General features: G+C 62.8%; 199 protein-coding genes, 4 tRNA genes, 1 other RNA gene and 1 pseudogene (2 of these 205 cut by a window edge). 121 read left to right on the forward strand and 84 right to left on the reverse strand.

Annotated features, from left to right (window positions below):
• From J2D77_RS05435 to J2D77_RS05445, 3 genes are all read right to left on the reverse strand, one after another.
• Positions 1 to 567, reverse strand: the 5' end (the start) of a protein-coding gene (locus J2D77_RS05435) for a dihydroorotase (RefSeq protein WP_207845655.1). 795 nt of this gene lie to the left of the window's left edge; the window shows 567 of its 1,362 coding nt (coding positions 1-567); it begins with the start codon at positions 565 to 567; its stop codon lies off the left edge, out of view.
• Between the two features lie 70 nt (positions 568 to 637).
• On the reverse strand, positions 638 to 2,035 hold the full coding sequence (gene gorA, locus J2D77_RS05440) for a glutathione-disulfide reductase (RefSeq protein ID WP_207845284.1): 1,398 nt from the start codon (positions 2,033 to 2,035) through the stop codon (positions 638 to 640).
• A gap of 233 nt (positions 2,036 to 2,268) precedes the next feature.
• Positions 2,269 to 3,165: a ferredoxin--NADP reductase gene (locus J2D77_RS05445; RefSeq protein ID WP_207845285.1), complete on the reverse strand. Its 897-nt coding sequence runs from the start codon at positions 3,163 to 3,165 to the stop codon at positions 2,269 to 2,271.
• Between the two features lie 405 nt (positions 3,166 to 3,570).
• Here J2D77_RS05445 and J2D77_RS05450 point away from each other — a divergent pair, with 405 nt between their 5' ends.
• Complete coding sequence (locus tag J2D77_RS05450; protein ID WP_207845286.1) at positions 3,571 to 5,970, forward strand: helicase-related protein; 2,400 nt, start codon at positions 3,571 to 3,573, stop codon at positions 5,968 to 5,970.
• Positions 5,971 to 6,154: 184 nt separating this feature from the next.
• Here J2D77_RS05450 and J2D77_RS05455 read toward each other — a convergent pair whose 3' ends face one another.
• Together J2D77_RS05455 and J2D77_RS05460 are read right to left on the reverse strand one after the other, a co-directional pair.
• Positions 6,155 to 7,102, reverse strand: a complete 948-nt coding sequence (locus J2D77_RS05455; RefSeq protein WP_407927090.1) for an SDR family oxidoreductase — start codon at positions 7,100 to 7,102, stop codon at positions 6,155 to 6,157.
• Positions 7,102 to 7,764, reverse strand: coding sequence for a DedA family protein (locus J2D77_RS05460; protein WP_207845656.1), 663 nt, complete (start codon positions 7,762 to 7,764; stop codon positions 7,102 to 7,104). The genes J2D77_RS05455 and J2D77_RS05460 overlap by 1 nt, the downstream gene beginning before the upstream one ends.
• 227 nt (positions 7,765 to 7,991) lie before the next feature.
• Here J2D77_RS05460 and J2D77_RS17205 point away from each other — a divergent pair, with 227 nt between their 5' ends.
• Positions 7,992 to 10,253, forward strand: a complete 2,262-nt coding sequence (locus J2D77_RS17205) for a prolyl oligopeptidase family serine peptidase (RefSeq protein ID WP_230975533.1) — start codon at positions 7,992 to 7,994, stop codon at positions 10,251 to 10,253.
• Positions 10,254 to 10,448: 195 nt separating this feature from the next.
• Here the strand turns inward: J2D77_RS17205 and J2D77_RS05470 are convergent, their stop codons facing one another.
• The 4 genes from J2D77_RS05470 to J2D77_RS05485 all read right to left on the reverse strand — a co-directional run bounded on the left by J2D77_RS05470 (position 10,449) and on the right by J2D77_RS05485 (position 13,169).
• Positions 10,449 to 12,077, reverse strand: a complete 1,629-nt coding sequence (locus J2D77_RS05470; RefSeq protein ID WP_207845288.1) for an NAD-dependent malic enzyme — start codon at positions 12,075 to 12,077, stop codon at positions 10,449 to 10,451.
• 149 nt (positions 12,078 to 12,226) lie between these two features.
• The gene (gene nusG, locus J2D77_RS05475; RefSeq protein ID WP_207845289.1) at positions 12,227 to 12,757 is read right to left on the reverse strand and encodes a transcription termination/antitermination protein NusG; all 531 of its coding nucleotides are present in this window, start codon (positions 12,755 to 12,757) and stop codon (positions 12,227 to 12,229) included.
• A 9-nt stretch (positions 12,758 to 12,766) separates the two neighbouring features.
• Positions 12,767 to 12,961: a preprotein translocase subunit SecE gene (gene secE / locus J2D77_RS05480; protein ID WP_207845290.1), complete on the reverse strand. Its 195-nt coding sequence runs from the start codon at positions 12,959 to 12,961 to the stop codon at positions 12,767 to 12,769.
• Between the two features lie 131 nt (positions 12,962 to 13,092).
• A tRNA-Trp gene (locus tag J2D77_RS05485) sits at positions 13,093 to 13,169 on the reverse strand.
• A 199-nt stretch (positions 13,170 to 13,368) separates the two neighbouring features.
• Between J2D77_RS05485 and J2D77_RS05490 the strand changes: the two genes are divergently transcribed.
• From J2D77_RS05490 to atpC, 6 genes are all read left to right on the forward strand, one after another.
• Positions 13,369 to 13,442 (forward strand) — tRNA-Gly (locus J2D77_RS05490).
• A 306-nt stretch (positions 13,443 to 13,748) separates the two neighbouring features.
• A complete protein-coding gene (gene atpH, locus J2D77_RS05495) occupies positions 13,749 to 14,366 on the forward strand; it encodes an ATP synthase F1 subunit delta (protein ID WP_207845291.1) in 618 nt (205 codons plus the stop codon).
• Positions 14,366 to 15,901, forward strand: coding sequence for a F0F1 ATP synthase subunit alpha (atpA, locus tag J2D77_RS05500; RefSeq protein ID WP_207845292.1), 1,536 nt, complete (start codon positions 14,366 to 14,368; stop codon positions 15,899 to 15,901). The genes atpH and atpA overlap by 1 nt, the downstream gene beginning before the upstream one ends.
• 16 nt (positions 15,902 to 15,917) lie before the next feature.
• Entirely contained in the window at positions 15,918 to 16,820 is a 903-nt protein-coding gene (locus J2D77_RS05505; RefSeq protein ID WP_207845293.1) for a F0F1 ATP synthase subunit gamma, read from the forward strand.
• A 31-nt stretch (positions 16,821 to 16,851) separates the two neighbouring features.
• On the forward strand, positions 16,852 to 18,324 hold the full coding sequence (atpD, locus tag J2D77_RS05510; RefSeq protein ID WP_207845294.1) for a F0F1 ATP synthase subunit beta: 1,473 nt from the start codon (positions 16,852 to 16,854) through the stop codon (positions 18,322 to 18,324).
• 28 nt (positions 18,325 to 18,352) lie between these two features.
• Positions 18,353 to 18,763, forward strand: coding sequence for an ATP synthase F1 subunit epsilon (atpC, locus tag J2D77_RS05515; RefSeq protein ID WP_207845295.1), 411 nt, complete (start codon positions 18,353 to 18,355; stop codon positions 18,761 to 18,763).
• A 225-nt stretch (positions 18,764 to 18,988) separates the two neighbouring features.
• On the opposite strand, the gene queF is transcribed toward atpC, so the two are convergent.
• Entirely contained in the window at positions 18,989 to 19,459 is a 471-nt protein-coding gene (queF, locus tag J2D77_RS05520; protein WP_207845296.1) for a preQ(1) synthase, read from the reverse strand.
• Between the two features lie 125 nt (positions 19,460 to 19,584).
• Between queF and rnd the strand changes: the two genes are divergently transcribed.
• Complete coding sequence (rnd, locus tag J2D77_RS05525) at positions 19,585 to 20,793, forward strand: ribonuclease D (RefSeq protein WP_207845297.1); 1,209 nt, start codon at positions 19,585 to 19,587, stop codon at positions 20,791 to 20,793.
• Between the two features lie 271 nt (positions 20,794 to 21,064).
• Here rnd and J2D77_RS05530 read toward each other — a convergent pair whose 3' ends face one another.
• Entirely contained in the window at positions 21,065 to 22,063 is a 999-nt protein-coding gene (locus J2D77_RS05530) for an adenosine kinase (RefSeq protein ID WP_207845298.1), read from the reverse strand.
• 221 nt (positions 22,064 to 22,284) lie between these two features.
• Between J2D77_RS05530 and J2D77_RS05535 the strand changes: the two genes are divergently transcribed.
• Positions 22,285 to 22,980, forward strand: a complete 696-nt coding sequence (locus J2D77_RS05535) for a bactofilin family protein (protein ID WP_207845299.1) — start codon at positions 22,285 to 22,287, stop codon at positions 22,978 to 22,980.
• A gap of 141 nt (positions 22,981 to 23,121) precedes the next feature.
• Here J2D77_RS05535 and J2D77_RS05540 read toward each other — a convergent pair whose 3' ends face one another.
• From J2D77_RS05540 to J2D77_RS05550, 3 genes are all read right to left on the reverse strand, one after another.
• Positions 23,122 to 23,724: a GcrA family cell cycle regulator gene (locus J2D77_RS05540; RefSeq protein ID WP_207845300.1), complete on the reverse strand. Its 603-nt coding sequence runs from the start codon at positions 23,722 to 23,724 to the stop codon at positions 23,122 to 23,124.
• 204 nt (positions 23,725 to 23,928) lie between these two features.
• Positions 23,929 to 26,004 carry a putative bifunctional diguanylate cyclase/phosphodiesterase gene (locus tag J2D77_RS05545; RefSeq protein ID WP_207845301.1) on the reverse strand — a complete coding sequence of 692 codons (2,076 nt, stop codon included), beginning with the start codon at positions 26,002 to 26,004 and terminating at the stop codon, positions 23,929 to 23,931.
• 155 nt (positions 26,005 to 26,159) lie between these two features.
• Positions 26,160 to 26,870 carry a hypothetical protein gene (locus J2D77_RS05550; RefSeq protein ID WP_207845302.1) on the reverse strand — a complete coding sequence of 237 codons (711 nt, stop codon included), beginning with the start codon at positions 26,868 to 26,870 and terminating at the stop codon, positions 26,160 to 26,162.
• A gap of 739 nt (positions 26,871 to 27,609) precedes the next feature.
• On the opposite strand from J2D77_RS05550, the gene J2D77_RS05555 reads away from it, so the two are divergent.
• Positions 27,610 to 28,815, forward strand: a complete 1,206-nt coding sequence (locus J2D77_RS05555; protein WP_207845303.1) for a GGDEF domain-containing protein — start codon at positions 27,610 to 27,612, stop codon at positions 28,813 to 28,815.
• A 142-nt stretch (positions 28,816 to 28,957) separates the two neighbouring features.
• On the opposite strand, the gene J2D77_RS05560 is transcribed toward J2D77_RS05555, so the two are convergent.
• The 3 genes from J2D77_RS05560 to J2D77_RS05570 all read right to left on the reverse strand — a co-directional run bounded on the left by J2D77_RS05560 (position 28,958) and on the right by J2D77_RS05570 (position 33,259).
• A complete protein-coding gene (locus J2D77_RS05560) occupies positions 28,958 to 29,587 on the reverse strand; it encodes an HD-GYP domain-containing protein (protein WP_207845304.1) in 630 nt (209 codons plus the stop codon).
• Between the two features lie 713 nt (positions 29,588 to 30,300).
• Entirely contained in the window at positions 30,301 to 32,124 is a 1,824-nt protein-coding gene (locus J2D77_RS05565; RefSeq protein ID WP_207845305.1) for a DUF4422 domain-containing protein, read from the reverse strand.
• A gap of 166 nt (positions 32,125 to 32,290) precedes the next feature.
• Positions 32,291 to 33,259, reverse strand: a complete 969-nt coding sequence (locus J2D77_RS05570; protein ID WP_207845306.1) for a LysR family transcriptional regulator — start codon at positions 33,257 to 33,259, stop codon at positions 32,291 to 32,293.
• An 82-nt stretch (positions 33,260 to 33,341) separates the two neighbouring features.
• Here J2D77_RS05570 and J2D77_RS05575 point away from each other — a divergent pair, with 82 nt between their 5' ends.
• From J2D77_RS05575 to J2D77_RS05605, 7 genes are all read left to right on the forward strand, one after another.
• Positions 33,342 to 34,601, forward strand: coding sequence for a sarcosine oxidase subunit beta family protein (locus J2D77_RS05575; protein ID WP_207845307.1), 1,260 nt, complete (start codon positions 33,342 to 33,344; stop codon positions 34,599 to 34,601).
• A 7-nt stretch (positions 34,602 to 34,608) separates the two neighbouring features.
• Complete coding sequence (locus J2D77_RS05580; protein WP_207845308.1) at positions 34,609 to 34,902, forward strand: sarcosine oxidase subunit delta; 294 nt, start codon at positions 34,609 to 34,611, stop codon at positions 34,900 to 34,902.
• Positions 34,899 to 37,922 carry a sarcosine oxidase subunit alpha family protein gene (locus J2D77_RS05585; protein ID WP_207845309.1) on the forward strand — a complete coding sequence of 1,008 codons (3,024 nt, stop codon included), beginning with the start codon at positions 34,899 to 34,901 and terminating at the stop codon, positions 37,920 to 37,922. Before J2D77_RS05580 ends, J2D77_RS05585 begins: the two co-directional genes overlap by 4 nt.
• Positions 37,915 to 38,523: a sarcosine oxidase subunit gamma gene (locus J2D77_RS05590; RefSeq protein ID WP_207845310.1), complete on the forward strand. Its 609-nt coding sequence runs from the start codon at positions 37,915 to 37,917 to the stop codon at positions 38,521 to 38,523. The genes J2D77_RS05585 and J2D77_RS05590 overlap by 8 nt, the downstream gene beginning before the upstream one ends.
• Positions 38,524 to 38,540: 17 nt before the next feature.
• Positions 38,541 to 39,419 (forward strand): formyltetrahydrofolate deformylase, encoded by an 879-nt coding sequence (gene purU, locus J2D77_RS05595; protein ID WP_207845311.1) that lies wholly within the window; start codon positions 38,541 to 38,543, stop codon positions 39,417 to 39,419.
• A gap of 19 nt (positions 39,420 to 39,438) precedes the next feature.
• The gene (locus J2D77_RS05600) at positions 39,439 to 40,347 is read left to right on the forward strand and encodes a bifunctional 5,10-methylenetetrahydrofolate dehydrogenase/5,10-methenyltetrahydrofolate cyclohydrolase (RefSeq protein WP_207845312.1); all 909 of its coding nucleotides are present in this window, start codon (positions 39,439 to 39,441) and stop codon (positions 40,345 to 40,347) included.
• Between the two features lie 202 nt (positions 40,348 to 40,549).
• Positions 40,550 to 41,905, forward strand: a complete 1,356-nt coding sequence (locus J2D77_RS05605; RefSeq protein WP_207845313.1) for an ammonium transporter — start codon at positions 40,550 to 40,552, stop codon at positions 41,903 to 41,905.
• Positions 41,906 to 41,977: 72 nt separating this feature from the next.
• Here J2D77_RS05605 and flhA read toward each other — a convergent pair whose 3' ends face one another.
• Positions 41,978 to 44,107 carry a flagellar biosynthesis protein FlhA gene (flhA, locus tag J2D77_RS05610; RefSeq protein WP_207845657.1) on the reverse strand — a complete coding sequence of 710 codons (2,130 nt, stop codon included), beginning with the start codon at positions 44,105 to 44,107 and terminating at the stop codon, positions 41,978 to 41,980.
• A 338-nt stretch (positions 44,108 to 44,445) separates the two neighbouring features.
• Here flhA and J2D77_RS05615 point away from each other — a divergent pair, with 338 nt between their 5' ends.
• On the forward strand, positions 44,446 to 46,020 hold the full coding sequence (locus J2D77_RS05615) for a tetratricopeptide repeat protein (RefSeq protein ID WP_230975535.1): 1,575 nt from the start codon (positions 44,446 to 44,448) through the stop codon (positions 46,018 to 46,020).
• A gap of 154 nt (positions 46,021 to 46,174) precedes the next feature.
• On the opposite strand, the gene J2D77_RS05620 is transcribed toward J2D77_RS05615, so the two are convergent.
• On the reverse strand, positions 46,175 to 47,122 hold the full coding sequence (locus J2D77_RS05620) for a transglycosylase SLT domain-containing protein (RefSeq protein ID WP_207845314.1): 948 nt from the start codon (positions 47,120 to 47,122) through the stop codon (positions 46,175 to 46,177).
• 7 nt (positions 47,123 to 47,129) lie between these two features.
• The gene (locus J2D77_RS05625) at positions 47,130 to 47,372 is read right to left on the reverse strand and encodes a hypothetical protein (protein WP_207845315.1); all 243 of its coding nucleotides are present in this window, start codon (positions 47,370 to 47,372) and stop codon (positions 47,130 to 47,132) included.
• A 187-nt stretch (positions 47,373 to 47,559) separates the two neighbouring features.
• Between J2D77_RS05625 and J2D77_RS05630 the strand changes: the two genes are divergently transcribed.
• The 4 genes from J2D77_RS05630 to J2D77_RS05645 all read left to right on the forward strand — a co-directional run bounded on the left by J2D77_RS05630 (position 47,560) and on the right by J2D77_RS05645 (position 50,500).
• A complete protein-coding gene (locus tag J2D77_RS05630; RefSeq protein WP_230975536.1) occupies positions 47,560 to 48,789 on the forward strand; it encodes a flagellar basal body P-ring protein FlgI in 1,230 nt (409 codons plus the stop codon).
• A gap of 8 nt (positions 48,790 to 48,797) precedes the next feature.
• Positions 48,798 to 49,361, forward strand: a complete 564-nt coding sequence (locus tag J2D77_RS05635) for a rod-binding protein (RefSeq protein WP_207845316.1) — start codon at positions 48,798 to 48,800, stop codon at positions 49,359 to 49,361.
• Positions 49,358 to 49,858, forward strand: coding sequence for a flagellar export chaperone FlgN (gene flgN / locus J2D77_RS05640; protein ID WP_207845317.1), 501 nt, complete (start codon positions 49,358 to 49,360; stop codon positions 49,856 to 49,858). Before J2D77_RS05635 ends, flgN begins: the two co-directional genes overlap by 4 nt.
• 147 nt (positions 49,859 to 50,005) lie before the next feature.
• Positions 50,006 to 50,500, forward strand: a complete 495-nt coding sequence (locus tag J2D77_RS05645; protein ID WP_230975537.1) for a hypothetical protein — start codon at positions 50,006 to 50,008, stop codon at positions 50,498 to 50,500.
• A 217-nt stretch (positions 50,501 to 50,717) separates the two neighbouring features.
• On the opposite strand, the gene J2D77_RS05650 is transcribed toward J2D77_RS05645, so the two are convergent.
• The 8 genes from J2D77_RS05650 to J2D77_RS05685 all read right to left on the reverse strand — a co-directional run bounded on the left by J2D77_RS05650 (position 50,718) and on the right by J2D77_RS05685 (position 57,998).
• The gene (locus J2D77_RS05650; RefSeq protein WP_207845318.1) at positions 50,718 to 51,443 is read right to left on the reverse strand and encodes a DUF6468 domain-containing protein; all 726 of its coding nucleotides are present in this window, start codon (positions 51,441 to 51,443) and stop codon (positions 50,718 to 50,720) included.
• 69 nt (positions 51,444 to 51,512) lie between these two features.
• The gene (gene fliM, locus J2D77_RS05655) at positions 51,513 to 52,682 is read right to left on the reverse strand and encodes a flagellar motor switch protein FliM (RefSeq protein WP_207845319.1); all 1,170 of its coding nucleotides are present in this window, start codon (positions 52,680 to 52,682) and stop codon (positions 51,513 to 51,515) included.
• 60 nt (positions 52,683 to 52,742) lie between these two features.
• On the reverse strand, positions 52,743 to 53,279 hold the full coding sequence (locus J2D77_RS05660; RefSeq protein ID WP_207845320.1) for a flagellar basal body-associated FliL family protein: 537 nt from the start codon (positions 53,277 to 53,279) through the stop codon (positions 52,743 to 52,745).
• A gap of 370 nt (positions 53,280 to 53,649) precedes the next feature.
• Complete coding sequence (locus J2D77_RS05665) at positions 53,650 to 54,993, reverse strand: flagellar hook-basal body complex protein (RefSeq protein WP_207845321.1); 1,344 nt, start codon at positions 54,991 to 54,993, stop codon at positions 53,650 to 53,652.
• Positions 54,994 to 55,250: 257 nt separating this feature from the next.
• On the reverse strand, positions 55,251 to 56,339 hold the full coding sequence (locus J2D77_RS05670; protein WP_207845322.1) for an EscU/YscU/HrcU family type III secretion system export apparatus switch protein: 1,089 nt from the start codon (positions 56,337 to 56,339) through the stop codon (positions 55,251 to 55,253).
• Between the two features lie 12 nt (positions 56,340 to 56,351).
• Positions 56,352 to 57,164: a flagellar biosynthetic protein FliR gene (locus J2D77_RS05675; protein ID WP_207845323.1), complete on the reverse strand. Its 813-nt coding sequence runs from the start codon at positions 57,162 to 57,164 to the stop codon at positions 56,352 to 56,354.
• Between the two features lie 106 nt (positions 57,165 to 57,270).
• On the reverse strand, positions 57,271 to 57,546 hold the full coding sequence (locus J2D77_RS05680) for a flagellar biosynthetic protein FliQ (RefSeq protein WP_207845324.1): 276 nt from the start codon (positions 57,544 to 57,546) through the stop codon (positions 57,271 to 57,273).
• 14 nt (positions 57,547 to 57,560) lie between these two features.
• Positions 57,561 to 57,998, reverse strand: coding sequence for a flagellar hook-basal body complex protein FliE (locus J2D77_RS05685; RefSeq protein WP_230975538.1), 438 nt, complete (start codon positions 57,996 to 57,998; stop codon positions 57,561 to 57,563).
• Between the two features lie 289 nt (positions 57,999 to 58,287).
• Between J2D77_RS05685 and J2D77_RS05690 the strand changes: the two genes are divergently transcribed.
• Both J2D77_RS05690 and J2D77_RS17500 read left to right on the forward strand, forming a co-directional pair.
• Positions 58,288 to 58,986, forward strand: coding sequence for a hypothetical protein (locus J2D77_RS05690; protein WP_207845325.1), 699 nt, complete (start codon positions 58,288 to 58,290; stop codon positions 58,984 to 58,986).
• 289 nt (positions 58,987 to 59,275) lie between these two features.
• Positions 59,276 to 60,199, forward strand: coding sequence for a flagellin (locus tag J2D77_RS17500; protein WP_207845326.1), 924 nt, complete (start codon positions 59,276 to 59,278; stop codon positions 60,197 to 60,199).
• A 350-nt stretch (positions 60,200 to 60,549) separates the two neighbouring features.
• Here J2D77_RS17500 and flgH read toward each other — a convergent pair whose 3' ends face one another.
• The 3 genes from flgH to flgG are packed head-to-tail and all read right to left on the reverse strand — an operon-like array spanning position 60,550 to position 63,119.
• Entirely contained in the window at positions 60,550 to 61,284 is a 735-nt protein-coding gene (gene flgH, locus J2D77_RS05700) for a flagellar basal body L-ring protein FlgH (RefSeq protein ID WP_207845327.1), read from the reverse strand.
• Positions 61,285 to 61,309: 25 nt separating this feature from the next.
• Positions 61,310 to 62,332, reverse strand: a complete 1,023-nt coding sequence (gene flgA / locus J2D77_RS05705) for a flagellar basal body P-ring formation chaperone FlgA (protein WP_230975539.1) — start codon at positions 62,330 to 62,332, stop codon at positions 61,310 to 61,312.
• Between the two features lies 1 nt (position 62,333).
• Positions 62,334 to 63,119 carry a flagellar basal-body rod protein FlgG gene (gene flgG / locus J2D77_RS05710; protein WP_207845663.1) on the reverse strand — a complete coding sequence of 262 codons (786 nt, stop codon included), beginning with the start codon at positions 63,117 to 63,119 and terminating at the stop codon, positions 62,334 to 62,336.
• A 313-nt stretch (positions 63,120 to 63,432) separates the two neighbouring features.
• Here flgG and flgF point away from each other — a divergent pair, with 313 nt between their 5' ends.
• The 8 genes from flgF to J2D77_RS05750 all read left to right on the forward strand — a co-directional run bounded on the left by flgF (position 63,433) and on the right by J2D77_RS05750 (position 74,254).
• Positions 63,433 to 64,176 carry a flagellar basal-body rod protein FlgF gene (gene flgF, locus J2D77_RS05715; protein WP_207845328.1) on the forward strand — a complete coding sequence of 248 codons (744 nt, stop codon included), beginning with the start codon at positions 63,433 to 63,435 and terminating at the stop codon, positions 64,174 to 64,176.
• Positions 64,177 to 64,382: 206 nt separating this feature from the next.
• The gene (flgK, locus tag J2D77_RS05720) at positions 64,383 to 65,954 is read left to right on the forward strand and encodes a flagellar hook-associated protein FlgK (RefSeq protein WP_207845329.1); all 1,572 of its coding nucleotides are present in this window, start codon (positions 64,383 to 64,385) and stop codon (positions 65,952 to 65,954) included.
• A gap of 21 nt (positions 65,955 to 65,975) precedes the next feature.
• Positions 65,976 to 67,064, forward strand: coding sequence for a flagellin (locus J2D77_RS05725; protein WP_207845330.1), 1,089 nt, complete (start codon positions 65,976 to 65,978; stop codon positions 67,062 to 67,064).
• Between the two features lie 346 nt (positions 67,065 to 67,410).
• Positions 67,411 to 67,785 carry a hypothetical protein gene (locus J2D77_RS05730; RefSeq protein ID WP_230975540.1) on the forward strand — a complete coding sequence of 125 codons (375 nt, stop codon included), beginning with the start codon at positions 67,411 to 67,413 and terminating at the stop codon, positions 67,783 to 67,785.
• Between the two features lie 167 nt (positions 67,786 to 67,952).
• Entirely contained in the window at positions 67,953 to 68,639 is a 687-nt protein-coding gene (locus tag J2D77_RS05735; protein WP_207845331.1) for a TetR/AcrR family transcriptional regulator, read from the forward strand.
• On the forward strand, positions 68,636 to 69,730 hold the full coding sequence (locus J2D77_RS05740) for an efflux RND transporter periplasmic adaptor subunit (RefSeq protein WP_230975541.1): 1,095 nt from the start codon (positions 68,636 to 68,638) through the stop codon (positions 69,728 to 69,730). Before J2D77_RS05735 ends, J2D77_RS05740 begins: the two co-directional genes overlap by 4 nt.
• On the forward strand, positions 69,708 to 72,830 hold the full coding sequence (locus J2D77_RS05745; protein WP_207845332.1) for an efflux RND transporter permease subunit: 3,123 nt from the start codon (positions 69,708 to 69,710) through the stop codon (positions 72,828 to 72,830). Before J2D77_RS05740 ends, J2D77_RS05745 begins: the two co-directional genes overlap by 23 nt.
• Positions 72,827 to 74,254, forward strand: a complete 1,428-nt coding sequence (locus J2D77_RS05750) for an efflux transporter outer membrane subunit (protein WP_207845333.1) — start codon at positions 72,827 to 72,829, stop codon at positions 74,252 to 74,254. The genes J2D77_RS05745 and J2D77_RS05750 overlap by 4 nt, the downstream gene beginning before the upstream one ends.
• 128 nt (positions 74,255 to 74,382) lie before the next feature.
• Here J2D77_RS05750 and J2D77_RS05755 read toward each other — a convergent pair whose 3' ends face one another.
• The 6 genes from J2D77_RS05755 to exbB form a co-directional block, all read right to left on the reverse strand.
• On the reverse strand, positions 74,383 to 75,015 hold the full coding sequence (locus tag J2D77_RS05755) for an O-methyltransferase (RefSeq protein WP_207845666.1): 633 nt from the start codon (positions 75,013 to 75,015) through the stop codon (positions 74,383 to 74,385).
• Between the two features lie 41 nt (positions 75,016 to 75,056).
• Positions 75,057 to 75,644 carry a PadR family transcriptional regulator gene (locus J2D77_RS05760; protein WP_207845334.1) on the reverse strand — a complete coding sequence of 196 codons (588 nt, stop codon included), beginning with the start codon at positions 75,642 to 75,644 and terminating at the stop codon, positions 75,057 to 75,059.
• 115 nt (positions 75,645 to 75,759) lie between these two features.
• Complete coding sequence (locus J2D77_RS05765; protein WP_207845335.1) at positions 75,760 to 76,269, reverse strand: Fur family transcriptional regulator; 510 nt, start codon at positions 76,267 to 76,269, stop codon at positions 75,760 to 75,762.
• Positions 76,270 to 76,299: 30 nt separating this feature from the next.
• On the reverse strand, positions 76,300 to 77,130 hold the full coding sequence (locus J2D77_RS05770; RefSeq protein ID WP_207845667.1) for an energy transducer TonB family protein: 831 nt from the start codon (positions 77,128 to 77,130) through the stop codon (positions 76,300 to 76,302).
• 17 nt (positions 77,131 to 77,147) lie between these two features.
• Complete coding sequence (gene exbD / locus J2D77_RS05775; protein WP_207845159.1) at positions 77,148 to 77,636, reverse strand: TonB system transport protein ExbD; 489 nt, start codon at positions 77,634 to 77,636, stop codon at positions 77,148 to 77,150.
• Between the two features lie 5 nt (positions 77,637 to 77,641).
• Complete coding sequence (gene exbB / locus J2D77_RS05780; RefSeq protein WP_207845336.1) at positions 77,642 to 78,394, reverse strand: tonB-system energizer ExbB; 753 nt, start codon at positions 78,392 to 78,394, stop codon at positions 77,642 to 77,644.
• Positions 78,395 to 79,240: 846 nt separating this feature from the next.
• On the opposite strand from exbB, the gene J2D77_RS05785 reads away from it, so the two are divergent.
• Positions 79,241 to 81,481, forward strand: a complete 2,241-nt coding sequence (locus J2D77_RS05785; RefSeq protein WP_230975542.1) for a TonB-dependent receptor — start codon at positions 79,241 to 79,243, stop codon at positions 81,479 to 81,481.
• An 11-nt stretch (positions 81,482 to 81,492) separates the two neighbouring features.
• The gene (locus J2D77_RS05790) at positions 81,493 to 82,266 is read left to right on the forward strand and encodes a tetratricopeptide repeat protein (RefSeq protein WP_230975543.1); all 774 of its coding nucleotides are present in this window, start codon (positions 81,493 to 81,495) and stop codon (positions 82,264 to 82,266) included.
• Positions 82,267 to 82,436: 170 nt separating this feature from the next.
• Here J2D77_RS05790 and J2D77_RS17610 read toward each other — a convergent pair whose 3' ends face one another.
• The 9 genes and pseudogenes from J2D77_RS17610 to gatC form a co-directional block, all read right to left on the reverse strand.
• Entirely contained in the window at positions 82,437 to 82,751 is a 315-nt protein-coding gene (locus J2D77_RS17610) for a DUF1176 domain-containing protein (RefSeq protein WP_407927091.1), read from the reverse strand.
• Positions 82,752 to 82,758: 7 nt separating this feature from the next.
• Positions 82,759 to 83,553: pseudogene (locus J2D77_RS05795) on the reverse strand (DUF1176 domain-containing protein); the annotation flags it as partial.
• A 168-nt stretch (positions 83,554 to 83,721) separates the two neighbouring features.
• Positions 83,722 to 84,315 carry a hypothetical protein gene (locus J2D77_RS05800; RefSeq protein WP_207845340.1) on the reverse strand — a complete coding sequence of 198 codons (594 nt, stop codon included), beginning with the start codon at positions 84,313 to 84,315 and terminating at the stop codon, positions 83,722 to 83,724.
• Positions 84,316 to 84,327: 12 nt separating this feature from the next.
• Positions 84,328 to 85,056, reverse strand: coding sequence for a PDDEXK-like family protein (locus tag J2D77_RS05805; protein WP_207845341.1), 729 nt, complete (start codon positions 85,054 to 85,056; stop codon positions 84,328 to 84,330).
• 449 nt (positions 85,057 to 85,505) lie between these two features.
• A complete protein-coding gene (locus J2D77_RS05810; RefSeq protein WP_207845342.1) occupies positions 85,506 to 86,498 on the reverse strand; it encodes a helix-turn-helix transcriptional regulator in 993 nt (330 codons plus the stop codon).
• A gap of 619 nt (positions 86,499 to 87,117) precedes the next feature.
• Positions 87,118 to 87,210, reverse strand: a tRNA-Ser gene (locus J2D77_RS05815).
• Between the two features lie 126 nt (positions 87,211 to 87,336).
• Positions 87,337 to 88,791 (reverse strand): Asp-tRNA(Asn)/Glu-tRNA(Gln) amidotransferase subunit GatB, encoded by a 1,455-nt coding sequence (gene gatB / locus J2D77_RS05820; protein ID WP_207845343.1) that lies wholly within the window; start codon positions 88,789 to 88,791, stop codon positions 87,337 to 87,339.
• Complete coding sequence (gene gatA / locus J2D77_RS05825; RefSeq protein WP_207845344.1) at positions 88,788 to 90,275, reverse strand: Asp-tRNA(Asn)/Glu-tRNA(Gln) amidotransferase subunit GatA; 1,488 nt, start codon at positions 90,273 to 90,275, stop codon at positions 88,788 to 88,790. Before gatA ends, gatB begins: the two co-directional genes overlap by 4 nt.
• Positions 90,275 to 90,562 carry an Asp-tRNA(Asn)/Glu-tRNA(Gln) amidotransferase subunit GatC gene (gene gatC, locus J2D77_RS05830; protein ID WP_207845345.1) on the reverse strand — a complete coding sequence of 96 codons (288 nt, stop codon included), beginning with the start codon at positions 90,560 to 90,562 and terminating at the stop codon, positions 90,275 to 90,277. Before gatC ends, gatA begins: the two co-directional genes overlap by 1 nt.
• Before the next feature lie 81 nt (positions 90,563 to 90,643).
• On the opposite strand from gatC, the gene ruvX reads away from it, so the two are divergent.
• Together ruvX and J2D77_RS05840 are read left to right on the forward strand one after the other, a co-directional pair.
• Positions 90,644 to 91,111 (forward strand): Holliday junction resolvase RuvX, encoded by a 468-nt coding sequence (gene ruvX, locus J2D77_RS05835; protein WP_207845346.1) that lies wholly within the window; start codon positions 90,644 to 90,646, stop codon positions 91,109 to 91,111.
• Positions 91,112 to 91,212: 101 nt separating this feature from the next.
• The gene (locus J2D77_RS05840) at positions 91,213 to 91,824 is read left to right on the forward strand and encodes an endoglucanase (protein WP_207845347.1); all 612 of its coding nucleotides are present in this window, start codon (positions 91,213 to 91,215) and stop codon (positions 91,822 to 91,824) included.
• A gap of 152 nt (positions 91,825 to 91,976) precedes the next feature.
• Here J2D77_RS05840 and J2D77_RS05845 read toward each other — a convergent pair whose 3' ends face one another.
• Positions 91,977 to 93,533 (reverse strand): efflux transporter outer membrane subunit, encoded by a 1,557-nt coding sequence (locus J2D77_RS05845; RefSeq protein WP_207845348.1) that lies wholly within the window; start codon positions 93,531 to 93,533, stop codon positions 91,977 to 91,979.
• 491 nt (positions 93,534 to 94,024) lie between these two features.
• The gene (gene thiC / locus J2D77_RS05850) at positions 94,025 to 95,893 is read right to left on the reverse strand and encodes a phosphomethylpyrimidine synthase ThiC (protein WP_207845349.1); all 1,869 of its coding nucleotides are present in this window, start codon (positions 95,891 to 95,893) and stop codon (positions 94,025 to 94,027) included.
• A gap of 463 nt (positions 95,894 to 96,356) precedes the next feature.
• Here thiC and J2D77_RS05855 point away from each other — a divergent pair, with 463 nt between their 5' ends.
• Positions 96,357 to 97,859 (forward strand): sugar porter family MFS transporter, encoded by a 1,503-nt coding sequence (locus tag J2D77_RS05855; RefSeq protein WP_207845350.1) that lies wholly within the window; start codon positions 96,357 to 96,359, stop codon positions 97,857 to 97,859.
• 114 nt (positions 97,860 to 97,973) lie between these two features.
• On the opposite strand, the gene J2D77_RS05860 is transcribed toward J2D77_RS05855, so the two are convergent.
• The 5 genes from J2D77_RS05860 to aroQ all read right to left on the reverse strand — a co-directional run bounded on the left by J2D77_RS05860 (position 97,974) and on the right by aroQ (position 102,595).
• On the reverse strand, positions 97,974 to 99,209 hold the full coding sequence (locus J2D77_RS05860; RefSeq protein WP_207845351.1) for an MFS transporter: 1,236 nt from the start codon (positions 99,207 to 99,209) through the stop codon (positions 97,974 to 97,976).
• Between the two features lie 39 nt (positions 99,210 to 99,248).
• Positions 99,249 to 99,647 (reverse strand): GlcG/HbpS family heme-binding protein, encoded by a 399-nt coding sequence (locus tag J2D77_RS05865; protein ID WP_207845352.1) that lies wholly within the window; start codon positions 99,645 to 99,647, stop codon positions 99,249 to 99,251.
• Between the two features lie 691 nt (positions 99,648 to 100,338).
• Entirely contained in the window at positions 100,339 to 101,685 is a 1,347-nt protein-coding gene (accC, locus tag J2D77_RS05870) for an acetyl-CoA carboxylase biotin carboxylase subunit (RefSeq protein WP_207845353.1), read from the reverse strand.
• The gene (locus tag J2D77_RS05875) at positions 101,685 to 102,143 is read right to left on the reverse strand and encodes an acetyl-CoA carboxylase biotin carboxyl carrier protein (RefSeq protein WP_207845354.1); all 459 of its coding nucleotides are present in this window, start codon (positions 102,141 to 102,143) and stop codon (positions 101,685 to 101,687) included. Before J2D77_RS05875 ends, accC begins: the two co-directional genes overlap by 1 nt.
• Positions 102,140 to 102,595 carry a type II 3-dehydroquinate dehydratase gene (aroQ, locus tag J2D77_RS05880; RefSeq protein ID WP_207845355.1) on the reverse strand — a complete coding sequence of 152 codons (456 nt, stop codon included), beginning with the start codon at positions 102,593 to 102,595 and terminating at the stop codon, positions 102,140 to 102,142. The genes J2D77_RS05875 and aroQ overlap by 4 nt, the downstream gene beginning before the upstream one ends.
• A 467-nt stretch (positions 102,596 to 103,062) precedes the next feature.
• On the opposite strand from aroQ, the gene J2D77_RS05885 reads away from it, so the two are divergent.
• Positions 103,063 to 103,746 carry a septal ring lytic transglycosylase RlpA family protein gene (locus tag J2D77_RS05885; protein ID WP_207845356.1) on the forward strand — a complete coding sequence of 228 codons (684 nt, stop codon included), beginning with the start codon at positions 103,063 to 103,065 and terminating at the stop codon, positions 103,744 to 103,746.
• A gap of 204 nt (positions 103,747 to 103,950) precedes the next feature.
• Here J2D77_RS05885 and J2D77_RS05890 read toward each other — a convergent pair whose 3' ends face one another.
• Positions 103,951 to 105,018, reverse strand: a complete 1,068-nt coding sequence (locus tag J2D77_RS05890; protein ID WP_207845357.1) for a YihY/virulence factor BrkB family protein — start codon at positions 105,016 to 105,018, stop codon at positions 103,951 to 103,953.
• Between the two features lie 548 nt (positions 105,019 to 105,566).
• On the opposite strand from J2D77_RS05890, the gene J2D77_RS05895 reads away from it, so the two are divergent.
• Both J2D77_RS05895 and J2D77_RS05900 read left to right on the forward strand, forming a co-directional pair.
• Complete coding sequence (locus J2D77_RS05895) at positions 105,567 to 106,697, forward strand: type III PLP-dependent enzyme (protein WP_207845358.1); 1,131 nt, start codon at positions 105,567 to 105,569, stop codon at positions 106,695 to 106,697.
• A 145-nt stretch (positions 106,698 to 106,842) separates the two neighbouring features.
• Positions 106,843 to 107,610, forward strand: coding sequence for a YfdX family protein (locus J2D77_RS05900; RefSeq protein ID WP_230975544.1), 768 nt, complete (start codon positions 106,843 to 106,845; stop codon positions 107,608 to 107,610).
• Between the two features lie 98 nt (positions 107,611 to 107,708).
• Here the strand turns inward: J2D77_RS05900 and ccmB are convergent, their stop codons facing one another.
• Together ccmB and ccmA are read right to left on the reverse strand one after the other, a co-directional pair.
• Positions 107,709 to 108,377 (reverse strand): heme exporter protein CcmB, encoded by a 669-nt coding sequence (gene ccmB / locus J2D77_RS05905; RefSeq protein WP_207845359.1) that lies wholly within the window; start codon positions 108,375 to 108,377, stop codon positions 107,709 to 107,711.
• Positions 108,374 to 109,189, reverse strand: a complete 816-nt coding sequence (gene ccmA / locus J2D77_RS05910) for a heme ABC exporter ATP-binding protein CcmA (RefSeq protein WP_207845360.1) — start codon at positions 109,187 to 109,189, stop codon at positions 108,374 to 108,376. The genes ccmB and ccmA overlap by 4 nt, the downstream gene beginning before the upstream one ends.
• Positions 109,190 to 109,492: 303 nt before the next feature.
• Here ccmA and acnA point away from each other — a divergent pair, with 303 nt between their 5' ends.
• The 4 genes from acnA to J2D77_RS05930 all read left to right on the forward strand — a co-directional run bounded on the left by acnA (position 109,493) and on the right by J2D77_RS05930 (position 115,900).
• Positions 109,493 to 112,186: an aconitate hydratase AcnA gene (gene acnA, locus J2D77_RS05915; protein ID WP_207845361.1), complete on the forward strand. Its 2,694-nt coding sequence runs from the start codon at positions 109,493 to 109,495 to the stop codon at positions 112,184 to 112,186.
• Positions 112,187 to 112,268: 82 nt separating this feature from the next.
• Complete coding sequence (locus tag J2D77_RS05920; protein ID WP_207845669.1) at positions 112,269 to 113,012, forward strand: amino acid ABC transporter ATP-binding protein; 744 nt, start codon at positions 112,269 to 112,271, stop codon at positions 113,010 to 113,012.
• Positions 113,013 to 113,113: 101 nt separating this feature from the next.
• A complete protein-coding gene (locus J2D77_RS05925; RefSeq protein ID WP_230975608.1) occupies positions 113,114 to 114,625 on the forward strand; it encodes an ABC transporter substrate-binding protein/permease in 1,512 nt (503 codons plus the stop codon).
• A gap of 363 nt (positions 114,626 to 114,988) precedes the next feature.
• Positions 114,989 to 115,900, forward strand: a complete 912-nt coding sequence (locus J2D77_RS05930; protein ID WP_207845362.1) for a LysR family transcriptional regulator — start codon at positions 114,989 to 114,991, stop codon at positions 115,898 to 115,900.
• A 209-nt stretch (positions 115,901 to 116,109) separates the two neighbouring features.
• Here J2D77_RS05930 and J2D77_RS05935 read toward each other — a convergent pair whose 3' ends face one another.
• From J2D77_RS05935 to J2D77_RS05945, 3 genes are all read right to left on the reverse strand, one after another.
• A complete protein-coding gene (locus J2D77_RS05935) occupies positions 116,110 to 117,114 on the reverse strand; it encodes a hypothetical protein (RefSeq protein WP_207845363.1) in 1,005 nt (334 codons plus the stop codon).
• Positions 117,115 to 117,295: 181 nt separating this feature from the next.
• On the reverse strand, positions 117,296 to 118,579 hold the full coding sequence (locus J2D77_RS05940; protein ID WP_207845364.1) for an AAA family ATPase: 1,284 nt from the start codon (positions 118,577 to 118,579) through the stop codon (positions 117,296 to 117,298).
• Positions 118,576 to 119,160, reverse strand: a complete 585-nt coding sequence (locus J2D77_RS05945) for a hypothetical protein (protein ID WP_207845365.1) — start codon at positions 119,158 to 119,160, stop codon at positions 118,576 to 118,578. Before J2D77_RS05945 ends, J2D77_RS05940 begins: the two co-directional genes overlap by 4 nt.
• Before the next feature lie 301 nt (positions 119,161 to 119,461).
• On the opposite strand from J2D77_RS05945, the gene rimP reads away from it, so the two are divergent.
• The 5 genes from rimP (at position 119,462) to rbfA (ending at position 125,520) form a co-directional block, all read left to right on the forward strand.
• A complete protein-coding gene (gene rimP, locus J2D77_RS05950; RefSeq protein ID WP_207845366.1) occupies positions 119,462 to 120,082 on the forward strand; it encodes a ribosome maturation factor RimP in 621 nt (206 codons plus the stop codon).
• A gap of 30 nt (positions 120,083 to 120,112) precedes the next feature.
• Positions 120,113 to 121,660 (forward strand): transcription termination factor NusA, encoded by a 1,548-nt coding sequence (nusA, locus tag J2D77_RS05955; protein WP_207845367.1) that lies wholly within the window; start codon positions 120,113 to 120,115, stop codon positions 121,658 to 121,660.
• Positions 121,661 to 121,730: 70 nt separating this feature from the next.
• Positions 121,731 to 122,393, forward strand: coding sequence for an RNA-binding protein (locus J2D77_RS05960; protein WP_230975609.1), 663 nt, complete (start codon positions 121,731 to 121,733; stop codon positions 122,391 to 122,393).
• Positions 122,390 to 125,065: a translation initiation factor IF-2 gene (gene infB, locus J2D77_RS05965; RefSeq protein ID WP_207845369.1), complete on the forward strand. Its 2,676-nt coding sequence runs from the start codon at positions 122,390 to 122,392 to the stop codon at positions 125,063 to 125,065. Before J2D77_RS05960 ends, infB begins: the two co-directional genes overlap by 4 nt.
• Positions 125,062 to 125,520 carry a 30S ribosome-binding factor RbfA gene (rbfA, locus tag J2D77_RS05970; protein WP_207845370.1) on the forward strand — a complete coding sequence of 153 codons (459 nt, stop codon included), beginning with the start codon at positions 125,062 to 125,064 and terminating at the stop codon, positions 125,518 to 125,520. The genes infB and rbfA overlap by 4 nt, the downstream gene beginning before the upstream one ends.
• A gap of 149 nt (positions 125,521 to 125,669) precedes the next feature.
• Here the strand turns inward: rbfA and J2D77_RS05975 are convergent, their stop codons facing one another.
• A complete protein-coding gene (locus tag J2D77_RS05975) occupies positions 125,670 to 127,526 on the reverse strand; it encodes a HAMP domain-containing methyl-accepting chemotaxis protein (protein ID WP_207845371.1) in 1,857 nt (618 codons plus the stop codon).
• Between the two features lie 373 nt (positions 127,527 to 127,899).
• On the reverse strand, positions 127,900 to 128,352 hold the full coding sequence (locus J2D77_RS05980; RefSeq protein WP_207845372.1) for an Lrp/AsnC family transcriptional regulator: 453 nt from the start codon (positions 128,350 to 128,352) through the stop codon (positions 127,900 to 127,902).
• A 142-nt stretch (positions 128,353 to 128,494) separates the two neighbouring features.
• Here J2D77_RS05980 and alr point away from each other — a divergent pair, with 142 nt between their 5' ends.
• From alr to J2D77_RS05995, 3 genes are all read left to right on the forward strand, one after another.
• The gene (alr, locus tag J2D77_RS05985) at positions 128,495 to 129,685 is read left to right on the forward strand and encodes an alanine racemase (RefSeq protein ID WP_207845671.1); all 1,191 of its coding nucleotides are present in this window, start codon (positions 128,495 to 128,497) and stop codon (positions 129,683 to 129,685) included.
• A 22-nt stretch (positions 129,686 to 129,707) separates the two neighbouring features.
• Positions 129,708 to 130,964 (forward strand): D-amino acid dehydrogenase, encoded by a 1,257-nt coding sequence (locus J2D77_RS05990; protein WP_207845373.1) that lies wholly within the window; start codon positions 129,708 to 129,710, stop codon positions 130,962 to 130,964.
• A 423-nt stretch (positions 130,965 to 131,387) separates the two neighbouring features.
• Complete coding sequence (locus J2D77_RS05995) at positions 131,388 to 132,854, forward strand: glucoamylase family protein (protein ID WP_230975610.1); 1,467 nt, start codon at positions 131,388 to 131,390, stop codon at positions 132,852 to 132,854.
• A 324-nt stretch (positions 132,855 to 133,178) separates the two neighbouring features.
• On the opposite strand, the gene J2D77_RS06000 is transcribed toward J2D77_RS05995, so the two are convergent.
• From J2D77_RS06000 to ssrA, 4 genes are all read right to left on the reverse strand, one after another.
• Positions 133,179 to 133,571 (reverse strand): VOC family protein, encoded by a 393-nt coding sequence (locus tag J2D77_RS06000; RefSeq protein WP_207845374.1) that lies wholly within the window; start codon positions 133,569 to 133,571, stop codon positions 133,179 to 133,181.
• 89 nt (positions 133,572 to 133,660) lie between these two features.
• Positions 133,661 to 135,313, reverse strand: coding sequence for a fumarate hydratase (locus J2D77_RS06005; RefSeq protein ID WP_207845375.1), 1,653 nt, complete (start codon positions 135,311 to 135,313; stop codon positions 133,661 to 133,663).
• A 44-nt stretch (positions 135,314 to 135,357) separates the two neighbouring features.
• Complete coding sequence (locus J2D77_RS06010; RefSeq protein ID WP_207845376.1) at positions 135,358 to 135,834, reverse strand: SspB family protein; 477 nt, start codon at positions 135,832 to 135,834, stop codon at positions 135,358 to 135,360.
• Between the two features lie 340 nt (positions 135,835 to 136,174).
• Positions 136,175 to 136,500: a transfer-messenger RNA gene (gene ssrA, locus J2D77_RS06015) on the reverse strand.
• Between the two features lie 119 nt (positions 136,501 to 136,619).
• Between ssrA and thyX the strand changes: the two genes are divergently transcribed.
• The gene (gene thyX, locus J2D77_RS06020; RefSeq protein ID WP_207845377.1) at positions 136,620 to 137,528 is read left to right on the forward strand and encodes an FAD-dependent thymidylate synthase; all 909 of its coding nucleotides are present in this window, start codon (positions 136,620 to 136,622) and stop codon (positions 137,526 to 137,528) included.
• A gap of 440 nt (positions 137,529 to 137,968) precedes the next feature.
• Positions 137,969 to 138,292, forward strand: coding sequence for a hypothetical protein (locus J2D77_RS06025; RefSeq protein WP_230975611.1), 324 nt, complete (start codon positions 137,969 to 137,971; stop codon positions 138,290 to 138,292).
• A gap of 63 nt (positions 138,293 to 138,355) precedes the next feature.
• Here the strand turns inward: J2D77_RS06025 and J2D77_RS06030 are convergent, their stop codons facing one another.
• On the reverse strand, positions 138,356 to 139,516 hold the full coding sequence (locus tag J2D77_RS06030) for an Mrp/NBP35 family ATP-binding protein (protein WP_207845378.1): 1,161 nt from the start codon (positions 139,514 to 139,516) through the stop codon (positions 138,356 to 138,358).
• Positions 139,517 to 140,268: 752 nt separating this feature from the next.
• On the opposite strand from J2D77_RS06030, the gene J2D77_RS06035 reads away from it, so the two are divergent.
• From J2D77_RS06035 to J2D77_RS06070, 8 genes are all read left to right on the forward strand, one after another.
• Positions 140,269 to 141,483, forward strand: a complete 1,215-nt coding sequence (locus J2D77_RS06035) for an OpgC family protein (protein WP_207845379.1) — start codon at positions 140,269 to 140,271, stop codon at positions 141,481 to 141,483.
• Positions 141,484 to 141,644: 161 nt separating this feature from the next.
• On the forward strand, positions 141,645 to 143,204 hold the full coding sequence (locus J2D77_RS06040) for a DegQ family serine endoprotease (protein WP_207845380.1): 1,560 nt from the start codon (positions 141,645 to 141,647) through the stop codon (positions 143,202 to 143,204).
• Between the two features lie 117 nt (positions 143,205 to 143,321).
• A complete protein-coding gene (locus tag J2D77_RS06045; RefSeq protein WP_207845381.1) occupies positions 143,322 to 144,359 on the forward strand; it encodes an FUSC family protein in 1,038 nt (345 codons plus the stop codon).
• A 145-nt stretch (positions 144,360 to 144,504) separates the two neighbouring features.
• A complete protein-coding gene (locus J2D77_RS06050; protein ID WP_207845382.1) occupies positions 144,505 to 145,488 on the forward strand; it encodes a quinone oxidoreductase family protein in 984 nt (327 codons plus the stop codon).
• A gap of 714 nt (positions 145,489 to 146,202) precedes the next feature.
• Entirely contained in the window at positions 146,203 to 146,889 is a 687-nt protein-coding gene (locus J2D77_RS06055; RefSeq protein WP_230975545.1) for a hypothetical protein, read from the forward strand.
• A 65-nt stretch (positions 146,890 to 146,954) separates the two neighbouring features.
• Complete coding sequence (locus J2D77_RS06060; protein ID WP_207845383.1) at positions 146,955 to 147,770, forward strand: helix-turn-helix transcriptional regulator; 816 nt, start codon at positions 146,955 to 146,957, stop codon at positions 147,768 to 147,770.
• Between the two features lie 9 nt (positions 147,771 to 147,779).
• Positions 147,780 to 148,760, forward strand: a complete 981-nt coding sequence (locus tag J2D77_RS06065; RefSeq protein WP_207845384.1) for a DMT family transporter — start codon at positions 147,780 to 147,782, stop codon at positions 148,758 to 148,760.
• 30 nt (positions 148,761 to 148,790) lie between these two features.
• A complete protein-coding gene (locus J2D77_RS06070) occupies positions 148,791 to 149,132 on the forward strand; it encodes a tRNA-binding protein (protein WP_207845385.1) in 342 nt (113 codons plus the stop codon).
• 251 nt (positions 149,133 to 149,383) lie between these two features.
• Here J2D77_RS06070 and ilvD read toward each other — a convergent pair whose 3' ends face one another.
• On the reverse strand, positions 149,384 to 151,252 hold the full coding sequence (gene ilvD, locus J2D77_RS06075) for a dihydroxy-acid dehydratase (RefSeq protein ID WP_207845386.1): 1,869 nt from the start codon (positions 151,250 to 151,252) through the stop codon (positions 149,384 to 149,386).
• Between the two features lie 375 nt (positions 151,253 to 151,627).
• Here ilvD and pstC point away from each other — a divergent pair, with 375 nt between their 5' ends.
• The 4 genes from pstC to phoU all read left to right on the forward strand — a co-directional run bounded on the left by pstC (position 151,628) and on the right by phoU (position 155,145).
• Positions 151,628 to 152,614, forward strand: coding sequence for a phosphate ABC transporter permease subunit PstC (gene pstC, locus J2D77_RS06080; RefSeq protein WP_207845387.1), 987 nt, complete (start codon positions 151,628 to 151,630; stop codon positions 152,612 to 152,614).
• Entirely contained in the window at positions 152,611 to 153,492 is an 882-nt protein-coding gene (gene pstA, locus J2D77_RS06085) for a phosphate ABC transporter permease PstA (protein ID WP_207845388.1), read from the forward strand. Before pstC ends, pstA begins: the two co-directional genes overlap by 4 nt.
• Positions 153,493 to 153,608: 116 nt before the next feature.
• Complete coding sequence (gene pstB, locus J2D77_RS06090) at positions 153,609 to 154,385, forward strand: phosphate ABC transporter ATP-binding protein PstB (protein ID WP_207845673.1); 777 nt, start codon at positions 153,609 to 153,611, stop codon at positions 154,383 to 154,385.
• Between the two features lie 40 nt (positions 154,386 to 154,425).
• Complete coding sequence (gene phoU, locus J2D77_RS06095; protein WP_207845389.1) at positions 154,426 to 155,145, forward strand: phosphate signaling complex protein PhoU; 720 nt, start codon at positions 154,426 to 154,428, stop codon at positions 155,143 to 155,145.
• Positions 155,146 to 155,296: 151 nt separating this feature from the next.
• Here the strand turns inward: phoU and J2D77_RS06100 are convergent, their stop codons facing one another.
• Positions 155,297 to 156,217, reverse strand: coding sequence for an SDR family oxidoreductase (locus J2D77_RS06100; protein WP_207845390.1), 921 nt, complete (start codon positions 156,215 to 156,217; stop codon positions 155,297 to 155,299).
• Complete coding sequence (locus tag J2D77_RS06105; protein ID WP_207845391.1) at positions 156,207 to 157,688, reverse strand: hypothetical protein; 1,482 nt, start codon at positions 157,686 to 157,688, stop codon at positions 156,207 to 156,209. Before J2D77_RS06105 ends, J2D77_RS06100 begins: the two co-directional genes overlap by 11 nt.
• Before the next feature lie 201 nt (positions 157,689 to 157,889).
• On the opposite strand from J2D77_RS06105, the gene rplM reads away from it, so the two are divergent.
• Together rplM and rpsI are read left to right on the forward strand one after the other, a co-directional pair.
• Positions 157,890 to 158,366: a 50S ribosomal protein L13 gene (gene rplM, locus J2D77_RS06110; protein WP_207845392.1), complete on the forward strand. Its 477-nt coding sequence runs from the start codon at positions 157,890 to 157,892 to the stop codon at positions 158,364 to 158,366.
• 5 nt (positions 158,367 to 158,371) lie between these two features.
• Entirely contained in the window at positions 158,372 to 158,860 is a 489-nt protein-coding gene (gene rpsI / locus J2D77_RS06115; protein ID WP_207845393.1) for a 30S ribosomal protein S9, read from the forward strand.
• A 280-nt stretch (positions 158,861 to 159,140) separates the two neighbouring features.
• Here the strand turns inward: rpsI and J2D77_RS06120 are convergent, their stop codons facing one another.
• The gene (locus J2D77_RS06120) at positions 159,141 to 160,706 is read right to left on the reverse strand and encodes a S10 family peptidase (RefSeq protein ID WP_407927092.1); all 1,566 of its coding nucleotides are present in this window, start codon (positions 160,704 to 160,706) and stop codon (positions 159,141 to 159,143) included.
• 342 nt (positions 160,707 to 161,048) lie between these two features.
• Between J2D77_RS06120 and J2D77_RS06125 the strand changes: the two genes are divergently transcribed.
• On the forward strand, positions 161,049 to 161,441 hold the full coding sequence (locus J2D77_RS06125; protein ID WP_207845394.1) for a hypothetical protein: 393 nt from the start codon (positions 161,049 to 161,051) through the stop codon (positions 161,439 to 161,441).
• 155 nt (positions 161,442 to 161,596) lie between these two features.
• On the opposite strand, the gene J2D77_RS06130 is transcribed toward J2D77_RS06125, so the two are convergent.
• Positions 161,597 to 163,516: a DEAD/DEAH box helicase gene (locus J2D77_RS06130; protein WP_207845395.1), complete on the reverse strand. Its 1,920-nt coding sequence runs from the start codon at positions 163,514 to 163,516 to the stop codon at positions 161,597 to 161,599.
• A 219-nt stretch (positions 163,517 to 163,735) separates the two neighbouring features.
• Positions 163,736 to 165,586 carry a hypothetical protein gene (locus J2D77_RS06135; protein ID WP_331000083.1) on the reverse strand — a complete coding sequence of 617 codons (1,851 nt, stop codon included), beginning with the start codon at positions 165,584 to 165,586 and terminating at the stop codon, positions 163,736 to 163,738.
• Between the two features lie 430 nt (positions 165,587 to 166,016).
• On the opposite strand from J2D77_RS06135, the gene dapF reads away from it, so the two are divergent.
• From dapF to J2D77_RS06185, 10 genes are all read left to right on the forward strand, one after another.
• Complete coding sequence (gene dapF, locus J2D77_RS06140; RefSeq protein WP_207845397.1) at positions 166,017 to 166,829, forward strand: diaminopimelate epimerase; 813 nt, start codon at positions 166,017 to 166,019, stop codon at positions 166,827 to 166,829.
• A complete protein-coding gene (mtaB, locus tag J2D77_RS06145; protein ID WP_269142519.1) occupies positions 166,826 to 168,259 on the forward strand; it encodes a tRNA (N(6)-L-threonylcarbamoyladenosine(37)-C(2))-methylthiotransferase MtaB in 1,434 nt (477 codons plus the stop codon). Before dapF ends, mtaB begins: the two co-directional genes overlap by 4 nt.
• Before the next feature lies 1 nt (position 168,260).
• Positions 168,261 to 169,199, forward strand: a complete 939-nt coding sequence (gene ftsY, locus J2D77_RS06150) for a signal recognition particle-docking protein FtsY (protein ID WP_207845398.1) — start codon at positions 168,261 to 168,263, stop codon at positions 169,197 to 169,199.
• Positions 169,200 to 169,357: 158 nt separating this feature from the next.
• Complete coding sequence (locus J2D77_RS06155; protein ID WP_207845399.1) at positions 169,358 to 169,660, forward strand: AtpZ/AtpI family protein; 303 nt, start codon at positions 169,358 to 169,360, stop codon at positions 169,658 to 169,660.
• 51 nt (positions 169,661 to 169,711) lie between these two features.
• Positions 169,712 to 170,461, forward strand: a complete 750-nt coding sequence (locus tag J2D77_RS06160) for a F0F1 ATP synthase subunit A (protein ID WP_207845400.1) — start codon at positions 169,712 to 169,714, stop codon at positions 170,459 to 170,461.
• A 55-nt stretch (positions 170,462 to 170,516) separates the two neighbouring features.
• Positions 170,517 to 170,741, forward strand: coding sequence for an ATP synthase subunit C family protein (locus tag J2D77_RS06165; protein ID WP_003624142.1), 225 nt, complete (start codon positions 170,517 to 170,519; stop codon positions 170,739 to 170,741).
• Between the two features lie 40 nt (positions 170,742 to 170,781).
• Positions 170,782 to 171,372, forward strand: a complete 591-nt coding sequence (locus J2D77_RS06170) for a F0F1 ATP synthase subunit B family protein (RefSeq protein WP_207845676.1) — start codon at positions 170,782 to 170,784, stop codon at positions 171,370 to 171,372.
• Positions 171,373 to 171,432: 60 nt separating this feature from the next.
• Positions 171,433 to 171,927 (forward strand): F0F1 ATP synthase subunit B family protein, encoded by a 495-nt coding sequence (locus J2D77_RS06175; protein ID WP_207845677.1) that lies wholly within the window; start codon positions 171,433 to 171,435, stop codon positions 171,925 to 171,927.
• 93 nt (positions 171,928 to 172,020) lie between these two features.
• Positions 172,021 to 172,770, forward strand: a complete 750-nt coding sequence (locus tag J2D77_RS06180; RefSeq protein WP_207845678.1) for a glycosyltransferase family 2 protein — start codon at positions 172,021 to 172,023, stop codon at positions 172,768 to 172,770.
• Positions 172,764 to 174,458, forward strand: a complete 1,695-nt coding sequence (locus tag J2D77_RS06185) for an ArnT family glycosyltransferase (protein WP_207845401.1) — start codon at positions 172,764 to 172,766, stop codon at positions 174,456 to 174,458. Before J2D77_RS06180 ends, J2D77_RS06185 begins: the two co-directional genes overlap by 7 nt.
• A 126-nt stretch (positions 174,459 to 174,584) precedes the next feature.
• On the opposite strand, the gene J2D77_RS17210 is transcribed toward J2D77_RS06185, so the two are convergent.
• Entirely contained in the window at positions 174,585 to 175,457 is an 873-nt protein-coding gene (locus tag J2D77_RS17210; protein WP_331000070.1) for an ectoine synthase, read from the reverse strand.
• Between the two features lie 146 nt (positions 175,458 to 175,603).
• A tRNA-Thr gene (locus J2D77_RS06200) sits at positions 175,604 to 175,679 on the reverse strand.
• A 172-nt stretch (positions 175,680 to 175,851) separates the two neighbouring features.
• Between J2D77_RS06200 and J2D77_RS06205 the strand changes: the two genes are divergently transcribed.
• The 13 genes from J2D77_RS06205 (at position 175,852) to J2D77_RS06265 (ending at position 193,415) form a co-directional block, all read left to right on the forward strand.
• A complete protein-coding gene (locus J2D77_RS06205; RefSeq protein WP_331000071.1) occupies positions 175,852 to 177,363 on the forward strand; it encodes a paraquat-inducible protein A in 1,512 nt (503 codons plus the stop codon).
• Entirely contained in the window at positions 177,360 to 179,078 is a 1,719-nt protein-coding gene (locus J2D77_RS06210) for a PqiB family protein (RefSeq protein WP_207845403.1), read from the forward strand. Before J2D77_RS06205 ends, J2D77_RS06210 begins: the two co-directional genes overlap by 4 nt.
• Positions 179,079 to 179,082: 4 nt before the next feature.
• Positions 179,083 to 179,850, forward strand: a complete 768-nt coding sequence (locus tag J2D77_RS06215; RefSeq protein ID WP_230975549.1) for a PqiC family protein — start codon at positions 179,083 to 179,085, stop codon at positions 179,848 to 179,850.
• A 761-nt stretch (positions 179,851 to 180,611) separates the two neighbouring features.
• Positions 180,612 to 183,044, forward strand: a complete 2,433-nt coding sequence (locus tag J2D77_RS06220; RefSeq protein ID WP_230975550.1) for a TonB-dependent receptor — start codon at positions 180,612 to 180,614, stop codon at positions 183,042 to 183,044.
• 206 nt (positions 183,045 to 183,250) lie between these two features.
• Positions 183,251 to 184,429, forward strand: a complete 1,179-nt coding sequence (locus J2D77_RS06225; protein WP_207845404.1) for a low temperature requirement protein A — start codon at positions 183,251 to 183,253, stop codon at positions 184,427 to 184,429.
• Between the two features lie 149 nt (positions 184,430 to 184,578).
• Entirely contained in the window at positions 184,579 to 185,415 is an 837-nt protein-coding gene (locus J2D77_RS06230) for a DUF1217 domain-containing protein (RefSeq protein ID WP_207845405.1), read from the forward strand.
• Between the two features lie 138 nt (positions 185,416 to 185,553).
• Complete coding sequence (gene fliI, locus J2D77_RS06235; protein WP_207845682.1) at positions 185,554 to 186,921, forward strand: flagellar protein export ATPase FliI; 1,368 nt, start codon at positions 185,554 to 185,556, stop codon at positions 186,919 to 186,921.
• A complete protein-coding gene (locus J2D77_RS06240) occupies positions 186,921 to 187,346 on the forward strand; it encodes a flagellar FliJ family protein (protein WP_230975551.1) in 426 nt (141 codons plus the stop codon). Before fliI ends, J2D77_RS06240 begins: the two co-directional genes overlap by 1 nt.
• A gap of 190 nt (positions 187,347 to 187,536) precedes the next feature.
• Positions 187,537 to 188,301 carry a hypothetical protein gene (locus tag J2D77_RS06245; RefSeq protein WP_207845406.1) on the forward strand — a complete coding sequence of 255 codons (765 nt, stop codon included), beginning with the start codon at positions 187,537 to 187,539 and terminating at the stop codon, positions 188,299 to 188,301.
• Between the two features lie 17 nt (positions 188,302 to 188,318).
• A complete protein-coding gene (locus J2D77_RS06250) occupies positions 188,319 to 189,596 on the forward strand; it encodes a flagellar motor protein MotB (protein WP_207845407.1) in 1,278 nt (425 codons plus the stop codon).
• Positions 189,597 to 189,730: 134 nt separating this feature from the next.
• Positions 189,731 to 190,612 (forward strand): flagellar motor stator protein MotA, encoded by an 882-nt coding sequence (motA, locus tag J2D77_RS06255; protein ID WP_207845408.1) that lies wholly within the window; start codon positions 189,731 to 189,733, stop codon positions 190,610 to 190,612.
• A gap of 51 nt (positions 190,613 to 190,663) precedes the next feature.
• Positions 190,664 to 192,589 carry a hypothetical protein gene (locus tag J2D77_RS06260; protein ID WP_207845409.1) on the forward strand — a complete coding sequence of 642 codons (1,926 nt, stop codon included), beginning with the start codon at positions 190,664 to 190,666 and terminating at the stop codon, positions 192,587 to 192,589.
• A 28-nt stretch (positions 192,590 to 192,617) separates the two neighbouring features.
• Positions 192,618 to 193,415: a flagellar hook assembly protein FlgD gene (locus tag J2D77_RS06265; RefSeq protein ID WP_207845410.1), complete on the forward strand. Its 798-nt coding sequence runs from the start codon at positions 192,618 to 192,620 to the stop codon at positions 193,413 to 193,415.
• 110 nt (positions 193,416 to 193,525) lie between these two features.
• Here the strand turns inward: J2D77_RS06265 and J2D77_RS06270 are convergent, their stop codons facing one another.
• A complete protein-coding gene (locus J2D77_RS06270; protein WP_230975552.1) occupies positions 193,526 to 194,395 on the reverse strand; it encodes a response regulator transcription factor in 870 nt (289 codons plus the stop codon).
• A gap of 518 nt (positions 194,396 to 194,913) precedes the next feature.
• Here J2D77_RS06270 and J2D77_RS06275 point away from each other — a divergent pair.
• Entirely contained in the window at positions 194,914 to 195,162 is a 249-nt protein-coding gene (locus J2D77_RS06275; protein ID WP_207845411.1) for a hypothetical protein, read from the forward strand.
• A 106-nt stretch (positions 195,163 to 195,268) separates the two neighbouring features.
• Positions 195,269 to 197,887: a hypothetical protein gene (locus J2D77_RS17215; protein ID WP_331000072.1), complete on the forward strand. Its 2,619-nt coding sequence runs from the start codon at positions 195,269 to 195,271 to the stop codon at positions 197,885 to 197,887.
• 90 nt (positions 197,888 to 197,977) lie between these two features.
• Here J2D77_RS17215 and J2D77_RS06285 read toward each other — a convergent pair whose 3' ends face one another.
• Complete coding sequence (locus J2D77_RS06285) at positions 197,978 to 198,766, reverse strand: prepilin peptidase (RefSeq protein ID WP_207845412.1); 789 nt, start codon at positions 198,764 to 198,766, stop codon at positions 197,978 to 197,980.
• A gap of 229 nt (positions 198,767 to 198,995) precedes the next feature.
• Between J2D77_RS06285 and J2D77_RS06290 the strand changes: the two genes are divergently transcribed.
• The 21 genes from J2D77_RS06290 (at position 198,996) to J2D77_RS06390 (ending at position 216,414) form a co-directional block, all read left to right on the forward strand.
• Positions 198,996 to 199,412, forward strand: coding sequence for a flagellar basal body rod protein FlgB (locus J2D77_RS06290; RefSeq protein ID WP_207845413.1), 417 nt, complete (start codon positions 198,996 to 198,998; stop codon positions 199,410 to 199,412).
• Positions 199,413 to 199,424: 12 nt separating this feature from the next.
• Positions 199,425 to 199,832: a flagellar basal body rod protein FlgC gene (gene flgC, locus J2D77_RS06295; RefSeq protein WP_207845414.1), complete on the forward strand. Its 408-nt coding sequence runs from the start codon at positions 199,425 to 199,427 to the stop codon at positions 199,830 to 199,832.
• A gap of 616 nt (positions 199,833 to 200,448) precedes the next feature.
• Positions 200,449 to 201,387: a MotE family protein gene (locus J2D77_RS06300; protein WP_331000167.1), complete on the forward strand. Its 939-nt coding sequence runs from the start codon at positions 200,449 to 200,451 to the stop codon at positions 201,385 to 201,387.
• A 207-nt stretch (positions 201,388 to 201,594) separates the two neighbouring features.
• Positions 201,595 to 201,930, forward strand: coding sequence for a hypothetical protein (locus J2D77_RS06305; protein ID WP_207845416.1), 336 nt, complete (start codon positions 201,595 to 201,597; stop codon positions 201,928 to 201,930).
• A 250-nt stretch (positions 201,931 to 202,180) separates the two neighbouring features.
• Positions 202,181 to 203,845, forward strand: coding sequence for a flagellar basal-body MS-ring/collar protein FliF (gene fliF, locus J2D77_RS06310; protein ID WP_207845686.1), 1,665 nt, complete (start codon positions 202,181 to 202,183; stop codon positions 203,843 to 203,845).
• Between the two features lie 20 nt (positions 203,846 to 203,865).
• Positions 203,866 to 204,894, forward strand: coding sequence for a flagellar motor switch protein FliG (fliG, locus tag J2D77_RS06315; protein WP_207845687.1), 1,029 nt, complete (start codon positions 203,866 to 203,868; stop codon positions 204,892 to 204,894).
• Positions 204,891 to 205,655: a hypothetical protein gene (locus tag J2D77_RS06320; RefSeq protein WP_331000073.1), complete on the forward strand. Its 765-nt coding sequence runs from the start codon at positions 204,891 to 204,893 to the stop codon at positions 205,653 to 205,655. Before fliG ends, J2D77_RS06320 begins: the two co-directional genes overlap by 4 nt.
• A 17-nt stretch (positions 205,656 to 205,672) precedes the next feature.
• Positions 205,673 to 206,065, forward strand: coding sequence for a flagellar motor switch protein FliN (gene fliN, locus J2D77_RS06325; protein WP_207845417.1), 393 nt, complete (start codon positions 205,673 to 205,675; stop codon positions 206,063 to 206,065).
• Positions 206,066 to 206,145: 80 nt separating this feature from the next.
• A complete protein-coding gene (locus J2D77_RS06330; RefSeq protein WP_207845418.1) occupies positions 206,146 to 206,445 on the forward strand; it encodes a flagellar biosynthetic protein FliO in 300 nt (99 codons plus the stop codon).
• 61 nt (positions 206,446 to 206,506) lie between these two features.
• On the forward strand, positions 206,507 to 207,274 hold the full coding sequence (gene fliP / locus J2D77_RS06335) for a flagellar type III secretion system pore protein FliP (protein ID WP_207845689.1): 768 nt from the start codon (positions 206,507 to 206,509) through the stop codon (positions 207,272 to 207,274).
• A gap of 21 nt (positions 207,275 to 207,295) precedes the next feature.
• Entirely contained in the window at positions 207,296 to 207,754 is a 459-nt protein-coding gene (locus tag J2D77_RS06340) for a hypothetical protein (RefSeq protein ID WP_207845419.1), read from the forward strand.
• Positions 207,755 to 207,917: 163 nt separating this feature from the next.
• The gene (locus J2D77_RS06345) at positions 207,918 to 209,477 is read left to right on the forward strand and encodes a methyl-accepting chemotaxis protein (RefSeq protein ID WP_207845420.1); all 1,560 of its coding nucleotides are present in this window, start codon (positions 207,918 to 207,920) and stop codon (positions 209,475 to 209,477) included.
• Entirely contained in the window at positions 209,477 to 209,809 is a 333-nt protein-coding gene (locus J2D77_RS06350; protein ID WP_207845421.1) for an STAS domain-containing protein, read from the forward strand. Before J2D77_RS06345 ends, J2D77_RS06350 begins: the two co-directional genes overlap by 1 nt.
• 2 nt (positions 209,810 to 209,811) lie before the next feature.
• The gene (locus tag J2D77_RS06355) at positions 209,812 to 210,195 is read left to right on the forward strand and encodes a response regulator (protein WP_207845422.1); all 384 of its coding nucleotides are present in this window, start codon (positions 209,812 to 209,814) and stop codon (positions 210,193 to 210,195) included.
• Positions 210,196 to 210,210: 15 nt separating this feature from the next.
• Positions 210,211 to 212,556 carry a chemotaxis protein CheA gene (locus J2D77_RS06360; protein ID WP_207845423.1) on the forward strand — a complete coding sequence of 782 codons (2,346 nt, stop codon included), beginning with the start codon at positions 210,211 to 210,213 and terminating at the stop codon, positions 212,554 to 212,556.
• Between the two features lie 43 nt (positions 212,557 to 212,599).
• Entirely contained in the window at positions 212,600 to 213,061 is a 462-nt protein-coding gene (locus J2D77_RS06365; RefSeq protein WP_207845424.1) for a chemotaxis protein CheW, read from the forward strand.
• A gap of 8 nt (positions 213,062 to 213,069) precedes the next feature.
• A complete protein-coding gene (locus J2D77_RS06370; protein ID WP_230975553.1) occupies positions 213,070 to 213,900 on the forward strand; it encodes a CheR family methyltransferase in 831 nt (276 codons plus the stop codon).
• A gap of 3 nt (positions 213,901 to 213,903) precedes the next feature.
• Positions 213,904 to 214,938 (forward strand): protein-glutamate methylesterase/protein-glutamine glutaminase, encoded by a 1,035-nt coding sequence (locus J2D77_RS06375; protein ID WP_207845426.1) that lies wholly within the window; start codon positions 213,904 to 213,906, stop codon positions 214,936 to 214,938.
• A gap of 114 nt (positions 214,939 to 215,052) precedes the next feature.
• Positions 215,053 to 215,442 (forward strand): response regulator, encoded by a 390-nt coding sequence (locus J2D77_RS06380; protein WP_207845427.1) that lies wholly within the window; start codon positions 215,053 to 215,055, stop codon positions 215,440 to 215,442.
• The gene (locus J2D77_RS06385) at positions 215,439 to 215,999 is read left to right on the forward strand and encodes a chemotaxis protein CheD (RefSeq protein ID WP_331000074.1); all 561 of its coding nucleotides are present in this window, start codon (positions 215,439 to 215,441) and stop codon (positions 215,997 to 215,999) included. The genes J2D77_RS06380 and J2D77_RS06385 overlap by 4 nt, the downstream gene beginning before the upstream one ends.
• A 28-nt stretch (positions 216,000 to 216,027) precedes the next feature.
• Complete coding sequence (locus J2D77_RS06390; RefSeq protein WP_207845428.1) at positions 216,028 to 216,414, forward strand: hypothetical protein; 387 nt, start codon at positions 216,028 to 216,030, stop codon at positions 216,412 to 216,414.
• Positions 216,415 to 216,469: 55 nt separating this feature from the next.
• On the opposite strand, the gene J2D77_RS06395 is transcribed toward J2D77_RS06390, so the two are convergent.
• The 3 genes from J2D77_RS06395 to J2D77_RS06405 form a co-directional block, all read right to left on the reverse strand.
• A complete protein-coding gene (locus J2D77_RS06395; protein WP_207845429.1) occupies positions 216,470 to 217,957 on the reverse strand; it encodes a protoglobin domain-containing protein in 1,488 nt (495 codons plus the stop codon).
• A gap of 82 nt (positions 217,958 to 218,039) precedes the next feature.
• The gene (locus J2D77_RS06400; protein ID WP_207845430.1) at positions 218,040 to 218,447 is read right to left on the reverse strand and encodes a flagellar biosynthesis regulator FlaF; all 408 of its coding nucleotides are present in this window, start codon (positions 218,445 to 218,447) and stop codon (positions 218,040 to 218,042) included.
• 194 nt (positions 218,448 to 218,641) lie between these two features.
• Entirely contained in the window at positions 218,642 to 219,502 is an 861-nt protein-coding gene (locus J2D77_RS06405) for an aminotransferase class IV (RefSeq protein WP_207845431.1), read from the reverse strand.
• A 188-nt stretch (positions 219,503 to 219,690) separates the two neighbouring features.
• Between J2D77_RS06405 and J2D77_RS06410 the strand changes: the two genes are divergently transcribed.
• The 3 genes from J2D77_RS06410 (at position 219,691) to ggt (ending at position 224,193) form a co-directional block, all read left to right on the forward strand.
• On the forward strand, positions 219,691 to 220,275 hold the full coding sequence (locus tag J2D77_RS06410) for a dimethylamine monooxygenase subunit DmmA family protein (protein ID WP_207845432.1): 585 nt from the start codon (positions 219,691 to 219,693) through the stop codon (positions 220,273 to 220,275).
• On the forward strand, positions 220,272 to 222,338 hold the full coding sequence (locus J2D77_RS06415; RefSeq protein WP_207845433.1) for a heme-dependent oxidative N-demethylase subunit alpha family protein: 2,067 nt from the start codon (positions 220,272 to 220,274) through the stop codon (positions 222,336 to 222,338). Before J2D77_RS06410 ends, J2D77_RS06415 begins: the two co-directional genes overlap by 4 nt.
• A gap of 154 nt (positions 222,339 to 222,492) precedes the next feature.
• Complete coding sequence (ggt, locus tag J2D77_RS06420; RefSeq protein ID WP_207845434.1) at positions 222,493 to 224,193, forward strand: gamma-glutamyltransferase; 1,701 nt, start codon at positions 222,493 to 222,495, stop codon at positions 224,191 to 224,193.
• A 160-nt stretch (positions 224,194 to 224,353) separates the two neighbouring features.
• Here the strand turns inward: ggt and J2D77_RS06425 are convergent, their stop codons facing one another.
• The 5 genes from J2D77_RS06425 to J2D77_RS06445 all read right to left on the reverse strand — a co-directional run bounded on the left by J2D77_RS06425 (position 224,354) and on the right by J2D77_RS06445 (position 230,104).
• Positions 224,354 to 225,286, reverse strand: a complete 933-nt coding sequence (locus J2D77_RS06425) for a LysR substrate-binding domain-containing protein (protein WP_207845691.1) — start codon at positions 225,284 to 225,286, stop codon at positions 224,354 to 224,356.
• 256 nt (positions 225,287 to 225,542) lie between these two features.
• Positions 225,543 to 226,826, reverse strand: a complete 1,284-nt coding sequence (locus J2D77_RS06430; RefSeq protein ID WP_207845435.1) for a flavin-containing monooxygenase — start codon at positions 226,824 to 226,826, stop codon at positions 225,543 to 225,545.
• Between the two features lie 160 nt (positions 226,827 to 226,986).
• The gene (locus tag J2D77_RS06435) at positions 226,987 to 228,447 is read right to left on the reverse strand and encodes an LTA synthase family protein (RefSeq protein ID WP_207845436.1); all 1,461 of its coding nucleotides are present in this window, start codon (positions 228,445 to 228,447) and stop codon (positions 226,987 to 226,989) included.
• 87 nt (positions 228,448 to 228,534) lie between these two features.
• The gene (locus J2D77_RS06440; protein ID WP_230975554.1) at positions 228,535 to 229,320 is read right to left on the reverse strand and encodes a class I SAM-dependent methyltransferase; all 786 of its coding nucleotides are present in this window, start codon (positions 229,318 to 229,320) and stop codon (positions 228,535 to 228,537) included.
• 136 nt (positions 229,321 to 229,456) lie between these two features.
• Complete coding sequence (locus J2D77_RS06445; protein WP_207845437.1) at positions 229,457 to 230,104, reverse strand: COG4648 family protein; 648 nt, start codon at positions 230,102 to 230,104, stop codon at positions 229,457 to 229,459.
• A gap of 78 nt (positions 230,105 to 230,182) precedes the next feature.
• Here J2D77_RS06445 and J2D77_RS06450 point away from each other — a divergent pair, with 78 nt between their 5' ends.
• Both J2D77_RS06450 and J2D77_RS06455 read left to right on the forward strand, forming a co-directional pair.
• Positions 230,183 to 230,470 carry a phosphopantetheine-binding protein gene (locus J2D77_RS06450; protein WP_207845438.1) on the forward strand — a complete coding sequence of 96 codons (288 nt, stop codon included), beginning with the start codon at positions 230,183 to 230,185 and terminating at the stop codon, positions 230,468 to 230,470.
• A 16-nt stretch (positions 230,471 to 230,486) separates the two neighbouring features.
• On the forward strand, positions 230,487 to 230,686 hold the 5' end (the start) of the coding sequence (locus J2D77_RS06455; RefSeq protein ID WP_207845439.1) for an AMP-binding protein. The gene runs 1,420 nt beyond the window's last position; only the first 200 of its 1,620 coding nucleotides appear in the window; the start codon lies at positions 230,487 to 230,489; its stop codon lies off the right edge, out of view.

The raw sequence follows: 230,686 nt of genomic DNA on the forward strand, positions 1-230,686 counted from the left end.
GTGGATGGCAACGCGGCGCTGGCCGGATTGCAGCACACGTTCGAGCATGGCGTCTTCGGATACCAGCAGGTTGCCGGTGGACGAACCCATGAACACCTTGATACCCGCAGTACCCGGCAGTTTTTCAAGCATGCCGCAGTCATCGGCATTGTCCACCGTGGCACCCACGTAAAAGGCGTGTTCGCACCACATGCGGCCTTTGGCGCGGGCCAGCTTGTCGGCCACGGCCGCGGGGGTGGAGGTCGGGGGTTTGGTGTTGGGCATTTCGAACACACCCGTCACCCCGCCCAGAACCGCCGCGCGGCTGCCGGATTCGAGGTTTTCGTTCTCCTCCGCCCCGGGTTCGCGAAAATGCACCTGCGTGTCGATCACGCCGGGCAGGATGGTCAGCCCCGTGCAGTCGATCACGCGCGCGGCCGGGGCTTCGCCCCCCAGCGCGCTGATCAGCCCGTCGCGCACATAAACGGTGGTCTGCACCGTGCCGTCGGGCAGGACGACCGTGCCGTTTTTAAGGGCCAGGTCATGGCCCCTGCCGGTCTTGCCAGGGGGGTTCGGATCGGTGGGCAGGTCGGGGGTGCTGGAAGCCACGGTCTTTGTCCTTGCGTCTGTGCGGCCGGTGGGGGCGGTATCCTGCCGGTCAGCCGGTTTTAAGGGTTTCGCGCGTGCGGGTGCGCATGGTCACCAGTTCCTCGGCCGAGGTGGGGTGAATGCCGATGGTGCGGTCGAAATCCGCCTTGGTCAGCCCCGCAGTGACAGCCACCGCCACGGCCTGGAGCATTTCTGGTGCGTCATCGCCAAGAATATGCACGCCCACCACCTTCTGGCTGGCCTGGTCCACCACCAGTTTCATGACCGTCTTGCGGTCGCGCCGCCCGCCCAGCGTATGCCGCATGGGGGTAAAGCGCGCGATATAGATATCCACCGTGCCATTCTGGGCGGCTTCCGTTTCGGTCAGCCCCACGCTTGCCACGGGGGGGGAGAAGAACACCGCCTTGGGCGTTGTGGCGTAGCACCATTGCCGGGGTGGGGCGGTGCCGAACAGCCGGTCCGCCAGGGTATGGCCTTCGGCAATGGCCACGGGGGTCAGGTTGATGCGGTCGGTCACATCGCCAATGGCGTAAATGCCCGCATGCGCGGTCTCGCTGCCTTCGTCCACCTGGATGCGGCCGTTCTCGACAGTGACGACCTGGGTGTTCTCCAGCCCCAGATTGTCGATCTTGGGCCGTCGCCCGGTGGCCAGAAAAACGCAGTCGGCCCGCAGGCTCTTGCCGTCATCCAGGGCCAGGACAAGATCCGCCCCGTCGCGTTCAAGCTTGACCGGGTTGGTATGGCGGTGCTGGGTAATGCCGCGCACGGCAATGGCTTCGGACAGGGCGGTGCGCATGTCCTCGTCAAAGCCGCGCAGGGGCAGGTCGCGCCGATAGACCAGATCCACGCGTGAACCCAGCCCCGCGAAAATTCCCGCGAATTCGACCCCGATATAGCCGCTGCCCATCAGCACCACGCGCTGGGGCCGCTGGGGCAGGTGAAAGGCCTCATCAGATGTAATGGCCAGCTCGACCCCCGTGAAATCCGGCTTGAACGGGGTGGAGCCGGTCGCGATCACGATCCGCTCGGCCGTGACGGTGTGCGGCGTGGCCGACGGGGCCAGTTCGGAAGGTTCGATCCTGAGCGTATGGCCATCCACGAAGCGGGCATGGCCGGTCAGCAGCGTGACCCCCGCCTTTTCCAGCATGGACACATAAATGCCGTTCAGCCGCGTAATTTCACGGTCCTTCGCGGCGATCAGCGTGGGCCAGTCATGTGTGCCCGGTGTGGTGTTCCAGCCAAAGCCGTGGCTGTCGGTCACCATGTCGCCAAATTCGCTGGCCTGGACCATCAGCTTCTTGGGCACGCAGCCCAGGTTGACGCAGGTGCCGCCCCAGTGGCGGCTTTCCACCACTGCCACGCGCGCGCCATAGCCTGCGGCCACGCGTGCGCAGCGCACGCCGCCAGACCCCGCCCCGATGACAAGAAGATCGAAATCATAGGCCAAGCTGGGGCCCTCCTGCTGTTGCGGTGACGAAGGGACTGTATTCAGACATCAGTCGTCGGTCTGGCAGGCCCGCCACGAAAAAGGGGCCTGCGGGAATGGGGTCGTCGGGCCTGGAACAACACGGCGGCAACAACCGGGCTTTGAACCGGCTTTTGAGCCGCCTTCGGGCGCGCGGGCTGGGCTCCCGGCCGCCGGTGCTGGCTGGCCGGGCTGCTTGCCGCGCGCCGCTTTTTTCAGCGTTCGGCGAAGGCCTTTTCCACCACGTAGGAACCGGGGGTGGACATGTTGCCTTCATCGAACCCGCGGGCCTGGAGCAGGGCTTCCGTATCGGCCAGCATCTCGGGCGATCCGCAGATCATGACGCGGTCATGCTCGGGGTCCAGTGCGGGGATCTTCAGGTCGGTGAAGATCTTGCCGCTTTCGATCAGCTTGGTGATCCGATCGGTCACGGCAAAGGCTTCACGCGTGACGGCGGGGTAGTAGAGCAGCTTGCCCGTAATATCCTCGCCCAGGAATTCATGCTTGGGCAGTTCGTGGCGGATATGGTTGGCATAGGCCAGCTCGCCCGAAATACGCACCGTATGGCTGAGAATCACATGCTCATACCGTTCGTAGCATTCGGGGTCCTTGATCAGGCTCATGAACGGGGCCAGCCCCGTGCCCGTGGACAGGAAATACAGGTTGCGGCCGGGGCGCAGGTTGTCCAGCAGCAGCGTGCCGGTGGGCTTGCGGCCGATCAGCACCGTATCGCCCACCTTGACATGGCGCAGGCGCGAGGTCAGCGGCCCGTCGGGCACGGCGATGGAAAGAAACTCCATCTCGTCCGCATAGTTGGGCGAGGCAATGGAATAGGCGCGCAGCAGGGGCTTGCTGTCCACCTCGATCCCGATCATGGCGAACTGCCCGTTCTCGAACCGCAGCCCGGGGTCGCGCGTGGTGGTGAAGGTGAACAGCCGGTCGGTCCAGTGGTGCACGCTCAGCACCTTGGCGGGATACAGGTTGCCGTATTCCTTGGTCGGCGGGGCAAGATGCCACACGCCGTCCTGGCCTTCCACCGGCAGCAGGCTGCTGGGCACTTCGGAGGCGGACATCCGGGGGAGAACGTCGTGTGCGAAAATGGTTTCAGACATGGACCGCTTTGTACTCCGCTTGTAGCAGATCAGAAAGGAATGGTCCGGCTGGCATGGCGCGGGCCGTCATGACACCGGAGAGTCTTGAACGTTGGCGGCGTTTTTAAGGGGCGGGGCCCCGGAATGCCAGTGCAAATTCATCACGGGACCTGTTCGCGCGCGTCAAATGTCCTACGGTGCGGGGTATAAAACCCGCAAAGTACGTGGTTTTCTGGTGGAATAGGCAGGCGGAACCGGCTTGGTGCGGAGCGGGATACGGCCGGATTCCAGCGTTTTTCGACAAGGCGGTGCAGGCCGTGCAAGGCAGGGGGCAGCCCGTCTGCCCGGCCCCGGTTTTTCTTAAATTTTCGGGACCAGCCCGGCTTGGCATTGTTCCCGCGCGTGGGATGACGCAAGAGTAGGCGCATGACCTCAGACGATCCCATTTCCGGCCGCCCGATCTCTCCCGCCCGGCAGGCCCTGGCCCATGTCATGGCCCGCACCGGCCTTGTGCCCGAAAGCAAGGAAGAGCCCGAAGTCCTGCGCAGGCTGGCCCGCGCGCTCGAACCGGGCATGCAGGACGTGGCGGACGAGAAATACCGCCATATCCTGTGCGTGGTGCGCCAGAAGAAATGGATTTCCCGCCTGCTGGACCGCACCCGCCGCAGCGGGCGTGTGTGGATCATGCGGGCCGAAATCGAACAGGCCGTGGCCGGAATTACCGACCCCACGGCCGATGACGCAGCCCTTGAACGCGCACTGGCCCCGGTGGCCGAAGCCCGGCTGCGCGAATACGGCACTTCCCCCCGCGCGGCGTTCGAGGCCGTGCAGGCCGATCTGGTCGATACGGGGCGTGTGCTGTCCCCCGTCCAGACCGACCTGCTGCTGATGGCCATTGCCGTGGCGTTCGGCCTGGGCGCGGACGACCCGTTCCTTGAAACGGCAAGGCGTGAGGAAAGCCGGCGGCAGAGCACCACCTCCCGCATCGAGAAAGTGGCGCGCGAGCGGCGTGAGCAGGAAGAACAGCACCTGCGCACATGGGAGGAAAGCCTTGTCCCGTTCAGCGAGGTGCCGCGCCTTTTGCATTGTTCATCGCGTGAAGCCCTGCGCTGGATCGCTGAAAACCGCCTGCCCGTGGCCCGCAAGGTGCTCGAATCCGGCGGCCGGGAACGGTGGGAATTCGACCCCACGGCCCTGGTGGCCCTGCGCACCCAGCTACCCGAATGGCGGCGCGGTTCGGGCCGTGACGGGGCGGGTCATGCCGGTGGGCCCGGCGGTTCTGGCGGCCCCGGTGGCGCGGCCCCCCACGCCCCGGATATGGGCCGCAAGGTGGCCAATGCCGTCATCGCCCGGGTGGCGGCACTGGACCGCTATGCCGCGCATTTTCGCACGGCCCGCGCGCTCAATCGCCGGATCACGCTGGTAACGGGGCCTACCAACAGCGGCAAGTCCTACACGGCGCTGAACGCGCTGGCCCAGGCCGAAAGCGGGCTTGCCCTGGCCCCCCTGCGCCTGCTGGCCCACGAATTCCGCGAAGCGCTGGCCGCGCGCGGGGTGGAGGCATCCCTGTCCACGGGGGAGGAGCGGATTCTCGTCCCCGGCAGCCGCCATCTGGCCGCCACCGTGGAAATGTGCCCCTTCTACAGCCCGGTTGACGTGGCCATTATCGACGAAGCGCAGATGCTGTTCGACACCGACCGGGGTGCCGCCTGGACGGCGGCCATCATGGGCGCACCGGCCCGCCACCTGTACGTTCTGGGTGCGGCGGACTGTATTCCCATGGTGCGGCGCATTGCCGAACTGTGTGGCGACCCGCTGGACGAAATCTCGCTCGAACGCAAAAGCCCCCTGCGCGCGGCATCGCAGCCGGTAAGGCTGGCCGACCTGGGCTCGGGCGATGCGCTGATCGCGTTCTCCCGGCGCGAGGTGCTGGACCTGCGCGCCTCCCTCATGCAGCACGGCAAGCGGGTGGCGGTGGTGTATGGCGCGCTCAGCCCTGAGGTCCGCCGGGCGGAAGCCCAGCGCTTCAACAACGGGCAGGCCGACATTCTGGTCGCGACCGATGCCATCGGCATGGGGCTGAACCTGTCCATCAAGCGGGTGGTGTTCGCATCGCTGAAAAAATACGACGGCCGGCAGACACGGGATCTGAGCGTGCAGGAAGTCAAGCAGATCGGCGGTCGCGCGGGGCGTTTCGGCAAGCACGAAACCGGCGTGGTGGCCGTGCTGGCCGGGGCGGGCAGCCCGTCCTTCGTGCGCCGCCAGTTGGAGGCCGATCCCGAACTGCCAGCCGACCTGCGCCCCTTCGTGCAGCCGGATGTGGATATCGTCAAAGCCGTGGCGTCCGAAATCGGGTCTCAGAGCCTGTATGGCGTGCTGGCGCGTATCCATCGCGCCGTTCTGCGCAAGGACGATCCCAATTACCGCCTGTCGGACATGGAGCAGGCCTTCGCCATCGCCTCCGCCCTGGAAGGGGTGGAAGGGCTGGACCTGTCCACGCGCTGGGCCTACGCCATGTGCCCGGTCGATGACCGCGACAACGGCATTCGCCGTCTGGTGGGGTGGGCTGCGGACCATGCGGCGGGGCGCAAGGTGCTGCCCCCGGGCAGCGGGCACCTGCCGTCGGCCGAGCGCGCGGGGCGCGAGGAACTGGAACGGGCGGAAAAGCGCCACAAGCGGCTGGTGGCCTGGCGCTGGCTGGCCCTGCGCTTTCCCGATTTCTACCCCGACCGGGAAGAGGCCGAAGATACGACCCGCCGCCTGAACGACTGGATCGAAAGTGTTCTGCGCCAGCAGAGCAGGGCCCGGCGCACGCAGAAATTTTAGTACTCGCAAACGCTCCCAGGGGGCCAGCAACAGGCGTGTTGATAAAAGTTTTTGGTGAAGCTTTTTTCAAAAGCTTCAGGGAACGTCACCTTTTTGAAAAAAGGCGACACCCAAAAACTTTTGTTTTTTATCAACATGTTATTTTGAAAGCGGGTCCTTGGCACATGCCGTGGTGGACCAACAGCTACAGCACCCCGGTCAGCCGTTCGGAAATATCCCATAGTCTTGCTGCCGTGCTGGCCTTGCGGGCGGCGGCCGGCATATGGGCGGGTCCGGGTGGGCCGCGCCGTTCGCCAACACCTTGGGGGCCGTAGTAATCCCCGTCCCGCGCGGTGGGGGCAAGGGCTGCGTACAGCAACGGTTCGGCCCCCCGCGCGGCCGACTGGCCCAGCACGCGCAGGATGACATCGCCCAGCACCTGTTCGATCCTGCCCAGGGGTGCGGGCAGGCTTGCGGCCTGTCCGTTGCGGATGATGGAGGTCGCGGCCCAGCCGGGATGGGCCGCGCGCGCATGGATGTTCCAGCCGTTTTCACCCGCGCGGCGGGCCAGTTCCAGGGCGAACAGCAGGTTGGCCAGCTTGCTCTGCTGATAGGCCCCGAAGGGGCTGTAGCGGTGGCGGCTTTGCAGGTCATCGAAATGGATGGTGTTGCGCCCCGCCGCCAGGCTTGCCACGGCCACCACCACCCCACCCTGGGGGGCAGCTTCAAGCAGGGGTCGCAGGTGGCCGGTCAGGGCGAAATGGCCCAGATGGTTCACACCGAACTGCAATTCGAACCCGTCCGCCGTCTCGCGCCTGCGGGCGGGGGCCATGACGCCGGCATTGTTGATGAGAATATCCAGCCTGTCGGTCTCGTTCCCCACCAGGGCCGCGCAGTCGGCTACCGAACGCAGGCTTGCCAGGTCGAGCGGGAGCAAGGTCGCCACCACCTGCGGGCATGCGGCGCGGATCTGGTCCAGTGCGGCATTGCCCCGGCGCATGTCACGCACGGGCAGCAAAAGCCTGGCCCCCCTGTGCGCAAGCCCCAGCGCCACCTGCAGGCCCAGCCCGCTATTGGCCCCGGTGACCAGGGCCACCTGCCCGTGCAGGTCCGGCTTGGCGGCGTCTACCCGCCACGGATGCCTTGCCCCGATCATGGGTGCAGGACTTTCAGGCGTTCGTCATGCTCGGCTGCCTTCATGGCTTCCTCCGTCAGGCGTTTCTCGTTGCGTTTGAAGAAGACGAGTGCCGTGAGAATAAGGACCACGGCGATCGCGCCGAATGCCAGGGCGAACCAGCCCGAAAGCCGTATGATCTGGCTGCCCAGCATATAGGCGCAGAACGCGTAGCCGCCAGCCCAGAACAACCCGCCCAGCGCATTATAGAACAGGAACGAATGCCACGGCATCCGGTTCGCCCCGGCCAGCAACGCCACGAACATGCGCAGCACCGCGATAAACCGGCCCAAAAAGACCACCGGCCCCCCGTGCTTGAGAAAGACATACCGCCCCAGCAGCAGTCTTTGCGGGGTCAGCCCGAATTTGGGGCCGTATTTGCCCAGAAGCTTCAGGCCCAGCGCATGGCCGATCAGGTAGCCCAGGTTGTCGCCCATGACCGCACCCGTGACCCCCGCAATGATCACCCCTTCGATCTGGAGCTGGTGGGTGGTCGCACAGAACAGGGCGCCCGTAATCAGCAGGCTTTCGGCAGGCAAGGGAAGCCCCATGCTTTCCAGCATGACCACCACGCCGATCACGCCGTAGCCGTACCGGGCGAACAGGCTGATCAGGTAATCAAGCGAAAAGAAGGTTTCCAGAGCGTGTACCAGGATGAACGATCCAGTTCAGGGAATGAGAACGCATAACGCAGAGACGGAGGAACCGTGTAGTCCCCCCGCTGTCAACCCCGAAAGCGGTTGGGCGCTGTCCCGGCCGGGCCGGACCTTATGCGTACGGGCCGGGTGCCGGGCTTGCGGGCGTGCCCGTTCGGGCTGATGGGTTGGGCCGATGGGTTTGCATGCGCGGGCATGCTAGAGTGTAACGCATGATACAGCACCGCGATGCCTCGGGCCATGTCCGCCTTCCCTTCGGCAGTTGGCCTTCCCCCGTTACCGCAGCCCTGGTGGCGGGCAAGACCCTGACCTTTTCCGAAGTCAACGCCGTGGGGCGGGCCGTCTACTGGCTGGAACGCCGCCCGGCGGAAGGGGGGCGCACCGTGCTCATGCGCTGGACAGAGCGCGAGGGCGTGCGCGATGTCATGCCGCCGGAATTCGATGTCGGCACACGGGTGCATGAATATGGCGGCGGCCCCTATGCCGTGGGCCCGCACGGCATTGCCTGTTCCGACCGCAAGACCGGGCGCGTGTGGTTCATGGCCTGCGGGCCGGAACGCAACGCGGCAACGGATGGCGATGGCGCCTTTCCAACCCTGCTGGCCGGGGCTGACGGCCTGCGCTTTGCCGACCTGCGGTTCGATCGGCAGACCCCCATGGTCCTGGCAGTCAGGGAAGACCACCGTGCGGAGGGTGAGCCCAGGGCTGCCCTTGTGGTGCTGGGGCAAGCTGCGGAGAGTACCGGCCGGGTGCTGGTGCAGGGGGCCGATTTCTACGCAGCCCCCGCCCTTTCGCCCGATGGCGCCACCCTGGCCTGGATCGAATGGAACCACCCCGCCATGCCGTGGGATGCAACCCGCCTGTGCGTGGGCCATGTCGCACGCGGGGCGGATGGCGCAATCATGGCGGTGGAGCAGCCACGCGTGCTGGCCGGGGCCGACGGTGCCGAATCCCTGGGCGAACCGCGCTGGACACATGATGGCCGCCTGCTTGTCATTTCCGATCGCTCAGGTGCGTGGCGTGTGTGGGAAGCCCCATTGGCGGATTCTTCCGCCCGGCAGAAGGGGCAGGGGGCAGATACCACGGACGGCTTGCGGCCTTATCCGGCCCCGGCGGGTGAAATCGGCCAGCCTGCCTGGGTGTTTGGCCAGCGCAGCTACGTGCCCCTGCCCGATGGGGGCTGCCTGTTCCTGAGCGTGCGGGAGGGGACAGGCGAGTGCCTTCTGCGCAATGCCCACGGGCAGGTCACCCTTTTTGCGGGGCATCCCGAACAATGCCCTGTGCCGCTGGAAGGGGGAGGTTTCGCCTGGCTCGATGCTCCACCGGACGCACTGCCCGCCATCATGGTGGGGCCGGGCATGGTCGAGGAGAGGCCCGGTGAGGGGACCGGCAAAGGAGCCATCAGCGGGCCCGGCAACGGGCCCAGTAACGGGGCCGGTCATGCAGCCAGTCACGCGCCCACTCATCAGGCCCCCCACAAAGCCGGCAACAGGGCCGGGCAGGGTGCTGGCGGTTCTGGCTCCATCGCGGGCGGGATCGGTAGCGCGACGGAAGCAGCCCTTTGCGTGCGGCGTTCCGCCCCGCCCGTGCTGGCGCGGCAGGATATTTCCTGTGCGGTCTCGCTCAATTTTCCCGTGCCCGATCTTGCCTCTGCCGCACCACCTGTTCCCGCGTCCTCCGGGGCTGGGGTGCAAGGCCATGCGTTTTTTTATCCGCCCACCAATGCCCGGTTCTGCGGGCCGGAAGGGCAGCGCCCGCCGCTGATCGTGCAGGTGCATGGCGGCCCGACAGCCCGGGCGCAGGACAGTTTTTCCTTCAAGGTGCAGTGGTGGACATCGCGCGGTTTCGCCGTGCTGGATGTCAATTACGGCGGGTCTACCGGTTTTGGCCGGGCATGGCGCAACCGGCTTCTGGGCCAGTGGGGCGTGGTGGACGTGGCGGACTGCATTGCCGCAGCGCGCGAGGTCATCAAGGCCGGGCTTGTGGATGCGAATCGCATCGCCATTCGGGGGTCCAGTGCCGGGGGCATGACCGTGCTGGTGGCACTGGCCGAATCCGACCTGTTCGCCGCAGGGGTGAGCCTGTACGGCGTGACCGACCTGCGCGCCCTGGCGCAGGAGACGCACAAGTTCGAATCGCGCTATCTCGACGGGTTGATAGGCCCGTGGCCCCAGGCCGAATCGCTGTATCTTGCGCGCTCGCCCTTAAGTGTCGCGGCCCGCATTTCAGCCCCCGTCCTGTTGCTGCAGGGGATGGAGGACAAGGTCGTGCCGCCATCGCAGGCCCATGCCATGGCCCGGGCCCTGCACGCCGTGGGCACGCCCTGCCACCTGCGCGAATTCCCCGGTGAAGGGCATGGCTTTCGCAAGGAGGCCACCATCCGCACGGCGCTGGAGGAAGAACTGGCCTTCTACGGCCGGGTTTTCGGCTTTACCCCGTATCAGCCCGACGGCATTGACCCTTCTGAAGCCTGACCTGCCCGCTGGCCGGCTTGGCGGGGCGGCCGGCCAACCCGCTTTGGAAACCATCGTCCCGCGCACCCCAGCGCCCGATTGACTGTCCGGTTCGCCGTCTGACGGGCCGTCTGATTGGCCGTCCGGGCAGGTGTTGTCTGGGCGGCCCGTCGGGGTGGTCCTTCTTCGGGTGCCTTGTCCGGGCTCGGCTTGCGTTCAGCCCTCGTAATGCGGGACGTAGGTCAGGCTTTCGATCCAGGCCCGGATATCGGCGGGCCGTTCCACCGTGGCCATGCCGTGGTCGAAAATATATTCCGCGATTCGGGCGGCAGAGGTTACGGACACCTCGAGAATATCGTCCTGCGGGGGGTAAAGCTTGCCGCGTTCGCGCGCCGTCAGGCCAACCTGCCCCGCCAGTGCGCGGGCCGATTCGATCACCACGTCATCAGTCATCAGCCGGGGGCGGGTGGCATAAACGGCCAGGCCAAGGGAGGGGAAGATATAGAAATTATTGGCCTGTCCCGGATAGAAAACATGCCCGTGCAGCGTGACCTCGGGAAATTGCAGGCCGGCTGCGAACAGCGCCTTGCCTTTGGACCATTCGTAAGCCTGTTCGGCCGTGCACTCGGCATTGCTCTGCGGCAGCGAAAGCGGGAACAGAATCGGGCGTTCATTGATATGGGCCATGGCCTCCACCACCGCGCGGGTGAACGCCCCGCCCGCGGTGGATACGCCGATCAGCACCGAAGGGCGCACGGCCTTCACCACCTCCAGAAGATTGTCGGTCGTTGGCATATCGCGGGCATAGCGCGCCTGCTGGGGCGACAGGTCCTTGCGCGATGTCTCAAGCAGGCCGTTCACATCCATCAGGGTTATGCGCTCGACGGCTGCGGGTTCCGACAGGCCTTCCTGCATCAGGGCGGAAACCAGCATGTCCGCCGTGCCCAGCCCCGAAGACCCCGCCCCCAGGAACAGGAATCGCTGCCGCGACAGGGGTTCGTTCTTGATTTTAAGGGCGGAGATCAGCCCCGCCAGCGTGACCGCGGCAGTGCCCTGTATGTCGTCATTGTAGCACAGCACCTGCGTGCGGTATTTTTCCAGATAGCGGATGGCGTCCGTGCCTTTCCAGTCCTCGAAATGCAGGCAGGCTGCGGGAAAGACGTCCTGCACGGCCTGGACGAATTCATCGACGAATTCGTCCAGTTCGGCGGTGGGGGGCGGTTCGCGGCGCAGGCCCAGATAGAGTGGGTCGGCCCGCAGGGCCGTGTTCGTGGTGCCGATATCGAGCTGCACGGGCAGCAGGGTGGCAGGCGGCACGGCGCCGCAGGCGGTATAAAGGTCGAGCTTGCCGATGGGTATGCCCATGCCGTTCACCCCGATATCGCCCAGGCCGAGGATTCGCCCACCCGTTGTCACGCACAGGAACCGTACGTCGCGCACCGGCCAGTTGCCCAGCACGTCGCGTATGCGCCCGCGCATGTCCAGGCTGATATACATGCCCCTGGGCCTGCGATAGATGTGGCTGAACTGCTGGCATACCGCCGCAAGGGTCGGTGCGTAGACAATGGGCACGAACCGGGCGGGGTTGGACATCAGCACGCGGTAGAACAGGGTTTCGTTCTGGTCGCGCAGGCCCGAAAGATAGATATAGCGCTCCAGGTTGCTGCCCTTGGCGTCCAGGTGCCGGTGGATTCGCTCCACCTGGCGTTCCAGGCTTTCCACCTGTGTGGGCAGCAGCCCTTCCAGCCCGTAAAGACGGCGTTCTTCCTGGGTAAAGGCGGTGCCCTTGTTAAGCTGCGCGTTATTGAGAAGGGCCAGACCTCTGGGATGGGTCGCGGATGACATGACAGCTCCTTGAACGGCGAACCCGCAAAAGCTCACCACAGTGCAAACACGAGCCGTGCGGCGAGGGTTTCAGGACCGGAAGAAGCATGGGCATAAAAAAAGGCGGCACGAGGCCGCCTTGGAAAAACGTGTGAAAACGTGAAAAGCGCTTACAGCTTTTCCACCTGGTTGAATTCCAGGTCGACCGGGGTGGAACGGCCGAAAATGGAAACGCTGACCTTCAGGCGGCCCTTTTCCTCGTCCACTTCCTCGATAATGCCGTTGAAGGACGTGAACGGCCCATCGGCCACGCGAATCTGCTCGCCCACCTCGAAGGTGACAGCCGAACGCGGATGCTGAACACCCTCTTCGGTCTGCTGGATGATGCGTTCCGCTTCCGCCGCCGAAATGGGGGTGGGGCGGTTGCGCGTGCCCAGAAAGCCGGTGACCTTGGGCGAATCCTTGACCAGATGCCAGGTTTCGTCGGTCATTTCCATCTTGATGAGAACATAGCCCGGAAAGAACTTGCGCTCGGTGCTGACCTTCTGGCCGCGGCGCATTTCAATCACTTCCTCGGAAGGAACCATGATCTCGTCAATATGATCGCTCAGCCCTTTCTGTTCCGCTTCTTCGCGGATGAACTGTGCGATCTTCTTTTCAAAGCCCGAATAGACGTGAACCACATACCAGCGCTTGGCCATGTCGCTTTCTCAGCCTCCCAGCCCGAAAAGTTGACGCAGACCCAGGCCGATCAGCTGGTCAACGACAAAGAAGAAGATGGATGCCATGCCCGCCATGGCCAGAACGGCGCCGGTGGTTACAAGTGTTGCCCGGCGGGAGGGCCAGGTGACCCGTTCCGCCTCGGCGCGCACGTCATGCAGGAACTTACCGGGACTGAGCGACACGAACCAACCTCTCTTCTCTGCCTGACTCCGCTGAAACTGGAGGCGGCCCTGAACTTCGCACGGCCACCGCAAGAAAAACCGCACTATCAGGGACGGGAGCGGGATTTTACTCGTACGGCGCCAGAAAAAAATGGCAGGGGTGGAGGGTCTCGAACCCACAACCTCCGGTTTTGGAGACCGGCACTCTAGCCAATTGAGCTACACCCCTGCAGCGTGTCCGCCACGGCTGGGAAGACCTATAACGGAAAGCCGTCGGTCTGACCAGCCACTTAAGCGACCATCGCAGGAGGCGGAACAAAATATGTTGCGCGCCCAAAGTCAAGAGGCCGCGATGGATTTTGCCCGCCTTCGTGCGGATGGGCTTGCGCGCTTTCGGCGTTTGAGGCTATGGGAAAACCACAGGGCGCGCGGGCATAGCATAGTGGTAATGCAGTAGCCTTCCAAGCTACCGAGGAGGGTTCGATTCCCTCTGTCCGCTCCAGTTTCTCCTCCATCGGTGGCATGTTTTCACTCTACTGCGTCCCGGTGGGGTTTCGTTATCGCCCGGCCTGCATTTTCTGCCCCGGAATCGTCGGGGCCCTGATTTTATGACCCCTGTTCCGGCCTGATTCGGGCCGTTTTTTTTTGCCTCGGCCCAGCGGCCACAACGCGCGTGTTCGACCCGACAATGAAAATTGGGTCTCGTGCCGGTTGCGTGCCTGTTGCGGGCATGCTAGAGGCCGCGCCGATAGATGCCTCGAACCGGTTTCGTCCGCGGATGGTCGGCGGGGTGTCGTTTCAGTGTGGAATGCCGGCGCGCACAGAAGGAAAGAACCAAAAAGTGGTGGCCTCGGGCGTAACGACAGCACAACCGGTTGCTTTTGCTGCCAACGGTCTGGAAGGCCGCTATGCGACGGCGCTCTATGATCTGGCGGCCGAGCAGCGGCAGTTGGATGCAGTCCTGGATGAAGGCGCGGCCCTGGCCCGCCTGATCGATGAAAGTGCGCCGCTGCGCACCGTTCTTGAAGACAGGCGGCTTGATATCTTGGTGTCTCGCAAGGCCCTTCAGGCCGTGCTGGAAGCCCAGGGTTTCGGCAAGCTCTTGCAAAATTTCGTGGGTGTGGTGGCCGATAACCGCCGCCTGCCCGTGCTGCGCCGTATTCTGGCCGCACTCGACGCCTTGGCCATTGCCCGCAGGGGTGAGGTCGTGGCCGAGGTGACCAGCGCCATACCCCTGACCCCCGAGCAGCGCGCCCAGCTTCAGGCGCGCCTGGCCGAGGTCAGGTATTCGCGCATTACTGTTCGTGAGCGTGTCGATTCTTCCCTGCTCGGCGGTCTTGTCGTGCGTGTAGGGGCGAAGCTGTATGACGCAAGCCTCAAGACCCGCCTGTTTCGTTTGCATTACGCCATGAAGGGAGCCGCGTGATGGAAATCCGTCCCGCAGAGATTTCGGATATCCTCAAGCAGCAGATTGCCTCTTTCGACAAGGAATCTGATGTTGTCGAGACCGGCACTGTTCTGTCCGTCGGCGATGGCATCGCCCGTGTTTTCGGCCTGCAGAACGTCATGTCGGGCGAGCTGGTGGAGTTCCCCTCCGTCGGCCAGCGGGGCATGGCCCTGAACCTCGAAAGCGACAATGTCGGTATCGTCATTTTCGGTGACGACACCAACATCCGCGAAGGCGACACCGTCACCCGTTCGGGCATGGTCGTCAGCGTTCCCGTCGGCAAGGGCCTGCTGGGCCGCGTGGTCGACGGGCTGGGCAACCCCATTGACGACAAGGGGCCGCTGGTCGACGTCGAACTGCGCCGGGCCGAAGTCAAGGCGCCAGGCATCATGCCGCGCCAGTCCGTGCATGAACCCATGCAGACCGGGATCAAGGCGATCGACGCCCTGGTGCCGATCGGCCGTGGCCAGCGCGAACTCGTGATCGGTGACCGCCAGACCGGCAAGACCACCATCCTGACCGATACCATTCTGGCACAGAAAGCCGTGAACGATGCGGGGGACGACAAGAAGTCGCTCTACTGCATCTATGTCGCCATCGGCCAGAAGCGCTCTACCGTTGCCCAGCTCGTGCGTCTGCTCGAAGCCAAGGGTGCGATGAAATACTCCATCGTGGTCGCCGCAACCGCGTCCGACCCGGCCCCCCTGCAGTACCTGGCACCCTACGCCGCCTGCGCCATGGGCGAGTATTTCCGCGACAACGGCATGCATGCCCTGATCTGCTACGACGACCTGTCCAAGCAGGCCGTGGCTTACCGCCAGATGTCCCTGCTGCTGCGCCGTCCGCCGGGCCGTGAAGCCTATCCGGGCGACGTGTTCTTCCTGCATTCGCGCCTGCTCGAACGTGCGGCGAAAATGTCCGATGCGCATGGTGCCGGTTCGCTGACCGCCCTGCCGGTGATCGAAACCCAGGCAGGTGACGTGGCGGCCTATATCCCCACCAACGTCATCTCCATCACCGATGGCCAGATCTTCCTTGAAACCGACCTGTTCTACAAGGGCATCCGCCCTGCCGTGAACGTTGGCGGTTCGGTCTCGCGCGTTGGCTCCGCCGCCCAGATCAAGGCGATGAAGCAGGTCGCGGGCAAGATCAAGCTGGAACTGGCCCAGTACCGTGAAATGGCGGCGTTCTCGCAGTTCGCTTCCGACCTGGACCCGGCAACGCAGAAAATGCTGGCCCGTGGCGCGCGGCTGGTGGAACTGCTCAAGCAGCCGCAGTCTTCTCCGCTTTCGGCGGCCGAACAGGTTGTCCTGCTGTTTGCCGGCACGCGCGGCTTCATTGACGATATCGCCGTCAACAAGGTCGTGGCCTGGGAACGCGCGGTGCTGGACGACGTGCGCAGCGCTGGCAAGGACATCCTGGACACGCTGGGCAAGGAACAGGCTCTTTCCAAGGAGCTGGAAGCCCGGCTGACGGAATACCTGACCACCTTCAACCGTAACTTCGCGGGCTGAGGGAGCAACAGCGTCCATGGCCTCCCTCAAGGAACTTCGCGCCCGTATCGGCAGTATCAAGTCGACACGCAAGATCACGAGCGCCATGAAAATGGTGGCGGCCGCAAAGTTGCGGCGCGCGCAGGCCAGTGCCGAAGCGGCTCGCCCCTATGCTGCGGCCATGCGCCGCATGCTGGGTGAACTGGCTGCCGCGACCCGGGGCGAAGACGGGGCCCCCCGTCTTCTGGCCGGTACCGGGCAGGACAAGGTGCACCTGCTGGTGCCCCTGACCAGCGATCGCGGGCTGTGCGGGGGGTTCAACTCCAACGTGCATCGCCTGACGGTGCAGACCATCCGCCGCCTCCAGGCCGAAGGCAAGACCGTCAGGCTGCTGCCGGTCGGCCGCCGGGCGCTCAACTTCTTCATGCGTGAGCATGCCGACCTGATCGTCGATCACGTGACCGGCGTCAGCGGCAAGGAAGTCCCGTTCTCGGTCGCCAGCGGCCTGGGTGACAAGATCAACACCCTGCTCGAAGCAGGCGAGATCGATGTCTGCACGCTTGTGTTCAACAAGTTCAGCAACGCCATGCTGCAGGTGCCGGTGTGCCAGCAACTGGTGCCCATGGTGGTTGACGACGCGGCCAAGGACGCAGAGCCAGCCAATGACGTGGCCCAGGGCGACGTGGCCCAGTACGAGTTCGAGCCGGATGAGGCCACGCTTCTGGCCATGCTGCTGCCCCGTAACCTCCAGGTTCAGATTTACGCTTCCCTGCTCGAGACGGCAGCGGGCGAAAACGGAGCCCGGATGACGGCCATGGACAACGCCACGCGTAACGCGGGCCGCTCTATCGACAGTCTGACGCAGGTCTATAACCGGACCCGCCAGACCAATATCACCAACGAACTGATCGAAATCATTTCGGGCGCCCAGGCTGTCTGAGCCCGCCCGCATGCCCGCAGGAGCTGACCCCATGTCGGATACCACAACCCAGACCCAGGCCCCTGCGGCCACGAAGACCAATGCAGTTGGCCGCATTACCGAGATCAGAGGTCCGGTCGTTGACGTGCAGTTCCAAGGCGAACTGCCCAAGATTCTCAACGCGCTGCACGTGACGCTGGACGGCCAGACCCTGGTTCTGGAAGTCGCGCAGGAAATTGGCGAACACGAAGTGCGCTGCATTGCCATGGACTCGACCGACGGTCTGGTGCGTGGCGCCGAGGTGGTTGACACCGGCGCGCAGATTTCCGTGCCCGTCGGCCCCGAAACGCTTGGCCGCATCCTGAACGTGATCGGTGAGCCGATCGACGAGAAAGGCCCCGTGCGCACGACCCGTCGCGCCAGCATCCACCGCGATGCCCCCGCTTTCGACGAACAGGCCGCCGCGTCCGAAATCCTCATGACCGGTATCAAGGTTGTCGATCTGCTCTGCCCCTATCTGAAAGGCGGGAAGATCGGCCTGTTCGGTGGTGCGGGCGTGGGCAAGACCGTCATCATCCAGGAACTGATCAACAACATCGCCAAGGCGCATGGCGGCGTGTCCGTGTTCGCGGGTGTTGGCGAACGTACCCGTGAAGGGAACGACCTGTATTACGAAATGCAGGATGCGGGCGTCATCAAGCTCAAGGAAGACGGTTCGACCGACGGTTCCAAGGTGGCACTGGTGTTCGGCCAGATGAACGAGCCGCCGGGTGCGCGTGCCCGCGTGGCGCTGACCGGGCTGACCATGGCGGAATATTTCCGCGATGAAGAAAACCAGGACGTTCTGTTCTTCGTGGACAACATCTTCCGATTCACGCAGGCGGGTTCGGAAGTGTCCGCCCTGCTGGGCCGTATTCCCTCCGCCGTGGGCTACCAGCCCACGCTGGCGACCGAAATGGGTGCCCTGCAGGAACGTATTACCTCCACCAAGAAGGGGTCCATCACCTCGGTCCAGGCCGTTTACGTGCCTGCGGACGATCTGACCGACCCGGCCCCGGCTGCCACCTTCGCGCATCTGGATGCCACGACCGTGCTCAACCGCTCCATCGCGGAAATGGGGATCTACCCAGCGGTCGACCCGCTGGATTCCACATCCCGCGCGCTGGACCCGCAGATCGTGGGTGAAGAGCATTACCAGGTCGCCCTGGAAGTGCAGCGCATCCTGCAGACCTACAAGTCCCTGCAGGACATCATCGCCATCCTCGGCATGGACGAACTGTCCGAAGACGACAAGCTGATCGTCGCCCGCGCACGTCGTATCCAGCGCTTCCTGTCCCAGCCGTTCCACGTGGCCGAAGTGTTCACGGGTGCGCCGGGCAAGCTGGTGTCGGTGGCGGATACGGTTCGTTCCTTCAAGGCCATCTGTGCCGGCGAATATGACGACCTGCCCGAAGCCGCCTTCTACATGGTTGGCTCCATCGAGGAAGCAGTCGCCAAAGCGGAAAAAATGAGGGAGTCGGCCTGACCGCCGGTTTCGGGAAGGAGCGTCGTTGATGCCGATCCAGATTGAGATCATCAGTCCCGAGAAGGTTCTGGTGTCGCGCGAGATTGACATGGCCGTCCTGCCCGGCATGGAAGGCGATATCGCCGCCATGCCGGAGCATTCGCCCATGATGCTTCTGCTGCGCGGTGGCGTCGTCGCTCTGTACGAAGGCGACACCGTAACCGACCGCTATTTCGTGGGCGGTGGCTTTGCCGATATCACGCCCACGCGCTGCACCATCCTTGCGGACAAGGCGGTGCCGGTCAGCGAGATCTCCATCGACACTGCGACAGCCCAACTGGAAGCCTTGTCTGAAGCGTGGGACAAGGCCGACAAGACGGACATGACCCGTCTGAGCGTGTTGCAGGACCAGATTCTGGCCGTACGGGCGGAGATCGAGGCCGGTTCGGGCGCTGCCTGATTGGCGACCGTGCCGGGCTTTCGGGCCTGGACATGACGCCTGACACGAAAAAGCCACCCAAGCGGGTGGTTTTTTTTATGCCGAATATTTAAGGGCCGCTTCAAAACAGTCCATTGAGAGAAAAATGATAAAAGTTTTCGGGTGCCGCCTTTTTTCAAAAAGGTGGCATTCGCAGAAGCTTTTTGAAAAAACTTCACCAAAAACTTTTATTGAATTTATGGTCTCTCAGCCCCGGCCACGATAGGCGGGTACGTCCTGTGCCGGAATCCAGACGCCCTTGGGTGGCTCGCCCGTCTGCCAGAACACATCGATGGGCATGCCGCCACGCGGGTACCAATATGCGCCGATCCGCAGCCAGACCGGGTCAAGCAGGTCGACCAGGGTCGTTGCGATCTGGAGGGAGCAGGCCTCGTGAAAGGCACCGTGGTTGCGAAAGCTGGTCAGGAACAGCTTGAGCGACTTGCTTTCCACAATCCATTGCCCGGGCACGTAGTCGATGACGATATGCGCGAAATCCGGCTGGCTGGTAATGGGGCACAGCGAGGTGAATTCGGGTGCCGTAAAGCGCACCATATACTGCCTGCCCTCATGCGGGGCGGGCACGCGTTCCAGAATGGCCTCTTCCGGGCTGGCCGGGGCGGCGACAGAGCGGCCGAGCTGTGTCAGGGCCTGGCTGCCGTCATCGGGTCTGCTCATTTTCGTGTCTCCCATCGACTATCAAGGGCTCATGTCCCGATGGCGGGCGCGCAAGTCAAGTCTTGTGTGGAACATTTGGCGGGGCGTGGCTGTCGTTTTCGGGGCGGCTGGTGTATGGGAAGACCATGGCCAGATCACCTTCCCCCGTTTTTCCCACGCCGCGCCTTGTCACCACCACGCAGGAGCTTGAAACGCTTCTTGCCCCGCTGCACGGCGAATCGTTTGTCACGGTCGATACCGAATTCATGCGCGAGCGCACGTACTGGCCCGAATTGTGCCTGGTGCAGATCGGTGGCGCGCAGGATGTTATCCTGATCGACGCCCTTGCGGAAGGGCTGGACCTGGCCCCCCTGGCCGCGTTGATGGCCAATGCGGCGGTGCTGAAGGTCTTTCACGCAGCCCGCCAGGACCTGGAAATTTTCCTGCATATATTCGGCGCCCTGCCCACCCCGGTGTTCGATACACAGGTTGCGGCCATGGTGGCGGGCTTTGGCGATCAGGTCGGTTATGACAGCCTGGTCGGTTCCCTGGCGGGCTATGTCATCGATAAAAGCCATCGTTTTACGGACTGGTCGGCCCGGCCCCTGTCCGAGGCCCAGCTTGCCTACGCGGCGGGCGATGTCACATGGCTGCGCGTGGTTTACGAACGCCTGATCGCCAAGCTGGAGCAGGAAAAGCGGCTGAGCTGGGTCGCGGCCGAAATGGCCGAGCTGGAAGCGCCCGAGACATTCCTGCCCGATCCCGAACGGCAGTGGGAACGCCTGCGGGCCCGCACGGGCAACAGGCGCATGCTTGCGGTCCTGCGGGCCGTGGCGGCCCTGCGTGAGCGCGAGGCGCAGCGGATCAACGTGCCGCGCCAGCGCCTGATCAAGGATGAAAGCCTGCTTGAAATCGCTGCCACCACGCCTGCCAACCTTGGCGCCTTGGGCCGCGTGCGTGGCGTGTCGCGCGGTTTGGCGGAAGGGGCCGTGGGTCAGGCGTTGCTTGATGCCGTAAAGCAGGCTCAGGCCCTGCCCGAAAGCGAACTGCCCAAGCTGCCCAAGGGCCGCAACAAGGACGCGCCGCGTCCTCCCGCATCGCTGGTGGCCCTGCTGAAGGTGCTGCTGGCCGCCTGCTGCGAAGAGCATGACGTGGCCCCCAAGCTGGTGGCATCGCAGGACGACCTGGAGGCATTCGCCCTTGATCCCGACCAGCCCGGCCCGCTGACGGGCGGCTGGCGCGGCCGTGTGTTCGGACAAACCGCGCGCGCCCTGTGCGTGGGTGAGGTTGCCCTGTGCATTCGCGATGGCAAGGTCGGGACCGTTCCCTGTCAGGGAACAGCCGAGGCGGGTTGATCGCATCTGCTCAGAGACTGAATCGAAAAGCCAGTCGTCGTAAGAGTCTGCAAATTTGCTGAAAGTTTTTGGTGAAGCTTTTTTCAAAAAGCTTCGGGGAACGCCGCCTTTTTGAAAAAAGCGGCACCCAACGGGTTTGAATCGGCCTCGTGGCGACCACGCGCTGCTTTGCGGATTGGCAGCCAAGCGACAGCCTTCGTGACGGCCCGGGCTGCACGATCCGGCGCAAGGCAAGCCTGCGGGGCCGGGGTTCCGGCCCCGTGACTGGCTGTCAGAAGCCCATTTCTTCCCATAGGTTGGACAGCGGGCGCGCGCCGTAATGGGAAATGATTTCCGACGCCGCGACCGAGGCCAGCCGTCCGCATTCGGGCAGGCTGCGGCCCGATGTCAGCCCGGCCATGAACCCGGCCGCATAGGCATCGCCCGCGCCGGTCGTATCCACCACCTGCGTGGGCACGGGTGCGACCTGGGTGAACGTGCCGTCATGGATGACCACGCTGCCCAGGGCGGAGCGCGTCAGGGCTGCAAAGGTCGTGTCCTGTGCGGTGTGGCGGGCGGCCTCGTCAAAGCTTTCGGTCTCGTACAGGGCGCAGATTTCGTCTTCATTGGCGAACAGGATATCCACATGCCCCTTCACCAGATCCAGGAACGCATCGCGGTGGCGGCCCACGCAGAACGGGTCGGACAGGGACAGAGCCACCTGCCGGCCATTCGCATGGGCAATAGCCGCGGCGTGGCGGAAGGCTTCCTGCGCATGGGGCGGGTCGAACAGATAGCCTTCAAGATAGACGATCCGTGACGCGGTAATAATGTCGGGCAGCACGTCTTCGGGCGTGAAGCACGAACACGCACCCAGATAGGTGGCCATCGTGCGCTGGCCGTCGGGCGTTATCATGACAATGCAGCGCGCGGTCGGCAGATTTTCGAAGGTTTGCGTGTTCAGCGGCTGGGATGGAAATTCCACACCGTTATCGCGCAGGTCCTGGACGAATTTCTGCCCGGCATTATCGCGCGCGACCTTGCCCAGATAGGCCACGCGCGCGCCGAACTGGGCGGCCACCACGCAGCTATTGGCGACAGAGCCGCCACCCATCACCTGTTCGGGTGTCAGGGCTGCTTCAAGGGCGTGGGCGCGGTCCGCATCCACCAGCGTCATGCTGCCCGGTGTCAGGTTCTGTTTTTCCAGAAAGGCTGGCTCGACCTTGGCCAGAATATCGGTAATGGCATTCCCGATCCCCAGAATATCGTATTTCGTCTCTATGGCTGTCATGGTCGCGAAAACTTCTCTTAAAAAATGAAACTCTGTGGCTGTTTGGCTAGCGCGCTGCCACAAAAAGGGCAACACTGGCGTGTAGGCAAGCTTTGCCCGAAGGTGCGACGCCTGTATAGAATCGGAACGGTCTTGAGCAGGCGGCTTGGGGCGCGGGCAGCGCCTGCACGGGTGGGGTTGCTGTCCGAAAACCAGATAGTTTGAATGGCGGGGGGAATTTCTTGTTCAGAAGACGAAAGCCTGAAGACAAACGACCATCGGAACAGACCTCCGCTGCCAGCCAGTCGGCGCCTGCGCGCCCGGCCGGGGTATCGGATTCCAGTTTTTCATCCACGACAGGGCGGCCAGGAGCATCCGCAGCGGGCCCGGCTACGTCTCGTCCTGACACACTCAAGGAGACCTCGCTCATGGGCCGTGCGCCACTTCCTTCTGGTTCCCCCCTTCCCTCAGGCGCTGGTATTCCGCCTATTCCGGGTGCTGCCGCACGCGGGCTGCCCCCGCAGGCACCCGGTCGCAAGGACGTTCCCGATCAGCGCACGCTGGTTGTCGGGCGCGGGATCAGCGTCCAGGGTTCGGTCCAGGATGCCGAACGGCTTGTCGTGGAAGGCACGGTGGAATCCAGCCTGATCAACGCCAAGGAACTGGTTGTGATGCCCGGCGGCCTGTTCCGCGGCGGGGTCGAGGTCGAGAATGCCGAAATTGCCGGCACGGTCGACGGTTCGCTGATCGTGCGTGGCAGCCTGACCGTGCGTGGCACGGGCCGCCTGCTGGGCAAGGCGTCCTGCCATCGCCTGAAGGTGGATGACGGCGGCCAGATTACCGGCCAGTTGGAAATGCTGCCCGAAAGCGGGGCTGCCCCGGCTATCGCATCCGATAAGCCCGCGGAAGCCGCGCCGGATGCAGAACCCGCGGCCTGAGACCGATAGAGGCCAGGGGCCGTAAAAAGCCTTTGGACAAGGCAGCAAAAAAAGGGCCGCACCATCACAGGTGCGGCCCCTTTTTATTCTACCCGGTAACCGGCGACAGCGTTGCCGGCGCGTGTGTGGCCAGCCGTGGTTTCAGGCCATGGTGTCGCGGCGGTCACGCAGCCTGACATAGGCGATCTGGGCGTGTTCGTCGCAATAAGGTTTGCCGGGCAAGGGCGTTGCGCCGCAAAAGTGAAAGCCCGGCGTGCCGGGGTCACCAATCGGCCAGCAGCAGGACGGGCCGCGCCGCTTTTGTGGCTCGGCATCCGAAATGGTGCGAAAGACCGGCTTGGACTTGGGGGCGGCCTTGGGGCTTGCAGCCGCTTTTTCCTTCGGCGCCACTTTCTCCTGAACCGGAGTGTCCGTAGCCTGGGGGGATGATGGGGCGGGGGCGGGCTGTTCGCTGACACTGGGTGCAAGAGGGGCGCGGGGTGCTGCGGGCGCGGGTTCGCTGCGCTGGGCGTCGGCCGTCACTTCCGCCACTGGCTGCGCGGTTTTTTCGGGCTTTTCCGCGCCGGTCGGCTTGGCCTTGCCTTCACGCCGGATGGGGGAGGGACGGGGCGGCAGCCCCAGCCGGTGTGCCTTGCCAACGACAGCGTTTTTGGTGATGGAGAGACGGCGGCCGATTTCCGCGGTTGACAGACCTTCCGCCCACAGGTCCTTCAACTGGGCGATTATTTCTTCGGTCCACTCCATCCACAGGCACCTTTTTCACTATTGCGCGGCCGGCAAGCGGGGTGCCAGCCTTTCAGAGGGTCGCATACTAAGAGGATGTGCGGCGCTTCTCAAGCGTAAAGCCAGAAAAGACGGGTGCGTGCCCGTTTGGTAGCCAGTTCGGGCCGCCCGGTTGAACTGCCGGGTTCGCGCCGCCGGTTCGGCCGCCCGGCACGGGCACGGTCTTCAGGCGTCGCCGAACGCCAGCGGGCAGGGGCCGGGCCGGCCGAGGAAATAGCCCTGGGCCTCGGTGCATTTCATGGCGCGCACGGCATCAAGCTGGATCTGGGATTCAACGCCTTCGACAATGACGGTCTTGGCGCGAATACTTGCAATACCTACAATGGACTGGATAATTTCTTTTGCGGTCGGGTCGGGCAGGGCCTGGACGAAACTGCGGTCGATCTTGATCTTATCGAAAGGCAGTTTCCACAAATAACTCAGGGATGAATAGCCGGTTCCGAAATCATCTATACTGATATTGCAGCCGATTTCGCGAATATCGTTCAGGATGGAATTTTTATATTCATATTCATCCATCAAAACGCTTTCTGTAATCTCCAGATCCAGCCTGGAAGGTTCCAGTCCCGTTTCCTCCAGGATTGTCCGGATAACGTCGGGGAACTGGCGGCGCTTGAGTTGCAGGGGGGACACATTGACCGATACGGTCACGGTCTTGGGCCATGTCCGGGCTTCGTAACAGGCCATGCGGAGCACGCGTTCGCCAAACTGGTGGATCAGGCCCGTATCTTCGACCAGGCGGATAAAGATATCGGGCGGGATCGTGCCGCGTTCGGCATGGTGCCAGCGCGCCAGGGCTTCGAAAGAGCGGATCTTGTTGGTGGTAAGGCAATAGATGGGCTGGTAATGCAGGCTCAGCCCTTCGCCATCGACCATCTTGTGCAGCGCGGCGACAAGTTCGGCCCGTTCGCTCATCTCGCGGCTCAGGGCGTTGTCGAACAGCTTGTACTGGCAGCGGCCAAGGGCCTTGGCCTTGTAGAGCGCCATATCCGCATAGCGCAGCAAGGTCGCACTGTCATTGGCCTGGTCGGGGAAATGGGCCGCACCTATACTGGCCCCCACAACGACTTCATTATCCTGAACCGTGTAAGGCGCACTCAGCAGCTTGATCAGTTCCCCCAGGCGGGGTTCGATCGGGGCGGTGGCGGAGCAGTAAGGCCAGATCATCGCGAATTCGTCGCCGCCCAGGCGCGCGACAAAATCGTCCTGGCGGCAGCAGGCCTGAAGCCTCGACGCAGCCTTTCGCAGCAATTCGTCCCCGCCGCTGTGGCCATGCACGTCATTGATGGATTTGAAGTGGTCCAGATCGATATAGAGCAGGAAAAATTCGAATTCCTGCTGGTCGGCCATGGCATTCAGCTTGGAACTGAAGTAATTTCTGTTGGGCAGGCCGGTCAGGTTATCGTAATGGGCGAGTTGTTCTATGCTGCGCTGGGCTTCGCGATATTCCGTGATGTCATCCGCAACACAGAGTTCCCACCGCCTGTTGCCATCGTCATCGTCGATCAGCAGGTTTCTTTTTGAAAGAATACGCTCGATTCCCTGGCGGTCTGTCAGCGTCTGTTCCGATTTGCCGATGCGGGCATGCCACGTGGTGTCGTCCGCCTGGCTGACCGACACATCGGGCAGCGTGTCGTCCAGCGCATTCAGGATGAAGGATTGGGAGGACAGTCCCACTTCCTCCGCCGCCCGGTTATGGATGATCGTATCCCCGGTATTGACGTCGCGCACCTGGATGGCGGTGGGAATATTATCGATGATGGTGGAAATGAATAACTTGTCGCGCAGGATGATCTTGTTGGCCTGCCGTAATTCACCCGCGGTCTGGCGCAGTTCCTTGATCGTGTCGACTGCCTGCGCATGCAGCGCCTTGGTGAGGTTGAAGGTTGAGCCAACCCCGTAATATTCCTGGTTTTTTGTAATAATGAACCCGGTCAACTGGTTCAGCAGATGGGTGTTGAGAATGGTATCCACAAAGTCGGACACGAATTCATCCGCATCGACCAGAATGGGGTTGCGGTCCATCAGCAGCGAAATGGAGCGGTTGGCGAATATTTCATAACCAAACCGGTGCCCCACCCGTAACAGAAAGGTCCAGCGGCCGATAATGCCGACAGGGCGGTTATGCGCATCGACAACAGGAATTTCGGAAAGCTCCGTGTTTTCCTGGAACAGGGCAAAAATATTCGCACCCGTTTCATTGGATGAAACGGACGGCACGTTAACGGCAATATCTCTCATCCGTCGTTGTGCTATATGGTCGCGCATGGCTGCCTCAGACGAAAACAAGATGGCATGTATAAAGCCGCATGATGAAATTCCGCCTTGATTCGGTGGAGGTTTGGATTTTTAAAGGCCAGTCATAAAACGAAAAGCGTCATAATTGTCGTATGAATTTATTGTTGCGCCGCCCGGCAGATCATTCCCGCGCGTGGGATATGCGGTGGCGTCGCGTGGGGGTTTCCTTTCCTGACAATGGCGATTCCCCGCTCGCCATGGCGCGGGGTGTTGCCGCCTTGAAAAATTCCTGCGGTATTTGGATGGAAAAAATCACACTTGGCAATACCAACATTGCGATTGGCTTGCAGATACGGCTGCCGACAAACTGTTTTTAGAACAGGTGATCGTCCGGCATGGTTCGCCCGTTGGCGGGGCTGTACGGATCGTGTTTCACGCTTGTCGGGGGTGTCGTCCGCGCTGGGGCCGGGTGGCGGTCGGGGGTTCTCCGGGCCGCCCGTGAAGGGCGCGGCCATCACAGGGCAGGCGGCATCCCGCGTGGCGGTGGTCTGCCCGGAAGCCCGTAAAAAGAGTGTTCCTGTCATGGAAAGGAGTACTCCCAAGCATTGGAATGCGCTCTTGAAGAGCCGTAAAAGCCCGGAGGCAAAGACGCCCATGAAATTGAAACCGGCCGGATCGATATTCCGTCGGCGCCAAGATAATAAAAAATATTCCTTATGAAAGCAAACAGGAATTTGCCTAAATATCGCCTGCTTCAATATACGGATTGTAAAATTCATCTCCTGCGGATTATTCCCCTCCGAAAGGGTTTTACGGTTTGGTGAATACCTTAATCGGATCTTATCCATCTGGGCGGCATGACTGTTCATGGGAATTGCGTTGACCACTCGGTAACGAATATTTCCGCACCCATCATGCCAATGCCTCCCGCCTTCCTGTGGCGGAGTCCTGACTGTCCGTCAGCCGGGTCAGGCATCGGGCCGGACACGTGCTGGGCGATCCGGACCGCAGTTTTCTGCCCCGGCGTTTGTGGCGCATAACGCCGCTTTGACAGGGTGAGGGGCTGTTTTAAAAGTCAGCAGCACAGGGCGGATGTTGCCCGGAATGGGCCCCATGCGTGCGCCATGTTTGTGGTTCCAGCCCGACCGCAAACCCCGTGCCTTGTTGCCTTGAATCGGGTCGGTTCGGGGAAATTTTGCGTGCCATCCCGGGCGCATAGAGTAAAAAGGAGGCGTTTCGTCCGTCTTCTTTACAGAGGAACAGCAATCATATAATTATAAAGACTGTTAAATGTGTTTAACGGTAGCTGAAAAAGGTTGATACGGGAGCGTACGCTGCGCATTGAGATGTATCAATAGTGATATGAACCATAAAGTTTTTGGCTCCTGAGTTTCTAGGGACATACAGGGAATGGATAAAAAGTTTATTTATTTAAGCCCGAAGGAGCAATGGAAAGATATTATCACGCAGGCTCCCGCACGGCAGAGAGCGTATGTCAGGGGGGTGATCCAGGACAACGCTGTCGGGTGCATAGATCTTTTTGTTAAAGCGATTTTTCAATATGAAAGTGCGACGGAGTTTCTCAGGAAAGAAAATCTACTGAGAAAAATGCGGAAAAACCTGTATTTTTATATCAAGGCAGTCTTTTCCGCCTCCCCCGAAGATATCGAACATCTGTGCCTGCTGCAAAAACGCATGGGTAGCGCTTATGCGCGGCTGGAAATACCGGCCCATCTCATTGCCTACGGCTTTTTTATTATCAAACGGCAAATTACATCCCTGTTCCTGGCGGACAAGTCCGATCAGTTCGATACGTCATCCGTGATCATTTACATTGGTTCGATGATGGATTTCTCGTTCAAATTCGTCATGCGCGCCTATGATTCCCGGTTTCGCAAGGCGGTGGAAAGCAAGGAAGTCCTGCGCATGGTGTCGTTGGGACAGGATCTGGCCTTCGAGCGGGAAACACAGGTCCGGACGTTCTTTGCATGGAGCACGCAAACCCTGACCTTGCTGTGCGAAAACAGGGCACAGGAAATTCAACTGGTCGAGGATTCCGATTTCGGCTTGTGGTTCACCCATAAAGGGCGAAACATGTTCAAGGGAACGCGGGAATTCGATACGATCCAGAAGGAAATAGAAAAAATCGACAGCGATATCGCCCTGGTCCAGAACACGGGCGAAGTTCCGAAGAAGTTTTCGGAAAAAGTCTATCGCTCGATAAGGAAAATCAATTTCCTGGCCGAAAACAGCTTTCACCAGATAGAAAAAGTCGAGAGCGGGAAAGACCCGCTGACAAAAGTCCTGAACAGGAGATTTCTCGACGCTGTCATGCAGAATGAAATTTCATACTCCATGACAAAGGAGAAGAAATTCTGCATCATCCTGTTCGACATCGATCATTTCAAGAGCATCAACGACAAATATGGCCATCTGGTCGGGGATGACGTGCTTTGCTTTGTCGCCAATACGCTTGTCGCGCTGTTGCGGGTCAATGACTATATTTTCCGTTACGGGGGCGAGGAGTTCCTGATTATTCTTACGGAAATGACACCGCAGGAGGCCCAGAAATGTGCCGAGCGTCTTCGCGCCAGCATGGAGAAAAAGCCCTTGCTGTTGTCTTCGGGCGAGACGATTTCCGTAACCCTGTCGGGTGGACTCACGTTTTTCGACGGGAAAACGAACGCAAAAGTGCTCATAAACCAGGCCGATCAGGCCTTGTACAAGGCCAAGCGCCAGGGCCGGAACCGTATTATAACGTCCGTCCCGTCAGACGGGACAACCGTCGTGATCGGTGAACCCGACTTGCCCTGATACGGTGCTGCGCGATACGCCCATGCCCGCCTGGCAGGACGGGGCCGGTTATCCGCCCCATCGTTCTATAGTTATGGATACTGTATTTGTGGATACAGTGCGATCCGGGCGCGCAGCGGTATGGCGGCCCCGATAGGGCCGCCTAATGCGCGAATTTGCAGTTTTTGACCGGTTCGAGAACTTTGTCGAGATGGTCGATGCAGACTTTCGCCAGGTCGGGGTCGTAGATCTTGCCGGTTTCATGCTTTAGAAACGTCTGGACAAAGTCAGGCTTCCACGGCGCCTTGTAGTCCCGGCGGGATGCAATGGCGTCAATCGTATCGGCCAATGTGACGATCCGAACCAGAAGCGGGATATTTTCCCCCTTCAGGCCGAACGGGTAGCCCGTGCCGTCCCACCGTTCGTGGTGCATCAGCATCGCATCCCGAATTTCCTCGCAGAATTCGTGATTATACCATTGCGTTATGGCAAGCCCCAGCAACGGGTGTTTCTGGACGGTTTTTCTTTCCTCCGCGGTCAGGCTTCGCGGGGCTTGCAGGATTTCGTTCGGGATCAGGATTTTCCCCGCATCATGCATTTTACCGGCCATTTTCAGCTTATCCCGGTCGATGGACGTAATGCCCGCCAGATCGGCAATAATGCCCACAATCTCGCCGACCCGGAAACCATGGCCCCGATCTACACTGGCGACACCATGAATGAAGGTATCGAGCGGTAAATCCTTGGGAGGGAGTGTTTTTTCATTCCATTCCGGGTTTTCGTTGTCTGGCATAATCAAATCCTCCAAACACCCTTTTTAGAGATAAAATTTATGCCCGTAACGTATATTTCGCACGATTTTATACACGGATAACAAAAATTTTTACCCACACCCGTCTTGTCGAGAGCGCTCATTTCTGCGGCCCTCCTGCAGTCTCATTTACTGAGTCGGAAACTAAGGGAGTGTCCGGACGCCGGTAAATGATCTTGGTCAACTGGTTGGGCAGAAATGACCTGTCATACCATCATGGGAGATATAAGAGATCTGCACGCTCCCAGAGATGGACAAACCCGTTGCATTGGCAATGCATAACAGGCCCATCTGGCCGAAAAATCGTTCGGATGCACGGAATTGTCTTGGCAGGAAAGGCCACGGTAACGCCAGCGGGCCAAGGGGAAATGGCCAGTCACGATCGAGCATGGCTTGCGGCAAGTCTGGGGGGAGCGCTGTCGCCCCAGCACTGGGCCGGGGTGATGGGTACCGGGTGGAGGTCCGGACGATCTGTTTTTGTAGTAACTCATTGATAAATAATAAAATTTTATGGGGTGGTGCCTTTTTTGCAAAAGTGACGTTTTCTGACGCTTTTTAAAAAAGTTTCACCCAAAACTTTCCAATATTTCGTGGCCGGGCTTTTGAAACAGTCTGATCCTCCCTGGTGATGCAGGGCAGGATCAGTAGCGTTTCAGATGGAAAAGGTCTGCTCAGGGGCAGATATCGGTCCTGGTTTACCTCTTGATGAGTTTCAACAGTTGAACCGCCATCTTCTTGGGAATTTTCACGTTGATCCGATCGGAGTTGATATAAAGCATCTTCTCGTCAGTGCGGAGTTTGATTGTCGTGTTGCTTTTCGAGATTTTTTCGTAAAACGAGATCGGTCCCGTATCCGCCTTTTCCCTATAAAACCAGTACAGTAGTTTCAGGGGGTGGGTGCAGGAAAATTTCCAGGGTTTTCTGCTATCCGTAAAATGCACGATCTGCGGGTTTTCACGGGCATCCTGTTCCGCCTGCGGGGAATAGGCGTGATCCAGATCGTTCGCCGTGTAAATGCGGGAGTTCGTGTTCCAGTTCAAGGGCAGGATATGAAGGTCGTCCTTGTAGGCGATATTGATGATATCCTGATCCTGCAAGGTGATGAGCGGTTGGTTCTTGTAAAAAACCTCAGAGTAATAAAAAGAGAGGTTTGAATATTTCTCAACGGCTTTCTGGATATCAAAGAGCAATATGCCGGCATTGACGTAGGTATTATTGGCCTTGTTGCCAAAAAGACGACGCGATTGCAGCACACCCCCTTCATCCAGGCAGCCGCCGACTATTTTTCCGCCAAGATCGATATTCCACAATTTTGTTATATCGTCACAGATGATGATATCGGAATCAAGGTAGATCACACGGCTGACGGATGCGGGAAAAAGATCCTGCATGACCAGTCTGTAATAGGTGTTGATACTGATATAGCCCCTGTTCAGAGGGAATTTTTCTATAAAAGTATTTTCCGCAAGATAGAACGAGAAATTTGTTCTTCCTTGATAGGTGTTTTTGAACTGATGGATCTTGTCCTGGGAAAGACGCGCGTCATGAATAATATGGAAATATATGCTGTTGCCATTGCGCGTATGGGCCAAAAGAGATTCTATCGTGGCCTGCGCATGATTGGCATAGCGGTCATCGAAGGACATGACGATATTGATGGCACCCCCAAAGGAAATAGCATTTTCCTGTGGCGTCTTTTTGATAATACGGCTTGAAAGGGAGGCATAATCAAAAACCGGGTCTTTTTCGCCGACATAGACCATCGGGGCGTGATGAATTTTGAGCGTCTTGTCCCTGGATTTCAGATGTTCAAAAAAAACATTCGTGAGCCGCTCCGCCAGGAAGCCGAAAATTCTTTTTTGATATGGATCGTAGGGAGAAATATCAATGCGTCTTTCAACCTCTTCCAGAACGGAGAAAAGGAAAGAGCAATAGTCCTCAAAAATATCGCGGCGCATAATGGCAATATTGCCAAAAAAGCATTGATGCGCATAAATCGAATGGAGGGAATCAATATAATAGTCTGGAAATTGCTCTTCGATAATAGACATCATCGTGTCTATATCTTTTTTGTAGTGTTCATTGCAGTAATGGTCATACGATGACTGAATTCTGTGCGGCAGCCCAGGCGGATGAATGTTGTAAAGGGGAGAGGTGACGACGGAATAGGTCTGGAACAATGCGGCCAGCCCGTCATGGGTCCACCTGTTCCGTTTTGTGTCTTGCGGATCGATGCCGTGAATGACCTCATCGCGATGAATGTCCGGATTGAAGGACACGTACCGCCTGTAATGCATCAGCCCGACATAGTCATGGGACGTGTTCTTCCAGATCCAGTAAAGGGCTGTCAGTTCACACCATTCTTTGTTCTTGTCAGAAATATTGTCTTCGGTATCGTCCCCGATCATTCCCGGCAGATAGGTCTTGGCAAGACTGCGTCCGACCTGAATAGGCTCGAACACCTCGTTTTTGAGTGTTGACCATGGTTTGTGGTGGCAGACATAAACTTTAATATCCATGGGAGACGTCCTGAGCCGATTTATTTTCTAAGTTGTTGTCTTCTCTAGCGTTGCTTTGAAATTTCTCCAAGCCATGAATGGCCTTTCTGCATAGGGGGAAGGCAATTTCCCCCTGCGCGCTTGTTCCGCGTCGGGGTGGTGTCGCGGCGGTGCAAACGCCCGCTCATCAGGACAGGACCCGCATCTGCTGCACAAAGGCAGGGAAAAGCTCTTCCAGGGTCTTCAGCACGGTCTGTGTCAGGCATTCGCGCAGGAAAAGCGTGAAGTCGAGCGGAAAGCGCCCGAATTCGCGGCGGCGTACCACCAGGGTCAGGCGGCGCACAAAGTGCCCTGTGGGCAAGGGGTGGCATGTCAGGCCGCAGCCTTCGGCAAAGCCGGCTTCGTACAGGCAGAGCGGGGTGGTAATGGCAATGCCACCGGCCTGGCAGGCCGCGAACACGTCATAGGGCAGATCGAATTCCTGCTGGAACGGCACGTCTATTTTCAGGCGGCGCAGGAAGCGTTCGATATCCGCCCCCGTGCGCGAGCGCTGCGAAAAACGGACAAAGGGCCGGCTGCCCAGGCAGGCGCCAAGCTCCTGCGCTGTTCGGGGTGGGGGCATGTCGGGCGGGCAGAGCAGCAGATAGGGTTCCTCGAACAGGGGCCAGCGCTCAAGCCCTGCCACGTCCTCCATGTCGTCCACCCCGATCACGAAGTCGATCTGGCGTGTCAGCAGGGCGGTGGCGTGTGTTTCCGTCAGCCCCGCATGCATGATCAGCCGGCCCACGCGCCCGTACATATAGCGTGAAATATGCGCGGACATGGCGCGGGAGAGCGAATCGACAACCCCCATGCGCAGTTGCGGCACATGGCCCAGCCGTATTTCCTGGATGTTGGTGGCGATATGCCGCACTTCCGCCAGCAGGGTGGTGGCGTACTGGCGCAGGACCGTGCCTGCCGCCGTCAGGGCCAGGGGGCGCACGTTGCGGTCGAACAGGGTTGCCCCCAGGCGGCTTTCCAGCTCGGCGATGCTCTGCGATATGGCGGGTTGCGTCACCTTGAGCACGCGTGCCGCCGCTGCCATGCTGCCATTGTCGCATACGGCCAGGAAAACGCTGAGCGATGAAAGCTCGAAGGGTAGGTCCACGATTGCCATGGGCCTATTATAAGAAAAATTTATTGTGTCTCAAGCCGGATCGGTCCCTAGATGGGGATCAGGATTACAGAGCGGATTAACCATGCCAACCGATCGTTACTCCCTTTTCTCGCTTCTGCGCGAAGGCCTGCGTGGCAATACGGGCTGGAAGGCTGCGTGGCGCAAGGCCGCCCCGGCCCCCGCCTATGATTACGTGATTGTCGGTGGGGGTGGCCACGGGCTGGCGACTGCCTATTACCTGGCACGGCGTTATGGCGGGCTGCGGATCGCCGTGGTGGAAAAGGGCTGGATCGGCGGGGGCAATGTCGGGCGCAACACCACCATTGTCCGCTCCAACTACCTGCTGCCCGGGAACGAGCCGTTTTACGAATGTTCCATGAAACTGTGGGAAGGGCTGGAACAGGATATCAACTACAACGCCATGGTCAGCCAGCGTGGCGTGCTGAACCTGTTTCATAACGATGCCCAGCGCAACGCCTATATCCGGCGCGGCAATGGCATGCGCCTGCACGGTGTGGATGCCGAACTGCTGGACGCCACGGCAGTGCGTGAAAAACTGCCGTTCCTGAACTTCGATGACGCACGCTTTCCCATTCGCGGCGGGTTGCTGCAACCGCGTGGCGGCACGGTCCGGCATGATGCCGTGGCCTGGGGCTATGCCCGCGCCGCCGACCGGCTGGGGGTGGATATTATCGAGAATTGCGAGGTCACGGGGATCCGTATCGAGCGTGGCCGGGCCGTGGGGGTTGAAACGTCGCGCGGGTTTGTGGGCGCGGGCAAGGTCGGCCTGGCCTGTGCCGGCAATTCCTCACGCGTGGCGGCCATGGCCGGGCTGCGCCTGCCCATTGAAAGCCACGTGTTGCAGGCTTTCGTCAGCGAAGGGCTCAAGCCGTTCATCGACTGTGTCGTCACCTTTGGCGCGGGGCATTTCTATATCAGCCAGTCCGACAAGGGCGGGCTTGTGTTCGGCGGCGATATCGACGGCTACAATTCCTACGCGCAGCGCGGCAATCTGCCCGTGATCGAGGATGTGTGCGAAGGCGGCATGGCGCTGATGCCGCGTATCGGCCGTGTGCGCCTGCTGCGCCACTGGGGCGGGCTGATGGACATGTCCATGGATGGCAGCCCCATTATCGACCGTACCCCGGTGGACGGGCTGTACCTGAACGCGGGCTGGTGTTACGGCGGGTTCAAGGCCACACCGGCTTCGGGCCTGTGTTTCGCGCATCTTCTCGCCCGGGACGAACCCCACCCCGTGGCCACCGCCTACCGGCTGGACCGCTTTGCCCGCGGTGCGGTGATTGATGAAAAAGGCATGGGCGCACAGCCCAACCTGCATTGAGGTTTCCATGCGTCTGACCTGTCCCTTCTGCGGTTCCCGCGGGCTTGAGGAATTCACATACCGGGGCGATGCTCTGGTGCGCCGCCCGGCTGCCGATACCTCTCTCCAGACCGATGCCCAGGCCTGGACCGACTATGTCTACCTGCGCGACAATCCGGCGGGTTTGCACAGCGAACTCTGGTACCACGGGGTGGGCTGCCGGTCCTGGCTGGTGGTCACGCGCGATACGCGCACCCACCGGGTGGATGACGTGCGTGCGGCAAGTGCTGTCGCGGCCGAGCGTTCGGGTGGCGCGGCATGAGCGGCGCAGCCTCACATCCCAAGGCGGGCGCCCAGCCCATGCGCGTGGCCAATGGTAACGCGGTGGATACCAGCCGCACGCTGCACTTTACCTTCGATGGCCGCAGGCTGAGCGGGCATCCGGGCGATACATTGGCTTCGGCCCTGCTGGCGCATGGTATTCACCTGGCCGGACGGTCGTTCAAATACCATCGCCCGCGCGGTATTCTCTCGGCCGGGCCGGAGGAACCAAACGCCCTGGTGGAACTGCGCGATGGGGCCCGGCGCGAACCCAATACACGCGCCACGGTGGCCGAACTGTTCGACGGGCTGGTGGCGCGTAGCCAGAACCGCTGGCCCAGCCTGGCGTTCGACGCGCTTGGCATGAACGGCCTGCTGTCTTCCGTGCTGGGGGCGGGGTTCTACTACAAGACCTTCATGTGGCCTGCCTCCTTCTGGGAAAAAGTGTACGAACCCGCCATTCGCCGCGCGGCAGGGCTGGGCCGTGCGGCGGATGAGGCCGATCCAGACCATTACGAAAAAGCCACGACATTTTGCGATGTGCTGGTAGTGGGCAGCGGCCCGGCCGGGCTGGCGGCAGCGCTGGCGGCGGGGCGTGCGGGGGCACGGGTCATCCTGTGCGAGGAAGACAGCCTGCCGGGCGGTCGCCTGCGTGCCGAACACATGACGCTGGACGGTGCCCCGGCGGCCGACTGGGTGGCCAAGGCCTGTCAGGCGCTGGCTGCCATGCCCGAGGTCACGGTGATGACGCGGGCCTGCGTATTCGGCACCTATGACGGCGGCACCTATGGCGTGCTCGAACGTGTGGCCGACCACAAGCCCGTTCCCGCCGAAGGCGAGGCGCGTCAACGGCTGTGGCGCATTGTGGCGCGCCGCTGCGTGGTGGCCACGGGGGCCATCGAACGGCCTGTGGTGTTCCCCAATAATGACCGGCCGGGCGTGATGCTGGCCGGGGCGGTACGTACTTATGTGAACCGTTTTGGCGTGGCACCGGGTCGTCGGGCCGTGGTCTATACCTGCAATGATGACGGGCTGCGCACGGCACGGGACCTGGCCCGCGTGGGGGTGAAGGTCGCAGCCATCGTCGACTCCCGGCCCGAAGGCACGGGGGCCGGGGCCCAGGTTGCGCGCGATTGTGGCGCGCCGTTCTTTGCCGGGGCATCCCTTGCCGATGTGTATGGCAGCAAGGGTGTGAAATCGGTGCTGGTGCGCGATCATGCGGGGCAGGCGCATAATATTGCATGCGATCTGGTGGCCATGTCGGGCGGCTGGTCGCCCAATATCGCGCTTACCACGCATCAGGGCGCGCGGCCCGACTACCGGGAGGACATATGCGCCTTCGTGCCCAGCGCGCTGCCGCCGGGCATGGTCGTGGTCGGCGCGGCGGCCGGCGTGTTCGACACGGCCGAGGCGTTGGGCCAGGGTGCGCAGGCCGGGCAGGCGGCTGCAGCCCTATGCGGGTTCGAGACCGCGTTGCCCGACCTGCCCCGGGCCGAACCCGCCTCTTACGGGATTCAGGCCCTGTTCCATGCGCTCAAGGGTGTGGCCGCGGCCAAGAAGGGCAAGGCGTTCGTCGATTTCCAGAACGATGTGACCGCCAGGGATATCGGCCTTGCCGCGCACGAAGGCTTTGTCTCGGTCGAGCATCTCAAGCGCTACACCACGCTTGGCATGGCGACAGATCAGGGCAAGACCTCCAACGTGAACGCCCTGGCCCTGCTGGCGGAAGTGAGTGAGCGCAGCATTGCGCAGACCGGCACGACACTGATCCGCCCGCCCACGCAGCCCGTGGCCATTGGCGCGCTGGCCGGTGCGCATCGCGGCCCCCATTTCAAGCCCGAACGGCTGCCCCCCACGCATCAATGGGCGATGGCGCAGGGGGCGGTGTTCACGGCGAACGGGTTGTGGCAGCGCGCGCAATGGTACCCCCGCGCGGGTGAGCAGACCTGGCAGGAAACAGTCAATCGCGAGGTGCGCACAGTGCGCGAGGCCGTGGGCTTTTGCGACGTGACCACCCTGGGCAAGATCGACATCCAGGGCCCGGACGCCGCGGAATTTCTCGAACGCGTTTATGTCAACGCCTGGAAGAAACTGCCCGTGGGCCGCGCCCGCTACGGGTTGATGCTGCGTGAAGACGGTTTCGCCTATGATGACGGCACCACCGCGCGGCTGGGCGAGAACCATTACGTCATGACCACCACCACGGCCAATGCGGGCGGGGTCATGGCGCATCTGGAATTCTGCCACCAGTGGCTCTGGCCCGAAATGGACGTGCAGTTCATTTCCGTCACCGATGAATGGGCGCAGATCGCCGTGGCCGGCCCGAAATCGCGCGATGTGCTGCGCCAGATCGTGGACCCCGAATACGACCTGTCGAACGAGGCATTCGGCTACATGGCGGCGCGGTCCGTCACGGTGTGCGGCGGGCAGGAGGCGCGGCTGTTCCGGCTCTCGTTCTCCGGCGAACTGGCGTATGAACTGGCCGTGCCTGCGCGGTACGGCGCGGCATTGGCCGAGCGGCTGATGCAGATGGGCGCACCCTACGGCATCGCCCCGTACGGGACCGAGGCGCTGGGTGTGCTGCGCATTGAAAAAGGCCACCCCGCCGGGCCGGAACTCAACGGCCAGACCACGGCTCACGACCTGGGCATGGGGCGGATGCTGTCCACCAGAAAGGACTTTATCGGCCGTGTCATGGCGCAGCGTCCGGCGCTGACGGACCCGGCGCGGCCCACGCTGGTGGGGCTGCAACCCCTGTGCGCGACCGACACGCTGGCCGCAGGGGCCCATCTGCTGCCCCAGGGCGCGCTGGCGACTGCCGCAGCCGACCAGGGATGGATTTCCTCCGCCGCGTGGTCGCCCACCGTCGGGTCGTGGATCGCCCTTGGCTTCCTGGCCAATGGCGCCACCCGGCTGGGCGAGGTGGTGGCCGTGCATAATCCGCTTGCGGGTACGGTTGTGAATGCGCGTGTCGTATCCCCTGTTTTTGTCGATCCCGAGGGAGAGCGTCTGCATGGCTGACAAGCTTCATGCCACGGCACCCATTGGCGCCGAGGCTATCAGTGCCAACGGGCTGCGGCTTGCCCTGGCCCCCCTGGCCGAGGCCGCAAGCCTTGGCGCGTTCGCGGGTTCCGGCCGGGCCGAACTGCTGGCATGCGTGCGTGCCGAATTCGGGGTGGACCTGCCCCAGACCCCAAAGGCCGTGACGACGGCAGACGGGCTTGTCACCTTCCTGTGGTGCGGGCCGTCGCAATGGCTTGCACTGGCTCCGGCGGAGGCGTCCGGGCCATCCGGGGCAAGTTCGGGCGGGCAGGGGCTTATGGCGCGGCTGCGGGCGTCATGCGGGGCGGTCTGTGCGCTAAGCGCGCAGGGCGACAGCCGGACCGCCCTGCGCCTGTCGGGGCCGGGCACGCGGGCCGTCCTGTCCCGTCTTGTGCCGGTGGACCTGCATCCGCGCGCCTTCAGGGCGGGCGATGTCGCATTGACGCTGGCCGGGCATATCCCCGTTATCGTGCGGCATCTGGACGATCAGCCCGAAGCCTGCGAACTGCTGGTGTTTCGCAGCTTTGCCGCGAGCCTGTTCCATGATCTGCATGTCGCCATGACTGGCCATACATCTTAAAAATCGGATTTCATCGCATGACGACACTCTCCCCTACCGCAAAGGGCTATATTCTTACACTGAGCTGCCCCAACCGCCCCGGTATCGTGGCAGCACTCAGCCAGCCGCTGTACAATGCCGGTGCGAACATTACCGAAGCCCAGCAATATGACGACATGGGAAGCGGCAGCTTTTTCATGCGCATCATGTTCGATATCGTCAAAGGTCAGACGAGCGAGGCCGACATACGCGCGCTGGTGGACAAGGTGGCGGCGGATTTCAGCATGGAGTACCGGCTGAACTGCCAGTCCTACCGGCCCAAGGTCATTATCATGGTCTCCAAGTTCGACCATTGCCTGATGGACCTGCTGTACCGCTGGCGGATCGGCGAACTGCCCATAGACCCGGTCGGCATTATCGCGAACCATCCTCTTGAAACCTACAAGGATATCGACTTCTACGGCATTCCCTTCTATTACCTGCCCATCACCAGGGAAACCAAGGCCCAGCAGGAAGCGCGTATTCTCGAAGTGGTACAGGCCAGCAAGGCGGACCTGGTGGTGCTGGCGCGCTACATGCAGATCCTCTCCAACGACATGGCGGCGGCGCTTTCGGGGCGGTGCATCAACATCCACCACTCCTTCCTGCCCGGCTTCAAGGGCGCGCGGCCCTACCACCAGGCTTATGACCGGGGCGTGAAACTGATCGGTGCCACGGCCCATTATGTCACCCGCGACCTGGATGAAGGCCCGATCATCGAGCAGGATGTGGAGCGGATTTCCCATGCCGACAGCCCCGAAGACCTGATCCGCAAGGGGCGTGACATCGAACGCCGCGTGCTGTCCCGGGCCGTGCGCTACCATGTTGAAATGCGCACGATCCTCAACGGCAGCAAGACCATCGTTTTCGTCTCCTGAGAGCGAAGGATCCTTCTTCATGCTGCCAGATGACAAGTCGGCCGATACCACGCTGCCCCCTACCCGGTTGATAGACGGCAAGGCCTTCGCCCAGCGCCTGCGCCATGACCTGCGCGAACAGGCACTGGCCCTGCACGCGCAGGCGGGCGTTCTGCCCACCCTGGCGGTGGTCATGGTGGGGGATGATCCGGCCAGCGGCGTTTACGTGCGCAGCAAGATCCGCGCCACCGAACAGGCCGGCATGCGCTCGGTGTCGCACCACCTGCCGGGCCACACGTCCGAAGCCGAATTGCTGGGCCTGATCGCGACCTTGAACGCCAATCCCCTGGTGCATGGCATTCTGGTCCAGTTGCCCCTGCCCCCCCAGATCCGGCGTGACGCGGTGCTGGACGGAATAGCCCCTGAAAAGGACGTGGATGGTTTTCATGTCGTCAATGCCGGGCGGCTGGCGGTGGGGCGGCGTGACGGGTTCATTCCCTGCACGCCCATGGGTTGCCTGATGCTGCTCAAATCCGTGCGGCCGGTGCTGGCGGGGTTGCAGGCGGTGGTGATCGGCTGTTCCAATATCGTGGGGCGTCCCATGGCGCGCCTGCTCCAGCAGGAAGGCTGCACCGTCACCATGACCCACCTGCGCACGCGTGACGTGGCGGCGGAGGCCCGGCGGGCGGATATTATCGTGGTGGCGGCAGGCCGGGCGGGGCTGGTGCGGGGCGACTGGGTCAAGCCCGGTGCGATCGTGATCGATGTCGGCATCAACCGCGTGGAAACACCCGATGGCGCGCGTATCGTAGGAGATGTCGCGTTTGACGAGGCCTGTCCCCACGCGGGGGCCATCACCCCCGTGCCCGGCGGGGTCGGCCCCATGACAATCGCCTGCCTGCTGCAAAATACGCTGCAAGCCGCGCGGAATACCGTCTCCGCCCCGTAGGGTGTCCATCCGCCATCGGCCCATGTCTTGTCCCCCGGGGCGGTGTTTGTCTTCCACTTTGCACAAACCAACGTACCATCGGCGGGGTGAGCCGCGTTCCGCAAGCGGGTAGGCATCATGCACGGACTGGGGGCGTATCTCTTGCGTTTCGCGAATCTGATTGTCGTGTATTCTGGCTCCGAAACGAAATGGGAAAAGCTGGATGTCAGGACGAAAGACCACCCTCCTGTTGCCCGTGGCGGCAGTCTTGCCCGCACTGTTCGCCCCGGCCCCGGCTTTCGCGCAGGCTCCCGCACCCCCGGCCGCCTACGGGCTGGCTGATACCGCCTATATCGCGACATGCTGCCTGTTCGTGATGCTGATGATGCTGCCGGGCCTGGCGCTGTTTTATGGCGGCATGGCGCGCAGCAAGAACGTGCTGTCGGTGCTGACCCAGGTTTTCGCGGGGTCCTGCCTGGTTATCCTGCTGTGGACCGTTATCGGCTATTCCCTCACCTTCAGCGTGGGGCCGTACCAGCCGGTCATTGGCGGGCTGCATAAAATCCTGCTCCATGGGGTTACGCCGCAGGATGCAGTCGGCGTGTTGCCCGAATATCTGTACTATCTCTTCATGGCGCTGTTCGCGGCCATTACCCCGCCCATTATCGTTGGCGCGTTTGCCGAACGCATGCGGTTTGCCGCGGTGCTGGTCTTTCTGGGCGTGTGGTTCCTGATCGACTACGTGCCCATGGCCCATATGGCGTGGGGTGGCGGCTGGGTGGCCGACTGGGGTGCGCAGGACTTCGCGGGTGGGAATGTCGTGCACATGAATGCGGGCGTTGCGGCCCTTGTGGCCTCGATCATGATCGGTCGGCGTCGTGGGCTGGGCACCGTCGTCATGGCCCCGCATGACATGACCATGACCTATGCCGGCGGCTGCATGCTGTTTGTCGGGTGGCTGGCCTTTTGCGGCGGCTGCGATTACGCCGTGAGCGGGCATGCCATCGAACTGGTGGTCAACACCATGCTGGGGGGCGTGGGCGGTGCATTGGGGTGGATGGCCATGGAATGGCTGCATCGCGGGCGGCCCAGCACGTTCGGCATTGTTTCGGGCGCTGTGGCCGGGCTGGTGGGCATTACCCCGGCCTGCGGTTTTGTCAGCCCCGCAGGCTCCATCGCGGTGGGTGTTCTGACAAGCGGGGCCTGTATCTGGGCTGTGGATACGCTCAAGCTCAAATTCGGCTATGACGACGCGTTCGACGTTTTCGGCATTCATGGCGTGGGGGCCATCGCAGGGGGGCTCCTGACGACCGTGTTCGCCTGGCCGGTGCTTGGGGGCGTGGGGTACGAACATGGCCGCACCCTGGTTTCGCAGATGGGCGTTCAGGTTTTCATCATGGGCTTCAGCATCGCGGTCTCGGCCGTTACCACCGTGATCGCCATGAAGGCCGCGGCCCTGACAGGGGGGCTGCGCGTGCCCGAGGATGTGGAGGAAACGGGCCTGGACCTGCCTTGCCACGGCGAAATGGCTTACCGCCTGAACGCCTTTGGCGGGGAAGACGAAACCCTGTTCGGCTGACGTTCCTTGAAGCTTTGAAAAAGCTTCACCAAAAACTTTTATTCCCTGAGCGGATATTGCGCGGGCAAGCGTTTAGGTAATGGTGGCGACCGTCTTGATCCGCGCGCGCGGATAGATCTCGGACTGGGCAAGCACGGATACGGCCGGGCGCACCCGTTCCACGATGGCGTACATGGAATCCCGCACCGGGGTGGAAACGACAACGACCGGCGTTTCCCCATTGGTGGAAACGGTATTGAACACGTCGCGCAGTTTCACCACAAACTGGTTCAGCATCGAGGGCGGCATGGCCAGGCGCCGTTCCTCTGCCGGCCCAGTCATATGCGAGATGAATTCCGATTCCCATTCCGCCGAAAGCGTAATCATGGGGATATAGCCCGCCGGGCCCACCAGCGCGTTGCAGATCTGGCGCGACAGGCGCACGCGCACATGGCCTGTCAGGGCGGGCACGCCGCGCAGCCCCAGGCCCGCGCCTTCCTGGATGCTTTCCAGAATGGTCGGCAGGTCGCGGATGGAAACCCGTTCGGCCAGCAGCGATTGCAGGATGCGCTGCACGGTGCTGAGCGTGACCTGCGAGGGGATCAGGTCGTTGACCAGTTTCTGCTGGTCGCGTGGCAGGTCGTCCAGCAGGGACTGGGTGGCCACATAGGTCAGCAGGTCGGGCAGGTTCTGGCGCACCAGTTCGCTCAGATGCGTGACAATGACACTGGCCGGGTCCACCACCGTGCATTTGAGGGCGATCGCCTTGGCCTTGAGCGAGGGGTCGATCCACACCGCAGGCAGGCCGAAGGCCGGTTCCGTGGTCTTGTCGCCCGGCAGGGGCGGGCCCATGCCGGCGGGGCTCATGGCCATCAGCCGTCCGGGCTTGACCTCGCCCGAGCCGATCTCGATTTCCTTGAGCTTGATGACATATTTGTCCGAAGGCAGGAGAATATTGTCCTGAATGCGCACCGGCGGGGTCACGAACCCCATTTCGGTGGCGACACTTCGCCGCAGCGCCTTGATCTGCTCGGTCAGTTGCGAATTCTCGCCACTGGTCAGGGGTAGCAGGCCAAAGCCCAGTTCCAGCCGCAGCAGGTCCAGCTTGAGCACATCGGCAATGGAAGGGGCGGCAGGCTGCGCGCTGACTGCCGTGACATCGCCATCCGCATCCTGGGTGGGGCTCTTGTGGCGCATCCACGCGCCAAAGCCTGCGGCCCCCGCGATCATCAGGAAGGGCATGGCGGGCAGGCCGGGCATAAGCGCGAAAAGGGCTGAAAGCGTTGCCGCCAGGGCCAGCGGCTTGGGGTTGCCACCCAACTGGCGCACCAGGGTTACGTCGGCCGAGCCGTCGGTGCCGCCCTTCGTCACCACGATACCCGCGGCGGTCGAGACCAGAAGTGCAGGGATTTGTGAGACCAGCCCGTCACCCACCGTCAGGGTGGTGAAGGTGTTGGCGGCTTCGCTGACCGGCATGCCGTGGCGCAGGACGCCGATGGCAAGGCCGCCCACGATATTGATGGCGGTGATGATGATACTGGCTATGGCATCGCCGCGCACGAACTTGGCCGCACCGTCCATGGCGCCGTAGAAGGTGCTTTCGTCCTCCAGGTCCTTGCGCTTCTGGCGGGCCGCGCGGTCGTTGATCGCCCCGGTCGAGAGATCGGAATCGATCGCCATCTGCTTGCCGGGCATGGAATCCAGGAAGAAGCGCGCCGCCACTTCGGCAATACGGCCCGACCCCTTGGTGATGACCATGAAGTTCACCACCAGCAGGATGCAGAACACGATCCCGCCGATCACGACATCGCCCCCCATCAGGAACCCGCCAAAGGCGGCCACGACATGACCGGCGGCGTAGGTCCCTTCGCTGCCATGGCTGAGAATGAGCCGTGTCGTCGCGATTTCGAGCGAGAGCCGCAACAGCGTGGTCAGCAGCAGCAGGGTGGGGAAGGAGGTAAAGTCGAGCGGGCGTTCGAGGAAAAGGGCCACCATCAGCACCAGCACGGAGGAGGTGATGGAAAGCGAAAGCCCCAGGTCCAGGATAAAGGTGGGCAGCGGAACGATCAGGATGGACAGCAGCAGCAGCACGCCAAGGGCCAGGCCCACGTCCGTTCCGGGAATGATGCTGCGCCATGAAAGGCTTTTCCACCCGCCTGCGCGCAGGGCCTCCGCCGAATGCGTAAGCGCCTGCGATGCGGATGAAAGCTTGCCTCGGGCCATTGCCGTGGTTTCAGCAAGCTTGCCGCCGCCCGACTTCTTGCCTGGTGTGCCTTCGGCAGTATCCAAGAACCACGCTTCCTTTCAGGTCATGCGTCTTCAGCTACACGGCCTTCCGGCATGCCGCCCGATCGTGAGAACCCTCTTTCCGACTGGGAAAATACTGGTATCCTAAGTGATGGGCAAGGTAAACAAGGCGGTCCGGCCATAAACAGCCATGACCGGCCTGGCTTGCGCACAGGCAGTGTGACATGCGTTCGGGCATGCTTCATGAACAGGCCATACAGGGTCCAGCGGGCGGATGCCCGCAGGGCGGGCAGCACAAACGCACGGGAAGCGGCATGCAGGACACACAGTTGCGCTCACTGGTTGGAACGGCGGGCAGCAAGCCCGATATCGCGGCACTGCGCAAGATCTTGCACGACGCCCCCACCGCAGCAAACATGGTGCTGATATGCCACCCCCTGCTTGAGGAGGGGAACGTGAACGACGCCCTGCGCCTGATGCTGGAGACGGTGTCGCGCAGGCTGGACGATGCGGAACTGAGCACGCTGGCGGCGGGGCTTTTGCTCAAATACACGGCCCTGCACGAGGTTATCGTGACCTTGCTGCGCAACGTGGTCGAACGCACGCCCGACAATGTGGAGGCCTGGAGCTGGCTTGCCGGAGCCCTGGTGGCGGATGAGAAAATTGCCGAAGGGCTGGGCATTTTTTCCGATCTCATCCAGCGGTACCCGCAGGACCGCGCCATGCTTTATGAGAACATATCGGCATCCCTGATCGATGCGGGCTACCTGGCCGAGGCCCTGCAGGTCCTGAGCGTATGCCTGGAGCAGGAAAAGCCGACGGTGACCCTGATGCTGAATCTGGGCAACACGTATTTCGGCCTTGGCATGTGCGAAAAGGCCATCGCGGCCTACGACAAAAGCCTTGAACTGATGCCCTATGACAATCCGGCGCGCCTGAGCCGGAGCTACGCCCTGCTCAAGGCCCGCCGCCTGGATGACGGTTGGGAGCATTACGTGCTGCGTTCGCCCCATGTCATGCACATGCCTGACTGGATTCTGGCTCTGCCCCGCCTGCGCCGTGGCAATGACGTGGCGGGCAAGAGGGTCCTGATCTATCAGGAACAGGGGCTGGGCGACACGATCCAGTTCATTCGCTCGGTCTCCTTCCTGCTCGAGCACGGGGCCAAGGTCACCGCTGCCGTTCCGGACAATCTCGTGCGGCTTATGGACATGTCCTTTCCCACGGTGGTTTCGCGCACGGCCGAGGACATTGCACCGACCGAGCGCTTTGACTACGGCCTGCCCATTCCCGACCTGCCCTATATCGCGGGCATCCGGTCCGAGGCCGATATTCCAGACCAGGTGCCCTACCTGCGGGTGGATCCGGGCGATATCGCGAAATTCGCCGCCATCCTTCCGCCCGCGCGGCCGCGGATCGGTCTGGTATGGGCGGGGGACAGGCGGATCCGCTCCCACGACGTGCTGATAGACCGGCGCCGCTCCACCACCCTGGCGGAGATGGCATCCGCCCTGACGCCGGTCGATGCGACGCTGGTCAATCTCCAGTTCGGTCCGCGCCGGGCCGATCTTCAGGAATGGCACGGCCAGCCCCTGTTCGATCCCATGGGGAGTGTGCGCGATATCGCGGATACGGCGGCCCTTATGGAAAGCCTCGACCTCATCATTTCCGTCGACACGTCCCCCGTGCATCTGGCCGGAGCGCTCGGGCGGCCTGTCTGGCTCGTCAACCGCCGGGATTCCTGCTGGCGCTGGGGGGAAGAAGGGGAAAGCACAGTCTGGTACCCCACCATGCGTATTTTCCGTTCGTGGGAAAAATCGTTCGGGCCGGTTCTCAAGGAAGTGGGCGACGCCTTGCAGCAATGGGTGGCGGCCTGGAAAAAGGACTGAGCCACGAGCCCGAAAAACCCTATGGGTCCGCCCGTCTTTCAGCCCGCGCGCGAACCGGGCCCGTGATCAGCCAGGCTGCGGGTGGAAGCGGCCCTGCCCGGTCCCGGCGGCAGGGGTTCCGTAGTCAGTTGCGTGCCGGGTGGCCGCCCTTATGTCAGTCCTCGTCCTGCCGGACGGGGGGAATAAAGGGCCTTTGCACGGGCGTTGCGCGGTAGGAGGCCAGGGTCCGCCCATGGGTGCCTTCCATGACCGGGCGGCGGGACGCGGGTTCGGCGTAGTGCCGTACGCCGGTGAATGGATGAAACAGCCTGGGGGCTACCGCGGGTGTGCCGGGGTTTCCGGTGGGGGCCTGCGCCACCATGACCGGGTTCTGCCCGTCCGGCGCACGGGGGGCTGCGGGTCGGGCGAAATGCTGCGCCATGGTTGGGGTCATGCCAGCGGTCGTCCCGGGGGGCATGGCGGAGGCCATCGCGTTCGGCGGGGCGGGGTGCTGGGGTATCATGCCCGGTGGCCCTTTCGCGCGTGGGTCGGGCAGGGTCGGGCGACCGTCCTGCGGCACAGCCCAGGCTTCCAGCACCTTCCATTGGTAAGGTGTGCCGATACCCGGTGTCTGGGAATGATAGGCGGCCGCCGCACGGGGCCAGCTTCCCATCTTGTTATGCATCTGAAGCAGGAAATCCGCCGCATATAAGGCGTTGCGGGTCGGGTCGAATGCCTGGTCGAGCGATGAAAACGCATTGGGGTGCTGTTGCAGGTTCACCTGCATGCAGCCGACATCGAGCGAGTAGATGCCTTGCAGGTGGAACAGTTCGACCGCGTCCAGGGCTTCGCGCCGGCTGCCGTAGTAATGGCCCACCCCATCCGCCGTGACGGTCCACGGCCAGGGGGAGATCACGCCCCCACCTTCGGGCCGGCCACTTTCCACGCGGCTCATGGCGGCCAGGAATCCGTCGGGAATATGCATCGCCCGCTCGGCCTGCGCGGTCGCGGCAATGCACAGTTCCGCGTCAGGCGAATGGGCAAGTGCCTGCGGCACGGTGGCGGCGAGAAAGGCCGGCAAGGCCAGTGCGACAGGCCAGCGGGGGAGGAAGCAAGACGACATGGCGCACTCAGCCAGGCGGCACGGGGCCGGGCCGGGTCATTGCGCGGCCCGGTGTGCCATAGGGCGCGCCATGGGGAATGCCACGGCGCTTGCCATAAGGCTTGCCAACCCGGTAGCGGAAGATTTGCCGGAGCACGTGCCGGTCATGATCGTCATTTTCCTGCCTTGGAGGCGTCGTGTTCAGGGCGGTTCGACGGAGCAGGCCCAAGGGTGTGCGCCCGTGCGCAGAGGTCTGTCTGGCCTGTTCCATACCAAATTCCGTGCAATCCTGGATACGTCTTATTGCCTCCGGCATGTCTTTTCCAGCAATAACGGGCCGCAGCGTTGCGATCCATCGGGGTATGAGCATTGAATGTCAGGGCCAGTCGGCGTATTCTGCGCCAGAGCCGTGGCATGGTTCCAATGTCACGCAGCGAGAACGCAAGGGTTGTCAGTTTATGAGGAATCGCCTCAAGGCGAGTACTGATCGGCGTTGCCATGGTCTGCGTGGTGCCAGCCGCACTATCAGCAATACCCTGTTGCGTAGCGCCACGCCGGGTGCTGGGCGGCTTGCGCGCTGGGCGTTTTCCCTGGTCGCAACATTCTGCCTGCTGGCGGGGCTGGGCGGTATTCACGCCGCCAAGGCCGCCCCCGTGCGTATCAAGGATATCGTCGATTACGAAGGCGTGCGGGACAACCAACTGGTCGGTTACGGGCTGGTGGTCGGCCTGCGGGGCACGGGCGATCGTCTGACCAATACCATCTTCACGCGTGAAACGCTGATCGGCATGCTCAACCGCCTGGGCGTGAATATTCGCGACCGCGAAATCCAGCTCCAGACGCATGACGTGGCCGCTGTCATGGTTACCGCCACCCTGCCGCCGTTCTCGCACGGGGGCGGGCGGATCGATGTCACGGTCTCGGCCGTGGGCGATGCACGCGATCTGACGGGGGGCACCCTGCTTGTCACCCCCCTCCAGGCCGCGGATGGAGAAGTCTACGCCGTGGCCCAGGGGTCGCTGGTGACGAACGCGTTTGCCGCAGGCGGGGCCGGGGGTAGTGTGACGCAGAATATTCCCACCAGCGGGCATATCGCCAACGGGGCGGTGGTCGAACGTGAGGTACCGGTGGCACTGGGGGTGAATGGTGTGGTGCACCTGTCCCTGCATAACCCGAATTTCACGACCGCCAGCCGCATTGCCGATGCCGTGAACGCCTCGATCCGCCGGGGCATTGCCCGCGTGGACGATCCGCGCACCATCGCGGTGGACCTGTCCGGGCGCGATGCCGCACAGGTGCTCTACCGTATTGGCGATCTGACGATCGAGCCCGACACCATGGCCAAGGTCATTGTGGATGAAGCCAGCGGCACGATCGTCATGGGCGATAATGTGCGCATCAGCACCGTGGCCATAGCCCAGGGCAACCTGACGATCCAGGTGACGGAAACCCCCGTTGCCTCCCAGCCCGGGCCGTTTTCCAACGGTACGACCGTTGTGCTGCCACGCACCCAGATCAATGCCAGCACGGATAATTCGCACCGCCTGGGCATATTGCGTGAAGGGCCGACCCTGGCCAGCCTGGTTTCGGGCATGAACGCGCTGGGCATGGGGCCGCGTGACATGATCAGCATCCTCCAGGCCATCAAGGCCGATGGCGCACTCCAGGCCGATCTCGAGGTAAGGTAAGCCAGAGCATGAGCATAGACAGTGTCACCGCAGCTCTTTCCGCCACGGCCCAGGCCGGAGGCACGCAGTCTACGGGGCTGAGTGCCAGCCAGATGGAACAGGCCCGCAAGGCGGCGGTCGAGTTCGAAGGCATGACGATCGGCGAATTGCTGCAACCCATGTTCGATACCGTCGATACGGATGACATGTTCGGTGGCGGCGATGCGGAAAAGCAGTTTCGCTCCCTCCAGGTTACGGAACTGGGCAAGCAGATCGCCCATAATGGCGGGATCGGCATGGCCGACAGCCTTTATACCCAGATGCTGAAAATGCAGGAGCAGGCGCAGGCTGCCTCCCAGACACGCAGCCATGCCCGTGCTGACGCGGCCGCGCAGGCGGGAACCCAGTCGGCCACTTCGGCGGCTACCGCGGCAGTGGCTACCCCGGCGGCCCAAACGACCGCTCAGTCGGGCACTTCGGTGGCTACCCCCGTGGCCAGTCAGTCACCCACGGGGTCGCAAGGCCAGGTGAATGCTGAAGCAGGCGGTCAGGCAACGGGCGGGCAAGCGACCGGTGCGCAGGGTCAGTCATGAGCCAGAAAATGGATAAATCCTCCGCCCAGCTTCTGCGCTGCTTCGATGATGTCTGCAAGCTGATCGAAAAAGAGAACGATTTTCTCGCCGCTGGCAAATTGTCCGAGGCAGTGGCCCTGCTTACCAGCAAGCAGCAGCAGATGGAAAAGCTCGAGCACGCGCTGGAGGCAGATGCCCCCTCCGGGCCCGAGGGTGTGGAGCATAACGCGCCGGTCACGCATGCCGATGCCCCTGCTGGCGATGCCGGGACCGCGCAGGCAGCTTCGGCCAATCCCAGAAAGCACCTGCCCCAGTTGAACGCGGCCGCCCGGCGTTTTTCCGATCTGGCGCGCCGGAACCGGGTCTTGCTGAGAAACGCGATCGACACGCAGAACGCCCTTCTCAAGCTGATTGTCGTCGATGCTGTGCAGGACACGGGCACAGGCTACGGGGCTACCGGCCGCTATACGGTGGACAGTCAGGCCCATGGTGCGCTGGCCCTGCGCAGTGACGTCTGATAGCGGTCGCGTGCGCATGACGGCATGCAGGGGGGCTGGCCATTGCCGTGCCGATAGGGGTGTGCACCACCTTGCGGCGGCATGATGGTGCGCGGGCCTGTTCCTGAAAACAGAGTGGTTTCAACGCCTGGCATGGAGAATTGTCAGATGGATGCGCATGGCCGTTTTTCCGGCACGGTTATCTGGGTGCGTGGGGTTGCCAGTGCTGGCGCCGCTCTGGCGTTGTGTATGGGGCTTGCGGGATGCACCCCGCCTGCCAAGCCCTATCTGGACGAGGGCAGGAAACTGGCGCAGGCGGGCTTTGTCGCCCATGCCGCCGATACCACGGCCCGCTACGCCATGATGAACACGCTGCCGCCGGGTATGGTTACGTATCGTCCGTCTTCCGTGGGGCCGGTCTATCTTTATGCCGACCCGATTGGCTGCGGCTGTGTCTATATGGGGTCGGAGAACGCTTACAAGGCGCTGAAAAATATCGACACGGTCATGGTGAATAAGCAAAGAGTCTCCGCCGTGCCGGAATCGCCTGAAATGGACGCCGAAAACAGGCGCGATACAGCGGCATGGGACTGGAGCGCCTGGTCCTCCGCCGCTGATCCGGGGCCCAGCCAGCCCAAGCATGTGATTGGCGGATACTGGTAAGCAGGGTTCATCCGCCTGATCGGACTGCCAAAACTCTGTCCGAACTATCGGGTTAATATTTAAAAGTTTCTGGTGAAGCTTTTTTCAAAAAGCTTTAAAGAATGTCACCTTTTTGAAAAAAGGCGACACCCGGAAACTTTTATTATTTATCAGTTATTTGTTTTGAAACAGTCTTGCGCAAGGCTGCGGTTTGTAAAATCGGGCCGTTCCGTCGCGTTTACCTGCGCCCACGGGTCTTGTTGCGGCCCGCATTGCTGTTCGGTCCTACAATCGGCGCTTTTGGCTCATTCTGCCCGTCCTGACGACCCAGGAAGGTTTTTTCCAGCATCTGCAGGTTGGGTTCCTTGCGCAGGGGCGGGGTGGTGAGCGCTGGCTTGTCGGTGGTCGAAAGAACCGTCTGGGGCTTTACCGATCCTTCCCCCTGCGCTGCCTGTGCACTGCTGGAGAGCGCCTTCTGCCCTTCGGCGGGTGAGGTGCTGGCAGGAGCTTGCGCGGCATCGGCAGCGCTTGCAACCGGGCCACCCGCTTCAGCCAAAAGGGATTCGGCTTCCTTGATCAGCGTGATCCGGATCGCACTGGCCTGTTCGACCAGATTGCCCAGCCTTTTTTCCTGCGAGGGAAGCTGCGTTGCCAGGATCTCGATCCGGTCGGCGGTGGCGTCGGCCTTGCTGACGACACTGTCGAGTTCCACCCCCGCCATTTTCGCCTGTTCGATCATGCGGCTGAGCGGGCGGCCGCTGACTTCCCCCGCGATACGCAGTTTCTCAACCCCTTCTTCCGCACTTTTCACGCTGCTTTCCAGTTTTTCGACAAGGGCAAGCAGGCTGGCGCGGTCCCGTTTGAGGTTGGAGAGAATGCGACCGAGATAAAAACTGTAGACTATTCCCAAAAGCAGGAAGAACGACAGAACGATCTCAATGATCATTTGAATCTGTGTCAGCATCTGCCTGAAGGTCTCCAGTCTGGCCGGGCTGCGGTGGCAGGCCGGTTATGGCGTAATGAAAGGGTGATGTCAGGGCCTGCTCGCCGGGGCGTCGGGCAGGGGCGGTGCGGGCGTGGTGGGGGCTGCGGTATGGTTATGCGGGCTGTCGTCGGGGACAAGTCTTCTCTCGACCTTGACGGCGGCTTTGCCATGAAGCTGCCCCAGCCGCCCTTCGAAAAGCTGGGTATGACCGCATTGCAGCCTGACATGAAGGGGCGTTCCGGTCCGGTGGGGAAAGGTGATCTGCATTCCGGGCTTGAGGTTCAGCACATCGGACAGGGGAACGGTCTTTTCCTCGAATACGGCGGAGACTTCCACATCGGTTTCCAGAATTTCGGAAATCAGATGGCTTTCCCAGATGGAATCCCGGCCGAACCGTTCGCCCATGAACTGCTGCGAAAGCTGGTCGCGCACCGGCTCGAGCGTGGCGTACGGAATGATCAGGTCCAGATTGCCGCTGCGGTCTTCCATGTCGATATGCAGCTTAGCCATGACCACCGCGTTCGACGCGCGGGCGATGGCCGCAAAGCGTGAACTGACCTCAAGCCGTTCAAAAGACAGGTCGATCGCGCAGACGGGACTGAAAGCGGCGGACAGGTCGTTCAGCGTCAGGACAATCAGCTTTTCGATCAGGGCCCGCTCGATGGCGGTATGCGGTCGTGTTTCGGTCCCGGCATGGCCGGCGCCGCGCGGTCCGCCCATAAGGATATCGATAATGGAATAGGAAAGGGAGGAATCCACGACAAGAAGGCCGTAATTCTCCCATTGTACGGCCTTGAAAACCGCAAACAGCGAGGATGACGGCACGGCGTTCATATAGTCGCCAAAACACATGGAGCGCATGCTCTCCATCGTGATTTCGACATTGTCGTTCGTAAAGCTGCGCAGCGTGGAAGACAGAAGCCGCACCAGCCGGTCAAAGACGATCTCGAGCATGGGCAGGCGTTCATACGCCACGAACCCCGCCTTGATCACCCGTTCCATGCCGGTTTCTTCCTTGGTGGGAAGTCCGGCAAAGGTATTGCCCAGCAGGCTGTCGATCTCGGACTGATCCAGCACGTGCCCGCTCATCATGTCATGCTCATGCACGGCCGGACCGGGAGCGGCACCGCCGGGTTCAGCATGGGCTGCGTCGGCCTGTGTCGGGGCCGCGGTATCGGGGTGTTCGGCATGATCTGTCCTGTCGTCCGTGCTTTGCATGTCGTTTTCGCAACATTTCCCGGTTGGCGTTACCGTTGGAGGGTCAGTCGGCTTGCGGGTCTATTGAACAAGAAATTCGACAAGATAGAGATTGGTTACCTGCAAAGGAGCCAGTTCGGCCTGCAGGCGGCGCAATATGGCTTCACGCAGCCTGTAGATACCGTTGCCGCGAATATCCTGCGGGCGGGTTTCATGCAGGTAGGTCTGGAAAATATCCTGGATGACGGGAACGGTGTCCTGAAGGGCGGTGGCATCCTTCGCGCCGACGATTTCAACCTTGGCGGTCAGCTTGACATAGACCGTGCGCCCGTCACCGCTGTCCAGATTGGAGACAAGGGTAGGAATACCCAGGATAATCGGCGGGTGCAGCATGCTGCCAGCTTCTTTTGTCTGCTTGCTGACGTCATTGCCCAGAAAATGGAACAGATGGGTGAATTTTCCAACCGCGACCCCGCCAATGACCAGGAGCAGGATCACCACGCCAAGGAACATGATCTTGCGTTTGCGCAGTTTGGAGGCTGTATCAGCGGACGCTGTCTCCTTATGGTCTTCCCCCGCAGAGGAAGCGGGCACGCCGCCGGTAACAGTCTCACTCATGTCTGGTTGGCTCCGGGAATGGTTGAACAAACTCACCAGCGCGCAGTCTAGCTATTGGGCCGCGCCTACTCAATGGTTTCTGTAAGGCGGTTTCTGTAAGGCGCGTGCTAAAGTCGCGGGGGAATGGAACCGTTCATGGCGGGAGCAGGAAAGTGGCCCGAACCTGCCTGATGGAGAGGGATCCGGATTGGGGTAGCCAAAACACGAACGCGCCACAGAGGTGGCGCGCAAGGTCGGGCCAAAAGCAGGTAATTCGCCCCGCGCAAAACCCGCCTTCGCGCGGGTAACGCAGGCCGCTTGTATCCCACCCCGTACCGTACGGCTGGCCCGGTCGAAAAAGGACAGGCCAGCCGGAACAGCAGCCAGGTGGTTAGCTCTGCTTCATGGCGATGGTGGCCTGGAGCAGGTTGTCCGCGGTCGTCACCACCTTGGTGTTGGCGGAATAGGCTTCCTGCGCAACGATCAGGGCGGACAGGTCGCTGGTCAGGTCCGTGGTGGAGGATTCGACATAGCCGACCGAAAGCGTGCCGGTGCCGTTTTCACCGATCAGGCCGGTCTGCGCGCTGCCGGATGTGGCCGTGGCCGTATAGGCCTGCCCGTCCACCGCGTTCAGCCCGTTGACATTGGCGAAGTTGCTCAGCGCTACCTTGCCGATCAACTGCGTGTCGCCATTGTCGAAAGAGGCCATGACCGAGCCGTCGCTTTCAATGCTGACACCGGTGAAATTACCGCTCGTGACACTGTCGCTGGCGGTGCTGACCGTGTTGGTCGTGGCGGTGGAGGACACCGTCATGCCGCTGGTGCCGCCGATCGTGCCCAGGCTGAGATTGACGGTCTGGGCCGTGCCGTCCCCGTATGTCACGGTGATGGGCAGGGTGACCTTCGCGCCGCTGAGCGTGGAGGAATAATTGACAGTACCCGTGGAATCCGTGACGGATTCCAGCGCGCCGCTGCTGTCGAAATTGACGTAATAGGTGTCGGACGTGACAGAACCGGTGCCCGTGCCGCTGGCCGTGACGGTCCAGGTCGTGGAACCATCGCTGGTACCCGCCGTCGCAGTGGCCTGCGGTGTCCAGGTCAGCGTCGTGTCCATCGTGCTGTCTTTGGGGGCGTTCTGGTTGTAGCTGCCGTCGTAAACCGCAGTCGCATCCGTGGTAACGGCCCCCGCACTGGCGGACAGGCTGCCCGTTGCCGTCAGCGTGGTGGTCTGGGTGGGGCGGAAAGCCACATTCGCGACGTTGATCTGGGTCAGCGTTGTGCCCAGTGTGCTGGTCGTCGGGTCGACCATATAGCCGTCCAGGTAATACCCGGCGGTGTTGACCAGATAGCCGGCGTTGTTCTCATAGAACTCGCCGTTGCGGGTGTAATACTGCTGGTCCTGGAACTGCGTGGTGCCGGATGACGTGGCCCCTGTTTCCTTCGAAACGTCGAACAGGCCGCTGCCCGAGATCGTCAGGGCCAGGGTGTCCGTGCTGCTGGACGCTGTACCCTGGTTGTCGACATGCTGCACCGTCACGGCGGCCACCGAATCCGAGACCCCTTCCGCGAAGGCGGCACCGCTCAGCGATCCGGCGACAAAGTCCTGGAACGCCGTACTGTCGGCCTTGTAGCCAACGGTCTGGCTGTTGGCGATGTTGTTACTGAGGTTCGTAAACGCCGTTGACTGCGCGTTAATGCCGCTGACAGCCGTGGAAAGGGCATTGAAGACCGACATGAGTTATCCCTGCCTTGCGCGCGCTGCTGTACTGTCCCGTCCCGCCCTTGGCCCCTGTTGCCGGGGCGAACCAAACGAGCGTCTTACGGTACGGAATGGCGGCTAATTACATTCCCAACGCGACATCTACGCCTTAATGGTTTTTTGACTAGCACGTATGACACAAAACGCAAGGTTTTCCTGCGCTGCGGGGTGTTGCTGGCGGGCGCCGCGCGGGCCTGCCCCAGGCTTGGGGGCAGTGCGCGCAAACAGGGCGTTCAGCGGCGCGGGGCCGCGCGTGAACCGGGGGTTTTCAGCTTCATGACATAGGCGATGATCGCCGCCACGGGCTGGAAATATTCAGGTGGGATCTCGGAATCCAGCGGCAGGGTGAACAGGGCGCGCGCGACGGGCGGGTTGGAGACAATGGTCACCCGCGATTCCTCGGCGGTCTGGCGGATGCGTGCCGCAAGCTCGTCCGCGCCCTTGGCCACGATCGTGGGGGCCGTGTCCGTCCCGCTTTCATAGGACAGGGCGACGGCGTAATGGGTCGGATTCGTAATGACGACCGTGGCTGTCTTGACCGCCTGGAGCATGCGCTGGCGGGCGCGCTTGCGGCGCAGCACCCGCAGGCGGGACTTGACCTGCGGGTCCCCTTCCGTCTGGCGCGTTTCGTCCTTGATGTCCTGGAAGCTCATGCGCAGCTTGCTCAGCCTGTGGTAGCGCGTCCACAGATCGTCCAGCAGCCCTATGGCGCACTGCACCACAAGAATGGTGAGTGTCGCGTACATGAACCACGACCCCAGTTCGGATGTCAGGCGGATAATGGTCCACCGTTCGGCCTGGGGGGCGATGGCGAGCGTGCCCTTCGCCACGCCAAAAAGCAGGAACCCGAAGACACTGAACTTGACCATGCTCTTGATGAGTTCGATCAGGTTCGTAACGCCGAACAGGCGCTTGATCCCGTTCATGGGCGACAGGCGCGAGATATCGGGTATCAGGCTTTGCGGGCGGAACAGCATGCCGGTCTGGAGCATGCCGCAGGCCAGCACCGTGACAAGACTGGCCAGCACCAGCGGCAGGGCCAGCTTCAACCCTTCAAAGCCCGCCTGCCGGGTCATCCGGTTGATCGATGTCATGTCGGTGGGGATCTGGTCGAAATGTTCCATCAGCCCGTGCATGTTCTGCACGAACACCTGCGCGGACGATGCCGCCGTCATGCTGAAGACAAGCAGGAACGCCCCAAGGACTGCGAACATCTGCACTTCGCGCGATTGGGCGATATTGCCTTCCTCACGCGCGGTTTCCAGTTTCTTGCTTGTGGGGGCTTGTGTCTTTTCGCCGCCACCCGAGCCTTCGTCCGCCATGACCGCGTGTCCTCAGTGCCTGGGCGCGCCTACGCCAATACCCGGAAGACCCAGCAGCAGGTCCCCCATTCTTTCCTGCCAGACCCCTGTCATGACCTGGATCAGCAGGGCCAGAAGAAAAACGCCGCCCAGAAGCTGGGCAGGCATGGCAAGGGAATAAACCTGAATGGCGGGCAGCAGCCGGTTCAGCACGCCCAGCATGGCCGGCCACAACGTGCCGATCAGGATAAAGGGGCCCGCCAGTTGCAGGGCCAGGGCAAAGGTCTGGCTGGTGGCATGCGTGATGCTGATCGCCATGTCGCTGATCATGGGCATATGCCCGGGCGGGAACAGCGTGTATGACCCGGTGACAGCGGCCAGCGGCAGCGCGTACAGGCCGGTGGACAGGAAAATGACCGGCACCAGGGCCGAGGCCATGTGGCTGATGGCCGTGCTGCTTGCCCCCAGTTCGGGATCGGGCTGGAGCACGCTGCTCAAGCCCGTGAATACGGCGATGATCTGCATGGCAATGGCGATGGCTTCGGACACCAGCCGCGCCAGAAGCCCGATAAACGCGCCGCACAGCAATTCACCCACGATCAGGGCGACGGCCAGGAACGGAATATGGATGGCGTGGGTCGCGACATCCATCAACTGGTCCTGCAACACGGGCAGGACGGCCACTGTGGTGCAGAGCGAAAGCCCGGCCCGGACCACCATGGGCGATGTGGTGTCGCCCAGCCCCGGCGATGTCATGATGAGCGCGCTGATGCGGCACAGGATGATAAGGAAAAGGGCTGCGAGCACTGCCACCGACCCGCCGGGGATAAACGGCACCCCCGTCATTCCCGCGCGCCAGCCCGGCTGTTCAGCCCTGTGTGTCGGGCCAGGCGTTGCGGGCCACATCTGCCCAGGCGGGAGAAATGAAACGCGCCAGCGGGGAGAGGGGCGGTCATGACCCGCCGACCAGGATCATCTGGTCGAAAATGGTGTGGGCGTATGTATTGAGCGTCGAATACATGAACGAGCCGGTCATCAGCAGGGCCGCCATGGCGGCGACGAATTTCGGCACGAAGGAAAGGGTCGCTTCGCTGACCTGGGTCATGGCCTGGAACAGGGACACCAGCAGCCCCGCACAAAGCGAGGCCAGAAGTGACGGCGCCCCCATTTTTACGGCGACAAGCAGGGTCTGGCGCAGAATCTCATGAATATCGACCGTATGCTGCATATGATTATGGCGGCCTAGACCGACATTTTCATGACATCCTGATACGCCTGGACAACCCGGTCCCTGACTGTGGTGACCGTTTGCAGGGTCAGCTTGGCTTCCTCGACCGAGGTTGCGATATCCGTCAGGCTTCCCTTGCCCGACAGGCCCGTCGCGGTCTGGGCTTCCGCCGTCTTGCCGGTCGCGATGGCGCCGGTCAGCGCGTTGTTCAGGACATTCGTGAACCCCGATACCGCATCGGAGGTCTGTGTATCGTCGTTCGTGCCCAGCCCCGTGGCGGTGGATTGCAGGGTCTGCTGGGTTTGCCCATAGGCGTTCAGCGCATCGAGACTGCGTGTGGCGTCACTAATCATATAGGTCGGTACTCTGCTTGTGTTGACCTCAGCCAACAGGCTGAAAACCAGGAAAACCGCATTGTGGCGGTGGGTTCCAATGGCCCGCAGTCTACGCATTCCCGCCCCATAACGCCAGAGACTTTTCCGCCCGCAGGCGGTGCAAAACCAACAATCTTGCCCCTGCCGGTTGATGGCCATGCCGTGACGTGAAATGGTGTGCGCGAACGCTGCCGTGCAGGCATGGCGGCGGGGAACGATTTTAGCTTTTCCGCCCAGCACCGGGCGCGTGTGCCCGCAGGCCTGCCGCGGCATGTCGGCCAGGGGGTGCCCGTGCTATGGGCAGGAACGGCGGGTATTGCCTGCTACGGGTATTTCACTATGGGTATTTCAGTTGGATGATCGGATCATGCCGTTCAGCAGAAAAGGGCGCGACAGGGTGAAAAAGCGGAGCTTGGCGCAGAAAATACGTTGGAACGCGGCGCTGCCGGGTATGCGCAAGACCATGTCGGTGATGCTGCTTGCAGGCCTGTGCGCAGGCGTGGGGAATGTCAGCGGCATGGCGGCGACCGGCACCCGCACGACGCCCGTCCATCGTTCCGATCTGCCCGACACGGGTGATGACGGTCTGCGCTGTCCGTCCGGGCCGGTCCACATTGTGGAGGTGCACGCCTATGCCGGGCAGGCCGAAGGGGCCGGGGCGGGTCTTTCCACCGGTGTCGCCTCGGCCGAGATATGCGCGTCCGATGCCACCCGTTTTACCGATGTGGTGACACGCGGCACCCCGGGCGATGGAAGCGGGCAGACCGCAGCGGGCGAGAAGACCGGCGTGGAAGGAACTATCCAGATTCGCGGCCGCACCGCCCAGATGGACGCCAATATCTATATTCCCATGGGCATGGATATCGCCCAGTGCGCCCAGGCGGATACCCAGCAGCAGGATGGTTCCCAGCCATCCACCCCATGCAGGCCCCACCCCTTTGTGGCGAGCTTTGCCGGGACATGGGTTTTTTCATCGGGCAAATGGTCGCATTTTTCCGTCGGCACCGATGCTGCGGGCAATCCGGTCACCCTTGTGGTGCGGCTGACCAACGGCCCACAGGAGTAGAAGCGGCGTTCAGGTGCCTCAGGGCTTCTGAATCACGGCCCGGTTTCGATCGTTACGATTCCCTGCGGTTTTCCGCCCTGTCCATTACATAAGCAGGGCAGTGCGGTCGCACGCTTGCTGCCCTATGGCGGGGGGGCGGCCCATCCCGCGCCGATTTCCGGGGGTGAGAGAAAATTCATGGCAGGGACGAAAAAAAATAGCGTTCTGGTAACCTTCTCTTAGCCATTGGCGCCTTTATTGGTCTCAAGCGGGCGTGACCAACAGTCCGCCGTAGTATGGAGAAACCCCAGTGAGCCTTTCCGTCAACACCAACACCTCCTCGATGATCGCCATTGAAACCCTCAATGCGACCGAGACCTCCCTGAGCAAGACCCAGAACGCCGTTTCCACCGGCCTGAAGGTTGCCACCTCCGCCGACAACGCCGCGTCCTACGGCATTGCGCAGCAGATGGATGGCAACATCGCTGGCCAGGGCGCTGTGAACGACGGCCTGACCTATGCGTCCCAGGTTGTCAGCTCCACCAACACCGCCGCCGCAAAGATCCTCAGCATCCTGAGCAGCGTGCAGTCCGCCGTGACCTCGCTGGGTGACAACTCCGGTTCCGCGACCGCGATGGAACAGATCGCCACGCAGATCGACGGTTACCTCGACAACATCGACACCATTGCCCGTACGGCCACGTTCAACGGCGTGAACCTGCTTTCCGGGACCGGTACGGTCACGACGCTGGGGATCACCGCCAACACCATGACCTTCGTCACGGGTCTGACGGGTGATACGTCCACCATCAATACGCAGGCCTACATTTCGGGCCTGACGGCTGGCAGCAGCTTCTCCATGGCTCTTGGCCTGGGCAGCGGCGGTTCCAACACCGTCAGTGCGACAGCCAACGCATTTGTCAGCGCTGCTGGCAGCATCAGCGGTGGTGTGAGCGCCCTGAACACCCTGATCTCCAAGGTGACCGACGCCATCAAGGAAATGACGGCGCTGACCTCCAAGCTCGGTTCCGAAACCAACGTGATCACGACCATGGCCAGCTATGGTTCCACGCTGTCTGACAACCTGACGTCCGGCGTTGGCGCCCTGACCGATGCCGACATGACCGCTGAAAGCGCGAAGCTGACCTCGCTGCAGACCAAGCAGTCCCTGGGCATCAAGGCGCTGATGATTGCGAACTCGCAGTCCCAGAACCTGCTCTCGCTGTTCCAGTAAGTCGCTTTCTCGCTCCGGGCCTTGTGGGGTCCGGAGCAGCAGGCAAAAAATGCCCCCGGCTTTGGCTGGGGGCATTTTTTTGTGCCGGTTCAATCTCTTTGCGTCTTTGAATCTTATGGATTCGGAAAGGTTCCAAATTCGGAATTTCATCAAGCCGAAGCAACGCAGGGGATAGGCCGCATGCCCGAAGGGACCAGACCCTGCAAGCTGATCAGGCTTTCCGTCTGGCGGCTTATGGGGTGCCGCATTATGCGACAGGGGTCGTCCCGCAGCCTTGCGTCGCGATAGTTGATCGACCGTTTCAGGCGGAAACCCTCGCCAGCCTTCCGCCGTGACTGTCGATCAGGCTTCTAGAACGGCAGGACGCTGTCCAGAATCTGCTGGCCGTAACGCGGGGTCTGCAGTTTGGTAAGCTGCCCGCGCCCGCCGTATGAAATACGGGCTTCGGCTATCCTGTCGTGGGTGACGGTATTGTCTTCCGTAATATCCTGCGGCCGTACAACACCGCTGACCATCAGTTGCCGCAGTTCTCCATTGATCCGCACTTCCTGCCGGGCCACGACCACGAAATTGCCGTTGGGCAGCACCTGCGTGATCGTGCCCGCCAGGGACAGGGTCACCGTTTCGTTGCGTCGGATCGTTCCCGCCGCCGTGTTGGCGCTGGCGCTGCTGGTATCGAGTGCCGTCGAACTGGTCAGGTGCGAAATACCCTTGCCCTGGAACCCGAACAGGCTGGGAATACCGAAATTTTCCGAACCACTCCCCGCGGCCGATGTGTTGTCCGTCAGGGCGGCATTGTCGGCAATCAGCACGCTGATCTTGATCAGATCCCCCACCTGCGATGCCCGCTGGTCCTTGAAGAAGGCGCGGCTACCCGGCCGCCACAGGCTGCCGACTTCCGTCGGTGGCGGTTGCAGCGGGGGCATGGGCATGGTCACGGGGCGATAATCGGGGGCCTGGGTCGGGTCCGAGGTCTTGGTCATGCGTGGCGGATGACCCGTTTCGCTCAGGTCGGCAAGGCCCGAGCAGCCGGTCAGGCACAACAGCCCCGCGACAACGGCACCTGGCAGGCGGTGTTTCCCCAATGGTCAGCTCCCACGCATCGAAAGGCTACCGCAATGACGTGTCTGCCCGCGTATTCGCGCGGGCAGACGCCGTCAGGCGGCGCAGGGTGTTTGAATCGGACGGTATGGCGGTCGATCCGGGATCGACTTCGATTTCCGAGCTGTTGATCACGCGGCCGGTAATGATCATGGCGGTCGCCAGGTTCAGCGCGCGCATATATTGTCCGGCCCCCCCGTCTTCCAGCGCCCGGCCGGTCGCGGCCAGATGGATGCCGGGGGCGGAAAAGGCGATCAGCACCGGGTCGCCCCTGTGGACCAGGATCGTGCGGTGCAGGTCCCGGTCCAGAACCGGCTCACCCGCCAGAACCGTGTTGGCCAGGGTCATCCCGTCCACATCGGCTTCGTTCGCGTAGGTCTTGGCGTTCGGGGTGCCGGTATAGGAATCGTTGATCTGCACGTCGGCCGGGGTAATGACGGCCCCGGTCTGCAAGGCGTGCGAGAACACCAGCACCTTGCGCGCGGCGTGGATCGCCCCGGTCAGCATGAAGGAATCCTGCGTGATATCGCCCGTGGGCTGCGCCCGATAGACCGTGGCCGAAAACCGCCCGCTATGCTGATCCCAGTTGAGGTCGGACAGTACCACCGGCTTGGGGTCGTTGGGGGGCACCGTTATGGGATGGAAATCGAACAGATCGACCGAGACAGCGCCTACCCCGATATCGGGCAGGTTTTTCTCGACCAGGTCGGCAAAATAGCTCTTGTCCAGCACCCGCCCAGCCCGGGTAATGGTGGCCAGGGCAGAGGCCGACTGGTCCAGCCAGTCAACCCCGTACTGGTCGGCAATGGCGATCAGTTGTCCGCCACCGACCTGAATGCTCGTGCCCGGTGCGGGGGCGGGGCCCAGAACCTTGTCCTGGCCGGGTTCAAGGTCCGCGAACAGATCGGACAGCTTGACGGTGCTGGCGCTGATGACCGTGGCAGTTCGAAGGGTCGCCGCCGACAGGGGGGCGCATTGCAGCGCAACGCAGGCCATGGCGGCCATTCCCCCGATTGCAACGCGCCGAAGCATGTTATTTCAGGTTCGTCAGGGTCTGAAGCATTTCGTCGGACGCGGTAATGACCTTGCTGTTCATTTCATAGGCACGCTGTGCGGTGATCAGGTCCGTGATTTCCGTCACCACGTTCACCGAGGATTCTTCCAGGAATCCCTGGCGGATCGACCCGTATCCCACGCTTTGCGGCGTGCCGAGATTGGCCGTGCCCGAAGACGTTGTTTCCGTAAACAGGTTCTGGCCCATGGCGGCCAGGCCGTTTTCGTTCTGGAAGGTGGCAAGCTGAAGCTGCCCCGCGACCTGTGCCGTTGTCTGGCCAGAAACCGTGTACTGCACCTGCCCCGTCTGGTCGACGGTGATGTTTTCGGCGTTGTTGGGCAGGGAGATATCGGGTGTCAGCGGATAGCCGTCGGCGGTCACGATCGTACCGTCCGAAGACAGCGAGAACGTGCCGTCACGCGTATAGGCATATTCGCCCGAAGGCAGGGTGATACGGAAATACCCGGTCCCTTCAATGGCCAGATCCAGGGCATTGCCCGTCTGTTCCAGGGTGCCCTGTTCGTTGATCCGGTAGATACCGGCCGTGCGCACGCCCAGGCCGATCTGCGCACCCGCGGGCACCAGATCCCCGGTGTCGGAGCTCATGGTTCCCGCACGGCGGAGATCCTGGTAGATCAGGTCCTGAAATTCCGCCCTGCGGCGCTTGTAACCGGTGGTGGTCATGTTGGCGATGTTGTTGGAAATCGTCTCGACGTTCGTCGTCTGGGCCTGCATACCCGTGCCGGCGATATCAAGGGAACGCATCATCGGATGACAGTCCTCCGGGTTTGGCGTCTGGCCTACCCAACGTGACAGGTGTGGATCAAGGGCGTCGTGCCGGCAGCGTCATGATCTGCCGCATGACAAGCGTATCTCGTTCACAGGTAAGACGACGGCGCCGCCATGGCAAGGATTTTTGTGCCGGAAAGGTGATGTCGCGCCTGATCTGTTGCTGCGGCGGTCCTGTTGGGCTATTCTTGGGTCACTTATAGTACAGGCACTGTGCGTTCCGCCAGCATGACGGGCGGGCGGAGGTGGTTGAGCAGGCGACAGCCCGACGGATTTCTGGAGACAGAACATGGACAACACGACTTATATCGCCTTGTCCCGGATCGATGCGCTGTCACGCGCGCTCGATGTCACGGCCAATAACCTTGCCAATGCCAATGTCGACGGCTTCAAGGCCTCGAAAGAGCTTTTTTCCCAGTACCTGGTCAAGCAGAAGGATGCGCAGGGCGTTCCCGGCAGCAAGGAGGAATCCTTCAGCCAGGACCAGGCGACGTACCAGGACCATTTGCAGGGTGAACTGCGCCAGACCGGCAACATGACGGATTTCGCCATCAATAATGAAGGCTATTTCGCCGTGCGCACCACCCAGGGTGTCCGGTTGACCCGGAACGGGCAGTTTCACCGCCGCATGGACGGGACCATTGTCGATGGGTCGGGCAACCCCCTGCTGGACACGAACGGGCGCAACCTGGTCATCCAGCCGCAGGAGGATATCCTGTCCGTAGCGTCGGACGGAACGATCTCGACCCAGGATGGCGCGATCGGTTCCATCGGGCTTGTAACGGTGGACAACGTCAATACCCTGGTGCCCGAAGGCAGCTACCTGCTCCGGCCGACCACGCAGACCCACCCCGTGGCCAACAGGGAAATCCGCCAGGGCATGCTGGAATCGAGCAATGTCAACACGGTGGCCGAAACGACGCGGCTGATCGAAATCCAGCGCGAACACGACCTGATATTCCAGCTTGTGCAGACCGAATCAACACGTCGGACCAACGCGATCGACAAGATCGCAACGGACCCGAGTTCCTGATCCCCGCCTGCCGGCACGCAGGGCCGGCGGTATCTGCGCTGCGGAAGCGGGCTTGGGGGAGAAGGCTTTTTGTATTTTGGTAACTTTCTGGAAACCGTTTGCCTGTAACCAGATGGTTGATAGGGCCCAGCCCGGTCTGGCCGTTTTTTAGTGTCGTCGCGTAAAACAAGCCGTGGGCCTGCCGCCCATGTGCGGGGAATTTGAGAATGGATCTGCTTTCATCACTTTCAATAGCGACCGGCGGCCTGAACGCGCTTGAATATGAACTGTCCGTAACGTCTCAGAACGTCTCGAATTCGGGAACGACGGGTTACGTGGCCGAAGTCGCCAACGTCGTGTCCGACGTGCCCGGCGGCCTGCGCAACGGTGTAAAGGTCGCCACGACCACGTTGAACATCAACCAGGCGCTTCAGACGGCACTTTACAACCAGAACGCCAGCGTTGCCTCCTATACGGCCACAAGCAATTCGCTCGCGGCGGTGTCGGCCGTGCAGGGCACGACATCGGATTCGGATTCGGGCAGTTCGGACACCCTGTCCGACATGCTGGGCAGCGTGCGTGACGCGCTGACAAGCCTGACCGCCACCCCGCTGGACAGCGGCGCGCAATCCACCGTGATCAGTGCCGCGCAGGCCCTGACCACCAACATCCAGACCCTGTCCGAGACATACCAGACCCAGCGCCAGACGGCGGAGGACGATGTCGTATCGACCGTGTCCTCCATCAATACCAACCTGACGGAAATCGGGGCGATTTCGAAGCAGATCATGACCCTTAAATCCACGGGCGTGGATACGGCGGATCTTGAAAACCAGCGCCTTGAACTGATGTCGAGCCTGTCGTCGCAGTTGTCGGTGACATTTTCCGAGACATCGAGCGGCGACATGATCGTGCGCACGGCCAACGGGACCGAACTGCCGACCCGCCCGGACCAGATGGGCCAGAACGACAATACGGTGACGCTGCCAAGCTCGACCTGGCCGCTTTCCACCTCCGATACGACCGTCACGCCCACGATGTATTACGCGGCGGGGGATTCGGATTCCGCAATTCCGGGGATCACGCTTGGCGGCAAGGACATTACCTCCGACCTGACCGGCGGCACGCTGGGTGCGGATATCACCCTGCGCGACACCACCTACCCGCAGATGCAGGCGCAGCTCGATTCGTTTTCCTACACGCTGATCAACCGTTTTTCGAGTGCCGGCATGTCCCTGTTCACGAACGGGACCGATGCGACAGGCACGACCGTGGCGCAATCGTCCGATCCGACCACGGGAACACCCAACGGTATCGTTGGCCTGTCTTCTACCATCAGCGTCAGCCAGACATATGTGAACACGCCGTCATTGCTGACGACCGCGACGGCGACAGACGGCACCACGACCACGGGAAGCACCACGCTGATCTCCACCGTGCTCAGCGACACGTTCGGCACCGCCTCCACCGATGTCAGCGGCAGCCTGGCCGCACCGTCGACCGGCCTTGGCCCGGACGGAACCCAGTCCACCGGCTATACCGGCGCACAGGGGCTGATCGCCCTGGCCACGGCCCTGACATCGAACCAGGGAGCCACCATCAGCCAGGCCACCGACGGCCTGACCTCCGCCACCACGACCCAGACCGTGATAGCGACCAGCGTGTCGAATGTTTCGGGCGTGAACGTGAACGATGAAATGTCCAAGGTCGTCGCGTTGGAAAACGCCTATACAGCCAATGCAAAGGTCGTCACCGCAGTGCAGTCCATGTTCACCGCGCTGCTGGATGCAATCGACTAAGAAGACTGGGAAGGTCCCGCCATGAGCACGTCTATCGGTGGTTACGGAAATACCGGCACCTCAATCATTCTCTCTGCCGGGATCAAGCAGATGACCCTGGAGCAGCAGGCCCTGACCTGGGAGACATCGGGCGGGACATTGTCCGAGACTTATGCCGGGCTGGGGGCTTCGCGCTCGACCGTTATCGCTCTTGCGCCCCGAATCACGCAGATCACGGCCTGGCAGGGCAATATCTCCACGGCGCAGAACAACCTGACCATGACGTCCTCCGCGCTGGCGGATATGGTGACGCAGGCGCAGGCCTTGTCGACCAACCTGCTCAGCATCATGGGCACGACCGAATCCTCCACCGTGACCTCTGTCGCGACAGAGGCCCAGACCGCGCTGACCCAGCTTGGCAACACGCTGAACACCTCCAACGGGGTGGGGTATATTTTCGCGGGCCAGGACTCTTCCGAACCCCCTATTCCCGATGGGGCGTCGTCCCTGGACAGCAGTTCGCTTGCGACCCAGATCGCCAGCATCGTGTCCACGCTGAGCACGGCTGGCGCTTCCAGCGTCATGGAACAGGCGACGACCGCGGCCATGGACAATGATTCGGGCACGTCTGTTTTTTCGACATCCCTGTCCGTTTCGGCCGAGGATGCGGACGATCTGTCGGCCTCGGTTATCACCGGCAGCAGTTCGTCCACCACGATGGGGATCGTTGCGACCCAGAGCAGCACAAGCTCTTCCGCCTCCGCCACGTCAACGGGTTCGCCCATCCGGGATCTGATGCGCGACATGATGGTCATGTCCGCCATGAGCGGTATGTCGTCCAGCACGCCGGGCTATTCGGACCTGGTCACGCAGTTGAATACGTCGCTCCAGACAACCATCAGCCAGTTGGGTGAAATGGAGGCGACGGTCGGCACGACGCAGAGCAGCCTGACTTCGACCTCCTCCACGCTGACAAACGTGCAGACCATGCTGGAGACCCAGGTTACGAACATCCAGGGGGCCGATATCGCGCAGGTGGCAACGGAAACATCTGCCCTGAGCACCAATCTCGAAGCCTCTTACGAGCTGATCGCCAAGATGAAGAGCATGACGCTGGCCAGCTATATCTGATCGCGTAAGCGGGCGGGTGCCTGTCGGGCCCGCGCCGTTGCCACGGGTCGCGCAGCCTTTATGCGGCATGGGGCAGGGCGCGCGCGTGGTAAACTGATCTGCCTTCCCGCCTGCCGATGAGGCCGGGCGGAGCCAGCCCTTGTGAATAAGGCGCGGCGTCCTAAATACTGGACGGATGCCACGCGTGAGCCCGTTGGGGCAATGACGGGCCGGGTCGGAGTTTTTCATTATCCGCGTTGACCCAAGGAGCCGTTGCCCAGCCTGAAGTGGCGGGCGGCGTGCGGGTTTTTGCCATTGTTCTCCCCATCAGGCATCATGGGCGTGGCAAACAGGGAAAGCGAATGACATGCGCAAACGAATGGTGATTCTTGCGACCGTGTGCCTGGCCATGGGCTCACATGCAGCACTGGCACAGGAAGAGGACGACGATTACCGGGCATTGATGCAGAAAACGACAACCCATGCCCATGCCTCCTGCATCGATTACCTCAATGCCGAACATGGCGATTATTCGGGCGACAAGATGCGGGAGTCCCTTTCTCCGGACGAGGTGACAAAAGGCCTGTCCAAGGCGATCCGTGACGAATGCCAGAAATACCCGAAAGAACCTGTCGACCGCGCTGTCGCCAATGTCAGGCAGGCCTATACAAGCAGGCTTTCAGAAATTACCAATAAAATCAGAAACAATACCGATACACTCAAAAGTAACGGTGGCGCGTAGAGCGGCTGCAAGCTCTGCCGTCGGGCTTTCCAGCCAGAAAACATCCGCATTTTTTACCTTTCACGCACCATAATGGTGCAGACTGTTCCCGAAACACCGATGGCATGCCCTTGCGAGACGAGATCGTCTCGTATATTATTGGCGAAGGCGTGCATGAGGGAAGGGCCATGACCGAGCAGAACCAGCGGAAGAAGATTTCAGGTCGGCCCGATAGCCGGATGTCGGAAGAACTGGATGTCCTTATCCTTAAAACAGCCGCTCAACTGTTTGGGGAGCAGGGCTATGCGGCCACCTCTGTCGAACAGATCGCGGCGGTAGCGCGGGTGGGCAAGCAGACCATCTATCGTCGCCATTCCTCCAAGGAAAGCCTGTTCAAGACTGTCATTGCGGAACTGGGGCAGAGTTTTCTGGTCTCTGCGGCCCCGTCGGAAGAAATGGTTTCCACCGATCCGCTGCTGGCCCTGCGCAATACGATGCGGATGCTGCTGGACCTGGTGCTCAGCCCCGAAACGCTGTCGCTGAGCCGTACCTTCATTGCGGAAGGATGGCGCTTTCCCGACCTGGTGGATCATGCGGGTGCGCATATTTTTGACCCGCTGGAGGAGCTGACATGCAAGCTTCTGGGCGCTGTTGCCAAAGCCGGCCTGCTGAAAGAGGGCTACGACCTGGAAGGAACAAGCCGGATGCTGACCGGCCTCTGCCTGGGCTCGCCCCATCAGCAAATGCTGTTCGGGCGCAAGATCCTGCTGACGCCACAGGACCGCGATGCCTATCTCGATAACGCCTGGGCCGTTTTCATGACCGGAATACTGGCCCCGCCTGCGCCAGTCCGCTCAGGAGCCAAACGCCCATGAACGCGCGGATATCGTCATACAGGACCGGCTTTTGCGTGTTCGCACTCATGGCACTTGCCGGGTGCCACAAGAAAGCGCCCAAGCCCGAGGTACGGCCTGTCCGCTCGGTTGTGGTCCGGCCGAGCATGGGCGGGGCCGAGGAATTCCTGACCGGCCAGGTGGCGCCGCATCGCGTCGTCAACCTGTCGTTCCGCCTGCCGGGCAAGATCGTGGAACGGACCGTGGCCATGGGTGACAAGGTGCAGGTCGGGCAGCTTCTGGCCCGGCTGGACGACACGGAAGCCAGCCAGACGCTGCGCGCCGCCACGGCGGATGCCCTGGCCGCCAAGGCGTCCCTCGCACAGGCGGAACCCTTGCAGAAACGGGCGACAGCACTGCTGCCCGACCACGCCATTTCGCGCAACGCCTATGACGAGGCCATTCTGCGCTACCGTACCTCCGTTGAGGCGGTGCAGTCGACAGAGGCCCGCGAACGCATCGCGCGTGAGGAACTGGACCATACCCGTCTGGTGGCGAATGCGGATGGTGTGATCACGGACCGTCTGGCCGAGGTGGGGGAGGTCGTGGCCGCGGGCCAGCCGGTCCTGCGTCTGGCCGAAGCCGCAGGGCGGGATGCCCAGTTCGACATATCGGGCGATCTGCTGCGGTCGGGCCTGGCGACGGGTGCGGGCATGACTGTGTGCCTCGATGCCGACCGGCAGGCCTGTACGGCTGGCACGGTGTACGAACTCGCCCCCGATGCCGACCCCCTGACCCGCACCTACCGGGCGAAGGTCCTGCTCGATGCACCCCCTGCCGCCATGACGCTGGGTTCCGTGGTGGTCGGGCGCCTGGCCGGGGCCACCGGGGCGGAGATCCATCTTCCGCCATCGGCCCTGACCGCGCAGGACGGCAAGCCCGCCGTCTGGGTGATCGCCCCCGATACGATGACGGTGACATTGCGAAAGGTCGAAATTGCCCGCTATGGCGCTAGTGACGTTACCCTCGCAGCAGGGCTTGCGGCGGGAGAGCGCGTGGTGACGGCCGGCGTGCAGGCCCTTTATCCGGACCGGAAGGTTTCCCTGCTGGATGACGCCGATGTCCGCCCCTGAAGAACCCGGGCAGGACGCAAAGGCAGGCCACCTGCTGAATCTTTCGGACTGGTCCATCCGGCACCGCGCGCTTGTCGCCTTTTTCATGATCCTGATCGTGGTTGCGGGTGTTCGCTCCTACTTCAATCTCGGCCGGAACGAAGACCCGCCCTTTACGGTCAAGACAATGGTCGTCCAGGCCATGCTGCCGGGCGCGTCCGTGGACGAAACCACTCACCAGCTAACGGACAGGATCGAAAAGAAGCTGCAGGAAACGCCATATTTCGATTACGTCAAAAGCTACACCGTCGCGGGAAAGACCACGATCCTGGTCAACCTGCTGGGCAGCACGCCCAAGGGGCAGGTAGCCGATATCTGGTACCAGGTTCGTAAAAAGATAGGCGATATCAAGCCTTATCTTCCACCCACCACCGTTGGGCCGTTCTTCGATGATGAATTCGGGGATACATACGGCATTATCTACGCCTTTACGGCAGACGGCTTTTCGCATCGCGACCTGAAGGATTATGTCGAAACCGTCCGGGACGAATTGCTGCATGTGCCCGACGTCGCCAAGATCGAAACGCTGGGGGCGCAGGATGAAAAGATCTATGTCGATGTGTCCAGCCGGCATCTGGCCCGGCTGGGTATCAACGGTGCAATGATCGCCGCGGCCCTTCAGGCCCAGAACGCGCTTGTTCCCTCCGGTTCGGTCGATACCGGCAAGGAGCGGATTCTCGTCCAGCCGACCGGACAATTCAATTCGGTCGAGGATGTCGCCAATGTCACGCTCTATGCCGGCAACCGCAAGATTCGCCTGGGCGACATCGCCACCATCACGCGCGGTTATGCGGACCCGCCGCAAACCCTGTTCCGCGTGAACGGACACGACGCGATCGGCCTGGCTCTGTCCATGAGCCGCGGCGGCAACGTGCTGGCGCTGGAAAAGAATATCTCCGCCAAAATGGCAGAACTGCATACACGCATGCCCATCGGGATTGAGGCGCATCTGGTCGCCAACCAGCCCCAGGTGGTCAAGGACGCGGTGGGTGATTTCACTGAGGCGCTGTTCGAAGCCATCGCCATCGTGCTGGGCATCAGTTTTCTCAGCCTTGGCGGGCGGGCGGGCACGGTTGTGGCGTTCTGCATTCCCTTCGTGCTGGCGGTGGTGTTTACCAGCATGGAAATGCTCGGCATCGACCTGCAGCGTGTCTCGCTTGGTGCGCTGATCATCGCCCTCGGCCTGCTGGTGGATGACGCCATGATTACGGTCGAAAGCATGGTCAGCAAGATCGAGGAAGGCTGGAGCCTGCCGCGTGCTGCGACCTTTGCCTATACTTCCACCGCTTTTCCGATGCTGACGGGAACGCTGGTTACGGTGGCGGGCTTCGTGCCGGTCGGCTTTGCGCATAGTGTAGCGGGCGAATACACGTTTTCGCTTTTCGCTGTGGTGGGTCTGGCCCTGATCGTGTCCTGGTTCGTGGCCGTTCTGGTGGCGCCGCTGATCGGCGTGACCATTCTGCGCGCGCGCCCGGAAATGGCGGGAAAAGCGCGTGAGGAACCCAAAAAAGGGCGGATCATGACGGTGTTCGAGCGTTTCCTGCTCGCCACCATGCGCAGCCCCCGCATGACGGTCGGGCTCAGCCTTGTGGCCCTCCTTGTGGCGCTTGCCCTTTCACCGCTCGTTACCAAGCAGTTCTTTCCCGCATCCGACCGGCCCGAACTGTTGGTCAACCTTTCGCTGCGGCAGGGGGCGTCCATCAAGGCAACAAGCGACGTGTCGCGCAAGCTCGACGCCATGCTGGCCAACGATCCGGATATCGACCATTGGAGTTCCTATGTGGGGCGCGGGGTCATTCGCTTCTATCTTTCGCTCGATGAACAACTGCCGAATGATTTTTTCACCCAGACCGTGATCGTGGCCAGAAATGCGCAGGCCCGCGAACGCCTGCGCCACCGGCTTGACGCCAGGCTGACATCGGAAATGCCCGACATCGTGCACGGGCTGTTCCCGCTTGAACTGGGCCCGCCGGTGGGCTGGCCGGTGCAGTATCGCATGTCGGGCCGGGACCCGGACAAGGTGCGCCATTACGCGCAGGATATCGCACGGATGATGGCGACGAGCGGGAATTTGCGCCTGATCAATTTCGACTGGGGCGATCCGGCCCGCAAGCTGCGCATCGACGTGCGGCAGGAAGAAGCGCGCCGCCTGGGCCTGTCCTCCGCCGCCATTGCGCTGGCCATCAATTCCACCGTTACGGGCATGACGGCAACGCAGGTGCGCGACAGTATCTACCTTGTCGATGTCGTGCTGCGCGCCAAGGCGGAAGAACGGCTGTCCATCGAAAGCCTGCGCAATCTCGATATCCGCCTGCCCAACGACCTGACGGTGCCGCTGTCCTCGGTCGCGACCGTGTCCTACGTGCAGGATTATCCGCTGATCTGGCGGCGCGACCGCCTGCCCACCATGACGGTCCAGGCGCAGCTTCGCGACGGAGTGCAGGCGGATAGTGCAGTCTCCGCGCTGGCTGGCAAAATTGCCGATTTCAACGCCCATCTGCCGCCCGGCTATAGCGTGAAAGTCGGCGGAACGGTGGAGGAAGCAGCAAAGGCCCAGAATTCGGTCATTGCCGTCATGCCCGTCATGGTGCTGATCATGGTGGCGGTGCTGATGATCCAGCTCCAGAGCTTCAAGCGGCTGGCCCTTGTGCTCAGTGTCGCACCTTTCGGGCTGATCGGGGTGGTGATCGCGCTCCTTGTTACCGGCAATCCCATCGGGTTCATCGCCCTGCTCGGGCTTGTGGCGCTGGTGGGCATGATCATTCGCAATTCGGTCATTCTCGTGCACCAGATCGAGATCGAACAGCGCGAAGGCAAGGCGGAATGGGATGCCGTGGTCGCGGCCGCCATGATCCGTTTCCGCCCCATCATGCTGACAGCCGTTGCCGCCATTCTGGGCATGGTGCCCATAGCTTCGAGCGTTTTCTGGGGCCCGATGGCGGATGTCATCATGGGCGGGCTGGCCGTTGCTACGGCGCTGACGTTGATCTTCCTGCCCTCGCTCTATGTGCTGTGGTTCCGCGTGAAGGAACCCGACCCGAAAACGGAGGCAGCGCCATGAGAAAAATCCTGTGCCTGCTGCCCCTTTTCCTTGCCGGCTGTTCCTGGCTTGCGCCGGAGTACAGGCGGCCTGTCCCAACGTTGCCCGCGACATGGAACGGTGCGCGCGTTGTCCCCCGCGACGACCGCGCATGGTGGCAGCGATACGGCGATCCGGTGCTTGATGAACTGGAGGCCGAAGCCGCCCGGCATAACGATGATCTCGCTCTGGCAAAAAGCAGCCTGTCGCAGGCACAGGCGCAATATAGCTACGCTTTTGCGAACCAGCTTCCCTCTCTTTCCGTTGCGGGGAGCGATGCTTACGGCAAGTTTGCCGATGGCAGGGTGCGGGCCATGGGGCAGAGTTTCCGTTTTCCCGGCAAGACGAGCAATTTCGGCTTTGTCGGCGGGGTGCTGAATTACGAACTGGATCTGTGGGGCAAGAACGCCAGCCTCAGCAACGCGGCCAAGGCTGGCGTTCAGGGGGCGGTTTATGCGCAGGATGCAGCCCGCCTGTCGGTGGCGGCCGGGGTTGCCAAGCTCTATTTCAGCCTGCGCGCACTCGATCGCAATGTCGCCATTTTGCAGGACAGCATAAGAACGCAGGACGATATTCTCGCCCTTGTGCAGCACCAATACGATGTTGGTGCCGTCGATGCCCTGCTGCTGCAGGACGCGACAGAGCGCCGGGACGCCGTCCATGCGGCCTTGCCCGACATGGAAGACCAGCGCAACAATGCGGAAACGGCATTGTCCGTTCTGGTCGGGCGTTCGCCGCAGGATATCGTCCAGACCGGCATTGCCAGGGGACGGCCCTTGGACGAACTGAGCGTGCCCGAGCCCACGCCATCGGTCCTGCCGTCAGAGCTTCTGGAACGTCGCCCCGACATTGCCATGCATGAGCAGATGCTGATCGCGAGCAATTTCAACATCGGTTACGCGCGCGCGGCCTATTTCCCCAGTATTTCGCTGGCCTCCCTTGCCGGGGTGAACAATATCGATATCGACAATCTCTATCGGGCCACCAGCCGGTCCTGGACATTGGGTGCGGCCATGGCGGCCCCTGTTCTCGATTTCGGGCGTACGGAAAGTGGCGTGAAACTTGCAAAGGCCAACAGGGACCAGCAGGTTGTCCTGTATCAGCAGTCCATCCGCACGGCGTTCAAGGAGGTCCGCGACGCGCTTTTGGCACAGAACACGGCGTCGGAACGCGATACCGACACCCTTGCCCGCAACGACGCGGCTGCGCAGACACTCCGCCTGATGACGCTGCGCCTTCAGCAGGGATATGCGAGCCAGATCGATGTGCTGGCCGCACAATCCACCGTGCAACTGGCAGAGCTTTCCCGCGTGAAGGCACGGCTGCAACGGCTGGATGCGTCGGTCGATCTCTACAGGGCGACGGGCGGTGGATTTACGGCCGCCCCCGTGAAGGAAAAGAAGTAGAGCGCGGCTGAAGAAATCCTCCCCATCGCAACGCCCTGATCAAGACTGGTAAAAGTTTTTGGTGAAGCTTTTTTCAAAAAGCTTCAAAGAATGTCACCTTTTTAAAAAAAAGGCGACACCCAAAACTTTTATCTATTGAATGCTGCATCCGGTTCGAAGCGGCTGACCTCAATCCCCGTGCCCACCGGCAGCAGCACACTGGACATGCCGGGCAGGGCGCGAATGGCGAGGCCATAGCGCTTGACGTCTTCCGTTCCGGGCCGGATCATGTTGTCCGCCACGATGATCGCCCCCGGGTTAAGGCGCGGATAGAACGCTTCCAGACAGGGAACGTAAAGATCCTTCCACAGATCGACAAAAACGAAATCGACCTTCCGGGCAAGATCCCCGATCATGGAAACGGCATCGCCCACACGAAAATCGATCCAGTCGGCCAGCCCGGCCTTTTCCGCCATCTCGCGCGCATGGGCAGATTTGTAGCCGTGCAGTTCCATGGTAATCAGTTTTCCACCCGTCGCGCGGGCGGCCTCGGCCAGCCAGATCCCGGAATAGCCGAAGGATGTGCCCAGTTCGAGAATGGTCGGGCTGGGCAGGCTGCGGGCCAGGATGTTCATGACCTGCCCCGTCTCCGGCCCGATGGCGCGCATGCGCTGATCGTGCCCGCCGTCGCGGCCGCCCGGGGCCTCCTCCCGCGGGCGGCTGCGTTCTTCCTGCATCCGGGCGTGGTAGAGGTCCAGAACCGCCTTTATCCTGTCATCCATCCTGTCATCCATGTCATGCTCCATCCGGTGCGGGGTTGTGCTCAGGCCTGTTCGATCGCGCGGGCGGCATCGTCCAGCACTGCGGCGATACGGGCTTCGGCTTGTAAGTCCAGGCTGGCGTTGCGCAGCCGCAGCCGTAATGCGGTCTTCAGGTTTTCCATCGCCCGCACTACCGGGGCGGATGTATTCCTGCCACCCCCTTTGCCCTGGTCATCGGTGCTGGCGGCACGTGCAAGGATTTCTTCAAGTGCGGGCTGGTTGGCGGCCAGGAAGGCAGCGCCTTCGGGGGTGATGCCGTAGCTTTTGCGCCCGTCTTGCTCGGTCGGGCGGATATAGCCTGCTTCTTCCAGCCAGGTGAGGGTGGGATAGATTACGCCGGGGCTGGGCGTGTAGCTGCCACCGAATTTTTCCTCGATGGTCTTGATGAGTTCATAGCCATAGGTCGGATTTTCCGCACTCAGGCTGAGAACGAGCAGGCGCATTTCGCCATAGTCGAAAAGCCTGCGGCGTCCGCCGCGGCGACCGCCGCCCCGGCCGTGGTGACGGCGGGAACCGGCAACGCCCGACAGGCCTTCGGGAGAGAAAACGTGGCGGTTGCGACCGCCCTGGTGTCTGTTTCTGTGTTTCATGATTCCCGATATAAGTCTCGATATATCGTAAGTCAAGATATATCGAGATATGTTTTTATTCGGCAGGGCGCGTGTTGCCCCGTATGGATCGGGTATCCAAATATCTACAATATTTTCAAAGGGATACAGGATCACCCATTGGGGCGACAATGATCGATGCTTCCTGAACGGCCAGGCCGCGCTCGGCCATGAGCAGGCGCAGCACGGCCGTGATTTCGCACGAATCGCAGGGAATTTTCCGTCCCGTCCCGGCTTCGACAAAGGTGATCATGGGGCCCGCCCGGCGCGCGGTACTCACGCGGTACCGCCAGATACGGTCCACCCCTGCGTCGCGGCGCAGCACGTCATGCTCGACCAGAAGGTTCAGGTTCCGCTGGATCGATCCCTGGCTTGGCGGGTGGCCTTCCACCATGGCCGCAATCGTCTTCCAGATCGCGATCGTGGTGGCTGCGTTCCCGGTTTTTAGAATGCCATGCAGCAGCACGCGGCGCAGGTCGGTCATTTTCAGCCCCGATTCCCCGCAGCGTTCCTCCAGCGCCAGAACCTGCTGGGCATTCGCCCCCATGCCCGGACGAATCCGGTGGCTGTCCGCCCGCGACCGACGATGTTCAGGAAAGACAGGCATGGAATGATCCTTTTACGATCTGCACAAATGTCAGGTCCGGTCCTTGTTGAGGTAGAATTCGACAGGCACGCTCAGGATAATCGGATCGCCCTTCACGTCGTCGGGTGGGGCAGGCAGCGGGTCCGCGCGGCTGGGCAGGGACACGGCTTCCTGGTCCAGCAGCGCATGGCCCGAACCCCCCTTCAGCCTGACCCAGAGCACATGCCCCCTGCGGTCCATGGAAAAGGTGACTGTCGGTGCCCCTTCCTGGTGTTCGGCCTGGGCCGCAGCGGGGTAGCGCTTGAATTTTTCCAGTCGTGCCAGCAAGGCGCCCTGCCACGTCATGGTTTCCTGCGAATGGGACGAGGATGCCCCAGGGGCCGGAGCCGCCTGGGCAGGTGCGGGCGGTGCATCGGAGGAAGGAGGGGCCGTGGTTTCCGTCGCGGGTGACAGCGCATCGGGTGCTTTCACCTGCTGGGTGGGAACGGGCTTGACCTTCTTCTTCAGCGGCTTGGGTTTTTCGGGCTTGGGCACCGGCACGGGCGGATTGGGCGCGGGCGATGGCGGGGCCATGACCTTGGGCGGCGGGTCGGGCTGGGGAATGACCTGGGCGAGCGTCTGCTGCGGGCCGATCGCCGCATCGCTCGGCGGTGTGGGGGCCGACACGGGTTCGGGCGCCATGTCGATGGCAATCGCAGCCGGGGGTGGTTCGGGTGCGGCCATGACCGGCGCAGGCAGGTGCGTGACCCACCAGATGACACCGCCTGTTACCGCCATGACCGCCAGAAAGGACAGGCCCCAGCGCAGCGCATCCTCGCGCTGTGTCCGGCGTAACTGGTTACGCTGCCATTGGGCGAAGGTGGATGGGGCGGCGGCATCCATACTCTGTGCCGTGCTGCTCACGGCGCGCCTTCCGCGGCGGGTGCGGCCGGGGGAGCAGCGCCGGGGGTCACCATGCCTGCCTCCTGGCCTTCTTCCTGCCCCTGCAGGTTGACCAGGGCCACCTTGAGGTATCCCGCAGTGCGCAGCTTATCCATGACCCCCATCAGCGTGCCGTAATCCACCGTCTTGTCGGCGCGCAGGAAGATGCGCTCGTCCTTGTTGCCTTTCGTCGCCGTTTCCAGTGCTGCGGGCAGGGCATCGGTGCTGATGTCGTCCTCGCCCAGGGCCAGGCCGTGGTCTGCCTTGACGGTCAGGAACACCGGATCGTCCGGCCGGGGGGCCGGCTTTTCGGTGGAGGAGGGCAGGTCCACCGGCACGTTCACCGTGGTCAGCGGGGCGGTGACCATGAAGATCACGAGCAGCACCAGCATGACGTCGATGAACGGGGTGACGTTGATCTCGCTGGCCTCATGCGGGCTTTCATCGGTGTGGCGGATGCGGATCATGCCGCTTACTCCCCGGCCACCGTGCGGGCGTCACGCGACGCACCCAGCCGCACCACCTGCCCGCTTTGGGTCAGGGCCTGCATGCGGCCCAGGTCGCGCGAGACCAGGCGCATGACCAGCGATGTCAGATCCGCCACCTGTGCGCGGCAGGCAGCGGACTGACGGGCGAGATGGTTGTAGATCACCACCGCCGGAATGGCTGCGACCAGACCCAGGGCCGTGGCCAGCAGGGCCTCGGCAATGCCGGGGGCGACCACGGCCAGGCTGGTGGCCTTGCTGGCGGCGATGCCGGTAAACGAGGTCATGATCCCCCAGACCGTGCCGAACAGGCCGATGAAGGGCGAGGTGGCGCCGATGGTGGCCAGCAGGCCGGTGCCGCGCATCAGCTTGCGGCCTTCCGCGGCTTCCAGCCGTTCGAGGTGAAGCACGATGCGTTCCTTCAGGCCGTCATGGTCGTCGGGAATGTCATGTGAACGGGCCCGTTCTTCCTCTGCTGCCGCGACAAAAATATGCCCGATGCCGTGCGTGGTGCTGCCCTGCTCCTGCGCGACCTGAAGGGACTCGGCTTCGGCAAGGCGGCGCTCGTCCTGGTCGAGACGTCGCCTGATCCGTATGAACTCCACGGATTTGGCGACAAAGATCGTCCAGCTCACGACCGAGGCAAAAGCCAGCAGCGACATGACCATACGGACAACCGGACCGGCATTGAGAAACATCTCCCACGGAGAAAAAGACATCGCAACGGGCATGGGGGGCATGGCAGGGGATCCCTTCAGGCGGGGTGGAGCGTCGTGCAACGGCAGAACGCCCCGTGCTGTCGAAAATTTTGTCAGATATATGGCGTATCCGCGCATATTATGCAACTAAGAATCGGTTGCATTACCAGATCGGCGCAATGCCCCGTCCATGGATGCCGGAAAAGACCGGTGCTCGTGCATAGTAAACGTATTGACGTCCGACGAACTGGCATACTGCTGCGCATTGCGGGAGGGAATGGATCGACCGCAGGAGGTAGCTAAAAATCAGCCCGCCGGGATGAAGGTCGGCTTCCCAGCTTCCTTCATCTTCGGACACCGGCGGGGAACTGGGAACGCCCGCATTACGGGCACGGCCTCGGGGCGCGCGGGTGACAAGACGATCCAGCCTGATGCTGAAAGTGATTTTCGCATCCGCACCGATGTGTCATCCACATTTTTCCCGGCAGGACCGGAGGGGCGACCCGGTGGATGTCCCCCCTCCGGCCTTGATAAATGGTAAAAGATTACTGAAAATACAAGATTCTTTGCGAATTTGATCAATGCATCCGGGTGATCGGGCAGGGCATGGAAGACAGCAAGCGGGCCATTCCGGGCCTGACATCGACCGATTGCAAACTGATCCGCAAAGGGACGGAGCTGTGACGAATCCGCAACATCAACGCCTATGAAATGGGGCTGCGCCGGAAGCGGACGGATTTTGTTGTTGCGAGTGGTTATTATTTGCATATAAGGCAGGCTCTCGTGAAGACACACGGTCTCGTTAATATGCGGGCGCATCCGCCCCCGCTGAGTGAGGTGAGAATGGAACAATCTGGTCGCGCCAGTTCCCCGGCAAGGCGTTTCGGGATGGCAATTATGTTGGGCGTTACCGCCGGTGTCGGGCTGATCGAAGGCGAGGCCGACGCCCAGGACAACAAGACCGACCCCGAAGCCACGGATTCCGCCATCAAGCTTCCCGCGGTCCGCGTTCGTGGGGAAGATACGCCCCATGACATTCCCAATACGAACGAGATGACGCTCGATATCGGACGGATGCCCACATCGGTGCGCGAGACGCCGCAGGTCATCAATGTCGTGCCGCAGGAAATCATCAAGGAACAGCGCCTTTACACGCTGGACCAGGCACTGGCGAATGTTCCGGGCATTACATTGTCCACCGGCGAAGGGCGTGGCGGCCTGAACGGTGACCAGTTCCGCATTCGCGGCCAGCAGGCGCGTGGCGATGTCTATACCGACGGGTTGAAGGATTTTGGAACATATACGCGTGACATTTTCGATATCGAGAATGTCGAGGTCATCAAGGGCCCGGCTGGCGAGTATTTCGGGGCGGCCAATCTTGGCGGGTTGATCAATGAGTCCCTCAAGAAAGCGCATGCGGGTACATCGTATAATTACGATCAGGCCTTTGGCAGCGCAGGCCTGTATCGTGGGCAGGCGGATGTCAATTACGGGATCAATGACAATGTCGCCCTGCGTATCAACGGCATGTACAACCAGAGCGGCGTGCAGGATCGGGACTATGTCTATTCCAACCGCTACGGTGCGGCTGTCGATCTTGGCGTAGGGCTGAAGAGCAAGACCACGTGGCACCTGAACTGGCGCTGGCTGCATACCGATAGCATACCCGATTACGGCGTTCCCATGATCCTGAAAGGGAATGTCTACCGTCCGATCACCAGCGAGGGGCTGAACCGCGATACGACCTACGCACGCAGCGCGGACCGCGACAATTCCGATATCCACAGCCTGACATCGTCCGTGAAATCGGAAATTGCATCCTGGTTTACATTCTCGAACAATACGCGTCTGACCAAATACGAACGCAATTATGCCTCGACAACGCCGGGGGCGTGCAGCACCACGGCCTGCGTCAGCCAGTTCCTTGGTGGCGGCAATCCGGCCCTGACCTACGGCGCAGGCGGCGGTGCGGCCTATCTGTCCAAGGGTTGGGGTGCTGAAAATGTCATGATGGGCAATGCCCGTTTCAATACCGGCTTTGTAAAGCATGACCTCAAATTTGGCGTGGATGTGAATTACCAGGACGAAAACCGCTATGTCGGAACCTGGTATAATCGTACCAATACCCAGACGATCCGCAATTCATCCCACACGTCCAATGGCGCTTATATTACTTTTCCCCGGTCGCAGATGGCCAATTCCGACGAACGCGACGTGGGTCTGTTCATTTCCGATCATATCCAGCTGACAAAGCAGCTTGCCCTGTTCGGTTCCGTGCGGTGGGATGCGTTCCAGTCCACATTCGCGGGTTATCAGCTATCGACAACGCCCGTGTCACGCCAGAAGCAGAACGCCGACAGGTGGAGCCCGTCGGGCAGCATCGTCTATTCGCCGCTCGATGCGTCCTCCTTCTATTTCACCTTTTCGCGGTCCTACAAGCCGATCGGCACGGATGTTTCGTCCCAGGTCACGATCCTGGCAAGCGATACGGCGCAAAACAATGCCAACTTCAAGCCGCAGCGCAGCGATCTGTTCGAATTCGGCAACAAGACCGACTTCTTCAACAAGCGTCTGGGAATGGGGATCGCGTTCTTCCAGATCAGCCAGAACAATTCCTACTATTACGATGAAAACGGCGATGTCGTAACCGGTTTCAGCGACTCTGGCGTTGGCCTGCGCACGCGCGGCGTCGAACTGAGCCTGACCGGCAAGATCACCAAAAACTGGGATATTTACGGCTCCTATTCCTATATGGACGGGCGGATCACCCATAGTGCCGCCTATGACGGCAATCAGGCCCCCGGTGTTTCACACAACAATTTTTCTCTCTGGTCGTCCTATAACGTGTCGGATCATCTGCTGAACCCGGGCTGGGGGGTTCTCAAGGTTGCAGGTGGCGCACAATATGCATCCGGATACTGGGCCAATGGGGATTTCAGCAATTCTGCACGTATTCCCTATCAGTTTTCCCTCAATGGCATGCTGTCGTGGGAAATGAAGCACTACCGTGTTTCGTTCAACGCCAACAACATCACCGACCACCTGAATTACGCCTCCTCGTTCAGCACCAGCCGTGCCGTTCCTGGTCCTGGTCGCTCCTTCATCGGAAATATCGGCCTGACCTTCTGATGAAAAACGACATGTTGGGGAGGGAACCCTCCCTCCCCGGCAATGGGCTGGATCAGGTGGAGATCCAGCTTCTGCTGGGGCAGATTTCCCTGGACAAGGGCGATTTCGCCCATGCGTTCGAGATGTTCGCGGTTGCAGCGCAAAGTGGCCAGCCCCGGGCCCTGAATATGCTCGGGCGCGTCTATGAACGGGGTTGGGGCGTGGAGCGCAGCGTAGCCCGCGCGCTGGACTATTTCGAAGCCGCGGCACAGGGCGGGGATGGCTGGGCGGATTTCAATATAGCCGATCTCTATCTTGCGGGGGACGGTGTGCCCCGCAATGTCGAACGTGCTTATGAGCATTACCTTCGCGCGGCGCGCCGGGGGGTGGCCAAAGCCCTGAACATGCTGGGGCTTATGCATGAAAAAGACCTGCCGGGCGGACCCGACCCCGATGGCGCACGCCTTTTCTTCGAAGCAGCAGCCCAGGGTGGCGATTGCTGGGCCTGTCTCAACATGGGGCGTCTGTGCCTGGACGGGAACGATATGCAAGCGGCAGCCCGGTGGTTCGAACGCTCCCTGCCCCTTGGATTTGCGCAATACTGGCTGGCCCTGGAGCGGGTGCTGGCCGATGCGGATAACGCGGTGTTCCAAAACATCCTTATCGAAGCACGTCGCCGCCGCATGGCTAGCGAGGGCGGCACGGCAAACAGGGAACGGGCCGGCTGCCCCCCCCCCAGCCAGGTATGGTCCCGACAGCGCTACCTGGAGATGGCGTCAAAAGCCTGCCCACAAAATATCCGGTAAATATATTAAAAGTTTTTGGTGAAGCTTTTTTCAAAAAGCTTCAGAAACTGGAACACTTTAAAAAAACTCTGGCATTCCTTATCAATGCGTATCTTTTTATTTCCGCTGACATGGTGCCCTCGTGGGCGGAAGGCCGACAGCGAGAAAAGCCACGGCCACCGGTAGCGGCATTATTCCTTCTCACCGATCGGTATGGAGCGGTAGAGAGCGGGCCATTCACCCAACGGCGCGCTTCCTCCGCAGGCTGCCTGAAAATTCATGCCGGTCAGAACGAAATGCGTGCGGTCCCAGCGCCATTCGGCTTGCGTGCCGCAATCGTTCCAAGCGCGTCTTTGGCGATAAGTGGTCAATGTGCCGGTGGCTGAGTCGAAGTCGGGGTAGGTGAGTGCGGGACCATAGTCGCCGGTATCCTGCCGTTTCAGGACGGGCACCGGCAAGCGGGCCACCACGGGCAAGCCCCCTTTGGCACGTGGCACCACAAACACGTGGCACCACAAACAGGAGCGACCATCCCTGATACGGTCCCATCTGGCAACCAATCACGACAAGGGCGTTGTTATCATCCAGGCCGTATACATCATTTTTCAAGTATTTCTGCGTGGCGTCGGTCGGCGGGTCGCAGTCCTGTCTGCTGATGAAATCTGCTTGCAGCTTCCGCGTCCGTGCCATCAGGCGTTGCGGCTCGCCCGCATCGAACATAATATGAGCGTGATAAAGCGGTATGTGTGGCAATGGCGGCGGGGCGGGGACCATGCGGGCCGGACGCGTGCCACGACGCACGAGTGCCGTCTGGCCATTCATCCGCCCCTGTCGCGCATCCATACGGGATAGAGCCGCGACAAGCCCCTTCAGTGGCACGGGGGCTGAATCCTTCTCGACCCGTAGCGATGTGGCATTGCGGATACGGGCCAGGAAAGCGGCAACAGCCGCAGGCTGACGGGTGCTTAGTGAACCGTCGTCGCCGCTGGTCCACGAAGCGGCGGGAAGCACCAGTTCCCGACCATCCATCCTGATCGCGGTACGGTTGACGGGTAAGGGAGCGTAAATTGTAACACTGGTCTCTCCCTCCGGGCCCGCAGGGCGGCGAAAGACCAGTTCGGCATCCTGTCTTCCATCGTCGGAAAAACCCCTGGCATCGCAGGCCAGCCCGTTGTCACAGACCACAAACCATGTGCCGTAAGTATTGTAAGATGGCGTCGCCGCCCATGCATGACCCGCCCACAGGGATAAGATCACCATCAAGCCCCACCAGCTTTTCATCCTGCCATCTTTCGACATTATGTCCATGCTTCTGACTCATGTGCGAAAGCGAGGTTTGGACAAATGAATTTTACAAAAAACAGCAGATGATCGAAAAAACTGTTAGTGTAGATAATTGCAGATCGTCATACTCCCATCCCTGACAACGACATTGATAGGGACGGGAGAGAGACTGTATGGCAATGATATCCTGCCTTATTCAGCCAGTTCCTTGATCCGCGCGATCAATCGGTCGAAAACCGGCTTGGCTCGTGCAAGTTGGTCAAGGGTTTCGCGATATTGATGCAAGCCGGCTTCAAGATCGTCATCGCCTACGCCTTCCGCCAGGACCGTGGGGTTGATTTTGACGGGAAGGAAGAAGCCACGATTCCTTTCCTCAAGAAGAAAACCTGTCTCGGTAACGAGTTCGGCAAGTTCGGGGAATATTTTTTTCCATTTGGCCCGACCGAGCAAGTCCTGCGTAAATCGCAAGCCTAATTTATCCTGACCTGCCTGACATAACTGCGTAACGTAAAAATTATCTTCCTCTTGATCTTCAAAATTTGCCCATTCGAAATATGCCCCCGATTCATCTTCGGCAGCAGGGTTGTACCATCCTGTACCTGAGGGGGCTAAAAGCCACGAATCGTCGTCGAATTGTCCCGACCAGCCATTCTCATCTGCCCAATCACTGGTAATTTTGTTAATGGCCGCGTCGATAGGTTCACCCAGCATCTGGATACGTTTGGCAACAGCTTCGAGATCTGCAATATTGTCCACAAAGGCGTTGTTTAGTTCAGGACTGTTCATTTCGGTTTCTCCTCAGTAAAATTTACGGATATGTTGAGCGAATTGCTGGGTGATTGCGCCGTTAAACCCGTCCTGCGGCGTATGTATCAAGATATCTCCCACATCCTGCCAGTTTATGAGCGCTACTTCGTCAGGGGGATCTACGGGGGCTGCGGAACTGAGATAAAGAACAAGCCCCCATCTCTTGTTGGTCACTTGTCGTTTGGCCTCGGCGGCCTTTACGTAACGGACCAATTGTTCCTCGCCTTCCTGTGCACGGATCTTGATTTCGATAAACAGAACGAAATCATCGCCATCGATCGCAATGTCGACACGATCGGTCACGCTGCCCATTGGCCAGCATTCGCTCGTGACCGATATATTGTTCAGAGAGTCCTCCAAATTTGGCCAGTCCGCATGTCGCATGTGCGCCAGATGCAGCAGATCGCGCAGCACACGCGAACCCCAGCCATGGGTGCCCCGCGGGTCAAGCAGCCAGGCCAGAACCGCGCTGTTGCGGCCTTCATTATATCCTAGCCCTGCGACGTCCCAGATATTGATTGCAAGCCCGGCCTCCCATGCCTGCTTATGCAGTGGCGCGATTTCGCATATGAGCGCTGTGACACGATCGGGCGACAGATCGGGTACAGTGACCGGCACCTCGACCACGTTCTTCATCAGCGGTCGGAGAGTGTCCAACAACACAGGCAGACGACGGGAAAGCATTATGTCATCGTCGGGGATTTTCTGTAAAGAATTCACACCGTCTTCTCCTTGTATTCGTAAATAGAGTGAACTGCGCTATAGTTATAAGAATTCATTATAAATTGACCGTATCAAGCTGATGCATCATCAGAGAAACTTATATATTTATAAAAGGATACCGCTATTTTTATACCTGTCAACAGACACAATGTCATTGCGTCATTACCCATGTCTTATGTCTATGACGTTGGAATAGGTCCGCATGCCAAGGTTACGTGCATGGTCGGTCCAAAGTGCCCAAATCATGCGTAGGAAACAGCTTTTCCGGAATGTTGGGGAAGGTGTTTATGTTAAAAATGCAAGAAAAATACGATTAATATTCGGTAGTGGAAGGGTTTTGTCCCGCTCCCTGCCAGTCGTATGGTTCATGGTCACCTCCCTTTGATGGAACCACTAAAACACGTCACTCCGTCAGAATCGGTCGGCCTTGAGCGTGGGCATGAAATTTAAAGGGTGAGCAACGCTTTCCTACTGTGATGGGACAACGCCATCGTCAGCATTTTCTTCAGTTCCCGGCGGAGTGATTGCGGTTGAAGGATCTCGACTTCCGTCCCCCAGGTGAAGAGATGATAGGCCATTTCACGGGAGCCGCCGGCTTTGAACCGGACGATCAGGGCGCCATCGGGCTGGGGTTCAAAAACCTGGCTGGGGTGAAACAAAAAGCGGGCGGCATCTGCTGCCGCGTTCGGGGAAAAGCGCAGAACGACGTTTTGCGGCTCCTCCTGGAATATGCCGAACGAGTGCAGCGCGAAATCCCCCATGGACCAATCTTCGGGAGGTAATGCCGCTGGACCGGCGATGGCGAGCCCGCTCATCTTGTCGATACGCCAGAGCACGGGCTCGCTTTTTCCCAGATCGGGACCAACCAGATAATAGGCGCGTCCGTATAGAATTCCCCAAGGCGACACGGTCCGGAGCCAGTTGGCATGCGGCCCATAGGTGAATGTCAGGGCGTTCCCGCCCTTAAGGGCCGTGCGGATGACGTCCAGCGTTTGCGCATCGGCCTGCGGCCGCGGCCCGGCCTGCTGTGCATGGGCTTCCGCGCTGCTCAAAGCCTGGATGTCCGGCGCCATTCTGCGTCGATCCACGGGGCGCAAGGCTGACTCGATCTTCTGGCACAGGGAATCGAGCAACTTTGCCCGTTCCAGGCCTGCCGTGGCTTTCAGCGCGGCAGAAGCGGCCCTGAGTTCAACCAGTTCCTCGGTTGTCGGAGTCTGAAGAAAGCCGTCCAGGCCACCCCTGATGCGAAAACGCAGCTTATGTCCATCGGATTCGGATTCAAGCTGCGGGAAAAGAGTTTCGATCGTAGCCTTCAGCCGTTCTGCTGTCCGTTTAGAAACATGCAGGACAGAAGCGATCTCGTCGAGCGTCATGCCCTCCGCACTTCCGGCAAGCAATCGGGCCAACTCGATCAAAACGACCGCTTTTTCGAAACGCATAGCCCTTCCCCGTCAACTCCGACCGATCCTGACGTAGGAGGCCATTATCATCCGGAAACGTCAACAGAGGAGAAACTTCATGACAATCGCAAGCGCCATTCAAAAAGGACGGTCTGTCTACGTCTATGACGAAAAGGGCCGCCAACTGACAATTCTTTCCGGCGGTTCAAAACCGGAGGATGGTCTCGTGGGGTATACTGCGGCGACCGTCAGTATCCGCAGGGGGTCTTCAATATACGTTTACGATGAACGCGGGCGGCAGAAATCAATACTGTCGGCACGATAGTATCTGTCTGGCGAGATCGTTCGATATCGGGCGTTCAACCCGCTGCCTGCCGGGTGGCGCGTGGCATCGGCCAAACATGGTCATGATCGAACCAGATGCCCATCTTCACGCGCCGATCTGCTTCTTTCCCTCACCCTCGAACGCGATCACCGTTCAGCCAGTCCTTGAAGGGGGCTGGCTCTGACCGGACATGGGTGGCCCGAGGGGCAACAGCATCCGGTCAGCAGTAAAATGCTGTTCCATTGCTGTTGGAAGATGGACTGTCTTATTCGCGCATTCCTGCATCTTCTTTGGATAAAATGCAGAACGATCTGTTTTTAATAAGGAAAAAATTGGCGGAGGGGATGGGATTCGAACCCACGGTACAGCTTGACACTGTACAACGGTTTAGCAAACCGCCGCCTTCAGCCACTCGGCCACCCCTCCGCCGAAGAGCGCGCACATACACGACGTTTGCATCGCTGCTTGTAGGGGGTTCGGCGCGTTCCGTCAAACCCCCTGTTGGCCTATTTGGCGCTTATTTTTCGGCCTGTGGTTTTTTGTCGTACCGGCTTATGCGTCAAGCCTGGTTTTCAGGGCCTCGTTCACCAGGGCCGGGTTGGCCTTGCCCTTGGTTTCCTTCATCACCTGGCCGACAAAAAAGCCGAACAGCTTGTCCTTGCCGGACCGGTATTCCTCCAGCTTGTCGGGGTGTTTTTCCAGCACGGCGGCAATGGCGCTATCGATCACGCCGGTATCGGTCACCTGGCGCAGGCCCTTGCGTTCCACGATGGCATCCGGGCTGTCGCCGGTTTCCACCATGTCTTCAAAGACTTCCTTGGCGATCTTGCCGTTGATGGTCTTGTCCGCGATCAGGTCCAGCATCTTGCCCAGGGCGTCCGCACTGACCGGGCTGGTTTCGATCGTGGTGCCGGTGCGGTTCAGGGCTGCGAACAGTTCACCCGTCACCCAGCTTGCGGCAAGCCTGCCGTCGCGCCCCTTGGCCACGTTTTCGTAATAGTCGGCCACTGCCTGTTCGGCCACCAGCACCCCGGCATCGTAGAAGGGAATGCCGTAATCGTGCTGAAAGCGCGCGCGCTTGGGGTCGGGCAGTTCGGGCAGGGCTGCGTGCAGTTCGTCCACCCAGGCCTGTTCCAGCACCAGCGGCAGCAGGTCGGGGTCGGGGAAGTAGCGGTAGTCATGCGCGTCTTCCTTGGAGCGCATGGTCCGGGTTTCGCCCCGGCCGGGGTCGAACAGGCGGGTTTCCTGATCCACCTCGCCACCGTTTTCCCAGATCTCGATCTGGCGGGTGGCTTCGACCTCGATCGCCTGCATGACAAAGCGGATGGAATTCACGTTTTTGATTTCGCAGCGCGTGCGGAAGGGCTCGCCCGTCTTGCGCACGGACACGTTCACGTCCGCACGCATGGAGCCTTCCTCCATATTGCCGTCGCAGGTGCCCAGGTAGCGCAGGATCTGGCGCAGCTTGCGCAGATAGGCCCCCGCTTCCTCCGGTGCGCGGATATCGGGTTCGCTGACGATTTCCATCAGCGCGACACCCGCACGGTTCAGGTCCACGAAGGATTTTGTGGGGTCCTGGTCATGCAGCAGCTTGCCCGCATCCTGTTCCAGATGCAGGCGGGTAATGCCGATCTCGCGCGTGTCACCATTTTGCAGTTCGATGGTGATGGTGCCCGTACCCACGATGGGGTGCGTGAACTGGCTGATCTGGTAGCCCTGCGGCAGGTCGGCATAAAAGTAGTTCTTGCGATCGAACCGGCTGTGCAGGTTGATCTGGGCTTTCAGCCCCAGCCCGGTTCGGATGGCCTGGGCCACGCATTCATGGTTGATGACCGGCAGCATGCCCGGGAATGCCGCATCCACCAGGCTGACCTGTGTGTTGGGGTCCGCCCCGAAGGTGGTGGAGGCCCCCGAAAACAGCTTGGACTGGCTGACAACCTGGGCGTGGACTTCAAGCCCCACCACAATTTCCCACGGGCCGGTCTGCCCTTCGATCACGTAGCTCATGCGCCTGCTCCCGCATGGACGGCGGGCAGATGCGTAAAGCCCGCCGCCGCTTCCAGCGCGCCGCCAATGGACAGCACGGTTTCTTCATCGAAATGTCGGCCGATCACCTGCAACCCAAGCGGCAGGCCGGCACCATCCAGCCCCACGGGCACGGACAGGGCGGGCACGCCGGCCAGGCTGGCAGGCACGGTGAAAATATCGTTCAGGTACATCTGCACCGGATCGTTCATGTTCTCGCCTTGGGCGAAGGCAGCCGACGGGGCTGTGGGGGTCAGCAGCACGTCCACGTTTTCGAACGCCTGTTCGAAATCGCGGCGGATCAGCGTGCGCACCTTCTGGGCCTTGAGGTAATACGCATCGTAATACCCGGCGGACAGCACATAGGTGCCCATCAGGATCCGGTTGCGCACTTCCGGGCCGAAGCCTGCCGCCCGGCTTGCTTCGTACACCCCGTCGAGCGAGGGTGCATCCACCCGCGTGCCAAAGCGGATACCGTCATAGCGCGCGAGGTTGGAGGAACATTCCGCCGGGGCGATAATGTAGTAGCTGGTCAGCCCGTAGCGCGTATGGGGGAGGGAGACATCCACCACCTCGCACCCGGCATCCTTCAGCCAGGCAATGCCCTGGTCCCACATGGCCTGGATTTCGGCAGGCAGGCCGGGGGCGCGGTATTCCGCCGGAATGCCCACGCGCAGGCCCTTCACGCTCTTGCCCACGGCTTCGTGGAAGGCGGGCACCGGCCGGTTGGAACTGGTGCTGTCGCGTTCGTCGAACCCCGCCATGGCCTGGAGCATCAGCCCCGCATCCGCCACGCTGCGGGTCATGGGGCCCGCCTGGTCGAGCGAGCTTGCATAGGCGATCACGCCCCAGCGGCTGCACCGGCCATAGGTGGGCTTGAGCCCCACGATACCGCAATAGGCGGCGGGCTGGCGGATGGACCCACCCGTATCCGTGCCCGTGGCGGCAAGGGCCAGACCAGCGGCCACGGCGGCCGAAGACCCGCCCGAAGACCCGCCGGGCACCAGTGCCACGCTGGGGTCGGAAGCTTTCTGCCACGGATTGGTGGCGGGCCCGAAGGCGGAGGACATGTTGGCCGAACCCATGGCGAACTCGTCCAGATTGGTCTTGCCCAGGAACACCGCCCCTTCGCGCAGCAGGTTGGCCGTGACCGTGCTTTCATACGGGGGCACGAAATCAGCCAGGATCTTGCTTGCAGCCGTCGTGCGCACACCCTTAGTGCAGAACAGGTCCTTGATACCGATGGGCAGCCCGTCCATCAGCCCCGGATTGCCAGCGGCGTAGCGGGCGTCGGCTGCGTCGGCGGCGGCCAGCACGTCTTGCGCGGGCAGGGTGGTGATATAGGCGTTCAGGGCCGGGTTCAGCCGGGTTATGGCGTCCAGATGGGCGGTGGCGAGTTCACGCGCGGAAAACTTGCGCGCGCTCAGGCCCGCGCGGGCCTGGGTCAGTGTCAGTCGGCTCAGCATTATTCGACCACCTTGGGTACTGTGTAGAAAGGCCCGGATGTTTCGGGCGCGCAGGCCAGCAGGGCGTCGCGGCAGTTGCCGTCGGTCACCTTGTCCGCACGCTGGCGCAGGGCTTCCGTTTCGGTTCCCACCATGGGGGGCACGCCCTCGACATCCACTTCGGCCAACTGGTCGATCCAGCCCAGAATGTCGTTCAGTTTCTGGCGTGTGGCCTCAAGCTCTGCGTCTTCAAGGCCGATGCGGGCCAGTTTGGCGATGCGCCGGGTGGTCGCAAGGTCTAGCGACATGAAAGCGGACCCCTCTTTGTTCAGGCTGATATGGTGAAAAGCCCCTAGCATAATCGGGGGCGGTGCAACATACCATGGGGCATGACTCTTCTCAGCCTGGACGCCCTTGCCGCAACCCTGCCCCCCCACGCCCGCCTGCTGGGCATAGACCCCGGCAGCAAGCAGGTGGGGTTGGCCATGTCCGATGTCTCGCGCATGGTGGCCTCCCCGCTGGAGGTGCTCAAGCGCGGCAAATTGGGGCCGATGGCAGCCCATATCACCACCCTGGCGCGCGAACATGGCATAGCAGCCATGGTGGTGGGCGTGCCGCTTTCGCTGGACGGGTCTTTCGGCCCGGCGGCACAGGCGGCGCGCGACTGGGCCATGGCGCTGTCCGAACAGACGGGCCTGCCTGCCTGCCTGTGGGACGAACGCCTGTCTTCAGCGGCTGTTAACCGCATGCTGATACTGGAAGCCGACCTGACCCGGGCCCGCCGGGCGGCAATGGTGGACAAGCTGGCCGCCGCCTACATCCTGCAGGCCGCACTGGACCGGCTGGCCGCGCTGTAAGCTGCCGCTCACCCGAACTTGCGGGGTGGGGGCTCATATTTGCCATAAAGGCGGGTCATGGTGAAAATCATAGTCGGGATCACAGTGAGAAGGAGAACCGCGTGTCCAGACAATTATTTTCCTCCGCCGTCTTGACCATGGTGGGGGCTGCCGTCTTTGCATGCAGCCTGCCTGCGGCCCAGGCCCAGACCAATTCATCGTCCACCGCGCAGCCGGGCGTGCTGGGCCAGACCTGGCAGCAGACCCGCAACGATACCTCCGCCGCGTGGGACAAGACCAAGGCGGGCACCGCGAAGGCGTGGGACAAGACCCGCAACGGCAGCGAGACCGCGTGGGACAAGACCAAGGGCGGCACTGAGAAGGTGTGGGACAAGACCCGCAACGGTAGCGAGACCGCGTGGGACAAGACCAAGGGCGGCACCGCGAAGGCGTGGGACAAGACCCGCAACGGCAGCGAGACCGCGTGGGATAAAACCAAGGGCGGCACCGAGAAGGTGTGGGACAAGACCCGTAACGGCAGCGAGACCGCGTGGGACAAGACCAAGGGCGGCACCGAAAAAGCGTGGGACAAGACCCGGCAGGGAACGACCCATGCGGCCCAGGACGTAGGGCAATGGAGTGAAAAGACAGGCCAGAAGATAGGCTCGTTCGGCCGCAATGTCGGCAACAGCGTCGGCCAGGGTTTTCACGACACGTTTTCGGGCGACAAGTAACCGCGATCCCGTAGCGCCTGCATCCGCGGTCCCGGTCGCGCCGCGTTGCGTGTCAGGCGTGGGTGAGCCCGCGCAACCTGCTGGCGCAGGCGGGCTTGCGCTGGGCTATTGCGCGGGGCTGGCAGGGCCTGGACTGTCCGGCGCAAGGCCTGTCAGTTCACCGTTCTGACGGGGTCGGCCGGTGCGCCGGGTGCCGCCGTAAAGACACCCTGCCACGTGGCGGGCTGGTCTTTCATGCCGCTGTCATTGCGGTGCCACCAGCCCCCGCCCAATGCCTGGAACAGGCCGACCGTGTCTGAAAAACGGGCAACCCGCGCCTGAACCAGCGCCTGGCGGGCTTGCAGGGCCTGCTGCTGGATTGTCATCATCATGGCCACGCTGACATCGCCCATCGTGTTCTGCGCATGGGTGATTTTAACGCTTTGCTGCGCTGTCGCATCGCTCTGCTGCGTGGCGGACAGGGTATCAGCATCGTCCTGGAGGGCGTGGAGCGCGTCGGCCACGTTCTGGATCGCGTCCAGAACCGTCGCGCGATAGGTCTTGCTGGATGCCAGAAGCGTATCGCGCGCCTCACGCTCCAGGTGCCAGAGTTGAAAACCCTGAAAGAGTGGCTGGGCCAGCATGGCACCAATCTGCCAGTTGCCCGAACCGGGCGCGAAGAACTGGCTCATGGCGTTCACGGCTTGCCCCGGCGTTGCCGAAAGCTGGACATTGGGCAGCCGGTTGGCGATCGCGACCCCCACCTGCGCGCTGTTGATATGCATCTGCGCTTCCGCCGCGCGCACATCGGGGCGCTGTTCAAGCAGTTGCGACGGCAGGGAAACGGGCAGGTTCTGCGGCAGGTGGAATTCATCCAGCCGGGGTTCGGGCAGGACTTCATCGGGGGTGACACCGACAAGCGTCGCGATCTGGTCGTGCGCCTGTTCGGCCTGCAGTTTCAGCGGCGGCAGGCTGGCTGCGGTATTTGTCACCACGGTCTGCTGGGCCAGCACGTCCGCCAAGGCCACATCCCCCAAGCGGTACCGTTCCTGTAGAATATGCAGCAGGTCTTTCTGCATGGTAAGCTGGTCGTTCAGAACCGCGATCTGCGCATTGGCGCTGGCCTGCTGCAAAACTGCTACCAGCAGGGAATTGATGATGGTGTTCACCATCGCCTCAAGCTGGAAACGCTCCACCTCCGCCTGGGCCGCCGCCGCCTCCATCTGCCGCCGCAACCCGCCCCACAGGTCGGGCTGGTAGGAAATATTCAACTGCAACGTATGCAGGTTGTAGAGATAGCTGTTGTTGCCCGGCACGGGGGACAGGGCCCGGGTGGTCTTGTTGCGCGTGGGGTTGAACATGGCCGAAATGCTCGGGAACATCGGGGCAGCCTGGACCTTGGCCTGTTCCCACGCGGCCTTGAGCGTGGTCTGCGCACTTTGCAGGGTCGGGTTGTTCGCGCGCGCGCGCGCGACCAGCGTGTTCAGTTCGGGCACGCCGAACAGCGTCCACCATTCCCCTTCCACGTCCGCACCCTGGTTCAGGGTCTGGCTGGCCATGGTCTGGCCGGTCAGGGATGTCTGGGTCACGGTGGTCGGGGCCGGGCCGGGCTGGTAGCGCGCCTTGCCATCAAGGGTCGGGCGATGGAAATCCGGCCCGACGGAACAGCCTGTCAGCGATACGGCAATGAAGGCCGCCAGCACCGTGCGGTAGTCAAGAACGCGCGCCATCATCCGCCTTTGGTTTGACACCGGCCCGGGTGCCGAAAGCTGTTCGAACAAAATTACGTCAGGCACGCGACCCATGCCGGATGCCAACGATCATGACATCGTCCGTCCCGGCCCCGTACCCCGACTTTGTTTTTCTACAGAGTATTGCGCCGCAATCAAGGCAGGCCGTCCTGTCCGCCGGCGTGGCCTGCTCCCCGTCGCAAGACGGTAGGCAGGCTTTGAGGCAGTGCGGTCAAGTGCGATCACGAAAGTTTCATAATCGCCGGGGCGATGGACGCAGGGTCAAGGCGGCTCTCCCGCCGAAGGCTGATGCCAACAGGGCAGGCAAGGGGGTAACGCAGCGTGCGTCTTGTTGCCGGAGCGGTTCAAACCGGCTGGGGGCTTTGCGGTTTTGGGCAAAAAAATGCGCGCCCCAGCCAGGAAAAGGGCCGGAGCGCGCATAGGCATGGGCAGGGGGCAGTGCAGGTGCTGCGCCCTGTGAAGTGGCTGGCCTATTCGGCTGCCGGCACGTAAACCTTCCCGCCGGCCTGGCGGAATTCCTCGCTTTTTTCCTCCATGCCCTTGAGACGGAGGGCCTCGTCCTTCAGGTCGTGGCTGATGCGCATGGAACAGAATTTCGGCCCGCACATGGAACAGAAATGCGCGGTCTTGTGCGCTTCGCGCGGCATGGTTTCATCATGATACGCGCAGGCCGTATCGGGATCGAGCGAGAGATTGAACTGATCCTCCCACCGGAAGGAAAAGCGTGCGCGGCTCAGCGCATCGTCGCGCAGGCGGGCTGCGGGGTGGCCTTTCGCCAGGTCGGCCGCGTGGGCTGCGATCTTATAGGTGATGACGCCGGTTTTCACGTCATTGCGGTCCGGCAGGCCCAGATGCTCCTTGGGGGTGACGTAGCAGAGCATGGAGGTGCCGAACCAGCCGATCATGGCGGCCCCGATGGCCGAGGTAATGTGGTCATAACCGGGCGCGATGTCGGTCGTCAGCGGGCCAAGCGTGTAAAAGGGCGCTTCCTTGCAGTCGCGTAGCTGCTTGTCCATGTTTTCCTTGATCTTGTGCATGGGCACGTGGCCCGGCCCTTCGATCATGACCTGGCAGCCCTTCGCCCAGGCGATCTCGGTCAGTTCACCCAGCGTTTCCAGTTCCGCGAACTGGGCGGCGTCATTCGCATCGGCAATGCTGCCCGGGCGCAGGCCGTCGCCCAGAGAGAACGAGACATCGTAGGCGCGCATGATGTCGCAGATTTCTTCGAAATGCTCATACAGAAAGCTTTCGCGGTGACCGTTGAGGCACCAGCTCGCCATGATCGACCCCCCGCGTGAGACAATGCCCGTCACGCGGTTGGCAGTCAGTGGCACATGGGCCAGGCGCACCCCGGCATGGATGGTGAAGTAGTCCACACCCTGTTCGGCCTGTTCGATCAGCGTATCGCGGAACACCGGCCAGTCCAGCTTGCTGACATCGCCGCCCACTTTTTCCAGTGCCTGGTACATCGGCACGGTGCCGATGGGTGTGGGGGCGTTGCGCAGGATCCAGTCGCGGATATTGTGGATATTGCGCCCGGTCGAGAGGTCCATGACCGTATCGGCCCCCCAGCGAATGGCCCAGACCAGTTTTTCAACTTCCTGTGCCGCGGAGGAGGTAATGGCCGAATTGCCGATATTGGCATTCACCTTCACCAGGAAATTGCGCCCGATAATCACGGGTTCAAGTTCGGGGTGGTTGATATTGGCCGGAATAATGGCCCGCCCGCGCGCGATTTCGTCACGCACGAATTCGGGTGTGACAAATTCGGGAATGGCCGCGCCAAAGGACTGCCCGTCCTTCATGCGCTCCGCCGCCCCTTCGGCTGCCTGCTGGCGGCCAAGGTTTTCACGGTGGGCGACATAGATCATTTCATCGGTAATGATCCCGGCCTTGGCGAATTCGTACTGCGTGACAAGCTGGTCGGGTCTTGCCTTGTAGACCGCATGCGGCGCGGGGCAGGGCTGGACCAGGTAGGCCCCTTCGGCATGGCCGTTGTCTTCGGGGCGGATGGCGCGCGGGGTTACCGTCTCGAATCCGCGCGCCGCAAGCCAGGAAGCGCGTACGGGGGGCAGGCCCCTGCGCACGTCGATCTCGATCGCCGGGTCCGTATAGGGGCCGGACGTATCATAGACCCGCAGTGGCGCTTCCTTCGCGGACGGGTCGAGCGCGATATCGCGGAACGGCACGCGCATGTCGGGCCGGCCGGCCGGGCTGGTATAGACCTTTTGCGAACCGCGCAGCGGGCCGGTCGTGACCTGGCCGGGGCCGTTCGGATCGGGCGTTGCGGGTGCGGCAGCGCTCGTGCTGGGGGGTGGGGCGGTATCGGTCAAAGACATCAGGTTTCTCCTCCGCCGAGGAGGACAGGCCCGAAAGACTGGCCGAAGGGTGACCCATGTCGGGGCAGACCCATATCCGGCACCTTGGCAGGGATGGCCGTGCTAAGCGCGGCGCTGGCCTGCGGGCGTTGTCTTCAGGCACCAGTCCCTCCGCCGGTATAAGCCGGATCAGGTTCCCCGCCAGAAGCCGTATGCCGCTGGCGGCAGGGTCGCCACGGTGCCCCTGTTACGGAAGCATGAAGTGGCCTCTCAGTTCCTTGCCGGAACCCCCCTTGGTAGGGTCAATCAGATAGCCAAGCCTTCGCAACTGTCAAGAAAATTCACGGAGGAATAAAAAATGCCCACAGCTTGTTCAGGATTGCGCAACGCTGATAAGCGTAATTGGCATGCACTGTCCCGAATACGCTAATAAATAAAAAAATTTAAGATGTAAAATTTTTTCTGAGTCTGTCATGCTTTTGCCATGAAAACAGAAAAGAAAAACGCACTCGATGCGGTAAAGAATTTGGAAATGTCGCCCAACGCCAACCGCGTATTATGGGCGGCTGCTTTTGTGTCCGCGATATGTGGGGGGCTTTACGGCTACGACACCGGCATCATTTCTGGCGCTCTATTATTAATAACCAAAGATTTCCATCTTACCGCGGGGCAGGAGGAAATGGTTACTTCCGCCATTCTGGTCGGGGCTGTCCTTGGCGCCATGGGTATATCATGGTTATCTGAAAAGTTTGGACGGCGTATTTCCGTTATGGTCGTCACCGCTGTTTTCGTGGTGGGCGCACTGGCCTGTGGCCAGGCGCCCGATGTCACAACGCTGGTGGTGGCCCGCGTGTTCCTTGGGCTTGCGGTGGGCGGGGCCACGCAGGTGGTGCCTACCTATATTTCCGAACTTGCCCCCGCCGCCAAGCGCGGCAACCTGGTGACATTGTTCAACGTCGCCATCGGTGTCGGCATTTTCCTGGCCAACCTGGTGGGGTTCGCCATGCGCGACGCCTGGGGCTGGCGGCCCATGATCATGATCGCAGCAGGCCCTGCGGCCTTCGTGTTCATCTGCATGTTCTTCCTGCCCAAGAGCCCGCGCTGGACGGCCGAGAACGAAGGGCTGAAATCCGCCGTGGAACAGCTTGGCCGCGTGCGCTCATCACGCAAGGCCATCCAGCGCGAAATCAACGAGATCCACGAAAGTGTCGTGGGCATGGAAGATGACGAACGCGGCTGGAAGGGGCTCATGCTGCCCTGGGCGCGCCCGGCCCTTGTCGCGGCGCTTGGCATTGCCTTCTTCACCCAGGCGGGGGGGCTGGAGATGATGATCTATTACACCCCCACCTTCCTGTCCGATGCGGGGTTCGGCAATTCCTCCGCCCTGCTGACCAGCCTTGGCGTGGCCATGGTCTACCTGATCATGACGCTGCTGGGCTGCCTGTTCGTGGATCGGATCGGCCGCCGCAGGCTGGTGCTGATCATGGGGCCGGGCTCGGTCGTCAGCCTGCTGGGGCTTGGGCTGCTCTTTGCCATGCACCCCGACAAGGGCAGCGTGGGAAGCTGGATGATCGTCGTGTTCCTGCTGCTGTTCATGATGTTCAATTCCGGCGGAATCCAGGTCGTGGGCTGGCTTTTGGGCGCCGAACTGTTTCCCTTGCCCATGCGTGCGGCGGCAACAAGCGTGCATGCCGGCGTGTTGTGGGGGGCCGACCTGCTGGTGACCGCCACCGCCCTGACACTGGTGCAGCTTATTTCGCTGGGGGGTACCATGTGGCTTTACGCCGGGGTTAACCTGGCGTCGGTGATATTCGTCTATTTCTTCGTGCCCGAGACGGCGGGCGCCTCGCTCGAGGAAATCGAAGCCGCCTTGCGCAGGGGCGATTTTGTCCCCACCGCACGCAATCACCGCCGCATCCTCACGGAAGAGGAAGCCGCGCGTGAGGAAGGCCCGGGCGGGGCGGAAACGGCTTCAGCCCCCGGCTAGGCCCCGCGCGCCCGTTCGGTGCGCAGGCGCATGGTGCTGGGTTCCGGGTCTGGGGCCCGCTACCGGGGCCCGGCAGGCCGGTGCGGCAGCCCGGCTTCGCTGGCCAGGGTCGGCTCAGCCTATGCCCTGGCGTATTTCGGCGGCCCCGCTTTTCTTCAGAAGGAACAGGGCCACCAGATAGACGAGCAGGCCCGTCCCGGACAGCAACGCGCCCCCCACGCCCAGCGAGCCATAGCCGAAATGGTCCGCCAGCAGCACGCTGCCCAGCGACGCCCCCAGCGCGTTGGCGATATTGAAGGCGGAGTGGTTGAGGGAGGCGGCAAGCGTCTGCCCATCGCCTGCGAAATCCATCAGCCGGGTTTGCAGGGCCGGCCCCAGCGCGTTGACGAAGGTGGGCACCAGGAACACGTCGATCATCAGCCCCGTCGTGTCGTGCAGTACGGCGGGGAACGCCACCATGACGGCCGCACTGCCGCCCAGGGCCAGGATAACCGCCAGATCCAGATTGCGGTCCACGATCCACGCACCGATATTGGCCCCGGCCAGCATGCCCAGGCCCCATACGACCATGAACAGCATGACCATCCATTCGGGCACGTGCGTCACGTTTTCAAGCACGCTGGTCAGGTAGGCATAAAGTGCGAACATGCCGCCAAACCCTACCGCTGCGGTCAGTAGGGTCAGCAGCACCTGTGCATTGCCCAGTGCCGCAATTTCCTTGAGCGGGGAATTGGTGCGGTTGGGCCGGTCGGCGGGAATATAGCGCCATACGCCCGCAAAGGTCACAAGGCCGAACAGCCCGATAACCAGATATGCCACGCGCCACCCCAGATGGTCGGCTGCAAAGGTCGAGAACGGGGCCCCGACCAGGGTCGAGATCGCAATGCCCGAAAGCACGCGCCCCACGGCCCAGCCCCGCCGCGACGGTTCCACCATGGAGGCCGCGACCAGGGCCGAAATGCCGAACAAGGCGCCATGCGGCAGCCCGGTTATGAAGCGCGCGACTTCCACCAGGCCGGGTGTGGGCATGAGAACGCTCAGGAAATTGCCGAACCCGAACAGGACCAGCAGCCCCAAAAGCAGTTCCCGCCGCGACAGCCGCGCCCCCAGCACCGTAATCAGGGGCGCGCCGATGACAACCCCCAGCGCATAGGCCGTGATGGCGTAGCCCGCATCGGCCTCGGACAGATGGAGCGAGGTCGCGAATTCGGGGAGCATGCCCATAATGGCGAACTCCCCCGTTCCTACGACGAACGTGCCGAAGGTCAGGATGAACAATGCCGCGGCACGTCCGTGTGGCGGTGCGATCCGGGTCGCATCGCCCTGAGAGAGATGTGTGTCGGTTGTCATGAAAAACCCAGGGAAAATGTGGTCAGGGTAAAAACAGGATCAGGACGGAAGGGCAAGCAGGGCGGCGCGGGCAATGGCGATGTCATCCGCCGTGGCCGCCCCCGATACGCCGATAGCCCCCAGGCAGGCACCGTCCGCCGCCCTGATCGTCAGGCCGCCGCCAAAGCTGGTCAGGCCGCCATTGGTGTTCTCAAGCGAATAGGCATCCCCGTCGGGGCGGGCGATCTGCGCGAAATCGGCGCTGTCCATCTGGAACAGGGCCGCCGTGCGGGCCTTTTTGTTGGCAACATCGATCGCACCCAGAATGGTGCCGTCCATGCGCATGAACGCCACGGGCCATGCGGTCGCATCTACGATGGAGATGCAGACCTTGACACCCAGTTGTTCGGCATGGGCCACGGCCGCGGCAAGCATGGTGGTGGCAGAGGAAAGCTGCATGGTGTTGACCTTACGTAATGTGGGAGGGGCTATCGCGGCAGAATAATCCGCACGCCCCGTTGCCGACCTGATGCGTGATGCAGCCCATGCGATCATGTATCGCATACGGGGCTGCACGACTTGGGGGAGCCCAGGTTCGGGCGGTAGGTTTGAAAGCTACTTTGACCCGGTGGCGATGGTCGTGGAACAGCCAACACCCCCGGGCAATAATTCAGTCAACATCACATGGGGCGCCATATGTGAAATGAAATTCTTATGGCGCCACCGGAATTGGAACGAAACGTGTTCGATCGGTCACGCTATTGCGCCGTTACCGTCGCGGCGGCGGGCGGGGCACACCGGAGGGTTCCCAACGGGCGACAAACCCCGTCGTTCGCCCATTTCCGCCCGGTTTTCGCACACGATGCCGCCCGCCCAGGCGCACCCAGCCCCAAAGGGGCAGCCGGCCTGCAAGGGCTGCCTTTACGCAATGATCACGATGGCGTTATCGGTGTGCGATTACGGGCGGATGAGCATCCGGCATGCCTGCGCGAACACATGCCTACCCCTTGCAGATGTCCTGACCGTGGCTTGGCCCGTCAGGCGGTCAGCAGATGTGCGATCGGGCCGTGCCTGGCTGGAACATGGTCCCTGCCAGCGCGGATGCACCGGGCGCGCTGCCTTGGGGCAAGGGCGGCGCGCCCGGTCCGGCCTAGCCTTGCAGGCGGGCGGTGAACTGTTCCAGCCAGTGGATGGTATAATCCCCCTTGCGGAACTGGGGGTCATCGAGAATCTGGCGGTGCAGGGGAATGACGGTCTTGATCCCTTCCACCACAAATTCGTCCAGCGCGCGCTGCATGCGGGCAATGGCCTGCTCGCGCGTGGGCGCATGCACGATCAGCTTGGCGATCATGCTGTCATAGAAAGGGGGCACGCGGTAGCCGGTATACAGCGCACTGTCCACCCGCACGCCCAGCCCACCCGGCGGGTGATACACCGCGACCGTGCCCGGGCAGGGCGCGAAGGTCACGGGGTCTTCCGCGTTGATACGGCATTCGATCGCATGGCCGGAGAACGTAATGTCCTTTTGCGCGTAGCCAAGCTTCTCGCCCGCTGCCAGGCGGATCTGTTCGCGCACCAGGTCCACGTCGCACACCATTTCGGTCACGGGATGTTCGACCTGCAGGCGGGTGTTCATTTCGATAAAGCAGAACTGCCCGTCCTGGTACAGGAATTCCAGCGTGCCCGCGTTGCGGTAGCCCATGCGCGACAGCGCTTCGGTCGCGGTACGGCCGATGGCGTCACGCTGTTCGGCGCTGATCGCGGGGGAGCCCGCTTCTTCCAGCAGTTTCTGGTGGCGGCGCTGGAGCGAGCAGTCACGTTCGCCGAAATGCACCACGTTGCCGTAGTTGTCGCCCAATATCTGCAATTCGATATGGCGGGGGCGGTCCATGTATTTTTCCAGGTACACGGCGTCGTTCCCGAAGGCCGCGCGGGCTTCGGTCCGGGCCATGTTCCAGGCATCCTCCAGTTCGTCGGCCGTCTGCGCCACTTTCATGCCGCGTCCGCCACCGCCTGCCGCCGCCTTGATCAGCACGGGGTAGCCCACGCGGGCCGCGACCTCACGCGCCTGCTCCAGGCTGGTCAGTTCCCCGTCCGAACCGGGGACCAGGGGCACGCCAAGGGCCAGCATGGTGGTCTTGGCGGTGATCTTGTCGCCCATCATGCGGATATGGTCCGCCGTCGGGCCGATAAAGGTCAGGCCGTGGGCTTCCACCGTTTCGGCAAAATCCGCGTTTTCGGACAGGAAGCCATAGCCGGGGTGAATGGCCTCGGCCCCGGTAATGGTGGCCGCAGACAGGATCGCCGCCACGTTCAGGTACGAATCGCGCGAGGAGGCGGGGCCGATGCACACGGCCTCGTCAGCCAGGCGCACATGCATGGCGTCCGCATCCGCTGTGGAATGGACGGCCACGGTCTTGATGCCAAGCTCCCGGCAGGCGCGCAGGACGCGAAGGGCGATTTCGCCGCGATTGGCGATGAGGATCTTGGAAAACATTACTCGATAATGGCAAGCGGCTGGCCGAATTCCACCGGATCGCCCGAGGCCACCAGCAGGGACTTGAGCGTGCCACCCTTGGGGGCCTTGATCTGGTTGAAGGTTTTCATGGCTTCAATCAGCATCAGCGTCTGCCCGGCGGACACGACCTGCCCTTCGCTGACAAACGGGGGGGATGACGGGTCGGGCGTAAGATAGGCCACGCCCACCATGGGGCTGGACACCGCACCCGGATGGCGGGCCAGGTCTGCCGGGGCCGCGGGCACGGGGGCTGCGGGGGCAGGGGCCGCAACGGCGGGCGCTGCAGGTGCCGGGGCCGCCGCCTGCACGGGGGCGGGCATGCGCGCGACGCGAATGCGGCTGTCCTTTTCGGCGACCTCGATTTCGGTCAGTCCGGTTTGGGTCAGAATTTCAGCGAGAGCCCGAATGGCATCCGCATCCACGAGCAGTCCGCTCATTGGTTTTCCTCACGCACAATAAGATCAGTCATTGCCTGCAATGCCAGAGAATACCCCCCCACGCCTAGCCCGCAGATAACGCCTGTCGCGGCGCGGGAGACATAGGAATGGTGGCGAAATGGCTCGCGGCGGTGAATGTTGGAGATATGCACTTCTATGACCGGCAGGTCCGTGGCCAGTAACGCATCAAGCAGGGCAATGGATGTATGCGTATAGCCCGCCGGGTTGATAACGATGCCCTGAGCACGCCTGCGGCATTCCTGAACCCAGGAAATCAGCTCGCCTTCGATGTTTGTCTGGCGGAAATCGATCGCCAGATCCAGCTTTTCGGCCGTGCGCTGGCAGAGCTGTTCCACGTCGTCCAGCGTTGCCCGCCCGTAGACTTCGGGCTGGCGCTGGCCGAGCATGTTCAGGTTGGGGCCGTTCAGGACAGCAATGAGGGGTCTTTCCATGGTAGAGCGGGCCGTAGCACGATGGCGTGCGCTATCCAAGAGAGGACAGAAGTCCGGCACCTAAAAAACGCCCCGCCAACCCCGCACGCATGCCCCGCGAACGCTCCATGACCGCGCCCCGGAGCCGCCCCGGCTTTGCCCCGGGCCGCCCATGAGCGGCCCCTGAATGGCCGAAGAACGCCGCCTGAACGCCCTCCCGAACGCGGCTGAACACCCAGGGGAATGCCCCCGGATGCCGGTCGAGGGAACCCGACTGTCGCCGCGCGCGTCTGTAATAACAACGCAGCGCGGCATGGTGCCCCAAGACCTGTGGGGAGAAAGGACGCCATATTTCCGCCATGACACGCTGGCAGATCGGGCCAAATGGCCGCAACTGTGCCGTCGCGGACGAAAAAGATTGACTTTCGCGTAGCGGAATCGGTCTTCTACGGGCTCGATCGCGACAGACGAACGGAGTAAACAGGCGGATGTCAGCCCTGCGCCGGGCACTTCTAGGAAGTGTGTTCCTCTTCACCGCCCACACTGTGGCCGGTGGGGTCATAGCCCGCACCGCCCATGCGGCGGATACCGCGGACACTGCGGATACGGGAGAGAGCGGAACGGCCTGGGCCGACTCCGTCAACCGCGCACTGGCCGCCCGCGCGGCGGAAGAGGGCGGGTCCACCGATTTCGCCCCGGCCGAGGGGCAGCTTTCCCAGCAGCACATTTCCTACCAGCATGGCGTTGCAAGCTGGTATGGCGGGCGGTTCCATCATCGCCGTACTTCGTCGGGTGCCCTGTTCGACAAGCATACCCTGACCGCAGCCCATCCCACCGCACCCCTTGGCAGCAAGCTGCTTGTCACCTCCGAGGAAACAGGCCGGTCGGTGGTGGTGACGGTGAATGATCGCGGGCCCTACAGCCGGGGCCGGGTGATCGACCTTTCCCGCGCCGCCGCCGCACAGATCGGCATGCTGGGCAGCGGTGTCGCCCATGTGCGCATTGCCACCGCAACACCCGAGGAAGTTGCCGCAGCCCCCGAAAGCCCGGCCGTCACGCCGGATGAGCGTGCGGATAACACGGCGGACGACATGCCAGCCCGTACCCCGGCCGCGACCCGTCATGCCCCGTTGCGCGGCAAGGCGCTCCACCGCGCCCGGCCCCAGCACTAAGGGACTGCTTCAACAGTCGGTCGGGTCGGTCTGCGCGGGTCTTTGTGGGCCTGGCCCCGCAACGTTCCCGCCTGATGGCGGAAAGTTCATACAGCCTACCAACCTGATATATAAAAGTTTTTGGTGAAGCTTTTTTCAAAAAGCTTCAAAGCACGTCGTCTTTTTGAAGGCGACACCCAAAAACTTTTATCATTATTTCATTTGTCAGCCGGGCGTGGGGCCATCCACATTTTTTTCGGAGGTGGTGTCCTGCCAGGCGATCTGGCGCTGGCGGCCATGGACATAGCTTTCCATTTCCGCATTCAGTTCCGCCCCCATCAGCACCACCCAGGCGGTGACGAAAAACCACATCATCGTGGCGATCACCGCCCCCAGCGATCCATAGGTGGCGTTGTAGCTGGCCAGATGCGCCACATAATAGGAAAACAGTTGCGAGGACAAAATCCACGCCAGGGTCGCGGCCACGGTGCCGGGCAGCACCCAGCGCCAGTGCGTGCGGCGCTTGCGGTCCGGGCCGTAGCGGTACAGGGCCGACAGGGCCAGGATTTCGAACGAGAACATCACGGCCGACCCGCTCCACCGGCCGATGAATTCGACCGAACCGGGCGGGGTGGGAATATGCAGCAGCGCAGGCAGGCTCAGCAGCAGCGGAATGGCCACCATCAGCGCGATCGTCAGGGCCGCACCCAGTACGGCTGACAGGGTCAGCGCGAAGGCCGTAATCTGGAAGACAAAGAAATTCCGGCTTTCATGCACGTTATAGGCCATGTTGAGGGCCGAAATGATCGAGCGCGTGGCGGCGGAGGCAGACCAGAGTGCGACCGTCAGCGAGACGATCAGGTTCATGGTCAGCGATGTATGGGGCTCGGCCACCAGTGTCTGCACCCGGTCGTAGATCAGGGCGAAGGCGGTGGGCGGCAGCAGGTGGCGCAGCGTGTCCATCTGCGGGGCGACGGTCTGCACGTCGAACGCCAGCCCGTAGATCGAGATCAGCGAGCTTATGGCCGGAAAGAGCGAGAGCGTACTGTAGAAGGCGCAGCCGGCTGCGACCAGCGTCGTGGGGCCGAAAATCAGGCTTTTCAGGGTCCGGCGCAGGATGATCTTCCAGTCCCCCAGGCGCAGGCGCGCGGGATGGGCGAGCGGTTCTGGCGCCTGCCGACCCTGCCCGTCATGAGTGTGCTGTGGTGTATCTGCCTGCGCGTCGGTTGTGGTGGGGGGCGGCGTTGCGGCGTGGTCCTGCCGCGCGGAATCGATATGACAGAGAGCCTGCATCGGAGACGAGGTATCCTTTTTCCTCTGGTCCGGCGGCACCGGGTGCCGGAATGGGCGGGACAGCGCAAAGCCGACATAGCGGCCCATTCTGGCTGTTCGCGGTCTTGCGTCAAGGGCGGTGCGGGCCACACCGCATGGCGGCCCGATAGGCAAAAACCCCGGTTATCGGCCTTTCACGCTGGTCCGTTCCCATGCCCGCCCCCTATTCAGCCGGGCAGCGCGCCTGCTGGCGGGGGTGGGGGAAAAACGGTCTGACGCATCAGCTAGTGCCCCCAGTCTTATCGACCCGGGCGGGGGTGTGTCATGTTTTTTCGCGCATGGGGCTTTTTTCACTTGCGCTTGTGGCGGTTTGGCCTCATATGCACGCCCCTACGCAGCAACGCACGTGCCACTGGCCCTCTGAGGTTACGCAACGACGTCAAGCGTTCTGGCAATCGGGATTACCCGGGTTGGGGTGGTCCGCCTTTGGTCGCTGGTCCGTTAGACCGTTTCGCAACGTCCTTCTCCGCTGTATTGGCAGGAGAAGCCTGAACTGGGGGAGTGGGGATATGAATCCCAAAATCACCCGTTTTCTTGCCGAGCAAAAGCCGGCAACGCCCTGCCTTGTCGTCGATGTGGACGAGGTGGAAGCCCGCTATCGCGCCCTGGGCCGCGCCCTGCCGCAGGCGCGTATCTATTACGCCGTCAAGGCGAACCCTGCCATGCCGATCCTCAGCCGTCTCGTGGGGCTGGGCTCGTGCTTCGACGCCGCCTCGTGGGAGGAAGTGTCCCTGTGTCTTCAGGCCGGGGCGGAGCCCGACGCCATTTCCTTCGGCAATACGGTCAAGAAGGTGTCCGCCATCCGCGCCGCTTATGAGGCCGGGGTGCGCATGTTCGTGTTCGACTGCCGTGAAGAGCTGGAAAAACTGGCCCGTCACGCGCCGGGCAGCCGTGTGTATTGCCGTCTGCTGGTCGATAATTACGGGGCGGAATGGCCGCTGTCGCGCAAGTTCGGCACCACGCTGGAATCTGCGCGCGAACTCATGCTCGCCGCGCGTGACCTGGGGCTGGACCCGTATGGCCTGTCCTTCCATGTGGGCAGCCAGCAGCTTTCGTCCGACGCGTACGAGGCCGCCATCGGTCGCGTGGCCACACTGTTCACCGACCTTTCTGCGGCCGGGCTTGAACTGCGCATGATCAACCTGGGTGGCGGTTTCCCGATTCGCTACCGCGAGGACGTGCCCGAGATCGACCATTTCGCGCATGCCATCTGCCACGCCATGACAGAGCATTTCGGCAATGCCCTGCCTGAAATGCTGGTCGAGCCGGGCCGTTTCATCGTGGGTGAGGCCGGTGTGGTGCGTTCGGAAGTCGTGCTGGTCAGTGCGCGCGGCCGCACGGACGGCCTGCGCTGGGTGTATCTGGATATCGGCCGTTTCGGCGGGCTGGCGGAAACGGAGAACGAATCCATCCGCTACGCCATCCACACCGGTCGGGACAATGCGCCCGCAGGCCCGGTCGCCCTTGCGGGGCCGACCTGCGACGGCGCGGATATTCTGTACGAGAAAAGCCGTTACGAACTGCCGCTGGACCTGGAATCAGGCGAGATGGTGGACCTGCTGGGCACAGGGGCGTATGTGTCCACCTATTGTTCAACCCGTTTCAACGGTTTTGCCCCGCTGGGCGAGTACTATATCTGAAGGATAGGGTGCAGGGGGCAGGCCCGAACCGTAGTGCTGGCAGGGCGCGGGATGGAAGTCCCGCGCCTTTGTGCTGTCGGGCGTTCGCATGTCCGCGACCCGCAAGGCGCGCAAACGCCATGGGGTTGTGGGGGAGAGAGGATTCATGAAACCAACCGCTTCATCATGCACACGGCTTTGCGGTGCGGCACTGGCAGGCATGGTGGCGATTCTGGGCGGTTGCCCCGGTCTGGGCCAGCACCTTGGCCCCCGGCCGGTTCTGGCTCAACCTGTTGCCCAAACTGCCGCTCAGCCCGGTGCGCGGCTCACGGCCCAGCCGAACACGCAACCCGTGGCCCAGGCTTTTGCCCGTCTTTCCCGCGATGGCGGGGCGGCTTTCGAGAACCTGACCCTTGCCCGCCGCGCCATTTTTGATGGGGACACGCCCAGTGCCGCCCCGCTGATCCTGGCGGCGCGCCAGGCCCTCGATCACGCCCAGGCCGACAAGACCGCCTTTCTGAAGGCCGAGGCCGAGCTTATGCCCACCCGCGTGGGCCAGCCGCCGCGCCAGATCGTATCGGGGGCCGAGCAGATGCTCTGGCTGCCGATCGGGGGCGAACTGGTGCTGGACGACATGCAGGAACCGACCGAGGAACGACTCGCGGTGCTGGCGGCGGCCAATCGCCACCTGCTGGCGGGCGATCTGGCCCGCGCGGCGGAAATCCTGCGCGTCACCAGTGTGGATGCCAATTACGTCATGACCGCCATGCCGGTGGAAAAAACCCGCCAGGACGTGGCGCGGGCCGCACGCCTGATCAAGACCGATCCCTACAAGGCGGGCGAAGCCCTGCGCGAGGCGGAAAATGCGGTGCGTTATGCCTCCGTCGCCATTCAGGCGGTGGTCACCCCGCAGGACACGACGGCAACGCCCTGACCGGCCCGGTTTCTGCCGGTTTGTGGCGCCCGGACTCCGGGCCTTGGAGCACGGCTGTGGAGTGCGAGCCGCGCGTGGGGCAGGCCGACCCCTAACCCTTATTCCGCCGCCGCGCGTAATCCGGCTCCCGCTGCCAGGGGGCACAGGGGCAGGGCGGCAGCCACAAAGGCCCCCAGCAGTTCCAGGTCGGGCTTGAAGGGCAGGCCGGTGGTCGCGGCATCTATCGCGGCTGCACCGAAAATCAGCGCCGGGGTGGCCAGTGGCAGGGTCAGGAGCGGCAGCAGGACGCCCCCCCGCCGTGCCCCCAGCACGATGGACGCTCCCATGCCACCAATGAGCGACAGCACCACAGACCCCAGGAACAACCCGCCCAGCAGCACCGGCAGGGTGGACGCGGGCAGGCCCAGCATGGTGGCCAGGGGGATTGCGGCCAGCAGCAGCGGCACGCCCGTTGTCAGCCAGTGGGCGGTCATTTTGGCCAGGGCCACAAGGGCGGGCGGCAGGCCCAGCAGCAGAAGCTGATCGAGCGAGCCATCCTCCAGTTCCGCGCCGAACAGCCGGTCCAGCGGCAACAGGGCTGCCAGCAGCGCGCAAACCCAAAGAATGCCCGGGGCCATATGGCGCAGCAGGGCGGGTGAGGGGCCTAGGGCGAGTGGGAACAGGGTGGCGGTGACAATAAAGAACAGCACGGCCCCCAGCGTATCCGCGCCGTGGCGCAGGGCCAGCCGCAGGTCACGCAGGACAATGCCCCAGAACAGCGCGGTCATGCATAGGCTCCTTCGTCATGCAGGTCGGCGGGGGGCAGGGTCAGGGTCGTGGCATCGGGCAGGGGCAGGGGCACATGGGTGGTCGCAATTACCAGCCCGCCACCCGCGCGGTGCCGCGCCAGCGCCGCCCCCAGCAGGTCTATGGCGGCGTGGTCCAGCCCCAGGCTTGGTTCGTCTAGCAGCCATAGCGGGGCCCGGGCCAGCAGCACGCGCGCCAGGGCGGTGCGGCGCTTCTGCCCGGCGGAAAGCAGGCGCGCGGGTAGGTCGGCCAGCGGGAGCAGGTCCATGGCCGCAAGCGCGTCGGTCATGTTCGGCCATGCAGTCTGGCCCCGCTGTGCGCCGGGGGCATGGTCTTTGGCTGGGTTGTCGCTGTCCTGTGCGCTGTCGGCCCCAGCGCGCCCGGCCCGGGCGAAAAGGGCCAGGTTCTCCACCACGCTCAGCCCGGGCTTGAGCGCGTCCTGGTGGCCCAGATAGGCCACGCGCGCCGCATGGGCGGCCGTGTCGGCCCCGACGGGGTGCCCGTGCCAGAGCACCGTCCCCGAATCCGGCTGGCGCAGCCCGGCCAGCACCCGCAGCAGGGTGGACTTGCCCGCCCCGTTCGGGCCCCTGAGCAACAGCGCCCCGCCTGTGCCAAGGCTGAACCCCACGGCATCGAGCACCAGCCGGTTGCCCCGGAACACGCACAGGTCCTCGACCACCAGCGCCGTGCCTTCGGGCGTGCCATCCTGTGCCGCGCCTGCTGTCGGGCGGGGCACATCCCGGGGCGTGGGGTGCGGGGTGTCAGGCCCCGTGCCGGGTGCCGTGTTATGCATCTGAACAGGCCGCCCAGCGGCGGCATTGGCCGCAAAAACGGGTGCGGGCCCAGGGATAAGGGGGAAACGGCATGCCGGAGATAGGACTTCTCCTTATTGTTACCAAGCGATTGCGCCAAAAGCGGGAAAGCTCTCGTTCTCGTGGTTGCTACCCCGCTTGTGCCTTTCCCAACTGCCGGTATGTTCTAGCCCCAACGGGATAGCAAGCCGGTAACCCGTAAGAAGCGGGTCTGCACGCCGGAGCGTGCGGCGGTATCCTGAACGTATCACCAGCCGTCGGCTGTGATCGGGGAGAAAGCAACTATGAAATCGGTTGGGCACGACTCACTCAAAACTGGCCGCACCCTTACGGTGGACGGCAAGACCTATCACTATTTTTCCATTCCTGAAGCGGCGAAGACGATCGGCGATGTCAGCCGTCTGCCGGTATCGCTGAAGGTCCTGCTGGAAAATATCCTGCGCTTCGAAGATGCGCGCTCCTACAACGTGGAAGACGCCAAGGCCATCGCTGGCTGGCTGCCCAAGGGCAAGAGCACGAAGGAAGTGCCCTTCAAGCCTTCGCGCATCCTGATGCAGGACTTCACGGGCGTTCCCGGCGTTGTGGACCTTGCGGCCATGCGCGACGGTATCGTCAACCTCAAGGGCGACCCGCAGAAGGTGAACCCGCTGGTTCCCGTCAACCTGGTGATCGACCATTCCGTGATGGTGGACTTCGCGGGCACCAAGGACGCCCTGCAGGAAAACATCACCCTCGAATTCGAGCGCAACGCCGAACGCTATGCGTTCCTGCGCTGGGGCCAGGAAGCGTTCGAGAACTTCTCCGTCGTGCCGCCCGATACCGGTATCTGCCACCAGGTGAACTTGGAATACATCGCGCAGGTGGCCTGGACCGCCAATGTCGACGGCAAGGACTATGTCTATCCCGACTCGCTCTACGGCACGGACAGCCACACCACCATGATCAATGGCCTGGGCGTTCTGGGCTGGGGCGTGGGCGGGATCGAGGCCGAAGCCGCCATGCTCGGCCAGCCGATCGCCATGCTTATCCCCGACGTGATCGGCTTCAAGCTGACCGGCAAGCTGCCTGAAGGTGCGACCGCCACCGACCTGGTGCTGACCGTCACGCAGATGCTGCGCAAGAAGGGCGTTGTCGGCAAGTTCGTCGAATTCTTCGGCCCCGCGCTCGACCACCTGCCGGTGGCCGACCGTTCGACCATTGCCAACATGGCCCCCGAATACGGTGCGACCTGCGGCTTCTTCCCGGTCGATGCACTGACGCTGGACTTCCTGCGCCAGACCGGCCGCGACGAACACCGCATCAAGCTGGTGGAAGAATATTCACGCGCCCAGGGCATGTTCCGTACGCACGAAACGCCCGAGCCCGTGTTTACCGACATTCTCGAACTGGACCTGGCCACCGTCGTGCCGTCCCTTGCCGGCCCCAAGCGCCCGCAGGACCGCGTCGAACTCAAGAGTGCCAAGACCGCGTTCGAAAAAGAGCTGACCTCCTCCCTGGGCGTGCCCGAGGGCGAGGCCAACAAGAAGGTGCCGGTTGCCGGAACCAACTACGAGCTGGGCAGTGGTGATGTGGTGATTGCGGCCATCACGTCGTGCACCAACACCTCCAACCCCGCAGTGCTGATCGCGGCAGGGCTTGTGGCCCGCAAGGCGCGTGCGCTGGGCCTGACACCCAAGCCCTGGGTCAAGACCTCGCTCGCTCCGGGTTCGCAGGTGGTGACGGATTACCTCAACCGTTCGGGCCTGACGACCGACCTGGACGCGCTGGGCTTCAACACCGTGGGTTATGGCTGCACAACCTGCATCGGCAATTCCGGCCCGCTGCCGGGGCATATTGTCGACGCGATCGAGAACAACAACCTGGTGGCTGTTTCCGTCCTGTCGGGGAACCGCAACTTCGAAGGTCGTATTTCTCCGAACGTGCGCGCCAACTACCTGGCAAGCCCGCCGCTGGTGGTCGCGTATTCCATCCTGGGCACGATGCGCAAGGATATCACGACCGAGCCGCTGGGCACCTCCAAGGACGGCAAGCCGGTGTACCTCAAGGACATCTGGCCCACGAACAAGGAAATTGCCGATCTGATCGCGTCCGCCATCTCGCGCGAAGAGTTCATGAAGCGCTATGCCAACGTGTCCAAGGGCACGAAGGAATGGCAGGGCCTGAAGGTGGCCACCGGTTCGGAAACCTATCCGTGGGATCCGAAGTCCACCTACGTGCAGGACCCGCCCTACTTCAAGCACATGTCGGTCGAACCCAAGGCTCCGGGCAATATCGAAGGTGCGCGTATCCTGGCCCTGCTGGGCGACAACATCACCACCGACCATATCTCCCCTGCCGGCTCCATCAAGAAGGACTCCCCTGCGGGTCGCTACCTGATGGAACACGGCGTGGACGCCAAGGACTTCAACTCCTACGGTTCGCGTCGCGGCAATGACCGTGTGATGGTGCGCGGCACCTTCGCCAACATCCGTATCAAGAACGAGATGCTGCCCGGCACGGAAGGTGGGTATTCCAAGCACTATCCCGACGGGAAGGAAGCGTCGATCTACGACGTGGCCATGGAATACAAGAAGGAAGGCGTGCCGCTGGTCGTGTTCGGCGGCAAGGAATACGGCATGGGTTCGTCCCGTGACTGGGCTGCCAAGGGCACCCTGCTGCTGGGCGTGAAGGCGGTCATCGCTGAAAGCTTCGAGCGTATTCACCGTTCCAACCTGGTGGGCATGGGCGTTCTGCCGCTGGTCTTCAAGGAAGGCACCACGCGCAAGACGCTGGGGCTGACGGGTGATGAGACCATCAGCATCAAAGGTGTGGAAAAGCTGTCACCCCGTATGGACGTGACCATGACCATCACCCGGGCCGATGGTTCCACGCAGGACGTGCCGCTGCTCTGCCGCGTCGATACACTGGACGAGGTCGAGTATTACCGGCATGGTGGCATCCTCCAGTATGTGTTGCGCGGGATGACAAAAGCTGCCTGAGCAGAACTTCGTTCAAGGTGATGCACAGACTGCCGGCCCGGGTCACCCCGGGCCGGCTTTTTGCGTAGAAGCCCCTATTGTTCTGAAAGCGGAACATATTGCCAAGCGCTTTGGCGATGTCGAGGTGCTGCGCGGGGTCTCGCTCCAGGTCGGGCGGGGGGATCTGGTATCCATTATCGGCCCGTCGGGCTGCGGCAAGTCCACCTTCCTGCGCTGCCTGAACTGTCTGGAAATTCCCGACCATGGGTCCATCACAGCCATGGGCGTGCGGATCGAGCGGGCCGGCGGGCGGTGGACGCGAGCTGACGATCATGCGGCCCACAGGCTGCGCAGCCATGTGGGCATGGTGTTCCAGAGCTTTAACCTGTTCGCGCATCTGAGCGTGCTGGACAACATCGTACTGGCCCCGCGCGTGGTCAAAGGCGAGCCCGCCCAGATCGCGCGCGAACAGGCCATGATCCTGCTTGAAAAAGTGGGGCTGGCGGATGTGGCGCGGCGCTATCCCGCGACCCTGTCGGGCGGGCAGCAGCAGCGTGCGGCCATAGCCCGCGCTTTGGCCATGCGGCCGGAAATCATGCTGTACGATGAACCCACATCCGCCCTGGACCCCATCGTGGCGGAGGAGGTGCTGGCGGTCATGCGCACCCTCGACGAAGAGGGCATGACCCAGATCGTTGTCACCCATGACATGCGCTTTGCCCAGCAGGCATCGGACACGGTCATCTACATGGATGGCGGCCAGATCATCGAATCCGGGCCGCCCGATATGTTATGCGTGAACCCGACCGACGAGCGCACCCGCCGTTTCCTGCGGACCGTGCTGTAATGGCCCGCTCCACCCCCGGCGGCCGCGCGCTGCCCCCCTGGGCCCAGGCCCTGATGGCGCTTGTCTGGCTGGCCTGGATCGCGCTTGCGGGCTCCCCCGCCATGGCCCAGCCTGCCACCCAGGCCGTTCAGGCTCCACCCCTCCGCGCTAATGGTGCGGGCGGGGCCTCGCCCATTCGCTGGGCGGCGGATGCGTCGGCCGATGTGCCCTTTACCTTCCACGACCCAGCCAGTCCCGCGCGGCTGACCGGCTTCGAATACGACCTCATGCAGGGGCTTGCGGCCCATATGGGGGTGCCGTTCGTCTTCGTGCAGAATGACTGGGACGGGCTTATTCCCGGCTTGCAGCGCGGCCTGTACGATATCGTGACATGCGGTATCGAAATAACCGCCGAACATGCCGAATCGGTCGATTTTTCCGACCCGTACTACGTCACGTCCGAAAGGCTGGTCGTCCGGCGCAATGGCCCCCAGCTTGTGGATCTTGCCTCCCTTGCGGGCCATGTGGTCGGCACGCTGCGCAACACGCAGGCCGAGCGTATTCTGGCGCAGGCCCCCGAGCTGCAAATTCGCAGCTACGAGGAAGAAACCCAGGCCTTCATGGACCTGGCCAGCGGGCGGACAGATGCGATCCTGATCGATGCGCCCATCGCCAAATATTACGGGCAGGTCAATCCGGCCCTGCGTGTGGTGGGCGCGCCCATAGGCCGGGTCGAATACGGCATGGCCTTTGCGCGGGGCCGTAACGCCGCCCTGCGCCAGCGCGTGAACACGGCCCTGGCCGCCATGCGCGCGGATGGCACGGTGCATGCCATTCTGGCCCGGTGGGACCTGTGGACGCCCGAGATGGCGGCCAGCCTGCACGACTCCACAACGCCGGACATGGCCCCCACAGCCTGGAACGCCTATGTCGCGGCCCAGCAGGGGCAGAATGGCTGGCACACCCGGCTTGCGCGTTACGTGACCTTTCTGCCCCAGTTGGCGCACGCTGCGTGGCTGACATTGCTGGTCTCGCTGGTGGCGATGGTGCTGGCCGTCGGGCTTGGCCTGGGGCTGGCCCTTGCGCGCCTGTATGGCCCTGCCCCCCTGGCCTGGCTTGCGACGCTGTATGTCGAGATCGTGCGCGGAACGCCATTGCTGATCCAGGTGCTGTTCATTTTTTACGGCCTGCCCGAGTTCGGGTTGAGCCTGACCCCCTTTGTGGCGGGCGTGCTCAGCCTGGGGCTGAACTACGCGGCTTACGAGGCCGAAAATTACCGCGCGGGCCTGCAATCCGTGGCCCCGGGACAGATGGAGGCGGCCCTGGCCCTGAACATGACCCATGTCCAGGCCCTGCGTTACGTGGTGGTGCCGCAGGCTTTCCGGCTGGTGATGCCGGTCATGACCAACGACTTCATTTCCCTGCTCAAGGATTCCTCGCTGGTCAGCGTCATCACGCTGACGGAGCTGACACAGACCTATATCCGTCTGTCTTCCACCTATTTCGATTATTTCGGCACGGGGCTGATGGTGGGGGCGACCTATCTGCTGCTGGGCCTGCCTTTCGTGCGGCTGGCCCGTATGGTGGAGCGCAGGCTGTCGGCACCGCATGCCAGGCAGCGCCCCAAACCGTGACATGATCCGCCCTCTGATGGCGCAGGCATAAACAGGTGGCCGGGCAGAAGGCAGCCTGTGCCGAAATGCCGGCGGATCGGTGTTGGGAGCGTCTTTTTGCCGGCCTTTGGAGCACGCGCACGCCCCGCGCCGGGGTGATCGGGCCAGCCGGGGGATGGGCCGCGCAGTAAATCAGGGGCGTTTACTTATGCAATTATTGCATGGGCCATATGGTTCAGACTGGCGCGGGCGCATATTGTCTCCCCCGTTGCTTTGCTGCACAAGAAATTTACCAAATAAATACGATAGTCCAACTGTCCGGTCCCCTTCGGGTCGTGGCACAGGAGGTCCAGATCGTATTCAACAAGGCAGAGCCGGAATTCGATGGACCTTCTTTCAGCGCTTCATAGCTTTGTCCGGGTAGCGGCGACCGGGTCGTTTTCCGCCGTTTCAAGGGAAACAGGGGTCAGCCAGCCCACCATTTCCCGCCATATCGCGTTGCTGGAAACGCATTACGGCACCACGCTGTTCGCGCGCACCACCCGCAGCCTGACCATGACCGAGGACGGCCGCAGTCTTCTGCCCCACGCCTACGAGGTGCTGGAAATTCTGGAAACGGCCGAGACCGTCCTGGGGCGTAGGCGGGCTTCCGTTTCGGGCCTTGTCCGGCTGGGGGTCACGACGGCCTTTGGCCTGTGCCTGAGCCGCCGCCTGGGCGAACTGCTGGACCGCCACCCCGATCTTTCGGTCGAGATCGTCATGCGCGACGGCTTTGGTGACATGGTGGAGGAAGGGCTGGACCTGGCGGTGCGGGTGGGCGAAATTGCCGAAGGTTCGCTGATCGCGCGCAAGCTCGGCCTGGTGCAGAAATGGCTTGTGGCCTCACCCGCCTGCCTGCAACGCCACCACATGCCCGAACACCCGCGCGACCTGACCGATTACCCCGGTGTCGTGTATAATTACGGTACAAGCTGGCTGGACTGGAATTTCGAACGCGACGGGGAAGAAAGCGTGATCGCTCCTTCCGCCGTCTATCGGGCCAATAGCAGCGAAGCGGTCCTGTACGCGGTGGAAGCGGGGATCGGCATCGGGCTTCTGCCCGCCTTCCAGGTGCGCGAAGGGGTGCAGGCGGGTCGCCTGGTGCGCCTGTTTCCGGACTGGAACATTCCCGCTCTGCCGTTTTACGCGGTGCATACCGGCCCGCGCACCCTGCCGCTGCGCACACGCACGGTCATGGATTTCCTGATCGATATTTCAGCCGAACTGCTGAGCGACACCCCGTCCGTTCCGGCCTGAACAACAGACCGGCCCCGGCGAGGGGGCAGGTAGTTTCCAAATAAAATCTTGATAAATAAGAGATAAAAGTTTTTGGGTATCGCCTTTTTTCAAAAAGGTGACGTTCATGAAGCTTTTTGAAAAAAGCTTCACCAAAGCCTTTCGTTCTTGGCGGAATATTCCCCGGACAGATCCAGCCTGAAAAACCGCCCCAGCGCTGGGCCGCGGGTCTATCCGTGAAAGGCCGGGTCGGCGGAGGCATTGCCCGGTGTGGGTGTGCTGGGCAGGGTGCCGGCGAATCCCTGGCGCAGATATGGGGTCCAGCCCCGCAGCCAGTCATTGGTGCGATGCACGAAGTCAGACACGGCGAGCGAATCCGACATGCCCGCGCGGGACCAGTTTTCCGGGGCACCCGGCACCGCACGGCTGCCGATATCGGCGGGGCTTATCAGCGCATGCACGCTCAGGAAATCCACGCGGTGGTCGCTGCCGGGTTTGCCCTGCACGGATTTGCTTTTTTCAATCCGGTTCCACGCCGCATCCACCAAAACGGAAGGCAGGTCGAAGCCCATCATGGTCAGCCGCTGCACGGCGGGCGGAATGAACAGCGGGCTGCCGATCAGGGCCTGCAGCGCCTGGTTGGATGTCAGGAACACGTTGTTCACCACCCTGATGGGCGATGTCATCCAGCATTCCGTGCTTGCCCCGTCCGCCGGTAGCGACTCGGACATGAAATTGAACGTGCTGTGGCATTCGTCCTGAACAAGCTGGGTATCCCCCAGCGGCAGGGACTGCGTGGTGGCCTGCGCGATCAGCAGCCCGGTCACGATCCCCTGTTCGGAGCGGACGTAAAGCGAGGTCAGGATTTCCCCGTGGGCGACGTCGTCCTGATAATTCAGCAAGGGGTGCCATTTGCCCGCCGGCAGCGGCAACTGCCTGCCCGCAAAGGGAATCGTGCCTTCGAACTGCGCATCCATCGGCGGGGCCGAGACTGTGCGCCGGTCTTCATCCGGGTGCAGGGCGTTGCTGCTGTCCTCGTTATCCGTCTTGTCCGAACCGGTGCTGTCCGCCCCTATCATGTGGCGGATCTTCCCGCCCAGCGAACCATAGGCGGGCAGGCGGCTGGCCAGCCAGGGGGCGGGGAACATGACGGTCAGGATACCGCACACGCCAGCGGTAAACAGTGCTGCACGCCATAGCGGGGCACGGTGCCACAGGCGGGTAAAAGCGGACATGGGGGCCTCGGGTCAGCAAAGAAAAAGAAGAATCGGGGGCAGGGGGGTACTGGCGTGTGCGTGTCGTGCCCCTATCGGCGTGGCAGGTCCCGAATCCGGCGGGCCGTTCATGGCGGCCCTGTGGATCAGGCAGGCGGAATACGCGCGCGAATACTGCCCGCGACGAGTAGGCCAAAAAAGCCTACGGCGTCATGGGGGCGTGCAGGCTGTCGCGTGCTTCCGCCGGGCTTGTGGCTACCTTGGCGATCACGCTGCCGTCGTCCTCCTTCACCAGCCGGACCATGCTGGCCCCCTGCTGGCGCGCGATAATGAGGGATTCGCTGATCATGTCCTCGATGGAGCGCACCAGGTCGCGGGCGGATGCGGCATCGCCCATGCGGCTCTGGCGGCGCATGACGTCGATCAGCAGGGCCGCGTCGATCCCGCCCGTATCCACCTTCAGCCCGTAGCCTTCGATCATGGTTTCGATTTCCAGCGCGGCCACACGGGCGATATCCAGCCCCCGCAGCGGACGGAACACGAAAATACGGTCCAGGCGGTTCAGCACCTCTGGCGCGAACCCGGCCTGGCGCAGGGCCTCGACCGACTCGGCGCGCATGCGATCGGGGTCGTTGTGCAGCCGGTCGGCAATCTCCGTCAGCGCCTCGGTGGCGATGTTGGAGGTCAGCATGAAAATGGCGCGCACGGTGGAAATCTGCTGCCCGGTGGAGGCCTCGGTAATGTGGCCGTCATTCCATGCGGTCAGGAATTTCTTGAACACATCGGGGTGGGCTTTCTCGATCTCGTCCAGCAGCACCACGGCGTCGGGCTTTTCCTGCAACCCGCCGGTCAGCTTGCCGTAGCTGTCCGACCCCACATAGCCCTTTGGCGCGCCAAAAAGCTGGGTGGCGGCGTGGGGGCTGCTCATCTGCGTCATGTCGAAATGCAGCAGCGGGCGGTCAAGCTGGCGCGCAAGCTGCTTGGCCAGGTAGGTCTTGCCCGTGCCCGGCGGGCCGGCCAGCAGGAAAATGCCCACCGGCTTGCCGCGCACCTGCAACGCCAGGCGACGGCGGAGCTGCTGGGCCATGTCTTCGCACACCTGGTCCTGCCCGATCACGCGGGCGCGCAGGTTGGCGGCCAGTTCTTCGGCATCCAGTGTGGTTTCGCGCTGTTCGCGCGCCAGCATGTCTTCCAATGCGGCGCGGTTGGTCAGTCTGGCCAGAACATCCATGATGAACCCCCTGCGGCGTAATAGCCCCTTGCGTGCGATTTTTTCGGCGCGTGTTTCGAACAAAAGGCCTGCGACACTCAGCAACAACCCGCCCCCGGCCAGTGCCGGCCAGAGCGATGCCCCCCATTGCAGCACATGCACGATGGAATGCACGGACAGATGCAGGCTGAGCGCGATCTGGATGCTGGCCAGCAGCAGGAAGATCACCATCATCAGCGGCATCAGCCGGTTCAGGGTCGGTAGCAGCGCCTTCATTGTGCAATGACCGTCAAAGCCAGGGTATCCCCTTTATATACGATCGGCAGGGTTTGTGGGCCAAATACGGTCAGAACGCCGCTGGCAATACCTGTCGGGCCGGGGTCCGTCACCGGTATGATATCGACATGCCCGCTCATGGCAATGGGCAGCACCACGGTCTGGGGCGTGGGGGTCAGGTGCACCACATGGTGCCATGCCCCGCAGATAAGGGTGACGGTCCCCCCCGTGCCCGACGCATCATAGATGGGCATGACCGCAAGACGCGCATCCCGGCGTTTGACGGCGGCCAGGATACTGGCCTGTTCATCGGCCGAATAATCGGTTGCAGCCAGTGTCTGTGCGGCTTTTTCGGGGGATATCAGGTTCAGCGGCAGGCCCGTGCGGTTGGCGTCATCCGCCGCCTGCGTGCTTTCCACGGCGGGCGTGGTGCCCACACCCTTGCCGCCCCCCATGAAATGGACACCCGCCCCGGCCACCAGCACGCAGGCGGCCAGCCCGATCAGCGCCATGCGCCCGCCTGACGCGGCTTCCGCCGCGCGGGGCTGTGGCTTCCAGGCCGGTTCCGGTTCTTTGTGCATGAACGATCTGCCCTCCCGGCCCGCCATAATGGGTGCCACCCGCTTTTGAAGCACCACGTTGCAAATATGTCGCGCCGGTTTCCATAAAAGCATGGTCGCGCCACGATGCAACGCGTAAACGTCATGCCCGGAACTAAACTTATTTTCAGGTCCGGCTGCGTGTAAAGTACCAGCTCTGCGCAGGGATGGCAGTTTTTTCCGCCCCTTGCGGTTTTGTCGCCCATCCCCTACATACAGGCTCATCCTTCTCAATAAGTCATAACGTTTCGGGGGGTGGCCTTGACGGGCCGCCTTTTTTGCATTGGACGCTGATCTTTCTGCCCATACTGGCCTTGAAGGCCGCCTTGTCGCGCTGATTTCTCCCGCCCTGGACGACATGGGGTATGAGATCGTGCGCGTGGCGGTGCTAGGGCGCGAACGCCCGACGGTCCAGATCATGGCGGACCGGGCCGATGGCGCGCTGATCGGCGTGGAGGATTGCGAGCGCATCAGCCATGCGGTGGGTGCGCTGCTGGATGTGGAAGACCCCATTCCCGGTGCCTGGACGCTGGAAGTCTCCTCCGCCGGAATCGACCGCCCCCTGACACGGGCGAAGGACTGGAACCGCTTTGCCGGCCATCAGGCCAAGGTGGAGCTTATGGTGCCCCAGGACGGGCGCCGCCGCTTTGCAGGCGCGGTGCTGGGGTGTGACGACAACGTCGCGCGCCTCCGGCTGGACGATGGCCAGGAAGTGGCGCTGCCGCTGGCCGAAATCCGTCGCGCAAGACTGGTTCTGACCGACGCGCTGATCGAGGCCAGCGCACGCCTGGCCCAGCCCGCGGCGGAGTCTGATACGGATACGGCGCCAGGTGGGCGCGAAGGCGGGCAGGACCCGTCGGCTCGCCCCGCCCCCCGCCCGAATTCCGGGCGTAAGGTACATTGATGAAGCTGCGTGCTTTGGAGAGCTGAGAGCATGGATACCTCTGTTTCCCGTCCTGAACTGCTTTTGGTGGCAGACGCCGTCTCGCGCGAGAAAGGTATCGAGCGTGAGGAGGTTCTGGAGGCCATGGAGCAGGCCATCCAGAAAGCCGGACGCGCCAAATACGGCCACGAAAAGGACATTCGCGCCACCATCGACCGCCGTTCCGGCGAAGTGCGGCTGTCGCGCTGGACGGAAGTGGTCGAGCAGGTCGAAAACGAAGACACCCAGATCGCCCTGGCCATCGCCCAGCGTTTCCGCCCCGAAATCCAGGCGGGTGAATACCTGATCGATCCGCTGCCCCCGATCGATTTCGGGCGCATTGCCGCCCAGACCGCCAAGCAGGTCATTGTCCAGCGCGTGCGTGAATACGAGCGCAAGCGCCAGTACAACGAATTCAAGGACCGCGTGGGCGAGATCGTCAACGGCACGGTCAAGCGCACCGAATACGGTAACCTGCTGGTCGAAATCGGCTCCGCCGAGGCCCTGCTGCGGCGTGACGAACTGATCCCGCGTGAGACCTTCCGCAATTCGGATCGCGTGCGCGCCTATATTTATGACGTGCGTGACGAACCCCGTGGCCCGCAGATTTTCCTCTCCCGCACGCATCCGGCCTTCCTGGCCAAGCTGTTCGCGCAGGAAGTGCCCGAAATCTACGACGGCATCATCGAGATCAAGGCCGTTGCGCGTGACCCCGGTTCGCGCGCCAAGATGGCCGTGATCTCGCGCGATGCGTCCATCGACCCGGTCGGCGCGTGCGTGGGTATGCGTGGCTCGCGCGTGCAGGCGGTCGTGGCCGAATTGCAGGGCGAGAAAATCGACATCATCCCCTGGAGCCCGCAGGCCGCCACCTTCGTGGTGAACGCGCTGGCCCCGGCCGAAGTCTCCAAGGTGGTGATGGATGAGGAAGCCGGGCGGGTTGAAGTTGTCGTGCCCGATGACCAGCTTTCCCTTGCGATCGGTCGGCGCGGGCAGAACGTGCGTCTGGCCAGCCAGTTGACCCGGTGGGATATCGATATCCTGACCGAGGCCGAGGAATCCGAACGCAGGCAGGAAGAATTCCGCCGCCGCACCGCGCAGTTCGTCGAAGCTCTCGATGTCGACGATGTGATTGCCAGCCTGCTGGTGACCGAAGGCTTCCACAATATCGAGGAACTGGCCTACGCCGACCCGGACGAGCTGAACACGATCGAAGGATTTGACGAGTCGGTCGTGAGCGAGCTGATGCAGCGGGCGGAAGCGCATCTGGTCCGGCAGGAAGAAAAGCTGGACGAACACCGCCGTGACCTGGGCGTGTCCGACGATATTGCCAATATGGGCGTGTTCACGAACCAGATGCTTGTGACACTGGGTGAAAAAGGTGTAAAAACACTGGACGACCTGGCCGATCTGGCAGGTGACGAACTGGTTGAGCTTCTCGGGGCCGAGGTCATCGAAGAAGACGCAGCCAATGAAATTGTCATGGCAGCCCGCGCGCATTGGTTCGAGGATGAAGCCAAGCCGTCTTCCACCGAGCAGGAAGACGGTGGGGCCAGCGCCTGAAGGTAGCTCTGGAAGGCCTGATACAAGGGTGAGTAATACCGACCTGCCCGAGCGCCAGGACCCTGCCCCTTTGGCACCCTGTGCCCCTGAACCCGGTTCGGATGCGCAGGACGAAAAAGGGCGGCACAGGCGCTGCGCCCTGACGCGGGAGGAAGGGGTGCCGGAACTGATGCTTCGGTTCGTCGTCTCCCCCGCCGGTGTCGTGGTGCCCGACCTGGACGCACGTCTGCCCGGTCGGGGAATTTGGTTGAGTGCCCGGCGGGATGTGATAGAACAGGCCCGCGCTCGTGGCGTGTTCGCACGTGCCGCGCGGATGCAGGTCAAGGTGCCGGAGAACCTGCTCTCCCAGGTGGAGGGCGGATTGCTGCGGCGGGTAACGGATTGCATCGGACTGGCGAGAAGAGCCGGTCAGGCTGTAAGCGGTTTCACGAAGGCGCGCGAATGGGTGGTGCAGCATCGTGCTGCGGTTATCGTCCACGCGCTGGATGGAAGTCGTGAGGAACTGGACCGCCTGCTTTCGGGTGGGCGGGATATTCCAGTGGTAAGAACGTTGACGGCAGGGGAACTGGCAAAGGTTTTCGGGCGTGAACGGGTTGTGAATGTGGCGCTGGCGGCCGGCGGGCTGGCTGAGCGTCTGAGTCATGAAAACACGCGTTTTACGGGGGTGGCACAAAGCGGCTCCCGGGTCTGTCGGACCTTTCCGGCAGACGGGTTTGAACAGGCGGGTCAATGAGCGAAGGCAAGGATCAGGATCAGGGTAAAGGGCGTTTGTCCCTTCGGCCGGCAGGACGTTCGGAGGTTGGACGGACGGTCGATGCCGGATCCGTGCGGCAGAGTTTCAGTCATGGCCGCTCCAAGGTTGTGCAGGTAGAGGTGCGTAAAAAACGCGGTGCGGGTCCCGGTGGGGCTGGCGGCGCGCGTCCGGGTGCTGGCCGTACACTGACCGCGGCCGAGCTGGCCATGCGCCAGCGCGTGCTTGAAGAACAGCACAAAGAAGCAGAACTGGCCGAGCGGCGCGAAGCCGAACGGCGCGAGGCGGAGAAGATCCGCATTCTCTCCGCGGCGGAAGAAGCCCGTCGCAAGGAAGAGGAAGACAAGCGCGCCGCCGAGGAACAGGCCGCGGCCCAGGCCCAGGCGGAAGAAGCCGAGCGCAAGGCCCGTATCGACGCCATCAAGCCCATCGAATCCAAGGAACCCGTGGTTTCCGCGGTCCCCATCCCCGGTGAGGTCACACTGGCGCCACCTGCCGGCAGGCTGCGCCCGCTGGCTGAACGCGCCATCATGCCGCCCAAGCCGCTGCGCCCCGCAACGGCTGCTCCGGCCAGCCGCCAGCCGGCGGAAGGTCCCGCGGCCGATCGTGACGCGGCAAGCCCGGCCCAGACCCTGCGCCTGCGTTCGGGTCGCGGCATGGAGACGGAAGAAGAGCAGCGCCGCGGTCCGGTCCGTAACAAGGCCGTCCCGCCCCGCAAGAGCAGCAGCGGCCGCAAGGGTGAGACCGGCGGTGGCCGTCGCGCCGGGCGGATCGACGTGCAGGCCGCGATCGAAGGGGATGACGACAAGACCCGTTCGCTCGCTTCCGTGCGGCGCCAGCGTGAGCGTGAACGCCGCCAGGCCGAGCTTGAACGCCTGCGTTCCGACCAGGTGAAGGTGGTGCGCGACGTGATCCTGCCCGAAACCATTACCGTGCAGGAACTGGCCAACCGTATGGCCGCCCGCCAGGGTGAGGTGATCAAGGCGCTCATGAAAATGGGTGTCATGGCCACCGTGACCCAGTCCATCGACGCCGATACGGCCGAACTGGTGGTGGAGGAATTCGGCCACCGCGTGCGCCGTGTTTCCGAAGCGGACGTGGAACTGGGTATCGAAGGCGGCAAGGACACGGCCGAGGACATGCAGGCCCGTCCGCCTGTGGTGACCATCATGGGCCATGTCGATCACGGCAAGACCTCGCTGCTGGACGCGCTGCGCACGACGGATGTTGCGGCGGGCGAAGCCGGGGGCATTACCCAGCATATCGGGGCCTATCAGGTCACCCTGCCTTCTGGGGCGCGGATCACCTTCCTCGATACGCCGGGTCATGAAGCCTTTACGGCCATGCGTGCCCGTGGCGCGTCCATTACCGACGTGGTGGTGCTGGTGGTTGCGGCGGATGACGGCGTGATGCCCCAGACCATCGAGGCCATCAAGCACGCCAAGGCCGCCAAGGTTCCGATGATTATCGCCATCAACAAGATGGACAAGCCCGGAGCCAAGCCCGACCGTGTGCGCCAGGAACTGCTGCAACATGAAATCGTTGTGGAATCCATGGGTGGCGACACGCAGGAAATCGAGGTTTCGGCCCTTAAGCGGACCGGCCTCGACAAGCTGGAAGAGGCCATTCTGCTCCAGGCCGAAATCCTGGAACTGCAGGCCAATCCCGACCGTCCGGGCGAAGGTGCGGTGATCGAAAGCCGTCTGGATCGCGGACGCGGTTCGGTGGCCTCCGTGCTGGTGCAGAAGGGCACGCTGCGCAAGGGCGACATTGTGGTGGCCGGCGCCGAATGGGGCCGCGTGCGCGCCCTGGTCGACGATCGCAGCCGTCAGGTGGATGAAGCCGGGCCTTCCATGCCCGTGGAAATCCTGGGCCTGTCGGGTGTGCCCGCCGCAGGGGCTCCGTTCGTGGTGGTGGAAAACGAGAATCGCGCTCGCGAGATTTCCGAATTCCGCCAGCGCAAGCTCAAGGAACACCAGGTGGCTGGCCAGGTTGCCGCGCGCGGCACGCTGGACCAGATGCTGGCCCGTATCCAGGCAGGCGACCAGAAGGAAGTCTCCGTCCTGATCAAGGCGGATGTGCAGGGTTCGGCGGAAGCGTTGCAGGCGACGGTGCTCAAGCTCGCCAACGAGGAAGTGGGCGTGCGCGTCCTCAACGCCTCGGTGGGGCAGATCACCGAAAGCGATGTGCAACTGGCCAAGGCGTCGGATGCGGTCATTATCGCCTTCAACGTCCGTGCCACGGCACAGGCCCGTACCTTGGCCCAGCGCGAAGGTGTGGATATCCGCTACTATTCCATCATCTATCAGGTGGCGGATGACGTGGAAGCCCTGGTGCGCGGCAAGCAGGCGCCCAAGCACCGCGAGAAGTTCCTTGGCTATGCCGAAATCCGCAAGGTTTTCGAAATCAGCAAGGTTGGCAAGGTGGCCGGTTGCTTCATTACCGACGGCGTGGTCAAGCGTGGCTGCGGCGTGCGTCTGCTGCGTGATGGCGTGGTGATCCATGAAGGCGATCTGAGCCAGCTCAAGCGCTTCAAGGACGACGTGAAGGAAGTGACCAAGGGTTACGAATGCGGCCTGTCTTTCGCGGGGTATAACGACCTGCGCGAAGGCGACGTGGTGGAATGCTTCGAAAGTGAGCTGGTTCCGGCATGAGCCGTAAAAACAGTGCGGGTAAAGCGGGAGGGCCGGCGGACTATCTCGCCGGCCTTTCCTCATCTGGCCCTTCACAACGTCAGCTTCGCGTAGGCGAGGAAGTGCGGCGTGTTCTGGCGGAACTGTTCGCCCGCACCGCCTTTCGCGACCCGGACCTGTCTGACGCGACCATTACCGTGACAGAGGTTCGGCTGGCCCCCGATTTCCGGCATGCGACGGTTTTTGTCACCCGGCTGGGCCGCAGCGATATTGCCAGCCTGTTGCCCGCCCTCAAGCGGGCTGCACCCTGGCTGCGCACGCAAATGGCCCACACGCTGCGCCTGCGCACCGTGCCGGAACTGCATTTCCAGGCCGATACGGCGCTCGATACCGCCATGCATGTCGACACGCTTCTGCGCCTGCCCGAAGTCAAACGCGACCTGGACAAGGACGCGGATGAAGCGGACGAGGACTGAAAGCCCCTGCCGGCAGTTGTGGAAAAGTTTTTGGGTGTCGCCTTTTTTAGGTGACGTTCGTGAAGCTTTTAAAAAAAGCTTTACCAAAAACTTTTCTTCTATTTTACGATCAGGTGTTTGAGGGAAGTCTTTTCGCGACAGCGAAGGGATTATTGCACCAGGCGTGGGCGGGCGGGGCTGCGTTCTTCTATGGCCAGATCCTGACGGTAGAAGCCTGTTTCCTCGGGGAGTTGGAACTGCCTCACCAGCCCGTTGAGCTTGTGGCTTTCATCCGCCAGGCTGCGGGATGTGGCGTTGAATTCCTCAGCCACGGCCGCATTCTGCTGGGTGGTCTGGTCGAGCGAGCCCACGGCGGTGTTGATTTCTGACAGGCTGGAGGATTGTTCACGCGCGGCCGTGGCAATGGCGTCCAGATGTTCGCCCATTTCGCTGATAAAATCGGAAATGGTCCGTAGCGTGTCGCTGCTGTCGCGCACGCGTTCCGACCCTTCTTTTACGTCCGCGGCGGTCTTGCGAATGACGGCGCGCACGTCCTTTGCCGCTTCGGCACTTTTCTGCGCCAAGGCCCGAACCTCGTTGGCGACGACGGCAAAGCCCCGGCCGACATCCCCCGCCCGCGCCGCTTCCACACTGGCGTTGAGCGCGAGAATATTGGTCTGGAAGGCAATATTGTCGATCACATCGACAATGGAGGTAATCTGCTCCGAACCGTGCTCGATCCGGCGCATGGCTTCCTCTGTCTCGTGGGTGATGGTGGCCGAAGTCGCTGCGGACTGGCGGGCCTGGGTTCCGATCTGCTGCGCATTTTCCGACCGCTTGGCCGAATCCGCCACACTGCGGGCAATTCCTGCGACGGACGCCGCCGTTTCTTCCAGCGATGCGGCCTGCTGTTCGGTCCGGCGGGCCAGGTGGTCGGCCCCGGTGGCCAGTTCGCGGGTGCCGTTGGTAATGGTGTGCACGGCACGCGACATCTGCGAAAACGCTTCCGCCAACTGGGCCAGGGACTGGTTGAAGTCATGGCGCAGGGGCTCGAATTCTTCGGAAAACATCGTCTCGACCTGAAAGGACAGGTCGCCCGCCGCCATCCGCCGCAGCCCGGCCGCCAGATCGCCCGTGGCCTTGTGCAGCCGTTCGGACGCTTCGGCCTCGGCTCTGTTCTGGATGGCGATCCGCTCGGCTTCCGCCTGCTGGCGCTGGGCTTCGGAATCCCGTTCCAGCTTCTGCTTGGCGATGGCCTCGGCCCGGAAAATTTCCAGCGAACGCGAAATATCGCCAATTTCATCCTTGCGGACAGAAAAGGGGAAGGTCTGGTCCGTCTGCCCCTTGGCCAGGCGGGTAATGGCGGTGTTGATCTTCTGGAGCGGGCGCAGAATGTTGTACATGACCACAAAGGCAGAGACGACCATGACCACGAACAGCGCAGCATAGGCGGTATAGACGCGCCACAGCGTTGCCTTGTAGGCCGCCTGCGATTCCCTGGCGTAGCTGACGGCATGGGCGATGTTGACGGTGGTCAGCGACGCCAGGGTGGACGCCATGGTTTCCTGCAAGTCGCGCAGGCGCGCCCCTGCGGCAATGGCGTTGCTTTTGTCCGCCGAAATCACCCAGTTCTTGAATGTGTCGTCATGGTCGGTCTTGTATTGCGCCCATTCCGTTTGCAGGTTGCGAAACAGCGTTGCCTCCTGCGGGGATGACACCAGCGGCGCATAGGCCTTGATATTCGCCCCTTCCTCATCCTCGATCGCGGTGACGAGGGAGGCCAGCATGGCCATGGTCTCGGGCGTTGTGGCTGCAAGCTGTTCTGACTCGGTTATCCGGAACGCCCGCAGCAGGTCGTCGATCGGGGCAATGGCCTTGATGCTGGCAATGGATTTGTGGTCGATCTGCTCGATCTGGTTACTGACTTCCTTGAGCCCCCAGATGGAGCTGACGCCCGCTACAATACACGCACCTGCGACAAATAACTGCACGAGGCCGAGAGAAGCTTTGATGCCTAATGGTCGCAAAGGTCACCTATTCGTTTCGGTTATAATGCAGGGCGGCGCGTGGGCGGCCTGTCTTCAATGGGGCGGCGTCTATAAAAATCTGAATTTCGTGGGTACGGACCGGCCGTGCGGCGAACAGCGCATGTATAGTGCAGGCATTTTGCGTACAGGCATCATACATGCTTTCTGATCGTGTTCGCAGATACGGCAGCCATCCTGCTTTCGGGCGGCTTATCGTTAACTATACGTAAAAAATTCTGGAATGCGAACAGAATTTTAACGGACTATAGTTTAACTGATGCGACATAATTCTTTTCCGTAACGGACTTGGCGGCGCCGGCAGACCTGACGGGGAGGGGGCCGGGCCGGTTGCGCCCCAATGGGGGCCTGGCAGTCAGGTCCTGTCCTGCTGCTGCACGACCGGGCGAATGGCGAAGTTGCTCTGGATACGCACCACGCCGGGCATGCGGGAGAGTTCTTCCTTATGGATGCGTTCGTAATCCTGCATGTCGCGTGCTTCCACCCGCAGCAGGTAATCGGCATCGCCCGTCATCAGGTAACATTCGCGCACATCGGGGCATTCGCGGATACGGCTTTCAAACCGGCGCAGGCATTCTTCGGTCTGTCGTTCCAGCGTGATCTGCACGATCACCGTGGCAACGGGAATCTGGCTCCGCCGGGCGATAATGGCCTGGTAGCCGCGAATGACGCCTTCCTGCTCCAGCTTGCGCACGCGGCGCAGGCAGGTCGATGGCGAAAGCCCGATTCGTTCGGCCAGGTCGGCATTGCTCAGCCGCCCGTCATGGCGCAGGTGCCGCAGAATGGCCTCTGTCGTGCGATCTGACATGATCTGTCTTTTCCCGTTATTTTGTGCAAGATAATTCTAGAATAAAGTAATAACGGCAGAATATGCTACATAATGGCAGGATTTGCCATTCGGACTTGATTAAACTTTCATCATCGTAACAAAGCAGGTGGTGTGCGTGGCCATGCTTTCCAACCCGGCATTTTTCCCCGCGGGGGCTGCGGCCCAAGGGGCTTGCGGCACCCAGTCGTCGGGGCAGGCCACCTGGCCGTCCAGTCGCGCGGGGGCGGTGCTGACCATCGATCTGGGGGCTGTCGCGTTCAATTACCGGCACGTGGCGCATCGCGCATCGCGCTCCATCTGTGCCGCCGTGGTCAAGGCCGACGCTTATGGGCTGGGCGCTGCCCGTGTGGCCCCGGCCCTTGAACACGCGGGGGCGCGGCAGTTTTTCGTCGCCCATGTGGATGAAGGCCTGGCCCTGCGCCAGCATGTCTCCGCGCGTTGCGGCGTGACCGTGCTGCATGGCCCCCGGCCCGATGCGGTGGCGGACTGCCTGGCCCACGGGCTGCGGCCGGTGCTTAACAGCCTGGAGCAGATCGGCTGGGTGCGCGATGCGGCCCGCAAGCGTGGGCAGGCGGTGGATGTCGCCCTTCAGCTTGATACGGGCATGTCGCGTTTCGGGCTGGCGGAGGCCGAACTGCGTCGCGTCGCGGGCGACCCTGCCCTGCTGGAAGGGCTTTCGGTCTCGCTGATCATGAGCCACCTTGCCTGCGCGGATAATCCGGCGGACCCGGCCAACGCCATGCAGGCCGCCCGGCTGCGCGACTACGCCGCCCTGTTGCCGCCGGCCCCCCTCAGCCTTGCCGCGTCATCGGGCGTGTTTTTGGGGCCGGATTATCACTTCGACCTCGTGCGCCCCGGTGCGGCCCTGTATGGCGTGGCCCCCAACATGACGGGGCCCAATCCGCTGCGCCAGGTAGTGCGCCTGCAGGCCCATGTGTTGCAGACCCGCGCGCTCAACAAGGGGGACCGCGTGGGCTACGGGCTGACCTGGCAGGCGCAGGGGCCGTGCCGCGTGGCCACGATCAGCGTGGGCTATGCCGATGGCTTTGCCCGGCAGGGTGCGGGTACGGGCTGCGTGTGGTTCAGGGGCGTGCGCCTGCCCATTCTGGGCCGGATTTCCATGGATTCCATGACAGTCGATATTTCACACCTGCCCCAAGGCCAGCTTGAGGCCGACGGCATGGTGGATCTTTTGAACGAGACCTACGGCGTGGATGCCGTAGGGGCGGCGGAAGGGACGATCGGGTACGAAGTCCTGACCTCGCTCGGGCGGCGCTATCACCGGATTTACGCCGACAATCCAGCCCCTTGAGTGTGACGGAAAGAGCATCAGCATGAAAATTCTTGTTCTGGGCAGCGGCGTCGTGGGCGTGACCTCGGCGTGGTACCTGGCGCGCGCCGGGCACGAGGTGACGGTGGTCGACCGGCAGGAAGCCGCCGGGCTTGAAACCAGCTTCGCCAATGCCGGGCAGGTTTCACCGGGGTATTCCTCCCCCTGGGCCGGGCCCGGTGTGCCGCTGAAAAGTGTCAAATGGCTGCTTATGAAATACCGGCCCTTCGTGTTCTGGCCCATGCCGGATCCGCATTTGTGGCGCTGGCTGGTACAGATGCTCGAAAACTGCACGACCCCCGCCTATAACCGCAACAAGGGGCGCATGGTCCGCCTGGCTGAATACAGCCGCGACGTATTGCGCGATTTGCGGGCTGAAACCGGCATTACGTACGATGACCGCCAGCAGGGCACCTTGCAGGTGTTCAGAACCGCCAAGCAGCTTGACAGCATCGCCTCCGACCTTGCCGTGCTGCGTCAGTACGACGTGCCGTACGAAGTCATGGACACGGCGGCCTGCGTGCGGGCCGAACCGGGGCTTGCGGCGTCAGCCCACAAGATCGTGGGGGGCCTGCGCCTGCCCGGTGACGAAACGGGGGATGCGTTCAAGTTCACGCAAAACCTGGCCGAAATGGCGCGTGCGGCCGGGGTGACGTTCCTGTACGGGACCACCATCCGCCGCATCCGTGCCGATGGCGGGCGTGTTACGGGGGTGGAAACCACACGCGGCGTGCTGACTGCCGATCGCTACGTGGCTACCATGGGCAGCTACACGCCTGCCCTGCTGCGCCCCCTAGGCATGCGTCTGCCGGTCTATCCGGTCAAGGGCTATTCGCTGACGGCCGATATTACGGATGCGGCCCGCGCTCCGGTCTCCACCATCATGGACGAGACGTTCAAGATCGCCATTACCCGCCTGGGGGACCGCGTGCGCGTGGGGGGCACGGCGGAACTGGCCGGGTTCAGCCTGCGCCTGCGCGAACCCCGGCGCGCCACGCTGGAACATTCCGTGACGGATATGTTTCCCGGCAGTTGCGACGTGTCCAAAGCCCTGTTCTGGACCGGCCTGCGGCCCATGACGCCCGACGGCACACCCGTGATCGGGCGCACCGCGCTGGAAAACCTGTACCTGAACACGGGCCATGGCACGCTTGGCTGGACCATGGCCTGCGGATCGGGTCGGGTGCTGGCCGATATCATGACCGGGCGCACCCCCGATATCGCCTATGAAGATCTCAATATCTTCCGCTACGGCACGTAATCGCCCCTTCAGCGCCTCCAAAATGTCATAGATCGGGTAGCAGGGTTGTCTTTGTGGCGTCGGCGACAAATTTCAATCATGTGTTAACCTGCGTACAGGACGCCCCGCAGGGGGATTCCTGTTGGACGATGGCAAGGGCAGGACGGAGTATGGGTTAAGGTGATAACGACCAAAACGACGAAAAGTGACATCGTACAGACAAAATGGCGGGCAGACAGACAGGTGCAGGCAGTGCCGTCTTCTGTGTCGACAGGTGCGGGTAGAATTGCAAAAGGCCTGAGAGCCCTGGCTCTGGCCAGCGCCTTGACCGGCCTGGGCATTGGGCTGGTGCCCGGCGCCGCCCAGGCGCAGGTGGCGGCATCGGCCCAGGCATCGGCGGCCAGCCAGGCTGCGGCCCCTGCCGCGCGGGCCGTTCCCGCCGCCATGCACAAGTCTGGTGCCGAGCGTCCGCTTCCCGTTGCGGACAAGCCCCTGGTCGAAGACCTTGAACACCGGACATTCGACTGGTTCTGGGATTCGGCCGACCTGACCACCGGCCTGGTGCCCGATCGCTACCCGTCCGACCAGACCCAGAGCAGTGTTGCCTCGGTCGGCTTCGGGCTGACGGCTTACGGTATCGGGGTTTCGCGTGGCTATATCACGCGTGAGCAGGCGGTGGAGCGCACGCTGCTGACCCTGCGCACCCTGCTGCGCCTGCCCCAGAACGCAACGCAGGACCGGACAGCCGGGTATCACGGGTTTTTCTATCATTTTCTCGACCATAAAACCGGCATGCGCTTCAATCACGATACCGAACTTTCCAGCATCGATACGGCGTTGCTCATGCAGGGCGTGCTGTTCGCGCGCAGTTTCTATACGGCCGATACGGTGCAGGAACGCGAAATCCGCCAACTGGCCGATACGCTGTTCAACCGCGTGGACTGGCAGTGGATGCGTCGCCCCGACAACCGCATGAGCATGGGCTGGTCGCCCGAGCATGGTTTTCTCGCCAATTACTGGGAAGGGTATAACGAGGGCATGATGCTCTATATCCTTGGCCTGGGGGCGACCCATTCGCCGCTTGAACCCGCGTCATGGCAGGCCTGGCTTTCCACCAATGCGCAGCGCTGGGGCAAGTCCTACGGGCAGACCTTCCTTAACTTCGCGCCGCTGTTCGGGCACCAGTATACCCATGCCTGGATCGACTTTCGCGGAATCCGCGATGACTGGAGCCGCGAGAAACAGCTCGATTATTTCGAGAACAGCCGCCGCGCGGTCTATGCCCAGCGCAATTATGCCCAGGCCAATCCCGGCAAATGGCATGATTACGGCCCCAATGTCTGGGGTCTGACAGCAAGCGATGGCCCGGCCGAGACAACCCGCACGGAAGATGGCCAGCAGCGCAAGTTCATGAGCTATTCCGCCCGCGGCGTGGGGCGTGACTACACGCTTGATGACGGCACGCTTGCACCCACGGCGGCAGGTGGCTCCATCGCCTTCGCGCCCGAGATCGCCCTTCCCGCCCTGCGGACCATGAAAAACCGCTACGGCCAGCGCATTTACGGCCAGTATGGCTTTGTGGATGCCTTCAACCCCAGCTACCACGAAAACGGGCAGCAGGATTTCTGGGCCGATAACACCTATCTGGGCATAGACCAGGGGCCGATCCTGCTGATGACGGAAAACTGGCGTACCGGCCTGGTATGGGACACCATGAAGACCAACGACGTGATCCGTCGGGGGCTGGAACGCGCGGGCTTTACCGGCGGCTGGCTGGGCAAGGGTGAACCCCAGGCCGTGCCCGCCCAGAATGGCGCACCCACCCATGCTTCCACCGGGACAGGGGCTGCCCACAAGGACTCGGCGGCGGCCGAGCCCGCGCATGCGCAGGGCACGCCGCAGGCGGGGTAAGGCCGGTCACCTTGCCAGCCATGCACCCATCTGTGGTGGGTGCATGGCGCAAGGCTGGCGGGGTCCTGCTGCAAAGCAAACCATTTGATAAATATAAAAGTTTTTGGGCGTCGCCTTTTTTCAAAAAGGTGACGTTCTTTGAAGCTTTTTGAAAAAAGCTTCACCAAAAACTTTTCAGTATTGAATGGGATGTTTCGGGCAGGCTTTTGAACAGTCTCCCGCCTGTTCAGGCATAAAAAACAAGGGTGCGGGCGGCCTGTTTTACCAGCCTTCCCGCACCCTTGTTTTTGGTAATGCTGCCGGCATAGGCCGAGGCCTATCCGTTCAGCCCTGGTAGGACGCGATTTCGATCAGGTTTTCATCCGGATCGTGGCAGTAGACGGAGGTAATGGGGCCGATGGCACCCAGCCGCGCCACTGGCCCTTCCACCACCCGCACGCCGCAGGCCCGCAGGTGGTCGACCACGTCGTCACTGGTAATGGCCGCGATGAAGCACAGGTCGTTCCCGCCCGGCAGGGCATGGGTCGCGGTGTCCCACCCCTGGGCGTCATAGGGGCGCAGGTTCAGCTTCTGCCCGCCAAAGCGCAGGGCCGTGCGGTTGTTGCGGCCATATTCCTCCCGCTCCATGCCCAGCACGCGCTGGTACCACGAGGCGGAAATTTCCAGATCCCTGACAGTCAGGACAACATGGTCCAGACGATCCACTGTAAAGCGCATGAAACCGCACCACTCCTTTTCTGTCGGCCCTTCCGTCAGGGAAGGGCCGCACCCTCTGGCACGGGGCCGCTGTAAGGGCCCCGCCGGGTTTACAGTTCAGCGTAGAAGTCGTTGCCCTTGTCATCAATAACAATAAAGGCGGGGAAGTCTTCCACTTCGATCTTCCAGACCGCTTCCATGCCCAGTTCGGGATATTCCAGAACCTCCACCTTGCGGATGCAGTCCTTGGCCAGGCGTGCCGCCGGACCGCCGACGGAGCCGAGGTAGAAGCCGCCATATTTCTGGCAGGCATCGCGCACGGCCTTGGAACGGTTGCCCTTGGCCAGCATCACGTAAGACCCGCCATTGGCCTGCAATTCGGCCACGTAGGAATCCATCCGCCCCGCCGTGGTGGGGCCGAAGGAGCCTGTGGGCATGCCTTCGGGGGTCTTGGCCGGGCCTGCGTAATAGACCGGATGGTCCTTGAGGTATTGCGGCAGGCCTTCCCCACGCTGCAGCCGTTCGCGGAACTTGGCATGGGCGATATCGCGCGCCACAACCACCGTGCCGGTCAGCGCCAGCCGGGTCTTGACCGGGTATTTGGACAGTTCGGCCCGGATTTCGTCCATCGGGCGGTTCAGGTCGATCTTGACGGCCTCGCCTTCCAGATGTTCGTCCGTGGTTTCGGGCAGGAAGCGCGCGGGGTCATGTTCGAGTTCTTCGAGAAAGAAGCCCTCCGCCGTGATCTTGGCCTTGATCTGCCGGTCGGCCGAGCAGGAAACGCCAATGCCCACGGGCAGGGATGCACCATGCCGGGGCAGGCGGACCACGCGCACGTCATGGCAGAAATACTTGCCGCCGAACTGCGCGCCAATGCCCAGCTTGCGGGTCAGTTCCAGCACCTTGGCTTCCATGTCCACATCGCGGAAGGCATGGCCCGTAATGTCGCCCTTGGTGGGCAGGGCGTCATACCAGTGGGTGGATGCCAGCTTGACGGTCTTGAGCGTCTGCTCGGCCGACATGCCGCCAATGACAATGGCCAGGTGGTAGGGCGGGCACGCCGACGTGCCCAGCGTGCGCACCTTGGTGTCCAGCCAGTCCAGCAACTGCTGTTCCGACCCCAGCAGGGCGCGCGTTTCCTGGAACAAAAAGGTCTTGTTGGCCGAACCACCCCCTTTGGCGACGAACATCATGTCGAATTCTTCGTCATGCTCGCCGGCGGGGCTTGCGAAAATATCGCACTGCACGGGCAGGTTGGTGCCGGTGTTCTTTTCCTCGAACATGGTCAGCGGCGCCATCTGCGAATAGCGCAGGTTGGTGCGGGTATAGGTTTCGTACACCCCCTTGGAGAACGCGATTTCCTCGTTCCCGTCCACCCAGACGCGCTGGCCCTTCTTGCCGAAGACAATGGCCGTGCCCGTATCCTGGCACATGGGCAGCACCCCGCCCGCCGCGATACAGGCGTTCTGCAACAGGTCCAGGGCCACGAAGCGGTCATTGTCCGAGGCTTCGGGGTCCTTGAGGATGGCGGCCAGTTTTTCCAGGTGCGAGGCCCGCAGGAAATGCGCCACCTCGTGAAAGGCCTGGGCCGTCATTTCGGTCAGGGCTTCGGGTGCGATATGCAGCACGGTCTTGCCGCCGCATTGCGAGGTGCTGACACCTGAGAGAGCAAGCTTGCGGTAGGTCGTGGTGTCCTTGCCCATGGGGAAAAGGGGCGAGTACACAAATTCGGGAAGAGGGGGGCGAGGGGGCTGGCTGGTCATGGTCTTGTCTGTTCTCCCATAGGCCGTTGCCCCCTGGCGGGGGGTCAGGCTGGTGATGGTCCTTTCCTGCGGAACGCGTCAAGGCTGACAACCTGGGAGGCTGCGTCCTCTTCCGGCTCGCCTGCCTCGAACTGCAGGCTGAAGCGGATGGACGGGTCCGCGAACCCCGTAATGGCCCGCACGGGAATGACCAGGATCGAGCCAACACCCCCGAAGGACAGGCCGACGGAGACAGTGCCTGCCGCGCGGTCCACCTTCAGGTCCCAGAACTGGTGTTGCAGCACGATGGTCATTTCATGCGGGTACTGGGCGCGGAGCCGAGAGGGAATATCCACCCCCGGGAAGTCCGTCAGGAATGTCAGATAGAAATGGTGCTCTCCTGCAAGCCCTTCACGGCTCACATGTTCGAGTGCGCTCAGCATCACGCCGCGATAGGCGTCGTCCAGCCAGTGGTCATAGGGCAACAGGCTGGTGGACGGGAATGTCTCATCCCCGCTGGTGTGGTCATGGTCATCAGCCATGCTGGTCTCCCGTTATGGTCTTCTTGCTGGTCCTGGTCATGCCGGGTGCCCGCTGGGCCGGCCCTGGCTGCGTGGCCATCAGCCATGCGCGAAAGGTGGGGCCAGTGCAACCCGCCCGAGCGCTCCTTTTACCATATCCCGGCCCCTGCCGCGACCGTTCAGGTGCCGCCAGACGCCAGCCCCGGGCCAAAAAACCGGGACACGGGCCGAAAAAAACAGGCGATGGAGAAAAATGGCCCGGGCAATGCCGCGCAGGCCGGCCGCAACAACGCTCTCCCGCCCGGTGGTGGGGCAGGACCCTGCCGCGCAGACGGCCATAGGCTGGAAGTGTTGCAAGAGGTGGGAGGGCTTCTGTTGCCCGGTGCCCTCCCGAACCGCGCTTATCGCTTATGCAGCGACAGCGAGCACCTCAGAGTTATCATTGGCACTTGTGAAAATAGCCCGATATCGGTGGTACAATGCCGAGCAAAAAAAGTGTCTTTACTGCGCGTGTCGAGCCTGTTTCGTCCCCTGCGATCCGGAGCATACCTGCCCGGATACATGGTGGAGACGCCGGGTACCGCCCCCGGGTCCACTACGCCTATGCCACACCCCGTTTATTGCCATAGCCGCAAGAAATCTTCCGGCACCCGAAACATAGGCACCCCTTGGGCCCAATGCAAGCACGCACGGGGCTTTTGCCCCTTTTATCCCGCTGGGCTAGCCTGTACAAGCGCCCGGCGCGCCCCGGTCTGAGCCGGCCCGGGCGCGCTTTGTTGCAGCCCAGCATGGTGGAGGCCCCGCGCATGTCCCTGACCGAAGACCAACGCGCGGAAATTGCCGCGCACGCGCAAGACACCCAGCCCACCCGCAGGCCCACCGTGCCCGCGCTGGAGACACTTTTGTACCAGCCGCTCGAGGTGCTGGACCACGGTTTCCTGCGGGTGATCGATTACATGGGCGATGACGCCGCCATTGTGCAGGCGGCCCGTGTTTCCTACGGCCGGGGCACGCGCAAGGTGTCGGAAGATGCGGGGCTGATCCGCTATCTCATGCGGCATCGCCATTCCTCGCCGTTCGAGATGTGTGAGATCAAGTTCCACGTCAAACTGCCCATTTTCATCGCCCGGCAGTGGATTCGCCATCGCATGGCCAGCGTGAACGAATATTCCGCCCGCTATTCGATTCTCGACCGGGAATTCTACCTGCCCGCACCCGAACACATGGCCGTGCAGAGCGAGGTGAACCGCCAGGGGCGGGGCGATGTCCTGGCCCCGCAGCAGGCGGCCGAGGTGCTGGATATCCTGCGTGATGACGCCATGCGCACCTATCGCGATTACGAACGCATGCTCGATGCCGATCAGGGCTTTGGCCTGGCGCGCGAGCTTGCGCGCATCAACCTGACGCTGAACACCTATACCCAGTGGTACTGGAAGACCGACCTGCATAATCTCATGCACTTCCTGGCCCTGCGCATAGACCCGCACGCCCAGTACGAAATTCGCGTCTATGCCGAGGAAATGCTGAAAATCCTGCATGCCTGGGTGCCGCAGACGGCGGCCGCGTTCGAGGAATACCGGCGCGGTGCCGTCACGTTCTCGGCCACCATGCTTTCGGTCCTGCGCCGCATGCTGGCGGGCGAGGTGGTGGAACAGCCCGCATCGGGCCTGTCGCGCCGCGAATGGGACGAGATGATGGCGACCCTGAAGGGCTGAAACCGCGTGGCGCATGGGGCACGCGGGGGCCCGACCCGTGTTCCCACGGTTTTCCGGCTTTTTTGCCCCGGGCGTTGCGTCTTCGCGCAGCGTTATGGCGTTATAAAGGGGTGGGCGGTTAGTCTCCCATGGGGTGCTGGTTCATCTCCGGCACTCTCGCATAGTCGGAGGAGCCCATGCCCATGCCCCTGAATTCCGCACCCATCAGTGTTTTCTTCCGGCCAGCCATGCTGCCCCGGCACCGCACAAGCGCGGTGGGGGCGGGGCGCCAAGCCGGGAAGTCCAGCCCCGATGCCGCCTGCCACACCGCACCGCGTCCTGCTCCATGGTCCCGTCTTCGGGCCTGCCTGCCGGGCACGGCGTTCGGGCTTTCAGCGCGCGGCATGTCTGGTTCGCGGTGGCAGGCCCGCGCGCTTATTCCGGCTGGTTCTGCCCGGGGAATGACGTGGCGGACTGTGCGGGCAGCCGTTTGCGTGGTGGTCGGTCTGGCAGCCTGCGGGTTGGGCCCCGTGGGGCCTGCCCATGCCCAGACGGAACGCGAGCGGCAGACCCAGGCCTGCCGGGGGGATGCGGTGCGGCTGTGCACGCTGGCCATTCCGAACGAGGAAAAAATTACCCGCTGCATGGAACGCAAGCGCGACCAGCTCAGCCCGGCCTGCAAGGTTTACTTCACGCAAGGTGGGCAAAAATCCGGGCCCAACAAGGGCGGGGCGGGCAAAGCTGGAGCGGGCAGGAATTCTTCCAGGGCAGGCAGTCGCAAATAGCCTGCGCCACCGGTCCGTGCCGTTGCCCGCACGGGGGGTCCCGCGCGGACCCGGGGCGTGTTTTCAGGCCCGGTGCATCGCGCGCACGGCCTGGGCTACGGTATGGGCAATGCGCCGCCAGGCCTTGCCCCCTTCGCTTTCGGGCGCGCCGATCACCACCGGCACCCCGGCATCGCCACTGGCGCGGATATCGGCCAGTAGCGGAACCTCCCCCAGGAAGGGCACGCCCAGCGTCTGCGCTTCCTGCCGCGCGCCGCCATGGCCGAACAGTTCGGTATTGTGGCCGCAGTTCGGGCAGCAGAAATAGGACATGTTCTCCACCAGCCCCAGAACGGGGATCTGGAGCTTTTCGAACATGCTGACCGCTCGGCGCGCATCGATCAGGGCGATATCCTGCGGGGTGGACACGATCACGGCGCCGGCCAGCGGCACTTTCTGTGTCAGGGTCAGTTGCGCATCCCCCGTGCCGGGGGGCAGGTCCACCACCAGCACGTCCAGCGTACCCCAGTTCACATCGCCCAGAAGCTGGTTGACCGCGCCCATGACCATGGGACCACGCCAGATCATGGCGGCTTTTTCATCCACCAGCATGCCAAGGGACATGGCGGTAATGCCCCAGGCCGCCACGGGCTGAAGCACGCCATCCACCACATCCGGCCTTGCGTTCGCGCCCAGCATGCGGTGCAGCGACGGGCCGTGGATATCGGCGTCCATCAGGCCGGTTTTCAGCCCTTCCATGCCCAGCCCCACCGCCAGGTTGACCGCGGTGGTGGACTTGCCGACCCCACCCTTGCCCGACGCCACGGCAATGACGGTTTTCACCCCGGCCAGGATCGGCCCCTGCTGGGCTGTGCCACCCAAGGGCCGGTGCCCTCCGCCCGCATTGCCTGCGCCACCCCTTGCGGCACTTCCCGCGCCACCCGGCGCACCACCGGGCGGCGGCGCGCTGGCGGGGGCCCCAGCGGGGCGGTGGGCGGTCAGGACAATGCTCGCACTCTTCACCCCGGGCAGCGTTTCGACCTGGCGGGCGGCGTCGGGGCACAGGGCGGCCAGGGCCTGCGCGCTCTCCCGCGGGACAGCCAGTGTCAGCACCAGCCTGCCGCCATCCAGCGTGCAGGCCTGGATTGTCCCTTCCTGCGCCAGAGAAAGCCCGGTGCGCGGGTCACGGGCCCGGTGCAGGGCCTGGGTGATGTCATCGGAAGAAAAGGGGAGGTCGTGCGCCAAGGGTATTGGTCCTGCATGCTGTGGGGCCGCGTGGGCAGGGTGTTACCGCCCGATGCGGGGGAGGGCAACGGCCCATCGTGTTCGAGGCGTGGCATTGATAAGGGAGCGCCAGCCGGTTGAGCGGGGCTTTCCCGATCCCGACAACGCGGGAGCAGTCCGGTACGATGGCACAAAACGCCGTGAGGAAACATCACGCAACCCACCGCGCGACACCCGGGCTCCCACCGCTCCGGACCGCTATGGCGCATGCATTGTCCCCCGCCCATATCAGGAAGGCGAAGGTTATGGCGGATTGCGCGCGCGCGATTGCAGGCACCGGGCCGATCGCTCCCGCACTGGCGCAAATGTTGCGCGATCATTATGGAAGGAACGACCAATGGCAGGCCACCCTTCGGCCTGCGTAATCTGACCCGCAGCAGGCGGGGGAAGATTTCAGGGGCCGCATGCCTGGGGGGCCGAATGGCGGGATTACGCGCCATAGCTATGCCGTGATGGGGTGCGAGAAATGTTGCATCCGGAGTCGCCGGGACTTAGAGCCTGTTTCGAAACGCGGCGGCAAAGGGGCTGGTGAAAGGCGTTCAGCGCTGGACACGCACAGCGTATGCCCTGATTGAGTGCGGGCCGCGCTGTCAGGCCTGAAAGAACCTGGCAGCACATGCCGCCCCGCTGTTCAGGCGGGGGGCAGGGGCGGGGGGTGCGTATCTGGTTGGTATGGTAAGAAGGAAATACGGTCCGATATGCCGGGCAGGGTCATGACGGCGCACAAACAGGACAGGCAGGCCACGACCGCGCCCCGCGACAGGGGTGCGGGTGGCAGCCTGCGCGGGGGGCTTGCGGCCACGGCGCAGGCGCTGGCGGCCAAGGGGCGCGATCACCGCATAGACGCCCTGCGCGGTGTCGCCCTGCTGATGATGTTCATAGACCATATTCCCCAGGACCTGCTGAACCGCTTTACCATGCGCAATGTGGGCTTTGCAGATGCGGCGGAAGTGTTCGTGCTGCTGGCGGGTTATGCCTCCTGGCTGGCTTACGGGCGCGGGTTCGAAAAATACGGCGTGGTGGTTACGCTCAAGCGGCTGTTCCGGCGCTGCGTGCAGCTTTACATCGGCCAGACGATCATGGTCGCGGTCTATGTGTTCACCATCCGCATCTGGCGGCATTTCACCCCCGTTTCGGTCGATTATCTCGAACCCGAACTGGCCCACGGCATGAGCTGGGTCTGGCGGGTGATGATGTTCGACGCGCTGCCCAGCAACCTGAATATCCTGCCCCTCTATATCGTGCTGCTGGCGGGGTTCCCCGTCTTTTACCTGCTGGTGCGCGCACAGCATTCGCTTGCCCTGCTGCTGGCCGGGGCGTTGTGGCTGCTGGTCAACCTGGACCCGGCCCTGAACTTCCCCAACTGGCTGGACCCCGATGGCTGGTATTTCAACCCGCTGGCCTGGCAGTTCCTGTTCGCCCTGGGGCTGAGTGCATCGGCCGAGGCGCAGCGCCATGGCGGCAATTTTCCCCATCGCACCTGGCTGGTGGTTCTGTGCTGGGGGTATCTGGGGTTTTCGGCCTTGCAGGCTTTCCCCTGGGTGTTGTGGGGCCTGCCCGACCTGCGCCCCTTTGGCGATGCCGTGGCCCCCGCCAAGACCTGGCTGTCGCCCCTGCGCCTGCTCGATGTGGTGGCCATTTTCTACCTGGTGCAGTCCTCGGTCGCGGCGCGTCGCTGGTCGGCGGAGTCGGGGATCGGGCAGGCCCTGGCCTGTGTCGGCCGCCATTCGCTGGAGGTGTTCGTGGTGGGCACCGTGCTGGACCTGTATGCCCGGCTGATTTTCAGCACCTTCGGGGAAAGCTGGCTTTTGCAGGTGGGGGTCAATGTCGTGGGGCTGGCCATTCTGTTCAGCGTGGCTTTCTGGCTGGACAGGCGGCGCAATGTCCGCGTGCGGGCACCGCGCACGCCCGGTGCGCCCGCGGTGTAAGCCGCACCGTAGCGGGCCTTTGCCGCTTCGCCCCATACCCCACCCCAAAGCGTGGGCCGGGGTCGCGGCAGGTGCCTTGGTCTTGCTGCGGGCTGAAGGAATGGCCTAACATTTTCCGCTATTCGTTTTTTATCCGTTTCCGCCTGAAAGTCCGCGTGCCCATGCCCTTGTCTGTTCGTCTGTTCGGTACCGTCTCCCTTTCCGGCCTGTTGATGGGGGCCAGCCTGTGCGCTCCGGCATGGGCGCAGAACCCCGCCCCGAATGGCGCTGCCCCGCCCGCGGCACCCGCCCCGGCCATAGCGGTATCGGGGGCGCGTCCCGTGCCCGACAGCTTTGCCGACCTGGCTGCCCGCCTGCTGCCTGCCGTGGTCAATGTCTCCACCACCCAGACGGTGCGGGGGGATTCGTCGGATGATGACGATGATGACGACCAGCAGCCGCAACTGCCGGATTTTCCGCGCGGTTCCCCGTTCGAGAAATTCTTTCATGATTTCATGAACCGCCAGACCGATCCCAACGCCCCGCCGCGGCGCATGCAGGCCCTGGGGTCCGGCTTCATTATCGACCCCGCGGGCTATATCGTGACCAATAACCACGTGATCCACCGCGCGGACCGGATCACGGTCACCTTGCAGGACAACACGGTGCTGACGGCGCGCGCCATCGGCCATGACGACCGAACGGATCTGGCCCTGCTGAAGGTCGAGAGCAAGAAACCCCTGCCGTTCGTCTCCTTCGGGGACAGCGACCACCGCCGCGTGGGGGACTGGGTGCTGGCCATCGGCAATCCGTTCGGCCTGTCGGGCACGGTCACGGCGGGTATTATCTCCTCACGCGGGCGCAATATCGACCAGGGCCCGTATGATGACTTCATCCAGACCGATGCCCCCATCAACAAGGGCAATTCCGGCGGCCCGCTTTTTGACATGGACGGCAATGTCATAGGCGTGAACACGGCCATTTACTCGCCCTCCGGCGGGTCGGTGGGTATCGGCTTTTCCATTCCCTCGGACGAGGCGCGCGGCGTGGTCGAGCAGTTGCGCAAGAGCGGCAAGGTCTCGCGCGGGTGGCTGGGTGTGCGTATCCAGAACGTCACGCAGGATATTGCCGACGGGCTCAGCCTGCCTTCGGCCAGTGGCGCGCTGGTGGCCGGGGTGGAAAAGGACGGTCCCGCCGCCAAGGCCGGGCTGAAGACGGGGGACGTCATTCTCTCGCTCAATGGCAAGCCGGTGGATGGCCGGGCCCTGCCGCGCCTTTCCGCGCAACTGCCCGTGGGCGGGCAGGCCCATCTGGGGCTGTGGCGCAAAGGCAAGACGCTGGATACGCCCATAACCATCGCCGCCCTGCCCGAAACGGAGGACGACCCCACCCCCAAGCCGGTGCCCGACCACAAGGGCGCCAATTCGCTGAGCTTTGCCGATTTCGGTTTTTCCGTCAGCGCGCTGGACGCCCCGGCCCGGCAGAAATACGGGCTTTCCCCCGGGCAGAAGGGGGTCGTGGTCACCGCCGTGCATGATGACGGCGTGGCGGCCGATCGCGGGTTGAAGGAAGGGGATGTGATTACCGAGGTCCAGCAGGCCGAGGTCAACACCCCCGCGGCGTTGAAGCAGCGCATAGAAGCGGCCCGCAAGGACAAGAAACGCTCCGTGCTGCTGCTGGTGCATGATGCCGACGGCCTGCGCTGGGTGCCCCTGCCGCTGAACGGGGATGACACGCCCTGATCCCGCTCCTGGCCCCAGGCCGCCCGACGCGCACGCCCCGGGCTGAATGCCGCTCCGGCCCCCCGCAGGACAAGAGCCACCTCTTTTTTGCAAGGGGCGGCTGAACCCATGCGGAACATGGCATCCCTTTTCGCGCGCTGGCGGGCGGATACGACCGTGCGCCAGACCGTGCGCCTGCTCAGCGCCGTGGGGCTTGCGGCCTTCGTCGCCTGGCTTATCAACTTGCAGGAACCGGGCTGGGCGCTGATCACTTCTGTCATCGTCACGCAGAACAGCATTACCGACACCATTTCCAAGGGGCGGGACCAGCTTGTCGGCACGTTGATCGGGGCGTCCGTCAGTATCGTGCCCATTACGCTGATCGCGGTGCTGCACTGGCCGTTATGGATCGCCTTCACCCTGGCTTTCGTGCCGCTGGCCGTGCTGGTGTCCTGGAAGCCGGAGGCCCGCATGGGGGTGGTGACGCTGATGATCGCCATTCTCTTCCCCACCAATAACAGCCCGTATCTGCAACCGGTCGAGCGGGTGCTGGCCATTCTGATCGGGGTGGGGGTTTCCACCGTGGTCACCTATGTGGTGCTGCACGAACAGGCCCGGCGCGATGCGTTCCGCAGTGCGGCCCAGACCGTGCGCCAGATCGTGGACATGCTGCAAAAAGCCCGCTCGCGCGATGTGGGCTGGCCCCAGATCCAGGACATGAACGACGATTGCGCGGCCTCCCTGCGCAAGGTGCAGGCCGCGTTGGAGGAAGCCCGGCGCGAACACTGGCGCCCGCTCGAGGCGCGCGACCCCATGCTGGCCCGCCTGCCGCAGGGGCTGCGCCAGTTGCAGATCGACGCCTTGGTGGTGGCCCGCGCCCTGCTCAGCCTGCCCGACGGGGCGGTGGCCATAGACCCGCAGGAGGTGGCGACCATCCGCGCGGGCATGCAGCGCGGTTTCGGCTGGATCATAGAACGCTGCGAAAGCGAGGCCGTGGCCCGCACGGGGGAAGACCGCCGTGTGGCCGCGGGGGTGATTTCGGCCCTGCCATCGCTCAGCGCAACCGGGGACCCGACCATTCGTTTCCTCGTGGGTATTCTGCTTGCCGACCTCAAGCAGTTGATCGGCCTGCTGGGCGATGACGACACCGAACGTCCGGCCCCAGATCCCACCTGACGGACTGCTGGCATCGGGCAGGGGCAAGGTGGGCGATATGGGTCGCAGAGACAGGGATACCGGCTACAAGAACAACGGCCCGGCGATAAATTAGGAGAACGCCGCCCAGAAGATGACCGGCGGACAGAGGCAGGAAGGAACAGTTATGGTAGCGCAGTCAGATAGCGTGGTGCGAATTCATCGGACCGGTGGGCCGGAGGTGCTTCAGGTCGAGAGCGTACCCGTAGCCCAGCCGGGGGAAGGGCAGGTTCTGCTGCGGCAGGATGCCATAGGCGTGAATTTCATCGACACGTATTTTCGCGCGGGCCTTTACAAATTTCCCTCCATGCCGGGCATTCCCGGCATGGAAGGGGCCGGTGTGGTCGAGGCCGTGGGGCCGGGTGTCACGACCCTCAAGGTCGGGGACCGGGTGGCCTATGCGGGCGTGCTGGGGGCTTATGCGCGTTACCGCGTGATCGCGGCCGACAGGCTGGTGGTGCTGCCCGATGGCGTGCCCACCGATGTGGCGGCGGCGGTCATGCTGCGCGGGCTTTCGGCCCATATGCTGCTGCGCCGGGTGCATGAGGTGCGTGCGGGTGAGAGCATTCTTGTCTACGCGCCGGCAGGCGGTGTTGGCCAGTTTTTGTGCCAGTGGGGCAAGCATCTGGGGGCCCGGGTCATTGGCGTGACCTCGTCCGAGAAAAAAGCCGAAATCGCGCGGGCCTGCGGTGCTGCTGACGTGGTGGTGGGTCGGGACAACCTGCCCGAACGCATCCGCGAACTGACGGGGGGCAGGATGGTGCCCGTGGTCTATGACAGCATCGGTCGCGACACGTTCGAGGCCAGCCTGTCCTGCCTGGCCCCACGCGGGCTTATGGTCAGTTACGGCAATGCGTCGGGTCCGGTCACGGGGGTCGATGTCGGCACGCTTGCCACCCATGGCAGCCTGTACCTGACCCGCCCGACCATGATGACCTATGTTGCCGCCCGCGCGGACCTGGAAAGTGCCGCCCACGAACTGTTCGGCCTGCTTGTGGCCGGCGTTCTGCGGCCCAGCATCGGCCAGCGTTTCGCGCTCAAGGATGCAGCCCAGGCCCATCAGGCGCTGGAATCGGGCCAGACGACCGGCAGCACGATCCTGATCCCCTGAGCGGACACACCGCCCATAGGTGCAAGCGCAGGGCAGGTATGATCCCACCTGCCCATGCCGGGTTCGGGGCCTGCGTCGCAAGGCGGTCGGCTGGGCCTGGCAGGACGTTCCCGGCCTGGAAACGGGGCTTTTGATGCGTCTTGTGCGGCCGATGCGCTCTGGTCGTCATGCGGGTTTTCCACACCCGTGGGCCAGATGGCATGACGTGGGGGCACGGATGCGCTAGGATGATGCGATCGCCCGGCCCTGGTCGGGTGGCCCATGAGTTTCAAGGATGCTTCGAAATGGCGAATTGCCCCGTAAAATGTCCCAAATCCCCCTGCGTGCGCGGCCTGCTGCTGGTTGGCCTGGCCGCAGCCGCGTTCTTCTTCTTCCGCAAGAAGAAGTGCTGCGCCTGAGCATGGACCCCGCGCGGGCCAGGGGGTGATCCCCCTTGGGCTTGCGCGTCAGGACATATCGAGACCCCGTCAGGCCTGGCCGGACGGGGTCTTGTTTTTGGGGCATGAACCCGCTTGGGGAGGGTGCGCGCAATTATGGCTGCGACGGATAACGTTTTTCCCGCTCCTGTGTTAGGGTGGCCTTACGCGGCTTGGCGCCGCTGGCCCTGTGAGCAGATGTTTCGGATAGCCCGGCCCCGGTCGCCCTTTTAGGAACGCGGCCTGCCTTTGCCTGATCCGGTCTGCCTGGGCCTGATGAAGGAAAGGATAGAGACCGTTGCAATCTCCTGCCTCACGTTTTTCCTCTCACGCCACGGTGATGGTGGCGAGATGCGCGTTCGCCCTGTTCGGCCTGGGCACTGCGGCCCTGGTCGCGCTGCCGTCTGCGGCACATGCCCAGGCTTCAGTTCTGCTGAAGAACCAGCAGGCTGGCGCTGTTGTCGAAACGGTGGATCGCGACGCGCGAGAAATTCTGCTGCGTGAAGATAACGGTCACCTGCTGACCGTCGAATACGGATCGGCCGTCAAGGACCTGCCCCACATGCATGAGGGCGACCACCTGCGCATCAGCTATGTGGAAACGCTGGGCGCGCAGATCGCCCCTCCCGGCAGCCCTATGCCTGAATCCACGCTGACCACGGCTCGCGGCTTCGTGCATGGGCATCCGCGCGGGGTTATCGCCGCCTTCAACCGTGAGCGCGCGACGGTCAAGACCATCGACCTGAAAACGCACACGCTCTCCTTCGTCACCGATGACGGCAGCCTGCACGTGACCGTGCTGCGCACCCAGGCCATGCAGGATTTCCTGGCAACCCTGAAGGTGGGCGACGTGGTGGATATCACCCGTATGGAATCCATCTCCTATGTCATTACCAGCAAGGTCGTGCCCCAGCCGCAGGCGGCAACCCCGCAACTGGCCGTGCCTGCGGGGGATGTGGTCTCTGCCGCGCCAGCCGGCCAGTAAGTCGGCCGGGCAGCCTGGCCCCGGCCTTGCCTGCCCAACGGGTGGGCCCGTGGGGCAGGCTGGCCATGGGCCCAGCGGTAGATAACCCGATCATGATCCACGCCTCTCCTGTCAGTCTGCGGCATTATGGTGTGGGTCACGCCAGCCATACGCATGAGTTCGTGCAGATCGTCGTACCCGTGCAGGGGGCGTTATGCCTGGAAGTGGCGGGCCGCCAGGCCTGCCTGACCGAAAGCCAGGCCGCCTATGTGGGGGCGGGGGCGGCCCATGCGCAGGAAGCGCGCGGGGGGAACTGTTCCCTCGTGCTTGAACTGGACTCCGCCGAAATCAGCCCTGCTCTGGCGGAAAATCTTGCCGGGCAACGTTTCTTTTCGCTTCCACCGGGGGCGAGCGCATTTGTTTCCTACATGGCGCTCAGCCTGCGGCACAGGCAGCCATCGGCCCTTATGCTCGCACAATGGAAAAGTCTGCTGCTGGCCGAACTGGCCCCGGGCGACAGCCTGCCCGGCGGGCGGCTGGCGACCCTGCTGGCGCGGATCGATGCAAACCCCGCCGCCCATTGGACCATTGCCGCCATGGCGCGCACACTGGGGGTCAGTGCCAGCCGGGTGCATGTCCTGTTTCAGCACGAACTGGGAACGACCCCCCGGGCATGGCTGGTGCAGCGCCGCTGTGCGTGGGCCCGCACATGGCTGGAGACGACAACCCTGCCACTGGCGGACATAGCCTGCCGCGCGGGCTATGCCGACCAGGCTGGCATGACGCGCGCCATACGGCACGAGACGGGCCTGCCACCCGGTGCCTACAGGCGATTGTGGCGCGAGTTGGAGACAAAACCACAAGACCCCCCGACAAGACGGAGCAGCCCCTTCGTTTCATAGACATGCGGTATGAACACGCATGATGTGGCAACACCGCGATTGGGAACCCGGCAACTGGGCGAAGGGATTGCCTGCGGCATGGGCGCGGGGGCGCTATGGGGCGTGATTTTTCTGGCCCCCGAGCTGATCGGGCCCTTTACCCCCATGGAACTGGCATCCGGGCGTTATCTTTTTTACGGCCTGTTCGCGCTGGTGCTGATAGCCCCCCGGTGGGGCCGTATCAGCCGCCATATCGCACAGGCCGACTGGTGGCGGCTGGGCTGGCTCTCCCTTGCGGGCAATACGGCGTATTACGTGCTGCTGTGCAGTGCGGTGCGTTATGGCGGCGTGGCCATGACATCCCTCGTGACCGGTTTTCTGCCCGTCGTGGTCGCCTGCATCGGCAGTCGTGGCGGGCATATTTCCCTGACCCGGTTACTGCCCGGCATGGCTTTATGTGTGGCGGGCGCTGCCTGCATTGCGTGGCAGGCCATGGCCATACCGGCGTCAGCCATGGCCCCGGCCCCGCTTGGCGGGCTGGCCTGCGCGCTGGCGGCCCTTTTGTGCTGGGCGGGTTTTGCGGTGGGCAACGCCCGGGCCATGGCGCTCCTCGATCAGATCGGCCCCATGGACTGGAGCCTGCTGATGGGCCTTGTCACGGCGGCCCAGGCGCTGGTGCTGGCCCCTGTGGCGTTCGGCCTTGATCGCGTGGCGCATTCCGCGCCCCTGTGGTGGCGGTTCGGGCTGGTCTGCGCGGGGGTTGCGGTTCTGGCCTCCATCGGTGGCACGGCGCTGTGGAACCGCATGAGCCAGCTTTTGCCCCTGACACTGGCCGGGCATATGGTCCTGTTCGAAACCCTGTTCGCGCTGCTGTATGGTTTCGTGTGGGAACAGCGGCTGCCGACCGTGCTGGAAAGCCTGGCGTTCTGCTGCGTCATGCTCAGCCTGCTGGCCTGCGTGCGCGCCCATGGAACACGTGACCATGCCGCCGGGCAGGGCGATCTTTTTTGACGGGCTTCAATACGGAGGAAAACAGCCATCATGACATCGGAGTCTGCGTATCATCACTTCACTCAGGTCGATATCCGGGTGGGCACCGTGCTGGCGGCCGAGCCTTTTCCCAAGGCGCGCAAGCCTGCATGGAAGCTGAGCATCGATCTGGGGGATGAAATCGGGGTCAAGCGTTCCAGTGCGCAGATCACGGCACTTTACACGCCCCAGGACCTGGTGGGGCGGCAGGTCATGTGCGCGGTCAATCTCGGCCCGCGGCAGATCGGGCCGTTCATATCCGAAGTGCTGACCCTTGGCGTTGCGGATGAGAACGGCGCGATCGTGCTGCTCCAGCCCGAACGGCCGGTCCCCAACGGGCAGAAAATGTTTTAAAGCCTATTCAAGAAATATCGGCTGAACCGAGAAAGGTTTTTGGTGAAGCTTTTGCCAAAAGCTTCAGGGAACGTCGCCTTTTTGAAAAAAGGCGACACCCGAACTTTTATCAGTCCCGAACTTTTATGATCGATGGCTGTTTGAACCAGCCTTCAAGGCAGGGCAATCTGCCGGCCCCTGGCAAGCCAGGGCATTCTCAGGCCCGGCAGCCAGGGTGTGTCCCTGCCGCCGGGCCCGAAGGCTGTCTTTGATCAGCGTGCCACGCGGTGGGGGATCTGGCTTACGTCGCGCACCGCACCCCGCGCGGCACTGGTGGTCAGGGCCGCATAGGCCTTCAGCGCGTTGGACACCACACGCTCGCGCTTGGGTTTCCAGGCCTTTTCGCCCAGTTCATCCATGCGCTGGCGGCGGGCCGCCATTTCGGCATCGGACACGGCAACGCTCAGGCGGCGGTCGGGAATATCGATGTCGATGATATCGCCTTCCTCCACCAGCCCGATGGTCCCGCCTTCGGCCGCTTCGGGGGAGATATGGCCGATGGAAAGACCCGCACTCCCGCCCGAGAACCGGCCATCGGTAATCAGCGCGCATTTCGACGCCAGGCCCTTGGATTTCAGGTAGCTGGTCGGGTACAGCATTTCCTGCATGCCGGGGCCACCACGCGGGCCTTCATACCGGATCACGACCACGTCGCCCGCCTTGATCTCATCCCCCAGAATGGCTGCCACCGCGGCTTCCTGGCTTTCGAAGATCCGGGCCGGACCGCTGAAAATTTCCTGCCCGTCCGAAACACCGGCGGTTTTGACGATCGCCCCATCCTCGGCCACGTTGCCGTACAGCACGGCCAGCCCGCCATCCTGGCTGTAGGCGTTGTCGCCATCGCGGATGGCGCCGTACTGCGCGTCCGTATCCAGGGAAAGGTACTGGCTGGACTGCGAAAACGCCTCCGTCGTGCGCACACCGCCGGGGGATGCGCGAAAGAATTCCTGCGCATGGGCGTTGGGGGTAGCGCCGGGGCGGCGGATATCCCATTGCGCCAGCGCTTCGGGCAGGCTTTTGGCATGCACCATCGACACGTCATGGTGCAGCAGGCCAAGCCGGTCCAGTTCACCCATGATGGCGGGCACCCCGCCTGCGCGATGCACGTCTTCCATATGCACATCGGGGCGGGAGGGCGAAACCTTGCACAGATGCGGCACCTTGCGCGACAGGCCGTCGATATCGCGCATGCTGAACGGCACTTCGCCTTCATAGGCGGCGGCCAGCAGATGCAGCACCGTGTTGGTGGACCCGCCCATGGCGATATCGACCGTCATGGCGTTTTCAAACGCCTTCATGGTGGCGATGCTGCGGGGCAGGGCGGTGGGGTCGTCCATTTCGTAATAGCGGCGGGCCAGGTCCACAATGCGGCGGCCCGCTTCCACGAACAGGCCGCGCCGGGCGGAATGGGTGGCCACCAGGCTGCCATTACCCGGCAGGGACAGGCCCAGCGCTTCGGTCAGGCAGTTCATGGAATTGGCGGTGAACATGCCCGAGCAGGACCCGCAGGTGGGGCAGGCGGAACGTTCGATGCTCAGGGAATCGGCATCGCTTACGGACGCACTGGCGGCTGCCACCATGGAGGTGACAAGGTCCACGCGCTGTTCGATATCGGCCAGCGTGACACGCCCGGCTTCCATCGGCCCGCCGGAAACGAAAATGGTGGGAATGTTCAGCCGCATGGCCGCCATCAGCATGCCCGGGGTGATCTTGTCGCAGTTGCTGATGCAGACCAGCGCATCCGCGCAGTGGGCGTTGCACATATATTCCACCGCATCGGCGATCAGCTCGCGCGAGGGCAGGCTGTACAGCATGCCGCCATGCCCCATGGCAATGCCGTCATCCACCGCGATGGTATTGAATTCCCGCCCGATGCCGCCGGCTTCCTCGATGGCCTTGCAGACAAGCTGGCCCATGTCCTTGAGATGCACATGCCCGGGCACGAACTGGGTGAACGAATTGGCGACCGCGATAATGGGCTTGCCGAAATCGGAATCCTTCAGGCCGGTCGCGCGCCACAGGCTGCGAGCACCTGCCATGTTGCGCCCATGGGTTGTTGTGCGGGATCGGTAGGCGGGCATACGGGTCTCTCTGCTTTGTTGGGCACCGGGCAATGAAGGGGTGCGGGACTGGGGCCGGGGTGTCCGGTCGGGCGGGGCCCTTTGTTATATTGGGCGTGCACACTACGCCACAATACGGCGGCTGTCAGGTCAGGATTGCACATGGCCCCCCTCGGGCCCCCACCCTTGGTCGCACCCGGGGTCATATCTCCGCTCGCATCTCTGGCCGCTCGGGGGGCAAAGCCCCCGTAGCCACGGCGCACGCGGCCGGCTGAAGTGCTACAGTTTGATGATATTCGGGTCTAAACTCCTTCTTTGCGAGCCGTTTGTGTTGCAGGAGCGGCAGGGCTTTATTATTGCTCGGCATCCGGCTGAGAGTCCGGCAACGGAGAACAGATGGACGTTTCCGCAAGGCAGACGCTGCCCGCAACGCAAGAAGGCCCGCTGGTGGCCCGTAACCGAACAGGCGATCCGGCTTTCCGGATCCTGGCGAGTGCCACCGGCATCGGTGTGCTGGTGATCATGGGGGCGATTATCGCCGTCATGGCCCGTGGCGGCTGGCGCGCCTTTGCCACTTTCGGGCCGGGTTTTCTCATTTCCGATGTCTGGAATCCCGTCACCCAGCATTTCGGGGCTGCGGCCCCTGTGTTCGGCACGCTTGTCAGCACCGCTTTGGCCCTGTTGCTTGCCGTGCCGCTGGCATTCGGCACGGCGTTCTGGCTGACCGCGCTGGCTCCCCCGGCTGCCGCATCCGCCATTGGCATGGCCGTGCAGCTTCTGGCGGCCGTGCCTTCGATCATTTTCGGCATGTGGGGGTTTTTCGTGATCGTGCCTCTGGTGGCGCATTACGTCCAGCCCACGGCGCGGCACCTGTTCGGCCACGTGCCCGGGCTTTCGGCCCTGGTGGCGGGGGCCCCCTTTGGCACCGGCCTGCTGACGGCGGCCTTCATCCTTGCGGTCATGATCACGCCCTCCATTACCGCGGTCATGCGTGACGTGTTCGCGTCCATGCCCACCGTGCTGCGCGAAAGCGGCTTCGGCCTGGGGGCCACACGGTGGGAGGTCATGCGCAACGTGGTGCTGCCGTGGTCCCGCCAGGGCATGGTGGGTGCCGTGGTGCTGGGCATGGGCCGCGCCATGGGCGAGACCATGGCCGTCACCTTCGTGATCGGGGACAGCAACCATATCGGCTGGTCGCTGTTCGCCCCGGCCAACACCATTGCCTCGCTCATCGCGCTGGAATTTCCTGAAAGCCCGGCAGGCAGTCTCAAGCTGGCATCCCTTCTCGCCCTTGGGGCCATTCTCATGGCGATTTCGTTCATAACCCTCTGGTTCTCGCGCTGGCTGCTGGCCCGGGGCGACAAGGCGGGGCGTTCGGCATGACCTCTTCCTCCTCCCCCTCCCTCATGCGGGCGGACCGCTCGGCGGCCCTTCTGCTACGTCGGCGCATGATGGACCGGCTGGCCACAGCGCTGAGCTGGCTCGCCATGATTGTCGTGGTATGCATGCTGGGCTCCATCCTGTGGTCCCTGCTCAGCAACGGTGTCGGCGGGCTGAGCCTGCACCTGTTCACCCGGTCCATGGCCCCCCCGGGGCAGGATGGCGGGCTGGCCAATGCCATTGTGGGCAGTATCCTGCAGACCGGGCTTGCCATCCTGCTGGGCGCACCGGCGGGGCTGCTGACAGGGATCTACCTGGCCGAATATGGCCGCACCAGCCCGCTGGCCCAGGCCGTGCGCTTTGTCTCGGACATGCTGCTTTCGGCTCCTTCGATCCTGGTCGGGCTGTTCATCTACATGGTGCTGGTGGCGACACTGGGCCATTTTTCCGGCCTTGCCGGGGCGGTGGCGCTGGCGATCCTGGCCATGCCGATCGTGGTCCGCACGACGGAGGACATGCTGCGCCTTGTCCCCGTGGCCATGCGTGAGGCGGCAATTGCGCTGGGTGCCCCCAAATGGCGGGTTATCCTGTTCATCTGCCTGCGGGCCGCGCGCGGCGGGGTCATGACCGGAATCCTGCTTGCGGTGGCCCGCGTGGCGGGGGAGACAGCGCCCCTTCTGTTCACATCGCTTGGCAATTCCGAATGGTCGCTCGACATGGGGCGGCCCATGGCCAGCCTGCCCGTGGCGATCTACCAATATGCCGGGTCCGCCTACCAGGACTGGATGCAGCAGGCCTGGACCGGCGCGCTGCTGGTGACCGTGGGCGTGCTGATTATCAATATCGTGGTACGGGTGGGAACCCGTGGAGGACGGACATGAACCCAAGCGTCCAGAACACCGGGGTCCAGACCGGACCGACAACCCAGGCCGCCCCCGGCCCAGCCCTGACCGAAGGTGGAAACAGAGCCATGGCCAGCACCGCCCCCGACAGCCTGATGACCCCTGCGGACCGCCAGGCGCCGACCGCGATCGCCGTGCGGGACCTGAATTTCTATTACGGCACGTCGCACGCGCTGCACGATATCTCGCTCGCTTTTCCCGCGCGCAGTGTCACGGGCATGATCGGGCCTTCGGGCTGCGGCAAGTCCACCCTGCTGCGCGTGCTCAACCGGATGTACGACCTCTACCCCGGCCAGCGCGCCACGGGGGAGGTGATCTTCGACAACCAGAATATCCTGGCCCCGGGCATAGATGTGAACGTGCTGCGTTCACGCGTGGGCATGGTGTTCCAGAAGCCCACGCCTTTTCCCATGTCGATCTACGACAACATCGCGTTTGGCATCCGGCTGCATGAACGTGTCTCCCGCTCGGAAATGGATGGCCGGGTAGAGGACGCCTTGCGTCGCGTCGCCCTGTGGGCGGAGGTCCAGGACCGGCTGAACAGCTCGGCCACGGCCCTTTCGGGCGGGCAGCAGCAGCGCCTGTGCATTGCCCGCACCATTGCCGTGCGGCCGGAAGTGATTTTGCTCGACGAACCCACAAGTGCGCTCGACCCGGTTTCCACCGCCCGGATCGAGGAACTGCTCGACGAGCTGAAAACCGAATTCACCATCGCCATCGTCACCCACAACATGCAGCAGGCCGCCCGCTGCGCCGATCAGGTGGCGTTCTTCTACATGGGCCGCCTGGTGGAAGTGGACAGCACCCCGCGCATGTTCACCGCCCCCAAGGAAAAGCAGACGCAGGACTATATTACAGGCCGGTTTGGCTAAGCATCGTCACCGTCTCGGACCAGCCAGGAAAGGCAGCGCCATGGGCAACGAACCCGCACACACCATTACCCGTTACGACCAGGAACTGGAAAGCCTGCGCGGCATTGTCGCCCGCATGGGCGGGCTGGTGGAACGCCAGACCGCCCAAGCCGTCGCCGCCGTGGTGGACCAGAACGAGGACGCCGCACGCGAACCCCCGATGCTGGACCCCGAGGTGGACACGCTGGAACGCGAAGCCGAACAGCTTGCCATCCGTATCCTGGCCCTGCGCGCGCCCATGGCGGTGGATCTGCGCCAGATCGTGGCGGTGCTGAAAATGAGCGGCGACCTGGAGCGGATCGGGGATTACGCATCTTCCATCGCCCGTCGCGCCCTGAAGGTGGAACCGCTCGACGGCGCGCTGTCCTTTTCAGCCTTGCGCGCCATGGGCCGCTTGGTGCAGGAAAACCTGCACCGCGCGGTGGAGGCCATGGTCGAGAACGACGCCGAGCGCGCCAAGGAAGTCTGGAACGCAGATACGGCGGTGGATGAGCTTTACACCACCATGTTCCGTGAACTGGTCACCTACATGATGGAGGACCCGCGCAATATCGGCCCGTGCATCCATCTGCTGTTCGTGGCCAAGAACCTGGAGCGGATCGGAGACCACGCCACCAACATTGCCGAGCGTGTCTATTACGCCGTTACGGGGGAAATGCTGCCCTCCGAACGCCCGCGTGGCGGGGAAGCGGCCAAAAAGCCTGCATCCCAGGGGGAATAGGGGCGCGGGCTCTGGTGGCCGCTGGTTCAGTGCAATGCATTGACAAAAAAGGATAAAAAGTTTTTGGGTGTCGCCTTTTTTCAAAAAGGCGGCATCTTTCTGAAGCTTTTTGAAAAAAGCTTCACCAAAAACTTTTATGACTTTGCTGGCTCTATCGGGACTGAAAAGTCCGGGCCAGGCCGTCTTCCAGCCCGATCGGGGTAATGCCCAGGCTCTCGCGCATCGGGGCGATATCGAACGCCTTGTCTTCCATCAGGCGGCGTATTTCATCCGCCCCGATCCGGGGCAGGAAAGGGATGAACGGGGTTACGCGCGCGGCCAGTTGCAGCAGGGCTACGGGCAGGCTGACAAACGGCCGGGGCCGCAGCCCGGCGGCCTGGCCGACCAGCGTTACGAACTGCTTGTAGGACACCGCATCCCGCCCCGCGATCACGATGGAGCGCGGGCCGGACCAGGGCGCGTTCAGTGCGGCCAGAACACACGCCGTCACGTCACCCTGCCAGATAGGCTGCACCAGCGCCCTGCCGCCACCAGGCAGGGGTACCACCGGCAGCCAGCGCAGCAGGGCGGCCAGACGCTGCACGTTGTTTTCGCCCTGCGCGCCGTAAATCATGCTCGGGTGCAAGATGGCGCCCGGTCGCCCGGATTCCAGCAAGGCCCGTTCCCCCAGCAGAACCCCGTTGCCATGGGCATCGGGCCAGCGGGTGAACTTGCGGGTGCTGCCCAGCCCGATCAGGCGGGCATGGGCGGGGGCCGCCTTCAGTACGGCGGGAATATGTCGCGCATGGGCCGTGCAGATGATCCGGCTCGCATCGGCCAGGGCTGCCTGCAAGGCCGCTTGCGGGCCTGTCAGATCCGCCACCCGCACCTGCGCGACGGGGGCGCCCGCGCCAGCAGATCCAGTGCCAGGTCCGTTGGCGGCCAGGCGGGCGGCATTACGCACCACGGCCACCACCGGCGTGCCTTGGGCCGCAAGGGCTGCGCATATCGCCCGGCCTGACCGCCCCGAAGCCCCGATGACATGCACGGGGGCTGCGGAACCGCCCCCTGCGGTGTCACGATCAGCGGACACTCAGCCCGATCCGCTCGGCCATCTCGGGTGTGGTGCCCACGGCCCCAATGGCTGCGATAACGCCAAAGAGCGGCAAAGGCTGGGGCGGGTGCACGTCCAGCTCAAGCGGTCCGTTCTCGGGATGGGTGAGAAAATCCACGATATGGTCCAGCGCCGTAGGGGGCTGCGGCGCGGCGGGGGTGGCTTGCGGCACATCGGCAGGCGGCGGGGCGGGAAGGGCGGCATGCCTGCCTTTCTTCCCCTTGCGCCCTTTTGCCGGTTCGGGGGCCGGTGGTGGCGGGGCCGGGGCTGCCGCCTGCGGGGCCGGGCCGCGCAGGCTGGCCAGAACAGCCTGCACCGTTGTCCCTTGTGCGGTGGCGATGGCCTGCAACGCCTTGGGCACAAGCCCGTGGTCCACATAGGTCAGGGTCAGGGCAATGACCTGCATATCCGGGCTGGCGCTTGTCAGCACCGAGGTGGAGGAGGCCTGCGAAAAATCGCCATGCAGGTGCATATGGCCCATGTCCGGCGAATCGAGGCTCAGCTCATCCACATGCAGGCCGCCGGTCTTGAGGTCATGCGTGTCGTTCAGCACCAGCGCCCCATGGAAATGGTCATAGCCCAGCAGCGTCAGCCAGCCCAGGTTGGGAATGCTCGGCCACAGTTCCAGCCCCTGCGCGCTGGAAACTTCGGTTTCCGCCGTGGCGGTGCGGTTGGCATGCGAAAGCAGGTGCTCGATCCTGAGCAGCGGTGTGGGGCCGCTGATGGCAAGCTGGCGGATATCGATATCGCGCCCGCCGGTCAGGGGGGTGTAGGGCGTACCGTCGGACAGGTTGCGATACAGCCCCGCCAGGTCCACGCCGTCCACCGTAATGGTTTTTGCCGTGACATGGCGCGATGCCGCATCGTCCGTTGCCAGGGCCACGTTATCGGCCTGCAGGTGTGAGAACTCGCCCGCGCCGAAATCCGTCATGGTGAGGGTTGTCGCGGAAATATCGGATTGCAGGCTGCTGACAAACCCATGCAGCCTGCTGGCCTGCGCCTTGCCGATGCTGATGGACTGCGCGGCCGCGGCCTGGGGTCCGTCATAGGTGCTGCCATCGGTCATGCGCGCGGGCAGGATCACGTTGTCCATGTCCAGCCTGTCCAGGCGCAGGCTGCCCGACGGATCGGCCAACTGGAAATTGCGAAAGCTCAGGTGCCGGATATGCGAAGCACCGTCCTCGTTCGTGTCGGGCTTGGTCAGTTCGGCCGTGTCGGCCGTTATGGTTTCAGGCCCCTGGCGGAACACAAGGTTCGTGAATTCCAGGCTGCGGCCCAGCAGGCCGGGGCGCGCCTTGGCGTAGGTCAGCGAGGCATCGGGCCCCAGCGCTTCCTTGAAATGGGCAAGCCCGGTATCGAGCATGACATGTTCGGCATGGCGCGTGCCCAGCCAGCCAATGCCGCCCAGAAGCCCGATGCCGCACACCATGAAAAGGACGTTTTTTTTCAACCCACGAGGATCCTGCTGTTCAGCCTTCGTACAAGCTTTAGTGCATGGCCGATGCGCAGGCAAGCGGCGATGCGGTAATATGTTACCTGACAAAAATAGCCAGAAAATAACGCCCATAACGGCAAAAGTGCTTGACTGGGACCATCGCGCGCAGCATAACGCGCCATCAATTACGTAACTGTCCTAAATGGAATCAGTCTCATGAAGACCACCCTCTCGCTGAAACCCGCGGAGGTGACGAAGAACTGGATCCTGATCGATGCCGAAGGCCTCGCTCTTGGTCGTCTTGCTGTCATCATCGCCCAGCGCCTGCGCGGCAAGCACAAGCCCCAGTTTACTCCGCATGTCGATTGCGGCGACCATGTCGTCGTCATCAATGCCGAGAAAGTGGCGCTGAGCGGCCGCAAGGCCGAGCAGAAGCTGTTTCACTACCACACCGGCTATGCTGGCGGTATCAAGACCCGCACCGTCAGGCAGCGGCTTGAAGGCAACCAGCCCGGTCACCTGGTCGAAAAAGCTGTCGAGCGCATGATCACGCGCGGCCCGCTCCAGCGCCAGCAGATGCGCAACCTGCATGTCTATGCCGGTGGCGAACATCCGCATGGCGGCCAGAATCCACAGATGCTCGATGTTGCGGCCATGAACCGCAAGAACGTCGTTAACGCGCAGAAGGGCTGAGTACCATGTCTGAAACTCAGGAACGTACAGGCACCCTGGCCGATCTGAAGACCGTGGCCCCGGTGGTTTCCGCCGATGCCCCGGTTTACGAAGCCAAGCGCGACGCGCAGGGCCGCTCCTATGCCACGGGTCGCCGCAAGGACGCGGTTGCCCGCGTCTGGATCAAGCCGGGCAAGGGCGAGATCACGGTCAACGGCCGTCCTGTCGTGCAGTATTTCGCGCGCCCCGTGCTGCGCATGCTGCTGACCCAGCCCTTCCTCGTCTCCGATCGTTACAACCAGTTCGACGTGGTCTGCACCGTGACCGGTGGCGGTCTGTCCGGCCAGGCCGGCGCAGTGCGCCACGGGATCAGCCGCGCGCTGACCTATTACGAACCGGAACTGCGCAGCATTCTCAAGGCTGCCGGCTTCCTGACGCGTGATTCCCGTCAGGTCGAACGTAAGAAATACGGTCGCGCTAAGGCTCGTCGTTCCTTCCAGTTCAGCAAGCGCTGATCTGCAGGAATACGCAATGCCGTTCAGAAAAGGGCGGGGGAGCGATGCTCCCCCGCCCTTTTCGTATGTGCCCTTTTTGATCCCGATCCCCACCTTCGCCGATCCGTGGCAACCTTCCGGTATGTCCCAGGGAACGTTGCCAGGGTTCGAGCACAACCTCCGAAAACAACCGGGTTTCCAAAGGGCGATTGCCCTTTGGTGGGTCAAGGGCAAAGCCTCTGAAAGCTGCCCGCAACCTCACCTTCCTGCCTGCCGACGGGCGCGGCAGCAGCAGGCGGCATCAGGGGGCCAGGAACGCCTTGACGTCCTGCGCCATGGCGGTGCGGCTGTCGGGGCGGGTGTAGAGCATGTGCCCACCCGGATAGACATGCAGCCCGATGCGGTTACGCCCGACGGGAATATGCTCCACCACCCAGCGTGACGATGCATAGGGGCAGACCAGGTCGTAATAGCCATTGGCGATGAAGACCCGCAGCGTGGGGTTCAGGGCCAGCAGGCGGCGCAGGGTGGGAATGGGGCGCACGATGGGGTTGTCGCCTTCGCGGTAATCCCAGGCGGTGTTCACCTTCATGTTCAGCAGGCTGTAGCTGAGTTCGGTGCGGAAGTTCAGCTCGGTTGCCGCGTAATGCTGCATGGCGCTGCCATAGGCGCGGGTAAAGCCGTCCAGCACCGCGTCGGGGCTTGCGCCGTTGTCCACCCCTTCGGGGAACGGATCGGCTATGGACAGGGTCGCGTCATACAGCGAATACAGCCGCCCGTCGCGGCTGCGCACGTCATGGGCTTCGGGCTGGAGCCTGCCGCGTTCACGGACGACCACATCACGCGGCAGGCCGGTGCGGGCGGTGACATCGTCGTAGAAATCGTTTGCTGCGTCGCCCGTGGGCTCCCGGCCGACCAGCGTGCTCAGATAGGGGCCCAGCGCGTAGGTATACGCGTCCTCCTGGTGGGTGGGGGCGTTTTCAAGCGTCAGCTTGTGTTGCAGGGCGAGCCCCGCCAGTTCGAAGGAGGGCAGCACGAAGGCCTGGGCCAGGACGTCGTTGGCGGTATCGAGCAGGGTCATGTCCAGTGCGGGCGAGATCATGACAAGCCCGTTCACCAGAATGTTCTGGTCTTCGGCCAGGGCGTTGGCCACTTCTATGGCGCGCAGGCCGCCATAGCTTTCGCCCACCAGGTAGCGCGGGGATTCCAGCCGCCCGTTGCTGCTGGCCCAGAGCTGGATGGCCTTGGCGAAGGCTTTGGCATCCTGCTTGACACCGTAGAACTGGTCCCTGGCCTTCTGCGGGTCGGTGGGGATCGACCAGCCGGTGCCCGGCGCATCCAGGAATACGAGGTCCGCTGCGGCCAGCCAGCTATCGGGGTTGGGCTGGAGCGTGGCATTCGCGCCGTCGGCCGGGTTGCCCGTGGGAAAAGTCAGCACCTCGGGCCCCGCCGCGCCCAGATGCAGGTAGGCGGTCGCGGCCCCCGGCCCGCCATTGAAGAAATAGGCCACGGGCCTGCGGGCTGCGGGCGCGCCGTCCTGCGTATAGGCGGTGTAGAAGATATGGGCCGTGGGTTTACCTGCCTCGTCCCGCAGGATCAGGGTTCCCGCCTTGGCGGTATAGGCGATCTTGTGGCCCCCGAATGTGCCGCTGTGGTGGGTCAGCGCGTCGGCTGGCAGCAGGGATGTGGGGTTCGTAACCGGGTCGGTGGCGGGCTTGGGAGGTTGCCGGGCTGTCTTTTCAGCAGCGCTGGTGGATGCCGCGGCCGGTATGTCGGCCCAGGCCTGCGTGGGCGCGAGGGCGGCAAAGGCTGCGAAAGGGGCCAGTGGTGCGACCGCAAGGGCCGTTGCCAGCACAGGTGCCCACATAGGTGCGAGCATGGATGCCCGCTGGGGTGCCGGTAGGGGTGACATCCGGGGCGCCCCCGCGCCGGGGCACGGGGTCTTCACGCGGCGATGGGGCAGGCGGGCCTTGGTGGGGTGGGGAAAATGCGGGCCGTGGTCTCTCATGAAAAAGAAGGGTCCTCTCCTTGCCGTCAGGCAGCCATGCCGTGCCTGCAACGGAGCCTGTGCTAAAAGAATGCAGACTAGTGGGGAACGTAACCACTTTTCGCCAAAATTGAATGGCTAAAGACAAAACGTGTCACAAACGTCCTGCTGTCTGCCCGGGTAAGATCTTTGGCCAGGGTGGGCCGGGAAAAAGGAAAACATATGCGATTTGTTCAGAGAATTGCAGCCCTGGTGCTGCCCGTGGCAGTTCTGGCGGGGGCGGCCACGGTGGCCCATGCCGATCCGTGCCTGTCCATCGGGTCCTGCGCGCAGGAAGGTGTCAGCAACCAGATCGGGGCGACCCGCAATGCCATTAGCCGCGATGGCGAGCAACTGACCTCGGGCGCCACGAACATGCGCCGGAACCTCAAGAATGGCGTGTCCTCGCGTATCGACGGTGCACGGGACTCCGCGACCAACCGCGTGAGCAATGCCGAAAACTCCGTCACGAACCGGGTGAACACGGCGGCCAATGCCCCGAAAAACGCAGTGAAAAAGGAACGCAACCGCCTGTCTTCGGACGTGCAGGACGCAACCACCCTGCCGCGTTTCTAACGGGCTGGGCGCAAGGCGGTCCTGTTCGGACTGCCGAATGCAATAAAAAACGGGCCGCGTGGATAATACCACCGCGGCCCGTTTTTTATGGATGGCGCTGTTCACCCTTCATGCCCTGGCGTGGTCCAGGCCACGGCAGGGGCCACGATAAGGCGTCAGTAAGCCTTGCGCTTGCGTGAAGATGCGCCGCTTTTCGCGGGTGCCCCACCGTGTTCGGAACGCGGCGCGCCCTTGCCACGGGGTTTTCCGGGCTTGCGTTCGGCATAAGGGGGGCGTCCGCCGCCGCCACCTGCTCCTTTATGGGGCGGCTTTGCGGGTTCGACGGTGATTTCATCCGCGTCGGCACCGGCGGCACAGCTTGCGAAACGGTCCGCCTTGTCCTGCGCGATTTCGACCAGCGTGTGGTCCGTGCCGATGCGGATACTGCCGATATCCTGCTTCCTGATCCCGCCAAGGCGGCACAGCATGGGCACCAGCCATTTTGGGTCTGCTCGGTCGGCCCGGCCGACCGACAGGCGGAACCAGCTTCCCGCCATGGGGGCGGCGCGATCGCGCGGCGTGTGTTCGCGCTCCCTCGGCCCGTCATGGGCCGCCCCACGGGTGGTGCGGCTGCCATCGGGGGTGATCACGCGCACGTTCACGGGTTCGGGCAGGCTGGCCTGCCACAGGCTGATCAGGGCGGTGGCAAGCTGTTCGGGCGTGCGGCTGGCCACAAGCCGCTGGACCAGGGCGGGCATGCCCGTGGCCGGGGTTCCCGCGGCGGGGGCGGACTGGGCCGTATCCACCACGGCTTTTTCAATGACCGGGGTTTCGGCCACCGGCGTGTCATTCGCCTGGCTTGCTGCTGTATCGGGGGTCGCATCGGCCCCGGTGCCCTCGGGCGTGCCAGTCTGGGGCACGGCCAGGAAGGGTGCATTCAGCAGGCGTTCGGCATCGGCCTGGGCAATGGCCTGCTTGCTGGGCGCACCACTCCATTCCGCCGTGACCTTGGCGGCCTGCAACAGGCGTTCGGCCATGCGGCGGCGCACGGGTGGCACCAGCAGCACGCAGGTTCCTTTGCGGCCTGCGCGCCCCGTGCGGCCGGAGCGGTGCAGAAGGGTCGCGGGGTTGGTGGGCAGGCTGGCATGGATCACCAGACCCAGATCGGGAATGTCGATCCCGCGGGCGGCAACGTCGGTTGCGACACACACGCGCGCCTGGCCGTGGCGCAGGCTTTCAATGGCGCGGCTGCGTTCGTTCTGGCCCAGATCGCCCGAAATCGCGACGGAGGAAAACCCCCGTTCGGTCAGGATGGCCTGAAGCTGGCGCACCGCTTCACGCGTGTGGCAGAACACGATGGCGGTGCGGGCTTCTTCCAGCCGCAGCACGTTGACGACAGCCCCGGCCATGTCCGGCGGGTCGGCCAGAACGGCGCGGTAGGTGATGTCGGCATGCGGGGTGTTGGCACCGATCGTGTCAACACGCAGCGCGTCATGCTGGTAACGCCGGGCCAGGCCCGCGATTTCGCGCGCGATGGTGGCGGAAAACAGCAGTGTGCGGCGGGTTTTGGGGGCCGCATCCAGCAGGGTTTCCAACTCGTCGCGAAAGCCCAGGTCGAGCATTTCGTCCGCTTCGTCCAGCACCACGGCCTTCAGGCCCGAAAGGTTCAGGTTGCCGCGCTTGAGATGGTCGCACAGCCGTCCGGGCGTGCCCACCACGATATGGCAGCCCGCCGAAAGGGCGCGGGCTTCCGTGCGGGGTTCCATGCCCCCCACGCAGGAGACGATGCGCGCCCCGGTCTTGGCATACAGCCAGTCCAGTTCGCTGCGGACCTGCAAGGCCAGTTCACGCGTGGGGGCGATCACCAGCGCCAGCGGTGCGCCGGGCGGGGGGCAGCGCCCCGTATCGTCCAGCAGTTCATCCGCCAGGGCCAGACCGAAGGCGACTGTCTTGCCCGACCCCGTTCGGGCCGAAACAAGCAGGTCACGCCCCAGGGCGTCATCTGCCAGAACGGCGGCCTGCACGGATGTGGGGGCGGTAAAACCGCGCGCAGCCAAGGCTTGTGCAAGCGGAGAGGGGGCTTTTTGAAAAGGCATTCGGTCAGGTCCAGGCAACAGGAAGAGAACACGGATTATAGACTCCGGCCCCGAAAGGCCAGCATCTTGTCTGCCCGGCGTGTTTTTATTCCCCTGTGTCTCTTTTGCGTATTCCGCCCGTCTTCCCTCTGTCCCGTGCTTTTGCGGCCTCGCGCAGGTGCGGCTTATAACCTTGTTGTGTGGGCGTCCTTATCACCCGTCCGGCCCCGGTGTGCGGGCTTACTGGAACGGCAGGTAGCGGAAGTCCATGAACACTTCGCTCAGGCTGGTGTCGGGTGCGCCACCCTGGCCGGACCATGCGCTCCGGCGGGAATAGGCCAGCTGCACGCCTGCTTCCATGGTGCCGTAGCGCCCGTGGAAGAAGCGGTACCATGCCCCGGCCGTGGCCTCCATCACGCTGCGCGTATTGCCCGTGCAGGTGGAGGCATCGGACAGTTCGATACCGCAGCCGGCATTGTTATAGGCCGGGTTGCCGTAGCCGTAATTGGCCCCGTTGGCGGAGAAATAGCTGCGTCCCGCTGCCTGGTAGCCGAAGAAACCATAGACATCGAGCAGCGGATTGGGGTGGGCGACAATCCCCCCCGTGCCTTGGATGGAGGGCAGGGGGGCGGGTTCGCCCTGGGCGTTCAGCGTGGCGTCGGGCAGCAGGACGGAGCCATAGCGCCCGATACCCACCCCGGCCAGACCCGCCAGGCGCAGTTCCACCTTGTGCGGCACCACGGGCAGGACCATGGAGCCACCGCCTCCACCGGCGATGGAGGTATTGTTGTGGCCGCTGCCCAGTGTGGCTACGCGGTCATGCGGGAAGTGCAGGATGCCTTCGATCTCGTAATGGCCCCAATGGGGGTCCCATGCGATCTTGCCGATGATATCGGGCGCGATCTCGTTGGAGAACGGGGCGGAATTGGTCAGGCCCGTGCCATTGGTGGAAATGGTGGCGATCTTGCCGTTGGGCAGGGTGACGGCGCCGCTGTTATCGGTAAAGCCCGTCGTGTCGTACAATGTTGCCGAGTTCTCGATCGACAGGCCCGCCCACAGCCGGTGCTGGAGGAAGTCCTTGACGAAGCGGAACTGCAACTGCCGGGTCCAGGTCTGCCCGGCCAGCATGGAGGATTCAATGGTTTCGGGCAGGCTTTCCTGGCGCGGCGTAATGCCGATACGCCCGGGCGTAAGCATGCTCCACGCCTGGCCCGCCAGGAAATGGAAGTCCAGGTCGGAATTGTCATAGGCCAGATAGGCCTGGCGCATGCGGAACGCGTAGCTGTTGCTTTCATACGCATCGGTCGTGGCGGCACCGGCCCCGAAATCCATTTCGAAAAAGCCCGAAATGGTGGAATGCGCATCCACATTGCCGCGCGCCATCAGGGAAAGGCGGCTGTAACGCGCGCTGCCTTCGAAATTGTCTGTGTGGTAGCGCGATTCATTGCGGTAGGGGATATCCTGCCAGAAATTGAACGTGCCGGTGGCGGTGTGGCGGTTTTCCTCCACGGCGGCGGCGTCCAGGTAGCCACCAAGGATAAGCGTGATGGGCCCGAGGCGGAACACGCCGTGATCGCCCAGCGCACCCGCCGCCTGCGCACCCGCCGTCTCGCGCCCGTGGGGGCCTACGCTGTTATCCGCCAGGCGGGCCACGACGTCTTCCGCCCTGTGGCCAACCACCGATTCCACATCCGGCGTATCGTGCGCGCCAGAAAAGACCGGCTGCGCGTCCGGGCCGGTGGCGCGGTGGTGGTTCAGGGCGGTGGCCATGCCATGGGGGTGGCTGGGCATGGCAAGGCCCGGCCCTTCCTCATGGGGGGATTCCACTTCCGCCTCCTCGCGCACGCCGTGCAGCATGCTGGCATGCGCGCTGGCGATGTGGTGGCTGCTAACCCCGCCCCCGTGTTCCGCGCTTGTCTCGGCGCCACCGGCGGCGCGCCGGGCCGCGATCTGCTTTTGCACGCTGACCAGCGCCTTTTGCAGTTCCCGCTGTTCGGCCTGGATATGGGCGATCTGTTCTTCCAGCGCGTCAAGATCGGCCGCATGCGCGGCGCGGGGAAGCACGCTGCCCGTGATCAAGCCGGTGATCATGCCCGTGGCGATGACCGTGCCGGCGAACAGGCCGGCTTTGATGCGAACCCCCATGGCGGGGGAAGGGGCGGGGAAAAGGTGCATGCGCTCTTGTTCAAGTATAGGGACGGGGAAAACCTATTGGGTTTGAAGCATTTTCACCGGGCCTTCGTAAAGGCGTCGGGGTTTAAAAAATAATTTTAGAAAAACCCGCCTATTTTATGGCGCTCTGCAAGATTAAATATTTCTTCATGCCAGCCCGACGCCTGTCGCCAACCTTGTCATCCGGGTGATGGGCGCGCATGACAGGATGGCTGCGCGTATTGTCCTTGCGCTTGACCATGGCGTTGCCGTGTGAGGTGCCCGCACGCGCTGCGTGGTGGGGACAGGCATGACCGTGCCGTGGTATAGAGCATGGCGTTAAGGCGCGATTTCGCTTATAACACGCCCAATGCCGACATTTTTTTACAAAATGCACGGGCTGGGGAACGATTTTGTCATATTTGACGAACGTCCCGGCCCCCTGCCGCTTACCCCCGCCCGCATTGCCGCCCTGGCAGAGCGCAGGCGCGGTATTGGCTGCGACCAGCTTGTCACCCTCAGCCCCGCCACGCGGGCGGGGGCGGATGCGTTCGTGCGGTTCTTCAACCCCGACGGGTCGGAGGCCGGGGCCTGCGGCAATGCCTCGCGCTGCGTGGCGGACCTGCTGTGGCGCGCCAGCGGCAATGCGCATCCGGTGTTGCAGACACTCGCGGGCCTGCTGCCCGCCACCATCAACGCGCCGGGCCTGGTCACGGTGGATATGGGCATTCCCCGGCTGGGCTGGCAGGACGTGCCCCTGGCCGCACCCGCCGATACGCTGCACCTGCCCCTGCCGGGCGATCCCGCGGCTTTGTCCATGGGCAACCCGCATGCGACGTTTTTCGTGCCCGATTTCGCCATGCTGGGCGAAGGAGAGGGGCTGGAGCACGCGCCCCTGTTCCCGCAGCGGGCCAATATCGGCTTTGCCATCATGCAGGGGCCTGCCCGCATGCGCCTGAAAGTGCATGAACGCGGGGCAGGCGTGACCGAAGCCTGCGGTTCGGGGGCCTGTGCCGCCGTGGTCAACGCCGTGCGCCGAGGCCTGGCCGAACGTGTGTGCGACGTGGAACTGGATGGCGGCATGCTGCGTATCGAATGGACGCAGGACGATCATGTGCTCATGACCGGCCCCGCCGCCACCGCATATGAAGGGACGGTGGATCTCACCGCGTATCCGTCATGACCGACACCGCATACGCACCCACCGCCATGCCCGGCCCGGCCAGCGCCCTGTCCGGTGCCGCCGCTCCCCCACGCGTGGCCCATCCCGCGCCGGAGCTTGCCCCGCAGAGCGCATCAGGCCCCGCGCTTGCGGATCGGCCTGCCCAGGTGGAGGATGCGCAATGTCCGGCCCCGGTCGCCCCATCAGGCCCCGTGCCCGAAATCCTGACCTTCGGCTGCCGCCTGAACACGTGGGAAAGCGAAGTCATGCGCAACCACGCGCAGGGGCTTGAGAACGTCATTATCGTCAACACCTGTGCTGTCACGGGGGAGGCGGAACGCCAGGCCCGCCAGGCCATACGCAGGGCCCATCGCAACAACCCCGATGCCCGTATTGTCGTGACCGGCTGCGCGGCGCAGATCGATCCCACCCGCTGGTCCGCCCTGCCCGGTGTCGCCCGCGTTCTGGGGAATGAGGAAAAGCTCAAGGCCGAAAGCTGGTCCCCCACCGCCCTGGCCGAACCGCTGGCGGTATCGGATATCATGGCGGCGCATGAAACGGCCGCGCATCTGGTGACCGAATTCGCCGGGCGCACGCGGGCCTTCGTGCAGGTGCAGCAGGGGTGCGATCATCGCTGCACGTTCTGCATCATCCCCTTCGGGCGCGGGCCGTCGCGCTCCGTGCCGGTGGGGGCGGTGGTCGAGCAGGTACGCGCCCTGGTGGCGTCTGGCTACCGCGAGGTCGTGCTGACCGGCGTGGACATGACATCCTGGGGGGCGGATTTGCCGGGTCGCCCCGCCCTGGGGCAGTTATGCCGCCGGGTGCTGCGTTTGGTGCCCGAGCTTGAGCGGCTGCGCCTGTCCTCGGTCGATCCGGTGGAGATCGATGAAGGGATCTGGCAGCTTCTGGAGACCGAGCCGCGCTTCATGCCTTACCTGCATCTGTCCTTGCAGGCGGGGGCGGACCTGATTCTCAAGCGCATGAAGCGCCGCCATCTGGTGGGCGACGCCCTGCGCGTTATCGAACGTGCACGCGCCCTGCGCCCCGATATCGGCATCGGCGCGGATGTGATCGCGGGCTTCCCCACCGAGGATGACGGATTGTTCGAGGAAACACGCCAGTTCCTGGCCGAGACGGCCTTGCCTTACCTGCATGTGTTTCCCTATAGCGAACGCCCCGGCACCCCGGCCGCGCGCATGCGTGCGGTGCCGGTGCCCGAACGCCGCGCCAGGGCCGCAAGCCTGCGCGCGGTGGGCGAGGCCTCGGCCGCGCGGTATTACGCATCTCTGCTGGGGCGGCCCCTGCATGTGCTGATGGAAACCGCAACCACGGGGCATAGTGAACAGTTCGCCCCCGTCCGTCTGGCCCAAGGCGAGGCAGGGGTGGGGGATATTGTCACCCTCGTGCCCGTGGGTGTGGATGCCACGGGCCTGGTGGCGGAAAGGATCTGAGATGGCGCTTGGTTTTTTCTCTCGTCTCAAACAGGGGCTGTCGCGTTCCACCCAGAAGCTCGGCGGCGGGCTGAGCGGCATGTTCACCCGCCGCCGCCTGGATGACGAGGCGCTGGAAGAACTCGAGGACCTGCTGATAACCGCCGATCTCGGCCCCGCCGTGGCCGAACGGGTGATCGAATCCTTCCGCCGCTCGCGCTTCGGCACCGAAGTGACGGATGACGAGATTCGCGCCACCCTGGCTGATGAGATCGCCCGGATTCTCGAACCCGTGGCCCAGCCTTTCGAGCCCGACCCCGCCCACAAGCCGCATGTGGTGCTGGTGGTGGGGGTCAACGGCGTGGGCAAGACCACCACCATCGGCAAGATGGCGCGGTTTTTTACCGAACAGGGCCGCAAGGTCATGCTGGTGGCGGGCGATACGTTCCGTGCCGCGGCAGTCGAGCAGCTCCAGATCTGGGGTGAGCGCACGCATTGCCCTGTCATAGCGGGCCCGCCCGGGGCCGATGCGGCGGGGCTGGCGTTCGAAGCGCTGACCCGGGCGCGGGCCGAAGGGGCGGAGCTTGTCTTCATGGATACGGCGGGGCGGCTGCACAACAAATCCGCCCTGATGGAAGAACTGGCCAAGATCATCCGCGTCATGCGCAAGTTCGATGAAACGGCCCCCCATTCCGTGCTGCTGGTGCTGGACGCCACCACCGGGCAGAACGCCATGGAGCAGGTGCGGGTGTTTCGCGAACTTGTGAATGTCACCGGGCTTGTGGTCACCAAGCTGGACGGCTCGGCCAAGGGCGGGATCGTGGTGGCGCTGGCCGATGCGTTCGGCCTGCCGGTGCATGCGGTGGGCGTGGGCGAACAGGCCGAGGACCTGCGTCCGTTCGATGCGCGCGATTATGCGCGTGGTCTGGTGGGCCTGGCCGATGCCCCCGTCGCCGGTTGAGCCTGCCTGCGGGTCGGGTATTGCGGCAACACAGGGCGGGTCATATGTCCCTAAGGCGGTGTGCTTGCGATATTTTGCTGCCCAGCCCCCTCATGCTTTCTTGACAGGATATGGCAGCCCCGTTAGCAAGCGCCTGCACCCCTTGGGAGGTGCGAGGAATGAGTAAGGAAAAAGACGAGTCCTTCGATGCCCGGCTGAAGGCGGCTGAACGCCGTAACGGCCTGGTGACCCAGGACACATCCACCAGTCCCGAGGCGGACGCCGACAAGCCCCTTGCCACGCTGGCGCTACGGGCGGGAACGGAAATGCTCTCGGCCCTGATCGTGGGTGTGGCCATAGGGTGGGGGCTGGATCACTGGCTGCATACCAGGGCCGTGTTCCTTATTCTCTTCGCGCTGCTGGGTGGCGGTGCTGGCGTGCTCAATGTCTGGCGGCTTGTCAGGCCGACGGACGAAACATAGGAAGCTAGGCCCGAAGACACGATTCGGGTGCAGGGTTTTAGGAGAGCGGTTGTGGCGGGCGGTTCCAGCATCAACGTACTTGAACAGTTTGAGCTTCATCCCGTTCTTGGCGGGCTGGGCGAAGCGCTGCGATTCAGCCAGTCTCCCCTGTACATGATCATCGCCGTCTGCCTGGTGCTGGCCTTCCTGTATTTCGGCATGCGTCCCGCCGCCGTCGTGCCCGGTCGCCTCCAGGCCGCGGCCGAGGTGTGCTACGAATTCATTCACAACATGGCGCTGGATACGATCGGGCCGGAAGGTGCGGCCTTCTTCCCGTTCGTCTTTACCCTGTTCTTCTTTATCCTGGCGGGTAATTATATCGGCCTGCTGCCGTTCTCCTTCACCTTCACCAGCCATATCGCGGTCACGCTGGCCCTGGCGCTGATGGTGTTCGCCCTGACGGTGGTGGTTTCGTTCAAGGTGCAGGGGCTGCGTTTCTTCGCGCATTTCATGCCTGCGGGGGCAAGCCCCTTCCTGGCGCCGCTGCTGATCCCGATCGAGATCCTGTCCTTTCTGTCCCGCCCTGTCAGCCTGTCCATTCGTTTGTTCGCAAACATGGTGGCCGGGCATGTCATGTTCGATATTTTCGCAAGCTTCGTCATCATGCTCGCCGGGTTCGGCGTCGTGGGCGACGTGTTTGCGATCGGGCCGATCGCCATCAACGTGGCGCTTATGGCTCTTGAGTTGCTAGTCGGTGTGTTGCAGGCCTATGTGTTTGCCATTCTGACGTGCATCTACCTGCGGGAGGCCGTGGCTCACTGAGGAGCTGCTTTGCCCGTTTCTTTTCAAACTGTCTTGAAACAAGGAAGTGACTGATATGGACATCGCTGCAGCCCGGGAAATCGGTGCAGGTATCGCCGTTATCGCCCTCGCCGGCGTTGGTATCGGCCTCGGCAACATCTTCTCCACGCTGGTCAGCAGCATCGCGCGCAATCCGGCTTCCCGCCCGCACGTGTTCGGTCTGGGCATGCTGGGCTTTGCCCTGACGGAAGCTATCGCGCTGTTCGCCCTGCTGATCGCGTTCCTGATCCTTTTCGTCTGAGAACGTCCAGGATTTAAGAGGAGACATTTCCGTGGGTGTCATGACTAGGACAGTGCGTACCGGGCTGCTGCTGACGGTTTGCGGCGTTTCCCTGCTGGCCGTTTCAGCGCCGGGTGCGTACGCCACGGGAATGCCTCAGCTTGATTTTGCCAACCCTCTGGTAACCGGTCAGGTTTTCTGGGGCGCAATTATCTTCCTGGTTTTCTACCTTGTGCTGAGCAAGGTCATGCTGCCGGGTGTGGCCCGGGTGCTGGAAGATCGCGGCCAGCGTATTTCCGGTGACCTGGAAATAGCCCGCTCGGCCAAGCACGACGCCGACAAGGCGGTGGCTGAACTGCAACAGGCCCGCAAGGATGCGATGGCCGAAGCGCAGGCGCATCTGAAAACCGTTCTGGAAGAAGAACACCGTGCGGCCGAGCAGCAGCTTGCGCAGATCAACGCCCGGCTGGATACAGAAATTGCCGACGCCGAAAAGCGCGTGGCCGACGAAAAGGCCCGTGCCGTTGGCGCGCTGAAAGACATCGCGGCGGAAACCACCCAGGCTCTCGTGCAGCGCCTGACGGGTGTTGTCCCCGATGCCCAGCTTGTTGCCCAGAGGGTTGAGACCGCCTGCGCGCCTCATACCATCTGATCCGACCCATCTGACCACCGCATTTGGCCGATTCCGGGGGAATTATTCGTCATGTCCGGCATTTTTCACGAAGCGGGTTTCTGGGTTGCTGTTTCGTTTGTCCTGTTTTTCGTCCTTGCGGGCAAGAAGCTGTGGACACCCATTGCAGCCATTCTGGACAACCGAGCGGAACTGATCCGCAAAGAGCTGGACGAGGCCGCCCGTCTGCGGCGCGAAGCCGAGCAGATGCTCGAGGACGCCACGCGTGAGCGTGAACAGGCTTTTGCCGAGGCACGCAGCCTTGTCGAGCAGTCCCGCCAGCAGGCGCAGGACATGGCGCTGAAAGCCAGGGCGGAAGCCGAAGCCGCGGTGGCCCGTCACGAACAGATGGCACGTGACCGCATTGCCGCCGTTGAACGCGCCGCCGTCAAGGAAGTGCGCCAGCTTGCGATCGATGCGGCGGTGGAAGCGGCACATGGCATTATTCCCCAGACCCTGGACGACAAGGGGGCTTCGGCCCTGATCGACCAGGCGCTGGCGGGCCTGCCTGCCGCCATGGCCCGCCAGATTGCCTGACCGGCCCTTGCTGGCCCCTTTTCCCCCGCTATTTCTTAAGGGAGTGCCCCGGTCGTGACAGATCAGGCACCCTCTTCCCTGTCGGCCATGGGCATGCCCGATTCACCGCAGGGGGCAGAACGGCCCGTGCTGAGCATCGTGATCGCGGTACTGGACGAGCAGGACAACCTGCCCCAGGTCTGCCGCGAACTGGCCGAAATGCGTGCGGCCCTGCCACTTACCGAAATTATTTTTGTCGATGATGGCAGCCGCGACAACAGCGTTGCCGTGCTGGGCCAGCTCAGGCAGGACTGCTTGCCGGGCCTGCGCGTGCTCTCGCATGATCGTCGCTGCGGTAAATCCGCGGCGCTGCGTACCGGTATTACCGCGGCACGCGGCGAATGGATCGCCACAATCGATGGCGACGGGCAGGACGACCCGCGTGAACTGATCGCACTGCTGGCCCTTGCACGCGGGGCGAACGGCACGCCGCCTCTGGTGGTTGGCGTGCGGACCCGCCGGCGTGATGGCTGGTCGCGCCGCGTGGCCACGCGTTTTGCCAACGGGTTGCGCCAGCGCCTGCTGCACGATCATTGCCCCGATACGGGGGCCCCCATCAAGCTGTTCCGCCGCATCGATTTCCTGCGCCTGCCGCAGTTCGAGGGGCTGCACCGCTTTCTGCCTGCCCTTCTGGCCGCGTATGGCGTGCCGCTGATCTGTTCCCCTGTTTCGCATCGGCCGCGCCTGCATGGCCAGTCGAAATACACCAATTTCGGCCGGGCCGTAGTGGGTGTGCGCGACCTGCTTGGTGTCATGTGGCTGCGCAACCGTACCCGGCTGCCGCGCTCGGTTCGTGAATGCTGACACTCGGCAAGGGGTTGCGCGCGCTGATCCTGCTTGGGCTTGCGGCGTTTGTGCTGTTTCTGCCCGGGCGGGCGTCCATACCACCCTTCGACCGGGACGAGCCACGCTACATGCAGGCCTCCGCCCAGATGCTGCAGACGCATGACTTCATTGACGTGCGTTTCCAGGACAAGCCCCGCTACCTTCAGCCTGCCGGTATTTACTGGCTTGAATCGCTCAGCGTTACTGCTGCCAGTGCGTTGACCGGCACGTGGCAGGGCCGCGCTGTCTGGCCGTATCGGGTGCCCTCGCTGCTGGCCATGACTGGATCGGTGGTGCTGACGGCGTTGATCGGGGGCATGCTGTTCAGCCCGCAGGCCGGTCTTGGGGCAGGGGTCCTGCTGGCGGCCAGCGTGCTGGTGACGGCTGAAAGCCGCATGGCCACGATCGATTCCTGCCTGTTGCTGACCGTTCTGCTGGCCCAGTTCGCCCTGGTCCGCGCCGTGGGGGACCGCCAGGCCGGCAGGCCTACGCATGTGGGCACGGCGTTACTGTACTGGGGGGCGATCGGCTGCGGGTTGATGCTCAAGGGGCCGGTCATTCTCATTCCAGCGCTCGGCACGCCGCTTTCCCTCGCGCTGGTCGAGCGTAATGCCAGCCTGTGGCGCAGGTTGCGGCCGCGCTGGGGGTGGCTTGTTGCAGCCGCAATCCTGCTGCCGTGGTGTATCGCCATTGGCGTGGTCAGCCATGGGGATTTTTTCCGCCGCGCGGTGGGGGTGAATTTTCTGGGCAAGGTGGCGTCTGGCCAGCAGGCGCATGGCTTGCCGCCGGGTTACCATGTGCTGGTCTTCGTGCTGGCGTTCTGGCCGGGGTCCTATTTCGCGGCCAGCGTTCTGCCGCAGGCCTGGCGCGAGCGGGGCAATGTCGCGATACGTTACCTGATGTGCTGGATCGTGCCGCACTGGCTGGTGTTCGAGGCCATAGCCACCAAGCTGCCGCATTATGTGCTGCCTACCTATCCGGCCATTGCCATTCTTACCGCCGGGCTGCTGGCCCAGGGCGGGGCGGTCTGGCAGGGCGGCCCGCGCGCCTTGTGGGGCCGGGTGCTGATGGGCGTATACGGTGTGGTGTGGTGTTTCGTGGGCTGTGCGCTGGCCATGGCTGGCCCGTTGCTGCTGTGGAAGCTTGAACACCGGATTTCCTTCCCCGCCATGGTGCTGTCGGCGGGGGTGCTGCCGCTGGTCGGGCTGTCCATGCTCCAGATCTGGCGGGGCACGTTGCGCTATGCCGCCCTGAGCAGCGTTGCGGCGGCGGCCCTGCTGTATATGGGCCTGTTTACGGTCGTGGTGCCCGAACTGCGCAGTATCTGGCTGGCCCCGCGCCTGGCGGCGCTGGTCCAGGCGGAACAGCCCTGCCCGCAGACGCGTATCTACTCGGTCTCGTTCTCGGAACCCAGCCTGGTGTTCCTGCTCGGCGGCAACGTGGTGCTGGACGGCCCGGCGGCGGCGGCCCAGGCCATGCGCGCCAAACCGGCCTGCACGGCAGCGCTGGTGGATGCACGCGACAGTGCCGCTTTTCTGGCGGCATTGGGGCCGGATCGTGCGCGGGTTACGCATCGTGATGGTGTGTCGGGGCTGAATTATTCCACCGGCCATATGCTGGCCATCAGCCTCTATACGCTTCGCCAAGGCAGCCCCGAAGGGCCCTGAGGGCGTCAGGGAATAAAAGTTTTTGGTGAAGCTTTTTTCAAAAAGCTTCAGGGAACGTCGCCTTTTTGAAAAAAGGCGACATCCAAAAACTTTTATTATTTATCAACGGGTTATTTGGATCGGTCCTCAGCCTTCGTCTTTTTCCAGCGTGAAGCGGAAATCGCAATGGCTCGCACCTTCCATGATGGTCTGGCTGCGCTCGAAGGTGATCGCGGGGTTGAAGCCCTTGCAGAACGTGCCGTCGCGGCTACAGGACAGAATACCCCCCAAGGCACCCAGCCCCATCTCCCGGTACAGTTCGGCGTAACGGCAGCGCGTGACATTGAAGGCGAGTTCGTGGGGCGTGGCTTGCAGCACGTCGAGCCTGAGCGCGTCCTCGGCGGTCCAGAGGGCGAGAACATTCTTCAGGTCCACCAGGTCGGGCATGTGGTCGAAGCGCTTTCGCATGGTTTCCCCCTGCTGCTCGGCCGAGCGGATAACCGTGTCGCGCAGGGTTTGCGTGGCTACGGCCTCGCCATGGCTGGCCACAAGCGTGTCATAGACCTGCTTGAGGATATTGGCCTCGATCCGGCGCTGCTCGATAATCGGCACTTCCGCGCTGGCTGTGGCCTCGGATTCTTCCGGCGGGGTGGGTTCGTACCCGCCGTTGACATGGCGTTCCGTGCCGTTCACCGCCGGATCGAACACGCAGATCAGCCGCAGGGTGGATGTGGTGGCGCGCAGGATATGGGCGTCGTTCCTGTCGAGCGCATACAGCACGCCGGGATAGATCGGGTGAACCTCGCCCGTGGCGCAATTCACCACCTCGCCTTCGCCGCCCACGCAGTAATTGGCTTCGAGATGATGGCGGTATTCGAGATGGAGGTCCTGGCCCGGATGCACATGCGTTTCGTGCAACGAAAACCCCATGCGGTCGCAGGCCAGCAGCAGTCGCGTGCTTTCCCAGCCGGGGCCCGCGGCAAAGCGCTCCGTGTTCCGCAGTTCAGAAATATCGCGCACGATCATGCCATGTCAGCCTTTGGTGTGAATGAAAACATGTTGCTATCATGAAACCAAATGCCCGCCGGCATCAAGGGCTGGCCTTGCCCTGCCGGTAGCACGGCAGCGCCGTGAACGGTGCTATGGAAATAAGGGGGAGGAAAACATGGTGCCCGCTGACGGATTCGAACCATCGGCCCCATCATTACGAATGATGTGCTCTACCAGCTGAGCTAAGCGGGCTAGGAGTGTTTCCAGCGCGGTGACTATCATGATCGTACCCCCCACGCAACCGCAAATCTGACAAAAAAAATGCCTTCCCCCCGCGTAAAGGCGGGGCGGGTTTGCGGATTTTTTACGGTTACAGGATCAGGATTAGGCTTTAGGGTCGAAAAGGATGAGAATGCAGCACGTCGTGGCCCTACTGAGGGAAGCGCTGGCCCCGGGCCAGGATGTCCCCGTCGAGGAAGAACGGCATGTCCGTCTTCTGCGCGGCGTGGCGGAATGCCGCTGCTGCGGGCATATCCAGCTCATGCCCGAACTGGCACCCGGAACGCAGGCGCGCTGCCGCCGCTGCAACGAACTGCTGGACCGGCGCAACCGAACATCGCCCATCGCCACGCCGCTGGCCTTCTGCATCAGTTCCGCCGCACTCTACCTGGCCATGCTGGCCTCCACCCTGATGATGCTCGACCTCTACGGGCGCGAACGCACGGTCGATATCCTGACCGGCCCTATCGAACTGCTGCATGAAGGCTGGGGGGAGGTGGCGGTGCTGGTGGCCATTGTCACCATTCTGGTGCCCGGGCTTGTGGTGGGCATGATGCTGCTGATCCTGACCGGGGCCCTGCAGCCGGTCCTGCCGTTCTGGGTGCCGCATCTGCTCAAATGGTACGAAAAGCTGCGCCCGTGGTCCATGGTGGAAGTGTATATTCTGGGTGTGTTCGTGGCCTATACCAAGCTGGTGGACCTGGCCTATGTGCATGTGGGGGCGGCGGTGTTCCTGGTGGCCGGGCTGATGGTGACCATGGCCGCGACCGATGCCACGCTGGATACGGAACTGATCTGGCAGAAACGTCGCACCGATCTGTCCCTGCGCCGGATGGATGACAGCCGCGTGCGGCTGGTGTGCGAAACGGTGGACCGCACGACACCGCTGCCCGCCCCTTCGCATATGGCGTCCTGCCTGTCCTGCGGGGTGGTCATGGCGTTCGATGCGGCCCTGCCCCCGACCAAGGCGGTGGGCTACTGCCCGCGCTGCGGCCATATCGTGCGCAGGCGCAAGGTCGACAGCAATGCCCGGACATTCGCCCTGCTGCTGTCTGCCGTGGTGTTCTACCTGCCGGCCAACATCTACCCCGTCATGACGGTGGTGCAGTTGGGCGGCGGCACGGGGCATACCATCATTGCCGGGGCGATCGAGTTGTGGAAAGACGGCATGATCCCGCTTTCCCTTCTGGTGCTGTTTGCCTCCGTCACCGTGCCGGTGCTCAAGATCGTCGGGCTGTTTACCCTGCTGGTGGGAACGCGGCGGCATTCGCACGCGCATCTGGCGTTTCGCTCCCGCCTGTACAGGGTTATCGACGTTATCGGCCGCTGGTCGATGATCGATGTGTTCATGGTCTCCATTCTGGTGGCCATGGTACGTTTCAACAGCATGGCCAATATTACGGCCAATGGCGGCATGGTCTGCTTTGCGGCGGTGGTGGTACTGACCATTTTCGCGGCCCATGCCTTCGATCCCCGCCAGATGTGGGACGCGGCAGGTGCCAACGGCCCGGATAGCGAGCCATCCCGCACAGGCGGGGCGGCGGGCCGTGCAGGCAGTGCCCCGCAGGCGGGCCTGGTATCGGCCGTCCACCATACGGGCATGGCGGGCGGCACACAGCCGGACAGGGACTTCAACATGGAGCCGAACAGGGCGTGAACGCAGACAGGCATGATCAGTCCGCTTCCGGGGCGACCGGGGGGGACGGCGATAATCAGGACGCGCTGGTGCGGCGTATCCGTTTTTCGATCATATGGGTCATTCCCATTATTTCCGTGCTGATTGCAGGCTTTCTGGTCTGGCGCAGTTTCATGGATAACGGGCCTGACATCACGGTCGTGTTCGATACGGCGGACGGCATTACCAGCGGGCAGACCCAGGTCAAGAACAAGGCCGTGGTGCTGGGCACGGTCGAAGGCATTTCCCTGACCGATGACCTGCGCCATGTGCGCGTGCGGATCCGCATGAACAAGGGCACGGGCGACATGCTGACCGACAAGGCCCGGTTCTGGGTCGTGCGGCCGCGTATCAACGGGGCCAGCGTCACCGGGCTGGAAACGCTGATGTCGGGTGCGTATATCGCCTTCGATCCCGGGCTGGACACCACGGGCCGGCCCGCGGGCCGCCATGTCGCGACCTTTACCGGGCTGGAAGCACCACCCGGCGTGCGGTCCGACCAGCCGGGCCAGACCTATACGCTCGTCTCCGATACGCTGGGCTCGATCGGGCAGGGGGCACCTGTCTTCTTCCGCGACGTGTCGGTGGGCGAAGTGCTGGGCTACACCATGCCGCCGGGCGGGCGCGGGCCGGTGCTGATCCAGATTTTCGTGCAAGAACCCTATGATCACTACCTGACCGCGTCATCGCGCTTCTGGAATGTCTCAGGCGTGAAGGTGGGTTTTGGCGCAGGCGGGCTCAAGGTGCAGTTGCAGTCCATTCAGGCCCTGTTCTCCGGCGGTGTGGCCTTCGGCCTCCCGCCCGAGGACACCGCTGCCTCCGCCCATGCGGCGCAGACCCCGGCCGATACGGTGTTCAAGCTGTACGACAGCAAGGAAGATGCCGATAACGCGGGCTATCACGAGCGCATGCCGCTGGCCACGTATCTGACATCCTCCGTCAAGGGGCTGGCCCCCGGCGCGCAGGTGGACATGTTCGGCATCCAGGTGGGCAATGTCACCAGCGTGAAGCTGGACCTGACATCCTCCCCCGGTCATCCGCGGGTGCGCGTGGGCATGGAAATCCAGCCCGAACGCGTGCTCTCGGCGCGTGAACTCCAGCATGGCGACCTGGTCGAGATGTTCCGCACCCTGGTGGCCAACGGCCTGCGCGCCTCCACCGACAGTGCCAGCTTCCTGACGGGTGAGGGCATGATCGCGCTCAACTTCGTCAAGAACCCCGACAATGCCACCACCAGCATGGAAGGCCGCACGCTGGTCATTCCCGGCCAGGCCGGCGGCATGAGCGGGATCATGGATTCGCTGTCCACCATGACCGCGCGCCTGTCCGCCATGCCGTTCGAACAGATCGGTGCGAATGCCAACAACCTGCTGGCCCATGCGGATGCGACGCTGAACGGCCCGGATGTCAAGCAGTCGCTGGCCAGCCTGCGCCAGTCCTTGCAGAACTTCCAGGCTCTTTCGCACGATCTGCGCGAAGGGGTGGCCCCGCTGATGCAGCGCCTGCCGCAGATGGCCGACCAGCTCGACCAGGCGCTGCAAAACGCCAATCGCCTGCTGGCCAGCTATGGCGGCAACAGCGATTTCCACCGCAACCTGCAATCCATGGTCCTGCAACTGGGGCAAACGGCGCGATCGCTGCGTTTTCTGTCCGATTTCCTGACCAACCATCCTTCCGCGCTGCTATCAGGACGATAGGATCATGACACGTCATATGAAGGGGCAGAGGCTGGCCCGTTTTTCGTCTTCCGTTCCAGGTGCGGCCCGTGCCGTGCGCCAGCTTTCACGCCGGGGGGTGTTGCGGGGGGCTGGCTGTGCCGCCATGGCCGTGACCCTTGCGGGTTGCGGGGGCAGCGGGCCCACGCTGTACACGCTTTCGGTCGTGCCGGGTGCGGTCGTCACCCCGGCGGAAGGGGCTGCGGGCGCTCCTGCCTATATAGAAGTGCGCCAGCCCTCGGTTGCATCGGGGCTGGACCGGGACCGGGTTGTCACGGCCGATAGCGGCTACAAGCTGGATGTTTCGGCGGGGGATGCCTGGGCCGATTCCCTGGCCGGGCAGGTCAGTCGCGTGCTGGCGGGCGATCTGGCCCAGCGCCTGCCTCGCAGCAATGTCTTTGTCGAAAACGACGCTGTCACGGCCGAACCCCAGGCCTATGTGGAACTCTCGCTCAGCCGGTTTTCCACCGGGCCGTCGGGCCTTGTGGAACTGGACGCCATCCTGTCCGTCCAGCCGGCCATGGCAGGCGTGCCGGCCGGACAGTCGGGGACTGCAGGGGTGCCGCCCTTTATCCAGCGCGTGACCTTGCAGGGCCCGGCGGCGAGCAGCACCGTGAGCATGGTGCAGGCACTCAGCCAGCTTGTGGGCCAGGTAGCTGACCTGGCCGCCCAGCGTTTGAGCATGCTGCCTGCATCCCGCCCCGTATCGCCGCACGCGGAAACACCCCCCACGCGCAAGACCCGCGCGCGCTAGCAGAGAGCACCCGAAATCCGCAGCCTGCGGGGCGGTTTTCGGGCTCTATTTCCTCCCTCGTCAATCATGAGAAATGCGTCGGGCGGGTCGGTTGATAACCGCCCGCTTGCCCCATTGCCGTGTCGCCACGCAGCGGGTGGCGCAGGTTGGCGGGGTATTTTTCGCCGCCCACGGGCCAGATGAGTCCGAGAAAGACAGGCGTGATATCGTTATTGTATAGAAACGATTTAAGTTATACAGAAATTGTATTGATAAACCCTGATGTGGTTGCGCAGGCATTTCTTTCAGAAAAAACGGATAATAATTTTATTCGAAACAGTGCGTGAAATGTAAAAAGTCGCACAATATGAATATTTTAAAATAAATGAGACAATAAAGAGTATAAGAAAAGATGATTATTTTCCCGGCAGGAAAAATATTTTTTCCGTTCTATGCCTGATCGATGGGCGTTGGTCTGAACACCAGCAGCCTGCACTGTCATGACCAGAATTCAACCCGTTGGTACCATTTGTGTAATATCGGCTGTTTTTAGCGCTTTTCCGGTATGTGGCGGGCCGTGTCAGTTCCATTCAGTTTCGAGTCCGAAATAAGCCAGCATTTCAGATATGGAATGGTGATCATGCGTATGCCGAATAGCGCTAAGCCGCATGAAAACTGACGAATACTATGAACGGATTTTTTTTGAGGAGGTGTCCGCACGGATCGCGGCACTGAAGGATTGAATGAGACGGCGAAGCGGGCCAACCAAGGGTGGTATCGTCATGAAGTCTACAAAATTACTGTCGTTCCTTTTATTGACCTCCTGTATCGTGGCAATTCCCGACACGCTCTTTCCCGCCATGGCGGCAACAGGGGTGTCCAAGGCCGGTGGGGTAAAAGCACGCAAGGCCGCAACATCCAAAACTGTCACGCCCAAGACGGGGTCATCCCGTGTTGTCGCCGCCAGGACCGGAACACCGGTCAGGGCGCGCAGCCATGCCGATCTCAATTCCCGCTCGCGCGAGGAACTGATGGTCTCTTCCATGCGCCGGACCGGTGCCGGGGCCACGGAGACCATGACGCGTGTGGAAATGGACAAGTTCGTGCAGGGCAGCAGCCCGATGATGATGCTGTCGCGCAAGCCGGGTATCAACTTCGTGGCGAACGACCCTCTGGGCGTGGATACGTGGGGGTCCAGCCTGTATATGCGCGGCTTCCAGCAAAGCCAGCTTGGCGTGACACTGGATGGCGTGCCGCTGGGGGCGCAGGATTATTATACCTATAACGGGCAGAGCATCAATTTTTCCATCCTGTCCGATAATATCGAACGCATGGATGTCTCGGACGGGGGTGGGGATGTGGAAGTGCCCTCCACCACCAATCTGGGCGGGTCCATCCAGATCACCTCGTCCGATCCGCACGATCATTACGGCGGAAAAGTCTCGCAGATGTTCGGCAGCTATAACGCCTTCCGTACCTATGCCCGCGTGGATAGCGGCAGGCTGAACGCCTCGGGCACGAAATTCATGGTGTCCTATGCGCGTTCGGACGGGAATAAATGGAAAGGCTCGGGCGAGCAGTTCGACCAGCAGATGAACGCCAAGATCGTGCAGCCCATAGGCGAGCAGAGCAGCATAAAGGCATTCTTCAACTGGAACGACGCGACCCAGTTCAACTATGCCGACCAGACCATAGACATGCTGAACCGCTTGGGCCACCACAACGATTATTATTATCCCAATTATAATGCGGCCTATCAGGCGGCGGCAGGTAATTTCAGCGGCGCTCTGGCGCAATATAATTCACTGCCGGGGTCCGATGCGCTGGACGCGTCCTATTTCGATGGTGTGACCCATGCGGTCGATTACCTGGGCGGGCTGAACGCGCATCTGGTGCTGAACCGGCATCTGGAATGGAATTCCGTCATTTACGGACAGGCCGAAAACCACTGGGGCACCTGGACCACGCCTTATGTGCCATCACCCAGCGGGTCGCTTTTGTCCGAGCAGGTCAATTTCGGCGGCAACCAGAAATTCGGTTTTACATCCGCCATCCGCTACCAGCTTCCCAAGAACACCATCGATACTGGCGTGTGGTATGAAAACAACCGTTACCATATCGACCAGTATATGTACGCCCAGCCTTTCCCCGGTGAGGGAACGCCCGTCAGCGGCGTGCTGCATAATTTCGGCACGCCGTTCCAGCATAACTGGGGCGAGAATTTCAACACCAACACGTTCCAGTTCCATCTGGAAGACACCTACCGCCCGCTTTCGACCCTGACGCTGAAAGCAGGGTTCAAATCCATGCTGGTCACGACAGTTGGCGGTGCGACCGCCAACGATGCCGATTATAACGGCCAGTCCCAACTGGCCAATGGCAGCCTGACCAGTGCGAAGGCGTTCTTGCCGCATTTCAACGGTGTGTGGCATTTCCTGCCTGGCCACGAAGTCTATTTCGATATCGCGCGCAACATGCGGGCCTATAGTTATGGTGGCTACCAGCTTGGTTCGGCCTTTGGCGGCATTGCCAACCAGGAGACGTTCAACAGCCTGAAAAACACGCTCCGGCCTGAAACCGCCTGGGTGTACGATGTCGGGTATCGCTATAATTCCAATATCGTCACTGGTTCTCTCAACCTCTACCACGCGGATTTCTCAAACCGCCTGCAAAACCTGACGGCGGGCACCATTACGCAGCCGGTCTCCACCGTCGTGAACGTGGGCAGTGTCAGCATGTATGGCGTGGATGCGTCGTTCACGGTGCGGCCGATCAGGAATCTCTCGATCACCAACAGCATCAGCTACAATCACTCGACCTATGGCGACAATATCCAGGACCAGGGCGTGACCTATAACCTGGCCGGGAAAAAGGTGATCGCGTATCCACAGTTGATGTACAAGGCCAATATTACCTACGCGTATCGTGCGGCGACCGTTTACCTGGACACCAATTACATGTCCAAGCGCTATTTCAGCTATATCAACGACATGTCCGTACCCGGCTACTGGATGACGTCGCTAGGGGCGAGCTACAAGTTCGGCAAGGTCGGGCCGCTGCACAACCTGAAATTCGATCTCAATATCTATAACCTGACCAATATTTCCTATATTTCCCAGATCGGGGAAAACGGCTTTCCGCTCTCGGGGGATTACCAGTCGGCACTGGCTGGCTCGCCGCGCACCTATTTCGGCACGATCAGCACGGAGTTCTAGGAAAGATCTGCCAGACCGCGGTGCGGGGGAGTGCGCCCCTGCATGCGCGGTGGTGGTGGGAATGTGCCGCCCCTATGGTGTGCCCCTGCGGTTCCTGTTACGTCCCCCGCCCTGGCGCGGTAAGGCTTCTCCTGCGTGGCATTTGCCCGTAACACGGTTGCAGGCAGCCCTGGGGCCCGCTGCCTGAGCGAAGTGGTGGAGTGTCCATGAACCAGCCAAGATCGATCCAGCAGGGGCGGGGACAGCATCCCCTCGTGCGGAGCCGGGGTGACGCGCCCGCGCGCGTGATGAACGAGGAACTGTTTTTCGACCTGGTCTATGTGTTCCTGGTCACCCAGATCAGCCACGGGCTTTTGCACCATCTCGGCTGGCTTGGGGCGTTCCAGACGCTGATATTATGGTTCGCGGCGTGGCTGGGCTGGCAATATACCGGCTGGGTGACCAACTGGTTCGACCCGACCCATCCCGCCTTGCGCGGTGTGCTGTTCGCCACCATGGCGCTGGCCTTGCTGTGCGGGGCGGCCGCCCCCGACGCCTTCGGGCCGCGCGGGCTGGTTTTTGCGGTGTGCTTTGCGGCCATGCAGGTCGGGCGTTCGGCCTTTATCGTGTGGCGTCTGCCCGCCACGCACCCGCTGGCCCCCAACTATCGCCGTATTCTGGGCTGGGGCATGATTGCCGCGTGTTTCTGGGTTGGCGGGGGGCTTGCCGGGGCCGACGGGCGGCTGGTGTTATGGAGCATTGCGGTTCTGTGCGAATATATTTCGCCCATGTTCGGCTTCTGGCTGCCGGGGCTGGGCCGGTCCCAGACCTCTGACTGGACCATTTCGGGCAGCCATCTGGTGGAACGCTGCCAGTTATTCGTGATTGTGGCATTGGGCGAAACCATCATGGCTTCGGGCCTGTCCATGGCGGAGGCCGAACATTGGACGGTTGCCGAGCTGGCGGGGTTCGGTGCGAGCTTTGCCTGCACCCTGGCCATGTGGTGGCTGTATTTTGGCACATCGAGCGAGGAGGCCGAGCACGCCATTGCCCGCTCGGCCGATCCCGGGCGCATGGGGGCGTATTTTCATTACCTCCATGCCGCGCTGATCGCAGGGATCATTGTGGTGGCGGTCGGCATGGATCTGCTGCTTGAAAACCCGTGGGAATCGGCTGAAGGGGCGCGGGGCCTGGTCATGATGCTGGGCCCGATGCTGTACTTGCTGGCCACGGCACTTTATCGCTGGGTGGCCACGCGCCGCGTGGCGCGCGCGCAGGTGGTGGGCGCGGTCGTGCTGGCGGGGCTGGCGGTGGTGGGGCAGTCCCTGCCCATGCTGGCTCTTGGCTGGCTGGGCACCACCATCCTGCTGGTGGTGAGCTGGCGGCGAAAGCCCTGTCCGGCCTGACCGACCCTGCCAGGCGTGGCAGCCCCTGGCATGGGTACGGAATTTGCAGGGGCAAGTCAGGTGTGGATATAAGGGACAAAAGACGATATGGTAACGATTGAAGGTGTATCCATGTCCTGGGCTGCGACCGGGAATGAAGGGTTGGATTGATGAGCATCTCGACTGTCTCGCCTGTGTCCCAGTATGTCAGCGCCGTGAAGGATGAAACCTCGGCGGCGGCTACCTATGCCATCACGGATGCGACGACCAAGAGCGAAGTGGCGACCTTCACCAAGGATGCGGCCTCCATCACCTCGGCCGACGGGTTGCTCAAGAACTATTCGGCCTTGCAGGTGGTGCTTGGCGCCTACGGGCTCAGCTCCATCTCGGGGGAGACGGCGCTGATCAAGGATCTGCTGACCCAGGACCCCACATCGTCCAAATCGCTGGCGAAATCCTCGGGCAATGCGACATGGCTCGCCTTTGCCGATGCCTTCAGCACCTGGGGTGAAAATGGCGGGTCGTCCTCGACCTCTCCCTTCACGTCCGATCTCATCAGTTCGATCACCTCGCAGTTCGAGGAAACCCAGTACGAAAACAATACCGCCAATACCGATAGCGGTCTTGGCAACGCGCTTTATTTCACCCGCAAGATGGGGAGCGTGACCTCCATTGCGGGGCTGATGTCTGACCCGACCCTGCTGAAGGTGGTCGAAACCACGCTGGGTTACGATCCCGACCAGTTCGGGGCGCTCGATTACAGCCAGCAGACCCGTATCCTGACGAGCAAGGTCGACCTGTCCAAGCTTTCCACGCCCGATGAAATCCAGAAATACGCCGAAAAATACCTGGCTATGCTGCAGATCAATCCGCAGACGCCCGAGAAGGACGCGACCATGATGGACCTGTTCGGCGGCAGTTCGGATGACAGTTCCATCGTCCAGTTGTTTGGCGGGAGCAGCAGCAGTTCCTCGTCATTCAGCAGTTCGTATTCCAGCCTGTTCTAAGGGCGGCGCGCGCGTGCGAACGCCCGGCCCACCTGCCATGATCAGCCCGGCCCACGGCCTGCTTACGTGAGCACGCCGCCCGACCCCTTGTCGAAGTCCATCGATTTCGCGGCGGGTCTGCCCAATATTCTCGAAGCGATACAGGATGCGGTGGCCCGCCCGGGCTATGACGTGCCGGTTGGTGTGCTTGAAGGGCGCGTGGTCGGGCTTTCAGGGCTGACGGTCTCACTCAGTGGGCTGTGCGATTTTACGGGGGTTGGGGATCGTGTCAGCATTTTCGGGCTGGACGGGCGCGAAACCATTGCCGAAATCGTCGCCTTTCGCGCGGATCTGGCCATTGCCATGCCGTATGGATCCCTTGAAGGGATCGGTTCGGGGTGCAAGGCGACCTTCCAGCTTTTCGATCAGGAGCAAAGGCGCAAGCGCGCGGGCGGTACGCTGGTTGTCAATGCCTCCTGGACCGGGCGTGTGCTCGACCCCATGGGCAGGCCGATCGACGGCAGGGGCCCGCTCCTGCCCGGCGGCACGCCGCAGCGGCTGCATGCCTCCCCGCCCGATGCCGCGTTAAGGGCGCGGCTGGGCCCGCGTATCGATCTGGGGGTGCGGGCACTCAACCTGTTCGCGACCTGTCGGCAGGGGCAGAGGCTGGGCCTGTTCGCGGGCTCGGGGGTTGGCAAATCCACCCTTATGGGCATGCTGGCCCGCAATACCGCGTGCGACGTGGCGGTCATTGCGCTGGTGGGTGAACGTGGGCGCGAAGTGCGCGAATTCGTTGAGGACGATCTGGGCCCCGAAGGGCTGGCCAAGTCCGTTGTGGTGGTCGCAACCTCCGACACCTCCCCCCTCATGCGCAGGGAGGCAGCGTATACCGCCATGGCGGCGGCCGAATATTTCCGCGACCAGGGCAAGTCCGTGCTTTTGCTCATGGATAGCGTGACCCGCTTCTGCCAGGCCCTGCGCGAGATTGGCCTGTCCTCGGGCGAGCCACCCGCTACGCGGGGGTATCCGCCCAGCGTGTTCGCCGAACTGCCCCGCCTGCTCGAACGCGCGGGCCCCGGCCTTGCGGGGGCGGATGGCAAGGCAGGCCAGATCACGGCCATGTTCTCCGTCCTTGTCGAGGGGGATGACCATAACGAACCGGTGACGGATGCCGTGCGCGGTATTCTGGACGGGCATGTGGTCATGGAACGGCGCATTGCGGAATCCGGTCGTTATCCCGCCATCAATGTGCTGCGCTCCCTCTCGCGCACCGTGCCTGGGTGCAATTCGGCGGCGGAAAACGCCCTGGTGCAGGAAGCCCGGGCCGATCTGTCCACCTGGGATGAAATGCAGGACATGGTGCGCCTAGGTGCCTACCGACAGGGCACGGACCCCAAGGTGGACAAGGCCATTCGCGTGGCCCCGGCCATTGAGGACGTGCTCAGGCAGGGGCGGGGCGAGAAGGCCACGCTGGAAGAAAGCTTCGCGGCGTTGCGCACGGCGCTTTCCAAGTCCGGGTCCGCATAATGGACCCCCGCACCCGTGCGCTGCACGCCCTGGCAAGGCTGCGCAAGACCGAGGCCGACCAGGCCCAGGCCGCACTGGCCCAGGCGCTGGCGGACGAACGAACGGCATCGGGGACGGTGGACGCCTGTCGCGCGCGCATAGAAAGCGAACGCGTTGCCGCCACGGGGGACATTACGCTGGCCGAGGCCTTTCGCGACTGGCTGCCCATTGGGCGCGAGGCGGTGGAGCGCGCGCAGGAAGCGCTGAACGCCGCAAGGCGGGCCAGCGGGCAGGCACGTGCCGCCATGATCCGGGCCAATGCGGCACTCAAGGCGGCGCAGGCCATAGTGGACAAGCGGCAGGAGGAGGAAAACGAGATACGTGCCCGGCGCGAACAGGCCGAGATAGATGACCTGTCACGCCGAAACAGCATGACGTTAACATAGTATTTTCAGGGGCATAATAAGCCATGCCAAGCCTGGATCGGGCCGATTGATGCGAGGGGGGGCGGTTTTTCGTCATGTTTCGTCCTTGAGAAACTGGCAGACGCCCGCTATCGCTGTTCAGGAAGGCCAGACAGCGATCGAAACAGCGCGATCCGGTACAGCCACTGGCCGCAAGCAATTAGGATAGCGTATGCAACAGACAGAGCAGCCGACACCGAAGGTATTTATTGCAACGCCTTGTTACGGTGGGCTGGTGACGCAGGATTACATGGAATCCGTTATTGCCTGCACCAGCGTCCTGCGTATTCCCATGACTCTTTCATTGCTTGGCGACGATGCCATGATCAGCCGGGCGCGCAATACACTTCTGCATCAGTTCTTCACGCGTTCGGACGCCACGCATATCCTTTTCATCGACGCCGATATCGGTTTTCCGGCGGAAGCACCGGCCCGGCTTCTGGCCGCGGACAAGGACGTGGTTGCGGGCATGTATCCGATCAAGGACCGGTTCTGGGACAAGGCGACGCAGGAAAACGTGCTGCACGGCGAATCCCAGGACGAGGCATCCCTGCGCTATGTGGGGGAAACGGCCGCCATGCACGAGGCATGGGAAAAAGGCCCCGTGATCAAGACGCATTACGCGGGAACCGGGTTCATGATGATCAGCCGCAAGGCGATTGCCATGATGGTCAAGAGCTACCCCGAAACCGCCTATCGCCGCATTGATTCGTCGGGCGAGGGCGATGGCACGCTGTACCACGCCCTGTTCGACGCCAGCATAGACCCCGAAACCGGCACCTATCTGAGCGAGGATTTCACCTTCTGTCGCCGCTGGCGCGAAATCGGGGGGGAAGTCTGGCTCGATACGTCGATCTCGCTCACCCATACCGGGCGTGCGTCCTTCCGTGGCAATCCGGCCAGCCGCCTGGGCATGGCACACCGTAAGGGCGCCTGAAGGCGCGGTAGCACCACATGGCAAAGAACAACAACCATCCCGTCATCGTCAAACATGGCGACGACGATCATGAGGACGCCCATCACGGTGGGGCGTGGAAGATAGCCTACGCCGATTTCATGACGGCGATGATGTCCTTCTTCCTTGTCATGTGGCTGCTCAACGCGACGACGGACGAACAGCGCAAGGGCATTGCGCAGTTCTTCAACCCCATGGCTGAACGCGACACCCATTCGCAGGCGACGGATTCGATGCTCGATGTCCAGCCCTCTCCCCTTACGGGCGGGGCCTCGGTCAGGCGCGTCAAGGATGGGGAGACATCGACAGGGGCCGATGCGGGCGGGGCCGGCAGCAAGGATACGGGGCAGGGCAGTGGCCAGGCGGCGGATCAGGGCGTGGCCGGCGAACTTGAGCGCATGACGGCGTCTGACGACATAACAGCGGGCATTCGCGCACAGCTTGCCAGTGCGCGGCCCAGTATCGTGCCGATCGGCGGGTCCGGCACGGGGAATGCGAAAAATGTCGGTTATATCGGTGCCGACGGTTCCGCCCCGGCGGATACGGCGCAGGATCAGGACAGCGACCAGACCAGCGCGGGCCAGGCCAGCCAGTTCCAGGGCAATCAGCCCCAGACGGAAGAGGCCCAGCTTGATAAAATGACCGCGGGGCTGGAAGGCGCGATCCAGAACAATCCCGAATTGCGGTCTGCCTCTTCCAATGTGTCCGTCAAGGTCGGGCGGGACGATATCCGTATCGAACTGCGGGATGCGGAAAACGCGCCCATGTTCGATTCCGGTTCGGCCGTGCCCAACAGCCGTGGTCGGCAGATGCTGGCGGAAATTGCCAGTTGGCTGGCCCCCATGCCGGAAAATATCTCCATCATCGGCTACACGGACGCGGCGGCCTACCGTGCCGGCAAGACATGGGGCATGTCCAACTGGACCCTTTCAGCCCTGCGCGCCGACCATGCGCGTGAAGCGCTGGTGCATGCAGGCTACCCCGATACCAAGATTCTGGACGTATCGGGCAGGGCGGACCGTGACCTGGCCATTGCATCCGACCCGTCAGCGGCGGGGAACAGGCGCGTGGTGCTGGTCATGCACCGCCGCTTTGCCGACCCGGCGGCCCCCGTACTCCCTCCCGCTTCCGCCCCCACGCCCGGGCAGGCTCCCGCACCTTCGGCCAGTGCGCCTGCTACCCCTGGCGGCCCTGCTTCCAATCCGGGCACGGGTGCTGCACCTGCTGTTGCGCCATCCCAACCCCAGGCCACACCCAATACGACCACGCCGGAATAAACTGACAGCGTCGCCGCGCCCGGTGGTGGGGGCGGCATTCATTTAAAGGCGGACATTCCGCCGGGAAAACTATAAAACGCCGCAGGTCGCCTTTCGCTGCCCGGCACATGAATTATGAAAGTGGAGACTGCTCAATGCTTTTCCTCGGAGGGCTTATTTTCGCGCTGCTCTGCGTTTTTGGCTCGTTTGTGGCCTCCGGGGGTGTGTTGGGGCCGTTGCTTGCCTCCATGCCGTTCGAACTGCTGACAATCCTTGGGGCGGCGGCGGGCATTTTCGTCATGGCCAATTCCAAGGATGCGCTCAAGCAACTGGTGGGGGACCTCAAGCTGACACTCGGCGGCCCGCGCTACGACAAGGCCGCCTATGTCGAACTGCTTGTCACCCTGTTCCGCTTTACGCGGCTGGCGCAGGCGAAGGGCAACATGGCGCTTGAGGAGCACGTGGAAAACCCGAATGAGAGCAGCATCTTCACGCTTGCGCCCAAGGTCCGCGACGATGCGCCCACCCGCGACCTGATCTGCGATTATCTGCGCCTGGTCAGCCTGAACGTCGAGGATGCGTACCAGCTCGATGAGGTCATGGGCCGGGAGCTTAAGAAAAACCTGAACGAAAGGCTGCGGGTTTCCAACAGCCTGCAAAGCATTGCCGATGCCTTGCCCGCCCTGGGTATCGTGGCCGCGGTGCTGGGGGTCATCAAGACCATGGCCTCCATCAGCAAGCCGCCCGCCATCCTGGGTGAAATGATCGCCGGGGCCCTTGTGGGCACATTCCTTGGTGTGCTCTTATCCTATGGTGTCGTGGCACCGCTGGCGTCCAGGATGCGCGATGTGATAATGCAGGACGGGCGTTATCAGGATATCATCCGAATTGTCTTTGTGGCGCATCTTCAGGGCAGCCCGCCCCAGGTCAGCGCGGAAATCGGGCGTAAGGATATACCGCATGCCTTCATGCCGTCATTTACCGAGCTGGATGTCGCATTGTCGGAATCCTCTAACCATGCGGCGGGGACAGCGTAAGCGGGCTGTCGCCATAGAGGCCCGCCTGCGGGCACGGAGCATCTGATGGGCATGATCGTCACCAAAACCTCGACCGCGACCGAACAGGTTCAGGAATCCTCCGTGTCGAGCCTGCTTTCGGCTATCGCTCCGGCCCAGGCGGCGGTCTCCTCCACCCTGTCGGGCAGTGCCCGCAAGAACGCTTACACCGCCGGGCAGGGGACGTTCGGCACCATTCTCAGTGGCATGACCCATGCTGTCTCCCAGAATGACGGGCAGGCGGATCAGGTGTCGGGCGGCACCACGTCGCATGCAGCGTCCGCCACGCAGGACACGCATCAGTCCAATACCTCCTCGCATCATGCCAGCGCTGGCACGGGTTCGGGCACATCGACCCGGGCATCCGACACGACAGGCGCGCAGGCATCCACCGGGCATGCGGGCAAGGCTTCCACCCGGACGGGAACGCAGGACGTGGCTGAGGGCACGACCGGCAGGTCGGGCAAGGGGCACAAGGCTCATTCTTCTTCCGAATCGACCGACACCACCACGGATACCGCCCAGCAGGCCGATCAGGCATCTTCCTCTTCCACGCTGAGTCAGGCTGCACCTTCGCAGGCGCAGGCTTCTGCGGCGGATGCTTTGTCAGGCAGTGTCGCTGGCGCTGCGGATGGCTCAACGCCCGCGGCCGCAACCCCGGGTAACGGCGCTTCCAGCCTTGCCGGCACGACCGCCACGGCGAATTCCGCAACACTAGGTGGATCGCCCCTGCTACTCGCACAGGAAGCCTCTCTTGTTGCTTCTCCTGCCCAGGCGTCGGCGGCAGGGACGACACAGGCTGCGGCCCAGCAGGCCGCCGCCAGTGACGATGCGGGGACTGCCGCGAACATGGCGCAGGCGGATGCCACGCCCCAGCTTAATGCGGCGTCGGCCGGGCCGCTTTCCGTGGCGAACGGTTCTCTCATGGCGCAGGTGTCATCCCTTTTCATCGCGAAGGGGCAGGGGGCGCAGGGCGCGCGTTCGGCCCTGTCCGATGCGCTGGTTGCCGCCGCAGGGGCCGACACGGCAGACACCACGACCGCCGTTGCAGCACAAAACACGCCCGCCCCCACCACCCCGACGTCAACCCAGATGGCGGCTACTGCTGCTACGGCCGGTGCCGCCGGGTTGCCCCAGGATGCCAGCGGGCAGGATCTGGCCGCCCTGGGGGCCGATGGCCTGTCTGGCCAGGCATCCCGTTCCGCCGTGCTGCCCACGGATGGGTCCGGCCAGCTTGCCGCGGTCGTCAACCACGCCGCATCGGGGCATTCCGGTTCGTCCTCCGACCAGGATGATGGAAATGCCGGGCAGGGTCTTGCCACGACCACGGCCCAAATCCTGCCGCAGGTCGGTCTTGCCTCCACCACCAGCTTTACCGCAGCGCTGGAGCAGAAAACGGCCGAGGCGCAGACGGCCCAGGGGCTGGAGCAGGCCGAAGCGAACAGCGAACTGGAAGGCTCGGCGGTTCCCACCCCTTCTCTCTCTCAGTCCTCGGACGGGTCGACCGCCCTGTCCATGACCGTCATGACCGACGATTCTACCCCGGTCCATGTCAGGCTGGAGGGCACGGACGGCGTGACGACGGGGGTCGTGCTGCAAAGCGAGGACTCGGTCACGGCTCGGCATCTGGCCAACACGCGGCACGAACTGGTTGCGGCACTGGGTGCCGCCGGCGTTGATGTGGGCAATGTGAAAATAGATATCGTCACGGCCAGCCAGGGTGGGGACACCAGCTACGACCAGGGTAGCGCCAGCGGCGGGACTTTCGATAACGGCAATGCGTTTGCCGGAACCGCCGGTGGCGGGCAGTCGGGCGGGCAGGCCTATGCCGGCGGGGGCAGCAACGGCGTGGGCGCGTTGTCCGGCCAGCCCGATGCGGACAGCACCACCCCCGGCGGGGAAGGCATTGCGCGACCCACGGGCATGTATGCTACAAGTGGCGTGAATATAACTGCCTGACGGCGGTGACAGGGGAAGGAAAGAGGGTATGGCCACGTCGACTATCAGCAACGAACTGACGCTGATCCAGGCTGCGGAGTCCTCGGCCAAGAGCGCTGCGAGCACGAGCACCAGCACGACGTCATCTTCCGCCAGCACCACGACTTCGGCCAATGCCCTGTCATCGCTTGCAGACAACTACACCACGTTCCTGACCCTGCTGACGACGCAGCTCAAGAACCAGGACCCCAGCAGCCCCATGAGCACGGACACCTTTACGTCCGAGCTGGCCCAGTTCGCCGGGGTGGAGCAGCAGGTCCAGACCAATACCAATCTTGCGACGCTGATTTCCCTCAACGAAGACAGCCAGCTTACTTCCGACACCAGCCTGGTGGGCAGCACGGCCACGGCCAGCACCTCCACCCTGCCGTTGCAGAATTCCTCCGCATCGCTGAGCTACACGGGCAGTGCTGGCAGCATGGTTGCCATTGCCGTCGCCAATTCGGGCGGCACGATCGTGAAGGATGCGGTGCTCAGCCCGACGACCGGCACCAATACCTGGACCTGGGATGGCACGGATAATAGCGGCAACCAGCTTGCCGACGGTGCCTACAGCGTATCGGTGGAGACGATCGATTCCTCGGGCACCACGTCCGAAGTGCCGTTTACGGTCAGCGGCACCATAACCGGCGTGGAAAAGGGCACGTCGGACATGATGGTGGAGATGGGAAGTGCGAGTATCCCCATGTCCGATCTGGTGAATATCTCTCCCGCATCTTCCTCTTCCTCGTCAGATACGAGTGCATCCACGGATTCGGACACGGATACGGATTCCTCGACCTCCTGAACGGTGGGGCAGGCGGCGGAGTAGGCTCGGCTAACCTTTCGGGGCTGATGCGCAAAAGCCGCCTGCGCGGCCGGGTTCCAGGCTTTCACCTGCCGGGCGTGTGGGCGGTGTTACGCCAGATCCAGCGCGTTGGATGACGCGAGGATATTGATCCCCGACGTGACGGGAATACAGCTTTCGCGCGATGGGCGGTTACCGGCATTTTCCGCGCTGCTCATCTTGGCGCCGAGGGGAATGAAGGCTTCCTCGTTCAGGCGGTAGCCAATGCCCCACAGGGTGGTAAACGGTTCATCGATACCGAATTCGCGGATTTTCTTGCGAATTTTGCAGATCATGACGTCAATGACCTTGCCGTGCGGCTCACTTTCTCCGCCATACAGGCTGTCCAGCAGGGTTTCCTTGTTCAGCACCTGGCCTTTGCGCAGGGCCAGAAGCTGGACCAGTTCGTATTCGCGCCGGGTCAGCGGTACCAGCTTGCCATCGATATGGGCCACCCGCCGTTCGGGGCTGACGGAAAGCCGCCCGATCTGCAAGGTCAGGCTGTCATGGCCGCTGACACGCCGGACAATGGCGCGCAGCCGTGCCAGCAGTTCCACGGGTTCGACGGAAATCGGCACGCAGTCATCGGCCCCGGCCGAGAGTACATCGGCCACCGTTGTCGCGGTAAGGGTGCGGGCGATGATCAGCAGCGGGGTGGGAACGCGGCTTTTGCGAATATGGCGCACCAGCCGCGAATCAGGCGCTGCCTGCTGGATGACGGCCAGATCGTAATGGGAACGGCGCAGGGTTTCGGCCACGCCTTCGGGGCCGGACATCGTAATGGAGATCGTGCCGTCCAGCGCTGCGCGGGATAATCCGCTGCATGGCCTGCCATCGCCCTGGGTCGAAGTATCACCGATGCACAATATCCGCATGTCTATTTCCGTCTCTAATACGCCCGACATCCATGTCTTGCCTGCCAGGGCGCATGGAAGGGGCATGCCCATCCTGTCGGGCGCCGGCTTTCGTTCAGTATGTCAATCCGGGCGAAGTCGGGCGAGCAGGCTTTAAAATTTTGTCACATAAACCGCCCGGCCTGATTTTCGATTGTTCAGGTACCGGGCGGGTCGGTGCATGCGCGTTTGCACCGTTGTTCCAAATGATTACAACCTCTTGGATATTTGGTTCGAAGGCAAGAAAAAGCAAGGTGGAACGTTAAAAAACACCTTGGCGAAGGCAAGGCCATCTCATAAAATAGCTGTGTATCGTTTCGCAGGCGTGGCATAGGGTGCGGGCGTTCGGCTTGACGTGGCTGCTCGTTCCATGTGCAAGGCAGTGTTCCCGTCGGTATTGGAATGGATGGGGATCGCCGCACCTGAAGGAGACGCTACCGTGCAAGCTATTGCCAGGCGCGCTGGCCAGCCCGGCGGTGTAAGGCCGGGCAGGGATATTTGATTGAGTGTAATGCCGGTGCCCGGTTGTTCGGTCCGCCGGGACTTTTCTTTATAGGGATAATGACATGGCAGACACCACGGCAGCCTCGGCACTGGCTTCCAGCCTTCGCAACGTCACCACGGCAACGTCAGAGGCCGCCTATCGCACGTCCCGTCCCGAACATGCCGTGGGGAAAGGCATCAACATCATCGACCAGAATGTCGATGGTTCTTCCTCCTCCATGCAGTTCGATGCATCTGGCCAGATTATCCCCACCGGAAAGGCGCAGAAAGCCGAATCCGCAACGGCCAGCGCTGTTGATCTTTTTGCCTGACTGGTCTTCTCACCCTGCCCGGCGCCGTCATGCGGCTGCCCGGACAACGGGCGGGGCATAGCCCTTTCAGGATGAATGACACGTGCATTTTAGCAAAGTCCCGTGCGTGAAACGCTGTTTTGCCGTTTCGCTTGCCGTGCTTCTGTCTTGTTCCGTCGCCATGCCAGGTCTGGGTGCGGGCAGGCGCGCACAGCCTGTGCGGCATGCGCGTCAGGCCCCTGCACCCCGGAAAAAACCGGCCCGGCCCGTCAAGGCGCCCGTCAAGACGGCGACCCCCGCGCAGGCCACCCCGCCAACGGCGGCACCCACCGGGGCCTCCGCGGCAGATGCCATCGTGCTCAAGGGCCTGCCTGCCGCCTGGGCGGCCACGGTGCTGGACAAGCCTGCTCCGCCGCCACCTCCTTCCCCCGCTTCGGCCTCGGCCGGCAACAAGCCCGCCAACGCGAAGACCGCCAAAACCACGCCCGCAAAGGCGGGTGCACCGGCCAATGCGGCAGTCGCGGCCGCTGGGGCCAACCAGGGTGGGGCGTCCGTTGCATCCTCGCAGGACCGGATTCTCATCCCCACCCCCGCCGGTGTGGGGCTCGCTGCGTTCCAGAGCGGCAACCGCTTTATCATCGTTCTGGACAAAGCGGAGGCGATGGATACCAGCGCCCTGCGTGGCGATGGTATTTTCTCGGCCCTGACGGTCACCACCCTGCCGGATGCCACCCTGATCCAGGTGCCGCTGCCCGATACCCGCGAACTTTATCTGTCCCAGCAGATGGAAGGGTGGGTGCTTGGCGACAAGCCGCCGCCGGGCAACGATTACGGGGATCGCCGCGTCATCAACCCGCGTCAGGCGGAAGGCGGCATTCTCTACCCCATGCGCCGCCCCGGCCGGGTGCTTTCCATTACCGACCCGGCATCGAACGCGCGGCTTCTGGTCGGCACGTCCACCACCGATGACGGCGGCATACTCTCCCTGCGCAAGGGGGAAGGATACGATGTGTGGCCCACGACGGAAGGCGTGGTCATTGCCGCGTGGTCGCAGGGGATCGGCCTGCGCGCAACGCCTGAGGGTGCGCTGCTGAGCATGGACGGCAAGGCGTTCCCCGATACCGGGGCGGCCGTTTACGCCAGCGATGTCGATTTCAAATGGCTCGGGCTTCGGGACCTGCCGCTGCCGGACCTGGCCAAGCGTTTCCGTGCGGCAACACTGGCCGCGGCGGCGTCCGAGCCGGCCCAGCGTTTTGCCCGCCGGCTTGACGCAGCAAAAGCCGCTTTCGCCCTGGGCTCCTTCGTGGAAGCGCGCGGAATCCTGACCGTCGCCCTCGAGGACGACCCGGAGGAAGCCGCACAACCGTCTGTCCGTTTCCTGCTGGCCGCGTCGGAATTGCTGAGCGGGAACCGCCAGGGCGCGTCCTTGCTGGAAGGCCCATGGCCCGACAACCAGCAAAGGGCGGTCCAGCTTTGGCGCGGTTTGTATCTTGCCGCCCTGGGCGGGCGCGATACGGAGGCATCGCACATGCTGGCCCGCGATTTCGGGCGGCTCAAGAGCTATCCTGCCGCCGTGCGTGACACCATTCTGCCGGTCGCCGCCGAAGAAATCGGGCGTTACGGTTCGCAGGACGATGTGGAGGCCATGGGCAAGCTGCCCACGGGGGCACCGTACGAGCTTGTCAGCGCGTTTACCCAACTGCGTTCGGGCAACCGCAAGGCGGCTTATGCCGGGTTCGAGAAACTGACCAGGGACAAGGACCCGCTCGTGGCTGAAAAAGCCATGGAGCAGAAGGTCTCGCTCGATCTGGCCAATGGCAGCATGACCCCGCCCGCGGCTGCGGATGCTTTCGAACTGCTGCTGCCCGATGCGCGCCTGGCAGGGCGCGAAGCACCCGTGCGCCTGTTGCAGGCCGATGCCTATATGCGCGCGCAGAACTGGCCCGCAGCCCTGGGCGCCATCGACAATGCCCTGTCTTCTCCCGCGCCGATTGCCGTATCCGTCACCACGCCTTTGCTGCTCCAGACCCTGGCGGGCATTGCGGCACAGGGGGCGAAGGAGACCGACAAAAAAGCGCTGCTATACGATACGGCCATGCTGAAATCGCATCTGTCCATTTTGCCGCCTGGCGAAAAAAAGGCGGAGGTCATGGGCGGGTATGCGGGCATGCTGCTGAACCTGGGGCTGCCTGATGACGCAGCCCAGGCCTATTCCGACGCCATTCCCATGCTGGACGGGGCGGAAGCCCGCGCGCGCCTGGGCGAAGGCCTGGCCAATGCCGATCTTGCGCGCAAGCGCCCGCAGGATGCCGTAACAGCCCTGACCCGGACCGATGCGCCCGACCTGCCCGATGACATCAAGGCGGCCAGGCGCCGGGCTGCGGCGCGCGTGGCTTTGGCGCTGGGTGACCAGGCCAAGGCGCTTTCCCTGTTGCAGGGCGATACAAGCCCCCAGGCGCTGGACACCAGCGCGCGCATTCATGAGGCAAAGAATGAATGGGCCATGGCCGCGGCCGATCTGCGCATAGTGGCCGAGACGGCCATTCCGCAAACCGGCACCCTGTCCGACAGCCAGCAGGCCCTTGCCCTGCGCCTGGCGTCCGACGCGTCGCAGGCAGGGGATCATGCAACGCTGGACTGGATTGCCGGTATTGTCGGCAACCGTTCCATGACGGGCGATAACGACCGGATGTTTCGGCTGCTCACCCAGCCGCCCGATGCCTCGATGGCTGCGGCCTCGCCGTAGGGATCTGGTCGTATCGCCGCTTGGCTGGCGGATGGCTGCGCCGGACCTGGCGTGATCGTGCTTCGGCCCGGTGCTTTTTGATGCGGCGTTTCAGTGCCCGGTCAATGCCTGCACCCAGCCCGGCAGGGCGGGACAGGCCTGGACCAGCAGGGTAAGTGTCAGCCCCATGGCGAAGGACGGCCCCATGGGGCGCGCCCAGGTCCGTTCCGGCCCGTCCAGGTAGACATGGCGGGGTGGCGGGATATTGAGGGCGCGCATGACCACGCAGGATGCCCAGTGGAGCAGCGCGCTCAGCAGCAGGAACGTCGACAGATGGGTGCTGCCCACCCACGCGCCGCAGGCCGTGGCCATGGTGATATCCCCGCCCGAGAGAAAATTGGCCCTTAGCGAGATGGACATGAATGTCAGCGCCAGGCTGACGGCCACCCATGCCGCCGCCGCCCCCAGAATGGCCGCGTTGGCGCTGTCATGCAGGACGTTGGAGACAAGCCCCGCCAGCATCATGGGCACGAGCACGTAGGTCGGCATCCAGCCTTCCATATAGTCGAGCAGGGCGGCCAGGCAGGCGAAATTGAGTGCGATCGCGTCCGCCACGGCCACGCCGGGCGGCATGCTGGCCAGGAAAATGATGCATAGCGAGGATGTCAGCAGGCAGCTTGCGGTGATCTCGCGCCTGCGTTGCGCCGTGGCGGCCGGTGGCCCGGCGCGTATGCCGCCGATCATGGGCAGCCAGCGCAGGGCCGCGCGGTAAAGCACCACCGATATGGGGAACCACAACGCGATCCCGAGCCCCGCCATGCTGGCCCTGCTGTCATGGGCCAGCAGGCTCCAGACAACCATGACGGCCGTCGCCCCGGCGGACAGGAGCGTATCGCTCATGCCAGGTTTCCGTATCCCGTTCTTGCCTGATCCATTGGGCCCTGCATGACCTGTCCTGCCTGAAATCCTGATTTAGCCATATCCGACATCCGCCCCGAAGCAAATCTTGCGATACCGAGAAAACTGTGGATTTCGATGCAGCCCCACGGTATCCATGACCTCATGGGTCTGTGATGGCCCTTGTTGGAACATTCAGGCGCGCGGGACGCGGGAAGGAAGTAGACGCCACATGCTGGAAGCACTGTCACCCCACACCACGCAGGCCAGTACCGGCACGGATGTGCTGGGTCTTGCCGAACGCCGCATGCAGTGGCTGCAGACGCGGGAATCCGTTCTGGCGGGCAATGTCGCCAATGCGGATACACCGGGTTACGTGGCCAAGGACATTGCCCCGTTCCAGGGTGTGTTGCAGTCGCAGATGACCATGATGCTGGCCCAGACCGAGGCCGGGCACCTGCCCGGGCGCAGCGGCAGTGCGGAAGCCCGCAAGGTCGGCGGCACGTCCTCGCCCGACGGGAACGAGGTCACGCTGGAAACCGAACTGGAAAAAGTGGCTGATACCAACGACCAGCAGCGTTTTGCGACAAGTGCCTACAGCACCTATATGTCGATGTATACGATCGCCCTGGGCGCAAGCGGCAGCTAGGCAGGGTAGAAGATGGATTTTTCGGATACCATAGGTATTTCCGCCTCCGGCATGCAGGCCCAGGCGGATCGGCTGCGGGTCGTGTCGGAAAACCTGGCCAACCAGGAAACGACAGGCACAACGGCCGGGTCCGACCCGTATCGGCGCAAGACGATCACGTTCAAGGAAACCCTGAACCACGAGACCGGCGCATCCAGCGTGCAGGTCAAGACTATCGGTCAGGACCAGACACCGTTCGAAACACGGTACGAACCGGGCCACCCGGCGGCGGACGCCAAGGGCTATGTGAAGGTGCCCAATGTGAACATGATGGTGGAAGTCATGGATTCACACGAGGCCCAGCATTCCTACGAAGCCAATCTGAACACCATGCAGATTACCCGCTCCATGCTGACCCGCACTATCAACCTGATGAAATAATCCCGCCTCTTTTGGGGGCCGCTCTGCGCCGCCCGGGGGCAGCCCCGGGGCGGTGATGCCGGGTGTGTTCTCCAGGCAGGGGCAGGTCCGGCCGGGCGGGGTTTTGGATCGCCCTGCAAGGCGGCAGAATTGTCACACGCGGCGTATGTCTGCGGCCTGGGCAACGGGGTGCCGCCCCGCCTGCCGGGAAAAGGGCTTTTTCTTCAATAACTTCGGCATGAATATACGCCGGGCCTGGCACTGGCCCGGCCGCCATGCACGTCGGGCGGCGGGAAAGAACGAGAGAAAAAGGCGCGAATGTGGCGATAGCAACGCTTGACAGGAGCCTTGGGTTCGCAGCATCAACAACAATTGTAGCGTTAGATTTTCCAACTTGTGGCCATACGGTTCTGAAAAAATAAAAAGTGACCGATTTATATGAAATATGAATGGGTTGGCTATCAGGAATACACAGCGCAAAAGCGGTCCGGGAAGACAGGGCCCGATATTGGACCGAAGGTCTGTTGTGTGCTCATGTTTCGAAACGTGACAGGGGCATTCCGTATCAATCGTCGGCAGTGACCGGCAGGTGAGCTAGGTCGTCATGCTAATACCCCGCTTGTCATTCGGGAAGCTTGTGCATATTTCGTCAAGTCTCATGACGCTGTTGCTGGCGATGAACATGCACGCGCTTGCCGGACATTTCAGAGACGATACCCAGGATACGGGCGGTCAGTCGACTGGGCGGCCGGCGGTCAGTGCCGGCGCGTCCGATGCCGCCAAGGCGGCCACCACGAACGGGGCCGATGCGGATACGTCCAATTCCGTGACCGCCACCAGCGCGGACCGCAATGCCATTGAAGGCTGGAAGTCCGTCCTGCCGACCACAGCCGAGGCACCTAGCCCCCCCGTTGCAGCCGCTGCCCCGCCGGCCGAGCCCGCTCCGGCCGCGCCCACGGGCGGAAAGGTCATAACGGCCGAGGCCGACTGCCCCAAGGATATTTCCTGTTCGGGCGGTGCGGTGCTGGTCGCAAGCCAGTCCAATGAAAGCGATCCCGCCGTGAACCGGGCCGAGACCGACCTTGTTAAAGGGCTGCTCGCCCGCCAGGTCGATGTGGATAGCGAACAGAAGGAACTGGAAGTCCAAAAGCATGTGCTCGACGCCGCGAAAGCGGCACTGGACGAGAAAATGCATGTGCTGGACAACTCGCTCGCAGTACTGGCCGAAAAGCAGGCCGCCCATCAGGAGACACTTTCGGCCGAGACCGACAGGCTGGTGCGGATCTACGAGGAAATGCCCCCCAAGGAAGCGGCCGCCGTTTTCAACATCATGGATATCCATGTGCTGGTCTCGGTCGCGAGCAAGATGACGCCGCGCAAGATCTCTGCCGTCATGGGCTACATGATGCCCGAGCGTGTCAATCTGGTCTCGCAATATATGGCGGGTGTGCGCAGCTTCCGCCCGGCTCATGTGCCGGGGGCGGATTCCGCGGCGGATGGTACGGCGGCCTCCTGGCTGGCGGGGAATTCCACCGCCCAGCCCGCGCGGGAGACGCTGAAGCTGTCGCGGCAGTAAGAACAATGCAGGCTGCAAGGCAGGCTCTTGCCGTGAATGGGCGGGTGTGGTTCATGCGTTTATGCGTGGGAGTGCCCGGCATGCGGGGCCACCAGGCCCGGATGTGCCAGAGGGGTGTCGCGCCCGACAGGGTAATGGGTGCCATGGGCGGGGCTGGGCCGCGCAGGCATGGCGTATGCAAGTCATGAGTGACAGGAACGGGTGTCTATGATGATCAAGTCCCGCATCGCCGTCTGTCTGGCCCTGCTTGTTGCGGGATGTTCGCCCGATACGGTCGCACGTCATCTGACCGGGCGCGAATGCAATGCCGGCTATATACAGGAGGGGGAGGACTGGTGTGCCCCGCCCGAACGCCCGCCGGTGCCGCAGCCCTACTGCACGCAAAGCTGGAATGGCGTGGATTGCTGGAGCCGCCCGGACCAGATGCCCAATGTCGCCCGGTCGGTGGCCGAAGGGCCGACAGGGCTGACGCAGGACCAGAATGCGAACAGGCTGAACATGCCGGTCAAGCAGATCCCGCCGACCAACGCCTATATTCCGTAGCGGCGGGAACGGGCGGGGGCGGCGGCCTTCGTTCTGGTCCATCCGTCCTGCGGTACGACACAGATGATTTTATCCATGCGGGAGAGCGTGCGGGGGGCCGGAAAAATGGCGTCTCGCAATGTCCGCCCCGCCTTGACGCGGATTACAATGCAATGGCAAGGCGAGAGGCGAAGGGGTGCTGAATGGTTGAGTTGACCGGAGGATTATGTGACGTCCCGATCCCGTGTTGCCATAGCGTAGCGGCTACGTGATGCAGAATATACTGGCCAGCCTGAAAAGCCTTGGGCGCACGCGTCTGTTCGCACTTGGGGCTGCGGCGGCATTGCTTTTGGGGGTTATCGGGGTTTTCGCATTCCGTGGCAGCACGCAGTCGATGGCCCTTCTCTATGGCGATCTCGACCTGAACGAAGCCGCCCAGATGGTCGAGGACCTGAACAAGTCCCATATTTCCTCGACCACCAGCCCCGATGGCACCAGCCTTTACGTACCGCGCGACAAGGTGGCCAGCGCGCGCCTGCTGCTGGCGCGCGATGGCCTGCCCAGCGGGGGGGCGGTGGGTTACGAACTGTTCGACAAGAGCGGCACCCTGACCAGCACGCAGTTCGAGCAGAATATCAACGAAACCCGGGCGATGGAGGGCGAGCTGGAACGCTCGATCCGCCTGCTGCGGGGCGTGCGCAACGTGCGTGTGCATCTTGTCCTGCCGCATCGTGACCTGTTTTCGACCCAGACCAGCCCGTCCCAGGCCAGCGTCGTGCTGGATATCGGGCGTTCGGGGCGTATGGCGGCGGACGGGATTCTGGCCATCCAGAACCTTGTCGCCGCGGCCGTTCCGGGCCTGCGGCCGCAGAATATTTCCATTGTCGATACGCGGGGCGATGTTCTGGCCAAGCCGGGTGATCCCGACAGCACGGCGGGCCAGGAATCCACGCTGGAAAAACTGCGCTCGGCCGAGGAACAACGTCTGGCCCAGGCGGTGGAGGACATGCTGGTGCCCACCTTGGGGGCCGGGCATGTGCGTGCGCGTGCGGCCGTGACCATGAACACGGACGAGATACGCGAAACCGAAGAAAGCTACGACCCCAACCAGCAGGTCCTGCGCTCGCAGCAGACGACATCGGACAAGAACGTCAATACCGAGGCAAGCCCGAATACATCGGTCAGCAACAATCTGCCCAACGCCAATGCGAACCAGAACAACCGGGCCGGCTCCAGCGACGACCGGGAAGAGGAAACCGATAATTACGAGATCGGCAAGCGTGTGCGTGTGGTCAACCAGACCCGTCCGCGCGTGTCCCGGGTCAGCCTGGCCGTGCTGGTCGATGGAACGCTGAGCGAGGACAAGTCCGGCAAGCAGGTCTGGCAGCCTCTGGGCGATGCGGAACTGGCCCGGATCACGGCGCTGGCCAAGACGGCCATCGGCTACGACAAGTCGCGCGGGGATGATGTCAATGTCGTCTCCATGCGCTTCATGCCCGATGGCGGGCTTGGTTTCGCGCCCGAATCCAGTTCCATGTTCACGCGTGAGACCCTTATCTACGTGGCGGAATGGGTCATTCCCATTCTTCTTGCCCTGGGGGCCATCTATATCGCCCTGCGTCCCATGCTGCGCCGCGGCAAGCTCGGCCTGCCCGCCCTGGCAGGTGGGGCCGCCGGTGCAGGTGCGGGCGGTGCGGATGTGGGCGCGGGCGCGGGTGCTGCGGGCACGGCGGCCCTGGCCCGTTCGGCCGGTCCCGCCCTTATTCCCGCAGATGGCGCCAGTGCTGATCCGACGGTCAGTATCGAAGGGGTTGACGGTCAGATGCGGCGCGAAGCGCTTGCGGCCGTGCTGACCCATATGGGCGAAAGCCCGCGTGAGACTGTCTTTATCATTCGTAACTGGTTGGCGGCGGCGGACGTCAAGAAGGGAGCATAACCGTGGCCGAGCCCGCTAGCATGACTTTGGAGGGCGCGCAGGGCGCGTTGCAACCGGCCCTGAACGGGCGACAGAAGGCGGCCATCCTTATGCTTGCTGTCGGGCGTGAACAGGCGGCAAAAATACTCAAGCTCCTGCACGAGGACGAAATTCGCGATATTTCCATTGCGATGTCGAGCCTGGGTATCGTCAAAGCCGAGGTGGTGGAGCAGGTCTGTCTGGAATTCGCCAAGAATTTCGAATCCCCCGAAGGCCTTGTCGGCACCTACGAGACGACGGAAGAATTCCTGCGCAAGGCGCTGCCGCAGGACCAGGTCGAAAAGATCATGGACGAGATCCGTGGTCCGGCAGGCCGTACCATGTGGGACAAGCTGGGCAACGTGCAGGAGACGGTGCTGGCCAACTACCTGCGCAGCGAATACCCGCAGACGGCAGCCGTTATTCTCAGCCGCCTGCAGCCCGCCCATGCCGCCCGCGTGCTGGCCTTGCTCCCCGAGGATTACGCGACCGATGTGATGATGCGCATCCTGCATATGGAGACGGTGCAGCGCGAGGTGCTGGACAGCGTGGAGGCCACGCTGCGTTCGGAATTCATTTCCTCCCTCGGGCGTTCGGCCAAGCGGGACAGTTACGAACTTCTGGCCGAGGTATTCAATAACTTCGACCGCAAGACAGAAACGCGCCTGATGGACGCCATGGACAAGCGCAACCATGACGACATGGAAAAGGTGAAGGCGCTGATGTTCACCTTTGAGGACATCAAGCGCCTGCCGCATGAATCCGTCATGCGTATCGTGGCCGAAATCGATCGCGAAAAGCTGCCGCTTGCCCTCAAAGGGGCGTCCGAGACGGTGCGGACCATGTTCCTGGCCTGTATGTCCAAGCGTGCCGGCAGCATCCTGCTTGAGGAAATTTCGGCCCTGGGGCCGGTCCGCGTCAAGGATGCGGACGCCGCGCAGTCGGATATTGTCGCCACGATCAAGAACATGGCCAATGCCGGGGAAATTGACCTGACCGACAATGGCGGCAATGACGAGATCATTCCGTGACAGCCTCGCTCTCCCCCGGCGCGGCGCAAGGGAGCGCTGCCAGCGCAGCGCCTGCCGCCCGGATTGGTACCGGGACGGGACCAGTACTGCGGCGCGGTTTTCTGGACCTGGAGGATTTTGGCGCAGCCCCCGGCCTAGACGAGAGCGCGAAGGAGGCGGCGGCCGAACCGCCCCCGCCCGTGGTCGAGCCCGTTCCCGACCCCAATCTGCTCACCATGACCAGGGACGAAGCCGCCGCAGCCCATGACGCGGCGTTCAGGGACGGGTATGAAAAAGGAGCGGCCGAAAAGGAAGCCGCATTGCAGAGCCATTACGAATCCTGCGTTGCCGCGCTGGCGGCGGGGTTCGAGGCTGAAAATCTCCGGCGTGACCAGGCGCTGGAGGACCTGACCCGCACCTTCGTTGCGACGGTGGTGGAGATCGTGCGGGGGCTGACCGCGCTGGATGGCTCTGTGCTGGGGGGCATCGAGCGCGATTTTGTTGCTGATGCGCAGGCTTTCGTGAAAGAGTGCGAAGGGCCGGTCACCATCCGGTGCACGGCGGGCGACGGGGCCCCCCTTCAAGCACTTTTCAAGGATAATGAGGCCGTTCGCCTTGAAACCGTGCCGGGTGATGCGGACAGTCCGATCACGATCGTATCGGCGGCGAATACCATAGTTATCGACCCCAAGGAGTGGCGCAGATCCATGGCGGAGAAAATCGTCGCCGCGGTTACGGCCCTTGCCGGGCAGCGTATCGGCCAACCCTTGCACACCGCATAGACCAGGCAGAGAGAAGCATGAGCACAGATAACACGAATTTCGGACTCGAGGATTTCGCCACCACAGCCCCGGATGCCGCCCACCCGGCCGCCGCAGCCCCGGCAGCGGAAGGGGCGGCCAAGGACCAGCCCGCCGCCGAGCCGATGACGATCGGGGCCGGGCAGATGGAGGCGGTCTATGACATTCCCGTCAAGATCACCGCTGTCATCGGCAATGCCGTCATGCCGGTCAGCCAGTTGCTCAGGCTCGGGCGCGGAGCCGTGGTGGAACTGGACAAGAAACTGGGTGAAGCGGTGGATATCTTTGCCAATAACCGCCTGATCGCCCGGGGTGAGGTCGTGGTTGTCGATGACAACCATATCGGCGTGACGATGACGGAAATTCTTTCCTCCACGCCCACGTCGAACTAGCGGGGCCGGCGGTGGCGGGGTCTGCTCTTCTCTCCGCGTCCCAGCCTGGCACGTTCGCGCCGGGGTCGGGGACGCTGGCAATGCCCTGGCTGACCGGCTTTGCCTCGCTGCTGCTTGTCATCGCCCTTATTCTGCTGACCCGCTATGGCGTGAAGTTTGTCGAACCCTACCTGGCGCGGGGGCGGCGTACGCGTGACCTGGCGGTGGTCGAAAGCCTGTCCATTGACCAGCGGCGCAAGCTCAGCCTGATCCGCTGCAAGGACAGGACGGGCCTGATCCTGACCGGCGGCGGCAGCGATGTCTTTCTTGGCTGGATGGACGAACCGCAGCCCCCCGCCGCTCCCGCCTTCGTGCTGCCCGAGATTGACCTGGATGAATGATGCGCAAAGCGGAACAAGTATCGTGATTGCCCAATGCCTGAAAAAATCCGCCCAGCCCCTGATGCGTGGGGCAGGGACGGGGCGCCGTGGCATATGGGTCGTGCTTGTGGCGCTTGCGGCCGGGCTGCTGTGCCCGGTTCTGGCGCAGGCCCAGTCCCTTACGCTTGATCTGGGCAAGGGGTTTGGCGATACGGGCACCACCAGCCACCTTGTGCAGCTTACAGCGCTTATCACGCTGCTTTCCCTGGCCCCCAGCCTGCTTGTGATGGTGACCGCGTTTACACGGATCATCGTGGTGCTGTCGCTGTTGCGCGGGGCCATTGGCGCGCAGGGCACGCCGCCCAACACGGTGCTGATCGGCCTGGGCCTGTTCCTGACATTTTTTGTCATGCAGCCGGTTTTTGAGCAATCCTGGGACCAGGGCGTCGTTCCCATGATGGATGGCAGGCTCAGCGAGATGGACGGGCTCAAGGCGGCGGCGGAACCGTTCCGGGGGTTCATGCTGGCCAATGCCCGGCCCACCGACCTGGCGACATTCGCGCATCTGGCCAATGTGGCCCCCCCCAAGGTCGCGGCGGATACGCCCTGGCGCGTGCTGATGCCCGCCTTCATGGTCAGTGAACTCAGCCGTGGTTTCGAAATGGGTTTCCTGCTCTACCTGCCGTTTCTGGTGATCGATATCGTCACCTCCAGCGTGCTCATGAGCCTGGGCATGATGATGCTGCCCCCCGCCACGATTTCCCTGCCGTTCAAGCTGATTTTCTTTGTCATGGTGGATGGGTGGCAGATGGTGGCCGGTGGCCTGATCAGGAGCTTTGGCGGGGGCTGAATGCGGCACCAGGGCGGGTCGATGTCCGCACGCGGGCCCGTTTTGTTGAAACAGGACTATTTCAGCCCTCTTTTCTGGGGTGAATTATTTATATTATTTGAACGAATATTGATTTTTTTATTTAACCCGTCCCGGCCCGTCCCGCCAGATGGCGGGCGCGTGCAGGCTTTGTCGCCGGCTCCCGCCCGGCGCGCAGATCATGCAGGCTGTTCATTTTCCTGGATAAATGGGGCGGGCCACGCCGCAGGGAGCATGACAGGCCAAAAGGCCATCTTTACAGAAAGCCGCGACATTCATAATCTTGTTTCAAGGCCTTGGATGGTAAAGGACGGAACGACCATGGACATGACCGCCGTACCGGGCATTGCGGGACGGCAGGCTGTGGCCAGGGCGCCGAAAACCGTGCGGCAGGTGACATTGCCGGGCGGTCAGCACCATGCAAAGACTAAGAAACGGCTTAGGGTACAGGGCCTCGGATGACGCCAGCGCATAACGGTAATCCATGTGAACGGCAACGCGATGGCGGGAGCGCCCCAACGGGTTCGGCCTGTTTCGCCACGACACGCGATCGGTGGTGGGGGCTTGGCGCGCGAGCGGTTTCATGCACGGTGCCCCATGCAACACGAAGGAAAGTTGGATCGGCATGTTGAACTGGCTGTACAAGGACGCTCCGTTCCGCGTTAAGATCAAGACGGTAATGCTGGGTCTGGAAATATACCTGATGATCCAGATCATTATCGAAATTGTCGGTTATCTTATGCATGAGCCGGTCGGCCACATGGTTCTGATGAACATGAGCGCGCTGGCCCTTGGGCAGGTGGTTGTCTTCCTCATATGGTCGGCCATGACGCGTGTCGTGATCGCGCCGCTGGAAACGCTGGTGAATGTTGGCGAACAGCTTGGCCGGGGCGAAGTGCGCGGCGAGGTGCCGTTCCTGCATAACAAGGACTGCACGGGGCGCCTGGCCCGGGTCATGGTCGAGTTCGCGCAGATCGTGCGTGACCAGACCGAGGCCCAGCAGCGGCAGGAGGCCATGGGCGCGGAAATCAAGCGCTCGCTCGAACGTAGCGAAGGGCGCGACAGGCAGACCCATGCGGTGATCGACGTTCTGGGCCAGGCGCTGGCCGACATGGCCCAGGGCGATCTGCGCGGCCGCATTGACGACCCCATTTTCGATGGCGAGTTCGCCCCCCTGCGCGATGCCTTCAACAACTCCGCCCTGCGCCTGAACGAAGCCCTGCGCGCCGTGGCCAACAATTCCGACCTGATCGCGACCGGCGCTACCGAGATTTCGACCGCATCCGACGACCTGGCCAAGCGGACGGAAAAACAGGCCGCCAATCTGGGCCAGGCGGCGGCATCGGTCCGCACCATCCGCGATGGCGTGCAACTGACCGCGAAAGCCTGTGCCGAAGCCAGCGACGATACGCGCCAGGCGCTGGAAAAGGTCAGGCTGGCCACGAATGTCATGGCCGAGACCACGCGCGCCATGGACGGGATCAAGACATCGTCGGATTCCATTGGCGAGATTATTTCGGTGATCGACGGCATTGCCTTCCAGACCAATGTGCTGGCCCTGAACGCGGGGGTCGAGGCGGCCCGCGCGGGGGATGCGGGGCGCGGTTTTGCCGTGGTGGCGCAGGAAGTGCGGTCCCTGGCCGAACAGTCCGCCAAGTCCGCCAGCGAAATCAAGCGGCTGATCTCGCTCTCTGCCGTGCAGGTGGGCAAGGGGGTGGAGCTTGTCCAGCAAACCGGCCATTATCTGGGCGAATTTGCGGGCAGTACGCAGAATATCGCCACCCGGGTCGAGGAAATTTCGGTTTCCACGCAGGATCAGGCGCAGCGCCTGTCTGAAATTACCGCCTCCATCGGGGACATGGACCAGGTCACCCAGCAGAACGCCGCCATGGTGGAGGAAACAACGGCTGCCAGCCATAACCTGACAGCCGAAACCCGCACACTCGGGCAGACACTCAGCCGCTTCAAGATCGGTGGCGAGCGTGATCGCGACGGGCAGTACGAAACCGTGGTGGCCCTGCCATCCGCCCGCGCCGCACAGCGCGCGGCCCCTCGGGCGGCTACCCCCGCGGCACCCCGGCCCAGCCGCCCGATCGCCCCCCCTGCGCCGCCGCCCGCCCCGGCACCGGTTCTTGTCTCCTCCATGCCCACCACCGCCTCAGATGACGGGTGGGAGGAGTTTTGATGGCCGCCGCGCCATCGCACGAAGGGGTTGCGACATCGGTGGCCGGCATGGCTGAGGGCGGTACCCTGCCCGTGGTGCTGCCTGAGCGGCTCGATACCGCCGCGGCCCCCGCACTCAAGCACCTGATCGAACAGGCGCGTGCGCAGGCCGGGGCCGGCCGGGCCGGGCTGGACGCATCGGCGGTGACTTATATCGGTGGGCTTTGCCTCCAGCTTCTTCTTGCCAGTGGCTGCGCCGTCATCGCGCCGTCAGAGAAGGTGCGCGAGGCGTTTTCCCTTTTTGGCGTCAGCGAGGTTGTGGCAGACCTGCTGGCTCCCTCCAAGGAACAGTGAATATGGTTGAAAAAAAGGATCTGCGCGTCCTTACGATTGATGATTCCCGCACGATGCAGGGCATGTTGCGCAAGGCTTTGGAGGGGGCCGGTTACGATGTCATCCAGGGTGGAGACGGGGTGGAGGGGCTCGATGTCCTCAAGGAGGCCGAACCGCCGCCCAAGGTGATCATTACCGACATCAACATGCCCCGCATGGACGGGTTCGAGGTGATCGAGGCCGTGCGCAAGCTCGATCGTTTCAAGCACCTGCCCATTATTGTCCTGACGACGGAAAGCGATCCCGAAAAAAAGGCCAAGGCGCGTGCGGCCGGGGCCACGGGGTGGATCGTCAAGCCGTTCAGCCCGGATAGCCTGGTGGCGGCCATTCGCCGGGTCACGGCCTGAACCAGGGAGACTGGCATGAGCGACGACATGGACGATATCCTCCAGGTTTTCTACCAGGAGTGCGACGAGCAGCTTCAGGAGCTTGAACGCGGGCTGGCCGTTCTGGCGGATGGGGAATCCGGGCAGGAGACCATCAATGCCGTCTTTCGCGCCGTGCATTCCATCAAGGGGGGTGCCGCGTCGTTCGGGCTCGATAATCTCGTGCGTTTCGCCCATGTGTTCGAAAGTTCGCTCGACGGGTTGCGCTCTGGCCGTGTCGTGCCCACGCCCGATGTGGTCAAGACCTTTCTCAAGGCGATGGACGTGCTGAGCGATCTCGTGACCGAGGCGCGCGAGGGCACGCCGGTGGATCCCGCGCGGATTGCGGAAAGCCAGGTCGAGCTTGAGGCCATTATCAGCACCGGGGGGGCGGCATCTGCCCAGGCCGATATCATCCCCCAGGACTTCGTGCCCGTGCCGATGGATTTCGAACCGGTGCCCATGGATTTCGAGCCCGTGCCGGTCGCCTTCGAACCCGTGCCCGTGGCCTTCGAACCGGTGCCGGTGGATTTCGATTTCGGGGCGGATACGCAGGCAGAACCCGCCACGGGGTGCCTTGTCGTCACCTTCCGCCCGCATGACGCGTTGTACGAACGCGGGGATGACGCGCGCAACATGCTCAACGGCCTTGCCGATCTCGCGGCCGGGGTGCCGGGCGGGCATATGACGACCACATGCGATTTTTCCGCCCTGCCGGTTTTCGAAGCGGTGGACCCGCTCAAATCCTACCTGGCCTGGCGCGTGGTCCTGCCGCCCGAAGTTACGGAAGACAGCGTGACCGCTGTTTTCGACTGGGTCAGTGACGCCTGCGATGTTACCACCACCCGCGAAGACGGCGCACAGGCCAACCCGGCCGCCGCATTGCTGGATGAGGAGCCGCACGCCCAGGCCCCTGCCGTTCCAGCCCCCACCGTTCCCGACAATGTTGTGCAGGACAGTGCGCCTGTGACTGCCGCGCGGGATGTCGTGGCGGAGCATGCTCACCCGACCGAACCGGCCTCCCCGGTCGCCTCCACGGCCGCGCCCGTATCGCAGGACGTGCATGCCGCTGGCGGTGCGCATCCCCATCCCGCTGCGGCGGGGGGTGCGGCCCGCAAGACGGAACAGCAGGCTTCGATCCGTGTCGACCTGCACCGGATCGACGGGCTGATGGATCTGGTGGGCGAGTTGGTGATTGCCCAGGCCGCTATTGAATCCCTTTCGCGCCGGACGGACCCGGCTGCTGCCCAGGAACTCATGCAGGGTATCGGCAGCATGCAGTCGCTTACGCGCGATATTCAGGATGCCGTCATGGCCGTGCGAGCCCAGCCGGTGCGCGGCGTGTTCCAGCGCATGCAGCGCGTGGTGCGCGAAGCCTGCTCCATGACCAAGAAAGACGTGGTTCTCACCCTTGAAGGGGAGGACACGGAAGTCGATCGCACGCTGGTCGAGAAACTGACCGACCCGCTGACACATATGCTGCGCAATGCCGTCGATCACGGTATTGAAAAAGTGGAGGACCGGCTGGCTGCGGGCAAGCCTGCGCAGGGGCATATTCTCCTTTCGGCGGGGCATCGCTCCGGGCGGATCCTGATCACGATCAAGGATGACGGGGCCGGGATCAACCGCCAGCGCGTTCTGGAGACCGCGATCAAGCGCGGCATTGTGGCACCCGACGCCCAGCTTACGGATGATGAGATCAACAACCTGATTTTTGCCCCCGGTTTTTCGACAGCCGCGACCGTGTCGGACCTGTCGGGGCGCGGTGTCGGCATGGATGTCGTCAAGCAGGCGATCCTCAGCCTTGGTGGACGCGTCGCCATTCAAAGCGTGCCGGGCGAGGGCACGACATTCAGCCTCAGTCTGCCGCTGACGCTTGCCGTGCTCGACGGGATGCTGATTGCGGCAGGGGGTTCCACGATGGTGATCCCCATCTCCTCCGTGGTCGAGGCCATGATGATCGACCAGCGCGACGTGTATGTCCTGCCCGACGGGGGCAATGTCATTTCCATTCGTGGAAGCTGCATGCCCTTTATACCGCTTGCCGCGGCCCTCGGGCTGGCGCAGAAACCATCGGATGAGGATATCCGGGAGGCCGTCATTCTTGTGGTGGAGAATGAATCGGGTGGCCGGGCTGCTCTCGTCGTGGATGAAATTCGTGACCAGACACAGGTCGTTATCAAGAGTATCGAAAAAAACTACAGGCAGATAGAAGGTGTTTCGGCAGCGACCATCCTGGGCGATGGCAGCGTGTCCCTGATCCTTGATGTCTCTGCACTGATTGCCGCCACCGTGGGGCGCATGGACAAGGCATTGGACCCACGTCGCGGCATGGCGGCGTGAAAAGACCATATCATCAGACGGGTATTTGATTAGGGACACGGATATGACGGAAAAAACCGAAGGTACGGACAGCAGGCTTGTCAAGATGATCGTCTTCGCGGTTGGCGAGCAGGAATATTGCATCCCGATCCTGAGTGTCCGTGAAATCCGCGGGTTCGAGAAAACCACCGCACTGCCCTTTGCGCCGCATTATGTCTGCGGGGCCATCAACCTGCGCGGCGTTATCCTGACGGTGATCGACCTTGCGGTTTATCTCAATATCCAGCCGCTGGCCGATAATCCGCGCCGCGTCGTGATTATCGTGGAATCGAAAAACGATACGGTGTGCGGCCTGCTGGTCGATCGCGTGATCGACATGGCGGATATAGACTTGGGCGACATCCAGTCCGTTTCGGAAGAAGGGGGCAGCCTGAACGGGCTTGTGCTGGTCAACCAGCGCATGATCGGCGTGCTGCGGCTTGAAACCATTGTCGGCCAGCTTGTCGGGGATACCGTCGCTGAATGACATATCCGATGTCCAGCAACGAGGCCGAGTATACAGACGCGGACTTTGAAACCGTGCGGCGCATCGCGCAGGACGAGGCGGGCATACACCTGCCCGAGTCCAAGAAAACGCTGGTGTATTCACGTGTGTCGCGCAGGCTGCGTGAGCTTGGCTATACGTCGTTCCAGGCGTATCTGGATTTTGTGCGCATGCCCGGCGCGCGGGACGAGATGGAAAAGCTCATCTGTGCGCTGACCACGAATGTCACGCATTTCTTCCGTGAAAAAAAGCATTTCGAACATCTGCAGACCGTGGTGGTCCCGCATCTGGCGGCAAAGGTGCGCGCGGGCGGGCGGGCAAGGCTGTGGTCGGCGGCGTGCTCGACCGGGCAGGAGCCGTGGAGCATGGCCATGTCGGTCATGACGGCCTTTCCCGATGCGCCATCGCACGATGTGCGCATTCTGGCCACCGACATCAATTCCGAAGTCGTGGCCCGCGCCGCAAGCGGCACCTACCCCGAGGCGGAGACAGAGGGCATTCCCCAACCCTGCAAAGCGCAGTACATGGTGCCCGACCCGTTCGGGGATATGTGCTTTTCCGGGCCGATCTGCCAGTTGCCTGCCTTCAAGGTGCTCAACCTCAACGCCGCATGGCCGATCAAGGGAACGTTCAGCGCCATTTTCTGCCGCAACGTCGTGATCTATTTCGACGAGGCCACGCGTGAACGCCTGTGGCAGCGCCTGGCCGAAAAACTGGAGCCGGGCGGGTTTCTTTACGTAGGCCATTCCGAAAGGGTGACGTTTGTCGATCGGTGCGGATTGCAGCAGATTGCCCCTACAATCTACAGAAAGGACCACTGAACCATGGAGAAACCGGTAAGGGTTCTCGTGGTCGATGACTCACGAACGATCAGGGCGCTTATCAGGCGGTCTTTCAACCAGTATCCGGATATCGTCATCTGTGGCGAGGCCGCGAACCCGATTGAGGCACGGGACCTGATCATCCAGGATCAGCCTGATGTCATTACGCTCGATGTCGAAATGCCGGGCATGAACGGCCTGCAGTTTCTAGACAAGATCATGCGCCTGCGCCCCATCCCCGTCGTCATGGTTTCCAGCCTGACGGCCCGCGGGGCGGATACGGCCATTACGGCATTGCAGATGGGGGCGTTCGAGTGTTTTCCAAAGCCCACTTCTGTGGTGGGGACAGATGCGTTCGCGGGCCTGGCAAGGCTGGTCATCCAGGCGGCGCAGTCCCACCCCGTGGCCCGAACGGAACGGGCGAACCCCGTGCTGGCGGCGGATTGCCCCAAAAGCTGGGCGCATCATTTCGACCTGGTGGCGATCGGTGCATCGACTGGCGGGGTGGAAGCCCTTGAACAGGTGCTGTCGGGCTTTCCCGCGCAAAGCCCGCCCATTGTGGTCTGCCAGCATATGCCGCCCCTTTTCACGGCAAGTTTTGCAGGCCGGCTCGACCAGAAAATTGCAGCCCTTTCCATCCGCGAGGCCACGGATGGCGAGGTACTGGGGCGTGGCTGTGTCAGGATTGCGCCCGGCGGCACGCAGCATCTTGTGGTGGAACGGCGCGAGGACAGCTATGTGACAAGGCTGAAGCACGCGCCCCCGGTCAACGGGCATTGTCCATCGGTCGATGTCCTGTTCGATTCCGTTGCCGGGCAGGTCGGGCGCAATGCGCTGGGCATTATCCTGACGGGCATGGGGCGCGACGGGGCGGAAGGCCTGCTGGCCATGCGCCATGCAGGGGCGCGGACCATCGCGCAGGACAAGGCATCTTCGGTTGTTTATGGCATGCCACGCGTCGCGGCCGAAATCGGGGCGGCGGGCCAGGTTGTACCCCTTGCCCGCGTGAGCGAGGCCGCCATGGCGATCCAGGCGTGACGATCCAGGCGTGACGGGCCAGAAGCAGGCGGCACGACCGGACGGCACACGACCGGACAGGATTTGACATCGGCGCGATTGGCCGAAATTGAAAAAAGAGAAAAGGGGGAGACAATGCCAGCAGCATCGCAGATCAAGGCTCTTATCGTTGATGACCAGTCTTCTATCCGTCAGATTCTGGCCAATAGCCTGGCCCAGCTTGGCTTTGCGCATGTCGCGCAAAGGAAGGACGGCAAGGAAGCCATGGAATATCTGGAACAGAACCCGACCCATCTGGTGATTTCAGATTTCAACATGCCCGTCATGGACGGGCTGGCCCTGTTGCGCGCCGTCCGCGCCAACCCCAAGACCCAGAAGGTCGCCTTCATCATCCTGACCAGCGAGGCCAGCAAGGACCTTGTGCAGGAAGCCATCAAGGCGGGTATCAACAACTTCCTGGCCAAACCCTACACCGTGGCGAAGCTGCGCGAGGTTCTGGAAAAGGTGTTCGGGCCCATAACGTGACGAGTACTCATACAACGACGACTGTTGTACAGGGCGAGGTGGTCATTTCCGACGACCCCGCCACGGTTCTTGTCACCTTGCTGGGGTCGTGCATTTCGGTCTGCATGTTCGACCCTGCAGCGCGCATTGGCGGCATGAACCATTTTCTGCTCCCCGGGGTGGGGGAGGGCGAGGACAGCCTGGCCATGCGCTTTGGCGTCAACGCCATGGAAATGCTGATAAACGGTATTCTCAAGGCGGGTGGCAACCGCGACCAGCTTGTGTGCAAGACATTCGGCGGGGCGGCTGTCGTACCCTCGCTGGGGCGGGTCGGGCAGGATAACTGTCATTTCGTCTTGCAATATCTGTCCGACGAGGGAATACGCTGTATTTCGCAAAGCCTTGGTGGCAGCCAGGCCAGGCGCGTGCGTTTCTGGCCCACGACGGGCCGGGCACAGCAGAATCTTGTGCATGATGTCCAGGCGATCGGACATCAGGAAGAAGCCTATATCCGGCGCCGGGTCGAGGCCGAACGGACATGGGCGCGGGGTTCCGCGTCCGATGTCGAACTGTTCTGATCACCGGCGCATGGAGAAGACACGCGCGATGCAAAGCCCTACCGCCGCACCAGACAGCCCCCCACCCCTTGAGGTGAGCGTGCAGGACGCGGTTGCAAAAGTCGTGGAGATCCTGGGCAGGGCCCATGGCGAGTGCGTTGCGGCACAGGGTGTGGTGGAACTGTGCATGCGAGATGAGGCGCTGAGCACGCAGGACATGCAGTCTGTCCAGACGCTGGATGTGGCGACCCAGACCGTGGAGGCAGCAACCCTTGTGCTGCAAAACCTGCTGACCCTCATGGGGGATGCAAAAATGCCGCCGATCAGCGTGGCGCGCCTGTCAGCGGGTGTGAGCCTGCACGATATCGTGCGGACCCTCAAAGGCGAGAAGGCCCCCACCCCCGCCATACCGGCCGGGGATATCGACCTGTTCTGAAAAACCGGGCGGGCGGGGCGTATGCCCTGCCTTCAGGCGTTGCGGTTCTGTTTGTTCAGGAAACGGTCAGGGAATGTTCCGATAGCCGGAAATTGCTGACCAGCTTGACCATTGTATCGGAACGCTGGTTCAGGGCCTCGCAGTCGGTGGAGGCGTGCTTGGTCATGGACGAGGTTTTTTCCGAAAGATCGCTCAGGCCGGCAGCTTCGCTATGGGTGCTGCGAACGCTCTCTTCCTGGCTGCCCATTTCCTTGTTGATGCGCGAAACCGCATTGCTGACCACGCCAAGGCTGCCGCTGATCTCGGACAGGGCAGCGGCCATCTGCTTGACCGCCGTATCGCCGTTCTTGATGATGGATTCGCTGCGTTGCGCGCTGGCCGCGATCTGCTTTGCGGCTTCCGTGGTCTTGGAGGACAGTTCGCGAATGGCCGTGGCGACAACCGAAAAGCCCCGCCCCGCACTGCCCGCGCGTGAGGCTTCGACATTGGCGTTCAGCGCCAGAAGATTGGTCTGGATCGCAATGCCCTGAATGGTGCCGACCAGTTCGGAAATCGTCTCGCCCGCCATCCGGATATCGGACATGGTCTCGCGCACACTGATGATATTCTTGTCCCCGCGCGATGCGGCGGCCACGCATTTCTTGACAGCGCTTTCCACCGCGGTGGTCTGCCCCGCGACATCGGAAATCGATGCTTCGAGCGAAGCCGTGGCATCCGTGATGCGGCGGATCGAGCCGGTCTGCGCTTCGTTCTGGCCAAGAATGCGGGAATTGCTCTTGCTGATGGAGGCAGCCGAATCCTTCACCAGCCCCGATGCGCGGCGAATTTCCGAGACAATGCCGCCAAGCCCGCTTTTGAGCTTGGCAAAGACATTGGCCAGCATGGGAGATTTTTCTGCCACACTCTTGTCCAGCGATGTCGCAAGGTCACCGCTGGCAACCTTTTCCAGCGCGCGGGCAATTTCTTCCAGCGCGGCCTGTTCGCGTTCGGCCTTGCGGCTCGCTTCTTCCAGCTTGTCCAGATAGGTGGCAATCGCCAGGTCCATGTCCAGCAGGGCGGCCTTGATCAGCGTTCCGATCTTCTCGCCAAGCTGCTGTGCCATTTCGGCGTTCCCCGCCGTCTCCGCATTCCCGCGTGAGAACAGCGAACGGCGCGGGCCGGTATGGGCTGCAAGTTCGCGTTCCACCAGGCGGCGTATCATTCCGTCCAGCAGCAGGCCGTACCCGGCCAGGTACCAGCGGGGTTCAAGCCCGATCTTGGCGTGCATGCCGCCAATTCTTCTTACGGCTTCGACATAGTTCGTATCGAACTTGCCCGAAAAGATCATGTTCCAGTGGACCGCCTGGCGGGACTGGGCTTCGCGCATATGGGCGGTGTCTTTGAAAAAATGCGCGACCTGGGGTGTCTTCTTCACCTGCGCGTAAAAGTCGTTCAGGCTGGCTTCGAGTATGCCCGTCATTTCGGTGCGCATATGCGAAAGGGTAGCGCGCTCTTTCTTGCCGATCTTGAGGAATGACAGCCTTTCCGCAATGGATTGAAGCATGTTTTGATCCGTATCGGGGTCAGATGTCCGCATTACCACTTTCTTTCTTCATGCCTGCGCTGGAAATACCCGTGCCTTTTGCTCAGAACATCGCGTAGGGGTCGGAATCAGGCGTTGTCAGGGGATCGGCCGGGTTGGTTTCCAGCCCTTCCAGCACATTTGTCGCGATTTCGATCAGCGGGGCCAGCGACAGTTCCGGCTTCAGGATAGCCATGATCCCGTATTGATGGGCCTGGGCCGCCAGGCGGATAAACAGCTCCCTGTCTTCTGCGGGCGTTACCCCGACATCGAGCGAATTCACCTTGATGATGCCGGACCACAGGCGCTGATGCTTGGCGAGAATATGCTGGCGAAAGGTCGTATCGGAACTGGCTGCCGCAGCCTGGAGGTCTTCAATCAGAAGTCTGAAGCACAGGGCGTCGGTCTCCCTGTCAGAGAGCGAGGATTCCGCGACGTTTTGATAGGCTTTCATTGCTGGGTGAATCATCATGCCACCGTGTCTTGTCCATATACTCGATATTGGCCATGCGCCTGAGGGTGAGAATTATCCTACAACGCGGCTCATGGCCATACCACCGGGGCCATACTACTAGGGGCCGGACCGCAGTCCGGCCCGGGGGACAGGCCCGCTTTCCTCCCCCGGCCGAAGCCAGGCCCCGGGGCGGGCCCAGCCGGGGGCTTATGTCACGCGCAGGGGGGCAGGGCGTGGATGTAATCGATGTAGAGCTTTTGCAGGGTGCGGGTCACGGGCCCGGGCTTGCCGTCGGCAATGGTTTTTTCGTTGACCTGGATAATCGGCACGATAAGGCTGGTCGCACTTGTCACAAAAGCTTCGCGCGCGGTGAGCAGTTCTTCCACCGAAAAAGCCTGTTCGTGCACCTGTATGCCGTGATCCCGGGCCAGGGCTACGATCCTGCCGCGCGTGCAGCCGGGCAGCAGCTTGTGCGACAGCGGGCGGGTCCGCACGGCCCCGCTTTCCGTCACGATGAAAATATTGGACGACGCCCCTTCCGTAATGCCGGTTTCGTCGTAGAAAACGGCGTCCTTCAACCCCTGGCGGACGGCGTTTTTCTTGGCCATGACCTGGGGCATCAGCATGGTGGTCTTGATATCGCGCCGCAGCCAGCGGATATCGGGCACCAGATCGACGGCCATGCCGCTTTCAAGTGCGGGGGCCCCCAGCAGGTCCTTTTTGCGCGCCATGATAAAGAGCGTGGGACGGGTATCGGCCGTGCCGGTAAAGTCGCGCTCACCCGCGCCGGGGGTGATCTGCAGATAGATGAACCCGTCGGTAAGGCCGCCACGCCTGACCAGTTCGGTCAGGATCTGGGGCAGGGTGTCCCGTTCGGGTGGGGTGGGCAGCCCGCATTCGGCCAAGGAACGGTCCAGCCGCTTGAGATGGCTTTCGGTATCGACAATGCGCTGCCCCACCACGGCCCAGACTTCGTAAATGCCTTCCCCGAACAGGAAGCCACGGTCAAAAACGGATAATGTCGCTTCGGCCGGGGACAGGAACCGGCCGTTTAGAAATACGTCCTCTGACATGCAAAGCCCTTATTCGGATATCCGTTGCCGATCCAGCACGTGCGGCCACAGTAACATGCCGGTCCAGGCCCGGCAAGGTCGTGATCCGGGGGCCGGCGTTGCATTTATTGACAACCTCCCCCACGCGTGGGAGCGTCAGGATCGTTTCTTGCGGGAAACGAGACGCACACCAGGGAGAAGAAAAACCCATGTCGCCCCGTGGCGCAGCTACGCGGGAGCCCATGCAAAAACCCCGGCGGTTCATTGCTTCGGCCCGTACCAACCTGCCTGTCTGGTCCGACCTTTCGTGGGACGCGGCACCTGCCTCGGTGGATGCGGCAGGCAGGGGTTTTGTGCTGGTGGGGGTAGGGGCGGGCACCGCCCCCGTGATCGAGGCCTGGCGGCAGGGCGTGGGGGCGTGGCCCTGCATCGCCTGGGTGGAGACGGGAGATCTGGCCGATGCCGCGGTCAGCACGCGGTTCGGCGCGGCACTCGAGAGCATGGTAGTGGGGTGGCGGCTGATGCTTGCGGGGCCGCCGGCCGAAATCATGGTGCTTGCAGCCCAGGCCCGGCGCACGGGCCTGCTGGACGAGGAAATACGTCTTCACGTGCTGGAAGATGGCCGGGTGCGGGTGCAATGCGCGCATTGCAAGACGCTTTTTCGCGCAACAGCCGAGCCGGGCGATATCGTAACCTGTCCGGGATGTGGGCAAAACATTCTGGTGCATCAGCATTTTTCGCGCCATCTGGGCGCATTCGTGGGTTTCAGCGCGGATGTGGAGGGCGAACCTTGACCCGGGGCAGGCAGACAGCCGAGTTGCGTATCACCCATGCCGAGGAGGTCGCACCCGGCGTGCGTTCCCTCATCCTGCGCCCGGTTGCGGGCGGTGCGTTGCCGTCTTTTGCGCCGGGCAGTCATATCGCGCTGTCCTGTGGCGGGCAGGTCAATGCCTATTCCCTGACCAATGACGGCCACGACCCCGATCACTACGCCATTTCGGTCCGCCGGCAGGATGACGGGCGGGGTGGTTCGGTATGGCTGCATAACGCCCCGGTGGGTACGGTGGTGGATGGTGCCGCCCCCCGCTGCGATTTCGGGCCGGTGCGTACGGCGCGCAGGCATCTGCTGATCTCGGCCGGGATCGGGCTGACACCCTTCCTGTCCTACCTGCGGCTGGTGCCGCGCTGGGGGCATGCCATGCAGATGCTCCATGTCGCTCCATATGGGGCGGTCATCCCCCATCTTGCCGAACTTCAAGACCTGGCGGGCCCGGGCAATTTCCAACTGGCCCGGGGGCGGCAGGCTTTCGCGGCGGCGCTGGAACGGGCCTTGCACAGCCAGCCCATGGGCACGCATCTTTACATCTGCGGGCCCGCCGGTTTCATGGACGATGTCCTTGCCAAGGCGCAGGCGGCCGGGTGGCCACAGGCGCGCTGCCATATCGAACGCTTTGGCGCGGCCCAGAGCGTGAGCGGCCAGGCCTTTACCGCCGTCCTTGCCCGTTCCGGCCGGGTGGTGGAGGTTGCTGCGGAGACAAGCCTGCTGGACGCGCTGGAAGAAGCGGGCGTGTCCTGGCCTGCCCTGTGCCGCAATGGCGTGTGCGGAGAATGCCGGATGGACGGCGTATCGGGCGAAATCACGCATCATGACTTCGTGCTGGACGATGCGGAACGGGCATCGGGCACCTGCCTCATGCCCTGCGTGTCGCGCGCACGGGGCGGCTTGAGCTTGATCTGTAGGGAGAGTGCCATGCAGCCGGGACCAGCGTATCGGGAAGCATCAGCGCAGGGAACAATGCGATGCCAAGCCGCATTGCCCGGACAGGTGCCACCGGCACCAGCACCAGATGCAGGCAGGCTACCGGCAGCAGAACGCCAGGTGCCGGGCTTACAGCCGGGGCTGCACGCAAGCCGGTTCCCCTGGCCGTTCTCCGCCGATCACTACGCCTATAGCGCCAATGTCGAACCCGCCCCCGGCTGCGTGCGGACGGCGGCCGGGGCGTGGGGTGCGACGATCCTTGACGTGGACGGGGAATACGAGCGCGAACTGGCGGAACGCAGCGCCATTCTGCAGCGCGATCTTTCACGCTATGCCAGCCTGGAGCATATGCGCGAAGCCGGGTGGGACGCGCTGCTATGGGGCCTGCGCGAACTGGCGGCCAGCAACCCGACCATGCGGCTGGAACGGCGGGGTGAAGCATATGAATGGACCAATCCGCGCCTGAAGACCACGCAGGTCTTTCGCTACGGCGATGACAGCACCCTGCCCATGCCGCCCCTTATGTACCTGGCCTCGCAGGTGCAGGAGGACGTGGTTCTGCTGGACCAGCGCGAAGGCCAGCTCTGGGTGGATGCGGGCTGCGTGACCTTTGCCTCCAACTGGTCGATGGCGTTCGACGCGGGCATGTCGTTCATGGAAATCCACGGCCCCATCCCGCATGACTACGCCGATGGCGCGATCCCCCGTGCGCAGCAGTTTCTTATGCGGCTGCAACCCGGCCAGGTCTTTCGCCGGTTGAACTGGACCTCCACCGCCGGGTACCGGTTGGACACAGCGCTGGACAGCTACGACCAATGGGGGGCCACCCGCACTGCCATGGCGCGTGATCCGGCGTTGGCGGCGTTTCACATGCGGGTGGAGGTCCAGCACCTGATCCGCCTGCCCAGAAGTGGCGCCATCATGTTCCTGATCCGCACCTATCTGCTGCCGCTGGCCGATATTCTGGGCGTGCCGCAATGGCGGGCGCAATTTGCAGCGGTCCTGCAAACCCTGCCGCCCGACCTGGCGCAATACAAGGGGCTTGGCACCATCCGCCAGCCGTTATTGCGGGTGCTGGCAGGGGCTGAGCGCGCCTGATCGAATCTGCCCAGGGCCTGCGGATATCGATGCAGGCAGGGCGGGAAATTGCGCATATCCTGCGGGCAGGTCATGGAACTGGGTCGTGGGGCGTGACACGATAGCGGCGCGATACCGGCCCACTACCGGCCCATAACACGCAAGGATTTTTTGCATGCCGCCTGCCCCGTTACCCTTCGTGTGTGAAAAAAGCCCCGTAAGCGGGCGCAGGGGTGTTGTCGTCACCAACCATCCGCTCGGCACGGCGGCGGGGGCGGAAATGCTGGCCGCAGGCGGCAACGCGTTCGATGCCGCCGCCGCCGCCCTTCTGGCACTGAGCGTTGTCGAACCCATGATGGTGGGCGTGGCCGGTGGCGGGCTTGTCCATGTGCGACTGGCCACGGGCGCGCACCATATTATCGATGCGCTGTCCTGCGCCAGTGCCAGCATGACGCCTGATCTTTACGAACCCCTGTCCGACGAGCCGGAGCACTGCATGCAGGCCAAGGGGCGGCGCAATCTGGTCGGCCCCACATCGGTCGCGGTACCCGGCAACCTGCTGGGGTGGCATGGCATGCAAAGCCGTTTCGGCCGCCTGCCCTTTGCCGATACGGTCGCACCTGCCATCAGGCTCGCCAAAGCGGGTTTTTGCATTACACCTTACCTGTCCGGTGCCATTGCCGAACAGGCGGCCGATCTGTCGGCCGACCCCATGATGCGTTCCGTCTTCCTGCCCGAAGGTGCGCCACTTGCGGCGGGGGCGCGCCTGCGCCAGCCCGTCTATGCGCAAGCGCTGGAACTGATCGCCGCCGAAGGGGCGCATGCCCTGCATGGCGGGGCGCTGGGCGCATCCCTTGCCCGCTGCATTGCAGACGCGCCGGACCCGGGATGGGTGACGCAGGCCGACCTGCTGGCCTATCGCACATGCGATCGTGCGCCCATTATCGGTAGCTACCGGGGGTTTGACATCATAGGCCCGCCGCCACCGGCCTCCTCCGGCGTGCATATTACCCAGATGCTGAACATGGCGGAAAATTTCGATATGGCGGCCTTGGGTTTCGGCAGCCCCGAAAGCCTGGGCCTGCTGGCCGAAATCATTGGCATCGCGTTCACGGACAGGGACCGTTACAGCGGAGACCCCGCTTTTGTAAACGTGCCTGTCGCGCGCCTGACCTCCAAGGCCTATGCGCGGGACTGCCTGGCCCGGGCCGCCGCCCATGCCCGCCACGCCCGGTCGTCTCCCGCATGGGAAAGCCAGGATACGACCCATGTCACTATCGCGGATGACGAAGGCAATATCGTCAGCGCCACGCATACCATCAACGGTCTGTTCGGCGCGCGTTTCATGGACCCCGAAACCGGCATTATCCCCAATAACTACATGAGCAATTTCGACCCCCATCCCGGCCGTGCCCTGTCCATTGCGCCGGGCAAGCGCGTGCCGACATCCATGGCGCCCATGATCGTCTGCCACAAGGGTGCCCCACGCTACGCCCTGGGCATGCCCGGCGGCCTGCGCATTTTTCCTTCGGTCTTTCAGGCCATTGTCAACCTGCTCGACCACGGGATGAGCCTGCAGGCCGCCGTGGAAGCGCCGCGCCTGTGGACACAGGGGCAGGAGGTCGAACTGGAACCGGCTTACGCTCCGGCATCCGCTGCGTTGAAGGGTATGGGGTATGACGTGCGGGTAAAACCCCATATCGGGGGCGGGATGAACGCCATTGCCTTTCATGCCGATGGCATGATGGAAGGGGCGGCATGCTGGCGGGCCGATGGTACCGCCATGGCGCTGGGTGGCGGGCCGGCGCGGCCGGGTATTCGCTTCTGGCCCGACAGGGCACCGGACAAGCCCGAGTATAGGGAAGGGAGCAGTTAAATTTCTTTATTATTTCTATAATTATCTTATTTATATGCCGGAACCGCAAAGGGTGGGGACAATACGGACCGTCACTGCGTGGGAGCGTATGAGTACTTTCCCGTTATATGCCGGCGGAACATGCTCGGGCGTATCCAATAAGATGGCAGAAGGGATTTTTTCAAGGTTCGGGCAGGGTTCCTGGCAGGGGTTTTCCCGCAAGCTGCTGGATGCATAATTCCATAAAGGCCGAAACGCCCAGCGGTTGCCTTTGCCCCGGCAGCGTGAAGAACCCATATACCAGCGGGTCGCAGTGTTCCTCCAGGCTCAGATAGACCAGGGGCCGCCCGTCCAGCGCGTGGCGGTTGCGGGGGCGGGCATTGCCCAGGCCGAACCCTTCCCCCCGGGCCGCAAGGCTACGTATGACATCCATGCTTGGATACCGGCCCACGATTTTGGGTGTCACATGGGCTGCGGCAAAAAGTTGCAGGAAATACTCCCGCGAAAAGGGCAGGTCGAGCAGCAGGAAGGGGTCTTCCGCCAGGTCGGCCAGGCTTACCCGACCGTCGGCCGCGCGTGGGTGATCTTGCGACACGAACGCGTACGGGGCCAGGGCGGAAAGGGGCCGGAAATCGAGAATGGACGGCACGTTCATGTCATAGCCGAGCATGACGGAGATTTCGCCCATTCGCAGCTTGTCCACCAGTTCTTCATGATGGCCGGCTACCACATGCAGGCGCGCCTGGGGGTAGGCTGCGGAAAAGCTCTGGATCAGGTCCGGGGCAAGCAGGGGGAAAAGGGTTGTCATGCAGCCGACCGTGATTTCGCCGCTGACGCGCCCGAGCATGCTGTGCAGGGAACTGTCAAAATCCTGCGCATGGGTCAGCAGCGCGCGGGCTTCTTGCAGGATGATCCGGCCTTCGGGCGTGAGCGAGAGCCCTTGGGCGTGGTGGCGGATAAAGAGCGAAACCCCGAAGACATCCTCCAGATGGGCGATGGCGGCGGAAATGGCGGGTTGGGAGATCGGAATCTGCCTGGAAGCCTGGACAATGGAGCCGGTTTCAGCCGTGGCCACGAAATACTCGATCTGACGAAGGGAAAACCGCACCCCGATATATCCTTTTGCACGGCGAAAATGCTCTGCACCTGACCCTTTTCACGCGCGATCGGGGCAGGTCGGGGGATGATACAGGCTTTCATCGCCCCCCGTCCAATGGCCCGCCCGGCCAAAAGAGCATGTCAAAAGAATCCATCGATCAAAATCGATAAAAGTTTTTGGTGAAGCTTTTTTCAAAAAGCTTCAGCAGCCGTCACGTTTTGAAAAAAGGCGATACCCGAGAACTTTTATGTATTGAAAGCATCTTTCCTGCTCACGCTTGTGAAGCAGTCCCTTGATGTTCCCCGGGGCTGGCAGGTTCATAGGCCAGATAGCCCCGCTGCTTGGAGATATGGTCCGCCACGTATTTGGCGTCGTGCCAGACACCCCAGATAAAGGAGGAGCCCCTGCGGGTCTGCCAGGGCAGGCCAAGAAAATACACGCCCGGTTCCGACGATACGCCGCGCTGGTGGCGGGGGCGGCCGTTTTCGTTCAGGGCATCGACTTCAAGCCAACTGTAGTCCACGCCAAACCCCGTGGCCCAGATAATGGTGGTAATGCCCGATTTTTTCAGATCCATCTGCAGGATGGGATGGCGCATGCATTCGGGGTCGGGGAGAAAATCACGGGCCGATGGTTCCTCGGGCAGGGTAATGCCGTTGCGTGCGACATAGGCATCGGCCTCATCCAGGAGCGAGAGATAATTCGCATCCCCCCGGGCTATGTTTTCGGCCAGGTCGGGCGCGAAAGTCATGATACCGTCGTGACAGGTTTCCGCCCGGCCCAGAAGGGTCATGCCTTCTGCCGCCAGCCGCCTGAAGTCCACGGTGTGGCCCCCACCCGCGCCGCTGACCGCGATCGTGGTGTGTTCCACGCCCGGCGTTGCCTCGGCATCCCATTTGTTGAGCACGCCCAGCCACCAGACAAAGTCGCGGCCACGATAGCTGCGCGGCGGCCGGTCATGGGGCCCCACGGCAAGATAGACCTTGCGGCCGCTGCGCATAAGCTCCTCAGCGATCTGCGCGCCCGATGATCCCGCGCCAATGACCAGGACATTCCCATCGGGCAATTGGGCGGGGTTCTTGTAATCGGCCGAATGGATCTGCATGATCCCTGAATCGGCGGGGACCACGGGGGGTATGACGGGGATCTGGAACGGGCCCGTGGCAGCCACCACATAGTCGGCTTCGATCGGGCCGCCTGATGTTTGGACCGTAAAGCCCGGGCGGCCTTCGTTGCGGCGCACCTGCGTGACGGTTACGCCGCAGCGAATGGGGGCGTGGATCTTGTCCGCATAGGCGTGCAGGTAATCGGCCACTTTCTCCTTGGGCACGAAATCATCCGGCCCGTTTTCGGGAAAATCGAGGCCGGGAAAGCGGTCATGCCAGGCCGGGCCATTGGCCACCAGGGAATCCCATCGGCAACTGCGCCACCGTTCGGCAGGTCGGCCGCGTTCGAGCACAATATGCTCGATACGGCAGGCGTGCAGGTGTTCGCTCATGGCAATACCAGCCTGACCGGCCCCCACCACAAGAACTTCGGTTTTCTCGATGGGCATGAAGAGATCCTTGTCAAGAACATGGGCGCGACGCCATCGGCCATAAGGCGTCCGCGCTGCGATACCGGCACGATAGCAGCGTCGTTCCTGCACCCAAACACCGTCTTTCCTGTGCTCAAGTTCTGTTTTTCTGAGGCAGTGGCCAGGCCCGCTGGTTTTTTCAGCGAGCGGCCCGGGCTTTGGCACGCAGGCTCGAACGCTCAGATGCACAAGGGCTTGTTATGATGTCATGGATCTGGCGTGCGGAGATGTTTTTCTGTGCCTGTTCCATCGGTACGGGGGGGAAATCCAGAACGGCATAGGGCGTGCTGCGGCCCGCACCCGCTGATGTCATGCCCGGAATGGAGGGGCGATGGTCCCCGAAAAAGACAAGCCGCGCCGTTCGCCCGCTGCGTTCAAGACCCGTGACAAGCTGGTCGATCATGGCATCGGTATGGGCCAGATGATGCAGATAGTGATGGACCGGATGCGTATCATCATGCCAGGGCCCATGGTTTTCGATGCTGACGGCGTAAAGGAACAGCGGTTTGCGAGACGCGTGAAGCGTATCCAGAATGCGGTGTGCAAGGTCGCTGTCAGGAACATAGGGTGCGGTGGCGGTCGGTGTGTAAGCGAAGGCGTCCCGGCCTTGCAGGTGTTCGAAACCGATTTCGCGCATCATGGTATTGCGGTTATAAAAACTCAAATCATATGGGTGAATATAGACAGTTTCAAAACCGGCCTGCCGGAACAGATATGGCAGTGCGGCCTTGCTTTCCGTATCGGCGGTCAGAAACGGGTCGAACTGCCTGAAACCCAGCTCCTGCGCGTTGCGTCCGAAAAGCACGCCATATTCAGTGCGGTTGGTATAGGCGCCAAAGCCGCTGACCTCCAACATCCCGTATTGCGATGCCATGGCCCGCGCCCGCGCCAGACCCGGCAGCGGCGGGACAGGAATGTCGGGCGGCAGGCCCAAAGTGGCGGGGTCCGCAAAGGATTCACACTGCACGACAACGACCAGTTCAGGCAACTGCGCGGGCAGGGCCGGTGCAGGGGGGCGTGGTGCCACAGGCTGCTGGCGCCAGCGCCGCCAGTACACGAACAGGCAGCCGGTCAGCCCCAGGCGCGATATGTCGCGGGCCAGATCCGGCCCGGGTGCTAGACGCCCGGCGGGCAGTGCGGCCAGGGCCACAAGGGCGGGAAGCATGATGCCCACCCCCCATCCATGACGGGCAAGGGGGGCACGCCACACAGCCAGGCCCAGTGCCGTCAGCACCAGTACCGTGGCCAGGACAACCACGACACGAACGGGGCCGGGAACAGCGAAAATATAAAATCTGGGATGATTGAGAAAATTCTTGAGAACAAAAAGATCGCTGAACACAAGCGGTTCGTCCAGCACGGATAGTTTGATGTTCGATCCGCATACCACGGAGGCGACAAGTGCCATGGATAAAAGCCACGCACAGACCGTGGAGCCGCAGAGTGCAAGAAAAAACCCGAACACAAGCGTGCTCAGAACCGCGCCCAGCATCAGGGCCGGATAAACCGTCCTGCTCCCGCGCGGGCAGGCTGCCCCTTCGATAAGGAAATTGCCGCCGATCGTGGCGGCAAGCATCAGAAGCGGATGACAGGAACTCATGACAGTGCGGGAGCGGCCGAAATTACGGGCATGTTCCGTCTCAGGTCAGATCATGGCGCACGCCGCGCAGGCCTGTGCGCGGGCAGGTCAACGGGCTTGGCCATGGGGTGGGGCACCGGGTGCCGTTCCCGCATAAGCGTGGAAAACGCCCAGCGATGTGTAATGCTGCACGTTCTCGAACCCCGCCTGGCGGAGGGTACGCACGATGTCCTCGGGCGGGACGCATTCGGCAATCGTATCCCAGTAATATTCCATGAGCTGGCGACTGTCGCGCGATGCCGCCACGCCCGAGAGCAGGGGCACCACCCGGCCCAGGTAGAAGCGCAGAAGAGCCTGCACGAAGGGGCGGCGTGCGCGCCCGATTTCAAGAATAAGCACGCGGCCGCCAGGCTTGAGCACACGGCAATACGCCATGAAGGTCGCGCGCAGGTCGCTGACATGCCGCAGCGCATAGCCCATGCTGAGAAAATCGAAATGCCCGTCGGGAAAAGGCAGGCGCTGGGCATCGGCCTGGACCAGGGCAATGGGCAGGTGCTGGCGGCATTTGGCCAGCATGCCCGGGCTCATATCCAGCCCGATGACGGCATTCATCCCCGCGATACGGCTTGCTTCGCGCGCGACCAGCCCCGTGCCGGTCGCCACATCCAGCAGCCGGTCCCCCGCCTTCAGGCCCACGCGCTTGAGCATCCACCTGCGATACCAGCGCCCGCTGCCGAGCGAAAAAATCGCGTTGATCCGGTCGTAATGGGAAGCCGTCCTGTCAAACAGGCCGCGCACGAAGCCCTGCCTGCTCGCGGCATCATGGTAATAGGAGGACAGGACGGGATGGGGTGGCGTGGTGCGCTCCTGGGTCATCGTATTATCATCTGTCATCGTGGGTAGGGGCTCCGCAGCGGGCATGAAGGTGGCTTTTTCGGCTGAACCTCAAGGATAAGCAAGCCCTTGCACGCATCGCGTGCCCCATGGTGCGGGGGCGACACCGGTGCGGCAGAAAGGCCGGGCACCCTTATCAAGGTGCGCGGTGCCGGTCGGGGCACGCCTGGGGGGATGAGGGGTGGTTGCGGAACGCCTTTATGGCGGCCAGGGGCGAGGCATGGTGGAAATCCCGGATGACGATCCGCCGTAACCCGTATTCCAGGCCCGCCAGCACGCAGGTCAGCACAAGTACTGCGCCACTTGCGGGCCACCGCCATGAACCCGCCGGCCCGACAAGCCAGAGTATTGGCGGTGCAAGCAGCGCCAAAGCGAGAAAGCCGGTCCAGAACCATGTCAGGGCCAGTGTATAGCGGGCCACGTCGGGGCGGAGCGTGCCATGAACCTGTCGCGCAAGGGCGCTTGCCAGCGGTTCATGCCCCTTTTGCAGCGAACGGGCAAACAGCACGAAAGGGATCATGACTGCGCATTCATACGCAATGACGTGGTCCACGGTCATGGCTGTGGCGGGCCAGTGCCAGGCGGGGTAGAACAGGGCCGCCATCACGGCCAGGCAGGGCAGGGGGCGCCGCGCGAGGAGGGCGATGCCCACACCCTGGCAGGCCAGGACGCAAAGGGCGGCAGCGCGGGCATCGACCCCGAAAAACGCGGCCCCAGAGGGCAGGAAAAAGCTGGTCGCGAGCAGGAATGTCGCCATGGGTCCGGGATTGAAGGATCTGTCCATGACCGGCTTTTCGATTTCCTTTTCTTCAATCTATCCGTGTGATAGGACGGCCATCACTTCCTGTCTGGCATGAGAATCATGAATACGCATTTGAGCGATCCATCGCAAACGCCATTTGAACGTGAAATTGCCGAACGGCTGGTGGATGTCCTGCAACTTGAGATTGCACCGGAAGAGATCGATCCCCTCGCTCCCTTATTTGTGGAAGGGCTGGGCCTGGATTCAATCGATGCGCTTGAAGTCGCGTTGATGATCAGCCGGGCCTACGGGGTGACGCTGAGTTCCGATGACCCGAACAGCCGCGACATTTTCGCGTCCCTGCGCGCATTGGCCACCCATGTCACGGTCATGCGTCCGGCGGGGTAAGCTGGAAGGCGGATTTGTGCATTTTCCCGACACTCCCGATTTTTCCCTGATCCACGCGCCCGATCGTGTCGTGGTGCGTCGGCATGGCGGGGAGATGACCGGCCACGACCTGCTCAGGGCCGCCTATCGCGTGGCCGATCTGCTGCCCGATGCGCCAGTCGTGCCCGTATGCCTCGATGTCGGGCATTTTATAGTCCTCCTTCTCGCAACCCTTCT

The organism is Acetobacter garciniae, from assembly GCF_017377735.1.
Classification (GTDB): domain Bacteria; phylum Pseudomonadota; class Alphaproteobacteria; order Acetobacterales; family Acetobacteraceae; genus Acetobacter; species Acetobacter garciniae.

Excerpts from the sequence above, each read along its gene's own strand:
- J2D77_RS05445 (WP_207845285.1), bottom strand. The coding sequence starts at position 3,165 with ATGTCTGAAACCATTTTCGCACACGACGTTCTCCCCCGGATGTCCGCC.
- J2D77_RS05450 (WP_207845286.1), top strand. The coding sequence starts at position 3,571 with ATGACCTCAGACGATCCCATTTCCGGCCGCCCGATCTCTCCCGCCCGG.
- J2D77_RS17205 (WP_230975533.1), top strand. The coding sequence starts at position 7,992 with ATGATACAGCACCGCGATGCCTCGGGCCATGTCCGCCTTCCCTTCGGC.
- J2D77_RS05470 (WP_207845288.1), bottom strand. The coding sequence starts at position 12,077 with ATGTCATCCGCGACCCATCCCAGAGGTCTGGCCCTTCTCAATAACGCG.
- nusG (WP_207845289.1), bottom strand. The coding sequence starts at position 12,757 with ATGGCCAAGCGCTGGTATGTGGTTCACGTCTATTCGGGCTTTGAAAAG.
- atpH (WP_207845291.1), top strand. The coding sequence starts at position 13,749 with ATGCCGGCGCGCACAGAAGGAAAGAACCAAAAAGTGGTGGCCTCGGGC.
- atpA (WP_207845292.1), top strand. The coding sequence starts at position 14,366 with ATGGAAATCCGTCCCGCAGAGATTTCGGATATCCTCAAGCAGCAGATT.
- J2D77_RS05505 (WP_207845293.1), top strand. The coding sequence starts at position 15,918 with ATGGCCTCCCTCAAGGAACTTCGCGCCCGTATCGGCAGTATCAAGTCG.
- atpD (WP_207845294.1), top strand. The coding sequence starts at position 16,852 with ATGTCGGATACCACAACCCAGACCCAGGCCCCTGCGGCCACGAAGACC.
- atpC (WP_207845295.1), top strand. The coding sequence starts at position 18,353 with ATGCCGATCCAGATTGAGATCATCAGTCCCGAGAAGGTTCTGGTGTCG.
- queF (WP_207845296.1), bottom strand. The coding sequence starts at position 19,459 with ATGAGCAGACCCGATGACGGCAGCCAGGCCCTGACACAGCTCGGCCGC.
- rnd (WP_207845297.1), top strand. The coding sequence starts at position 19,585 with ATGGCCAGATCACCTTCCCCCGTTTTTCCCACGCCGCGCCTTGTCACC.
- J2D77_RS05530 (WP_207845298.1), bottom strand. The coding sequence starts at position 22,063 with ATGACAGCCATAGAGACGAAATACGATATTCTGGGGATCGGGAATGCC.
- J2D77_RS05540 (WP_207845300.1), bottom strand. The coding sequence starts at position 23,724 with ATGGAGTGGACCGAAGAAATAATCGCCCAGTTGAAGGACCTGTGGGCG.
- J2D77_RS05545 (WP_207845301.1), bottom strand. The coding sequence starts at position 26,004 with ATGAGAGATATTGCCGTTAACGTGCCGTCCGTTTCATCCAATGAAACG.
- J2D77_RS05550 (WP_207845302.1), bottom strand. The coding sequence starts at position 26,870 with ATGAACAGTCATGCCGCCCAGATGGATAAGATCCGATTAAGGTATTCA.
- J2D77_RS05555 (WP_207845303.1), top strand. The coding sequence starts at position 27,610 with ATGCGGAAAAACCTGTATTTTTATATCAAGGCAGTCTTTTCCGCCTCC.
- J2D77_RS05560 (WP_207845304.1), bottom strand. The coding sequence starts at position 29,587 with ATGCCAGACAACGAAAACCCGGAATGGAATGAAAAAACACTCCCTCCC.
- J2D77_RS05565 (WP_207845305.1), bottom strand. The coding sequence starts at position 32,124 with ATGGATATTAAAGTTTATGTCTGCCACCACAAACCATGGTCAACACTC.
- J2D77_RS05570 (WP_207845306.1), bottom strand. The coding sequence starts at position 33,259 with ATGGCAATCGTGGACCTACCCTTCGAGCTTTCATCGCTCAGCGTTTTC.
- J2D77_RS05575 (WP_207845307.1), top strand. The coding sequence starts at position 33,342 with ATGCCAACCGATCGTTACTCCCTTTTCTCGCTTCTGCGCGAAGGCCTG.
- J2D77_RS05580 (WP_207845308.1), top strand. The coding sequence starts at position 34,609 with ATGCGTCTGACCTGTCCCTTCTGCGGTTCCCGCGGGCTTGAGGAATTC.
- J2D77_RS05585 (WP_207845309.1), top strand. The coding sequence starts at position 34,899 with ATGAGCGGCGCAGCCTCACATCCCAAGGCGGGCGCCCAGCCCATGCGC.
- J2D77_RS05590 (WP_207845310.1), top strand. The coding sequence starts at position 37,915 with ATGGCTGACAAGCTTCATGCCACGGCACCCATTGGCGCCGAGGCTATC.
- purU (WP_207845311.1), top strand. The coding sequence starts at position 38,541 with ATGACGACACTCTCCCCTACCGCAAAGGGCTATATTCTTACACTGAGC.
- J2D77_RS05600 (WP_207845312.1), top strand. The coding sequence starts at position 39,439 with ATGCTGCCAGATGACAAGTCGGCCGATACCACGCTGCCCCCTACCCGG.
- J2D77_RS05605 (WP_207845313.1), top strand. The coding sequence starts at position 40,550 with ATGTCAGGACGAAAGACCACCCTCCTGTTGCCCGTGGCGGCAGTCTTG.
- flhA (WP_207845657.1), bottom strand. The coding sequence starts at position 44,107 with ATGGCCCGAGGCAAGCTTTCATCCGCATCGCAGGCGCTTACGCATTCG.
- J2D77_RS05615 (WP_230975535.1), top strand. The coding sequence starts at position 44,446 with ATGCAGGACACACAGTTGCGCTCACTGGTTGGAACGGCGGGCAGCAAG.
- J2D77_RS05620 (WP_207845314.1), bottom strand. The coding sequence starts at position 47,122 with ATGTCGTCTTGCTTCCTCCCCCGCTGGCCTGTCGCACTGGCCTTGCCG.
- J2D77_RS05625 (WP_207845315.1), bottom strand. The coding sequence starts at position 47,372 with ATGGAACAGGCCAGACAGACCTCTGCGCACGGGCGCACACCCTTGGGC.
- J2D77_RS05630 (WP_230975536.1), top strand. The coding sequence starts at position 47,560 with ATGAGGAATCGCCTCAAGGCGAGTACTGATCGGCGTTGCCATGGTCTG.
- J2D77_RS05635 (WP_207845316.1), top strand. The coding sequence starts at position 48,798 with ATGAGCATAGACAGTGTCACCGCAGCTCTTTCCGCCACGGCCCAGGCC.
- flgN (WP_207845317.1), top strand. The coding sequence starts at position 49,358 with ATGAGCCAGAAAATGGATAAATCCTCCGCCCAGCTTCTGCGCTGCTTC.
- J2D77_RS05645 (WP_230975537.1), top strand. The coding sequence starts at position 50,006 with ATGGATGCGCATGGCCGTTTTTCCGGCACGGTTATCTGGGTGCGTGGG.
- J2D77_RS05650 (WP_207845318.1), bottom strand. The coding sequence starts at position 51,443 with ATGCTGACACAGATTCAAATGATCATTGAGATCGTTCTGTCGTTCTTC.
- fliM (WP_207845319.1), bottom strand. The coding sequence starts at position 52,682 with ATGCAAAGCACGGACGACAGGACAGATCATGCCGAACACCCCGATACC.
- J2D77_RS05660 (WP_207845320.1), bottom strand. The coding sequence starts at position 53,279 with ATGAGTGAGACTGTTACCGGCGGCGTGCCCGCTTCCTCTGCGGGGGAA.
- J2D77_RS05665 (WP_207845321.1), bottom strand. The coding sequence starts at position 54,993 with ATGTCGGTCTTCAATGCCCTTTCCACGGCTGTCAGCGGCATTAACGCG.
- J2D77_RS05670 (WP_207845322.1), bottom strand. The coding sequence starts at position 56,339 with ATGGCGGACGAAGGCTCGGGTGGCGGCGAAAAGACACAAGCCCCCACA.
- J2D77_RS05675 (WP_207845323.1), bottom strand. The coding sequence starts at position 57,164 with ATGACGGGGGTGCCGTTTATCCCCGGCGGGTCGGTGGCAGTGCTCGCA.
- J2D77_RS05680 (WP_207845324.1), bottom strand. The coding sequence starts at position 57,546 with ATGCAGCATACGGTCGATATTCATGAGATTCTGCGCCAGACCCTGCTT.
- J2D77_RS05685 (WP_230975538.1), bottom strand. The coding sequence starts at position 57,998 with ATGCGTAGACTGCGGGCCATTGGAACCCACCGCCACAATGCGGTTTTC.
- J2D77_RS05690 (WP_207845325.1), top strand. The coding sequence starts at position 58,288 with ATGCCGTTCAGCAGAAAAGGGCGCGACAGGGTGAAAAAGCGGAGCTTG.
- flgA (WP_230975539.1), bottom strand. The coding sequence starts at position 62,332 with ATGCTTCGGCGCGTTGCAATCGGGGGAATGGCCGCCATGGCCTGCGTT.
- flgG (WP_207845663.1), bottom strand. The coding sequence starts at position 63,119 with ATGCGTTCCCTTGATATCGCCGGCACGGGTATGCAGGCCCAGACGACG.
- flgF (WP_207845328.1), top strand. The coding sequence starts at position 63,433 with ATGGACAACACGACTTATATCGCCTTGTCCCGGATCGATGCGCTGTCA.
- flgK (WP_207845329.1), top strand. The coding sequence starts at position 64,383 with ATGGATCTGCTTTCATCACTTTCAATAGCGACCGGCGGCCTGAACGCG.
- J2D77_RS05725 (WP_207845330.1), top strand. The coding sequence starts at position 65,976 with ATGAGCACGTCTATCGGTGGTTACGGAAATACCGGCACCTCAATCATT.
- J2D77_RS05730 (WP_230975540.1), top strand. The coding sequence starts at position 67,411 with ATGCGCAAACGAATGGTGATTCTTGCGACCGTGTGCCTGGCCATGGGC.
- J2D77_RS05735 (WP_207845331.1), top strand. The coding sequence starts at position 67,953 with ATGACCGAGCAGAACCAGCGGAAGAAGATTTCAGGTCGGCCCGATAGC.
- J2D77_RS05740 (WP_230975541.1), top strand. The coding sequence starts at position 68,636 with ATGAACGCGCGGATATCGTCATACAGGACCGGCTTTTGCGTGTTCGCA.
- J2D77_RS05745 (WP_207845332.1), top strand. The coding sequence starts at position 69,708 with ATGACGCCGATGTCCGCCCCTGAAGAACCCGGGCAGGACGCAAAGGCA.
- J2D77_RS05750 (WP_207845333.1), top strand. The coding sequence starts at position 72,827 with ATGAGAAAAATCCTGTGCCTGCTGCCCCTTTTCCTTGCCGGCTGTTCC.
- J2D77_RS05755 (WP_207845666.1), bottom strand. The coding sequence starts at position 75,015 with ATGGATGACAGGATAAAGGCGGTTCTGGACCTCTACCACGCCCGGATG.
- J2D77_RS05760 (WP_207845334.1), bottom strand. The coding sequence starts at position 75,644 with ATGAAACACAGAAACAGACACCAGGGCGGTCGCAACCGCCACGTTTTC.
- J2D77_RS05765 (WP_207845335.1), bottom strand. The coding sequence starts at position 76,269 with ATGCCTGTCTTTCCTGAACATCGTCGGTCGCGGGCGGACAGCCACCGG.
- J2D77_RS05770 (WP_207845667.1), bottom strand. The coding sequence starts at position 77,130 with ATGGATGCCGCCGCCCCATCCACCTTCGCCCAATGGCAGCGTAACCAG.
- exbD (WP_207845159.1), bottom strand. The coding sequence starts at position 77,636 with ATGATCCGCATCCGCCACACCGATGAAAGCCCGCATGAGGCCAGCGAG.
- exbB (WP_207845336.1), bottom strand. The coding sequence starts at position 78,394 with ATGCCCCCCATGCCCGTTGCGATGTCTTTTTCTCCGTGGGAGATGTTT.
- J2D77_RS05785 (WP_230975542.1), top strand. The coding sequence starts at position 79,241 with ATGGCAATTATGTTGGGCGTTACCGCCGGTGTCGGGCTGATCGAAGGC.
- J2D77_RS05790 (WP_230975543.1), top strand. The coding sequence starts at position 81,493 with ATGTTGGGGAGGGAACCCTCCCTCCCCGGCAATGGGCTGGATCAGGTG.
- J2D77_RS05800 (WP_207845340.1), bottom strand. The coding sequence starts at position 84,315 with ATGAACAGTCCTGAACTAAACAACGCCTTTGTGGACAATATTGCAGAT.
- J2D77_RS05810 (WP_207845342.1), bottom strand. The coding sequence starts at position 86,498 with ATGCGTTTCGAAAAAGCGGTCGTTTTGATCGAGTTGGCCCGATTGCTT.
- gatB (WP_207845343.1), bottom strand. The coding sequence starts at position 88,791 with ATGAGCTACGTGATCGAAGGGCAGACCGGCCCGTGGGAAATTGTGGTG.
- gatA (WP_207845344.1), bottom strand. The coding sequence starts at position 90,275 with ATGCTGAGCCGACTGACACTGACCCAGGCCCGCGCGGGCCTGAGCGCG.
- gatC (WP_207845345.1), bottom strand. The coding sequence starts at position 90,562 with ATGTCGCTAGACCTTGCGACCACCCGGCGCATCGCCAAACTGGCCCGC.
- ruvX (WP_207845346.1), top strand. The coding sequence starts at position 90,644 with ATGACTCTTCTCAGCCTGGACGCCCTTGCCGCAACCCTGCCCCCCCAC.
- J2D77_RS05845 (WP_207845348.1), bottom strand. The coding sequence starts at position 93,533 with ATGGCGCGCGTTCTTGACTACCGCACGGTGCTGGCGGCCTTCATTGCC.
- thiC (WP_207845349.1), bottom strand. The coding sequence starts at position 95,893 with ATGTCTTTGACCGATACCGCCCCACCCCCCAGCACGAGCGCTGCCGCA.
- J2D77_RS05855 (WP_207845350.1), top strand. The coding sequence starts at position 96,357 with ATGAAAACAGAAAAGAAAAACGCACTCGATGCGGTAAAGAATTTGGAA.
- J2D77_RS05860 (WP_207845351.1), bottom strand. The coding sequence starts at position 99,209 with ATGACAACCGACACACATCTCTCTCAGGGCGATGCGACCCGGATCGCA.
- J2D77_RS05865 (WP_207845352.1), bottom strand. The coding sequence starts at position 99,647 with ATGCAGCTTTCCTCTGCCACCACCATGCTTGCCGCGGCCGTGGCCCAT.
- accC (WP_207845353.1), bottom strand. The coding sequence starts at position 101,685 with ATGTTTTCCAAGATCCTCATCGCCAATCGCGGCGAAATCGCCCTTCGC.
- J2D77_RS05875 (WP_207845354.1), bottom strand. The coding sequence starts at position 102,143 with ATGAGCGGACTGCTCGTGGATGCGGATGCCATTCGGGCTCTCGCTGAA.
- aroQ (WP_207845355.1), bottom strand. The coding sequence starts at position 102,595 with ATGGAAAGACCCCTCATTGCTGTCCTGAACGGCCCCAACCTGAACATG.
- J2D77_RS05885 (WP_207845356.1), top strand. The coding sequence starts at position 103,063 with ATGTCAGCCCTGCGCCGGGCACTTCTAGGAAGTGTGTTCCTCTTCACC.
- J2D77_RS05890 (WP_207845357.1), bottom strand. The coding sequence starts at position 105,018 with ATGCAGGCTCTCTGTCATATCGATTCCGCGCGGCAGGACCACGCCGCA.
- J2D77_RS05895 (WP_207845358.1), top strand. The coding sequence starts at position 105,567 with ATGAATCCCAAAATCACCCGTTTTCTTGCCGAGCAAAAGCCGGCAACG.
- J2D77_RS05900 (WP_230975544.1), top strand. The coding sequence starts at position 106,843 with ATGAAACCAACCGCTTCATCATGCACACGGCTTTGCGGTGCGGCACTG.
- ccmB (WP_207845359.1), bottom strand. The coding sequence starts at position 108,377 with ATGACCGCGCTGTTCTGGGGCATTGTCCTGCGTGACCTGCGGCTGGCC.
- ccmA (WP_207845360.1), bottom strand. The coding sequence starts at position 109,189 with ATGCATAACACGGCACCCGGCACGGGGCCTGACACCCCGCACCCCACG.
- acnA (WP_207845361.1), top strand. The coding sequence starts at position 109,493 with ATGAAATCGGTTGGGCACGACTCACTCAAAACTGGCCGCACCCTTACG.
- J2D77_RS05925 (WP_230975608.1), top strand. The coding sequence starts at position 113,114 with ATGGCCCAGCCTGCCACCCAGGCCGTTCAGGCTCCACCCCTCCGCGCT.
- J2D77_RS05930 (WP_207845362.1), top strand. The coding sequence starts at position 114,989 with ATGGACCTTCTTTCAGCGCTTCATAGCTTTGTCCGGGTAGCGGCGACC.
- J2D77_RS05935 (WP_207845363.1), bottom strand. The coding sequence starts at position 117,114 with ATGTCCGCTTTTACCCGCCTGTGGCACCGTGCCCCGCTATGGCGTGCA.
- J2D77_RS05940 (WP_207845364.1), bottom strand. The coding sequence starts at position 118,579 with ATGAAGGCGCTGCTACCGACCCTGAACCGGCTGATGCCGCTGATGATG.
- J2D77_RS05945 (WP_207845365.1), bottom strand. The coding sequence starts at position 119,160 with ATGCACAAAGAACCGGAACCGGCCTGGAAGCCACAGCCCCGCGCGGCG.
- nusA (WP_207845367.1), top strand. The coding sequence starts at position 120,113 with ATGGATACCTCTGTTTCCCGTCCTGAACTGCTTTTGGTGGCAGACGCC.
- infB (WP_207845369.1), top strand. The coding sequence starts at position 122,390 with ATGAGCGAAGGCAAGGATCAGGATCAGGGTAAAGGGCGTTTGTCCCTT.
- rbfA (WP_207845370.1), top strand. The coding sequence starts at position 125,062 with ATGAGCCGTAAAAACAGTGCGGGTAAAGCGGGAGGGCCGGCGGACTAT.
- J2D77_RS05980 (WP_207845372.1), bottom strand. The coding sequence starts at position 128,352 with ATGTCAGATCGCACGACAGAGGCCATTCTGCGGCACCTGCGCCATGAC.
- alr (WP_207845671.1), top strand. The coding sequence starts at position 128,495 with ATGCTTTCCAACCCGGCATTTTTCCCCGCGGGGGCTGCGGCCCAAGGG.
- J2D77_RS05990 (WP_207845373.1), top strand. The coding sequence starts at position 129,708 with ATGAAAATTCTTGTTCTGGGCAGCGGCGTCGTGGGCGTGACCTCGGCG.
- J2D77_RS05995 (WP_230975610.1), top strand. The coding sequence starts at position 131,388 with ATGCACAAGTCTGGTGCCGAGCGTCCGCTTCCCGTTGCGGACAAGCCC.
- J2D77_RS06000 (WP_207845374.1), bottom strand. The coding sequence starts at position 133,571 with ATGCGCTTTACAGTGGATCGTCTGGACCATGTTGTCCTGACTGTCAGG.
- J2D77_RS06005 (WP_207845375.1), bottom strand. The coding sequence starts at position 135,313 with ATGACCAGCCAGCCCCCTCGCCCCCCTCTTCCCGAATTTGTGTACTCG.
- J2D77_RS06010 (WP_207845376.1), bottom strand. The coding sequence starts at position 135,834 with ATGGCTGATGACCATGACCACACCAGCGGGGATGAGACATTCCCGTCC.
- thyX (WP_207845377.1), top strand. The coding sequence starts at position 136,620 with ATGTCCCTGACCGAAGACCAACGCGCGGAAATTGCCGCGCACGCGCAA.
- J2D77_RS06025 (WP_230975611.1), top strand. The coding sequence starts at position 137,969 with ATGACGTGGCGGACTGTGCGGGCAGCCGTTTGCGTGGTGGTCGGTCTG.
- J2D77_RS06035 (WP_207845379.1), top strand. The coding sequence starts at position 140,269 with ATGACGGCGCACAAACAGGACAGGCAGGCCACGACCGCGCCCCGCGAC.
- J2D77_RS06040 (WP_207845380.1), top strand. The coding sequence starts at position 141,645 with ATGCCCTTGTCTGTTCGTCTGTTCGGTACCGTCTCCCTTTCCGGCCTG.
- J2D77_RS06045 (WP_207845381.1), top strand. The coding sequence starts at position 143,322 with ATGGCATCCCTTTTCGCGCGCTGGCGGGCGGATACGACCGTGCGCCAG.
- J2D77_RS06050 (WP_207845382.1), top strand. The coding sequence starts at position 144,505 with ATGGTAGCGCAGTCAGATAGCGTGGTGCGAATTCATCGGACCGGTGGG.
- J2D77_RS06060 (WP_207845383.1), top strand. The coding sequence starts at position 146,955 with ATGGGCCCAGCGGTAGATAACCCGATCATGATCCACGCCTCTCCTGTC.
- J2D77_RS06065 (WP_207845384.1), top strand. The coding sequence starts at position 147,780 with ATGAACACGCATGATGTGGCAACACCGCGATTGGGAACCCGGCAACTG.
- J2D77_RS06070 (WP_207845385.1), top strand. The coding sequence starts at position 148,791 with ATGACATCGGAGTCTGCGTATCATCACTTCACTCAGGTCGATATCCGG.
- ilvD (WP_207845386.1), bottom strand. The coding sequence starts at position 151,252 with ATGCCCGCCTACCGATCCCGCACAACAACCCATGGGCGCAACATGGCA.
- pstC (WP_207845387.1), top strand. The coding sequence starts at position 151,628 with ATGGACGTTTCCGCAAGGCAGACGCTGCCCGCAACGCAAGAAGGCCCG.
- pstA (WP_207845388.1), top strand. The coding sequence starts at position 152,611 with ATGACCTCTTCCTCCTCCCCCTCCCTCATGCGGGCGGACCGCTCGGCG.
- pstB (WP_207845673.1), top strand. The coding sequence starts at position 153,609 with ATGACCCCTGCGGACCGCCAGGCGCCGACCGCGATCGCCGTGCGGGAC.
- phoU (WP_207845389.1), top strand. The coding sequence starts at position 154,426 with ATGGGCAACGAACCCGCACACACCATTACCCGTTACGACCAGGAACTG.
- rplM (WP_207845392.1), top strand. The coding sequence starts at position 157,890 with ATGAAGACCACCCTCTCGCTGAAACCCGCGGAGGTGACGAAGAACTGG.
- rpsI (WP_207845393.1), top strand. The coding sequence starts at position 158,372 with ATGTCTGAAACTCAGGAACGTACAGGCACCCTGGCCGATCTGAAGACC.
- J2D77_RS06120 (WP_407927092.1), bottom strand. The coding sequence starts at position 160,706 with ATGTGGGCACCTGTGCTGGCAACGGCCCTTGCGGTCGCACCACTGGCC.
- J2D77_RS06125 (WP_207845394.1), top strand. The coding sequence starts at position 161,049 with ATGCGATTTGTTCAGAGAATTGCAGCCCTGGTGCTGCCCGTGGCAGTT.
- J2D77_RS06130 (WP_207845395.1), bottom strand. The coding sequence starts at position 163,516 with ATGCCTTTTCAAAAAGCCCCCTCTCCGCTTGCACAAGCCTTGGCTGCG.
- J2D77_RS06135 (WP_331000083.1), bottom strand. The coding sequence starts at position 165,586 with ATGATCACCGGCTTGATCACGGGCAGCGTGCTTCCCCGCGCCGCGCAT.
- dapF (WP_207845397.1), top strand. The coding sequence starts at position 166,017 with ATGCCGACATTTTTTTACAAAATGCACGGGCTGGGGAACGATTTTGTC.
- mtaB (WP_269142519.1), top strand. The coding sequence starts at position 166,826 with ATGACCGACACCGCATACGCACCCACCGCCATGCCCGGCCCGGCCAGC.
- ftsY (WP_207845398.1), top strand. The coding sequence starts at position 168,261 with ATGGCGCTTGGTTTTTTCTCTCGTCTCAAACAGGGGCTGTCGCGTTCC.
- J2D77_RS06155 (WP_207845399.1), top strand. The coding sequence starts at position 169,358 with ATGAGTAAGGAAAAAGACGAGTCCTTCGATGCCCGGCTGAAGGCGGCT.
- J2D77_RS06165 (WP_003624142.1), top strand. The coding sequence starts at position 170,517 with ATGGACATCGCTGCAGCCCGGGAAATCGGTGCAGGTATCGCCGTTATC.
- J2D77_RS06170 (WP_207845676.1), top strand. The coding sequence starts at position 170,782 with ATGACTAGGACAGTGCGTACCGGGCTGCTGCTGACGGTTTGCGGCGTT.
- J2D77_RS06180 (WP_207845678.1), top strand. The coding sequence starts at position 172,021 with ATGCCCGATTCACCGCAGGGGGCAGAACGGCCCGTGCTGAGCATCGTG.
- J2D77_RS06185 (WP_207845401.1), top strand. The coding sequence starts at position 172,764 with ATGCTGACACTCGGCAAGGGGTTGCGCGCGCTGATCCTGCTTGGGCTT.
- J2D77_RS06215 (WP_230975549.1), top strand. The coding sequence starts at position 179,083 with ATGACACGTCATATGAAGGGGCAGAGGCTGGCCCGTTTTTCGTCTTCC.
- J2D77_RS06220 (WP_230975550.1), top strand. The coding sequence starts at position 180,612 with ATGAAGTCTACAAAATTACTGTCGTTCCTTTTATTGACCTCCTGTATC.
- J2D77_RS06225 (WP_207845404.1), top strand. The coding sequence starts at position 183,251 with ATGAACCAGCCAAGATCGATCCAGCAGGGGCGGGGACAGCATCCCCTC.
- J2D77_RS06230 (WP_207845405.1), top strand. The coding sequence starts at position 184,579 with ATGAGCATCTCGACTGTCTCGCCTGTGTCCCAGTATGTCAGCGCCGTG.
- J2D77_RS06240 (WP_230975551.1), top strand. The coding sequence starts at position 186,921 with ATGGACCCCCGCACCCGTGCGCTGCACGCCCTGGCAAGGCTGCGCAAG.
- J2D77_RS06245 (WP_207845406.1), top strand. The coding sequence starts at position 187,537 with ATGCAACAGACAGAGCAGCCGACACCGAAGGTATTTATTGCAACGCCT.
- J2D77_RS06250 (WP_207845407.1), top strand. The coding sequence starts at position 188,319 with ATGGCAAAGAACAACAACCATCCCGTCATCGTCAAACATGGCGACGAC.
- motA (WP_207845408.1), top strand. The coding sequence starts at position 189,731 with ATGCTTTTCCTCGGAGGGCTTATTTTCGCGCTGCTCTGCGTTTTTGGC.
- J2D77_RS06260 (WP_207845409.1), top strand. The coding sequence starts at position 190,664 with ATGATCGTCACCAAAACCTCGACCGCGACCGAACAGGTTCAGGAATCC.
- J2D77_RS06265 (WP_207845410.1), top strand. The coding sequence starts at position 192,618 with ATGGCCACGTCGACTATCAGCAACGAACTGACGCTGATCCAGGCTGCG.
- J2D77_RS06270 (WP_230975552.1), bottom strand. The coding sequence starts at position 194,395 with ATGCCCCTTCCATGCGCCCTGGCAGGCAAGACATGGATGTCGGGCGTA.
- J2D77_RS06275 (WP_207845411.1), top strand. The coding sequence starts at position 194,914 with ATGGCAGACACCACGGCAGCCTCGGCACTGGCTTCCAGCCTTCGCAAC.
- J2D77_RS06285 (WP_207845412.1), bottom strand. The coding sequence starts at position 198,766 with ATGAGCGATACGCTCCTGTCCGCCGGGGCGACGGCCGTCATGGTTGTC.
- J2D77_RS06290 (WP_207845413.1), top strand. The coding sequence starts at position 198,996 with ATGCTGGAAGCACTGTCACCCCACACCACGCAGGCCAGTACCGGCACG.
- flgC (WP_207845414.1), top strand. The coding sequence starts at position 199,425 with ATGGATTTTTCGGATACCATAGGTATTTCCGCCTCCGGCATGCAGGCC.
- J2D77_RS06305 (WP_207845416.1), top strand. The coding sequence starts at position 201,595 with ATGATGATCAAGTCCCGCATCGCCGTCTGTCTGGCCCTGCTTGTTGCG.
- fliF (WP_207845686.1), top strand. The coding sequence starts at position 202,181 with ATGCAGAATATACTGGCCAGCCTGAAAAGCCTTGGGCGCACGCGTCTG.
- fliG (WP_207845687.1), top strand. The coding sequence starts at position 203,866 with ATGACTTTGGAGGGCGCGCAGGGCGCGTTGCAACCGGCCCTGAACGGG.
- fliN (WP_207845417.1), top strand. The coding sequence starts at position 205,673 with ATGAGCACAGATAACACGAATTTCGGACTCGAGGATTTCGCCACCACA.
- J2D77_RS06330 (WP_207845418.1), top strand. The coding sequence starts at position 206,146 with ATGCCCTGGCTGACCGGCTTTGCCTCGCTGCTGCTTGTCATCGCCCTT.
- fliP (WP_207845689.1), top strand. The coding sequence starts at position 206,507 with ATGCGTGGGGCAGGGACGGGGCGCCGTGGCATATGGGTCGTGCTTGTG.
- J2D77_RS06340 (WP_207845419.1), top strand. The coding sequence starts at position 207,296 with ATGTCCGCACGCGGGCCCGTTTTGTTGAAACAGGACTATTTCAGCCCT.
- J2D77_RS06345 (WP_207845420.1), top strand. The coding sequence starts at position 207,918 with ATGTTGAACTGGCTGTACAAGGACGCTCCGTTCCGCGTTAAGATCAAG.
- J2D77_RS06350 (WP_207845421.1), top strand. The coding sequence starts at position 209,477 with ATGGCCGCCGCGCCATCGCACGAAGGGGTTGCGACATCGGTGGCCGGC.
- J2D77_RS06355 (WP_207845422.1), top strand. The coding sequence starts at position 209,812 with ATGGTTGAAAAAAAGGATCTGCGCGTCCTTACGATTGATGATTCCCGC.
- J2D77_RS06360 (WP_207845423.1), top strand. The coding sequence starts at position 210,211 with ATGAGCGACGACATGGACGATATCCTCCAGGTTTTCTACCAGGAGTGC.
- J2D77_RS06365 (WP_207845424.1), top strand. The coding sequence starts at position 212,600 with ATGACGGAAAAAACCGAAGGTACGGACAGCAGGCTTGTCAAGATGATC.
- J2D77_RS06370 (WP_230975553.1), top strand. The coding sequence starts at position 213,070 with ATGTCCAGCAACGAGGCCGAGTATACAGACGCGGACTTTGAAACCGTG.
- J2D77_RS06375 (WP_207845426.1), top strand. The coding sequence starts at position 213,904 with ATGGAGAAACCGGTAAGGGTTCTCGTGGTCGATGACTCACGAACGATC.
- J2D77_RS06380 (WP_207845427.1), top strand. The coding sequence starts at position 215,053 with ATGCCAGCAGCATCGCAGATCAAGGCTCTTATCGTTGATGACCAGTCT.
- J2D77_RS06390 (WP_207845428.1), top strand. The coding sequence starts at position 216,028 with ATGCAAAGCCCTACCGCCGCACCAGACAGCCCCCCACCCCTTGAGGTG.
- J2D77_RS06395 (WP_207845429.1), bottom strand. The coding sequence starts at position 217,957 with ATGCTTCAATCCATTGCGGAAAGGCTGTCATTCCTCAAGATCGGCAAG.
- J2D77_RS06400 (WP_207845430.1), bottom strand. The coding sequence starts at position 218,447 with ATGATGATTCACCCAGCAATGAAAGCCTATCAAAACGTCGCGGAATCC.
- J2D77_RS06405 (WP_207845431.1), bottom strand. The coding sequence starts at position 219,502 with ATGTCAGAGGACGTATTTCTAAACGGCCGGTTCCTGTCCCCGGCCGAA.
- J2D77_RS06410 (WP_207845432.1), top strand. The coding sequence starts at position 219,691 with ATGTCGCCCCGTGGCGCAGCTACGCGGGAGCCCATGCAAAAACCCCGG.
- ggt (WP_207845434.1), top strand. The coding sequence starts at position 222,493 with ATGCCGCCTGCCCCGTTACCCTTCGTGTGTGAAAAAAGCCCCGTAAGC.
- J2D77_RS06430 (WP_207845435.1), bottom strand. The coding sequence starts at position 226,826 with ATGCCCATCGAGAAAACCGAAGTTCTTGTGGTGGGGGCCGGTCAGGCT.
- J2D77_RS06435 (WP_207845436.1), bottom strand. The coding sequence starts at position 228,447 with ATGAGTTCCTGTCATCCGCTTCTGATGCTTGCCGCCACGATCGGCGGC.
- J2D77_RS06440 (WP_230975554.1), bottom strand. The coding sequence starts at position 229,320 with ATGACAGATGATAATACGATGACCCAGGAGCGCACCACGCCACCCCAT.
- J2D77_RS06445 (WP_207845437.1), bottom strand. The coding sequence starts at position 230,104 with ATGGACAGATCCTTCAATCCCGGACCCATGGCGACATTCCTGCTCGCG.
- J2D77_RS06450 (WP_207845438.1), top strand. The coding sequence starts at position 230,183 with ATGAATACGCATTTGAGCGATCCATCGCAAACGCCATTTGAACGTGAA.